186 protein-coding genes (2 of these 186 running past the window's edge) are annotated in these 230,686 nt (G+C 67.1%); 81 read left to right on the top strand and 105 right to left on the bottom strand.

The window, feature by feature from the left end; all coding sequences use genetic code 11:
* The 4 genes from CAL26_RS15035 to CAL26_RS15050 form a co-directional block, all read left to right on the top strand.
* On the top strand, nt 1-52 hold the 3' end of the coding sequence (locus CAL26_RS15035) for a YicC family protein (RefSeq protein ID WP_094847685.1). The gene continues 899 nt to the left of window position 1, outside the view; the window shows 52 of its 951 coding nt (coding positions 900-951); its start codon lies beyond the left edge, outside the window; its stop codon occupies nt 50-52.
* Between the two features lie 78 nt (nt 53-130).
* The gene (locus CAL26_RS15040; RefSeq protein WP_094847686.1) at nt 131-1,093 is read left to right on the top strand and encodes a Bug family tripartite tricarboxylate transporter substrate binding protein; all 963 of its coding nucleotides are present in this window, start codon (nt 131-133) and stop codon (nt 1,091-1,093) included.
* A 109-nt stretch (nt 1,094-1,202) separates the two neighbouring features.
* Nucleotides 1,203-2,762: an LVIVD repeat-containing protein gene (locus CAL26_RS15045; RefSeq protein ID WP_094847687.1), complete on the top strand. Its 1,560-nt coding sequence runs from the start codon at nt 1,203-1,205 to the stop codon at nt 2,760-2,762.
* A gap of 40 nt (nt 2,763-2,802) precedes the next feature.
* A complete protein-coding gene (locus tag CAL26_RS15050) occupies nt 2,803-3,144 on the top strand; it encodes an SDR family oxidoreductase (RefSeq protein ID WP_256988447.1) in 342 nt (113 codons plus the stop codon).
* A 27-nt stretch (nt 3,145-3,171) separates the two neighbouring features.
* On the opposite strand, the gene CAL26_RS15055 is transcribed toward CAL26_RS15050, so the two are convergent.
* The 6 genes from CAL26_RS15055 to CAL26_RS15080 form a co-directional block, all read right to left on the bottom strand.
* On the bottom strand, nt 3,172-6,777 hold the full coding sequence (locus CAL26_RS15055; protein WP_094847689.1) for a hypothetical protein: 3,606 nt from the start codon (nt 6,775-6,777) through the stop codon (nt 3,172-3,174).
* A 135-nt stretch (nt 6,778-6,912) separates the two neighbouring features.
* Nucleotides 6,913-11,064, bottom strand: a complete 4,152-nt coding sequence (locus CAL26_RS28660) for a hypothetical protein (RefSeq protein WP_306437099.1) — start codon at nt 11,062-11,064, stop codon at nt 6,913-6,915.
* 1,980 nt (nt 11,065-13,044) lie between these two features.
* The gene (locus tag CAL26_RS15065; RefSeq protein WP_256988449.1) at nt 13,045-14,151 is read right to left on the bottom strand and encodes a vWA domain-containing protein; all 1,107 of its coding nucleotides are present in this window, start codon (nt 14,149-14,151) and stop codon (nt 13,045-13,047) included.
* A 26-nt stretch (nt 14,152-14,177) separates the two neighbouring features.
* Nucleotides 14,178-15,341: a DUF58 domain-containing protein gene (locus CAL26_RS15070; protein WP_094847692.1), complete on the bottom strand. Its 1,164-nt coding sequence runs from the start codon at nt 15,339-15,341 to the stop codon at nt 14,178-14,180.
* Complete coding sequence (locus tag CAL26_RS15075) at nt 15,319-16,332, bottom strand: AAA family ATPase (protein ID WP_094847693.1); 1,014 nt, start codon at nt 16,330-16,332, stop codon at nt 15,319-15,321. Before CAL26_RS15075 ends, CAL26_RS15070 begins: the two co-directional genes overlap by 23 nt.
* Before the next feature lie 12 nt (nt 16,333-16,344).
* Nucleotides 16,345-17,409, bottom strand: coding sequence for a trypsin-like peptidase domain-containing protein (locus CAL26_RS15080; RefSeq protein ID WP_094847694.1), 1,065 nt, complete (start codon nt 17,407-17,409; stop codon nt 16,345-16,347).
* Nucleotides 17,410-17,482: 73 nt separating this feature from the next.
* On the opposite strand from CAL26_RS15080, the gene CAL26_RS15085 reads away from it, so the two are divergent.
* Nucleotides 17,483-18,547 (top strand): VWA domain-containing protein, encoded by a 1,065-nt coding sequence (locus CAL26_RS15085; protein WP_094847695.1) that lies wholly within the window; start codon nt 17,483-17,485, stop codon nt 18,545-18,547.
* A gap of 45 nt (nt 18,548-18,592) precedes the next feature.
* On the opposite strand, the gene CAL26_RS15090 is transcribed toward CAL26_RS15085, so the two are convergent.
* A complete protein-coding gene (locus CAL26_RS15090) occupies nt 18,593-19,555 on the bottom strand; it encodes a bestrophin family protein (RefSeq protein WP_094847696.1) in 963 nt (320 codons plus the stop codon).
* A gap of 177 nt (nt 19,556-19,732) precedes the next feature.
* Here CAL26_RS15090 and CAL26_RS15095 point away from each other — a divergent pair, with 177 nt between their 5' ends.
* The 3 genes from CAL26_RS15095 (at nt 19,733) to CAL26_RS15105 (ending at nt 23,367) form a co-directional block, all read left to right on the top strand.
* Nucleotides 19,733-20,119 carry a hypothetical protein gene (locus CAL26_RS15095; RefSeq protein ID WP_143277439.1) on the top strand — a complete coding sequence of 129 codons (387 nt, stop codon included), beginning with the start codon at nt 19,733-19,735 and terminating at the stop codon, nt 20,117-20,119.
* A gap of 202 nt (nt 20,120-20,321) precedes the next feature.
* On the top strand, nt 20,322-22,415 hold the full coding sequence (locus tag CAL26_RS15100) for a TonB-dependent receptor (protein WP_094847698.1): 2,094 nt from the start codon (nt 20,322-20,324) through the stop codon (nt 22,413-22,415).
* A gap of 364 nt (nt 22,416-22,779) precedes the next feature.
* Nucleotides 22,780-23,367 (top strand): C40 family peptidase, encoded by a 588-nt coding sequence (locus tag CAL26_RS15105; RefSeq protein WP_094847699.1) that lies wholly within the window; start codon nt 22,780-22,782, stop codon nt 23,365-23,367.
* 51 nt (nt 23,368-23,418) lie between these two features.
* On the opposite strand, the gene CAL26_RS15110 is transcribed toward CAL26_RS15105, so the two are convergent.
* Nucleotides 23,419-24,192, bottom strand: a complete 774-nt coding sequence (locus CAL26_RS15110) for an SDR family oxidoreductase (RefSeq protein WP_094847700.1) — start codon at nt 24,190-24,192, stop codon at nt 23,419-23,421.
* A 111-nt stretch (nt 24,193-24,303) separates the two neighbouring features.
* Between CAL26_RS15110 and gmk the strand changes: the two genes are divergently transcribed.
* The 3 genes from gmk to CAL26_RS15125 are packed head-to-tail and all read left to right on the top strand — an operon-like array spanning nt 24,304 to nt 27,530.
* Nucleotides 24,304-24,951, top strand: coding sequence for a guanylate kinase (gmk, locus tag CAL26_RS15115; protein WP_094849892.1), 648 nt, complete (start codon nt 24,304-24,306; stop codon nt 24,949-24,951).
* Nucleotides 24,952-25,005: 54 nt separating this feature from the next.
* Nucleotides 25,006-25,209 carry a DNA-directed RNA polymerase subunit omega gene (rpoZ, locus tag CAL26_RS15120; protein WP_086065394.1) on the top strand — a complete coding sequence of 68 codons (204 nt, stop codon included), beginning with the start codon at nt 25,006-25,008 and terminating at the stop codon, nt 25,207-25,209.
* 20 nt (nt 25,210-25,229) lie between these two features.
* On the top strand, nt 25,230-27,530 hold the full coding sequence (locus tag CAL26_RS15125) for a RelA/SpoT family protein (RefSeq protein WP_094847701.1): 2,301 nt from the start codon (nt 25,230-25,232) through the stop codon (nt 27,528-27,530).
* A 56-nt stretch (nt 27,531-27,586) separates the two neighbouring features.
* Here the strand turns inward: CAL26_RS15125 and CAL26_RS15130 are convergent, their stop codons facing one another.
* The 11 genes from CAL26_RS15130 to mltG all read right to left on the bottom strand — a co-directional run bounded on the left by CAL26_RS15130 (nt 27,587) and on the right by mltG (nt 39,902).
* Entirely contained in the window at nt 27,587-28,270 is a 684-nt protein-coding gene (locus CAL26_RS15130; protein ID WP_094847702.1) for a putative adhesin, read from the bottom strand.
* Nucleotides 28,271-28,438: 168 nt separating this feature from the next.
* Nucleotides 28,439-29,167: a glutamine ABC transporter ATP-binding protein GlnQ gene (glnQ, locus tag CAL26_RS15135; protein WP_094847703.1), complete on the bottom strand. Its 729-nt coding sequence runs from the start codon at nt 29,165-29,167 to the stop codon at nt 28,439-28,441.
* Nucleotides 29,164-29,823, bottom strand: coding sequence for a glutamine ABC transporter permease GlnP (glnP, locus tag CAL26_RS15140; protein WP_094847704.1), 660 nt, complete (start codon nt 29,821-29,823; stop codon nt 29,164-29,166). Before glnP ends, glnQ begins: the two co-directional genes overlap by 4 nt.
* Before the next feature lie 146 nt (nt 29,824-29,969).
* Nucleotides 29,970-30,734 carry a glutamine ABC transporter substrate-binding protein GlnH gene (glnH, locus tag CAL26_RS15145; RefSeq protein ID WP_094847705.1) on the bottom strand — a complete coding sequence of 255 codons (765 nt, stop codon included), beginning with the start codon at nt 30,732-30,734 and terminating at the stop codon, nt 29,970-29,972.
* A gap of 131 nt (nt 30,735-30,865) precedes the next feature.
* Complete coding sequence (locus CAL26_RS15150; RefSeq protein WP_094847706.1) at nt 30,866-34,489, bottom strand: hydantoinase B/oxoprolinase family protein; 3,624 nt, start codon at nt 34,487-34,489, stop codon at nt 30,866-30,868.
* A gap of 123 nt (nt 34,490-34,612) precedes the next feature.
* Nucleotides 34,613-35,134 carry a winged helix DNA-binding protein gene (locus CAL26_RS15155; RefSeq protein ID WP_094847707.1) on the bottom strand — a complete coding sequence of 174 codons (522 nt, stop codon included), beginning with the start codon at nt 35,132-35,134 and terminating at the stop codon, nt 34,613-34,615.
* 257 nt (nt 35,135-35,391) lie between these two features.
* Nucleotides 35,392-36,255, bottom strand: a complete 864-nt coding sequence (locus tag CAL26_RS15160) for an ankyrin repeat domain-containing protein (protein WP_094847708.1) — start codon at nt 36,253-36,255, stop codon at nt 35,392-35,394.
* 169 nt (nt 36,256-36,424) lie between these two features.
* Nucleotides 36,425-37,195, bottom strand: a complete 771-nt coding sequence (locus CAL26_RS15165; protein ID WP_094847709.1) for a TatD family hydrolase — start codon at nt 37,193-37,195, stop codon at nt 36,425-36,427.
* Between the two features lie 3 nt (nt 37,196-37,198).
* Nucleotides 37,199-38,260 carry a DNA polymerase III subunit delta' gene (holB, locus tag CAL26_RS15170; protein ID WP_094847710.1) on the bottom strand — a complete coding sequence of 354 codons (1,062 nt, stop codon included), beginning with the start codon at nt 38,258-38,260 and terminating at the stop codon, nt 37,199-37,201.
* The gene (tmk, locus tag CAL26_RS15175) at nt 38,257-38,883 is read right to left on the bottom strand and encodes a dTMP kinase (RefSeq protein ID WP_094847711.1); all 627 of its coding nucleotides are present in this window, start codon (nt 38,881-38,883) and stop codon (nt 38,257-38,259) included. The genes holB and tmk overlap by 4 nt, the downstream gene beginning before the upstream one ends.
* Entirely contained in the window at nt 38,880-39,902 is a 1,023-nt protein-coding gene (gene mltG, locus CAL26_RS15180; RefSeq protein ID WP_094847712.1) for an endolytic transglycosylase MltG, read from the bottom strand. Before mltG ends, tmk begins: the two co-directional genes overlap by 4 nt.
* Before the next feature lie 99 nt (nt 39,903-40,001).
* Here mltG and ygfZ point away from each other — a divergent pair, with 99 nt between their 5' ends.
* On the top strand, nt 40,002-40,994 hold the full coding sequence (gene ygfZ / locus CAL26_RS15185; protein WP_373454481.1) for a CAF17-like 4Fe-4S cluster assembly/insertion protein YgfZ: 993 nt from the start codon (nt 40,002-40,004) through the stop codon (nt 40,992-40,994).
* On the opposite strand, the gene proC is transcribed toward ygfZ, so the two are convergent.
* Nucleotides 40,991-41,824 (bottom strand): pyrroline-5-carboxylate reductase, encoded by an 834-nt coding sequence (gene proC, locus CAL26_RS15190; protein ID WP_094847714.1) that lies wholly within the window; start codon nt 41,822-41,824, stop codon nt 40,991-40,993. The two genes, ygfZ and proC, sit on opposite strands and share 4 nt — an antisense overlap.
* 171 nt (nt 41,825-41,995) lie before the next feature.
* On the opposite strand from proC, the gene ugpB reads away from it, so the two are divergent.
* From ugpB to CAL26_RS15210, 4 genes are all read left to right on the top strand, one after another.
* A complete protein-coding gene (gene ugpB / locus CAL26_RS15195) occupies nt 41,996-43,309 on the top strand; it encodes a sn-glycerol-3-phosphate ABC transporter substrate-binding protein UgpB (protein WP_094847715.1) in 1,314 nt (437 codons plus the stop codon).
* 164 nt (nt 43,310-43,473) lie between these two features.
* Nucleotides 43,474-44,355 (top strand): sn-glycerol-3-phosphate ABC transporter permease UgpA, encoded by an 882-nt coding sequence (ugpA, locus tag CAL26_RS15200; protein WP_094849893.1) that lies wholly within the window; start codon nt 43,474-43,476, stop codon nt 44,353-44,355.
* 12 nt (nt 44,356-44,367) lie between these two features.
* Nucleotides 44,368-45,219, top strand: a complete 852-nt coding sequence (gene ugpE, locus CAL26_RS15205; protein WP_094847716.1) for a sn-glycerol-3-phosphate ABC transporter permease UgpE — start codon at nt 44,368-44,370, stop codon at nt 45,217-45,219.
* Between the two features lie 28 nt (nt 45,220-45,247).
* Nucleotides 45,248-46,336, top strand: a complete 1,089-nt coding sequence (locus CAL26_RS15210) for a sn-glycerol-3-phosphate import ATP-binding protein UgpC (RefSeq protein ID WP_094847717.1) — start codon at nt 45,248-45,250, stop codon at nt 46,334-46,336.
* A gap of 148 nt (nt 46,337-46,484) precedes the next feature.
* Here CAL26_RS15210 and kefC read toward each other — a convergent pair whose 3' ends face one another.
* Entirely contained in the window at nt 46,485-48,326 is a 1,842-nt protein-coding gene (gene kefC, locus CAL26_RS15215) for a glutathione-regulated potassium-efflux system protein KefC (RefSeq protein ID WP_094847718.1), read from the bottom strand.
* Complete coding sequence (gene kefF / locus CAL26_RS15220) at nt 48,319-48,906, bottom strand: glutathione-regulated potassium-efflux system oxidoreductase KefF (protein WP_094847719.1); 588 nt, start codon at nt 48,904-48,906, stop codon at nt 48,319-48,321. The genes kefC and kefF overlap by 8 nt, the downstream gene beginning before the upstream one ends.
* Before the next feature lie 78 nt (nt 48,907-48,984).
* Here kefF and rocF point away from each other — a divergent pair, with 78 nt between their 5' ends.
* The 5 genes from rocF to CAL26_RS15245 all read left to right on the top strand — a co-directional run bounded on the left by rocF (nt 48,985) and on the right by CAL26_RS15245 (nt 53,356).
* Entirely contained in the window at nt 48,985-49,902 is a 918-nt protein-coding gene (rocF, locus tag CAL26_RS15225) for an arginase (protein WP_094847720.1), read from the top strand.
* A gap of 138 nt (nt 49,903-50,040) precedes the next feature.
* Nucleotides 50,041-50,445, top strand: coding sequence for a DoxX family protein (locus CAL26_RS15230; protein WP_094847721.1), 405 nt, complete (start codon nt 50,041-50,043; stop codon nt 50,443-50,445).
* A gap of 257 nt (nt 50,446-50,702) precedes the next feature.
* Complete coding sequence (locus CAL26_RS28350) at nt 50,703-50,843, top strand: hypothetical protein (protein WP_179283369.1); 141 nt, start codon at nt 50,703-50,705, stop codon at nt 50,841-50,843.
* 30 nt (nt 50,844-50,873) lie between these two features.
* Nucleotides 50,874-52,778: a YXWGXW repeat-containing protein gene (locus tag CAL26_RS28475; RefSeq protein ID WP_218831556.1), complete on the top strand. Its 1,905-nt coding sequence runs from the start codon at nt 50,874-50,876 to the stop codon at nt 52,776-52,778.
* Between the two features lie 29 nt (nt 52,779-52,807).
* Nucleotides 52,808-53,356 carry a peroxiredoxin gene (locus tag CAL26_RS15245; RefSeq protein WP_094847722.1) on the top strand — a complete coding sequence of 183 codons (549 nt, stop codon included), beginning with the start codon at nt 52,808-52,810 and terminating at the stop codon, nt 53,354-53,356.
* A gap of 1 nt (nt 53,357) precedes the next feature.
* On the opposite strand, the gene arsC is transcribed toward CAL26_RS15245, so the two are convergent.
* The 3 genes from arsC to CAL26_RS15260 all read right to left on the bottom strand — a co-directional run bounded on the left by arsC (nt 53,358) and on the right by CAL26_RS15260 (nt 55,835).
* Nucleotides 53,358-53,711 carry an arsenate reductase (glutaredoxin) gene (gene arsC, locus CAL26_RS15250; RefSeq protein WP_094847723.1) on the bottom strand — a complete coding sequence of 118 codons (354 nt, stop codon included), beginning with the start codon at nt 53,709-53,711 and terminating at the stop codon, nt 53,358-53,360.
* Between the two features lie 113 nt (nt 53,712-53,824).
* The gene (locus CAL26_RS15255) at nt 53,825-55,279 is read right to left on the bottom strand and encodes a CoA transferase (protein WP_094847724.1); all 1,455 of its coding nucleotides are present in this window, start codon (nt 55,277-55,279) and stop codon (nt 53,825-53,827) included.
* A gap of 235 nt (nt 55,280-55,514) precedes the next feature.
* Nucleotides 55,515-55,835, bottom strand: a complete 321-nt coding sequence (locus tag CAL26_RS15260; RefSeq protein ID WP_094847725.1) for a tetratricopeptide repeat protein — start codon at nt 55,833-55,835, stop codon at nt 55,515-55,517.
* Between the two features lie 101 nt (nt 55,836-55,936).
* Here CAL26_RS15260 and CAL26_RS15265 point away from each other — a divergent pair, with 101 nt between their 5' ends.
* Nucleotides 55,937-56,422, top strand: a complete 486-nt coding sequence (locus CAL26_RS15265; protein WP_094849894.1) for a glutathione peroxidase — start codon at nt 55,937-55,939, stop codon at nt 56,420-56,422.
* A 48-nt stretch (nt 56,423-56,470) separates the two neighbouring features.
* Nucleotides 56,471-58,186, top strand: a complete 1,716-nt coding sequence (locus CAL26_RS15270; RefSeq protein WP_094847726.1) for an amidase — start codon at nt 56,471-56,473, stop codon at nt 58,184-58,186.
* 10 nt (nt 58,187-58,196) lie between these two features.
* Here the strand turns inward: CAL26_RS15270 and CAL26_RS15275 are convergent, their stop codons facing one another.
* Nucleotides 58,197-58,664, bottom strand: coding sequence for an Lrp/AsnC family transcriptional regulator (locus CAL26_RS15275; RefSeq protein WP_256988452.1), 468 nt, complete (start codon nt 58,662-58,664; stop codon nt 58,197-58,199).
* A 184-nt stretch (nt 58,665-58,848) separates the two neighbouring features.
* Here CAL26_RS15275 and CAL26_RS15280 point away from each other — a divergent pair, with 184 nt between their 5' ends.
* From CAL26_RS15280 to CAL26_RS15320, 10 genes are all read left to right on the top strand, one after another.
* Nucleotides 58,849-59,751, top strand: coding sequence for a DMT family transporter (locus tag CAL26_RS15280; RefSeq protein ID WP_094847728.1), 903 nt, complete (start codon nt 58,849-58,851; stop codon nt 59,749-59,751).
* Nucleotides 59,752-59,824: 73 nt separating this feature from the next.
* Nucleotides 59,825-60,100 (top strand): biotin--protein ligase, encoded by a 276-nt coding sequence (locus tag CAL26_RS28355; protein ID WP_179283371.1) that lies wholly within the window; start codon nt 59,825-59,827, stop codon nt 60,098-60,100.
* On the top strand, nt 60,097-60,873 hold the full coding sequence (locus tag CAL26_RS15285; protein WP_179283372.1) for a lipoate--protein ligase family protein: 777 nt from the start codon (nt 60,097-60,099) through the stop codon (nt 60,871-60,873). The genes CAL26_RS28355 and CAL26_RS15285 overlap by 4 nt, the downstream gene beginning before the upstream one ends.
* A gap of 137 nt (nt 60,874-61,010) precedes the next feature.
* Nucleotides 61,011-61,778, top strand: coding sequence for an RsiV family protein (locus tag CAL26_RS15290; RefSeq protein ID WP_094847729.1), 768 nt, complete (start codon nt 61,011-61,013; stop codon nt 61,776-61,778).
* A 238-nt stretch (nt 61,779-62,016) separates the two neighbouring features.
* Entirely contained in the window at nt 62,017-63,444 is a 1,428-nt protein-coding gene (locus CAL26_RS15295; protein ID WP_094847730.1) for an aldehyde dehydrogenase family protein, read from the top strand.
* Between the two features lies 1 nt (nt 63,445).
* Complete coding sequence (locus CAL26_RS15300; RefSeq protein ID WP_094847731.1) at nt 63,446-64,366, top strand: alpha/beta hydrolase; 921 nt, start codon at nt 63,446-63,448, stop codon at nt 64,364-64,366.
* Between the two features lie 43 nt (nt 64,367-64,409).
* Nucleotides 64,410-65,405 carry a 4,5-dihydroxyphthalate decarboxylase gene (locus CAL26_RS15305; RefSeq protein ID WP_094849895.1) on the top strand — a complete coding sequence of 332 codons (996 nt, stop codon included), beginning with the start codon at nt 64,410-64,412 and terminating at the stop codon, nt 65,403-65,405.
* Between the two features lie 31 nt (nt 65,406-65,436).
* A complete protein-coding gene (locus CAL26_RS15310; protein WP_256988453.1) occupies nt 65,437-66,318 on the top strand; it encodes an FAD binding domain-containing protein in 882 nt (293 codons plus the stop codon).
* A complete protein-coding gene (locus tag CAL26_RS15315; protein WP_094847732.1) occupies nt 66,315-66,860 on the top strand; it encodes a (2Fe-2S)-binding protein in 546 nt (181 codons plus the stop codon). Before CAL26_RS15310 ends, CAL26_RS15315 begins: the two co-directional genes overlap by 4 nt.
* Complete coding sequence (locus CAL26_RS15320; protein WP_256988454.1) at nt 66,857-69,295, top strand: xanthine dehydrogenase family protein molybdopterin-binding subunit; 2,439 nt, start codon at nt 66,857-66,859, stop codon at nt 69,293-69,295. Before CAL26_RS15315 ends, CAL26_RS15320 begins: the two co-directional genes overlap by 4 nt.
* Nucleotides 69,296-69,346: 51 nt before the next feature.
* Here CAL26_RS15320 and CAL26_RS15325 read toward each other — a convergent pair whose 3' ends face one another.
* Complete coding sequence (locus CAL26_RS15325) at nt 69,347-70,039, bottom strand: CoxG family protein (RefSeq protein WP_094847733.1); 693 nt, start codon at nt 70,037-70,039, stop codon at nt 69,347-69,349.
* 224 nt (nt 70,040-70,263) lie between these two features.
* Here CAL26_RS15325 and CAL26_RS15330 point away from each other — a divergent pair, with 224 nt between their 5' ends.
* Genes CAL26_RS15330 through CAL26_RS15345 form a run of 4 tightly spaced genes read left to right on the top strand, consistent with a single transcriptional unit; the run spans nt 70,264 to nt 73,783 of the window.
* Nucleotides 70,264-71,253 (top strand): ABC transporter substrate-binding protein, encoded by a 990-nt coding sequence (locus CAL26_RS15330; protein ID WP_094847734.1) that lies wholly within the window; start codon nt 70,264-70,266, stop codon nt 71,251-71,253.
* 1 nt (nt 71,254) lies between these two features.
* Nucleotides 71,255-72,142 (top strand): ABC transporter ATP-binding protein, encoded by an 888-nt coding sequence (locus tag CAL26_RS15335; protein WP_094847735.1) that lies wholly within the window; start codon nt 71,255-71,257, stop codon nt 72,140-72,142.
* Nucleotides 72,139-72,966, top strand: coding sequence for an ABC transporter permease (locus CAL26_RS15340; protein ID WP_094847736.1), 828 nt, complete (start codon nt 72,139-72,141; stop codon nt 72,964-72,966). Before CAL26_RS15335 ends, CAL26_RS15340 begins: the two co-directional genes overlap by 4 nt.
* Nucleotides 72,959-73,783 (top strand): aspartate dehydrogenase, encoded by an 825-nt coding sequence (locus CAL26_RS15345; RefSeq protein WP_256988456.1) that lies wholly within the window; start codon nt 72,959-72,961, stop codon nt 73,781-73,783. The genes CAL26_RS15340 and CAL26_RS15345 overlap by 8 nt, the downstream gene beginning before the upstream one ends.
* A 15-nt stretch (nt 73,784-73,798) precedes the next feature.
* Here the strand turns inward: CAL26_RS15345 and CAL26_RS15350 are convergent, their stop codons facing one another.
* The 10 genes from CAL26_RS15350 to CAL26_RS15395 form a co-directional block, all read right to left on the bottom strand.
* A complete protein-coding gene (locus CAL26_RS15350) occupies nt 73,799-74,524 on the bottom strand; it encodes a TetR/AcrR family transcriptional regulator (protein WP_094847737.1) in 726 nt (241 codons plus the stop codon).
* A gap of 194 nt (nt 74,525-74,718) precedes the next feature.
* A complete protein-coding gene (locus tag CAL26_RS15355) occupies nt 74,719-75,258 on the bottom strand; it encodes a cupin domain-containing protein (protein ID WP_094847738.1) in 540 nt (179 codons plus the stop codon).
* Between the two features lie 336 nt (nt 75,259-75,594).
* A complete protein-coding gene (locus tag CAL26_RS15360; protein ID WP_094847739.1) occupies nt 75,595-76,884 on the bottom strand; it encodes a Glu/Leu/Phe/Val family dehydrogenase in 1,290 nt (429 codons plus the stop codon).
* Nucleotides 76,885-77,035: 151 nt separating this feature from the next.
* Nucleotides 77,036-77,743, bottom strand: a complete 708-nt coding sequence (locus CAL26_RS15365; RefSeq protein WP_094847740.1) for an ABC transporter ATP-binding protein — start codon at nt 77,741-77,743, stop codon at nt 77,036-77,038.
* Nucleotides 77,744-77,747: 4 nt separating this feature from the next.
* Complete coding sequence (locus tag CAL26_RS15370) at nt 77,748-78,470, bottom strand: ABC transporter ATP-binding protein (RefSeq protein WP_094847741.1); 723 nt, start codon at nt 78,468-78,470, stop codon at nt 77,748-77,750.
* Nucleotides 78,457-79,431: a branched-chain amino acid ABC transporter permease gene (locus CAL26_RS15375; protein ID WP_094847742.1), complete on the bottom strand. Its 975-nt coding sequence runs from the start codon at nt 79,429-79,431 to the stop codon at nt 78,457-78,459. The genes CAL26_RS15370 and CAL26_RS15375 overlap by 14 nt, the downstream gene beginning before the upstream one ends.
* A gap of 25 nt (nt 79,432-79,456) precedes the next feature.
* Complete coding sequence (locus tag CAL26_RS15380) at nt 79,457-80,308, bottom strand: branched-chain amino acid ABC transporter permease (RefSeq protein WP_094847743.1); 852 nt, start codon at nt 80,306-80,308, stop codon at nt 79,457-79,459.
* A 66-nt stretch (nt 80,309-80,374) separates the two neighbouring features.
* A complete protein-coding gene (locus CAL26_RS15385) occupies nt 80,375-81,625 on the bottom strand; it encodes an ABC transporter substrate-binding protein (RefSeq protein ID WP_094847744.1) in 1,251 nt (416 codons plus the stop codon).
* Between the two features lie 245 nt (nt 81,626-81,870).
* On the bottom strand, nt 81,871-82,686 hold the full coding sequence (locus CAL26_RS15390; protein ID WP_094847745.1) for a putative hydro-lyase: 816 nt from the start codon (nt 82,684-82,686) through the stop codon (nt 81,871-81,873).
* 163 nt (nt 82,687-82,849) lie between these two features.
* Nucleotides 82,850-83,836, bottom strand: coding sequence for a LysR family transcriptional regulator (locus CAL26_RS15395; RefSeq protein ID WP_094847746.1), 987 nt, complete (start codon nt 83,834-83,836; stop codon nt 82,850-82,852).
* Between the two features lie 84 nt (nt 83,837-83,920).
* Here CAL26_RS15395 and CAL26_RS15400 point away from each other — a divergent pair, with 84 nt between their 5' ends.
* Nucleotides 83,921-84,913, top strand: a complete 993-nt coding sequence (locus CAL26_RS15400; protein ID WP_094847747.1) for a DMT family transporter — start codon at nt 83,921-83,923, stop codon at nt 84,911-84,913.
* A gap of 5 nt (nt 84,914-84,918) precedes the next feature.
* Here the strand turns inward: CAL26_RS15400 and CAL26_RS15405 are convergent, their stop codons facing one another.
* Nucleotides 84,919-85,611: an ABC transporter ATP-binding protein gene (locus CAL26_RS15405; RefSeq protein ID WP_179283373.1), complete on the bottom strand. Its 693-nt coding sequence runs from the start codon at nt 85,609-85,611 to the stop codon at nt 84,919-84,921.
* Between CAL26_RS15405 and CAL26_RS15410 the strand changes: the two genes are divergently transcribed.
* On the top strand, nt 85,610-86,269 hold the full coding sequence (locus CAL26_RS15410) for an arylesterase (RefSeq protein WP_094849898.1): 660 nt from the start codon (nt 85,610-85,612) through the stop codon (nt 86,267-86,269). The genes CAL26_RS15405 and CAL26_RS15410 overlap by 2 nt on opposite strands.
* Before the next feature lie 73 nt (nt 86,270-86,342).
* On the opposite strand, the gene CAL26_RS15415 is transcribed toward CAL26_RS15410, so the two are convergent.
* Complete coding sequence (locus CAL26_RS15415; RefSeq protein ID WP_094847749.1) at nt 86,343-88,310, bottom strand: SurA N-terminal domain-containing protein; 1,968 nt, start codon at nt 88,308-88,310, stop codon at nt 86,343-86,345.
* A gap of 199 nt (nt 88,311-88,509) precedes the next feature.
* Here CAL26_RS15415 and ugpQ point away from each other — a divergent pair, with 199 nt between their 5' ends.
* Both ugpQ and CAL26_RS15425 read left to right on the top strand, forming a co-directional pair.
* Nucleotides 88,510-89,259, top strand: coding sequence for a glycerophosphodiester phosphodiesterase (gene ugpQ / locus CAL26_RS15420; protein WP_094847750.1), 750 nt, complete (start codon nt 88,510-88,512; stop codon nt 89,257-89,259).
* Between the two features lie 27 nt (nt 89,260-89,286).
* A complete protein-coding gene (locus CAL26_RS15425; RefSeq protein WP_094847751.1) occupies nt 89,287-90,141 on the top strand; it encodes a 23S rRNA (adenine(2030)-N(6))-methyltransferase RlmJ in 855 nt (284 codons plus the stop codon).
* A gap of 91 nt (nt 90,142-90,232) precedes the next feature.
* Here CAL26_RS15425 and adeC read toward each other — a convergent pair whose 3' ends face one another.
* The 3 genes from adeC to CAL26_RS15440 are packed head-to-tail and all read right to left on the bottom strand — an operon-like array spanning nt 90,233 to nt 96,153.
* Complete coding sequence (adeC, locus tag CAL26_RS15430; RefSeq protein WP_444876510.1) at nt 90,233-91,753, bottom strand: AdeC/AdeK/OprM family multidrug efflux complex outer membrane factor; 1,521 nt, start codon at nt 91,751-91,753, stop codon at nt 90,233-90,235.
* A complete protein-coding gene (locus CAL26_RS15435; RefSeq protein ID WP_094847752.1) occupies nt 91,750-94,941 on the bottom strand; it encodes an efflux RND transporter permease subunit in 3,192 nt (1,063 codons plus the stop codon). The genes adeC and CAL26_RS15435 overlap by 4 nt, the downstream gene beginning before the upstream one ends.
* 21 nt (nt 94,942-94,962) lie before the next feature.
* Nucleotides 94,963-96,153, bottom strand: coding sequence for an efflux RND transporter periplasmic adaptor subunit (locus CAL26_RS15440; protein ID WP_094847753.1), 1,191 nt, complete (start codon nt 96,151-96,153; stop codon nt 94,963-94,965).
* A 223-nt stretch (nt 96,154-96,376) separates the two neighbouring features.
* On the opposite strand from CAL26_RS15440, the gene CAL26_RS15445 reads away from it, so the two are divergent.
* Entirely contained in the window at nt 96,377-97,312 is a 936-nt protein-coding gene (locus CAL26_RS15445; protein ID WP_094849900.1) for a LysR family transcriptional regulator, read from the top strand.
* A gap of 31 nt (nt 97,313-97,343) precedes the next feature.
* Here CAL26_RS15445 and mdeB read toward each other — a convergent pair whose 3' ends face one another.
* Nucleotides 97,344-100,040, bottom strand: a complete 2,697-nt coding sequence (gene mdeB / locus CAL26_RS15450; protein WP_094849901.1) for an alpha-ketoglutarate dehydrogenase — start codon at nt 100,038-100,040, stop codon at nt 97,344-97,346.
* Nucleotides 100,041-100,207: 167 nt separating this feature from the next.
* On the opposite strand from mdeB, the gene CAL26_RS15455 reads away from it, so the two are divergent.
* A complete protein-coding gene (locus tag CAL26_RS15455) occupies nt 100,208-100,681 on the top strand; it encodes an Lrp/AsnC family transcriptional regulator (protein ID WP_094847754.1) in 474 nt (157 codons plus the stop codon).
* Between the two features lie 5 nt (nt 100,682-100,686).
* On the opposite strand, the gene CAL26_RS15460 is transcribed toward CAL26_RS15455, so the two are convergent.
* From CAL26_RS15460 to CAL26_RS15520, 13 genes are all read right to left on the bottom strand, one after another.
* Nucleotides 100,687-102,369, bottom strand: coding sequence for a thiamine pyrophosphate-binding protein (locus tag CAL26_RS15460; protein WP_094847755.1), 1,683 nt, complete (start codon nt 102,367-102,369; stop codon nt 100,687-100,689).
* Nucleotides 102,370-102,379: 10 nt separating this feature from the next.
* Nucleotides 102,380-103,648, bottom strand: a complete 1,269-nt coding sequence (locus CAL26_RS15465; RefSeq protein WP_094847756.1) for an alpha-hydroxy acid oxidase — start codon at nt 103,646-103,648, stop codon at nt 102,380-102,382.
* A 64-nt stretch (nt 103,649-103,712) separates the two neighbouring features.
* Entirely contained in the window at nt 103,713-104,519 is an 807-nt protein-coding gene (locus tag CAL26_RS15470; protein ID WP_094847757.1) for an enoyl-CoA hydratase/isomerase family protein, read from the bottom strand.
* Between the two features lie 42 nt (nt 104,520-104,561).
* Nucleotides 104,562-105,173 carry a UbiX family flavin prenyltransferase gene (locus tag CAL26_RS15475; protein WP_094847758.1) on the bottom strand — a complete coding sequence of 204 codons (612 nt, stop codon included), beginning with the start codon at nt 105,171-105,173 and terminating at the stop codon, nt 104,562-104,564.
* Complete coding sequence (locus tag CAL26_RS15480; protein WP_094847759.1) at nt 105,170-106,639, bottom strand: UbiD family decarboxylase; 1,470 nt, start codon at nt 106,637-106,639, stop codon at nt 105,170-105,172. Before CAL26_RS15480 ends, CAL26_RS15475 begins: the two co-directional genes overlap by 4 nt.
* Nucleotides 106,636-108,264 carry an AMP-binding protein gene (locus tag CAL26_RS15485; RefSeq protein WP_094847760.1) on the bottom strand — a complete coding sequence of 543 codons (1,629 nt, stop codon included), beginning with the start codon at nt 108,262-108,264 and terminating at the stop codon, nt 106,636-106,638. Before CAL26_RS15485 ends, CAL26_RS15480 begins: the two co-directional genes overlap by 4 nt.
* Before the next feature lies 1 nt (nt 108,265).
* The gene (locus CAL26_RS15490) at nt 108,266-108,796 is read right to left on the bottom strand and encodes a (2Fe-2S)-binding protein (protein ID WP_094847761.1); all 531 of its coding nucleotides are present in this window, start codon (nt 108,794-108,796) and stop codon (nt 108,266-108,268) included.
* Nucleotides 108,793-109,626 carry an FAD binding domain-containing protein gene (locus tag CAL26_RS15495; RefSeq protein ID WP_094847762.1) on the bottom strand — a complete coding sequence of 278 codons (834 nt, stop codon included), beginning with the start codon at nt 109,624-109,626 and terminating at the stop codon, nt 108,793-108,795. Before CAL26_RS15495 ends, CAL26_RS15490 begins: the two co-directional genes overlap by 4 nt.
* Nucleotides 109,623-112,652, bottom strand: a complete 3,030-nt coding sequence (locus tag CAL26_RS15500) for a xanthine dehydrogenase family protein molybdopterin-binding subunit (protein WP_094847763.1) — start codon at nt 112,650-112,652, stop codon at nt 109,623-109,625. The genes CAL26_RS15495 and CAL26_RS15500 overlap by 4 nt, the downstream gene beginning before the upstream one ends.
* A 10-nt stretch (nt 112,653-112,662) precedes the next feature.
* A complete protein-coding gene (locus CAL26_RS15505) occupies nt 112,663-113,667 on the bottom strand; it encodes a Bug family tripartite tricarboxylate transporter substrate binding protein (RefSeq protein WP_094847764.1) in 1,005 nt (334 codons plus the stop codon).
* A gap of 57 nt (nt 113,668-113,724) precedes the next feature.
* Nucleotides 113,725-115,179 (bottom strand): aldehyde dehydrogenase family protein, encoded by a 1,455-nt coding sequence (locus tag CAL26_RS15510; protein ID WP_094847765.1) that lies wholly within the window; start codon nt 115,177-115,179, stop codon nt 113,725-113,727.
* A gap of 13 nt (nt 115,180-115,192) precedes the next feature.
* Nucleotides 115,193-116,197: a tripartite tricarboxylate transporter substrate binding protein gene (locus CAL26_RS15515; RefSeq protein ID WP_256988466.1), complete on the bottom strand. Its 1,005-nt coding sequence runs from the start codon at nt 116,195-116,197 to the stop codon at nt 115,193-115,195.
* Nucleotides 116,198-116,233: 36 nt separating this feature from the next.
* Complete coding sequence (locus CAL26_RS15520; RefSeq protein ID WP_256988467.1) at nt 116,234-117,418, bottom strand: mandelate racemase/muconate lactonizing enzyme family protein; 1,185 nt, start codon at nt 117,416-117,418, stop codon at nt 116,234-116,236.
* Nucleotides 117,419-117,556: 138 nt separating this feature from the next.
* Here CAL26_RS15520 and CAL26_RS15525 point away from each other — a divergent pair, with 138 nt between their 5' ends.
* The gene (locus tag CAL26_RS15525) at nt 117,557-118,459 is read left to right on the top strand and encodes a LysR family transcriptional regulator (RefSeq protein WP_094847766.1); all 903 of its coding nucleotides are present in this window, start codon (nt 117,557-117,559) and stop codon (nt 118,457-118,459) included.
* Between the two features lie 87 nt (nt 118,460-118,546).
* Here CAL26_RS15525 and CAL26_RS15530 read toward each other — a convergent pair whose 3' ends face one another.
* Nucleotides 118,547-119,278 (bottom strand): pseudouridine synthase, encoded by a 732-nt coding sequence (locus CAL26_RS15530; protein ID WP_094847767.1) that lies wholly within the window; start codon nt 119,276-119,278, stop codon nt 118,547-118,549.
* 192 nt (nt 119,279-119,470) lie between these two features.
* Here CAL26_RS15530 and CAL26_RS15540 point away from each other — a divergent pair, with 192 nt between their 5' ends.
* Complete coding sequence (locus CAL26_RS15540) at nt 119,471-120,145, top strand: chorismate--pyruvate lyase family protein (RefSeq protein WP_094847769.1); 675 nt, start codon at nt 119,471-119,473, stop codon at nt 120,143-120,145.
* A 6-nt stretch (nt 120,146-120,151) separates the two neighbouring features.
* Here the strand turns inward: CAL26_RS15540 and CAL26_RS28360 are convergent, their stop codons facing one another.
* The 3 genes from CAL26_RS28360 to CAL26_RS15555 all read right to left on the bottom strand — a co-directional run bounded on the left by CAL26_RS28360 (nt 120,152) and on the right by CAL26_RS15555 (nt 121,960).
* Nucleotides 120,152-120,787: a hypothetical protein gene (locus CAL26_RS28360; RefSeq protein WP_094847770.1), complete on the bottom strand. Its 636-nt coding sequence runs from the start codon at nt 120,785-120,787 to the stop codon at nt 120,152-120,154.
* Nucleotides 120,788-120,939: 152 nt separating this feature from the next.
* Nucleotides 120,940-121,479 carry a YaeQ family protein gene (locus tag CAL26_RS15550; protein WP_094847771.1) on the bottom strand — a complete coding sequence of 180 codons (540 nt, stop codon included), beginning with the start codon at nt 121,477-121,479 and terminating at the stop codon, nt 120,940-120,942.
* A gap of 49 nt (nt 121,480-121,528) precedes the next feature.
* A complete protein-coding gene (locus CAL26_RS15555; RefSeq protein WP_373454482.1) occupies nt 121,529-121,960 on the bottom strand; it encodes a winged helix-turn-helix transcriptional regulator in 432 nt (143 codons plus the stop codon).
* Between the two features lie 94 nt (nt 121,961-122,054).
* On the opposite strand from CAL26_RS15555, the gene CAL26_RS15560 reads away from it, so the two are divergent.
* Nucleotides 122,055-122,657, top strand: a complete 603-nt coding sequence (locus CAL26_RS15560) for an FMN-dependent NADH-azoreductase (protein WP_094847773.1) — start codon at nt 122,055-122,057, stop codon at nt 122,655-122,657.
* Between the two features lie 22 nt (nt 122,658-122,679).
* Here the strand turns inward: CAL26_RS15560 and CAL26_RS15565 are convergent, their stop codons facing one another.
* The 5 genes from CAL26_RS15565 to CAL26_RS15585 form a co-directional block, all read right to left on the bottom strand.
* A complete protein-coding gene (locus CAL26_RS15565; RefSeq protein ID WP_094849904.1) occupies nt 122,680-124,551 on the bottom strand; it encodes a dipeptide ABC transporter ATP-binding protein in 1,872 nt (623 codons plus the stop codon).
* A 14-nt stretch (nt 124,552-124,565) separates the two neighbouring features.
* Entirely contained in the window at nt 124,566-125,447 is an 882-nt protein-coding gene (locus tag CAL26_RS15570) for an ABC transporter permease (RefSeq protein WP_094847774.1), read from the bottom strand.
* Nucleotides 125,444-126,388 (bottom strand): ABC transporter permease, encoded by a 945-nt coding sequence (locus CAL26_RS15575; RefSeq protein WP_086065528.1) that lies wholly within the window; start codon nt 126,386-126,388, stop codon nt 125,444-125,446. The genes CAL26_RS15570 and CAL26_RS15575 overlap by 4 nt, the downstream gene beginning before the upstream one ends.
* A gap of 84 nt (nt 126,389-126,472) precedes the next feature.
* Complete coding sequence (locus tag CAL26_RS15580; RefSeq protein WP_094847775.1) at nt 126,473-127,984, bottom strand: ABC transporter substrate-binding protein; 1,512 nt, start codon at nt 127,982-127,984, stop codon at nt 126,473-126,475.
* A 35-nt stretch (nt 127,985-128,019) separates the two neighbouring features.
* On the bottom strand, nt 128,020-129,648 hold the full coding sequence (locus tag CAL26_RS15585; protein ID WP_094847776.1) for a gamma-glutamyltransferase family protein: 1,629 nt from the start codon (nt 129,646-129,648) through the stop codon (nt 128,020-128,022).
* A 205-nt stretch (nt 129,649-129,853) separates the two neighbouring features.
* Between CAL26_RS15585 and CAL26_RS15590 the strand changes: the two genes are divergently transcribed.
* Nucleotides 129,854-130,753 (top strand): LysR family transcriptional regulator, encoded by a 900-nt coding sequence (locus CAL26_RS15590; RefSeq protein WP_094847777.1) that lies wholly within the window; start codon nt 129,854-129,856, stop codon nt 130,751-130,753.
* A 19-nt stretch (nt 130,754-130,772) separates the two neighbouring features.
* On the opposite strand, the gene CAL26_RS15595 is transcribed toward CAL26_RS15590, so the two are convergent.
* The 3 genes from CAL26_RS15595 to CAL26_RS15605 are packed head-to-tail and all read right to left on the bottom strand — an operon-like array spanning nt 130,773 to nt 133,145.
* On the bottom strand, nt 130,773-131,063 hold the full coding sequence (locus CAL26_RS15595; protein ID WP_094847778.1) for a 4a-hydroxytetrahydrobiopterin dehydratase: 291 nt from the start codon (nt 131,061-131,063) through the stop codon (nt 130,773-130,775).
* Nucleotides 131,064-131,088: 25 nt separating this feature from the next.
* Nucleotides 131,089-131,427, bottom strand: a complete 339-nt coding sequence (locus CAL26_RS15600) for a P-II family nitrogen regulator (RefSeq protein ID WP_086065533.1) — start codon at nt 131,425-131,427, stop codon at nt 131,089-131,091.
* A 41-nt stretch (nt 131,428-131,468) separates the two neighbouring features.
* Nucleotides 131,469-133,145 carry an NAD+ synthase gene (locus CAL26_RS15605; RefSeq protein WP_094847779.1) on the bottom strand — a complete coding sequence of 559 codons (1,677 nt, stop codon included), beginning with the start codon at nt 133,143-133,145 and terminating at the stop codon, nt 131,469-131,471.
* A 149-nt stretch (nt 133,146-133,294) separates the two neighbouring features.
* Here CAL26_RS15605 and argH point away from each other — a divergent pair, with 149 nt between their 5' ends.
* Nucleotides 133,295-134,713 (top strand): argininosuccinate lyase, encoded by a 1,419-nt coding sequence (gene argH / locus CAL26_RS15610; protein WP_094847780.1) that lies wholly within the window; start codon nt 133,295-133,297, stop codon nt 134,711-134,713.
* Nucleotides 134,714-134,815: 102 nt separating this feature from the next.
* Here argH and rlmD read toward each other — a convergent pair whose 3' ends face one another.
* The 7 genes from rlmD to surE all read right to left on the bottom strand — a co-directional run bounded on the left by rlmD (nt 134,816) and on the right by surE (nt 141,661).
* Nucleotides 134,816-136,216, bottom strand: coding sequence for a 23S rRNA (uracil(1939)-C(5))-methyltransferase RlmD (rlmD, locus tag CAL26_RS15615; RefSeq protein WP_094847781.1), 1,401 nt, complete (start codon nt 136,214-136,216; stop codon nt 134,816-134,818).
* A gap of 242 nt (nt 136,217-136,458) precedes the next feature.
* Nucleotides 136,459-137,211 carry a TorF family putative porin gene (locus CAL26_RS15620; RefSeq protein WP_094847782.1) on the bottom strand — a complete coding sequence of 251 codons (753 nt, stop codon included), beginning with the start codon at nt 137,209-137,211 and terminating at the stop codon, nt 136,459-136,461.
* 382 nt (nt 137,212-137,593) lie between these two features.
* Complete coding sequence (locus CAL26_RS15625; RefSeq protein ID WP_094847783.1) at nt 137,594-138,223, bottom strand: hypothetical protein; 630 nt, start codon at nt 138,221-138,223, stop codon at nt 137,594-137,596.
* Between the two features lie 111 nt (nt 138,224-138,334).
* Nucleotides 138,335-139,129 (bottom strand): 3'-5' exonuclease, encoded by a 795-nt coding sequence (locus CAL26_RS15630; protein WP_094847784.1) that lies wholly within the window; start codon nt 139,127-139,129, stop codon nt 138,335-138,337.
* A 2-nt stretch (nt 139,130-139,131) separates the two neighbouring features.
* Nucleotides 139,132-140,052, bottom strand: coding sequence for a peptidoglycan DD-metalloendopeptidase family protein (locus CAL26_RS15635; RefSeq protein WP_094847785.1), 921 nt, complete (start codon nt 140,050-140,052; stop codon nt 139,132-139,134).
* 17 nt (nt 140,053-140,069) lie between these two features.
* Nucleotides 140,070-140,915: a protein-L-isoaspartate(D-aspartate) O-methyltransferase gene (locus CAL26_RS15640; protein ID WP_094847786.1), complete on the bottom strand. Its 846-nt coding sequence runs from the start codon at nt 140,913-140,915 to the stop codon at nt 140,070-140,072.
* The gene (gene surE, locus CAL26_RS15645; RefSeq protein WP_094847787.1) at nt 140,900-141,661 is read right to left on the bottom strand and encodes a 5'/3'-nucleotidase SurE; all 762 of its coding nucleotides are present in this window, start codon (nt 141,659-141,661) and stop codon (nt 140,900-140,902) included. Before surE ends, CAL26_RS15640 begins: the two co-directional genes overlap by 16 nt.
* A 112-nt stretch (nt 141,662-141,773) precedes the next feature.
* Here surE and plsY point away from each other — a divergent pair, with 112 nt between their 5' ends.
* Complete coding sequence (gene plsY / locus CAL26_RS15650; RefSeq protein ID WP_094847788.1) at nt 141,774-142,421, top strand: glycerol-3-phosphate 1-O-acyltransferase PlsY; 648 nt, start codon at nt 141,774-141,776, stop codon at nt 142,419-142,421.
* 28 nt (nt 142,422-142,449) lie between these two features.
* Here the strand turns inward: plsY and tsaD are convergent, their stop codons facing one another.
* The gene (tsaD, locus tag CAL26_RS15655) at nt 142,450-143,493 is read right to left on the bottom strand and encodes a tRNA (adenosine(37)-N6)-threonylcarbamoyltransferase complex transferase subunit TsaD (protein WP_094847789.1); all 1,044 of its coding nucleotides are present in this window, start codon (nt 143,491-143,493) and stop codon (nt 142,450-142,452) included.
* A gap of 91 nt (nt 143,494-143,584) precedes the next feature.
* Here tsaD and CAL26_RS15660 point away from each other — a divergent pair, with 91 nt between their 5' ends.
* From CAL26_RS15660 to queD, 3 genes are read left to right on the top strand one after another with little or no spacing between them, the layout of a single operon-like run.
* Entirely contained in the window at nt 143,585-144,877 is a 1,293-nt protein-coding gene (locus CAL26_RS15660) for an NCS2 family permease (RefSeq protein WP_094849905.1), read from the top strand.
* Nucleotides 144,878-144,924: 47 nt separating this feature from the next.
* Nucleotides 144,925-145,557: a 7-carboxy-7-deazaguanine synthase gene (gene queE / locus CAL26_RS15665; RefSeq protein ID WP_094847790.1), complete on the top strand. Its 633-nt coding sequence runs from the start codon at nt 144,925-144,927 to the stop codon at nt 145,555-145,557.
* Nucleotides 145,554-146,027: a 6-carboxytetrahydropterin synthase QueD gene (gene queD, locus CAL26_RS15670; RefSeq protein WP_094847791.1), complete on the top strand. Its 474-nt coding sequence runs from the start codon at nt 145,554-145,556 to the stop codon at nt 146,025-146,027. The genes queE and queD overlap by 4 nt, the downstream gene beginning before the upstream one ends.
* Before the next feature lie 19 nt (nt 146,028-146,046).
* On the opposite strand, the gene CAL26_RS15675 is transcribed toward queD, so the two are convergent.
* The 3 genes from CAL26_RS15675 to CAL26_RS15685 all read right to left on the bottom strand — a co-directional run bounded on the left by CAL26_RS15675 (nt 146,047) and on the right by CAL26_RS15685 (nt 149,412).
* Entirely contained in the window at nt 146,047-146,283 is a 237-nt protein-coding gene (locus CAL26_RS15675; RefSeq protein ID WP_094847792.1) for a helix-turn-helix domain-containing protein, read from the bottom strand.
* 39 nt (nt 146,284-146,322) lie between these two features.
* Nucleotides 146,323-146,934, bottom strand: a complete 612-nt coding sequence (locus CAL26_RS15680) for a DUF2975 domain-containing protein (RefSeq protein WP_094847793.1) — start codon at nt 146,932-146,934, stop codon at nt 146,323-146,325.
* A 174-nt stretch (nt 146,935-147,108) separates the two neighbouring features.
* Nucleotides 147,109-149,412, bottom strand: coding sequence for a phosphocholine-specific phospholipase C (locus tag CAL26_RS15685; RefSeq protein WP_094847794.1), 2,304 nt, complete (start codon nt 149,410-149,412; stop codon nt 147,109-147,111).
* A 331-nt stretch (nt 149,413-149,743) separates the two neighbouring features.
* Here CAL26_RS15685 and CAL26_RS15690 point away from each other — a divergent pair, with 331 nt between their 5' ends.
* The gene (locus tag CAL26_RS15690) at nt 149,744-151,126 is read left to right on the top strand and encodes an FAD-containing oxidoreductase (RefSeq protein WP_094849906.1); all 1,383 of its coding nucleotides are present in this window, start codon (nt 149,744-149,746) and stop codon (nt 151,124-151,126) included.
* 15 nt (nt 151,127-151,141) lie between these two features.
* Here CAL26_RS15690 and CAL26_RS15695 read toward each other — a convergent pair whose 3' ends face one another.
* The 3 genes from CAL26_RS15695 to CAL26_RS15705 all read right to left on the bottom strand — a co-directional run bounded on the left by CAL26_RS15695 (nt 151,142) and on the right by CAL26_RS15705 (nt 154,117).
* A complete protein-coding gene (locus CAL26_RS15695) occupies nt 151,142-151,525 on the bottom strand; it encodes an HVO_A0114 family putative DNA-binding protein (protein WP_256988471.1) in 384 nt (127 codons plus the stop codon).
* Between the two features lie 198 nt (nt 151,526-151,723).
* Nucleotides 151,724-152,701 (bottom strand): Bug family tripartite tricarboxylate transporter substrate binding protein, encoded by a 978-nt coding sequence (locus tag CAL26_RS15700; protein WP_094847795.1) that lies wholly within the window; start codon nt 152,699-152,701, stop codon nt 151,724-151,726.
* A 171-nt stretch (nt 152,702-152,872) separates the two neighbouring features.
* Nucleotides 152,873-154,117, bottom strand: a complete 1,245-nt coding sequence (locus CAL26_RS15705) for an MFS transporter (protein WP_094847796.1) — start codon at nt 154,115-154,117, stop codon at nt 152,873-152,875.
* Nucleotides 154,118-154,385: 268 nt separating this feature from the next.
* On the opposite strand from CAL26_RS15705, the gene CAL26_RS15710 reads away from it, so the two are divergent.
* Nucleotides 154,386-155,366 carry a Bug family tripartite tricarboxylate transporter substrate binding protein gene (locus tag CAL26_RS15710; protein ID WP_094847797.1) on the top strand — a complete coding sequence of 327 codons (981 nt, stop codon included), beginning with the start codon at nt 154,386-154,388 and terminating at the stop codon, nt 155,364-155,366.
* A gap of 17 nt (nt 155,367-155,383) precedes the next feature.
* Here the strand turns inward: CAL26_RS15710 and hutI are convergent, their stop codons facing one another.
* Entirely contained in the window at nt 155,384-156,634 is a 1,251-nt protein-coding gene (hutI, locus tag CAL26_RS15715; protein ID WP_094847798.1) for an imidazolonepropionase, read from the bottom strand.
* A 148-nt stretch (nt 156,635-156,782) separates the two neighbouring features.
* Between hutI and hutC the strand changes: the two genes are divergently transcribed.
* From hutC to CAL26_RS15745, 6 genes are all read left to right on the top strand, one after another.
* Nucleotides 156,783-157,544, top strand: coding sequence for a histidine utilization repressor (gene hutC, locus CAL26_RS15720; RefSeq protein WP_094847799.1), 762 nt, complete (start codon nt 156,783-156,785; stop codon nt 157,542-157,544).
* Complete coding sequence (gene hutU / locus CAL26_RS15725) at nt 157,541-159,223, top strand: urocanate hydratase (protein ID WP_094847800.1); 1,683 nt, start codon at nt 157,541-157,543, stop codon at nt 159,221-159,223. Before hutC ends, hutU begins: the two co-directional genes overlap by 4 nt.
* 120 nt (nt 159,224-159,343) lie before the next feature.
* Entirely contained in the window at nt 159,344-160,333 is a 990-nt protein-coding gene (locus CAL26_RS15730; RefSeq protein WP_094847801.1) for a Bug family tripartite tricarboxylate transporter substrate binding protein, read from the top strand.
* 13 nt (nt 160,334-160,346) lie between these two features.
* Nucleotides 160,347-161,351 (top strand): ornithine cyclodeaminase family protein, encoded by a 1,005-nt coding sequence (locus tag CAL26_RS15735; protein WP_086065558.1) that lies wholly within the window; start codon nt 160,347-160,349, stop codon nt 161,349-161,351.
* Between the two features lie 21 nt (nt 161,352-161,372).
* Nucleotides 161,373-162,194: a phosphate/phosphite/phosphonate ABC transporter substrate-binding protein gene (locus tag CAL26_RS15740; RefSeq protein ID WP_094847802.1), complete on the top strand. Its 822-nt coding sequence runs from the start codon at nt 161,373-161,375 to the stop codon at nt 162,192-162,194.
* Nucleotides 162,195-162,541: 347 nt separating this feature from the next.
* Nucleotides 162,542-163,231, top strand: coding sequence for an SDR family NAD(P)-dependent oxidoreductase (locus CAL26_RS15745; RefSeq protein ID WP_094847803.1), 690 nt, complete (start codon nt 162,542-162,544; stop codon nt 163,229-163,231).
* 12 nt (nt 163,232-163,243) lie between these two features.
* On the opposite strand, the gene CAL26_RS15750 is transcribed toward CAL26_RS15745, so the two are convergent.
* Genes CAL26_RS15750 through CAL26_RS15765 form a run of 4 tightly spaced genes read right to left on the bottom strand, consistent with a single transcriptional unit; the run spans nt 163,244 to nt 167,199 of the window.
* Nucleotides 163,244-164,125 carry a polysaccharide deacetylase family protein gene (locus CAL26_RS15750; RefSeq protein ID WP_094847804.1) on the bottom strand — a complete coding sequence of 294 codons (882 nt, stop codon included), beginning with the start codon at nt 164,123-164,125 and terminating at the stop codon, nt 163,244-163,246.
* Nucleotides 164,122-164,949 (bottom strand): polysaccharide deacetylase family protein, encoded by an 828-nt coding sequence (locus CAL26_RS15755; RefSeq protein ID WP_094847805.1) that lies wholly within the window; start codon nt 164,947-164,949, stop codon nt 164,122-164,124. The genes CAL26_RS15750 and CAL26_RS15755 overlap by 4 nt, the downstream gene beginning before the upstream one ends.
* A gap of 31 nt (nt 164,950-164,980) precedes the next feature.
* The gene (locus CAL26_RS15760; protein ID WP_094847806.1) at nt 164,981-166,012 is read right to left on the bottom strand and encodes a Bug family tripartite tricarboxylate transporter substrate binding protein; all 1,032 of its coding nucleotides are present in this window, start codon (nt 166,010-166,012) and stop codon (nt 164,981-164,983) included.
* Between the two features lie 53 nt (nt 166,013-166,065).
* A complete protein-coding gene (locus tag CAL26_RS15765) occupies nt 166,066-167,199 on the bottom strand; it encodes a C45 family autoproteolytic acyltransferase/hydolase (RefSeq protein WP_094847807.1) in 1,134 nt (377 codons plus the stop codon).
* Between the two features lie 121 nt (nt 167,200-167,320).
* On the opposite strand from CAL26_RS15765, the gene CAL26_RS15770 reads away from it, so the two are divergent.
* Entirely contained in the window at nt 167,321-168,238 is a 918-nt protein-coding gene (locus CAL26_RS15770) for a LysR family transcriptional regulator (protein WP_094847808.1), read from the top strand.
* Nucleotides 168,239-168,337: 99 nt separating this feature from the next.
* Nucleotides 168,338-168,727, top strand: coding sequence for a hypothetical protein (locus CAL26_RS28110; RefSeq protein ID WP_143277441.1), 390 nt, complete (start codon nt 168,338-168,340; stop codon nt 168,725-168,727).
* Between the two features lie 957 nt (nt 168,728-169,684).
* Here the strand turns inward: CAL26_RS28110 and CAL26_RS28115 are convergent.
* The 8 genes from CAL26_RS28115 to CAL26_RS15800 form a co-directional block, all read right to left on the bottom strand.
* Entirely contained in the window at nt 169,685-170,014 is a 330-nt protein-coding gene (locus CAL26_RS28115; protein ID WP_143277442.1) for a hypothetical protein, read from the bottom strand.
* Between the two features lie 521 nt (nt 170,015-170,535).
* A complete protein-coding gene (locus tag CAL26_RS15775; RefSeq protein WP_094847809.1) occupies nt 170,536-170,874 on the bottom strand; it encodes a DUF2489 domain-containing protein in 339 nt (112 codons plus the stop codon).
* 36 nt (nt 170,875-170,910) lie between these two features.
* Nucleotides 170,911-171,108 (bottom strand): hypothetical protein, encoded by a 198-nt coding sequence (locus CAL26_RS28120; RefSeq protein ID WP_143277443.1) that lies wholly within the window; start codon nt 171,106-171,108, stop codon nt 170,911-170,913.
* A gap of 1,245 nt (nt 171,109-172,353) precedes the next feature.
* Nucleotides 172,354-182,817 (bottom strand): two-partner secretion domain-containing protein, encoded by a 10,464-nt coding sequence (locus tag CAL26_RS15785; RefSeq protein ID WP_094847811.1) that lies wholly within the window; start codon nt 182,815-182,817, stop codon nt 172,354-172,356.
* A 12-nt stretch (nt 182,818-182,829) separates the two neighbouring features.
* Nucleotides 182,830-183,558, bottom strand: coding sequence for a ShlB/FhaC/HecB family hemolysin secretion/activation protein (locus CAL26_RS28665; protein ID WP_256988472.1), 729 nt, complete (start codon nt 183,556-183,558; stop codon nt 182,830-182,832).
* Nucleotides 183,518-184,564: a ShlB/FhaC/HecB family hemolysin secretion/activation protein gene (locus tag CAL26_RS28670; RefSeq protein ID WP_256988473.1), complete on the bottom strand. Its 1,047-nt coding sequence runs from the start codon at nt 184,562-184,564 to the stop codon at nt 183,518-183,520. The genes CAL26_RS28665 and CAL26_RS28670 overlap by 41 nt, the downstream gene beginning before the upstream one ends.
* 239 nt (nt 184,565-184,803) lie before the next feature.
* Nucleotides 184,804-186,456, bottom strand: a complete 1,653-nt coding sequence (locus CAL26_RS15795) for an ATP-dependent DNA ligase (RefSeq protein ID WP_094847812.1) — start codon at nt 186,454-186,456, stop codon at nt 184,804-184,806.
* The gene (locus CAL26_RS15800) at nt 186,453-187,604 is read right to left on the bottom strand and encodes a ligase-associated DNA damage response exonuclease (protein ID WP_094847813.1); all 1,152 of its coding nucleotides are present in this window, start codon (nt 187,602-187,604) and stop codon (nt 186,453-186,455) included. Before CAL26_RS15800 ends, CAL26_RS15795 begins: the two co-directional genes overlap by 4 nt.
* A gap of 446 nt (nt 187,605-188,050) precedes the next feature.
* Here CAL26_RS15800 and glgA point away from each other — a divergent pair, with 446 nt between their 5' ends.
* The 13 genes from glgA (at nt 188,051) to CAL26_RS15865 (ending at nt 213,160) form a co-directional block, all read left to right on the top strand.
* Nucleotides 188,051-189,673, top strand: a complete 1,623-nt coding sequence (gene glgA / locus CAL26_RS15805) for a glycogen synthase GlgA (protein WP_094847814.1) — start codon at nt 188,051-188,053, stop codon at nt 189,671-189,673.
* A 262-nt stretch (nt 189,674-189,935) separates the two neighbouring features.
* The gene (locus CAL26_RS15810; RefSeq protein ID WP_094847815.1) at nt 189,936-193,388 is read left to right on the top strand and encodes a maltotransferase domain-containing protein; all 3,453 of its coding nucleotides are present in this window, start codon (nt 189,936-189,938) and stop codon (nt 193,386-193,388) included.
* Nucleotides 193,389-193,443: 55 nt separating this feature from the next.
* On the top strand, nt 193,444-196,791 hold the full coding sequence (gene treS, locus CAL26_RS15815; RefSeq protein WP_094847816.1) for a maltose alpha-D-glucosyltransferase: 3,348 nt from the start codon (nt 193,444-193,446) through the stop codon (nt 196,789-196,791).
* A 17-nt stretch (nt 196,792-196,808) separates the two neighbouring features.
* On the top strand, nt 196,809-199,022 hold the full coding sequence (glgB, locus tag CAL26_RS15820; protein WP_094847817.1) for a 1,4-alpha-glucan branching protein GlgB: 2,214 nt from the start codon (nt 196,809-196,811) through the stop codon (nt 199,020-199,022).
* A gap of 7 nt (nt 199,023-199,029) precedes the next feature.
* The gene (gene glgX / locus CAL26_RS15825) at nt 199,030-201,138 is read left to right on the top strand and encodes a glycogen debranching protein GlgX (RefSeq protein WP_094847818.1); all 2,109 of its coding nucleotides are present in this window, start codon (nt 199,030-199,032) and stop codon (nt 201,136-201,138) included.
* On the top strand, nt 201,135-203,006 hold the full coding sequence (treZ, locus tag CAL26_RS15830) for a malto-oligosyltrehalose trehalohydrolase (RefSeq protein WP_094847819.1): 1,872 nt from the start codon (nt 201,135-201,137) through the stop codon (nt 203,004-203,006). The genes glgX and treZ overlap by 4 nt, the downstream gene beginning before the upstream one ends.
* Nucleotides 203,003-205,135, top strand: coding sequence for a 4-alpha-glucanotransferase (gene malQ, locus CAL26_RS15835; RefSeq protein WP_218831557.1), 2,133 nt, complete (start codon nt 203,003-203,005; stop codon nt 205,133-205,135). Before treZ ends, malQ begins: the two co-directional genes overlap by 4 nt.
* Nucleotides 205,132-207,831, top strand: coding sequence for a malto-oligosyltrehalose synthase (treY, locus tag CAL26_RS15840; RefSeq protein WP_094847820.1), 2,700 nt, complete (start codon nt 205,132-205,134; stop codon nt 207,829-207,831). Before malQ ends, treY begins: the two co-directional genes overlap by 4 nt.
* Nucleotides 207,832-207,999: 168 nt before the next feature.
* The gene (locus CAL26_RS15845) at nt 208,000-208,485 is read left to right on the top strand and encodes a MarR family winged helix-turn-helix transcriptional regulator (protein WP_094847821.1); all 486 of its coding nucleotides are present in this window, start codon (nt 208,000-208,002) and stop codon (nt 208,483-208,485) included.
* Nucleotides 208,482-210,551, top strand: coding sequence for an FUSC family protein (locus CAL26_RS15850; RefSeq protein ID WP_094847822.1), 2,070 nt, complete (start codon nt 208,482-208,484; stop codon nt 210,549-210,551). The genes CAL26_RS15845 and CAL26_RS15850 overlap by 4 nt, the downstream gene beginning before the upstream one ends.
* Nucleotides 210,548-210,766 carry a DUF1656 domain-containing protein gene (locus CAL26_RS15855; protein ID WP_094847823.1) on the top strand — a complete coding sequence of 73 codons (219 nt, stop codon included), beginning with the start codon at nt 210,548-210,550 and terminating at the stop codon, nt 210,764-210,766. Before CAL26_RS15850 ends, CAL26_RS15855 begins: the two co-directional genes overlap by 4 nt.
* Nucleotides 210,763-211,665, top strand: coding sequence for an efflux RND transporter periplasmic adaptor subunit (locus CAL26_RS15860; protein WP_094847824.1), 903 nt, complete (start codon nt 210,763-210,765; stop codon nt 211,663-211,665). The genes CAL26_RS15855 and CAL26_RS15860 overlap by 4 nt, the downstream gene beginning before the upstream one ends.
* Before the next feature lie 10 nt (nt 211,666-211,675).
* Nucleotides 211,676-213,160, top strand: a complete 1,485-nt coding sequence (locus tag CAL26_RS15865; protein WP_094847825.1) for an efflux transporter outer membrane subunit — start codon at nt 211,676-211,678, stop codon at nt 213,158-213,160.
* Here CAL26_RS15865 and ypfH read toward each other — a convergent pair.
* The 3 genes from ypfH to CAL26_RS15880 all read right to left on the bottom strand — a co-directional run bounded on the left by ypfH (nt 213,157) and on the right by CAL26_RS15880 (nt 215,924).
* Entirely contained in the window at nt 213,157-213,858 is a 702-nt protein-coding gene (gene ypfH / locus CAL26_RS15870; RefSeq protein ID WP_094847826.1) for an esterase, read from the bottom strand. The two genes, CAL26_RS15865 and ypfH, sit on opposite strands and share 4 nt — an antisense overlap.
* Nucleotides 213,859-213,956: 98 nt before the next feature.
* Entirely contained in the window at nt 213,957-214,970 is a 1,014-nt protein-coding gene (locus CAL26_RS15875) for a zinc-binding alcohol dehydrogenase family protein (RefSeq protein WP_094847827.1), read from the bottom strand.
* A gap of 117 nt (nt 214,971-215,087) precedes the next feature.
* Entirely contained in the window at nt 215,088-215,924 is an 837-nt protein-coding gene (locus CAL26_RS15880; RefSeq protein WP_179283374.1) for an IclR family transcriptional regulator, read from the bottom strand.
* A 248-nt stretch (nt 215,925-216,172) separates the two neighbouring features.
* Between CAL26_RS15880 and CAL26_RS15885 the strand changes: the two genes are divergently transcribed.
* The 5 genes from CAL26_RS15885 to CAL26_RS15905 all read left to right on the top strand — a co-directional run bounded on the left by CAL26_RS15885 (nt 216,173) and on the right by CAL26_RS15905 (nt 221,227).
* Nucleotides 216,173-216,943, top strand: coding sequence for an SDR family NAD(P)-dependent oxidoreductase (locus CAL26_RS15885; RefSeq protein WP_094847829.1), 771 nt, complete (start codon nt 216,173-216,175; stop codon nt 216,941-216,943).
* Nucleotides 216,944-216,948: 5 nt separating this feature from the next.
* Entirely contained in the window at nt 216,949-218,352 is a 1,404-nt protein-coding gene (locus tag CAL26_RS15890) for an MmgE/PrpD family protein (protein ID WP_094847830.1), read from the top strand.
* Between the two features lie 82 nt (nt 218,353-218,434).
* Complete coding sequence (locus CAL26_RS15895; RefSeq protein WP_094847831.1) at nt 218,435-219,409, top strand: Bug family tripartite tricarboxylate transporter substrate binding protein; 975 nt, start codon at nt 218,435-218,437, stop codon at nt 219,407-219,409.
* Between the two features lie 40 nt (nt 219,410-219,449).
* The gene (locus tag CAL26_RS15900; protein WP_143277444.1) at nt 219,450-220,136 is read left to right on the top strand and encodes a hypothetical protein; all 687 of its coding nucleotides are present in this window, start codon (nt 219,450-219,452) and stop codon (nt 220,134-220,136) included.
* A 62-nt stretch (nt 220,137-220,198) separates the two neighbouring features.
* The gene (locus tag CAL26_RS15905) at nt 220,199-221,227 is read left to right on the top strand and encodes a Bug family tripartite tricarboxylate transporter substrate binding protein (RefSeq protein ID WP_094847833.1); all 1,029 of its coding nucleotides are present in this window, start codon (nt 220,199-220,201) and stop codon (nt 221,225-221,227) included.
* Nucleotides 221,228-221,319: 92 nt separating this feature from the next.
* Here CAL26_RS15905 and CAL26_RS15910 read toward each other — a convergent pair whose 3' ends face one another.
* Genes CAL26_RS15910 through CAL26_RS15920 form a run of 3 tightly spaced genes read right to left on the bottom strand, consistent with a single transcriptional unit; the run spans nt 221,320 to nt 225,606 of the window.
* Nucleotides 221,320-222,438 carry a lipocalin-like domain-containing protein gene (locus CAL26_RS15910; protein WP_094847834.1) on the bottom strand — a complete coding sequence of 373 codons (1,119 nt, stop codon included), beginning with the start codon at nt 222,436-222,438 and terminating at the stop codon, nt 221,320-221,322.
* Nucleotides 222,428-224,914, bottom strand: coding sequence for an ABC transporter permease (locus CAL26_RS15915; RefSeq protein WP_094847835.1), 2,487 nt, complete (start codon nt 224,912-224,914; stop codon nt 222,428-222,430). Before CAL26_RS15915 ends, CAL26_RS15910 begins: the two co-directional genes overlap by 11 nt.
* Entirely contained in the window at nt 224,911-225,606 is a 696-nt protein-coding gene (locus tag CAL26_RS15920; protein ID WP_094847836.1) for an ABC transporter ATP-binding protein, read from the bottom strand. Before CAL26_RS15920 ends, CAL26_RS15915 begins: the two co-directional genes overlap by 4 nt.
* 117 nt (nt 225,607-225,723) lie before the next feature.
* On the opposite strand from CAL26_RS15920, the gene CAL26_RS15925 reads away from it, so the two are divergent.
* The gene (locus tag CAL26_RS15925; protein WP_094847837.1) at nt 225,724-226,590 is read left to right on the top strand and encodes a hypothetical protein; all 867 of its coding nucleotides are present in this window, start codon (nt 225,724-225,726) and stop codon (nt 226,588-226,590) included.
* Here the strand turns inward: CAL26_RS15925 and CAL26_RS15930 are convergent.
* The 4 genes in view from CAL26_RS15930 to CAL26_RS15945 are tightly spaced (at most 9 nt apart) and all read right to left on the bottom strand, a layout consistent with a single transcriptional unit that may run on beyond the window.
* Nucleotides 226,562-227,620 carry an acyl-CoA dehydrogenase family protein gene (locus CAL26_RS15930; RefSeq protein WP_094847838.1) on the bottom strand — a complete coding sequence of 353 codons (1,059 nt, stop codon included), beginning with the start codon at nt 227,618-227,620 and terminating at the stop codon, nt 226,562-226,564. The two genes, CAL26_RS15925 and CAL26_RS15930, sit on opposite strands and share 29 nt — an antisense overlap.
* Entirely contained in the window at nt 227,617-228,792 is a 1,176-nt protein-coding gene (locus CAL26_RS15935; RefSeq protein ID WP_094847839.1) for an acyl-CoA dehydrogenase family protein, read from the bottom strand. Before CAL26_RS15935 ends, CAL26_RS15930 begins: the two co-directional genes overlap by 4 nt.
* A complete protein-coding gene (locus tag CAL26_RS15940; protein ID WP_094847840.1) occupies nt 228,789-230,339 on the bottom strand; it encodes a class I adenylate-forming enzyme family protein in 1,551 nt (516 codons plus the stop codon). The genes CAL26_RS15935 and CAL26_RS15940 overlap by 4 nt, the downstream gene beginning before the upstream one ends.
* Nucleotides 230,340-230,348: 9 nt before the next feature.
* Nucleotides 230,349-230,686, bottom strand: the 3' portion of a protein-coding gene (locus tag CAL26_RS15945; RefSeq protein ID WP_094849909.1) for a Zn-ribbon domain-containing OB-fold protein. The gene runs 91 nt beyond the window's last position; 338 of the gene's 429 nt are visible here — the last part of the coding sequence; its start codon lies beyond the right edge, outside the window; the stop codon is at nt 230,349-230,351.

Below are 230,686 nucleotides of genomic sequence, written 5' to 3' on the forward strand. Positions count from 1 at the left end.
TCTGAAGCTGCTGATCGAGCAGATGCGGGAGCAGGCGCAGAATATCGAGTGACGTTTTTGAGCGTTCGCTCGCCGCGTTATCAGAAAACGTCAGCGCACCAAGCTGAGATATCACACAAGGGGTCTTGAAATGAAACGGCGGATCTTTGTCTCCTCTCTGGCGCTAATGTCGTTGTGCTTCGCGTCAACCTCGCGGGCCGACGATTATCCGAGCCGGCCGATCACGATCGAAGTGCCTTATAGCCCGGGTGCGTCCGTCGACATCATGGCCCGGATGATCGGCGATCGTTTGCGCGCGAAACTCAATCAGCCGGTCATCGTGGAAAACCACGCAGGGGCCAGCGGCCAGATCGGGCTGAACCGCGTCGCAAGGGCGAAGCCGGACGGGTACACCCTTGGGGTCGTACAGATCACCAATCTGGCGCTCGCGCCGTTCGTCACCACCAAGCTCATGTACGACCCGCAGAAGGACTTCGTGCCGGTCGTCGAGATCGCGGAAAACTATCTTGCGATCGTGTCGAACGTGAACGGGCCGCTGAAGAACATCAAGGACGTCATCGCCTGGGCCAAGCAAGGCAAGCACGAGGTGAAGCTGGGCAGCCCGAGCCAGGGAGGCCTGCCCCATCTGTCGGTCGCCCTGATCGCCTACCAGAATGGTTTCGATGTGCAGAACATCTCGTACAAGGATGTCGGCCCCATCGTCACGGATCTTGCCAGCGGACAACTGGACCTGGGTGTCTCTTCCTACACCAGCCTCGCTCCGTCCATACAATCCGGCCGGGTTCATCTGGTGGGCATCACGGCGAAGGACAAGTTTCTTCCCGACCTGCCCGCGATCGGCGACAGCCTGCCGGGCTATTCCGTACCGGGCTGGAACGGCATCGTCGCGCCTGCCGGGACGGATCCCAAGATCGTGGAAAAGCTGAACACGGCCATCAACGAGATACTTGCCGAGCCGGACATCCAGGAAAAGTTGAAAGCGCTGGGTCTGGTACCGACGATCAAGTCCCCCCAGCAGTTCGCCGAATTGATCAAGAGCGATACGGCCCGCTTCGAGAAGCTGGTCAAGGATATCGGCTTCCAACCGCTCTGATGCCCGGGCGGTCTCCTGCTCGCGAGCAGGTCCATGAAATGGGTATGAGGCTGGTGGATGGCAACAGGCCAGGAAGAGCGGGAAAAACGGGAAGGACAGGAGAGCGGTAATGGCAGCGAACGATGATCACGCCTCGAAATCGGCCGTCGAAGGCGGCCGGGTGGAAGGCGGGCGGGTGGAAGGCGGGCGGGTGGAAGGCGTGATGCCAGGTGGCGGCACCGTGCCGTTCCGCTTGCCGGCCGGTGCATTGAATTATCTCGACCGAAATCAGTACATCTCCAACATGGAGGTCCTCGCCTATTATCCGTCGATCAAGCTGAGGATGTTCGGTGACGAACACTCATGCATGTGGGCAAAGGGAAAGCGCCGCCTCATCGCTTTCCAGGGCGGCTGGGTCGACGTCACGGATCCCCTGAAAGCGACGGTGATCGATGAAGGCGGCCTTCCCACCTTCCAGAGCTGCGTCTACAACCAGCAACTGAAGAAGTGGATCCGCGTGACCGCGCACCAGATGCCGCTGACGCCGGGCACACCGCAATATCCCCATGGGAAATACCACACCGAATACGCTCGCACGGCGATCGATAACCCCGGCTTTCGGGGCATCAGGGTCTACGACGTCACGAATCCCGAAAAGACCCGGCTGCTGAGCGAATTCGAAACAGGCAGCACCGGCCACGGCGTGCATCTGCCCTTCTATGACGGCGGCCGGTACGCGTATCTGTCCTGCGGCTGGGACGACCAGCTGCGCATGGAAAGCACGGAGCGCGTGTACAGCAACGGCTTGATGATCGTGGACATGTCCGACCCCGCCAAGCCGAAGGAAGTCTCGCGCTGGTGGGTTCCCGGGCAGCGGCTCGACGAAGAGCAGTACTACCGCGAGACCTATCCGTTCGCCGGCGACCAGTGCTCATGGACCGGCAACCGCACTCCGTGCATCGTCCCGGCCAGGGTCGAGGATGGCGGCACCGTCGGCTATGGCGGATGGGGGCACTTCGGCATGTACGTCCACGACCTGTCCGACATACGCAATCCCAAGGTTCATGGCCGGGTGACCCATCCGCTGGAAGCCATCGGCGCGATTCCCTATCATCACGTCGTGCCGGTGACGGCCGATCCGCAGCGCTACCCGCAGCTGCAGAATCTCGTCATCGGAATACCCGAAGCCCTGGAGTCCGACTGCCGCGAGCCGTTTCACACGAGCTACGTCATCGACGTGAAGGATCCGGCCAGACCCCGCATCATCGGTCTCTTCCCGCGCCCGATGCCGCATCCCGATGCGCCCTATAAGGACTTCGCGATGGCGCGAGGCCGCTTCAGCTCCCGCGTCATGCAGAACTGGATTGCGCCAGGGAAAGCCCGTCCGGATGTCGTCGCATTGTCGTATCTCAATGCAGGCCTGCGCCTCTTCGACATTTCGGATCCCACAGATCCCAAGGAGGTCGCCTACTTCGTGCCGCCGCGTGACGGCGACATCGACGACTACATGAGCTGGCGTCGGGGGACGACGGAAGCCGTTTTCATCGAATGGGACCGGAACCTGATCTGGCAATCGACGCACGCCGGCATCTACTGCCTGTCGGCCCCCTTCCTGGGCAAGCCGGTGCTCGAGCCGACGGCGGTCTCGCAATGGTCCGTCCCGCATGTGAACGCTGGCTGGGAAGGCTAGCGCTCATCGGGTCCTGAAGAAAGCGGCCGGCAGATCGCTCTTGGGCACCGCCTGTCCCGGTGTTTGCCGCTTTGTCGACCGCCCCTGCGCGCGAGGCCGTCCGGGCTCGACCTGGGGTCCGACTCACGACAGAGCGCAGGCTCGCGTTGGTCGACGCATTACGGTCAATGCGGTCGCGCCCGGATACGTGGAGGACACCGGGTTTTTCGGCGACGCGCTTTCCGGCACGCAACGCGCGGCCAAGCTCGCGGAAGCAATGAACGGGCGTGCCGGGACGCCGGACGATGTCGCCAACACCATAGGCTGGTTGGCGGCCCCCGCATCCTGCCACGTGACCGCGCAAATCGTCCAGGTCAACGGCGGTGCGGAGCGAGGGCGGTAGCAACGCAAGCAAGAGCCGCCGCGAGCGCTATCGCGCCTTCGACCCCACGAAGAATTCTCCGAAGATCGTTATCCTGGTCTCGCCCTGCGGCCCATCGCCATAGATCTGGCGCGCGCGTATCGTCCCGGGTGCGCTCTTGCAGCCCCAAATGCCGCAATCCGCCCCGATATCGAATGGCGACGGCGGCAGGAACACCGCATCCGTCGTCCACGTGCCATCGGCGGCGGCCGTCACGAATTGCGTATCGCCGCTGCCGCCGATCTGGCTGACCTCCACCAGCGCGCCTGGCGCGGCGGTACCGGCCACGCTGGTGGGCGGCGGCGGGTTACGGTTGGTCCAATACATCAACGTATTGTTCGCCGGCGACGAAATCACGATGGGTTGCAGGACCGTGAACGTGCGCGGCGCGGTCGAGCCCGACGGTTGCGTCTGCTGCGCAGCCACGCTGTAATTGCCCGCACCCGCTACCGGGTAGGGACCGCAGGACCACGCCCCGTCCGGCTGCACCTGGGCCTGGCACTGCGGCCCGCCTGTCAGCGTCACGGACGCACCGGGAACGCCGTAGCCCCGCACCACATAGGACTGCCCGACCATGACCTGATCCGCCATGGGCCAGGCGATATAGAACACGGCGCTGTTGGGACACGTCGCGCCTCCGACGGGATACTGCACGGACGCCTGGTCCAGCGGATAGCCATCCAGCACCTGCGTCGCGGTCAGGCTGTAGCAACCGGGCCCGCTGGACATCAGGTTGGGGAACACCCACTTGCCGTCGCCTTCCACGACGCTGAAGCCCAGGTCATGCAGGCCCATCAGCTTGAGGAAGATCTGCGCATTGGGCTCGCCGTCGCCCGGCTTGTCCACCGTCGCCACCTTCGCCACGTCGACCGTCACGGTGGCCGCGCCCTGGGGCTTGTCGTCCACGTACTCGGTCGCGGTGATCGACAGGCGGACGCCGTTCGCGCCATAGCTGACCAGCGGTACCCGATCGGTCGCCCACACGCCGTTGACGATATCGATCGGCGCCAGCGGATCGTTGCCCACCACGACCTTCGCCACCGCGCCGCTCTGCCCCGTCCCGCGCACCTGGATACCGTCGACAGGGTTGTTGCTGGACACCACGGATTGATCGCGCGGGCTGCCGATGGAAATGCCCGTCGCCGTGGCCACCGAGAAAGGCCGGCCCACCGGGGGATCCTGCCAACCCGGGCCGCTTTGCACACTGTTCGCCGTATAGGATGTTCCCGCCGCCAGGCCCATGACCGTGCACGTCCATCTGCCCTTGTCGTCCGCCGTGGTGGAGCATGGCTGCGCGGGCGGGGCCGTGACCGCGATACTGGCAAAGGCCTGCCCCGTCCCGCTGACGTCCACGGTGGTATCGGCGGCGGGCAGCACCTGGTTCGGCGCCGGCAGCAACACCACCAATGGGGTCGCGATCGTGAAATCGGCGTATTGAGGATCGTCCGACACGCCCTGCAGGGTCTGGGTCGCCGTCAACAGATAAGAGCCGCCGGGCTGCAGTCCCGCGATCTGGCACTGCCAGTTGCCGGGCGCGGGCCCGATCGTCTGCGGCGCGCACGGCTGGGCGCCGGGGACGCCGACCTGCAGGGTGGTCCCGGGCTGCGCGGTTCCGGACGCCGTGATGGCGGCCGTCGCGGACGCGTACACCTGGTTCTCGGCAGGCGCCGCGATGGCCAAGGGACTGAAATCGGCGATCGAGAATTGGCGCTGCACGCCCGGGTCGATCCAGCTTCCCGCGCCCTGGATCGCATCGCTGCTGCCCTGCGTGACGGTGGCGGTATATGACTGCCCGAAGCGCAGGCCCGCCACCTGGCACGACCAGGAACCGTCGCTGCCCACGACCTGGATGGCGCAGGGCGCGGCGCCCGGCACCGCCACTTTCACGGAAGCCCCAGGCTGGCCATGCCCCGTGAATCGCACCATCGTCGTCTGCGGCGGAAACGACTGGCCTGGGCTGGGCGTGTCGATGGCCAGCGGTTGCGCGACCATGAAGGACAGCGGAACGGCGGGGTCGCTTTGCCCGACCAAGGACTGCTGCACGGTCACGGCGTAGGACGCCGGGGTCAGGTTCTGGATCAGGCAGGACCATGAGCCATCCGCGGCGATCGTGGCGGACGCGCAGGGGCTCGCACCATTCTGCGGTGACAGGGTGCCAGGCGTCACGGTCGCCGCGGGCATGCCGGTGCCGGTCATCAGCAGGCTGGTCTGGCCCGACGGCAGCGTGGCGCCGAACGCGGGATAGCTGATCTTCAGGCCGGGCCAGGAGGAGAAAGTGGTGCTGGTGCCCGGGGCTGACTTGCCGTTGACCATCTGCGACGCGGGCACGCTATAGGTGGTCGGAGGCGGAAACCGGAAGACCGAACCGGTCGTCCATGTGCCGTCCTGGCCAATGATCGTGGTGACGGGCCGCGTCTTGCTGTAGGCAGTGTCTATCGTCACCTGCCCGCCGGGCGTTCCCGTCCCGCTGACCGCCCAGTTCGGCGGCGTGTCGCCATCGATATGGCCGGCATTGGGCGGACTGGTGATCGCCAGGGCAATGGGATCGATATGCAGCGGCCATTGCGCCTGCATGGGGTCCAGCCAGCTCCAGTTCCCACTGTTGTCGTTCACCTCGCCTTGCTGCCAGGCCGCGAGATCGTAGTCGTTGCCTGCCAGCAGGTCCGTCAATCCGCAGGACCAGTTTCCAGAAGGGTCCGCGACGCCGGAACATGTGGGCGCATCGGTATCGTGCGGATCCGACCTGACGACGACGGTGGCGCCGGGCATCGCGGTCCCGGTCACCGTGATGGGATCGCTGGTCCAGGTCACCGGGGACGGCGGCCCGTTGATGACCACGGCCGGAACGGAGATGAAGGTCGCGGTATAGGTCCCTTCCACCGTCGAGGTGACAGTCGCCGAGTACACCTGGCCGGGGGCGAAGTGGTAGGCGGTGTCGGTCGTCCAATTGCCGCCTTTGTCGGCCCAGGGAGATTCGATATGCCCGGTGGCGCTTACGGTGACTTGCGTCTGCGGCGACGCCGTGCCGGTGATGGCGACGTTGGAAGGATCATCGCCGTGGATCGCGCTGTGCTGGCCCGGCCACGTGATGACGGCGGGCTGCTTCGTTCCATCGTAGCCGCCGTCGAAATAGATGGTGATGCTATCGCTCGCGCCCGGCAGCAGCTCCGGGACCCATTCATTCAGGCAACCCCAGGAACCGCAATTCGCGCTGGTGACCAGGCCGTTGCCGGACGACGTGCCCTGAGGACCCTGTATCGTCGTGCACCACGATCCCAGGTTGCAGGCCGCAACGCCCACCTTGAACAGATCGTGCCTGAACGTGAGGGGATAGGGAGCCGTCGGTCCGTTCTCCGTGTCGGGATGTACCGTCCACTTCACCCATTTCGGCTGATAGGCGCAGTTATGAATGATGTGGAAGTGATTGCTGTCCTCCAGGTTGATGCTGGTCGAGCCGTATGAAGGCACATAGATCGAACCCGGGCCGGCGTCGTGCATGCAGCCGTCGTCGGTATGATCGATCGTGATGTTCGCCGGACCATTGTTGACGAATCGGACGCTGTAGGTGGCCGCCCGCGACACCGGACCAGGCAGCGGACTGGACTTTTGCGGCATCGCGGATAACGCGGGCGCCCGCTCCTGGCGCGGCTGCGGCCCGGACGGAGCGGCGGCACTATCCGCGGTAGCCCCCGGGAGCAGCAGCACCCATGCGATCACGACGCCAGCCAAGCTTCGCCACGCTGCCATGCATCACCTCTTGACCTTGGTGTCGACCACGCCGTATATCGTCACGGCGGCATCATTGATCTTCCGGCCGCCGTAGTACTCCGTCACGGTCACCGTGCCGGGATCGCTCCTGCAATCGTAGGAACTCCAATAGCAGTTCTGCCCGTTCCGCGGATAAGGCGGCTGGAAGATCGCGTCCGTTTGCCAATTGCCGCTATCGTCGACCTGCACCGTCACCGGGCCGCCCGAGCCGCCGGTCTGGCTGACCTGCACTTGCGCATGCGGCGTCGCCGTGCCCTGGACCCGGTAGTACAGGCAGTAATTGCCGCCATAACATGGAATCTCCTGCCCATCCCGTGGACTGCCGATCACCGCTGGCGGCGGCGCGCTCGTCGCCAGCGTGAACGACCTCGGGTCCGTCGGCGGGCCGACCTGCTGCGAGCCGTAGAACTCCGTGGCCACCGCCGTGCGTGGACCCGCGGGATTCGGGTCGTCCTGCTCCGTGTACTGCAGCGACCACTGTCCGCGACTGTCCACCAGCGCCTGCCGTGGCGACAGCCCCGACACGGCCACCTGCACGGTATCGCCGCTGGTTCCCGCGCCGGCTATCGTGTACGGCATATAGACCACGGCGTCTTCGCGCGGCTGCGCGATGCTCGCGCTCGCGTTCCCGCCCACGTGGAAGGACACCGGCGCCGATGGCGTGCCCACCTGCGCGCCCCGCGGGTCGTACTGCGTGGCCGTGAGCGTGAAATCCCCGCGCGGCGGCGTGCCGCTGCCGTACTGCTGGAACCACGCGCCTTGCGCGTTGACGGGGATACGGTCATAGGTAGGCAGCAAACCGCTGGCCTCCTTCAAGGTCACCGTCGTGCCCGCCTGCGCCGTGCCGCTGACCGTGTACGGCACATCCACCGTCGCGCCGCCCGCCGGGCTCACGATCGCCACCGGCGCGGGCAGCACCTGGTACGAACGCGGATCGGACGACCCCTGCGCCTGCCCGTTCAGCCACTGCGTCGCCGTGATGGTGTAGCTGCCCTGCCACGGCGTATCCACGCCGTACACCGTCGACCAGTTGCCGTCGGGCCGCACGTCGATGTCCGGATGCGGCGGCAGCCCGTTGTTGCCCGTCACCGTGACCTGCAGTCCCGGCTCCGCCGTGCCCGACACCGTGTAGGGCACTTGTACCGTGGCGCCCTCGGTCGGCATGCCGATCACCACGGCCGCCAGCGGAGGACTGGGCGGCGCCTGCCGCACCACGGTGTAGTGCCGCGTCACGCCATCGCCCACTTGCCGTGGCGTATTGCCCACCATCATCGACTGCGTGGCCTGCACCCAATAGGCGCCCGGCCCCGTATCGTAGGGACTGCAGGACCATAGCCCGCTCGCGGGCACCGTCACCTGGCATGGCGAGCCGCCCCTGGGATCGCTCAACGTGACGGTCGCACCGGCCTGCCCCTGCCCGCTGATCGCGTACGGGGATTGATCGATGACCTGGTTCTCCCACGGCGATGCGATCGTGAGCGCCGACGCATCGACGCTGACGGTATAGCTGAGCGGATCGCTGCGGCCGACGACGTCGCCCGCTATCGATTCCTTGGCGATCACCGTATAGCTGCCGCGCCGGGCCAGGTACACGGCGGACCACGTGCCATCGGGTCGCACGGCGATCGGGCCCACGTCCGGCAGGCCCAGGCCGCGCACCGTGACGCTGGCGCCCACCGCCGCCGTGCCCGCGATCGTGTACACCAGGTCGCTGATGGCCTGGCCCGCCGTCGGCTGGGTGATGAGCACGGGCGCCGCCGGCGCGGCCACCGCGTAGTCGCGCTGCACCGACGGGCCCGCGATCTGGCCCCCGATCCATTGGGTGGCCGTCACCGAGTAGGCCCCGGACGCCAAGGTATACGGGCCGCATTGCCACGTGCCCTGCGGCGTCACCGTCGTGTAGCAGGCGTTGCTGGCCGGCCCCGTCAACGTCACCACCGCGCCCGGCTGACCACCGCCGCCGACCGGCGAGTACGCGCCCACGGTCGCGCCGGGCGCCGGCTCCAGGATGCTGACATTGGTCGGCGCCGCCACGGCGGTGACCGTATAGCTCACGGGATAGCTGCTGCGCCAGGCCGGCCCGCCGTCGGGACCGGCCTGCGTGGCTGTCGCCGTATAGCTGCCCGCCTGCGAGATGTACGTCGTGGACCAGGCTCCCTTGCCGTCCACCGGGATGTTGGCATGCGTGGGCAAGCCCGCTCCCGACACGGTGACGTATGTACCTGGCTGTCCGCCGCCGGCTATCGTGTACGAGGAATCGAGGATCTGCTGGCCGCCCTGCGGCGTGGCGATCGACACAGCCACCGCGCTGCCTTGCGCGGTGTAGCTCACGGTCCCTGGCGCGCCGGCCTGGATGCCGGCCGTGGACGCCTGCACCGTCACGTCGTGACCGCCCGGCACCGACAGATATTGCGTGGACCACTGGCCGCTTCCGTCCGCCTGCAGCGTGCGCTTGATCGCGAAGCCTCCGGTGCAATCGGGCAAGGTGCCGCCATTGCAATCGACCAGCGACAACGTCGCCAGCGGCTGCGCGCTGCCCTGCACCGTCAGCAATCCCGTCGGCACCGAGGCGTTCGGCGTGGGCAGTCCCACCTGCGTCGGCGCCAGAGCCACGGTGTAGTCGCGCGTGGTCGGCTGCGCCTGCGCCACCTGGTCGATGTATTGGGTGGCCGTCGCCGTATAGGCCCCGGCCACCGGCACCAGTTGCGGCGACTGCCATGTGCCATCCGCCTGCACCTGCAACGTCCATTGCAGCAGCCCGGCCGCGCCGGCCGGCGCCTGCGTGCTGTCCAGCAGCACCGTCGCCCCCGGCTCTCCGGTGCCCGAGACTACATAGGTCCCACTGGTCACGTTCGCGTATTCCGCGGGCACCTGGATCACCGCCGCCGGGGTGCCCACCGTCACCTGCACCGCGTTCGAACTGGTCGGTACCCCCGAGAGCGTGTGGGTCACCGTCACCGCGTAAGTACCCAGCTGATCGGTCGGATACTGCCCACACGACCAGTCGCCCGTGATGGGCACCGGATCCACCGTGCACAAGGTATTGCTCCCGCGCTTCACTATCACTTGCGCGCCGGGAAAGCCCCTGCCCACGATCGCGCGCGACTGGTGCAGCACCAGGGCCAGCTGCTGCGCGTTCTGCTCGATCTCCACCGCCACGTAGAAATGCCGCGTCACCGGCTCGCCCACCGGCTTGCCCTGGCGATAGATCTGCGCGTTCACCGTGTACTGGCCGCCCGGGGGAAACGGCAGCCAGGGCGAGCGCCACGCGCCGGTGCTTGGACTGATCGGAATATCGATACCACCGTCCGGCCCGCCGCCGCCGCGGCCCGCCGGATTGCCGTTCTTCAGGTCGAAGCCCGGCGGCCAGAGATGCGACGTATCGCCGCCGGAATTGCCACCGCCGCCGCCACCCTGGTGTCCACCGAAGTGCACGTTGTTGCCGCCGTTGCCTCCGCCGCCGCCACCTCCGCCGCCGCCCCCTCCTCCGCCACCACCACCGCCACCGCCGCCCCCCGATCCGCCGCCGGTCGTACCGCCGTCCTTCGGGTCGTCGATGTTGTCCTTATCCTTATTCTTATTGTTGTCGTCGTCCGTCACGCTGTACTGCCGGGATACCGTGTTGAAGTAACGGCCGTCGATGTACTCCTTCACGGTCAACGTGCGCTCGCCTTCCTCCGTCGCCAACACGCTGCAGCGCCAGTAGCCGGTGGCGTTCACCGTCACGTCGCCGCTGGTACACAGCGCGGCGTCGTTGGCCAGCACCGACCGCGATTGCGTCAGCGTCGATCCCTGATCCGTGATCTTCAATGTCGCGCCCGGCTCCCCGGGGCCTTGCGCCACGAACAACCCCTTTTCCTTCACGTCCCCGTCCTGCAGGTTGCTCACGTCCACGGGTTCGCCGATTTCGAAGGTGCGGGTGATCGTATCTACCCACTCGGGGGGATCCGTCGGAGCAAGCAGTTTCACCGTCATCACATAGGTGCCGGGCGTTTTGTCGGTGAAATCCGGACACTGCCATGAAGCGTCCGGCTTCACATCGATCTTGCAGGTGTAGTCTCCGGAATAAGACGCGCCGTCCTTCGTGATCTCGCTTATGGAAACCGTGAACCCTGGCGATCCGGTCCCGGACACGTGCACGGTATCTTCGGGATGATAGGCGCCGTCATCCTTGTCGCGTGGCGCGGAAACGGCAAACTCTGTCCCTGCTTGAAGATCGATATGTATCTGGTGAAGGCCGGTCCGCTCGCCATTTGTAAATTGGCTCGCCCATAACGGCGTGGGTTCCACGACGTACATCGCTATGCTCCGGGACGAGGGATCTTGTACGTCCACGTGAGCAAAGATCGAATCCGACAACTCCGCCTGGCTATCGGCTCCGGACTGCCCCACAAGCTGCGTCATGAATCGCTCCGACACGCTGTCGTGATCGTGCGGAGAAAGAATGCTGATCGGCGCAACCGGCCCCCCATACGCGCTATACCCGGCTTGCGCGGTGCGATTGCTCACCCCCTCGGCTGTATCGTCCGGCAACCGTTGCACGGCTGTCAGTCTATACGCTTGGCCATCGCGGGCAACAGGGAGCGGACACACCCATTTCCACAAGCCGTCTGGCTCAACCCAGCTACAGATGGACGTCGATTGCGACAGCGCGTCTGCCAAGCTTGTACCGATATCGATGATCGACTCTGCCGAGCCCGATCCAAGGACAGAAAACTTGTCCAGTACAAGGTGCGTACCGTCTCGATGGTAGTTTCCTGATGTCGTAGTCGGTGCCGTAAATTTCACGGCACCCACGTCGCCATAGGGAAGAAACACCCAGTCTGCCGCGACGATCTCCTGGCCCGCATCGGGGACTATCGCGGCCGTGAGTTCGCCTTCTGAATCCGGCGTCTGCGGCCCCGGCATGAAATCGGTCGATATCTGGCAGGCCCAGTCTCCCTGCGGACCGACCGGTATATTTGCACCGTCCGGTCCATAGCAATCGAGATCGCCCAACCACGCCGTAATAAAAGCGCCGGGCGGTCCCTTGCCCTTTACGTTCAGGATGGCCGGCTTGCCGGCGAACAAATAGGTTCCTGGCACCGGGGCCGTAATCAGAACGCTGGAAGTGATCCTCTGCACCCACAGGGGATCTGCGAGCGATGTGACGAGTACGCCTGGCGTGGATTTTCCCAGGGCAGACTCCTCAACGGTGGAGGTGGATTGAACACCGAGCAGATATCTGCTGCGGTATACAAGCGGCCCGCCCGACGCGCCGGACAGCATTGACGTGACTGGCGGCCCGATCAACCGGACCCCTGCACCGCCCTCGCCGTCCACAACCCTGCCCATGGACGAGAAGGCAACCACGCCTCTCGTCAGCGGGTATGGATCCCTACGTGTTGCCGAACCCCCATATCCATACAGCCAGGTATTTTCGGCGTCCTTGCCGGGGTTCAAGTCCACACGCGCTATTGGAAGCAACTCCGACGGCTCGGTGCGCGCCGCCTTGGCTTCGGTCATCATCATCAGCACGTCGCCGCCATATCCAGCCGATGTATCCGGTTGCCTGCAAATCCGAGAAATCGCCACGCTCTGTTGCCGCGTATCGTTCAAATAGAGGATGCGAAAGTCCTTGATATGGGAATTCGTCGTCGCATCGAGGCACTTGTCGTCCGACGCAGCAATCGGCACGGAGCCGGAGACGCAGTGGTAGGCCGTCAAGATATAGTCATGCGTCAGTGATGGATTCTGCTTGTCCGTGCTTTGCCAGACCACCGAGCCCGAGCATGTATGCCACCACCCGAAGTTGGGATCGAGCTGTTCTATGGATACGATCCCGGGGGACTCGCCCAGCGGGATTTCATCATGGCGCAGCGGCCGTTGTGCCGATGCAGACGCAGTTGTTAAAAGCAGCGCTGCGCCAAGCCACACCGGCGCGCGCAAGCGTCGCCCGCGCAGCCGGTCTATTCCATATACCCAAGTCCCCACCCGCATCCCCTTCGATCCGGACGCATCACGGCATCAGGATATCCAGCGACGCGAACGGCGGGTGTTAATCCGCGGCAAAGCGTTTTGAAATGCGCGCCGCGCAGCACGGCGCGATGCCACGCATGAAGGAAGCGCCCGAGGCTACAGCACGCGCCCGAACCACCAGAGCGACACCAGCCCCGCGCAAGCGGCGAGCAGCGCGCCCAGGGCGGCGAACAGGGCCGTGATTTCGACCATGTCCTGCTTGTCGAAGGCCAGGCGCGCGCTGAGGATGCTGTAGACCTTCTTCAAGCCTTCCGCGTCTTCCGCGCGGAAGTATTCGCCGCCAGTCGTATCGGCGACTTTCTTCAGGACCGCTTCGTCCAGCCGCACGCGCGACGACCAGCCGTCCACGGTGATGACCACGCCGTCCGGCGTGCCGATGCCCACCGTGTAGATACGCACGCCGTGCGCGGCGGCCACCTGCGCGGCCTGGATGGCTTCGGGACCGGTATTGCTTTCGCCATCCGACAGCAGCACGATGGCGCCGGCGTTGTCGGGCGTCGACGCCGACGGCGGACTTTCCCGCGGCAGTCCCAGTCCATTCGACGCCTGGTCCGCCGGGCCGCGCGGCGCGGCGCGCGCCCCTTCCGACCGTCGCGGCGGCTTGGCCTTGTCTTCCTTCATGCTCTCGTTCATGAAGCGATCGACATCGATGCCCGCCTTGGGCAGCAGCGTAACCAGCGCGATGATCAAGCCGTTGCCCAGCGCCGTGCCGCGCTGCGGCTGCAGGCGGTCCAGCGCGGCGGCGACATCTTCCTTGCGGCGGCTGGGCGCCTGCGCCACGGAAGCCGTACCGGCCACGGCGACCACGCCGATGCTGACATCAGCCGGCTGCGCCTGCACGAACAGCTTGGCCGCCTGCCGCGCCGCCTGGATGCGATTGGGCTTGATATCTTCCGCCCGCATGCTGCCCGACGCATCCATGGCCAGGATGATGGTCTGCAGCCGCGACGGCAACATCATCAGCGCCTGCGGACGCGCCACCGCCAGCAATAGCGCGGTCACCGCGAGCAGGATCAGCGCGGCGGGGAAATGCCGTCGCCAGCCCGCGCCGCCCTGCACCCGCAGCCCGGTGATCTTCAATGCCGGATAGCGCGCCGCCGCGCGCAGCCGCCGCCTGTCATGCCACACGTAAAGCAGCAGCAGTATCGGAACGAGCACCAGCAGCCACAGCATGCGGGGCCACAGGAAGCTGACGGTAGGCATGGCATTCATGGCTGCTTACGACCGTATCAAGGCTGACGCCGCGCCGCGCCCGCGCGCCTGTCGGCGGCCCCCTTGGGCGCGCCGCTGTTCGTCATCAGGACTGCGCGCAGATGCTCCTGGGAACGGGCCGGCGCGACGCCGGCCACTTCGGCCACCGGCGCGTCCGCGCCCTTCGCGTCGCCACCCGGGCGGCGCCGCTGCTGCGCGAACTTCAGCAAGGCCAGGTCCAATCGCTCGTCGGTCGCCAGCGACAGGCAGGCCACGCCGGCACGCGCGAAGGCATCGCGCAGCTGTGCCTCCCGTGCCGCCGCCGCTTCGACGAAGCGCTTGCGAAACGACGCATCGTGGGTGTCGACCAGCAGCTGCTCGCCGGTCTCGGCGTCCTGCAGGACCACGAGCCCCAGATCGGGCAAGGCCGATTCCAGCGGATCGACCAGGCGCACCGCGACCACGTCGTGCTGCCGCGCGAGCAATCCCAGCGATGTTTCCCAACCGGGCGCGCTGATGAAATCGGACACCACGAAAACCGCGGAACGCCGGCTGACGACGCCGCGCGCATGGTCCAGCAGATCGCCCAGGCGCGTCTCGCCCCGTGCCGACGCGGGCGCCGCAGGCGCCGCATGCATGCAGTCCAGCACGTGCAGCAGATGGCGCCGGCCGGCCCGGGCCGGTACGACTGCGGGCCGCGCGCCCTGCGCGCCGGAATACAGCAAGGCGCCCACGCGATTGCCATGGCGGGTCAACAGGCGCGCCATGACCGCCGTGAAATCGCCCAGCAAGGCACGCTTGCGTATGTCGCCGGACCCGAAATCCACCGACCCGCTCAGGTCCAGCAGGAACCAGGCGGCGATCTCGCGATCTTCCTGGAATTCGCGTACATGCGGCGTCTGCAGCCGCGCCGTGACGTTCCAGTCGATGTAGCGCACGTCGTCGCCGGGCTGGTATTCGCGCAGATCGGCGAAGTCGATGCCGAAGCCGCGGAACAGCGTGCGGTAATCGCCTTGCAGCAGGCCGTCCAGGCGGCGGATGACCGTCCATTCCAGGCGCCGCACCAGCGCGTCGGCGCGCCGCGTGCGAATGGCGGCCGCGCCATCGCCCGGGACGCCGCCGGACGCGCCGTCCCCCGGCGCATCCGACGCCGCGCCATCGGCGCCGCGGGCGCGCCGGCTAGGCTTCCGCCACCCGAACATGGGATTCCAAGGGGCGCTCGGGCGCCGGCATGGCCTGCAGGATACGAACGATAAGCTGGTCGGCGGTCACGCCATCGGAGAGCGCTTCGTACGACAGCACCAGGCGATGGCGCAGCACGTCGGGCACCAGGTCGATGACGTCCTCGGGCAAGGCGTAATCGCGGCCGCGCAGGAACGCCAGCGCACGCGCGCCTTCGATCAGGCCGATGCTGGCGCGCGGGCTCGCGCCGAACGAGACGTAGCGGTCCATGTCGGCAAGGCCGAAGCGTCCCGGCGAGCGCGTGGCCGCCACCACGCGCACCGCGTACTGGATCAGCCCGGGATCGACGTACACGCGGCGGCATTCCTCTTGCAGCCGCGCCAGTTGCGCCGGCGTCGCGACGGGGTTCACGCCGATCGACGCCCCGGTGAAACGGTTGACGATGACGACTTCTTCCTCTTCCGTCGGATAGCCGACCAGCACCTTCATCATGAAGCGGTCGATCTGCGCTTCGGGCAAAGGATACGTGCCTTCGGTCTCGATGGGATTCTGCGTGGCCATCACCAGGAACGGCGTGGGCACCGGATGCGTCTCGCCGGCGATCGTCACCTGTCTTTCCTGCATGACTTCCAGCAGCGCGCTCTGCACCTTGGCCGGCGCGCGGTTGATCTCGTCGGCCAGCAGCAGGTTGGCGAACACCGGTCCCAGCACGGTGGAAAACTCGCCGGTGCGCTGGTTGTACATGCGCGTGCCCACCAGGTCCGCGGGCAGCAGGTCCGGTGTGAACTGAATGCGCTTGAAGGAGCCGCGCATGGTGCGCGCCAGCGTATTGACCGTCAGGGTCTTCGCCAGGCCCGGCACGCCTTCCACCAGCAGATGCCCGCGCGCCAGGATGGCGACCAGCACCCGCTCCAGGAAGTGGTCCTGGCCGACCACCACGCGCTTGACCTCATACAGCAGGCGTTCCATCAGGTTGGCGCTGTCCACCGCGCCCATGGGTAGGTCGTTCATACGCCTCCGCGTTCAGAAGGGAGAAATGCCCACGGCCGTGCCCGCGCTTTCGATTGTGGTGGCAAAGCCGATGCCGAGGAAAGTCTTGCTGTTCGTGGGGTTCAGGATGGCCGTCACGATGCCGACCACCTCGCCGTCCATGTTCACCAGCGGACCGCCGGAGTTACCGGGATTGGCGGCCGCGTCGAACTGGATGAGATGATCGAGATCCTGCTTGCTCTCCGGGGACACGAACTGGCGATTCAGGCCCGACACCACGCCGGACGACACCGACGGGCCGATGCCGAAAGGAAAACCGACGGCGACGACTTCGTCGCCGGGCGCGAGATTGCGGCTGGAGCCCAGCGTGGCGGCCGGCAGGTCGTCCGGCAGCGATGCCGCGCGGATGACGGCCAGGTCCTTCTCGGGCTGGGCGCCGACGACCGTGGCTTCCGATTCGTGGCCGTCGTAGAAGCGCACCTTGAGGCGGCGGGCGCCCGCGATGACGTGGAAGTTGGTCAGGATGACGCCCTGGTCGGTGATGACCACGCCGGAGCCGATGTTGACGGCTTCGTCCTTGTCTCCCGGGTCGTCCTTGTTGCCGGGCTTGTCGGTGCCCGGCTTATCGGCGCCCGGCTTGTCGCCTTGCGGCGCGGCGCCCGGCGGGGTCGCGTCCGCGCGCGGGCCGTTGCCGGCGTCCGGGCCGTTCGCTCCAGGCGCATTCGCACCCGGGCCGTTCGGTTCCGGCTTGCTGCCGTCCGGCGTGCCGGCCCCGGGTTTGCCCGCGTCCGGCTTGTTCGCGTCCTGGCCCGGAGGCTTGCCGGCGTCCGCCGATTTGTCGGTCGGCGCGGCGCCGGTTTTCTCGTCGAGCTGCGGATAGCCGATGATCTCCACCACCGACGGCCGCACCGCTTCGGCGGCGCGCGCGGTGCGCGACGGCAGGCTCTTGGTTTCCAGGGTGTGCAGGACAGCGGCATCGATGTCCTTCTGAGTCAGCGGACGAAGCTTGGGTTGCATCAGCCAGGCTGTGCCGAGGCCGGCCACGAAAACCACCGCGACCGCCGCCGCTACCCATCCGTATATCGCAACCCTTTTCATCGTTGCCACCGGAATTCCGCCTCGTCGTGGAGGTACAGTACCATCGTCGCATCCATGCGCCAAGGAGAACTGCATGAGGTTTCTCTGGCCCGAATTGCTCTGGCTGCTATTGGTGCTGCCTTTGCTCGCCGCCGCTTACTTTTATGTACTGGCGCGACGCAAAAAAGCCGCCGTGATCTACCCCAACCTGGCGCTCGCGCGCACCGCAATGGGGCCTGGCCAGCGGCTGCGAAGACACGTCCCTCCTTTTCTTTTCTGGCTGGCGCTGGGCGCCGCGCTGCTGGCATGCGCCCGTCCCGCCGCCACCGTCACGCTGCCCGCCGATACGCTGACGCTGGTGCTGACCATGGACGTGTCGCGCAGCATGGAAGCCGCGGACGTGCAGCCGACACGGCTGATCGCCGCACAGGAGGCCGCGCGCAATTTCATCAAGGAGCTGCCGGCCAGCGTCCGCCTGGGTATCGTCGCTTTCGCCGCGGCGGCCACCGTGGTGCAGCCGCCCACCGACAATCGCCAGGACATGCTCGATGCCATCGACCGCTTCGAACTGCAACGCGGCACGGCCACCGGCAGCGGCCTGATCGTGGCGCTGGCCACCTTGTTTCCCGATGACCGCACGGAGTTCGATGCCTTGCTGCTGAACGATCCGGCGTCGCGTTTCGGCCCCCTCGCGGCGCCGTTGGGCAACGCCGATGCGGCCAACGATGCGCTCAAGCGCGAACAGGAGCGCCCGCCCCGGGAGCCCGGCTCATACCGCAACGGTGCGATCATCCTGCTCAGCGATGGCCGCCGCACGACCGGCCCCGATCCGATGGAAATCGCCCGCATGGCCGCCAAGCGCGGCGTCCGCATCTACACGGTGGGCTTCGGCACGCAGCAAGGCGCGACCGTCGGCGGTGAAGGCTGGTCGTATTTCATGCAATTGGACGAGACCACCTTGCGGGCCGTGGCGAAGCTGACCGGCGGCGAATATTTCCAGGCGGGCTCGGCCGCCGACTTGAGCCAGGTCTACAGCAAGCTGAGCACGCGGTTTTCGCTGGAGCGGCGCGACACCGAGATCAGCGCCCTGCTCGCGGCGGCGGCCGGCGTGCTGCTGGCCGTGGCCTGCATCCTTTCGGTGCTGTGGTTCAGGCGATGATCGACCGCCGTATCGTGGCCTGAGGACTGATCCGGGAAGCGACGTCTAGTCCAGCCGATAGCGCGCGTCGGGAACTGGCACGGGCCGCAGATCGGTGTCGCCCAAGGTTTCCCTCAGCGAACGCTCGATGTGGATGGCGAGGGCGTCCAGCGGCAGGTCGTTGGCGTCCTGCCCGAAGGGATCTTCCAGCTCGCCGGCGATGGTGTGCAGCGCCATGAATGCGTAGGAGATGAACACCGCGATGACCGGCGTCGCCCAGCCCACGCTTTCCACCAGTCCCAGGGGCAGCAGCACGCAATAGAAATACGTGGTCCGGTGCAACAGGACTTCGTAGGGATACGGCACCGGCGTGGTCCGGATGCGCTCGCAGGCGCCGGACGCCTGGGTCAGCGTATCCAGATGCGCCAGCGCCCAGGCCAGCAGGACGTCACCGATGCGCCCTTCCTGATGCCAGGCGACGATCCGCTGCTGCACCAGCAACAGCACGCCATGCGGGCGATAGGCCAAGGCCCGGATGTCGCGGACTTCGGTTTCACCGAGCAGCGCGCGCAGGTCTTGCTCGGGGTCCGAATCGCGCAGCTGATGCTTGAGAACCTGCACGAAAGCGGTAAGCAGCGCCACGACCTGCCGGGCGTCCTGGGATGCGCCGCCGGCGTCTGCCCGCGTATTGGCCGCCGCCCGGGTATCGCCTGACCCGGGAACCGTGACGGCAAAGCGCGCCAGGTCGCGCGTGGTCGACGTCAGCGTTCCCCACTGCTTGCGGCCTTCCCAATACCGTTCGTAGCAGGCGCTGTTGCGAAAGCTGGCGAAGATCGCCAGCGCCACGCCGATCAGGGAAAACGGCACCGGACTCAATGAAAAGAGGAAGGCGTCGCTGCTTCGGTAACCCCACAGGGCGGCCAGCGATAGCGCGAAGATGATGGCCAAGGGGACCAGGATGGTGTTCTGCACCGAGTTTTCCCAGGCGAACAACATACGGAACCAACCGGTTTTGGGGCGCACGATCATGGGCTCGCACCATACCGGCGGGCCGTGTCGCACGCAAGGAGTACTTCAGAATTCTCCCGTATCTGATATGAAATAATATATCATTACATAAGAGAGCGAAAAAGCATCGCGGGCGGTACAAGCCCCCTCTTCCAAATCATCCGGGGAAAGCAGTTGCCGCAGGCGCACAGTCCGTTCATGTCATCAGCAAGGCGTCCGACCGTGCGTGTCGCCGCCTTGCTTTGGCTATGGCTGACGGTGATCGTCGCGCCCGTGGGCGCGACCTTGCATGCGATGTCGCACCTCGCGCCGCGCGCGGGCGCAGTCGTCGCGACGCCTGCACGGGAATCCGGCCCGGAAGCCGCCGCCACGCAGGGCGATCAGCATGGCGCCGCGGCGCATTGCCATGTGTGCGATGAATGGCAATTCCTGGATCACGTCCTGCCCAGCGTGGCGTTCACCGGCGATCCGCCGGCGCCGGCGGATTCCCCCAGCCCTCTGCCGCTGGCCATGCGCCTGGCGGTCGAAGCGCCATGGATCCTGGCGCGCGCGCCACCGGGGCGTGAACCCGGCGTCGACGCCTGACGCCAAGCCGGCGCGGCCCGATCTGCGCCAGCCGATCTGCGCCGGCCGGCCTCCTCGGGCCGGCCTGGGCGGCCCCGCCTGGGCGGCCCCGCCTGGGCGGCCCCGCCTGGGCGTCGAGTCCCCGGCCGCCACACCTGCCCATATCGCTTCCACCTGACCGTTCCCCGGTCCGGCACGACCTCTTTTTGCCTGTGAAAAAAACATGTCTCAACACTCCCACGCCTTCCCGCTCGCGTTGTCGCTGAGCGCCACGCTGGCCATTTGCGCCGCGCCGGCGGCACGCGCCCAGGATGCCAACACGCCCGCGGCCGGCGCCAGCGCGCAACCGCCCACGGTCACGCTCCCCACCGTGATCACGACCGGCAACCCGCTGGGCAGCGCCGAGATCGCCGCGCCGACCACCGTCCTGGAAGGCACCGGCCTGGACCTGCGGCGCGCCGACACCCTGGGCCAGACGCTGAACGGCCTGCCGGGCGTGTCCACCACCACCTACGGTCCCATGGTCGGGCGTCCCATCATTCGCGGCATGGACGGCGATCGCGTCCGCATCATGAACAACGGCCTGGGCTCGGTGGACGCATCGTCGCTGTCCTTCGACCACGCCGTGCCGCTGGACCCGATGAGCGCCAGCCGCATCGAGATCGTCCGCGGACCGGCGGCCCTGCTCTATGGCGGCAACGCCGTGGGCGGCGTGGTCAACGTCATCGACGACCGCATCCCGACCGAACCGGTACAGGGCATCCATGGACAATTGCAGGGCGACTGGGGTGGCGCCAACAACAGCCGTTCGGGCGCGGTGCAGGTCGAAGGCGGCGACGGCAGGTTCGCCATCCGCGCCGACGGCTTCGGCCGCGAGACCGACGAGCTGCGCATCCCGGGCTATGCCCGATCGCCCGCCCTGCGCGCCCAGGACGATCCGGACATGGACCAGCCGCGCGGCCGCCTGCCCAACAGCGACGGCTCGGTGCACGGCGGCGGCGTGGGCATGGCATGGACCGGCGACAGCGGCTACGCCGGCATTTCCTACAGCGGCTACGACTCCGACTACGGTTCCGTGGCGGAAGACAGCGTCCGCCTGAAGATGCGCCAGGAACGCTTCGGCGCCACCGGCAAGGTCGACGATCTGGACGGTCCGTTCAAAAGCCTGAAGTTCGACTTCGCGTACACGGACTACACGCACCGCGAAGTGGATGACGGCGTCACCGGCACGGTGTTCAAGAACCACGGCTACGAGGCCCGCGTCGAAGCCCAGCATCGCGACCTGGGCCCGCTGCATGGCGCGCTCGGCCTGCAGGTCAGCCAGACGCGTTTTTCCGCGCTGGGCGACGAAAGCCTGGTGCCGACCACCGCCACCGATTCCTTCGCGCTGTTCGACGTCGAACAGTGGGATGTGACGGACCGGCTGAACCTGAGCCTGGGCGGCCGCGTCGAATACACGCGGCTGTCGCCATCGGCCGGCGGCGTCGACAAATTCGACGGCGCATCCAGGCGCGACTTCACCGCCGGCAGCCTGGCGCTGGGCGCGGTGTACAAGCTGGACGGCATCTGGTCGCTGGCGGCCAACGCTTCCTACACGGAACGGGCGCCCACCTTCTACGAGCTGTATGCCAACGGGCCGCACGACGCCACCGGCCAGTACCTGATCGGCGATCCCTCGCTGACCAAGGAACGGTCGTTCTCCGGCGACCTGGGCCTGCGGTTCAAGAACGGTCCGCACCACGGCAGCATCGGCGTGTTCTACAGCCACTTCCGCAACTACATCACCGAAGTGAACACCGGACTGTTCACCGACGACGATGGCGACATCGTGCCGCGCGGCACCGACGATGCCTTGTCGCAGGCGGTCTATCGCGGGGTGCCGGCGGACTTCTACGGCGTCGAAGCCGACAGCACCTTTCGGATCCTGGACCGAGGCGCGCACAAGCTGGATCTGCGGCTGTCGGGCGACTACACCAACGCCCGCAACAGCGACACGGGAGAGCCGCTGCCGCGCATCCCGCCGCTGCGGCTGGGAGTGGGGCTGGACTACAGCCACGGCGCCTGGGGCGCGGGCGTGTCCGTCACCAAGGCGTTTGCCCAGCATCGCCATCCGGACAACGACGACAGCACCGCCGGCTACTACAAGCTGGATGCGGACCTGACCTACAGCTTCCGCGTCGACAAGACGCAATGGCAGGCCTACCTGCGCGGCACCAACCTGACCAACCAGGAGATCCGCTACGCGACGTCCGTCTTGCGCGACATCGCGCCGGAAGGCGGGCGCGCGGTCATGGTGGGACTGCGCGCCAGCTTTTGACGGGATTTATATGCGAACCCGCGCGCTTTTTCCGCAATCTTTGCGTATGGCGCGGCAAACTTCGCCTGTGACGTGAAAGCCAGGCGGTTCGCCACCGGCAACAGCCGATGGCGCTGAGATCGGCCCGCCGCGGCGGCCAGGAAGGGTGGATTCGGTCCGTCTTCCTGCCGCTGTTACGGGCTGATTTCAGCGTGCCGGAGGGTTGTCACCAATTGCCGCCAGGATGCGCGAGATAGCAAGATATTCCCCGCAGATGTAAGAAATATTTCCGTTGTACAATCCGATTCGCGAACTATTTCCGCATCCGCCGGCTTGAACGCAGTTGAAGCCACGCCATTCCACTCCGATTGTCTGAAGTGAAGTTATGACGCCGCCGACGAGACGCTTTACCTTTTCTCGAGTTTTCCTTCCCGCCGCCCTACTGACCATCGCCCTCTCCAGCCTGCCCGGCACCGCCGGCGCGATGATTTCGTCAGACGCCATACCCAGCCTCAAGGGGCTGTCTCCGACCGACCTGCCCACCGTCCCCTCGCTGCGCGAGCGCGTCGTCGCCGCCGGCCTGGACGCCCTGGGCACCCGCTATCGCTACGGCGGCGACGATCCCGATACCGGATTCGATTGCAGCGGCCTGGTCAGCTTCATCTACAAGGAAGTGGCCGGCATGGACCTGCCGCGCCGCGCCCGCGACCAGCGCGCCGAAGGCCGCGCGGTGAAGACCGCCCAGCTGCAGCCCGGCGACCTGGTGTTCTTCGGCATCCGCCGCCAGAACCAGACGTCGCACGTCGGCATCTACATCGGCAACAACGAATTCGTGCACGCGCCCACGCGTGGCGAAAAAGTGCGCATCGACACGCTGGACAGCGCCTACTGGTCCAAGCGCTTCAATGGCGCGCGCCGCTATATCACCCCTGGCGAAGCCGCCGGGCTGGCCGTGGCGTCGAACGCCCGATAGCGGAGCACCGCCGCCGGCCCAGCCGGTGGCGAGCGTCGTCTTCCCGTCGCGTCAGCCGCGACCCAGGAACGGCATTTTGGTCGCCATGATGGTCATGAACTGCACGTTGGCATCCAGCGGCAGGGCCGCCATGGCCGCCACCGCCTCGCCCACATGGGCCACGTCCATGCGCGGCTCGGGGCGCACGGTATGGTCGGGCTGCAATACCCCCGCCACCATGCGGTCCGTCATGGGCGTCGCCGCGTTGCCGATATCGATCTGGCCGCAGGCGATGTCGTACTGGCGGCAATCCAGCGAGATCGACTTCGTCAGGCCGGTCACGGCGTGCTTGGTCGACGTATAGGCGATCGAGTACGGCCGCGGCGTGTGCGCCGAGATGGAACCATTGTTGATGATGCGGCCGCCTTGCGGTTGCTGATCCTTCATGATGCGGATCGCCGCCTGCGCGCACAGGAACATGCCGGTCAGGTTGGTATCGACGACGCTGCGCCAGGTCTCCACCGGCAGCTCTTCGATGGGCACGGCCGGCGCGCCCCGGCCCGCGTTGTTGAACAGCACGTCCAGGCGGCCGAACGACGCCTTGGTCTGCTCGAACAGATTGCGCACCGAATCCTCGCTGCACACGTCGGTCGGCACCGCCAGGGCGTTCCGCGCGTCGGCGCCGGCGGCCGCGCGCGTTTCCTCCAGCGGGTCGGCGCGACGTCCCGCCAGGGCGACGCGATAGCCTTCGGCCAGCAACTGCAGCGCAACGGCCCTGCCGATGCCGCTGCCCGCGCCTGTCACGACTGCAACCTTTCCCTCACCGCGCCTGCCGTTCGGATTCATCTCAGCCTCCTGTAGGAAAATACCCGCGCATCCTACTCCATGGCACCGCGCTGCGACGATTTGTTATCCTTTACACCCCGCGCGCGCCATGCCACCGAAACGCCGATAGAAATGCCTGCCTCCGGAACCCCCGCATCGCCTGGAAACGTTTTTATGGTCGTCGCGCCCAGCGGCGCCGGCAAGTCCAGCCTCGTGCGCGAGCTCTTGCAACAGGATCCGGCGATCCGCCTGTCCATTTCGTGCACCACGCGCGCGCCGCGCCCCGGCGAGCAGGACGGCCGGGAATACCGTTTCGTCAGCGTCGCGGAATTCGAGCGCATGCGCGACGACAACGCCCTGCTGGAGTGGGCGGAAGTCCACGGCAATTTCTATGGCACGCCGGTGGATGGCATCGCGCAGAGCACCCGCGACGGCCACGACGTGCTGCTGGAAATCGATTGGCAGGGAGCCCGCCAGGTCCGCCAGCGGTTTCCGGGCGCGATCGGGATATTCATCCTGCCGCCGTCCATCGACGAACTGGAAAGCCGCCTGAAGGCGCGGGGCCAGGATTCTGATTCGGTCATCGCGCGCCGGCTGCTGGCGGCCGGCGGCGAAATCGCCCATGCGCCCGAATGCGAATATGTTATTATTAATCAAGAATTTAGCGTCGCATTACAAGAGCTGACACAAATTGTCAATGCGGCCAGGTTGCGTTTCTCCTCTCAAGCCGTCCGCCACGCTCAGCTTTTTTCCCAACTGGGTATCTCGGCGCCCCACTGAGTCCAGGGCGCAACCTTCGGTATTCCATCAATTGTCGTATTTCAGGTGACCACTATGGCCCGTATTACCGTCGAAGATTGTCTGAACAACATTCCGAATCGTTTCACGCTGACCCTGGCCGCCACCTACCGCGCGCGCGAACTGGCGCAGGGCCATGCTCCCCGCCTGGATAGCAAGAACAAACCCACGGTAACGGCGCTTCGCGAGATCGCCAAGGGCATGACCGGCGCTGAAATGCTGCGGAAAGTGCCCACCTGAGCGCGGTCGGGAGGTGGCGCATGGCCTTCCCCGCACTGAAATCCGCCTCTACCGGCCTGCTCGCCGCGCTGCGCGCGGGCTCCCGCCTGGGCCGCCGGCCCGGGCGCAAATCCGGTAAAACCGGGCCGTCGCCCATCGCGGCGGCGGTCCAGCAGGCCGCGGAAACGCCGGCCTCCGCCCCCGTCGCATCGCTGGCCCCGCTGACGGAAATCATCGGCAAGTACCTGGAACCCAAGGACGTCGAACGGGTGCGCGAAGCCTATCGCTTCGCCGACCAGGCCCATCTGGGCCAGTTCCGCGCCAGCGGGGCGCCCTATATTTCCCACCCCATCGCCGTCACCGAAATCTGCGCGGGTTGGAAGCTGGACGCCAATGCGCTGTCCGCGGCCCTGCTGCACGACGTCATGGAAGACCAGGGCGTCACCAAGCACGAACTGGCCGAACGCTTCAGCCCCGAAGTCGCCGAACTGGTGGATGGCCTGTCCAAGCTGGACCGGCTGGACTTCGCCACCAAGGCCGAACAGCAGGCGGAAAGCTTCCGCAAAATGCTGCTGGCCATGGCGCGCGACGTCCGCGTCATCCTGATCAAGCTGGCCGACCGGGTGCACAACATGCGCACCCTGGATGCCGTGGCGCCCGAAAAGCGCCGCCGCATCGCCCGCGAAACGCTGGAAATCTACGCGCCCATCGCCCATCGGCTGGGCCTGAACCTGCTGTTCCGCGAACTGCAGGACCTGTGCTTCGCGGCCATGTATCCCAACCGCTACCAGGTGCTGTACAAGGCCGTGCTGGCCGCGCGCGGCAATCGCCGCGAAGTCATCAGCAAGATCGAGGACGCCGTGCGCGCCGCCCTGCCCGCCGCCGGTATCGAGGCGGAAGTCAGCGGCCGCGAAAAGACCCTGTACGGCATCTACCGCAAAATGGTGGACCAGAAAAAGACTTTCTCGGAAGTCCTGGACATCTACGGATTCCGCGTCATCGTGCATACCCTGCCGGAATGCTATCTGGCCCTGGGCACGCTGCATCAGCTGTATCGCCCGGTGCCGGGCAAGTTCAAGGACTACATCGCCATTCCCAAGGTGAACGGCTATCAGTCGCTGCACACGACGCTGGTCGGCCCCTACGGCACGCCGGTCGAGTTCCAGTTCCGCACCCGCGACATGCATCACGTGGCCGAAGACGGCGTCGCGTCGCATTGGCTGTACAAGAGCGCCGACGTTTCGCTGAACGACCTGCAGAAGCGCACGCACCAGTGGCTGCAGTCGCTGCTGGACATCCAGAGCCAGACCGGCGATTCCAGCGAATTCCTGGAACACGTCAAGGTGGACCTGTTCCCGGACGCGGTCTACGTATTCACGCCCCACGGCAAGATCATTTCGCTGCCGCGCGGGGCCACGCCGGTCGACTTCGCCTACGCCATCCACACGGATATCGGCAACCAGGCGGTCGCGGCCAAGGTCAACAACGAATTCATTCCGCTGCGCACGGAGCTATCCAGCGGCGATACGGTGGAAATCATCACGTCGCCGGCGTCGCGTCCCAACGCCCAGTGGCTCAATTACGTCCGCACGGGCCGCGCGCGCTCGGAAATCCGCCATTACCTGCGCACCGTCAAGTATGCCGAGTCGGTCGCCTTCGGCGAACGCCTGCTGACGCAGGCCCTGCAGGAACTGCATCTGTCGCTGCCGCCCGCCGACGATCCCGAATGGGAAAAGCTGGCGCGCAGCACCGGCGCCAGTTCGCGCGACGAAATCCTGGCCGATATCGGCCTGGGCAAGCGCCTGGCCGCCGTGGTGGCGCGGCGCTTCGCGCCGGAACACGAACTGATCGCCACCACCGCCGCCGCGGTGGACGAGATCACCGCGGCGCGCAGCGCGCCTATCCTGATCCAGGGTAATGAAGGCCAGGCGGTGCAACTGGCGCCTTGCTGCGGTCCGCTGCCCGGCGATCCCATCATTGCCGGCATGCGGCTGGGGCACGGGCTGGTCGTGCATACCGTCGACTGCCCCGTGGCCATACGCCAGCGGGCCCGCGAGCCGGAACGCTGGATCAGCGTCGCGTGGGACACGCAAACCGCCAAGCACCTGTCCACGCGCCTGGACATCGTGACCCGCAACGAACGCGGCGTCCTGGGGCGGCTGGCCGCGGAAATCACCGCGACCGACGCCAATATCGTGCACGTGACCATGCATGACGATGCCGTGGCCACGGTGTCGCTGCACGTCACCGTGCAGGTGGATAGCCGCAAGCACCTGGCGCAGGTGATCCGCGCGATCCGGCACGTGCCGCAGGTGCAGAAGATCGTCCGGGTGAAGGGCTGACCGGGGCAGCGCCCCCTGTCGACGCACCCGGGCATCGCCCCTTCCATCGCATCGTCTCATCGCACCATATACGGCGGCCTGACGAACTGCTGCAGCGACGGGTGGCGCCTGAGATCGCGGTCCCGCAGCGACCGGCAAAAAAAGCAATGGATCTTCGTGTACCGATGGCCTTGCGAACGCAGGTGCGCGAGCAGCTCGGATAGCAGCATGTGCTCGTAGGGCCCGTTGTCGTTGAGCTGCTCTATGGTGACGAGGTCGTAGCGCGGCAGGCACTCGATGATGTGATTGTAGTTCTCGCCCTTCCCTTCTCTGGGTCGTACCTGGATCTTGCTCAACTCGTAGTCCAGGTAGCCATGCCCCGATGAGCGTATCTCGTAGGGGCGAGCGGCGACCTGCTCCCGTATGAAAGCCTGGTCGACCAGGTGCGTATTGATGGCCGCGTAATCGGGCCCGTAGAAATGCAGGGCCATGCCCGGCGGCACGATGTGTCTTCTTCTGCGATCTTCCACGACGTGGCTGCCGTGGGACGAGATCACCAGTTCCGTATTTCGCCGGCCCTGCCACAGGACATAGCGGCCATAGTGCGTGCTGGACACATACTTGTCCGGCCGCGCGGAAACCGTGCGCGTGGATGCGGGGAAGGCCGTGGTAGGACGCGAAACGGGAAACGCGGTGGAAGGACGCGACGAAACCGGGAAGGTGGTGGTCAGGCGGGGCTTGAAAATGTAATGGCCAGGCATGCGAGAAATCCGTCTGTAGGGCTGGAAGCGCATATGGTGCGGGTCCTCCACACTGCGCAGAATGCGAAGAATCTGACGCAGCCACCACAATGCGCGTAGACGGCATAAAAAAAGCCGCTCGAGATCGGAGCGGCTTGGAGCTGGGAACGCGGGTTATCGGGATACGTGTCAGGCGACGTGCTGGAGAAAATCCTTCAGGCGCTGGCTGGGCGGGTCCGAAAGCAGCGCTTCCGGCGGGCCGTCATGCGCCACCTTGCCGCCATCGATGAATATCAGGCGGCTGCCGACGCGGCGGGCGAACTCCATTTCGTGGGTGACCACCACCATGGTCATGCCTTCTTCCGCCAGGTCGCGCATCACCTTCAGGACCTCGTGCCGCAGTTCCGGATCCAGGGCCGACGTGGGCTCGTCGAACAGCATCAGCTTGGGCTTGATGGCCAGCGCGCGGGCGATCGCGACGCGTTGCTGCTGGCCGCCCGAAAGCTCCGCCGGATAATGGCCCATGCGCTGGTCCAGCCCGACCTTGGCCAGCAGCGCCTCGGCTTCCTGGCGCGCCTGCGCCCGCGCGACGCCGCGGGTATGGACGGGGCCGAACATGACGTTTTCCAGCGCGGTCATCTGCGGGAACAGATTGAACTGCTGGAAGACCATGCCCGCCTCGCGGCGGATCTCGCGGATCTGCGCGGCATCGCCCTTGACGCTGAGCCCGTCGACCAGCAGATCGCCGTCTTCGATGGTTTCCAGCACGTTGATACAGCGCAGGAAGGTGGACTTGCCGGAACCCGAGGGCCCCACGACCACGACGACCTCGCCGGCCTCGATGTTCAGGGTGATGCCGTTCAGGACAGTGGACGCGCCGAAGCGCTTGATGACGTTTTTGAATTCAACCATGCTCATAGCATGCGCATCCTCTTTTCGGCGTACCGCAGACCCACGGCCATCAGGCCGGTGATGATCAGGTAGATGACCGCGACGGCGGACCAGATTTCGACCGCGCGGAAGTTGCTGGCCATGATTTCCTGGCCCTGGCGGGTCAGCTCGGCCACCCCGATCACGATGAACAGCGAAGAGTCCTTCAGGCTGATGATGCACTGGTTGCCCAGCGGCGGAATCATGCGGCGCACCGCCACGGGCCCGATGATGTGCGTCAGGATCTTGTGAAAGGGCAGCCCCATTGCCTGGCCGGCTTCCCTGAGGCCCTTGGGTACGGACAACAAGGCGCCGCGCACGATTTCGGCGATGTAGGCGCCGGAATTGATCATCAGCGTAATGATGGCGGCTGCCTCGGCGTCGATGCGCAAGCCGCTGGCGATCAGCGGCAAGGCAAAATAGATGAACATCACCTGCACCACGATGGGCGTGCCGCGGATCAAGGCGACGTACAGCAGCGCGATGGTGGCAAGAAAGCGCGGCGCGTAGGCGCGCGTGACGCCGGCCAGCGCGCCCAGCAGAAAGCCGCCGATCAGCCCCCAGGCGGTGATCTTGATCGTCATCACCGTTCCGTCGAGCAAATTGGGCAAGGCGGCCCAGATCACGGACCAATCGAAATTCACATGTTTCCCCTGAGATAGGAACCCGCGCCAGGGATCGGCGTAGCGATCGAGGCAGGCGGCGCAGCCGCGGCGGGTGAATCGGAAGAATCAGCGGGTCGCCGGAAAGAGGTGCGCGCGAGGCGCCCGGCGACCCGCCGGATCGTGGTTTATTGAGGCTTCTTGCCGAACCACTTGACGTAGATGGCGTCGTATTCGCCGTTGGATTTCAAGGTGGCCAGCGCCTTGTTCACCTCGGCGACCAGCGGGCTGCCCTTGGGAAAGGCGATGCCGTAGAAGTCGCCGCTCTTGACGTTGCCGACGACCTTCACGCGGCCTTTGCCGGCGGTGTTGGCGTAGTACTGGACATTGGGCGTGTCGTGCACGGCGGCGTCCACGCGGCCGGTGGCCAGTTCGAGATAGGCGTTGTCGATGTTGGGGAACAGCTTGAGCTTGGCGGTCGGGACGTTTTTCTGCATGTAGTCCACGGTGGCCGTGCCGGTCTTGACGGCGACGGTCTTGCCGCCCAGGTCGGCCGCGTTCTTGATATTGCTGTTGTCGGCGTTGACCAGGATGGACAGGCCGCTTTCGTAATAGGGATCGGAGAAATCGATCACCTGCTTGCGGTCGTCGCGGATGGTGATGCCGGCCAGCGCGGCATCGATGTTCTTGGTCTGCAGGCCCGGAATGATGCCGTTGAAGTCCATCGGCTGCAGCTTGTACTTCAGGTTCAGCTGCTTGGCGATGGCAGCCCAGAGGTCGACGTCGAAGCCCGTATAGGTGTTGCCCTGCTTGAACTCGAAGGGGACGAAGGCCGTATCCGTGGCCACCACCAGTTGCCGATCGCTGCCGCTCTGCGCGGCGGCGGGCGTGGCCATGGCGAACCAGGCAACCGACACCCCGGCCATCATCGCGGCGAATTTCTTATTGAGCATGTTCGACTCTCCTTTGTTGAGCTCCGCCCGGGATACGGGCTGCGAGGCGTGCCGCGGTTGGCGGCACGCCGAAGGAAAGGATCTTAACGCAGCCCAACCGTCCGTATCCGTGCGGATATGTTTCGGCGCCGTTAAATTTTGCCGAAACCGCCGCCTCCCGGGGTTTCGACGACGAAGACGTCGCCGGGCTGGAGCTCGGTGCTGTCCTGCGGTCCCAAGGGCTCGATCCGGCCGTCCGCGCGTTCGACGTAGTTGCGGCCGACCTCGCCCGGTTCGCCGCCGTGCAGGCCGAACGGCGCGTAGCGGCGGTTGTTGGACAGGATCGCCGCCGTCATCGTTTCCAGGAAACGCAGCCGGCGGACGCCGCCATCGCCGCCGCGATAGCGGCCGTGGCCGCCGGATCCATGACGGATCTCGTACGACTCCAGCCGCACCGGGAAGCGCAGTTCGAGCACTTCCGGATCGGTCAGGCGCGAATTCGTCATGTGCGCCTGGACCACCGATTGCCCCGCGAAGCCCTGGCTGATATCGGCGGGCGCGTCCACCCGCAACGGGCCCGCGCCGGTGCCGCCGGCGATGGTCTCGTAATACTGGTAGCGGGCATTGCCGAAGGTCAGGTTGTTCATGGTGCCCTGGCTGGCGGCCAGCACGCCCAGGGCGCCGTACAGGGCGTTGACGATGCACATGGACGTCTCGACGTTGCCCGCGACGACCGACGCGGGCGGGTTGGGACGCAGCATCGATCCTTGCGGCACGATGATCTCCAGCGGCTTCAGGCCGCCGGCGTTCAGCGGGATCTCGTCGTCGACCAGGGTGCGGAAGACGTACAGCACGGCCGCCACGGCGATCGCGCCGGGCGCGTTGAAGTTGTTGTCCAGCTGCGGCGACGTCCCGGTGAAGTCCACCACCGCGCTGCGCGCGGCCTGGTCCACCCGCACCGCGACGCGTATCACCGCGCCGTTGTCCAGGGGATACTCGTAGCTGCCGTCCTTCAGCACCGAAATGACGCGCCGCACGGCCTCTTCGGCGTTGTCCTGCACGTGCCCCATGTAGGCGCGCACGACGTCCAGGCCGAAGTGGTCGCACATGCGCAGCAGCTCCTGCACGCCTTTTTCATTGGCGGCGATCTGCGCCCGCATGTCCGCGATGTTCTGGTCGGGATTGCGGGCCGGCCATTTGCCCGAACCCAGGATGGCGCGGGCCTCCCGTTCGCGGAATTCGCCGTCGCGCACCAGTTGAAAGTTCGTGAAAAGAACGCCTTCGTCTTCCACGGTGCGCGAATCGGGCGGCATGGACCCGGGCGTGGTGCCGCCGATGTCCGCATGGTGGCCGCGCGATCCCACGTAGAACAGGATGTCGCGGCCGGCACGGTCGAATACCGGCGTGATGACGGTCACGTCCGGCAGGTGGGTGCCGCCGTGGTAGGGATCGTTGACGACATAGGCGTCGCCCGGCTTCATGCGGCCTTCGTTCGCGGTCATCACGGTGCGGATGGACTCGCCCATGGACCCCAGGTGCACCGGCATGTGCGGCGCGTTGGCGATCAGGTTGCCCTGGACGTCGAAGATGGCGCAGGAGAAATCCAGGCGCTCCTTGATGTTGACGGAGTACGCGGTGTTCTGCAGCCGGTAGCCCATCTGCTCCGCGATGGACATGAACAGGTTGTTGAACACCTCCAGCATGACCGGGTCGGCCTGCGTGCCTACCGCGCGCCGCTGGGGCCGCGCTTCGAAGCGCCGCATGACCAGATGGTCGCGCGGCGTCAATTCCACGCGCCAGCCCGGCTCCACGACGGTGGTCTGGTTCTTTTCGGAAACGATGGCGGGACCGTCGACCTGGTCGCCCGGCGTCATGTCGTCGCGGACGTACAACGGGGTGTCGCGCCAGGCGCCGCCGCTGTACATGCGCACCACGCGGCGCGCCTGCAGCGGTCCGGCGCGGCGCCCCTGCACGGGCGGTTCCGTCACCGGTTCGCCGCCGCCGGTGGCTTCCACCGAAATGGTTTCCACCACCAGTTCTCGGCCGGGCATCAGGAAGGAATAACGTTGGCGGTAGGCGGCCTCGAAATCGGCGCGCGCCTGGTCCACCGACGTAAAGGGGACTTCCAGCGCGGTATCGGTGCCGCGGTATTTCAGGTGCAGGCGGCGCTGCACGGCAATCGCCTCCTGCGCGACGTGCTGGCGCCGCAGCTCGGCGACGGCGTCGCCGGCCAGGGCGTCCAGCTCCGTGCCCAGGGCGGCGAACAAGGCGCCGTCCAGCACTTTTTCGACCGTCTTCTGGCGCATCTCCGTCTGGTCGGCCAGGCCCATGCCATAGGCCGAGAGGACGCCGGCGAGGGGATGCGCGAATACCGTGGTCATGCCCAGGGCATCGGCCACCAGGCAGGCGTGCTGGCCCCCGGCGCCGCCGAACACCGTCAAGGCGTATTCGGTCACGTCATGGCCGCGCTGCACGGAAATGCGCTTGATGGCCTCGGCCATATTGCCCACGGCGATTTCCAGGAAGCCTTCGGCCAGCTGTTCGGGCGTCATGTCGCGGCCGGTTTCCGCCTTGACGCGGGCCGCCATCGCACGAAAGCCCTGCTCCGCGGCGTCGCGGTCCAGCGGCTGGTCGGCACGCGGACCGAAGACCTGGGGAAAGAAATCCGGCTGGATCTTGCCGAGCAGCACGTTGCAGTCCGTCACGGCCAACGGCCCACCACGCCGGTAACAGGCGGGCCCCGGGTTGGCGCCGGCCGAATCCGGTCCCACGCGCAGGCGTGCGCCGTCGAAGTGCAGGATGGAGCCGCCGCCGGCGGCCACGGTGTGGATACTCATCATGGGCGCGCGCATGCGCACGCCGGCCACGCGCGTTTCGAACTCGCGTTCGAACTCGCCGGCATAGTGCGAGACGTCGGTGGACGTGCCGCCCATATCGAAGCCGATGATCTGCTTGAAGCCCGCCAGTTCGCTGGTGCGCACCATGCCGACGATGCCGCCGGCCGGCCCGGACAGGATGGCGTCCTTGCCGCGAAAGCGGTGGGCATCGGTCAGGCCGCCGCTGGACTGCATGAACATCAGGCGTATGCCGGGGAGTTCGCCGGCGACCTGTTCGACATAGCGCCGCAGGATGGGCGAGAGGTAGGCGTCGACCACGGTGGTGTCGCCGCGCGAGACGAACTTGATCAGCGGGCTGACTTCGTGCGACACCGAGACCTGCGTGTAGCCGATCTGGCGCGCCAGTTCGGCGGCGCGCTGTTCGTGCCGCGGCTCGCGCCAGGCGTGCATGAAGACGATGGCGACGGCGCGCATGCCTTCGTCATGGCGGGCCTGCAGGTCGCGCCGCAGCGCGGCTTCGTCCAGGGGTTCCACGACGTCGCCATTGGCGGCGATACGCTCGGCCGCTTCGACGACACCGTCATAGAGCATTTCCGGCAGCACGACGTTGCGGTCGAACAGCCGCGGACGATTCTGGTAGGCGATGCGCAGCCCGTCGCGGAATCCCCGCGTGGTCACCAGCAGCGTCCGTTCGCCCTTGCGTTCGAGCAAGGCGTTGGTGGCCACCGTGGTGCCCATCTTGACGCAGTCGACCTGGTCGGCGGGCACCGGTTCGCCCGGCGCCAGGCCCAGCAGCTTGCGGATGCCGGCCACCGCCGCATCGCGATACTGCTCCGGGTTTTCGGAGAGCATCTTGATGGTGGTGGTCGAACCGTCGGGACGACGGCCCACGATGTCCGTGAACGTACCGCCACGGTCTACCCAGAATTGCCACTTCATAGCGATTCCCATGCTGTTTGCCGGGGCGCGACAGGCCCCGCCGGAAGGTTGGTAATACGGAAAATACGCGGGCACGGATGGCCCCGCGCGGGGTTCGATGCCTGTGCCTTCTTGGCGCCGGCGCTAGAGCGAGGTGGCCGCCCGCGCGGCCTGGTCGTAGACGCCGGACAGCCCGCGCAGCAGGTTCGCCAGATCCTGCGAGAACTCCAGCCCGCTGCTGGCCGCGGGCAAGCCGTCGATCAGGCAGCGTTCGCGCACCTCGACGTAGCGGCCGATGATCTCGCTGCCCTTGGGCGTCACGGAATAGACGACTTCCTTGCCGCTGCGCTGCCCCTGCACCACGCCCAGCCGCTCCAGCTTCTTGAGCGAGTAGTTGACGATATGGGTGTCTTCGATGTTCAGGGTGAAGCAGATATCGGCCAGCTTCTTGCCGCGCTGCCGGTGATACACGTGATGCAGGACGATCACGTCGATCGAAGTCAGGTCCGGCAGGCCCGCGGCCGCCATGCAGCGCACGATCCAGCGGTTGAAGGCATGCCCGGCGATCATCAGGCCGAATTCGACGGCCGACAGATCGGGCGCGCGGTCCGACACCAGATGGGAAGAAGCCGCGATCAGGGACTTGGGGGCGTGGGTAGCGCTCATGTGCAGGCCTGTGGGGAAACGAAAGGACGCCACGCAGCGGCGATTCCGTCCGCACAGGCCGGCCCGGCGGGCCGGACGATCTGCGCGCACATGCACACCGCGATGCGATCACGGCATGATACTAATATTTCGTTGATAAATTATCAACGAAATATCAAATAAATCGGGTTTTCCCTAGACGCTGACGTACCGATGCCCTGCCGCTGGCTTCCGGCCGCGTCGCGGCCGGGGCTGGGACCGGGTATGGCGCTCTCGCCCTATTTCCGCGTGCTGGCGTCGGGATCCAGGCGTACGCCCTCCACGCCCTTGAGCGTGGGCGGGGTCGGGTCGACCGCGCCGGGCTGGGGGGGCGGCGGCAGCGCGCCTGTCGGCGTCGGCGCGGCGGCGGGCGCGGCGGGCGCAGCGGGCACGGTGGACGTGGGCGTACCGGCAGACGCCCCGCCCCCAGCTCCGCGCAAGGCCGCCATCCGGGCCGAGGACGCCTGGCGCAGTTCCGCGGCCAGGTCCTGGTGGTGGGCCGAGTCGGCCCAGGCGGCCGCATCCAGGCCCTGGGTATTGCGCATCGTCGGATCGGCGTCCGCCTTGAGCAGCAGGTCCGTCATCTCACGGCTGCCCGAAAGCCCCGCCATCATCAAAGGCGTCGTTCCGTCCGGCCCCGGCGCGTTGACGATGGCCTTATGGGCCAGCAGCAGCTTGGCCATCTCCATCTGGCCCTTGGACGCCGCATAGTGCAGCGGCGTCCAGCCCAGCCGGTTGACCTGGGCGCCGCGCGCGATCAGGGCCTTGGCGCGATCGGTCTGCCCCTGGATCGCCAGGTACATCAACGGCGTTTCGTCGTGGTCGTTGGCGGCATTGACGTCGGTGCGCCGGTCGGCCGCGAGCACGTCATACACCCGCCACGCGCCGTCGCGGACCGCCTGCATGATGGCGGGCTGGCCCTTGATGCGCGTGTTCGGATTCCAGCCCTGGCCCAGCAAGGCGCGCATGTCGTCGGCACGATCGTTGGCCACGATGATGGGCGCGTTGGCGGGGTTTTCGGCGTGGGACGCGGCAGGCGCGGCCAGCCCGATGAGCATCGCGGCCGACACCGAGGCGGGCATCATCACAAATTTTCTTTTCATATCAGCTCCTTATAGGCGGAAATGAAAGCAGGTTCTGAGGAGATGGACGGTCCCCTGGCGCGCGGTGACGCATGGGACGTGCCTCCGGCGGCCCGTGCGGCAGGGGCAGCGACATGGGCGGTCGCATGGGTGCCGGCACAGGCCGCGAAAACCTGAACCATATTCGAGATTACCGCTCTATCTTATTGAAAAGACAGAAAAAGTTCTCTGTGCTGGCATGCGCCACGTCGGCCACCGCCATGCCCTTCAGGTCGGCGATCTTTTCGGCGACGTGGATGACCTTGGACGGGTCGTTCAGTTTCCCCCGGTACGGCACCGGCGCCAGATAGGGTGAATCGGTTTCGATCAACAGGCGGTCCAGCGGCATCCGCGTCGCGACGTCGTGCAGCACCGCGGCGTTCTTGAAGGTGACGATACCGGACAGGGAAATATGGAAATTCAGGTCCATGGCCGCCTGCGCGACGTCCCAGGTCTCGGTGAAGCAGTGCATCACGCCGCCGACTTCCTCCGCCCTTTCCTCGCGCATGATGCGCAGCGTGTCCTCGGCGGAGGAACGGGTGTGGATGATCAGCGGCAGGCCCGCATCCCTGGCCGCGCGGATGTGCGTGCGAAAGCGCTCGCGCTGCCACTCCAGGGGCTCGCTCAGGCGGTAATAGTCCAGCCCGGTTTCGCCGATGGCCACTACCTTGGCGTCCGCTGCGAGCGCCACCAGTTCGTCGGACGACGGATCCTGCGTCGACTCGTAATCCGGATGCACGCCGACCGACGCCCACAGGTTGCGATGCGGCTTCACCAGTTCCATCAAGCCGGGCCAATCCGGCATGGCCACGCTGACGACCAGGGCATGGGTCACTTGATTGGCGGCCATGCGGTCCAGGATGTCGGGCAGGTTTTCCGCCAGCTCGGGGAAGTTCAAATGGCAATGGGAATCGACGTACATGGCTCAAGCCTGGCAGGAAAGCACCACGCGCTGCAGGGCGGCATGGGCGAATAATTTGGCGTTCAAGGGATGGCCGGCCAGGGCCCGCTGGCGGGTCAGCCAACGGGCGGTATCGGCCAACCTGGCGGCGTCGGCGCGCGCCGCCGTCCGTGCCGACGAGGCCGCCAGCGCCGGGAAATAGCGCGACGGGGCGCCGGCGCCGTTCAGCATCAGGTCCACGTAATAGCGTTGCAGCGCGTCTATCCACTGCGCCGCCGGCAGCTTGTCCAACTGGTCGGCCAGCGCGCCGACGTCGGGCGATTGCCCCTGCGCCAGCGGCCCCGCCAGTTGCTCCAGCCAGGGCGGGCAGGCGCTTTCCTCGGTTTGCGACAGGCGCAGCGCGCCCAGGGGCGCGCCGCCCGCGGCCGCCAGCCAGGAAGCGGCATCGCGCACGCCCTGCGCTTCCAGCCACTGCAGCGCCTGTTCCGGCGCCGGCGTCGCCAGCGGCAAGCGGCGGCAACGTGACAGGAGCGTCGGCAGCAGCCGGTCCGGCGCGTCGGCCACCAGCAGGAAGATGGTATGCGCGGGGGGTTCCTCCAATACCTTCAACAAGGCATTGGCGGAGATCACGTTCAAGGCCTGGGCGGGATAAAGCAGCGCGACCCGCCAGCCGCCACGATGCGTCGCGGTGTTGAACCAGGATTCCAGGCCGCGGATCTGGTCCACCCGGATGTCCTTGGACGGCGCCCTCTTGCTGCTGCCGGCGCCCGCCGCCGTCGCGGCGTCGGCGTCTTCCGATTCGGCGGCGGCTTCGGCGCCCTCTTCCAGCGCGATGGCCTCGGGGCGGATGCGCCGCAGGTCGGGATGATTGCCGCTGGCGACCCAGCCGCAGGCCGCGCATGCGCCGCAGGCCAGCCCTTGCCGGGGCGATTCGCACAACAGGCTGGCGGCGGCGGCCGCGGCGAACTGCAGCTTGCCGATGCCGGCCAGCCCATGGATCAGCCAGGCGTGGGCAAAGCGCTCGCGCTGGGCCAGCCAGGCGCGCGCGGCGTCGGTCTGCCAGGGCAGGAATTGCGCCAGGCTCATCGCGAGGCTTCCACCAGGGCGCGGATTTCGCTGTCGAGCTGCGCGCGTATCGCCGGGATATCGCGGGCGCTGTCGACGATATGGATGCGCGACGGAAAACGCGCGGCGCGCGCCAGGTAGACGTCGCGCGTGCGCTGGAAAAAGGCCGCGCCTTCGCGCTCGAAGCGGTCCGGGCTGCGCGCATCGGCCAGCCGCGCGCGGGCGACTTCCAGCGGCACGTCGAACAGCCAGGTGCGGTCCGGCTGCAGGTCCGGATGCACCCACTGTTCCAGCACCGCCACGCGGTCCACGCCCATTTGCCGGCCGCCGCCCTGGTAGGCATAGGTGGCGTCGGTGAAGCGGTCGCAGACCACCCAGTCGCCGCGCGCCAGGGCGGGCTCGATGACCTGCCGCACGTGCTCGCAGCGCGAGGCGAACATGACCAGGGTTTCGGTCTCCAGGCTCATGGGCTCATGCAGCACCAGATCGCGCAGGCGTTCGCCCAGCGGCGTTCCGCCAGGTTCGCGCGTGGTCACCACCGACAGGCCGTGGCCGCGCAGCGTGTCGGCCAGCCATTCCGTATGGGTGCTCTTGCCGGCGCCGTCCACGCCTTCCAGGGTGATGAATTTGCCGCGTATCGTCATGGCGCGCGATCCTTGCCCAATATGTAGCGCGAGACGTTGCGATTATGGTCGGACAGCGTCGCGGAGAACTCGCTGGTGCCGTTGCCCCGCGAGACGAAGTACAGGAAATTGTGATGCGCCGGCCGCACGGCGGCCAGCAGCGCGGCGCGGCCCGGGCTGGAGATCGGCGTGGGCGGCAGGCCGGGCCGGGTATAGGTGTTCCATGGCGTGTCGGTCTGCAGGTCGCGCCGGCGGATACGGCCTTGATAGCTGTCGCCCATGCCGTAGATGACCGTGGGATCGGTCTGCAGCGGCATGCCTTCGCGCAGCCGGTTGGCGAACACGCCGCCGATGCGCGTGCGGTCGGAGGTATCGCCGGTTTCTTTTTCGATGATGGACGCCAGGATCAGCGCCTCGTAAGGCGTGGCCAGCGGCACGCCCGGGTCGCGCTCGGCCCAGGTGCGGGCCAGGATGCGCTGCCCTTCCTGGTAGGCGCGGCGCAGCAGGTCGAAATCGGTGCTGCCGGGCGAAAAGACGTAGGTATCCGGAAAGATCAGCCCTTCCATGCTGGCGGCGTCCGACCCCAGGCGGCGCAGGATTTCGGCGTCGTCCACGCCGCCCAGCGTCTGCTTGACGTCGGGATTTTCGCGCAGGGCCTGGCGGATCTGCTTGTAGGTCCAGCCTTCGACGAAGGTGATCTGGCGCATCGTCATGTCGCCGCGCGCCAGGCGCTCCAGCAGGCGCCATGGGGTATCGCCCTGGATCGCCTGGTAGCCGCCGGCCTTGATGAGCTTGTCCCGCTCGGTCAGCCGCGCCATCCAGACGAAGCCGTCTTCCCACACCGGCACGCCGGCGCCGTTCAGGATGCGCGCCACCGTGCGGGGGCTGCTGCCGGGGTCGACGACGAAATCCACGCGCTCGGCAGGCAGCCGCAGCGTGTGGTGCATCCAGTACCAGGCGCTGCCGCAAGCCGCGGCCGCGGCCAGCACGACGACGAGCAGAAACGCGAGAAAGAAGGTTGAGGCGGATCGCTTCTTCATGAGATCCAGCAGTTTAAAGGATTCATGGCTGAGACATTCCACGAGCGCCGGGCGGTATCATGGGCGTTTCGGATCCCGTGCCACCGCGGCCAACTTTCGTTGCATTCCATGACCGACCTGCCCCCCTCTTCCCTCATCGCCGACCATGCCGAGTTGCCGGAGCTGCGGCTGATTTCGGCCAGCGGCGCGGACGCCATCGATTTCCTGCACGGCCAGCTGACCCAGGACGTCCAGGGGCTGACGGACGACGCGGCGGCGCTGGCCGGCTACTGCACCGCCAAGGGCCGGTTGCTGGCGACCCTGGTGATGTGGCGCGCGGCCGCCGCGCCTGACGACGCCGGCGCGCCACGCTGGCATGCGCTGGTACGCGCCGACGCCGCCGAAGCGCTGCTCAAGCGCCTGCGCATGTTCGTGCTGCGCGCCAAGGTCACCCTGTCGGCCACGCCGGCGCACGTGGCCGGCGTGTGGACCGATGGCGACCCGGCCGGCGTGGAAGCCGCCGCCGGCGGCGCCCTGCCGCGCCAGGCCTGGCGGCGCGCCGAACTGCCCAGCGGCACCTGGATCGCCGCGCCGGCCGCCCATGGGCTGCGCTGGTGGTGGCTGGCCACGGACGAACAGCGCCAGGCCGGCCCCGCGCTGCGCGAGGTGCTCGCGGCCGGGGATCCACAGCGCTGGCGCGCCGACGAACTGGCCGCCGGGCTGCCCTGGGTGGGCACGCCGATACAGGACCTGTTCATCCCGCAGATGGTCAATCTGGACCTGATCGGCGGGGTCAGCTTCACCAAAGGCTGCTACCCGGGCCAGGAAGTCGTGGCGCGCAGCCACTACCGCGGCACGGTCAAGCGGCGCATGGCCTACGGGATCGTGGCCGGCCAGGATGGCGCCGCGATCGCCCCGGGCGCGGACGTCTACGACGCCAGGGAACCGGGCGAACCCTGTGGCCGGGTCGTGGACGCCGCCGGCGCGCCGGACGCCGCGATCCTGTTCGAGACCACGCTGAGCAGCCTGCCGGCCGGCGACCTGCGCCTGGGCGGCGCGGACGGGCCGGCGATCCGGGTGGAACCCCTGCCCTACGCGCTGGAACCTGCCTAAGCCTTGCCGAACTCGTCCGCGAGTTCGCGCGAACGCTGCGCGGCGGCCTGCATGGCGCGGCTGACCAGCCCCATGAAGTCGTCTTCCTCGAACACCTTCAAGGCGGCCGCCGTCGTGCCGCCCTTGGAGGTCACGCGATCGCGCAGCACCGCCGGCGGATCGTCGGACTCGCGCGCCAGGCGCACCGCGCCCGACAAGGTCCCCAGCGCCAGCTCGCGCGCCTGCGCGGCATCCAGGCCGACCCGCTGCCCGCCTTCGATCAGGGCCTCGATGAAACGGAAGACATAGGCCGGTCCGCTGCCGGACAGCGCCGTCACGGCGTCGATGGCGGCATCGTCGGCCACCCACACCACGCTGCCGACGGAAGCCAGCATGGCTTCGGCCAGGCGCCGTTCCTGATCCGTGACACCCGGCATCGCCAGCATGCCGGTCACGCCTTCGCCGACCAGCGCGGGGGTATTCGGCATGCACCGGACCAGCTTGGGCCAGGGCGCGGCCGTGCCCAGCCAGCCGGCCAGCACGTCGCCGCGGATGCCCGCCGCCACGCTGATGACCAGCGTGCCGTCGCGCAGGAAGGGCCGCGACGTGGTCACCGCGTCGTGCATGAACTGCGGCTTGACGGCGTAGAACCAGACCTGGCATTGCTCCAGCCGCGCATCGGGCGTCGGCGACGCGGTGGCGCCGCGCGCCGTCCAGGCCGCCCGGGCGTCCGTATTGATGTCGACCACGTGGAAGTTTTCCGGCGGGCAGATCTTGCCGGCCAGGCCGGCGCCCAGGGCGGTCGCCATGTTCCCGCCGCCGATGAAAGCGATATGCAGATTTTTGTCCATGCAAGGATTGTAGTCGGGGGATGCATCCGACGCGGTGGCGTAGGAGAAGTCCTATTTGACAGTGACGGGGCGCGGTGTAACAGTCACGAGTTCGTCACAAACAATTCATATGGTGTCGGGCTGCCTGCCCCTACCCGGGCGCGGCCATCGTAATCCACGGAGGAATCATCCATGCGCTCCTATCGCCTCGCGCTCGCCGCGGCGTCACTGCTCACCGCGTTCGCTGCCACGTCGGCCAACGCGGCCACCGAAATCCAGTTCTGGCACTCCATGGAAGGTGCGCTGGGCGACCGCGTCAATGAGCTCGTCAACGACTTCAACAAGAAGAATCCCGATTACCAGGTCAAGGCGGTCTACAAAGGCAACTACGGCGAATCGATGAACGCCGGCATCGCGGCCTTCCGCGCGGGCAATGCGCCGGACATCCTGCAGGTGTTCGAAGTGGGCACCGCCACCATGATGTACGCCAAGGGCGCCATCAAGCCGGTGCAGCAGATGTCCGAGGAAGCGGGCGATCCCATCGATCCCAAGGACTTCATCGGCGCCGTCGCGGGCTATTACTCGTCGCCGGACGGCAAGCTGGTGTCGATGCCCTTCAACAGCTCCACCGTGGTCTTCTATTACAACAAGGACGCCTTCCAGAAGGCCGGCCTGGACCCGGAAAAGCCGCCCAAGACCTGGGAAGAACTGGCCGCCGACACCAAGAAGCTGAAGGCCGCCGGCGTCGAGTGCGGCTACACGACCTCGTGGCCGTCCTGGACCCAGCTGGAAACCTTCTCGGCCTGGCATAACGTGCCCTACGCCACCAAGGACAACGGATTCGGCGGCCTGGACGCGCGCCTGGCCATCGATTCGCCGCTGCACGTGCGCCACATGGAGTTCCTGGCCAACCTGGCCAAGGACGGCGAGTTCATGTACGGCGGACGCGGCGACGATCCCAACGCCCTGTTCATTTCCGGCAAGTGCGCGATGATCACCGGCTCCAGCGGCCTGCGCGCCAACATCATCAAGAACGCCAAGTTCAAGTTCGGCACCTCGACGCTGCCCTACTACTCGGACGTCAAGGGTGCGCCGCAGAACACTATCATCGGCGGCGCTTCGCTGTGGGTCTTCGCCAACAAGAAACCCGACGTCTACAAGGGCGTGACCAAGTTCTTCAAGTACCTGTCCAGCCCCGAAGTGGCGGCCAAGTGGCACCAGCAGACGGGTTATGTGCCGGTGACCAAGGCGGCCTACGAACTGACGCAGAAGCAGGGCTTCTATGACCAGAACCCCGGCACCGACGTCGGCGTCAAGCAGTTGAACGTCCAGACCACCGCGCAGTCGCGCGGCGTGCGCCTGGGCTATCTGCCGCAGATCCGTGAAATCGAGGACGCCACGATCGAACAGATCGTCTCCGGCAAGGTCGGCGCGCAAGCCGGCCTGAAGGACGCCGTCAAGCGCGGCAACGACCTGCTCGAGAAGTTTGAAAAAAGTGTAAAGTAGCGCCCTTTTCAGGCTGATGTAGGACCAAGTCGCGGCCTTGCCGCGACTTGGTCCCGTGCCAATGAAGGCTAGTCCGCCGGCGATTCCTCCGGGAATCGCCCCGCCTGAAATGTTTCACGTTTTTGATGCGTCCGCGGCGATCCCGCGCGCATGCGCTGGCAAACATGGAAAAACGCGTCGTCTTCGGCCATAAGCTACTGCCCTACCTGCTGCTCTTGCCGCAGCTCGTGATCACGGTAGTGTTCTTCTTCCTGCCCGCCGGGCAGGCGATGTGGCAATCGCTGCATGTCGAAGACCCCTTCGGGCTGTCTTCCACCTTTGCCGGCCTGTCCAATTTCAAGGACCTGTTCAGCCAGGCCACGTACATCGATTCGTTCAAGGTCACCGCGGTGTTCTCGATCCTGGTCGCGGTGGTCGGCCTGTCGGTGTCCCTGCTGCTGGCCGTCATGGCCGATCGCGTCATCAAGGCCTCCGGACTCTACAAGACCCTGCTCATCTGGCCCTACGCCGTGGCGCCCGCCGTGGTGGGCGTGCTGTGGCTGTTCCTGTTCTCGCCCGCGGTCGGCATCCTGGCCGTCGCGCTCAACAGGATGGGCGTCGCCTGGAATCCCCGGCTGAACGGCACCGAGGCCATGACGCTGGTGCTGATCGCGTCGGTGTGGAAGCAGATCTCCTACAACTTCCTGTTCTTCCTGGCCGGACTGCAATCCATCCCGCGCTCGCTGATCGAAGCCGCGGCGATCGATGGCGCCGGCCCCGCGCGCCGCTTCTGGAGCATCGTCTTCCCGCTGCTGTCGCCGACCACCTTCTTCCTGCTGGTGGTCAACGTCATCTATGCCTTCTTCGACACCTTCGCGGTCATCGACACGACGACGCAAGGTGGGCCCGGCACGTCCACCGCGATCCTGGTCTACAAGGTGTACAGCGATGGCTTCCGCGGCCTGGACCTGGGTTCGTCCGCCGCCCAATCGGTCGTGCTGATGGTCATCGTCGTGGCGTTGACCGTCATCCAATTCCGCTACATCGACCGCAAGGTCCAGTACTGACACAGAGGCTTTATGGTTGAGCGCCGACCCTGGCTGGATATCCTGGCCCACGTGATACTGCTCTGCGGCGTGGCCGTGGTCGCTTTTCCGCTGTACGTCACCTTCGTCGCCTCCACCCAGACGGCGCAGGAAGTGGCCAACGCGCCCATGTCGCTGCTGCCCGGCTCGCATTTCGTCGAGAACTACCTGCAGGCGCTGTTCGCCGGCTCCGGCGGAGGCTCCAGCGGCACGCCGGTGGGCCGCATGCTGTGGGTCAGCCTGGTGATGGCGCTGACCATCTCCATCGGCAAGATCTTCATTTCGCTGCTGTCCGCCTTCGCGGTGGTCTACTTCCGCTTCCGCGGGCGCATGTTCTTCTTCTGGATGATCTTCGTCACGCTGATGCTGCCGGTGGAAGTCCGTATCGCCCCGACCTACAAGGTCGTCGCCGACCTGGGCCTGCTGAACAGCTACGCCGGCCTGACCCTGCCGCTGATCGCGTCCGCCACCGCCACCTTCCTGTTCCGCCAGTTCTTCCTGACCGTGCCGGACGAACTGGTGGAAGCCGCGCGCATCGACGGCGCCGGCCCGCTGCGCTTTTTCCGCGACGTGCTGCTGCCGCTGTCGCGCACCAGCATCGCCGCGCTGTTCGTCATCCAGTTCATCTACGGCTGGAACCAATACCTGTGGCCGCTGCTGATCACGACGCAGGAAGATATGTACCCCATCGTGATCGGCATCAAGCGCATGGTCAGCGGGGGCGACAGCGTCACCGAATGGAACATCACCATGGCCACGGCCATGCTGGCGATGCTCCCGCCCGCGCTTGTCGTGATCCTGATGCAGAAGTGGTTCGTCAAGGGCCTCGTGGACACTGAAAAGTGATCGCCGCCGCAACTCACCGACTCTTCACATGGCTACTCTAAGCTTTCGCAACGTCAAGAAAACCTACGCCGGCAACATCCCGGTGATCCACGGCATCGACGTGGATATCGCCGATGGCGAGTTCGTCGTCATCGTCGGGCCGTCCGGCTGCGGCAAGTCCACGCTGATGCGGATGGTGGCGGGGCTGGAAACCGTGACCAGCGGCGAAATCCAGATCGACGGGCAGACGGTGAACAACCTGGAGCCGGCCGAGCGCGATATCGCGATGGTGTTCCAGAACTACGCCCTGTACCCGCACATGAGCGTGTTCCAGAACATGGCGTACGGGCTGAAGATCCGCAAGATGTCCAAGGACGAGATCCGCCGGCGCGTCGAAGCCGCCGCGCAGATCCTCGAGCTGGGCCATCTGCTGGAACGGCGGCCGCGCCAGCTGTCCGGCGGCCAGCGCCAGCGCGTGGCGATGGGCCGCGCGATCGTGCGCGAACCCAAGGTGTTCCTGTTCGACGAGCCGCTGTCCAACCTGGACGCCAAGCTGCGCGTGGCCATGCGCCTCGAGCTGCTGAAGCTGCACCGGCGCCTGGGCACCACCAGCCTGTACGTGACCCACGACCAGGTGGAAGCGATGACGCTGGCCCACCGCATGATCGTCATGAACAAGGGCGTGCCGGAACAGATCGGTACGCCGATGGAGGTGTTCGAGCGCCCTGCTTCCACTTTCGTGGCGGGCTTTATCGGATCGCCGCCGATGAATCTGGTGCCGGTGAACGTGCAGGGCGACGGTACGATGAAGACCTCCGCCGGCCTGGACCTGGCGATCGCGCCCACCGACGTGCCTTCGGCGGTGCGCGGACGCAGCCTGATCCTGGGCGTGCGTCCGGAACATATGGTGCTGAACGCGCCCGGCATGCGCGTCGAGATCGAAATGGTGGAAACGCTGGGATCCGAGCAACTGGTCCACGGCCGTTGCGGCGACGCGGACATCGTCGTGCGTTGCACCACGCGGCAGCTGCAGGAAGCGACCATCAAGCCCGGCGACCAGATGAACATCGGCCCGGACGGCCGCCACCCCCTGCATTGGTTCGACCAGGAAAGCGGCAAGCGGATCCAGGGCACCTGAAGCCTCTGAAGCCCCTGAAGCCCACATCTGAAGCAGCCCGCCCCCGCGCGGTCGGGTTCTGAAGTCCGCGCGCGGCGGGACACGCCGCGCGTTCCTGCTCTGGCCGGTGCGGCCGCCGCACGGCTCATGCACGGGCGGCCTGGCCCCCTCAGGCAGCCTGATCCTGCTCCCGCGGTGGCGGCTCGGCTTCGCCGCCCCACGGCACCCGGTGCGCCACCCGCGACAATTCGCGGTCGCGCGAGATCGATTTTTCCAGCGTATCCTGCGCACGCCGGGCGACCGTGATGCGGAAGCCGTCGTCCTCGAACCGGGGCGCCGTTTCTTCCAGCATGGCGATGTTGTTGATGCGGAAGGCGTCCGCCACTTCCTTGGCCTCGTAGGCGCCCATCCCGAGGGCCTCCAGTGCCCGCCGGCCGGCCAGCAGCGACGATTCGAACAATTCCCGCTCGACCATATCGACGCCGCGCTTGCGCAGCTGGAAGTAATGCACGGCATCGCGCGCCCGCGCGACCACGCGCAGATTGGGAAAGTCGCGCTGCACCACATCGACCAGGCGCAGGCTGTCGGAAACGCTGTCGATGGCGTTGACGATGACTTCCGCCCGCGCCGCGCCCGCCGTTTCCAGCAGGTCCGACCGCGTGGCGTCCCCATAGAACACCTTGGTGCCGAACTTGCGGACCGTATCGATGTTGTCCGGATCGTGGTCCAGGATCACGACCTTGACGCCATTGGCAAGCAGCAGGCGCCCGGCGATCTGCCCGAACCTGCCGAAGCCGGCGATGATGACGCGCGCCCCGTCGTCCTCGATCTCGTCGGTGGCCCGCGTGCTCTTGGGCTGGCGGCGCTCCAGCACGTCCAGCAGCGCCAGGATCACCGGCGTCGCCGCCATCGACAGCGCCACCACCAGGGTCAGCACCCGCGACCAGTCCTCGGGCAGCACGTCGGCCGCGCGCGCCGTCGAAAACACCACGAAGGCGAATTCGCTGCCCTGCCCCAGCAAGGTGGCGAACATCAGGCAACGGCCGCGCTGCGCGCCGAACAGGCGGCCCAGCACGTAAAGCACCGCGAACTTCAACACCAGGAAGCCCGCGAGCACACCCAGTATCATCAGCGGACGCTGCAGCAGCGTGCCGAAGTCTATCGACATGCCCACGCCCATGAAGAACAGGCCCAGCAACAGCCCCTTGAACGGCTGGATATCGCTTTCCAGCGCGTGACGGTATTCGGAGCTGGCCAGCAGCACGCCCGCCAGGAAGGCCCCCATGGCCATCGACAGACCGGCATGTTCCATCAGTTCGCCCACGCCGATCACCAGCAGCAGCGCCACCGCGCTGAAGACTTCGCGCAGGCCGGAACGGGCCACGAAGCGCAGCAGCGGCCGCGCCAGGTAGCGGCCCACCACCACCGCCACCGCGACGGCGGCGATGATCTTCAGCGTCGCCAGGCCGATGCTGTCGCCGCCTTCGCCGGCCTGGCCCCCCGCCAGCAGGGGAATCATGGCGATCAGCGGAATGGCCGCCAGGTCCTGGAACAACAGCACCGAAAAAGACCGTTCGCCCAGGGTCGTCTGCAGCAGGCTGCGTTCGCCCATGGCCTGCATCGCCACCGCGGTCGACGACAGCGCCAGGGTCAGCCCCACCAGCGCCGCGACCGGCCAGGCCAGGCCCAGCCATGCCATGAAGGCCGCCAATGCCGCCCCGCACAAGCCGACCTGCAGCGCGCCGCCGCCGAAAACCGGCACGCGCATGTGCCACAGGCGCCGGGGGTCCAGCTCCAGGCCGATCAGGAACAGCATCAGGACCACGCCGATCTCGGCGAAACTCAGGATCTGCTCGGGATCCTCCACCACGCGCAGGCCCCACGGCCCAATGACGCAGCCGGCGATCAGATACCCCAATACCGACCCCATGCGCGCCCGCATCGCCAGCGGCACGAAGATGACCGCCGCGGCCAGGTATTCCAAGACCTCCAGCAGGAGTGCCTTATCCATGTCCGGCCTCCGTCATGGCCGGGCTGGCCGGGCTGGCCGCGTGCCTGTCTGTCGCTGGGTTGCCGGCCGCGTGGCGCGCCAGCACGTCGCGGTAGCGCGTGGCCACCGTCGCCAGCGCCATGGCGTCCAGCGACACGGCGCCGTGCACCGCATAGGGCGGCAGCCATTGCATGCCGCACAGCTCCGCGGCGCTGCGCAGGGGTTGGGCCAGCACGCCCAGGTCGGCATCGGCGCAATGCGCGAAATCGTCCGCTGTCCCGCCCGTGGTCACGGCCCACATCAAGGACTTGCCGCGCAAGGCGGCGCCGTCCACGCCATACGCCCAGCCGTGTTCCAGCACCCTGTCCATCCATTGCCGGAACAGGGCCGGCGCGCCGTACCAATGCAGGGGGTGCTGCCACACGACCACGCTGGCGTCGGCCAACGCCGCCTGTTCGGCCGCCACGTCGATGTGGAAATCGGGGTACAGGTCGTACAGGGAGCGCACGCGCACTTCCGGCACGTCGTCCAGCGCCGCGAGCATGGCACGATTGGTGCGGGAATGCCGCGGATAGGGATGGGCGTATACGATTAGGATCATGACGATGTCCTGCCGGAAAGGCGATATGGCGTTACCCTTCGCATCTTAGCCGCGGGCGGGACGTTTCAGGAGCAGACGATGAAGGAAACGATCGATCTCATCGGCGCGCCGACCGATGTCGGGGCGAGCATACGCGGCGCGTCGATGGGGCCGGAGGCCTTGCGCGTGGCCGGCCTGCAGCAGGCGCTGGCGCGGCACGCGCTCGAGGTCAACGACACCGGCAACCTGGCCGGACCGCCGAATCCGGCCAGCGCCGCGCCGGCCGGCATCCGCAACCTGGACGAGGTCGTGCAATGGAATCGCGCGGTCTACCAGGCGGTACTGACGTCGCGGCGCAACGGCCGCTTTCCCATCCTGTTGGGCGGCGACCATTGCCTGGCGATCGGCTCCATCAGCGCCATCGCGCAACATTGCCGCGACGCCGGCAAGCGGCTGATGGTGCTGTGGCTGGACGCGCACGCCGACGCCAACACCCATATGATCAGCCCGACCGGCAATATCCACGGCATGCCGATCGCCTGCCTGTGCGGCGACGGCCCCGACGAACTGACCCGGCTGGCGGACATCCATCCCGCCGTGCCCGACCCCGCCGCCATCCGCCAGATCGGCATCCGCAGCGTCGACGCCGACGAAAAGCGCCAGCTGCGGGCGCTCGGCATCAAGGTCTTCGATATGCGCTATATCGACGAAAACGGCATGCGCCAGACCATGGAAATGGCCCTGGCGGACCTGACCGAGGACACCCACCTGCACGTCAGCTTCGACGCCGATTTCCTCGATCCGGTGGTCGCGCCGGGGGTGGGCACCCCGGTGCTGGGCGGCCCGACCTACCGCGAAGCGCAGCTGTGCATGGAGATGATCGCCGACACCGGCCGCCTGGGGTCGCTGGACCTGATGGAGCTGAATCCGGCCAGGGATATGCGCAACCAGACCGCGGAAGTCGTGGTGGACCTGGTGGAGAGCCTTTTTGGAAAATCCACGTTGATCCGGCCGTAGGCCCCGCGGTGCTGATCCGGACGGAAAGATTTGCCATAATTGCGGGGCTCGTGCCGGCGCCCCGGTGGAAAGCCATCGCGGACTTGGCCACCGGCGCCGGTGATTGCCTTCCCACACACCAACCTTGAGAAGAAAACGATGACCCGACATGACGACGCAGCCAAGCTTATCCTACGAGTGGTGCTGGGCGTGCTTATCCTGCTGCACGGCATATTCAAGATGACCCACGGCGTGGGCGGCATTCTCGGCATGGTGCAAGCGCATGGCCTGCCCTCTTTCATCGCGTATCTCGTCTACATCGGCGAGGTGGTTGCGCCCATCCTGATCATCGCCGGCATCTTCACGCGCCTGGGCGCGCTGATCATCGCCATCAACATGCTGGTGGCTTTCTCGCTGGTCCACAGCGGGCAGCTGTTCCAACTCAACGGCCAGGGCGGCTGGCAGCTGGAATTGCAAGGCATGTACCTGTTCACGGCCATCGCCATCGCCCTGATGGGCGCCGGACGCTTCAGCGTCGGCGGCGCCGGCGGCCGCTTCAACTGAACGGACGCCTCGCACCTCCATCCCGGGGATAGCGGTTCGACGGCCTCGCGCAAGCAGCGCGGGGCCGTCTTGCATTTACTCCTGTCATCCGGCTCACGCCTGGAAGCACTTAACCCCCTGTACGACACAGGCTGTACGCAGCGTAGGAATTCGTAACCCCGCGCCCATTTCAAAACGGTTTCAAAGCCGCCCGTACCCAGACAGCATATCTACACTGGCTTCGTGTACCGCGTCACGGTGCATCACAGGAGTCAGGCATGAAGAAGCTCTTTGCAGTCTTGGCGGTGACCAGTACCTTGAGCGGCTGTGTGGTGGTGCCGGCGCGCCCGGCCTATTACCACCGGCCGGCGCCGGTGTATTACTACCCCGCGCCCTATCACTATTACTACGGTTATTGACGAGACGCGTGAACGATGTGGAGGTGTGGCATGGATACGATCTATCCTCCGCGCATCCGGCGTCTGGCAATCGGGGCGCTGCTGGTCGCGGCCAGCGTGTCAGGCCTGACACCGCTGCGCGCGCAAACGACTTATTCGTCGCCTGCTCCCGCGGACGCGGGGCCTGGCGGGTCCGTGCAGTATTCGACCGGCGCCCCGGCGCCGGCCTATGACGGCGCGCCGCCGGACCCGGCTGCCCAGGATCCCGCGCAGTACGGCGGCGGTGACCCGGGCTATGCCGCGGACGGCACGGTGGCAAGTGGCGATCCGGCCGATGCCAATCTGGCGGTACTGGACAGCTCGAACGAGCCGCCGCCCCCCTTGCCGGCCTATGAACAACCGCCCTCGCCGGGCGACGGCTATATGTGGGTGCCGGGGTATTGGGCTCGCAACGCCTACGGTTTCTACTGGGTGCCTGGCGTATGGGTGCTCGCGCCTTTCGTCGGCGCGCTGTGGACGCCCGGGTACTGGGTGTATGACGGCCCGGTGTATCGCTGGCGCGGCGGCTATTGGGGCCCCCACGTAGGCTATTACGGCGGTATCGACTACGGCTATGGTTATACGGGCCGCGGCTATGTCGGCGGCTATTGGCGCGACCGCCACTTCTACTACAACCGGGAAGTCACGCGCATCGTGCCGGGCAAGTCGCGCTACGTGTACAGCCATCCCGTTTCCCTGCCGCCGCCGCAAGGGCCGCGCGTGAGCTACTTCGGCGGTCCGAATGGCCTGCGCCGCGGACCCGATCCGCGCGAACTGGCGGCGCGGCATGAAAGACACACCCCGCCGTTGCGCGCGCAGTCCGACCTGGACCGCCACGCCGGCCGCGACCGCGAGCAGTACATGTCCGTGAACCGCGGCCGGCCGCCGCAGGCCGCCTTCGCGCACCCCGCCGGCAGCGCGGACAACAAATGGCCGGGTGCCCAGTGGCCGGGAAAGAACGGGCAGGTACGGCAGATGGAAGGGCAACAGCGCCAGTTGGACCAGCGCCTGCAGGGCCAGGAGCGCCAGGCCGCCATGCAGCGCCAGGAACTGCGCCAACGCGCCGGCGATCCGCAGCGCATGGCCCAGACCAGCCCTTCCTACCCGACGTATCCGCAACAGGTACAGCAGCAGCAGGAAACGCAGCGGCAGCAATTGCGCATGCAGCAGCAGTTGCAGCAACAGCAGCTGCAGAACCGAGGCGACCAGCAGCAACTGCAGCAGCGCCAGCTGCAGCAGCCCCCGCAGCCCGGCGACAGCCTGTACCAGCAGCAACTGCGCCAGCAACAGCAAAGGCAGCAGCAGCAATTGCAGCAACAGCAGGCGCAGCAGCGCCAGCAACAGCAACAGCAGCAATTCCAGCAGCGCCAGCAACAGCAGCTCGACCAGCGCCAGCAGTCGCAGCGCGATCAGTACCGCCAGCAGCTGCAGAACGACACACGCCAGCAGCAGCAGTTTCGTCAGCAGCAGTTGCAGCAGGACCAGCAACAGCAGCAGTTCCGCCAGCAGCAGCTGCAGCAGCAACAACAGCAGCAGCAGTTCCGCCAGCAGCAGTTGCAGCAACAGCAGCAACAGCAGCAATTGCGCCAGCAGCAACAGCAGCAGCAGAATCGCCAGCAACTGCAGCGGACCAACCAGCGCGAGGGCGACGCGCGGCAGCAGGCGGTGCGGCAGGAATACGACCGCAACCAGCGCGCGGTGACGCAGCAGCTCGCGGCGCAGCAGCGGCAGATGCAACAGCAGGAAAGCCTGCGCCAGCGGGAACAACAGCAATCGCGCCAGCAGTGGCAGAATCAAAGCCGCCAGGCGCAGCGCGAAATCGCCCGCCACGACAATGCGCAGCAACGCGAGATCCAGGGCCGGCAGAGCGCCCATCGCGAGGCGCGCCAACAGCAGATACGCGAGGCGCAGCGATAATACGCATCTTCCGGAACCCCGAGGTCGCCATGAAAAAAACCGCTGCCGCGCTGTCCCTGCTAGCTGCCCTTGCCGCCGCGCCCGTGGCCTGGGGCGCCCTGCCCGTCGGCGCCACGGCGCCCGACTTTTCGACATCGGCGGCCATGGGAGGACAGGTCTTCCAGTTCTCCATGGCGCAGGCCCTGCGCGAAGGACCGGTGGTGCTCTACTTCTACCCCGCCGCGTTCACGGCGGGCTGCACCGTGGAAGCCCATGACTTCGCGGAGGCCACCGACCAATACCGTGAGCTGGGCGCGCGCGTCGTCGGCGTCTCGGCCGACGGCATCGACGTGCTGCAACGGTTTTCCGTGAGCGCCTGCCAGAGCAAGTTCGCGGTGGCGGCCGATGCAAACCAGCGCATCATGCAGACCTATGATGCGGTGCACGACCGCAACCCCGAGCGGGCGCAGCGCGTGTCCTATGTGATCGTGCCGCCCGGCAAGGTCATCTATTCCTATACCGACAGCAATCCCGAACACCACGTCGCCAATACCCTGGACGCGCTGCGGCAGTGGCGGCGTGGGAATGCGCAGCGCTAAATCAGGCAGGCAGTATTTCGCGCACGACTTCAGCCGGCCGGCACAGGCGCGTGCCCATGGGCGTCACCACGAACGGACGGTTGATCAGGATGGGATGTTCCATCATCGCGTCGAGCAGGCGCTCGTCGCCGACGTCCGGCGCGTCCAGGCCCAGTTCCTGGTAGACCGGTTCCTTGGCGCGCACGGCGTCGCGCACGCCGATCCCGGCCTGCGCGATCATGGACTTCAAGGTATCGCGGGACGGCGGCGTTTTCAGGTATTCGACGATCGTCGGCGTGACGCCGGCTTCGAGCAGGATCTCCAGGACCGTACGTGACGTTCCGCAGCGCGGATTGTGATAAATGGTGGTGGACATGGCGGGACCTGTATGGATGACGCGCCGTAGGCGCCGGGCCGCAAGTCTACTGCGCGTACGATCCCTGTGCCACCATGCGGCGCCGCAATCCGTCGATCCGCCCTTCCCGCCGCTCAGCCTTGGCTGAAGGGCCAGACGGTCGCGTTGGTACCTGGCGGCACCGACGGCCGGGACCATTTGGCGGGCGTCGCCGAAAAGCGCGCCGCGTGGCGAACCGCCACCAGCTTGCCGAAGCCCGACGAGGTTTCTTCCAGATAACCATCCAGCTGCGGCATGGTGCAGGCGAAACCGTTGGGGACACGCGGCAGCCCCCTGAGCCAGCGCGCCGTCTGCGCCAGCGACACGCGCACGTGCCAGCTGCCGCCTTCCGTCGCCTGCCGGGCCAGCGCGGCTTGCGCGCCGAAGGCCATCAGGTAGCCGCTGGCGTAGTCCAATATCTGTACCGGCATGGGCCGCGGCGCTTCCTGTTCCGCGGCCTGCGCCTCGGCATGATTGAAACCGCTGGCCGTCTGCACCAGGGAATCGAAGCCGCGGCGTCGCGCCCAGGGCCCGACATGGCCGTAGGCGGACAGCGACACATACACGATGCCGGGACGCAAACGGGCGACGTCCTCGGCGCCGAAGCCTTGCGATTCCAGCGCGCCGGGCCGGTAGCCTTGCACGAACACATGCGCGCTGCGCAGCAGGTTGCCCAGGGTGATGCGGCCGGTCGCGGTTTCCAGGTCCGCCAGCACCGACAACTTGCCGCGGCTGGTTTCGGCGATGGCGTTGATGTTGGGCAGTTCGGGGGAATTCATCAGCATGACATCGGCGCCGTAGGCGGCCAGCGTGCGTCCGCACACCGGCCCGGCGATGATGCGGGTCAGGTCCAGCACCCGTATATCCTGCAATGGACGGGGGTCGTTGCCGTAGCGCGGCAGCGGCCGTTCCGGCGCATCGCCGATGCGTTCGATCGAGACCACCGGCAGCTGCGACACCGCGATACCCTGGGGATGGCGGTCCCATTCGTCGAAGGTACGCAGGGCGGCGACCACCAGGCCGGCGTCGGCGGCGGCGTCTTCGAATTCAAGCGCGCTCCAGCGCGACAGCGCGCGTTCCACGGCCCGTCGCTCGACGGTGGCGCCGGTGGGACAGCCCAGCAGCGCCAGCGCCCCGTCGCGGTGGTGTGCGAAATTGGCGTGGATGCGCACCCAGTTGCCGTCGCCGCAACGGTAGACGCCGGTGATCTTGTCCCAGACATTCTGCTGTACGCCGTCCAGCGTGAAATAGCCGCGGGTTTCCTGCACGGCGTGACGCATGTCCACCGACACCCGCTGACGGCGTCCGCCGCGCATGTGCCAGATTTCACCGGCGGCCAGGGCCGCGGCCGCCATGCTGCACTGGGCCGCCATGCCGACCGAGAACGAAGATGGGAGCACAGGATCGGCGCCCGGCAAATCGACATAGCCCAGCGCTTCTTCGGGCATCTCGGCCGACTGCCATAAAGCAGTAAGCGCACCGTGCGTCGACTTGCGACTGGTGGATGCCCCTTTGAAGAAGGGCGGACGTAGATCCATCAAGTATCCCATTGCGTCTGGCCGTACTTATCCCAGCGCATTACAAATCCGGGACAACCAGAGCGTCAACATGGTACGAGGCGACGCGTGTTTCACGGTTTGACCGTGTGGCGGCGACGCGCGCCGCGGCCTCAGGGCATCGAAGTTTTCGCGGCGACGCAGCGGTCACATCTGTTTTCGTTTTGCAGCTCAAACCTACGGGCATGGCGTCGTTGGTGTGACGTCCTTCCAACACTTCGGCTTGTGCCTACCGGTCCAATCGGCGTAGGAATACCGCGACTTCCTTGACCACCTGCGCATCGCCATGCGCGCTGGCGACGGCGGAGGCGCGCTCCCACGCTTCGCGCGCGCCCTCGCTGTCCTGCTTGCCCAGGCGGGCCTTGCCCAGCCATTTCCAGGCGACGGAGTAGTCGGGGTCGTAGGCGACCGAGGTCTCCAGGTGTACGCAGGCCTTGTCGAAATCGCCCGCTTCGGCGTAGGCCTTGCCCAGGGTATATCGCAACAGCTTGTCATCGCGGCCCGAGGCCAGCATGGCTTCCAGACGGTCCGTCATCGATGCCGGGGTCATGGCGCTCCCTCCTTGTCCTGGGTGGAACGATACCGCTTTCCGGGCAGGCCTTGCGGTGCCTCTACAATCGTCCTTCCCTGTGGAGGATGCCGGAAGCCGCCATGACCACTCTTGCCGATTTTTCCGCCGTCGACATCGACGGCACGCAGCGTTCGCTGCGCGAGTACGCGGGACGCGTCGTATTGATCGTCAACGTCGCGTCGCGCTGCGGTTTCACGCCGCAGTACGAGGGACTGGAAGCCCTTTATCGCGAGCACGTCGACGCGGGCTTCACGGTGCTGGGCTTTCCCTGCGACCAGTTCCGCCACCAGGAACCGGGCGACGAGGCCGAGATCAAGCGCTTCTGTTCGCTGCGGTATGACGTGACGTTTCCGCTGTTCGCCAAGATCGACGTCAATGGCGAGAACGCCCACCCCTTGTATCGGTGGCTGAAGCGGGAACGGCCGGGCTTGCTCGGCACGCAGGGCATCAAGTGGAACTTCACCAAGTTCCTGGTGGGACGCGATGGCTTGCCGATCCGGCGCTATGGGCCGGCGGACAAACCGGCCGCGCTCGCGCCCGCCATCGTGGCGGCCTGCTCGGCATGAGCGGGGCTGCCTGCCATCACCCGGATATCTCCCGATTGCGATCGAAGCATGAACCGAACTGTTGAAGCCGGCGGCGATGGCCTGCCGGAAATGGAAGCGGCCGTCGCGGCCATGACACCCCGGCTGCACGGGCTCGTATCGCGCACCGATCCTGGCCAGGTGGCCGCCGAAGTGTTGAGGCTGAATGACGCCGTGCGCGAGGGTGTGCGGGATCGGCTGACGCCGGGATTGCATCCGCAGGATTACCCCGGGTCGATGATGCGCATGCGCGATGCGATGGCGGCCGGTCCCGTGGCCGACGCGGCGCCGGAGCCGGCATCCGCGTCTGCCTCGGGATCCGCATCGACGCCGGCATCCGTATCGGCATCAGCGTCGCCGTCCGCGTCTCCTGGGCTCGGCCAGGGCCATGCATCGCTGGCCCACGTCTCGGCGCTGATCCGGCGCGGCGAGACCAGCGCCGAGGCCTTGACGCGCCAGGCGCTGGCGCGGGCTGCCGAGGTGCAGCCCGTGCTGAATCCCTTCATCGCCATCTGGGCGGAGCGCGCGCTGGAACAGGCGCGCGAACGCGACCGCGAGCTGGCGCGGGGCCGCTGGCGCGGCCCGCTGCATGGCATCCCCCTGGCCCACAAGGACTGCTACACCCGCGCGGGGCTGCCGATGACGGTCGGCTCGAAGGTCCTGCCCGATACGCCGGGCGAGGCCGACGCCGCGGTGCTGCAGCGGTTGGACGCCGCCGGCGCCGTCGACCTGGGCCCCTTGAACCTGAACGAGATGGTGTCGGGCCCGACCGGCCAGAATCCGCATTGGGGCGACTGCTGCAATGCACACGATCCCACGCGCGTCGCCGGCGGCTCATCGAGCGGATCGGCGGTGGCGGTCGCCGCCGGCGCCGTGTACGGGTCGCTGGGGTCCGACACCGGCGGTTCGATCCGCACGCCCGCATCCATGAACGGCGTCTACGGACTCAAGACCACCTACGGCCTGGTGTCGCGCCGCGGCTGCTTTCCGCGCGCCTGGTCGCTGGACTGCATCGGACCGCTGGCGCGCAGCGCGCTGGACTGCGGACTGATCCTGCAGGCGGTGGCCGGACATGACGCGGGCGACCCGACCAGCGTGGACGCGCCGGTGCCCGATTACGCGTCCGCGATCGCGGCCGGCGCACCCGGCAGCCGCGTGGCGCTGCTGGATGGCCTGGAGCCCTATGACGACGCCATCGCCGGCGCCCTGGAAGCATTCATGAAGCGCGCCGCGAGCGTGTTCGGCGCCGCCGTCCGCGCCCGCTTCCACGACCTGCCGGCCTGCTATGCGATGGGCGACGTGATCGCCAAGGTCGAGGGCGCGACCATCCATGCCGAATGGATGCGCCGCACGCCGGAGCGTTACTCGCAGGCGGTCTATTCGCGCACCGAGGCCGGCTTGCACATCCCCGCGGTGCGCTACGCCGAAGCCTTGCTGGCCCGCTCGAAGCTGGTGGAAGCATGGCTGTCCGGACCGATGGCGCAGGCCGACGTGCTGGTCTGCCCCACCATCCCGATCCAGGTGCCGACCCGTGCGGAAGCCGACATGGAAGGCAAGGGCCGCGTCTTCGGCGTGGTGGCAGCGATCACCCGCCTGACCCGCGCCTTCAACTACCTGGGGTTGCCGGTGCTGAGCGTGCCGATCGGCACGGACGGTAACGGCATGCCGATCGGCGCGCAGCTGATAGGCCGCCCGCTATCCGAGGCCAGGCTGCTCGCCGTCGCGCACGCGCTGGCCCAGCCGTAGGCGGCCGCCGTCACGCCAGGGGCGGCAGCCGGCGGCGCAGGGTAGCGTCCTTGATGATGGCGGTGTTGGTTTCCGCATATTCCGTCACGCGGTCCAGGATCTGGTCCAGCTGGGTAATGGACCGCAGCACCACCCGGGCGACGAAGCAATCCTCGCCCGTCACCTTGTCGCACTCGATGAATTCGGGAATTTCCTTCAGCAGGGCTTCCACGTGCCGCAGCTGGCCCGGCATCGGGCGCACCCGCACGATGGCCTGCAGCGCGTAGCCCAGCGCTTCGGAATCGACGTCCACCGTATAGCCGCGGATGACGCCGGATTCCTCCATGCGGCGCAGGCGGTCGGCCACGCTGGGAGAGGACATGCCGACCGCCCGGGCGAGTTCGGCGACCGAGGCCCGCGCGTTGGCGCAAAGCAAGGTGATCAGGCGCCTGTCGATGGCATCCAGGCCGACGTCTCGATTATTAAGGGAATGCGCCACTTTTTCCTCCGTAACGCAGCCCTGCCGCGCAAAATCCCGCTTTCCAGCCATGTAAATCAGCCGATCCGGCTGGGATAATTTGCCTGGAAACTTACTTGGAAGCGGCCTGCCGCGCAAGCCCGCGCGCCGGCGCCGCCCCCAGGGCTTAACGAATCGCAGGCGCGATTCACCGAGGATCGCCATCATGGCTACACCAAACGAACGCATGGGTATCGTGCAGATGAGCACGGCGATGACCATGTCCGGCACGCTGGGCTACTTCGTGCTGGCCTCCGGGCAGGGGCCCTTCAACGTCGTGTTTTTCCGCTGTGTCTTCGGCGCGCTGGCGCTGCTGGTCTACTGCCAGGCGGCCGGCCTGCTGTCGCGCCGCTATTTCAACCGCGCGAGCCTGCTGATGGCGGTGGCGGCCGCCGCCGCGCTGGTGATGAACTGGGTCCTGCTGTTTTCGGCCTATCGGCTGGCGTCGATTTCGCTGTCGACCGCCGTCTATAACTTTCAGCCTTTCTTCCTGATGGGACTGGGCGCCGCTTTCCTGGGCGAACGGCCCGGCCTGGGCAAGGTGGCCTGGTCGGTGGTGGCGTTCGGCGGCTTGTTGCTGCTGCTGGACCTGGGCAGCGCGCAGGCCACGCCGCGCCAGGGCCACTTGCTGGGTCTTGCGCTGGGCCTGGGCGCCGGCGCCCTGTACGCCGTCACGGCGATCATCATCAAGCGGCTGGCGCACGTCCCGCCGCATCTGCTGGCCCTGGTGCAGGCGGTCGTGGGCATCGTGATGCTGGCGCCGCTGGCCGATTTCTCCGCGCTGCCCACCCTGCCCTCGCAGTGGGCCTGCCTGGTGGTGCTGGGCGTGGTGCATACCTGCCTGATGTACATCCTGCTCTATTCGGCGATCCAGAAGCTGGCCACGTCGATGCTGGCCGCCCTGTCGTTCATCTATCCCGCGGTGGCCATCCTGGTCGACTACGCCTTCTTCGGCCAGCGCCTGGACCTGGCGCAGGCGCTGGGGATTTCGCTGATCCTGCTGGCGGTGGCGGGCGTGACGCTCAACTGGCGCCCGTGGCCGCGCCGCGCGGGGGCATGCAAAGCGTAAAGACCGGGCATGGCTTAAGATCGACGCACGCGTCGTCGCCACGGCGGACGGCGCTCGTTGCGAGGAATCTCCCATGCATGGCGAATACAAGGTGCCCGGCGGCAAGCTCGTCGTGGCCGATGTGCAAGTCGACGGCGATGCGCTGTCCCAGGTCAGCATCAGCGGCGACTTTTTCCTGGAACCGCCCGAGGCGCTGGCGGAGATCGACCGGGCCTTGACCGGTCTGTCCGCCGGCGCCAGCGAGGCGGAAATCGCGCTGGCCGTGGCGCTGGCCCTGCCACGCGGCACGGAAATGTTCGGGTTCACGCCGGAAGCGGTGGCCGTGGCGGTACGGAGGGCGCTGGCATGACACGCACGGACTGGCGCGACCACGATTGGCAGCTGATCCGGGAAGGCCCGCGCACGCCCCTGCAGCACATGGCGCTGGACGCCGTGCTCTGCGACGAGGTCGCGGCCGGACGCCGTCCCCCTACCCTGCGGTTCTGGGAATGGGCCGCGCGCGCCGTGGTGATCGGCCGCTTCCAATCGCTGAAGAACGAAGTGGATCCTGAAGGCGCGCGCCGCCACGACGTACAGGTCGTGCGCCGGGTGAGCGGCGGCGGCGCGATGTTCGTGGAGCCGGGCAACACCATCACGTATTCGATCTACGCGCCGCTGTCGCTGGTCCAGGGCATGAGCTTTCAGGAGTCCTATGCCTTCCTGGACCAATGGACGCTGGAAGCGCTGCAGTCGCTGGGCATCAAGGCCTGGTACCAGCCCTTGAACGACATCACGTCCGAGGGCGGCAAGATCGGCGGCGCGGCCCAGGCGCGGCGCGGGCAGGCGGTGCTGCACCACGTCACCATGGCGTACGACATCGACGCCGACAAGATGGTGCAGGTCCTGCGCATCGGGCGTGAGAAGCTGTCCGATAAAGGCACGACCAGCGCGAAGAAGCGCGTTGATCCGCTCTTGACCCAGACCGGCATGCCCAGGGAACAGATCATCGACCGGATGATCCAAGTCTTCCAGGAACGGCACGGCCTGCGCCCCGGCGCGATCACCGACGCCGAACTCGCCGAAGCCGACCGCCAGGCCCGCGAGCGTTTCGCCAGCCAGGACTGGCTGACGCAGGTGCCATGAAACGTCCCGCCGCGTATAGATCCACCGGAGCCATGATGTCCTTTCCGAGTCCCGCCACCCCCGTCCAACGAAACGCAACGCCGGCAAGGCGGGTCCGGCCCTGGACCGCGCGCGCGGCGCGCGGCGCCGCGGGCGGCATGATGGCGTGCGCGCTGGCGCTGCTGGCGGCCTGCGGCAGTTCGCCCCCCGCGGACATCAGCCTGGCGTCGGCGAACGCCCCGGCCGCCGATGCCGGCGACGTGAAGGTCGAGAGCGTGAAATGGACCAGGACCAAACCGGGTTGCCGTGGCGAATGCCCGAAGATCGAGGTCGACTCCGTCGCCTTTCCGGGCATTCCCAAGCTGACGGCCCTGGTTGACCACGTGCTGGCCTACATGACCGGCCTGGACCGCAACCGCCGCGGGCAGTACGAAACGCTGAACGAATACGCGCAGTATTTCTTCCAGACGGCCCAGCCGCGCGACGAGACCTGGTTCAAGGCCAGCGTCAAGGATACGGTCGGCGACATCATCGCCATCGAGCTGCATACCGGCCAATACGTGACCGGCGCGGCCCATCCCATCCCGGCCACGCAATACATGAATTGGGAGCGCGGCAAGGGACGGGTGCTCGCCCTGGGCGAAGCCATCCTGCCGGGCCGCGGCCCGCAATACGTCGAGGCGCTGAAAGCCGCGCACGCCCGCTGGCTGAAGACCAACGACGACTACAAGCGCGATCCGGCCGCCTACGACAAGATGTGGCCTTACGAACCCACGGACAACTTCGCGCTGACGCGGGACGGCATGGTGGTCAAGTACGACGCCTATTCGATCGCGCCCTACTCCTACGGCGAACCCGAACTGCTGATTCCCTACAAGGACCTGGTCGGCATCCTGCGGCCGGAGTTCATCCCCACGCGGAACTGAACGCGGGCGGCGCCGGCCGCCGCCTGGGTTTATTGACTATCTGGTCACCTTATCCGCGCCGGGCGCAACTTCCCCGGGCGGCGCCATCGCGCGCGGGCGCATTCCTGTAACGACAAAGGGTTTCCAGACCCTAGGGTAATCCCTTTCCCACCTTGACATCATTGACCAACTAGTTAAACATTCGAGCCCATAGACAGACGCCCGCGAGCGGCGTCCAGACACATGGCAAGGGGTTCGGGTGGCCAAGATCCAGAGTTATATCCACGGCGCGAGCGTGGACCATGCGGGCGATGTCCTGCCCTTCGTTTCTCCCATCGATTCGTCATCCGTCGGCGACCTGATCGACGCCCCGGCCGACGTCGTCGCGCGCGCCGTGGGCGACGCGGCCCAGGCCTTCCAGGCCGCCCGCAAGCTGCCCGCCGCCGACCGCCTGAGCTGGCTGTCCAAGGCCGCGGAAGCGATCGAGGCCCATGCCGCCGAACTCGTCTCGCTGATCATCCGCGATATCGGCAAGCCGCGTCGGGCCGCCACCTTCGAGGTCGGCCGCGCCGCCCAGTTCATCCGCGCCACCGTGGCGCAGGCCCAGACCTTCGGCGGCGAATCCCTGCCGCTCGATGTCACGCAGGCCGGCGCCGGCCGCATCGGCCTGACGCGGCGGGTGCCTTATGGCGTGGTCGCCGCCATCACGCCCTTCAACGCGCCCATCAACCTGCTCATACAGAAAGTGGCCCCTGCCCTGGCCGTGGGCAACGCGGTCGTGGTCAAGCCGCATCCGGCCGGTACGCGCGTCGCGCTCAAGGTGGCCGAACTGTTCATCCAGGCGGGCCTGCCCCCGGGACTGTTCAACGTGGTGACCGGCGACCGCGGGCCTGCCCTGGCCCTGGCGGGCGCGCAGGAAGTGTCGGTGGTCACTTTCACGGGCGGTACGCGTGCTGGCGAAGCCTTGATCCGCGCCGCCGGGGCGCGCAAGTTCGTCGCCGAACTGGGTTCGAACGCCGCCAACGTCGTGCTGGATGACGCCGACCTGGCGGACGCCGCCACCCGCATAGCAGCCGCCGGCTTCGAAGCCAGCGGCCAGCAGTGCGTGTCCGCCCAGCGCGTCATCGTCGCGGCCAGCGTGTACGAGGAATTCCTGGCGCATTTCGTCAAGGCCGCCGCCGCGCTGCGCGCGGGCGATCCGGACGATGCCAAGGCCGACCTGGGCCCCATGGTGTCCCTGGCCCAGGCCGATCGCGTCATGGCCATGGCGCGCGATGCCGTCGCCCATGGCGGCCGTTATGCGCTGGAACCGCGCCAGGATGGCTGCATGGTCACCCCGGGCATCCTGGTCGACGTCCCGCGTCGCGCCAGCCTGTGGTGCGACGAGGTATTCGGCCCGCTGGTCGTCGTCGAACGCGCCGCCGATGTCGAAGAAGCCCTGCGGCTGGCCAACGATTCCCCCTTCGGCCTGCAGGGTGCGGTGTTCACCCGCGACATCGCGCGGGCGCTGCGCTTCGCCGACGATTTCGACGTCGGATCGATGTGGGTCAACGAAGCCAGCCGCTTCCGGCTGGACACCTACCCCTTTGGCGGCGTCAAGCAATCGGGCTTCGGCCGCGAAGGCGTGCGCTATGCGATGGAAGAGCTTTCGCAGATGAAGTTCATCGGCATCCGGCCGGTCGCCTGACATGGAACAGGCCCCGCCCATCCCCGACTCCCTGCGCCAGCTGCTGGCCGACATCGGCCCGCGCTGGGGCCAGGACGTCGCCGCCAATGTGCGCCGCATGGTCGACGCCTACAGCCCCATCCTGGCGGCCGCGCCCAAGCACGGGGTGGAGGTCGTGCGCAGCCTGGCCTACGGCCAGGACGAACGCCAGGTACTGGACATCTACACCCCCGGACACGCGGGATCGCGCCCTGTGGTGCTGTTTTTGCACGGCGGCGCATTCGTCGACGGCCATCGCGACCGCAGCCCGGAAGTCTATGCCAACGTGCTGTACTACTTTGCGCGCCAGGGCTGCGTGGGCGTCAATATGGAATACCGCCTGGCGCCCGCGCATACCTACCCCAGCGGCACGCAGGACGTGGCCGGGGCGGTCGCCTGGGTGCGGGAAAACATCGGCCGATACGGCGGCGACCCGCGGCAGGTCTACCTGATGGGACATTCGGCCGGCGCGGCGCACGCGGCGTCGTATGCCTACGACGGCCGGCACCAGCCGGCGGACGGCCATGGCCTGGCCGGCCTGATCGTCGTCAGCGGCCGGGTGCGCGCGGAAAACATCGCCGAGAATCCCAATGCCCGCAAGGTCGAAGCCTATTACGGCACCGATGCGGCGCGCTACGACGACGTATCGGCCGTAACCCATGCCGGCGCGCACAGCCCGCCCACCATGGTGGCCTACGCGGAATACGAGAATCCCCTGATCGACCTGTACTGCCTGGAGCTGGCGAACCGGCTGGCCGCCGCCAAGCGCCAGTCGCCGCGCATGGCCTATGCGCGCGGCCACAACCATACGTCCATCATCGCGCACTTTAATACCGGCGAGGACTGGCTGGGCAGGGAAATCATGGCCTTCATCCAAGACTGCGCGCGCCAGACGCTACGCTAGCCGGCGCCCGCCCCCCTTCCACCTGTTCGGTATCTGGAGATCCATCGTGGCTAAATTGCAGTTGAGTCTGGGCGTGTGCGACTACGATCGCACGCGGGCGGTGCTGGACGGTCGCGCGCCTGTCGAAGGCTGCGACATCATCGGCGTGCCGGTCGAGCCGGAAGAAGCCTTCCACCGCGCCTTCCGCTTCCAGGAGTTCGACATCACCGAGATGTCCCTGAGCAGCCACACCATGATGACCTCGCGCGGGCAGAACGAGTACGTGGCGATCCCCGCCTTCGTCTCGCGGCTGTTCCGCCATTCCGGCGTGTATGTCCGCACGGACCGCGGCATCCGCAACGGCGCCGACCTGGCCGGCAAGAAGATCGGCCTGCCCGAATACCAGATCACCGCCAACGTGTGGATACGCGGCATCCTGCAGGATGACTTCGGCTTGAAGCCGGCCGCGGTCCACTGGCGCCGCGGCGGCCTGGAAGATGCCGGCCGCGGCGAACGCGCGCCCATCAAGCTGCCCGACGATATCGACCTGCAGCAGATTCCCGACGACAAGACGTTGTCGGGCATGCTGGAAACCGGCGAGCTGGACGGCCTGATCAGCGCGCGGGCGCCTTCCTGTTTCCTGAAAGGGGCGCCCAATGTCGACCGGCTGTTCCCCAACTACCGGGAGACCGAGGCCGACTATTTCCGGCGTACCGGGATCTTCCCGACCATGCACGTGATCGGCGTGCGCCGGTCGCTGGTCGAGCAGCATCCCTGGCTGCCGGTCAGCATCTTCAAGGCCTTCATCAAGGCCAAGGAATTCGCGATGTACGAACTGGGCCAGATCGGCCACCTGTTCAACAGCCTGCCCTGGGGCGTGGCCGAATTCGATGACGCGCGCAAGCTGATGGGCGAGGACTATTGGAGCTACGGCTACGAGGCCAACAAGCACGTGCTGGAAACCTTCACGCGCTACCACCACGAACAAGGCCTGTCGGCGCGCAAGGTGGCGCCCGAGGAACTGTTCGCAGTATCGTCGCTGGACCTGACCAAGATCTAGCGTCCTTCCACATGCCTAGCCAGGGATCGAAGTGAAGCCCGCGCCTTTCAACCTGCACCTGCCCGGCACGGTGCAGGACACGCTGAGACTGCTTGCCGGTTCATCCAACGCCCGCGTGATCGCCGGCGGCCAGTCGTTGATGCCCATGCTGAACCTGCGCCTGGCCATGCCGGACGACGTCATCGACCTGAACGGCGTCGAAGGACTCAGCTATATCCGCCAGGAAGGCCAGGACATCGCCATCGGCGCCATGACGCGCCAGCGCGACCTGGAGTTTTCGGCGCTGGTGCGCGAACGCCTGCCGGTCCTGCACGCCGCCATCCTGAACGTCGGCCATCGGCAGACGCGCAACCGCGGCACCATCGGCGGCAGCCTGTGCCACATGGACCCGTCGGCCGAGCTGCCCACGATGTGCGTCCTGCTGGACGCGCATATGGTCATCCAGAGCCAGCGCGGACGCCGCGAGGTGCCGGCGCGGGAATTCGGGCTGGGACTGATGACGACCAGCCTGGCGGCGGATGAGCTCCTGACCGAAATCCGCCTGCGGCCATGGCGGCCGGGGCATGGCTGGCATTTCGTCGAGTACGCGCGACGCCATGGCGATTTCGCCGTGGCGTCGGCCAGCGCCCTGGTCGAACGGGACGCCGACGGCAGGCTGACCCGCGCGGCGCTGGCCCTGGGCGGCGTCTGTCCGGCGCCGGTACGCCTGCCGGAAGCGGAACGCCTGCTGGTGGAAGGCAACGGCGATCGCGACGCGCTGCGCGCCGCGGCGGACCAGGCGCGCCTGTGCGACGCGCTGGAAGATCCCGCCTACCCGGCCTGGTATCGCCAGCGGCTGGCGTCGCGCCTGCTGCATGAGGCGATGGAACAGGCCCTGGCGCGCGCCGCCGGCACGCACGGGAGTACCGAATGAACGAAGCGAACCACGAAACAAACCACGCAGCGAACCCCGCCGCGAGCCACGACAGCAGGAACGCGCTGCACCCCATCGTGCTGCGCGTCAACGGCGAAAAGCGCCCGGCCATCGTCGAATCGCGCACCACGCTGGCCGATTGCCTGCGCAACGAACTCGGCCTGACCGGCACGCACCTGGGTTGCGAACATGGCGTGTGCGGCGCCTGTACGGTGCTGGTGGACGGCCACAGCGCCCGCAGTTGCCTGATGCTGGCGCGCCAGGCCGAACGCTACGAACTGCGGACCGTCGAAGCGCTCGAAGAGCAAGGCCGGCTCAATATTTTGCAGCAGGCGTTCCACGACCTGCATGGCCTGCAGTGCGGCTTCTGCACGCCGGGCATCCTGATGACGCTGACCGAGCTGCTGCGCGAGCAGCCGGACGCCGATGAAGCGGCCGTCCGCGACGCGCTGTCCGGCCATCTGTGCCGCTGCACTGGCTATCAGAACATCGTGGCCGCGGCCATGGAAGCGCTGCGCCGCCAGCGAGGACAGTCAGCATGAACCCGATGTACCGCTTCAATGAAAACGCCGGCGGCGCGGGCGATGTGAGCGCCGCCAAGGACGCGCCCGCGACGGATATGCCCGGCGATGCCGCGCGTACGCGGGCCGGCGGCAGGATAGGCGACCGCGTGGAACGCGTCGAGGATGGCCCCTTGCTGCGCGGCAAGGGCAAGTACGTGGGCGACGTCGATATTCCGGGCGGCCTGTACGCGGCCTTCGTGCGCAGCCCGCATGCGCACGCCAGGATACGCGGCATCGACACGGCCGCGGCGCTGCGGCGCGAAGGCGTGGTGGCGGTCATCACGGCGGCCGAGATGGCAAGCTACCTGACCAATCTGCGCATGCCCCTGGGCTTTCCCACGACGGCGCTGCCGGCCGGCATCACGCCGTACGTGCTGACGCCCGACGAGGTCTGCTTCGTCGGCGAAGCCCTGGCGCTGGTCATCGCCACCAGCCGCTATGCGGCCGAGGACGGCGCCGGCGACGTGCAGGTGGATTACGAAACGCTGCCCGCGGTCGGCGACTGCCGCCGGGCCCTGGAGCCGGGGGCGCCGCGCGTGCGCACCGACTTCCCGGACAATGCGCTGACGCGTTTCACCGTCGCCTACGGCGATTGCGACCAGGCGTTCGCGCAGGCCGCGCACGTGTTCCAGGATTCCCTGCATCAACATCGCGGCGGCGCCCACCCGATGGAGGGGCGCGGCGTGGTGGCGGAATACGACGCGCTGCGCGATACGCTCACGGTGTGGTCTTCCACCCAGATGGCGCATGAACTGCAATTCACCCTGGCCGAGCTGCTCGGCCTGGCCGAGACGCGCATCCGCGTGATCGCGCCCGACGTGGGCGGCGGCTTCGGCGCCAAGTTCCTGATCTACCCCGAGGAAATCGCCATCGCGGCGGCCGCGTTCCATCTGCGCCAGCCGGTGAAATGGATAGAAGACCGCGCCGAACACTTCCTGTGCTCGATCCAGGAGCGCGACCAGTACTGGGACGTGGAAGTGGCCGTGGACGCCGATGCCCGCGTGCTGGGGATCCGCGGCCGCATGGTGCACGACCAGGGCGCCTACACGCCCCAGGGCATCAACTGCCCCTACAACGCCGTGACGGGCGTGACCGGGCCCTATGTGGTGCCCAGCTTCCACGTCGACGCCATCGTGGCACAGACCAACAAGGTGTACACCATCCCGGTGCGGGGCGCGGGTTATCCGGAAGGCGCCTTCGTCATGGAACGACTGCTGGACCGTGTCGCGCAGGGGCTGGGACTGGACCGCGCGGAAGTCCGGCGCCGCAACCTGGTCACGGCCGACAAGCTGCCCTACGTGAAGCCGCTCAAGCAGCGGTCGGGCAAGCCCATCACGCTGGATACCGGCGACTATCTGCAAAGCCAGGACACCGTGCTGCGCGCCATCGACTATGCCGGCTTCGCCCGCCGCAAGGCCGAGGCCCGCGCCCAGGGCCGCCATATCGGCATCGGCCTGGCCAATGCCGTCAAGGGCACCGGCCGCGGACCGTTCGAGTCGGCGTCCGTGCGCATATCGGCGACCGGCCACATCAGCGCCGCGACGGGCGCCATGGCGATGGGCCAGGGCCTGCGTACCGCCATGGCCCAGATCGTCGCCGACGTCCTGCACGTGCCCGTCGGCGACGTGAACGTGCTGACCGGCGATACCTCGGCGATCTCCATGGGCATCGGCGGCTTCGCCAGCCGCCAGACGGTGACGGGCGGCTCGTCGATGCTGCTGGCCGCGCGGCAGGTCGAGAAAAAGGCGCGCAAGGTCGCCGCCCACGTCCTGAAGGTCGACGAGCAGGACCTGGAGCTGCTGGACGGCAAGGTGCGGCTGCGCGGCCAGCCCGAGAAATTCGTCACGCTGGCGCAGATCGCGCGCACGCTGCGCGGGATACCCGGCTACGACCTGCCGCCCGATACCGGCGCGGGGCTGGAAGCGACGGTGTGCTGGGAGCCCGACGCCATGACCTACGCCAACGCCTGCCACGCCTGCGAAGTCGAGGTCGACCCCGATACCGGCAACGTGGCCATCCTGCGCTACGTCGCGCTGCAGGACTGCGGGCGGCTGATCAATCCCTTGATCGTCGAAGGCCAGATACACGGCGGCATCGTGCATGGCATCGGGAATGCCTTGTTCGAATACATGCGCTATGACGACAATGCCCAGCCGCTGACGACGACCTTCGCCGATTACCTGCTGCCCACGTCCACCGAGATTCCGCACCTGGAGCTGATCTTCACGCAAAGCCCCACGGACGCCAATCCGCTGGGCGTGAAGGGCGTGGGCGAAGTCGGCACCATTCCGGTGACGTCCGCCATCGCGTCGGCCATCGACGATGCGCTCTCCGATTTCGGCGTCCACGTGACGGCGATACCGGTCGATCCCGTACGACTGGTGCGGCAGATGGATGAGGCAGCCGCCGCCTGAGGGCGGCCGGCAGGCGGGCGCGCCGCGCCGGGATCGCGTCCCGGCCGGCGCTCAATGCGCGCCGACGATGTAGCCGATCGCCAGGCAGGCCACGGCGATCGCGGCGACCGCGATGGTCTGCCAGACCCGCAGTTCCTTGTAGATATTCCGGGGGGGCAGTCCGGCAGCGGCGCTGTCCTGCCCGTCCTGGCCGGCCAGGACGGCCACGGGCAGCGCCCGTGCCGCCGCTTGCGGCGCCGGGGCGGCGCGCGCCGGCGCGTGGGCCGGCGCGGCGCCATCGGTCACGCCAGCGGCCGGTCCGAAACTGCCCTTGAAGCGCGCGAAGAATTCCGCGGCCATCCGCTTGGCCACGCCATCGATCAGCCGCGACCCGACCTGGGCCAGCTTGCCGGAAACCTCGGCGCTGGCCGTGTAGGTCAGGTGGGTGGCGGGCGATCCGGCATCGTCGTCGGGCGCCAGTGCGACCGATGCCTGTCCCTTGCCGAAGCCCGCGGCGCCGCCCGAACCTTCGAAAGACAAGGCGTAGCCCCGTGGCGGATCGCTGTCATGGATGGCCAGCCGTCCCTGGAAACGCGCCTTGACCGGCCCCACCGCCGCCAGCATGCTGATGCGGTATTCGTTGTCGCCCTGCCGTTCTATCGATTCGCAGCCCGGGATACAGGCCTTCAGTACCTGGGGGTCGTTCAGCGCCGCCCAGACCGCATCCCGAGGGGCGGGAATGCGTTGTTCGCCGGTCATCTCCATTGCAGCCTACTCCGGGGGTTCCTGGAAGCCGAGAACTCTAAATTACCTTGACCGTACAGTCAATAAAACCCCTTGCCCTAGCAGGCATTGTGCGCCGCTCTCAGGGTAAACACTGCATGGCAAGCCGGCTTTTGATCTTGTGTTGATTAACCATGTAGTCAATAATTTCAACACCGCCGCGGGTTCAGGGGCGGCCAAGTTCATATCGATATCACGAGGGGTATATGAAAACCGCAACCTTCCTGCAGCGCGCCCTGTTGAGCGCGGCGATCTGCGTGGGCGTGGCGTCCGGCGGCAGCGCCGCGGCTGCCGAGAAACTCAAGATCGTCTTCCCGACCTCGTCCGCCACGCTGGCCCTGCCCTATCTCGTGGCGCAGAAGAAAGGCTGGCTGGACGCGGAAGCCATCCAGGTCAGCGGCGATTCCAATGCCGTGCGCGCCTTGCTCGCGGGCACCGGCGACGTCGCCATCGTCGGCGCCTTCAACGCCTTCGCCGCCGCTGGCGAAGGCGCCAAGTTCAAGGCCATCGGCACCTGGCAAGGCATCAACGACTATGAACTCGTGGTGTCCAGCGACATCAACACCATGAAGGACGTCGAAGGCAAGATCTTCGCGGGCACGGGGCCCGGCGGCCCGCCGGAGGAATTCGGCAAGCTGTTGTTCCGCAAGAACGGCGTGGACGTCTCCAAGGTGCGTTTCATCGCCGTTTCCGGCGGGCACGCCAACATCGTCCAGGCCCTGATGGCGGGACGCGCATCGGCGGGCATGGTCAATACCCTGAGCGCCGTCACCGGCGTGCGGACCGGCAAGATCAAGATCCTGGTCAGCATGGGCTCGGCCTATCCGCAGATCGGCTATGTCTACAACCTGGTGCGCAACGATCGCATCGACGATCCGGCGCTCAAGCCCAAGCTGCAACAGCTGACGCTGGCTGGCATCAAGGCGTCCCGCTACATCATGGATCATCCCGACGAGGCCGTGCAGATCCTGGTGGAACGCTACCCGGACCTGGACAAGGGCCTGGCGACCGACGTCGTGCAGGAGCTGAACCGCAACAAGGTGTGGGGCGTGAACGGCGGCATTTCCAAGGAACAGGTTGCGGCCACCCTGGACATCTTCAAGAGCACCGGCATGCTCAAGGCGGACGTCGATCCCGCGCAGTTGTTCGATTACCGCTTCATCGATGCCGCGCTGAAGGAAGTCGGGGGTAAATGACATGGGTAGCCTTTCCATGCTGAAGACCGCCGGCGCCACCATGTTCACCGGCAGCGCGGCGGTCACCGCCGGCAGCGCCGCCGCGCCCATGCCCGCGCCCGGCGCGCCCATGGTCGACATCCGCGGCCTGAGCAAGTTCTATTTCGTGCGCGACACCGAGAATGGCGGCGAACCGCGCCGCATCGTCGCGCTGGACAAGGTCGACGCGACCATCGCGCGCGGCGAGTTCATCTCGCTGCTGGGGCCCAGCGGCTGCGGCAAGACCACCCTGCTGCGCATCGCCGCCGGCCTCACGCAATGGGCCGAAGGCTCCATCTCCATCGGCGGACAGCCGGTGAACGGGCCGCGCAAGGACGCCTGTATGGTGTTCCAGCATTTCGGCCTGCTGCCCTGGCGCAGCGTCATCGCCAACGTCGGCTTTCCGCTGGAGCTGGATGGCGTGTCGCTCAAGGAACGCACCGAACGCGGCATGGAGCTGCTCAAGCTGGTGGGACTGACGAAGTATGCGTCGCACTATCCCCATGAGTTGTCGGGCGGCATGCAGCAGCGGGTGGCCATCGCGCGCGCGCTGATGCGCCAGCCCAAGGTGCTGTTCATGGACGAGCCCTTCGGCGCGCTAGACGCGCAGACCCGCGAGAAGCTGCAGGAAGACTTCCTGAAGATCTGGGCCAACATCGGCACCACCGTCATGTTCGTCACCCACAGCATCGATGAAGCCCTGGTCCTGTCGGACCGCATCTTCGTGTTCACGCCCAGCCCCGGGCGGCTGAAGGCCATCGTCGATTCGCCCCTGAAGGATGAACGGCTGGGCGGCGACCCGCGCGCCCATCGCGCCTATGGCGACGCACGCCACGAATTGCGCAGCATGTTGATGGAGAGTCCGCAATGAGTTCCGCCGCAACCGCATCCAAGCCTTCCGCCGCGGAAACGCGCCCGGCCGGCCCGAAATGGTGGGTCTCGCATCCGAACATCGTCCGCTGCCTGTCGGTGGCGGTTTTCCTGCTGCTGTGGGAATACTTCGGACGCAAGATCGACCCGCTGTTCCTGGCGCCGCCCAGCCGCATCTTCGCGGCCGCCGTCGAGCTGACCAACAGCGGCGAACTGGGCCGCGCGCTGATGGCGACGCTGTATCCGTTCGTCATCGGCATGGCCATCAGCGTGGTGGCGGGCGTGATGCTGGGCATCGCCATGGCGCAGTCGCGGCTGTTCGAGTACATCATCGATCCGTTCGTCAATGCCTTCTACGCCATCCCGCGTATCGCCCTGGTGCCGCTGATCATGCTGTGGGCGGGCCTGGATACCACCGGCAAGATCGTGATCCTGGTGTCCAACGCGATTTTCCCGGTGATCATCAACACCTATGCCGGGATCCGCGACGTGCGCGGCTCCATACTGGAAGTGGGCAAGGCCTATGGCGCCACGCGGCCGCAGATCTTCTTCAAGATCCTGCTGCCGTCGGCCGTGCCCTTCATCATGACCGGCATCCGCCTGACCGTGGGCCAGGCCATCATCGGCATCATCGTCGCCGAGTTCCTGACCGCGCAGACGGGCCTGGGCGGCATGATCGTGTACTACGCGAACCTGTTCGCCACCGCCAAGCTGTTCGTTCCCATCATCGTCATCGGCGTGCTGGGCGTGGCGCTGACCGAGCTGGTGCAGCTGATCGAGCGGCGCTTCTCGCGCTGGCGCAAGCTGGAGCAGGACCGTGGGTAGCCGCGGCGACGGCCGCGGGCCGCGCCGCATCGCCCTGATCGGCTTCGGCGCGATGGGCGGCCACGTCCACCGCGCCCTGGCTGGCGACGATCGCCTGCGCATCACCGACGTGATCGTGCCGCCCGAACTGGTCGACGCGACGCAGGCGCGGCTGCAGGGCCAGGCGCGCGTCGTCGGCAAGGTCGACGACATCGATACGCCGCTGGATTTCGCACTGGAATGCGCGGGACACCAGGCCGTTACCGGCACCGTTCCGCGGTTCCTGGCGCGCGGCGTGGACGTCATCGTCGCCTCGGTGGGCGCGCTCAGCCAGGACGGCCTGGTCGACGCGCTGGAAGCGGCGGCCCTGCAAGGCGGTGCGCAACTGACGCTGGTGCCCGGCGCGGTGGCCGGCATCGACGCCCTGGCGGCGGCGCGCCAGCAGGGCCTGGAATCCGTCGAATACATCGGCCGCAAGGCGCCCGCGGGCTGGCGCGGCACGGCGGCGGAACAGAAGCTGGACCTGGACGCGCTGGCCAGGCCCACGGTGTTCTTCGAAGGCACGGCGCGCGAGGCCGCGGCGCTTTATCCCAAGAACGCCAACGTGGCCGCCATGGTCGGCCTGGCCGGCATCGGCCTGGACCGTACGCGCGTGACGCTGGTGGCCGATCCCGCCGCGCAGCGCAACAACCATCGCATCATCGCGCGGGGCGAGTTCGGCGACCTCGACATCCAGACGGCCGGCGTCACCCTGCCGGACAATCCCAAGACCTCGATGCTGGCGGCGCTGTCCATCGTGCGCGCCGTGCGCAACCGCGTGGCCGGCGTGGTGATCTGAGCAGGTGTATGCCGTTCAGGCCGTCGCGGCCTGGACGGCGCCGTCACCCGCCGCATCGGCGGCGTCGGGCCGCAGATAACGCAGCACCATCTCGGCAGCGTGATCCAGGCGCTGCTTGATACGCTGCGCCGTCATCAGCCGCTGGCCGAAGATGGCCTCGAAGGTGTAGCGGTTGCTGACGTAGTGCGCGGTCAGCGAGGTGATCGAGATATACAGGTCGACCGCGTCGATGTTTTCGCGGAACTGGCCTTCGTGCTGCCCCCGCTGCAGCAGGTCGCGTATGGTGTCCAGCAGCGGGTTGTACATCTCGCGGATCGCCGCGGACGTGACGATGTGCTTGCCCTGGTTCAGGTTTTCGCTGGACAGGATGCGCTGGAATTCGGGAAAGCGCACCCATACCTGCCCCGTGAACACGACCAGCCGCCGCATGCCGTTGACCGGATCCATGCCGCGGATCTGCAGATCCTTCTGCCGCGAACGTATGGAATCGTAGGTGTATTCCAGCACCGCTGTGAACAGGTCGTCCTTGTTGCCGAAGTGGTGGTACAGGACGTTCTTGTTGATGCCGGCGCGCAGCGCGATCTCGTCGACCCGGCCGCCGTCGTAGCCCTTGCTGGAAAACTCCGCCAGCGCGGCCTGGATGATGGTTTCTCGCGTCTTGCGCGAGCTTTCACGGCGCACCACCGGCCGCGTCTTGTCGCGCGGCGGGCGTGCCTCGGTCGGTGCGTCTTGGGAGCTCATGTCGGCGTCGTGGTGATCTTGTTCGGTGGCCTGGCGGCATGGGATTGCTTACGACTCCCATGTGCCCGACGGGTGGCTCACGCAGGGCCTGCACGGACCTTGGGATAGCGCGGTCGTGCGGCCAGACGGGCGGCGTCGACGCGGGCATCGACGTGCCGCCATTCTAGACGAGAATGCGATCCGGCCCGCCCCGGTCAGGACAGGTGGGCGGAGTCCAGGTGGGCCGAACGGCGCTTGAACAGCTCGTCGTCGGCATAGCCCATGGTCTCCGGGCGGGCACGGCCCAGCATGACCTGGAAGTACACCGGCTCCAGGCTGCGGTTCTCGTAGCCGTGGATGACGCCGGGAGGACACGCGATGCATTCCCACGGGCCCAGGCGCGTCCAGCGCGGTTCGCCGCCCTCTTCCTGGATGAAGACATCCAGGAACCCCTGCAGCACGAAGAACACTTCCTCGACCTCATGGGTATGGGCAGCGTTGCCCTGCCCCGGGTTGACGAACATGATGCTGAGCGTGAAGCCACGCGCCGGGATCACCGTGGTATCGCCGACCTTGCCCGACCCGCCGGCGCCGATGAAGCGGTGCTGGGCACGCTTGTAGCCTTCGATCTTGGCGTCTTCGAACGCATTCCAATCCGGCACGCGGTTGGAGAAGCGCGCGATGTACTTCTGCTCGATTTCTTCGAGCGTGGCGGTGGCCAGTTCGGGGGGCCGCGGATGACGGGCGATTGCCATTACTTGGACTCCATGGTCGGTTTCTTCCTGGCCGCGACAGCGGCTCCGGCATGGCGACCAGATTAATTAAAATTGACTAGATAGTCAATTTCATAAGGCCAAAGTTGGCTTCGGGCGACGCCGTTTCAGGGGATGATACGGGATATCCCCTAGGGAGGTCCGCGCAGTCGCCGCGCGGCCGGGGCGATATCGGATAACACAAGATAGACTATCTGGACAGGAAACTCGCCTGGGCTTGATATAAAGCAAAACGGCCAGCGCTGAGGCTGGCCGCTTTGCTGCGAACGATGGGATTCGCTTGGGGCGCCCGGGCGCCAAGTGGGCGCCAGCAGGCGCTCAGGGGTACAGGCCGCGCACCTGGCGCGCCTGCAGGATGCGCGTGCACGCCACGATGAACGCGGCGGTGCGCAGCGTGACCTTGTGTTCGCGCGCGACCTGCGACACGGCGGCATAGGCGTCGCGCATGATGCGCTCCAGGCGGTGGTTGATTTCGTCTTCCGTCCAGAAGAAGCTGGAGAAATCCTGCACCCATTCGAAGTAGCTGACCGTCACGCCGCCGGCGTTGGCGACGACGTCGGGCACGACCAGGATGCCCTTGTCGAACAGGATGTCGTCCGCGTCCGGCGTGGTCGGGCCATTGGCGCCTTCCACCACCACCTTGGCATTGATTCCCGCGGCGTTCGCGGCGTTGATCTGCCCTTCCAGCGCGGCGGGAATCAGGAATTCGGTTTCCAGCTTCCAGAAGTCCGCCGGATCCAGGACCTGGGCTTTCTCGTAGCCGCCCACGCCGCCATTCTGCGAGACGTGCACCAGCAGTTCCGGCACGTCCAGGCCGAACTCGTTATAGATGGTGCCGGTGTGGTCCTGCACCGCGATGATCTTGGCGCCGACGCCGTGGAACAGGCGCGCCGCCGTGCCGCCCACGTTGCCGAAGCCCTGGATGATGACCCGCGCGCCATTGACGTCGAAGCCCTGGTCGCGCGCCGCTTCGCAGGCGACCACGAACACGCCGCGCCCGGTGGCCTCAACCCGGCCCAGGCTGCCGCCCAGGGCCACGGGTTTGCCGGTGACCACGCCGGTGGCCGTCGAACCCTCGTTCATGGAGTAGGTGTCCATCATCCACGCCATGATCTGGGCGTTGGTGTTCACGTCCGGCGCGGGGATGTCCTTGGATGGCCCGATGATGACGCCGATTTCGCTGGTGTAGCGACGGGTGATGCGCTCCAGCTCCGCCTGGGACAGGCCGCGCGGGTCGACCCGTATGCCGCCCTTGGCGCCGCCGTACGGCAGGTTGACCGCCGCGTTCTTGACGGACATCCAGGCCGCCAGGGCCATGACTTCCGACAGGGTGACGTCCTGGTGGAAGCGCACGCCGCCCTTACCCGGCCCACGCGAGGTGTTGTGCTGGACGCGATACCCCTCGAAGTGCGCGATGCGGCCATTGTCCAGCTCCACCGGCACGTCGACGATCAGCGCGCGCTTGGGCCGCTTCAGGGTTTCGACCCAGCGGCCCAGCGCCCCCAGATAGGGCGTGACCCGGTCCACCTGTTGCAGATAGATACCCCAGGGGCCGAGGTCTTCGGGATTTAGGTACGACGGCAAAGCATGGGTAGGCGTTTGTTGCATTCGAACTGCTCCTCACGTGTGGTCGCGCCCATTGTAGACGCAACACAGATCGCCGTCCCCGTTAAATCGATAAACGAATATAAAAGGGACGCATAGGAACGTTTCCCAAAAACAACGTAATTTCAACGCGGCCCCGGTCGGAGCCCTCCGATCACATCCCCAGATAGGCCTGCCGCACCTCGTCGGAAGCAGCCAGCTCGGCCGCTTCGCCCGACAGCGCGACGGCGCCGCTTTGCATGACGTAGGCGCGCGTCGCCACGTCCAGGGCCGCATTCATGTTCTGTTCAACCAGCAGCACCGACAGGCCTTCCTGCTTGTTCAGCGCGGCCAGTGCGTCGAACACCTGCTCTACCAGCAACGGCGACAGGCCGAGGCTGGGTTCGTCGACCAGCAGCAGCCGCGGCCCGCTCATCAGCGCGCGGCCGATGGCCAGCATCTGGCGTTCGCCCCCCGACATGGTGCCGGCGAGCTGCGCGCGGCGCTCCTTCAGCCGCGGGAACACTTCATAGACGTGCTCCAGGCGCTGGCGGTAGACGTCGTCGCTGGGCACGGTATAGGCGCCCAGCCGCAGATTCTGCTCGACGGGCTGGCGGGCGAAGACCCGCGCGCCTTCCGGAATCATCGCGATGCCGCGCTTGACCAGTTTTTCGGGGGGCGTGCCGGTGATCTCCCGGCCCTCGAAGTACACCCGTCCGGAAGCCGGACGCACGGTGCCGACGATGGCCGCCAGCGTGCTGGATTTGCCGGCGCCGTTCGCGCCGAGCAGCGCCGTGATCTCGCCCGGACGCACCTCCAGCGAGATCCCGCGCACCGCCTGCACGCCGCCGTAGGCCACGTGCAGGTCCTCTACCTTGAGCATCGCGTCAGGCACGGTGCTTTCTCCCCAAATAAGCCTCGATCACCGCCGGATCGCGCACGATGTCCTGCGGCGCGCCTTCCGCGATGGTCTGGCCGAAGTTCAGCACCAGGACGCGTTGCGCCAGGCGCATGACGACTTCCAGCACGTGTTCGACGATGATCAGCGTGACCCCGGCGCCATGGATGCGGCGCAGGATTTCGCTGAGCGCAATGGCTTCGGTGGGATTCAGCCCCCCCGCCACCTCGTCCAGCAGGAGCATGCGCGGCTCGGTGGCCAGCGCGCGCGCCAGTTCCACCCGCTTCTGGCCCGCCACGTTCAGGCCGGCCGCCTTGACGTCGGCGCGGTCGGCCAGGCCGACCAGCTCCAGCACTTTCTGCGCGGCCTCGCGCGCATCGTTCAGGCGCGGATGCCGCAGCAGCGCCCCCACCATGGTGTTTTCCAGCACCGTCATCTGGCCGAAGTTGCGCGGGATCTGGTACGTGCGTACCAGCCCCATCGCCGCCACCTGCTCGGGCTTGCGGCCCAGCATGGACTGGCCATTGAAGGTCACCGTGCCGGAGGTCGGCGCGTGATGCCCGACCAGGCCGTTGAACAGCGTGCTCTTGCCGGCGCCATTGGGACCGATGATGGCGACGATCTCGCCCGCCTGCACGTCCAGGCTGATGTCCTTGTTGGCGACCAGCCCGCCAAAGCGTTTGGTCAGTTGTTTGACTTCAAGCAGAGCCACGGCGCCCCCTCAAGGTGATCAGGCCGCCAGGCAGGAACATGGTCACCAGCAATATGGCCAAACCGAATACCAGCAGATCCAGGCCCAGGCCGGAACTGCCCCACATCACACGCGTGCCTTCGGACAGCGGCAGCAGCACGGCGGCCCCTATCCACGGCCCGACCAGCGTGCCCACGCCGCCCAGGATGGCCACCAGCACCACCTGCACCGACATGGTCAGGCTGAAGGTCGATTCCGGATCGATGAAACCGACATACATGGCGAAGAAGCCGCCCCAGGCGCCGGTGACGGCGGCCGACAGCACGAAGGCCAGCATCTTGTAGCGGTCGGCCGGCACGCCCAGGCTGCGCGCGGCGGCTTCGTCGCCGTTGATGGCGCGCCAGTAGAAGCCGGTGCGCGAGTGCACCAGGAAATAGGTCAGCAGGAAGGTCAGCAGCGCCAGCCCCACCGCGATCCAGTAATACGGCGTCTTGGTGCGGAACAGCAGCATCAGCGGGGAATCGCCGATGGGCGCTTCGACACCGACGGCGCCGCCGGCCCAGTCCCAGTTGATCATCAGCAGCAGGCCGATCTGCAGCAGCGCGATCGTCGCCATGGCGAAGTAGTGGCCCGACAGCCGCAGCGTGGGGCCGCCGACCAGCCAGGCCAGCACGGCCGACACCAGCGCGCCCGCCGGTATGCCCAGCAGCGGCGTCACTTTCATGTGATGCAGCAGCAGGATGGTGGTGTAGGCGCCGACGCCGACGAACACCCCGTGCCCGAAGGAGATGCGGCCCAGGAAGCCGCCGACCAGGTTCCAGGCCGCCCCGAGCGCGCCGAACATCAATACCAGCAGCAGCACCTGGATGGTGAACTGGTCCTTGATGAACAGCGGCGCCAGCGCGAACAGCAGCGCCACCGCGAAAGCGGCCACCAGCGGCGCGCGGGAATGCTTCGCCTTGGCGGGCATCGCCGCGGTCATATCCAATTGTTTTACGGGATTCATATCACCACCGCCCGAACAGGCCGCGCGGCCGGTACCAGAGAACCAGAATGAACAGGATGAACACCGACACCGTCTTCAGCGCGGGCGCCACGAAGTAGCCCGTCATCGCCTCGATGATGCCGATCAGGATGCCCGCGATGAAGGCGCCCGGCAGCGAGCCGAAGCCGCCCATGCAGACCGCGACGAAGGCCAGCAGGCCGAACACCGTGCCCACCGACGGGAATACGTAGAAGAAGGTCGTCAGCAGCGCGCCGGCCAGGCCGACCGCGGCGCTGCCCAGCATCCAGACCTGGGCGTTGACGCGGTCCGGCGAAATGCCGACCAGCGCCGCGACCTCGCGGTCTTCCGCCACCGCCTGCAGGGCGTGACCCCAGCGCGTGCGGTAGACCAGGATGAACAGCGCGATCACCATCAGCAACGCGATCAGGCCCGTGACCACCTGCGGCCGTCCGATCGAGATCCCGGCCAGGGTCACGCTGCCGGACACCATCGTGTCGGGCAGGTTGCGGTAGTCCGGCGTGAAGGCGATGAACGCCAGCTGGCGCAGCACCAGGCCCAGCCCGAAGGTGGCCAGGATGATGGCCATCGGCGGTCCCTTCTGCAGCCGCTTGATGATCAGCGCATACGTCAGGAATCCGACGAAACCCAGCAAGATGGCGACCAGCGGTGCCGACAGCGTCGGGTCCACGTGACCCAGCGTAAAGAACCAGTAGGCGGCATACATGGCCAGCATCAGGAATTCGCCATGGGCGAAATTGATGACGTCCGTGATGCCCCAGATCAGCGCCAGGCCCACGGCCACGGCGGCATAGATCAGGCCGTTGAACAGCCCGGCGTAAAGCGCTTCAAACATGCGGGACTCCTGCGGCGGGCCCCAGCGGACCCGCCGCGTCTTGCGTTGCGCCAGCGTGCCGGCCGATTACTTCCAGGTGAAGGGAAGCGCGGGCAGCGACTTGTCGGCGTTGTAGTTGGCCGGCCACACGGTCTGGTAGCCCGGGCCCTTCATCTGCAGGATCAGGCCGGCGCCCTTGCTGTTCTGGCCCTTGTCGTCGAACTTGACGCCGGACCACGGCATGGCGATCTGGTTGCCGTTCAGGTCGGTGGCCGCCAGCGCCTTGCGGATGGCTTCCGGATCGGTGGAACCGGCGCGGTTGATGGCGTCCGCCAGCACCAGCACGCCCTGCATGGAACGCGCGTTGTTGCCGTTCAGCTCCTTGCCGGTCTTGGCCTTGTACAGCTCGTTGACCTTCTTCAGGATCGGCAGCGTCGAGGCGATGTCGTTGCTCCACACGTCGCGCGTCAGCACGCCCTGCACCTGGGACCCGACTTCCTGCACGAAGCGCGAATCGATGAAGCCCGCGTCGTTGGCCAGGAAGATGGGCGGCGCGTACTTGGCTTCACGCATGGTGCGCACGAACAGCATGGCGTCGGACGTGTAGCTGGCGAAGATCGCCACGTCCGGCTTGGCATTGGCCAGCTTCTGCACTTCGGACGTCACCGAGGCCGAACCCGCCGTGTAGGCGATGTTGGCGACGATGTCGCGCTTGTACTGCTTGGCGAACTTTTCCAGGGCCTTGTAGGTGTTGACGCCGAAGTCGGTGTTTTCATACACCACGGCGATACGCTTGGTCGGCTGGTCCTTGATGCCGTCCAGGAACTGCATCATGTTTTCGATGAAGGTATCGTCGGTCGGCGACGTGCGGAAGAACCACTTGTAGCCGCGATCGGTCAGGTCCGGGCTGCTGGACTCGCCGTTCAGGTAGGGAATGCCGGCCTGCTCGGCGACGCGGCTGGCGGTCTTGGTCACGGCGGACTGATAGGCGCCGGTCAGCGCCACCACCTTTTCCTGCTGGATCAGGCGTTGCGCGTCGGCCAGGCCGACTTCCGGCTTGCCTTGCGAATCGCCGAACACGACTTCGATCTTGGCGCCGCCCAGCTTGGGCAGGCCCGAGCCTTCCGCCAGGGGCAGGCCCTTGAGCTCGGGATGCGGGTTGTTGATGATGTCGACGGCCAGCTCGATGGCCGCCTTGATTTCCGCGCCGGTGGACGCCAGCGCGCCGCTGAGCGGATAGATCGCGCCGATGCGCACGGTCTTTTCCTGCGCGGCGGCGGGCTGCCCGAACGTCAGCGCGAGACACGCGGCGGCGCTCGCGATCAGCTTGAATTTCATTGTTTGCTCCTGAGGATCTGACAACTTCAAAAAAGGGGAAACTGCCGACAGCAAGCTTATCCGCTGCGTCGCCGCAAAACCGCCCGAACAAACCCTGACAGAATCGGTAACGAGTGCCGGGATGGCGGGACGTTCGCGGGATCGAACGGTGTGCGGGCTCGCGCCACGCGGGTGGCGTAGCGCCAGGCGCACATTTTCAAAAAAAGGTTGCGGCGCGCGGGGCGATGGCCGTCACGCGTGTGCGATCACAAGGCCGCGACGCGGCTGTTGATGAGGTCGGTCACCAGCATATGGCCGGGGGCATGGGTGATGCAGAACTCCGGCTTGACCGCGGCCACGACCGACTGCGGCGTCACGCCGCAAGCCCAGAACACCGGCACCTCGCCCGGCCGTATATCCACGGCATCGCCATAATCGGGCTTGTCGATGTCGGCGATGCCGATGGCGGCCGGGTCGCCGAAATGCACGGGCGCGCCATGCACGGACGGGAAGCGCGAGGTGACCTGGATGGCGCGGATGGCGTCGGCCGGCTTGAGCGGACGCATCGACACCACCAGCGGACCCGAGAAACGGCCGGCGGCGGCCGTCGGCACATTGGTGCGGTACATGGGCACGTTGCGGCCCTGTTCGATGTGGCGCACCGGCAACCCATTGTCCAGCATGGCTTCCTCGAACGAGAAGGAGCAGCCGATCAGGAAGGACACCAGGTCGTCGCGCCAGACGTGGCGCACGTCCAGCGGCTCTTCGACCAGCACGCCGTCCTTCCAGACGCGGTAGCGCGGGATATCGGTGCGGATGTCGATGTCGACGCCCAGCTCCGGCAAGGACGGATCGCCCGGCTCGGAAACCGCCAGGATGGGGCACGGCTTGGGATTGCGCAGGCAGAAGCGCAGGAATTCGTCGGCCAGGGCCTTGGGCAGGATGGCCAGGTTGGCCTGGACATGGCCGGGCGCCACGTTGGCGGTCGGGCTCGTCATCGCGCCGGAGCGCGCGTCCAGCCTGGCCTGATAAGGCGCCGACGGCGCGGCGGCGCCGGATTGCTGCGGAAGAGCGGACATCATCGATTCCCCGTGTGAATCATGCGTTTTTATCTGATGGCGCATTGCACCGTACCGCCCGTTTCACTGTCCAATCACATGTTCCGATGAACCGCGATCACAATTTCTTATCACGGGGCGCCGAAGCCCTGTTTTTACGGGGAAAAACGCTTCCAACGCCCTTGCGTCACTTGGCGGCCTTGGCGGCCCGACGCCGGGTAATCCCTAGGCCCGGCACGGGTAGCGGCGCCGGGTCCAGGGTGAGCGAGCCGCCACCCGCGCGCGCGGCATCCTCGCGCGCGATGTACTGGGCGGCCTGCGCCACGGTCCGGGCGACGTGGCTGTCGGGGCCCTGCATCCAACAGGCGGTGTAATTCAGCGGCGGCAGTTCGGGGGCCTGCACGTCCAGGATCTGCAGCAGCCCCTGTGCCAGCTCGCGGCCCAGGATGACCGGGGCGATGACGGCGGTGCCGATGCCGTCCAGCGTCATGCGCACGATGACGCTCAGCGCGGAACTGCCGTACATGCGAGGGGACTGGACGCCGCCTTCGATGAGGATGCGCCGCACCGCCCGGTGGGGGTCGGTGTTCGAGGTGTAGGTGATCACCGGCCAGCGGCCCAGGCGCTTGAGCGAGATCGGCGGACGCCCCAGTTTCAGCTGCGGGCTGGCAATCCATGCCAGCGGATAGCGGCACAGATGGATGTTTTCGACGCGGGGTTCGTCCATGGGGCCCAGCAGGAAGGCCAGGTCGATCTGGTGCGACGACAATTGCGTGCGCAAGGCGGTGCTGGTGTCGACCTGGATTTCGACCATCAGGGCCGGATAGGCCTCGTGCATGTATTCCATCAGGCTGGGCAGCCAGGTATGCACGATGCTTTCCGAGACGCCCAGGCGCAGCGTGCCGCTCATCACGTTCTGCGCCGCCGCCGCGCGCTGCATGTCGGCCCGCATCTGCAGCATGCGTTCCGCGTGCGAGAGCAGTTCATAGCCCTTGGCGGTCAGCGTGATGCCGCGCGAGTCGCGTTCGAACAGGCGCACGCCCAGGCCCGATTCGAGCGACGCGATGCGCTGCGAAATCGCCGGCTGGGTGGCGTTCAGCTTTTCCGCGGCGGCGCGGAAACCGCCCAGGCGGGCGACCCAGAAGAAGGTTTCTATGTTGCGCAGGTCGATCATGAACGGCGGACGGGGCGTGCCATCAGGAAAATTGATCGCCGTGAGCGTATCATGGCGGCGCCCAGCAAGAGGAGGATGGAGGCTATGTCGTCACGGGTGCAAGACGCCCATCGCCCGGGCCCGGATGCGCGCCCGCGGGCGGGCGTGGCGGCGCCGCTGCCCGCGTCCTCGCACCCCGTGCTGGGCATCGCGCTGCTGCTGCTTTCCATGTGCGTCCTGTCCACCCTGGACGCCAGCGGCAAATGGGTCATGGCCGCGGGCGTGCCCATGCTGCTCCTGTCGTGGGTCCGCTACGCCGCCCACCTGGTGGTGGCGCTGGGGCTGATCGTGCCCGTCCGCGGATGGCGCATCCTGGCCAGCCGCCGCCCGCGCGAACAGATGCTGCGCGGCGGCGCCATGCTCTGCGCCACCCTGTTCTTCTTCACGTCCCTGAGCCACCTGCCGCAGGCCGAGGCGACCGCCATCAATTTCCTGGCGCCCCTGATCGTGCTCCTGCTGGCGCCCTGGGTGCTGCGCGAACCGCCGCGCCTGTCGCGCTGGGCGGCGGCCGGCGTCGCCTTCCTGGGCGTGATCATCGTGATCCGGCCGGGAGGCGGACTCGATCCCGCCGGCACCATGTTCGGCCTGGCCGGCGCGCTCTGCTTTTCGGTGCAATACATCGCCAGCCGCCGCGTCGCCGCCGACGACCCGCTGACCTCGATCATCTGGAGCGGCGGCGTGGGTACGGTGGTGCTGTCCTTCGCCCTGCCCTACGCCATACCGGCCGGACTGCCCGCCTTGCGCGAACTGGATCCGCTGCACTGGTTCGTGCTCGCGTCCACCGGCCTCACGGGCTGCGTGGGACACCTGCTGCAGATCGCCGCGTACCGGAAGGCCGCGGCATCGACGCTGGCGCCGTTCTCCTATCTGCAGATCGTCAGTTCCACCGCGACGGGCTGGCTGATCTGGGGCCAGTTTCCCGATGCGCTGACCTGGCTGGGCATCGCCATCATCTGCGGCAGCGGCATCACGATAGGCGTGCTCGAGTGGCGTCGCGCGCAAAGGCGCGCGACAGGCCCGGCGGCATCGAAGGGATAAGGCCGTCAGGCGTCCCGCACGGCGGGCGCCTGCACGACCTTGCCGGCCGCCAGCACCAGTTGATGTTCGCAGCGGGCCGCCAGGCCCGGATCGTGGGTGACCAGCACCAGCGTGGCGCCGTGTTCGCGGTGCAATTCGAAGATCAGGTCGATGACGCGTTCGCCGGTGGCCGCATCCAGGCTGCCGGTGGGCTCGTCCGCGAACAGCAGGTCGGGCTGCACCACGAAGGCGCGCGCCAGCGATACCCGCTGCTGTTCCCCGCCGGACAGCGTCCGCGGATAGTGATGCAGGCGATCGCCCAGGCCGACGCGCTCCAGCATGGCGCGCGCCGCCTCGCGCGCCGGCTGGCCCGCCAGCTCCAGCGGCAGCATGACGTTTTCCAACGCCGTCAGGTTCGGCAGCAGCTGGAAGGACTGGAATACGAAGCCCACATGATTGGCCCGCAGCCGCGCGCGGCCGTCCTCATCCAGGGCGAACAGGTCGCGCCCGGCCAGCGTGACCGATCCGCTGCTGGGAACATCCAGGCCGGCCAGCAGTCCCAACAGGGTCGACTTGCCCGAACCGGAGCTGCCCGTGATCGCCAGGGCCGTGCCGGCCGGTACCGTAAATTCGATACCATCCAGTATCGCGAGCGTGCCGCCCGCGTCGGCGACCTGCTTGCCCAGTCCCCGCACCTCTATCGCGTTACCCGTATCCATGCGCCCGCTCATCCGTTTGTTGTTCGCGACCATCCTGACACTGCTGGCGGCCTATGCCCACGCTCAGACCGCCGCAACCCCCGCCGGTTCCAGGACCGGCGCCAACGAGCATAAGACCATACTCGTGGTGGGTGACAGTCTATCCGCCGAGTATGGCATCGCGCGGGGCACCGGTTGGGTGCCCCTGCTGGGACGCCGCCTGGCCCAGGAATACCCCGGCTGGTCGGTGGCCAATGCCAGCATCAGCGGCGATACCACCAGCGGCGGCCTGACGCGCCTGCCCGCCTTGCTGAAGCAGCACCATCCGGCGATCGTGATCCTGGAACTGGGCTCCAACGACGCCCTGCGCGGCCTGCCGCTGGCGATGACCGAGCAGAACCTGACGGCGATGGCGCAACAGGCCCGGCAGGCGGGCGCGAAGGTGTTGCTGGTGGGCATGCAGATACCGCCCAACTACGGCCGCGCCTATGCGGATCAGTTCCGCGATCTGTTCGTCAAGGTGGCGAAGGCGGAAAACGCCGGCTTGGTGCCCTTCCTGATGGATGGTATCGCCACCGATCGCGAGATGTTCCAGCCGGACGGGATACACCCCAACGAACAAGGGCAGCCCCGCCTGCTGGAGAACGTATGGGGTGGGCTGGAACCGATGTTGAAGTAATCGGGATTGCCGTCGGGACGGCGATCCCGACGATGGTCGGGGCGGCGGGCCTGGATCCCGCCGCGCCCGGCGATCAGCCCGTCTGCTGCTCGGTGTCGCCGCCCTGCAGGACGCGCTGCGCTTCCGGCGCGATTTCCACCTTGTACTGCTGGCGCAGCATTTTCAGCACGGCTTCGTTCTCGGCCTGGCCCCAGGCGCCCGACAGCTGCTGCTTCAGGCTGGCCAGGGCGTCCGCGTCGGTCTTGCCGGGCTCCACCTTGTCGATGCGCGCGACCACGTAGTCGTCGCCATCGCGCGCGCCAGCGTAGGACGGCAGCGGCGTGGCCGGAGCGCGCATGACGGCGTCCAGCACCGGCCGCGCCATGTTCTGCGTATTCTGCCGCGACACATCCACCGCGTTGCCGAAGCCATCGGCGGGCGCCGCGGGATTCTTGCGCAGGGCTTCCAGCGCCTGCTGGCCCGCCTTGGCGGCGGCGTCCGCGGCACGCGTTTCGATCAGGCGCTGGCGGATCTTGTCCTTCAACTGATCCAGCGGAGGCACGTGGGCCGGCGTGTTGGCGGCCACGCGGACCACCACCATGGTGTCGGAGGAAAGCTCGATCACGCCCGAGTTCTGCTTGTCGCGCAGGACTTCGGGGCTGAACAGCGCCTGGCGCACGCGCGGGTTGTCCAGCAGGGCCGAATCGGGGCTGGCCGAAGCCGCGCCCGGGCCCGCCTGGTCCTGCGGCAGCAGGCCGGTGCGGGTGATGCCGCCGGCCTGGCGGATCTTCAGGCCCAGCGCGTCGGCGGCGGGCTGCAGGCTGTCGCGCTGGTCATAGACCAGGGACGTCAGCTTGGTCGCCATATCCGAAAAGCGCGATGCGGCGACCTGCTTGCGGATTTCCTCGGTGATCTGGTCGCGGACTTCCGCCAGCGGCTTGGTCTGCGCCGGCTGCAGGTCGGTCAGCTGCACGACGTGCAGGCCGAACGGGCTCTCGATCACGCCGGACACCTGCCCCTTCTGCAAGCCGTCGATGGCTTTCTGCAGCGAGGGCGTGAGCATGCCCGGGCCGATCCAGCCCAGGTCGCCGCCCTTGCTGGCGGAGCCGGCGTCCTCGGAATTCTTTTTGGCCAGATCGGCGAACGCGCCCGGATTGGCGGCGGCCTGCCTGGCGATCTCGTCGGCCTTGGCGCGAGCGGCCTTGCGCTGCGCGTCGCTCGCGTCCGCCGTCAGCTTGATCATGATGTGGCTGGCACGGCGGCGTTCGGGCTGGCCGAAGCGGCTCTTGTTCTGCTCGTAGTACTTGGCGACGTCGTCGTCGCTGACCTTGATGCCGGCGCTGGCGGCGGCTTCATCCAGCACCACGTACTGGGCCTGGACCTGGTCCGGCACCTGGTACTGCTGCTTGTTGTCGTCGTACCACTTCTGTATGTCGGCGTCGCTGACCTGGACCTGGCCCTTGTAGTCGGCGGCGGCGAAGCGGCGCGTGGCCACGTGGCGGGTCTCGGTCAAGGCATGGTCGATGGATGCGGCCACTTCGGCCGGCAGCCGGGCCGACTGCGCGATCGGATCCAGCACGCGTCCCACGGCCAGGTCGCGGCGCAGCCCGGCTTCGAAAGCGGCGGGCGTCAGGCCTTGCGCGGCCAGCGCGGCGCGGTAGCGTTCCGGGGAAAACTTGCCGTTGTCCTGCACGGCGGGATTCGACGCGATCGTATTGCGCAGGGTTTCGTCCGATACGGAGAACCGGTTGTCGGCGGCCGCGGCGGCCAGCAGGCGCTGGTTGATCAGCTGATCCAGCAGCCGTTCACGCATGGCCGGCGTGTCGAACAGCGCGGGGTCGAACTGCGCACCCATCATCTGCCGGTACTGGTCCAGCTGGTCGCGCCGGGCCTGGTCGTACTCGCGTTGGGTGATGGGCTTGCCGTTCACCGTCGCCATCTTGGGCTCTTCGGACATGAAGCTGCTGTAGCTTTGCACGCCGAAGAAGGCGAAGGTCGGAACGATCAGGATCAGCAGGATGAACTGCATCCAACGCTGATGGTTGCGGATGAAATCGAACATGTGGTCCCTGTAGCGGCGGACGTGTGAAAACGCATGTGAAAGCACATGCCCGGCGCAAAAAAAAAGCGAACCGGATTCGCCTCGCTTTCTTGACGGTTAGTACCGGATCAGCGCGCTGGAGTTTAACACTTCCGGCAGGCGTGATCCGCTGCGGTATCCTTGGCGCATTGCGCCGACGAATCGCACAGGAACCGCTGTCATGGATACTCCCCTTCCCGCCTGGCCCTATCCCCGCCTGATCGCCCACCGCGGGGGCGGCAAACTGGCGCCCGAAAACACCATGGCCGCCATGCGCGCCGGCGCCGGGCACGGCTACCGCATGTTCGAATACGACGTGAAGCTCAGCAAGGACAATGCGCTGATCCTGCTGCACGACGACGACGTCGACCGCACCACCGACGGACACGGCCCGGCCGCCGGCATGACCTACGCCGAACTGGCCGCGCTGGATGCCGGCGCCTGGCATTCCCCCGCCTACGCCGGGGCGCGCATCCCCAAACTGGAGGAAGTCGCCCGCTACACCATCGAACAGGGCATCGCCAGCAACGTCGAAATCAAGCCCTGTCCGGGCCGCGACAGTGAAACGGGCACCGCCGTGGCGCTGGCCGCCCGCGAACTCTGGCGCGAGGCTGCCGTGCCCCCGCTGCTGTCGTCGTTTTCCGAGGTGGCCCTGGCCGCCGCGCACGTGGCGGCGCCGCAACTGCCGCGCGGGCTGCTGGTGGAGCAGATTCCCATGGACTGGCGCGACCGCCTGGTGCAGCACGATTGCATCGCCTTGAACGTCAACCAGAAGGACGTCACACCGGACCTGGTCGAGATGGTGCACGCGGCGGGATACCGGCTCACGGCCTGGACCGTCAACGATCCGGCCCGCGCCCGCCAGTTGCTGGACTGGGGCGTGGACGGCATCTTTACCGACGAACTGGCGGCCATCCGGCCGGATGCCTGAACGGCACGCCAGCCCGGAGCCCCCGCCTTGTTCAGCTACCGCCACGCCTTCCACGCCGGCAACCATGCCGACGTGCTCAAACACGCCATCCTGATCCACGTGCTGGACTACCTGGGGCAGAAAGATGCGCCCTATTGGGTGATCGACACCCATGCCGGCGCCGGCCTGTACCGGCTGGACAGCGATTGGGCCAACAAGAACGCCGAATTCGCCGACGGTGTCGGCCGCCTGTGGGAAGCGGCCGATGCGCCGCCCCTGGTGGCCCGCTACCTGGAGCGCGTCCGCGACTACAACCGCGACGGCAGGCTGCGCCACTACCCCGGCTCGCCATGGCTGGCGCTGGACGCGCTGCGCGAGCACGACCGCCTGCGCCTGTTCGAGGCCCATCCGACCGAAGCCGAGGTGCTGGTCGCCAACCTGGAAAAACAAGGCGGCCTGGCCCTGCGCCAGACCACCATCTACGACACCGACGGCTTCGAAGGCATGAAGGCCCTGCTGCCGCCCCCGCCGCGGCGGGGACTGGTGGTGATCGACCCTTCCTACGAAGACAAGCAGGACTATCGGCGGGTCGCGCTGGCCCTGAAGGAAGGCTTGAAGCGTTTCGCCACCGGCGTATATGCCGTGTGGTATCCGCAGGTGCAGCGGCGGGAATCGCTGGAGCTGCCGCGCCAGTTGGAGAAGGCCGGCAAGCGCTGGCTGCACGTGTCGCTGTCGGTCAGGAAGCCGGCCGCGGACGGTTTCGGCCTGCATGGCAGCGGCATGTTCCTGGTGAACCCGCCCTGGACGCTGGCCGCCCAGCTGAAAGAGGCGATGCCCTGGCTGACGGAACGGCTGGCGCAGGACGAGCGGGCGCGCTACACGCTGGACAGCGCGGAAGGCTGAGGGCCGACCTTGCGTGCCGGCGCCCTTGGCCAGGGCGCCAGCGCGTTCCGCCGGCCCTTTCCGCCGGCCCCGCCAGCCCCGTGCGCCGCACTTATTGGACCACCGTCCCCGGCGCCTGGCCCGCCTGCGCCGGCGCCTGCTGCGCCTGGACGGTGTGCTCCGTCCAGCCGCCGCCCAGCACCCGATACAGGTCCACCAGATTGGTCAGGCGCGACAGGCGCGTCTGCACCAGGACCTGCTGCGAGTCGTACAGCGAGCGCTGCGAGTCCAGCACGTTCAGGTAGCTGTCCACGCCCTGCCGAAAACGCTGCTGCGACAGGTCGTAGGCGCGCTGGTTGGCCTGCACCAGCAACTGCTGAGCGCGGATCTGGTCGTCGATCGTGCCGCGTCCGGCCAGCGCATCGGCCACGTCGCGAAACGCCGACTGGATGGCGCGTTCGTAGTTGGCGATCTCGATGCGCTTCTGCACCTTGGCCAGATCCAGGTTGGCCTGCAGCGAACCGCCCGCGAAGATCGGCACCGCGATCTGCGGCGCGAAGCTCCATACGCCCTGCCCGCCGTCGAACAGGCGTCCCAGGCTGGCGCTGGCCGTGCCCGCGCTGGCCGTCAGCGAGATGGTCGGGAAGAAGGCCGCGCGCGCCGCGCCGATATTGGCGTTGGCGGCCTCCAGCTGATGCTCGGCGGCCCGGATATCCGGACGGCGCTCGAGCAGTTCGGAAGGCAGGCCGGCCGGCAAGGCGGTGGGCATCATGTCATCGTTCAGGGCCGCCGGCGTTTCCAGCCTGGTCCGCACGTCCTGGGGCAGCGGATTGCCCAGCAGCAGCACCAGCGCATTCATGTCCTGCGCGACCTGGCGTTCGAACTGGGCCTGGTTGCGCTCGGCCGTGCGCACCGATACCTCGGCCTGGCTCAGGTCCAGCGCGGTGGCGATGTCGTTGTCGAAGCTCTGCTTGGTCAGGTCATAGGAATCGCGCTGGCTCTTCAAGGTGTCGCGCGTCAACTGCAGCAATTCCTGGTCGCTGCGCAAGGTCAGGTAGGCGGTGGCCACTTCCGAAACCAGCGACAGCTGCGTGGCTGTGCGCGTCTCGTCCTGCGCCAGGTACAGCTGCAGCGCCTGCTCGTTCAGGCTGCGGATGCGCCCGAACAGGTCCAGCTCCCAGGACGAAATACTGGCGCCCACCTGATAGGTGCGGCTGGTCACCGCGCTGCCGCTGCGCGACAGATCGGCCGGCGTACGCTGCGCGGTTTCCTGCGCGCCCACCGCCACCGTCGGCAGCAGTTCCGAACGCTGGATGCGGTACTGCGCCCGCGCGGCCTCGACGTTGAGCGCGGCCACGCGCAGGTCGCGGTTGTTCTCCAGCGACAGCGTGATCAGCTGCTGCAGCAGCGGGTCCGTGAAGAACTCGCGCCAGCCGACGTCGGCCGTGGCGACGCCGCCCGCGGGCACGGCCGCCTGGTTGGCCGAGCGGTACGCCGGACCGCTGGGATACGCGGCGTCGATGGGCGCCGCGGGACGCTCGTAGTCCGGCATCAGGGTGCAGCCCGCCAGCGCCGCCACGAAGGCGGCCGAGAGGGAAAAGCGCAACGTCGTTCTCATGCTCGTGGTCGTCATTCGGCGTTTCCCCCTTCCGGGACGGACGGAGCCGAACGGTGTTTCGGATCGTTGGGATCGTGCGGATCGCCGCGCTCGGCATGCCGCTTGACCTTGAACAGGCGCAGCATCGCGACGAAGAAGGTCGGCACGAAGAAGATGGCCAGGAAGGTCGCCGTCAGCATGCCGCCGATCACGCCCGTGCCGATGGCGTTCTGGCTGCCCGAACCCGCGCCGCTGGAGATGGCCAGCGGCACGACCCCCAGGATGAAGGCCATCGAGGTCATCAGGATGGGCCGCAGGCGCTGCCGCGCCGCGTGGATCGCCGCTTCGGTCAGGCTGGCGCCGGACTCGTAGTGCTCCTTGGCGAATTCCACGATAAGGATGGCGTTCTTCGCCGCCAGCCCCACCGTGGTCAGCAGACCCACCTGGAAGTAGACGTCATTGGACAATCCGCGCAACAGCGTGGCCGCCAGGGCGCCGATGATCCCCAGCGGGACCACCATCATCACCGCCGTGGGTATCGACCAGCTTTCGTACAGGGCGGCCAGGCACAGGAACACCACAATCAGCGAGATCGCGTACAGCGCGGGCGCCTGCGAGCCGGACAGCCGCTCTTCGTACGACAGGCCGGTCCACTCGTAGCCGATGCCGGGCGGCATGGTGGCGGCCAGGCGTTCCATTTCCGCCATCGCTTCGCCGGTGCTGTGGCCGGGCGCCGGCTGGCCCAGGATTTCATAGGCTGGCACGCCGTTGTAGCGGTTCAGCTTCTGCGGACCGTAGCTCCATTCGGCCGACGCGAAGGCCGAGAACGGCACCATGTCGCCCTGCGCGTTGCGCACGTACCACTTGTTCAGGTCGTCGGGCAGCATGCGCGAACTGGGCACGCCTTGCACGTACACCTTCTTGACGCGGCCGCGGTCGATGAAATCGTTGACGTAGGTCGAGCCCCAGGCCGTGGTCAGGACGCTGTTCAGGTCCTGGATGGAAACCCCCAGCACCCGCGCCTTTTCGCGGTCTATGTTCAAGCGGTATTGCGGCGCGTCTTCCACGCTGTTGGGCCGCACGCCGGCCAGGATGGGACTCTTGGCGGCGTCGCCGAGCAGCTTGTTGCGGGCGTTCAGCAGCGCGTCGTGGCCCAGGCCCGCGCGGTCCAGCAGCATGAAGTCGAAGCCGGTGGCGTTGCCCAGTTCCAGCACGGCCGGCGGCGCGAAGGCGGCCACCTGCGCGTCGCGGATGTTCTTGGCGAAATACCCCGAGGCGCGCGCCGCCAGCGCGCCGATCTTCTGGCGCGCCTCCGACCGGTCGCCCCAGTCCTTCAGCTTCACGAACATCATGCCGGCGTTCTGGCCACGGCCGCCGAAGTTGAAGCCGTTGATGGCGAACACCGACGCCACCGTGTCCTTCTCGTTTTCGAGCAGGTACTTGGTGGCCTGGTCGATGACCACCTGCGTGCGTTCGGCGGTGGCGCCCGAGGGCGTGGCGACCTGCACGAACAGGATGCCCTGGTCCTCGTCAGGCAGGAAGGACGTCGGGATGCGCATGAACAGGAACACCATGCCGGCCACGATCAGCGCGTAGATCAGCATCAGGCGCGGCGTGCGGTTCAGCACGCGCGCGACGGTGTTGGCGTAGCCATGGCTGCCGCGATTGAAGGCACGGTTGAACCAGCCGAAGAAGCCGGTCTTGGCTTCGTGATGGTCTTTCTCGATGGGCTTGAGCAGCGTGGCGCACAGCGCCGGCGTGAAGACCAGCGCGACCAGCACCGACAGCGCCATCGACGACACGATGGTGATGGAGAACTGCCGGTAGATCACCCCGGTGGACCCGCCGAAGAAGGCCATCGGAATGAACACGGCGGCCAGCACCATGGCAATGCCCACCAGCGCGCCCGTGATCTGATCCATGGACTTGCGCGTGGCCTGGCGCGGCGTCAGCCCTTCTTCGGCCATCACGCGCTCGACGTTTTCCACCACCACGATGGCGTCGTCCACCAGCAGGCCGATGGCCAGCACCATGCCGAACATCGTCAGCGTATTGATGGAATAGCCGAATGCCGCCAGCACGCCGAAGGTGCCCAGCAGCACGACCGGCACCGCCAATGTCGGAATCAGCGTGGCGCGCAGGTTCTGCAGGAACAGGTACATGACCAGGAACACCAGCACGATGGCTTCGCCCAGGGTCTTGAATACGTCCTCGATGGACAATTCGACAAAGGGCGTGGTGTCGTACGGGTAGACCACCTCCATGCCCGGCGGGAAGAAGGGCTTGAGCCCGTCGATGGTGTGGCGGATCGCCTCGGCGGTGTCCAGGGCATTGGCGCCGCTGGCCAGCTTGATCGCCAGGCCGGCCGCCGGCTTGCCGTTGTACTGGCTGTCGATGGTGTAGCTCTGCGCGCCCAGCGCGACGCTGCCGACATCGCGCAGGCGCACCTGCGAGCCGTCCGGATTGACCTTGATCAGGATGTTGGCGAACTGATCCGCCGTCTGCAGCCGGCTGGGCCCGATGATGGTCGCGGTCAGGTCCTGGCCGCGCACCGCCGGCAGGCCACCCAGTTGCCCGGTCGACACCTGCACGTTCTGCGTGGAGATCGCATTGACCACGTCGATGGTGGTCAGGTTGTAGTTCAGCAGCTTGGCGGGATCCAGCCAGATGCGCATGGCGTACTGCGCGCCGAAGAGCTGGAAGTCGCCCACGCCGGAGGTACGGCTGATGGGATCCTGGATGTAGGACGCCACGTAGTCGGACAGGTCGGCGCGCGACATGCTGCCGTCGGTCGAGATGAAGCCCGCCACCATCAGGAAGTTCTTGGTCGCCTTGGTGACCCGGATGCCCTGCTGCTGCACTTCCTGCGGCAGCAGGGGCTGCGCCAGCGACAGCTTGTTCTGCACCTGCACCTGGGCGGTGTCGGGGTTGGTGCCCTGGCCGAAGGTCAGCGTGATGGTCACGCTGCCGTCGGCGGCGCTTTCCGAACTCAGGTATTCCAGGTTGTCCAGGCCGTTCATCTGCTGTTCGATGACCTGCACCACCGTGTCCTGCACCGTCTGCGCCGAGGCGCCCGGGTAGTTCACCTGGATGCTGATGGACGGCGGCGCGATCGCGGGATACTGGGATATCGGCAGATTCAGGATGGACAGCGCGCCCGCCAGCATCATGACGATGGCGATCACCCAGGCGAAAACCGGCCTTTCGATAAAAAACTTAGCCATGCTCGAAACTCCTTGCCGGTCTTACTGGGCCGGCGCGGCCGGGGCCGGCGCCGGGGAAGCCGGCTGCGCGCTGACCTCGTGCGGGGCCACTTCCATGCCCGGGCGTATGGTTTGCAGGCCTTCGACCACCACCTTGTCGCCGGGCTTCAGGCCGCTGGTCACCAGCCAATTGGCGCCGATGGCGCGGTCGGTGACCAGGTCGCGCGTCTGGATCTTGTTCTGGGCGTCGACGACATAGGCGATGGGCGCGCCGCGCTGGTTGCGAGAAACGCCGCGCTGCGGCACCAGCAGGCCTTCGGTGGCCACGCCGTCGACCAGCTTGGCGCGGACGAACATGCCCGGCAGCAGCCGATGTTCGGGATTGGGGAACACCGCCCGCAGCGTGACCGAGCCCGTGCTCTGGTCCACCGTCACTTCGGAAAACTGCAGCTTGCCGTCATGGTTGTACTGCGTGCCGTCTTCCAGCGTCAGGCCGACCTGGGCGGCCTGCTCGCCGGCGGCGCGCTTGATCTCGCCCTTGGCCAATTGGTCCTGCAGGCGCAGCAGCTGCACGCTGGACTGCACGACGTCGACGTAGATGGGGTCGATCTGCTGGATGGAGGCCAGCGCAGTGGTCTGGTTGGCCGTCACCAGCGCCCCTTCCGTGACGGTGGAGCGGCCGATGATGCCTTCGATGGGCGACAGCACCTTGGTGTAGACCAGGTTGATGCGCGCGGTGTCGACGGCGGCCTTGGCGGACAGCACGTCGGCCTTGGCCTGGTCGCGCGTTGCCACGGCGTCGTCGTAGGTCTGGCGGCTGATGGCGCGCGTTTCCGTCAACGGCTTGTAGCGCTCCGCCAGCAGCGTGGCGGTCTTGACCTGGGCTTCGGCGCGCGCCAGCGCGGCGCGCTGGCTGTCCAGCGTGGCCTGGTACAGGGCAGGATCGATCTGGTACAGCTGCTGGCCGGCCTTGACCGTGCCGCCTTCCGTGAACAGGCGCTTGAGGACGATGCCGTTCACCTGCGGACGCACTTCCGCTACCCGGAATGCCGATGTGCGGCCAGGCAGTTCCGTGGTCAGCGACACGGGCTGCGCCTGCACGGTCACCACGCCGACGGTGGGCTTGGCCGCGGCTGGGGCCGCGTTGTCCTTCTTGCCGCAAGCAGCCAGCGTGAGCGCAAGCACGCCAGCGGCGGTCGCCGCGGCCGCGCGCGCGGCAGTCTTCTTATTCATAAGATGCATTTCCTGATTCCTGCTGGAGGCGGCTGGCAAACGCCCGCCGTCGTCACTATCACGGCAATGCGGTCGGTGGCGCGCCGCGCCCGCGTTGCTGCATTGCAAAAGCCCAGATTTTGCACTATTCCATCCGCGTAACAAAGACCGGGGCCACGAAAACATAGTTCCACTGGTGAGACAATCGGTGGAAAATTACGCCATGACAAAACGCCTGCAAACCATGGAGCTCTTCGTCGAAGTCGCGCGCGCGAAAAGCTTCAGCCGCGCCGCCCTGGTCCTCGGCATCCCCAAGTCCACCCTGTCCCGCCAGGTGGCGGAACTGGAGCGGTCGCTGGGCGTGCAGCTGCTCAGCCGCACGACGCGCAAGGTCGAATTGACCGATGCGGGGTCGCGCTACTTCGAACGCTGCCAGCACATCGTTGCCGAAGCGCAGATCGCCGACGAGGAAATCCAGGGCCTGGCCAGTACGCCGGCCGGGCCGTTGCGCGTCAACATGCCGGTGGACTTCGGCACCGACTTCCTGGCCGAATCGCTGATGGCATTCTCGCGCCGCTATCCCGACGTCACCTTCCACCTGGACATGGCGGCCCCCGAGCACGCGGGCAAGGTCTTCCTGTCCTGCGACGTGGCCATCGAGATCGGCGAGCGGCAAACGTCCACCCATATCGCGCGGCTGCTCGGATCGATATCGGTCTACCTGTACGCGTCGCCGGAGTACCTGGCCAGCCGCGGCGTACCGAAGCAGCCCGACGATCTGACGATACATGAGTGCATGGAGTTCCGCGCGACCTTGGGCGCGCGGGTGACTCCGTGGCCGCTGCACAGGAACGGCGAACGTGTCGAATTCCATCCGGGAAAGCGCTTCTCGCTGAACAGCGCCAGCATGCTACGGCGGCTGGCGACGCTGGGCGCGGGCATCGCGGTGCTGAGCGACGTCAGCGCGTCGCAGGAAGTGGCGGCCGGCCGGCTGCAGCGTGTGCTGCCGGACTGGGAGGTAGGGCCCTTTCCCGTATACGCGGTGACGGAAACCCGCTTGCTGCCCGTCAAGACCCGCATATTCGTCGAGTTCCTGACCGAGCGGCTGCAGCACCAGTGGTCACGCCAGGGTAAGGGTAGCGCAGCGCCCTTGCACGCCATCGGGGTTGAAACCGACTGAAATAGCTGATGCGGCCCTACTTATTGCAGGGTTAATGCTCCCAGGGCGGCATGGCGCGGTAGTCGCTGACGAGCCCTGCGCGCAGGGCGGCCGCGTCATCGTCCCGTCCCAGCAGCACCAGCGCGCTCAACACCTGCCAATCCGCGCCGACTTCGAAGAAATCGCGCAGGCGCGCCCGGGTGTCGCTGCGCCCGAAGCCATCCGTGCCCAGCGTGCGGTAAGGCGCGCCCACCCACGGCCGTATCTGTTCCGGGACATTCCGCACGTAATCGCTCGCGGCCAGCGTCGGCAGCGGCGAGGCCCGCCATTGCGATTCGATCCAGGACGGCGCCGTGTCCTGGCCCAGCAGGCGCGCGCGCTCCACGGTGCGCGCGTCGCGCGCCAGTTCGGAAAAGCTCGTCACGCTCCAGACCTCGGCTTCGATGCCGTGGTCTGCACGCAGGCGTCGGGCGGCGGTCACCGCCTCGGCCACGAGGGCGCCCGCGGCCAGCAGGCGGATGGCCGGCTCGCCATCGGCCGGCCGCAGGCGGTACATGCCGCGCAGGATGCCGTCGCGCACGTCGGCGCCATCCGGCATGTCCGGCTGCGGCAGGTTCTCGTTGGTGACGGTCAGGTAATAGAACTCGTCGCGCTGTTCGCGCAGCATGCGTTGCAGGCCGGCTTCGACGATCACCGCGACCTCGTAGGCGAAGGCGGGATCGTAGGCGCGGCAGTTGGGAATGGTCGCCGCCACGATATGGCTGCTGCCGTCCTGGTGCTGCAGGCCTTCGCCGCCCAGGGTGGTGCGGCCCGACGTGGCGCCGACCAGGAAGCCGCGCGTGCGCTGGTCCGCCGCCGCCCAGATCAGGTCGCCGACGCGCTGGAAACCGAACATCGAGTAGTAGATGTAGAACGGCAACATGGGGAGGCCGTTGACCGAATAGCTCGTCCCCGCCGCGATCCACGACGACAGCGCGCCGGCTTCGGTGATGCCTTCTTCCAGGATCTGGCCGTCGTGCGCCTCGCGGTAATGCAGTACCGAGCCGATGTCCTCGGGTTCGTAGAGCTGGCCTTGCGAGGAGTAGATCCCGATCTGGCGGAACAGGTTGGCCATGCCGAAGGTGCGGGCCTCGTCGGCCACGATGGGGACGATGCGCGGACCGATGTCGGCGTCCTTCAGCAAGGCCGTCAGCATGCGCACGATGGCCATCGTGCTCGACATTTCCTTGCCGCGCGGCGCCAGCGCGAAGGCGGCCCAGGCGTCGGCCGGCGGCGTGGGCAGCGACGGCGCGATCGAACGGCGGCGCGGCACGCAGCCGCCCAGCTCGGCGCGGCGCGCATGCAGATAGCGCATCTCGGCGCTTTCCGGATCGGGGCGATAGAAGGACAGCGCCGCGCAATCGGTGTCGCTGATCGGCAATGCGAAACGGTCCCGGAAAGCCAGCAGCGCTTCCACGTCCAGCTTCTTTTGCTGGTGCGTGGTCATCCTGCCCTGCCCCGCCTCGCCCATGCCGTAGCCCTTCTTGGTCTGCGCCAGGATCACGGTGGGTTGGCCGGCATGCCGGACCGCGCGGTGATAGGCGGCGTGGATCTTGGCGATGTCGTGGCCGCCGCGGCGCAGCCTGTCGATGGCCTCGTCCGACCAATCGGCCACCAGGGCCGCCAGCTCGGGATCGCGGTCGAAGAAGTGGCGGCGGTTGTAGGCGCCATCCTTGGCGGCAAAGGTCTGGAACTGGCCGTCCACGGTATGGGAAAACGCGCGCGCCAGCGCGCCCGTGGTATCGCGGGCCAGCAGCGGATCCCAGTCGCCGCCCCAGAGCAGCTTGATGACGTTCCAGCCGGCACCGGCGTACAGCGTTTCCAGTTCGTCGATGATGCGTCCGTTGCCGCGCACGGGCCCGTCCAGGCGCTGCAGGTTGCAGTTGACGACGAACACCAGGTTGTCCAGGCGCTCGCGCGCGGCCAGGGTCAGCGCGGCGACCGATTCGGGCTCGTCCATTTCGCCATCGCCGAAGATGCCCCAGACCTTGCGATCCGAAGGCGCGGCCAGCCCGCGGTGCTCCAGGTAGCGCATGAAGCGCGCCTGGTAGATGGCGTTGATGGGGCCGATGCCCATGGAGCCGGTGGGAAATTGCCAGAAGTCCGGCATCAGCCAGGGATGCGGATAGGAAGACAGGCCGCGCAGCCCGTGCTCCGCCGCCGTGATCTCGCGGCGGAAGTGCGCCAGGTCCGGCTCGCCCAGGAAGCCTTCCAGGAACGCGCGCGCATAGACCCCGGGGGCGGAATGCGGCTGCATGTACACCAGGTCGCCGCCGTGGCCGTCCGTGGGCGCGCGCCAGAAATGGTTGAAGCCCACCTCGAACAGATCCGCGGCCGATGCGTAGCTGGCGATGTGCCCGCCCAGTTCCCCATGCGCCTGGTTGGCGCGCACCACCATGGCCAGCGCGTTCCAGCGGTTGATGGAGGCGATGCGCTCTTCGATGCGCAGGTCGCCGGGAAACGGCGGCTCCTGGTCCGCGGGGATGGTGTTCAGGTAGGCCGAGGCGACCGGGCCGTGGCCCCGCACGCCGAGCCGGGCGGCATGCGCCAGCAGTTGTTCGAGCACGAAGGCGGCGCGATCGGGGCCTTCCGCCACGACCAGCGCGGCCAGCGCGTCGCGCCATTCGCCGGTTTCCACGGGATCGCTGTCCAGCGGAATGCGGGCGCCGCCCGCGGCGCCGCCTGCCGCGCTTCGCGCCCACTGCGCCATATCGGTATCGAACATGCCGGTCTCCTTGCCACGCCATCGGGTGATGTAAGACTGAATTACCCGTGATCATGCTAAACGCGGCGGCCCGGCATAGGGCATCGAAATAAACGTCCAGATCGCAGGCAGGCGGCATAAAATGCTGCTACGTATAGTCATGGAGGCATTTCATGCCGACACCCATCCTGGACGCCACCGATCGACGCATACTGGAGGTCCTGCAGACCGACGCCAGCATCACCAATGTGGAGCTGGCGCGGCGCGTCCATCTGTCGCCATCGCCCTGCCTGGCACGGGTCAAGGCGCTGGAAGCGGCGGGCGTGATACGCGGCTACGTGGCGCTGGCCGACCCGCTGGCGCTGGGCCTTAGCCTGAACGTGTTCATCCAGGTGAGCCTGGAGAAGCAGATCGAGTCGGAACTGGAACGGTTCCAGCAGGCGATGGCGGCCTATCCCGAAGTCATGGAGTGCTATCTGATGACGGGCGACGCCGATTACCTGTTGCGCGTGGTCGTGCCGGACATGCGCGGACTGGAACGCTTCATCGTCAGCGACCTGTCGCGCATACCGGGCGTGAAGAACATCCGTTCGGGCTTCGCGCTCAAGCAGGTGAAGTACCAGACCGCGTTGCCCTTGCCGCAGTGAAGGGCTCAGCCGGCGGCCGCGCCGCGCAGGCCGGAAATGGTCAGGCGCGGCGATAGCGCGTCCTGGCTGACGCGCAGCTCCAGCAAGGCAGGCGTGCCGGCCGAACGCGCGCGCGCCAGGGCAGCGGGGAAATCGTCCGTGCGTTCGACCACCTCGCCGTACGCGCCATAGGCATGCGCCATCTGGGCGAAGTCCGGATTGCGCAGCTCGGTGGCGCACACCCTGCCGGGATAGTGGCGTTCCTGGTGCATGCGGATGCTGCCGTACATGCCGTTGTTGACCACGATCACCAGGATGTTCAAGCCATACTGCACGGCGGTGGCCAGCTCCTGCCCGTTCATCAGGAAGCAGCCGTCGCCGGCGAAGCACACCACGGTCCGATCGGGATGGGCCAGCTTGGCCGCCACCGCCGCCGGCATGCCGTAGCCCATGGTGCCGCTGGTGGGCGCCAGCTGGGTGCGGATGCCGCGGTACTGGTAGAAGCGCTGCACCCACAGGGTGTAATTGCCGGCGCCGTTGCTGACGATGGTGTCGGCTGGCAGTTGCTCGCGCAGGTGCACCATGACGCGGCCCATATCGACGGGACCGGGCATCGGGCCGGGTTGCAGATTGTCCAGATAGTCGTCTCGCGCGCCTTGCGTCCACGCCCGCCACGGCGCGGGCGCGGCCGGCGCCGGCAAGGCCGCGGCGGCCGCGGCGAAGGCCGGCATCGCGGCGTTCATGATGAGATCCGCATGGTAGACGTGGCCCAGCTCTTCCGGATCCGCGTGAACGTGGATCAGGCTTTGCGCGGGCCGCGGCACGTCCAGCAAGGTATAGCCGTTGGTGGTGGTCTCGCCCAGGCGCGCGCCGATGGCCAGGATCAGGTCCGCGTCCCTGATGCGCTGCGCCAGGCGCGGGTCCATGCCCAGGCCCGCTTCGCCGACGTAATGGGAATGCTGGTTGTCCAGCAGGTCCTGGCGGCGGAAGGCGCAGGCCACCGGCAGGTCGAAGGCCGTGGCGAAGGCCGCCAGGTCGTCGCTGGCGTCGCGCGTCCAGCCGCCGCCGCCCAGGATGGCCAGCGGACGCCGCGCCCGCGCCAGCCGCGCCGCCATCTCCCGCATGGCGTCGGCGGACGGGCTGGCCTGGGCGCGCTGGAACGGCGGGCTGTCGGCGACGGCGGCGCTTTCGGCCAGCATGTCTTCGGGCAGCGCGAGCACCACCGGCCCCGGCCGGCCCGACGTGGCGACGTGGAAGGCGCGGTTGATGTATTCCGGAATGCGCGCGGCGCTGTCGATCTGGTCCACCCATTTGGCGATGTGGCCGTACATGTGGCGATAGTCGATTTCCTGCCAGGCTTCGCGGCCCATGCAGTCGCGGGCGACCTGGCCGATGAACAGGATCAGCGGGGTGGAGTCCTGCCGCGCGGTGTGCACGCCGATGCTGGCATTGGTGGCGCCCGGGCCGCGGGTCACGAAGCAGATGCCGGGCTTGCCGGTCAGCTTGCCGTGCGCTTCGGCCATGTGGGCCGCGCCGCCCTCCTGCCGGCATACCACCAGGCGGATGGCGTCGCGCGCGTCGTGGAACGCGTCGATGGCCGCCAGGAAGCTTTCGCCGGGTACGCAGAAGGCGGTGTCCACGCCATGGATGCGTAGCGCGTCGATCAGGATCTGGCCGCCGGTGCGGGATGGGGGCTGCTTGGGGGTCATGCTGTCTCCTCTATCGGTATTCGGTGGCATCGCGCATGGCCGCGTTGTCGGGAGCCATGCCCGCATCGGCGCCAGGAATGGGCTTGCCCGCCACGCGCCAGTCGCCGCCAGGCGGGCCGCCCGGCAGCGCATCCGCGCGGCACAGGAAATCCTGCCCAAGGCCCGCCACGTCGGGGCAGCCCAGCAAGGCCAGGTCGACGTCGATCTCGCGCCGCAGCAGCGCCAGGGCGTGGACGGCGCCACGCTGCCCGCCGGCCGCCAATCCGTACAGGGCCGGCCTGCCGACGAAGGCCGCATGCGCGCCCAGCGCCAGCGCCTTGAGCACGTCGGTGCCGCGGCGGATGCCGCCGTCCAGGATCAGCGTGAGCCCGGGCGCGGCGGCGGCAATGGCGGGCAGCGCGTCCAGCGACGCGACGCTGCCGTCCAGCTGCCGCCCGCCGTGGTTGGACACGAAAATGCCGTCCAGGCCGATGGCGCACGCGGTCGCCGCGTCCTGCGCGCGCAATACGCCCTTGACCAGCAGGCGGCCTTTCCAGCGTTCGCGTATCCAGGCGATTTCCTGCCAAGTCATGGCGGCGCGTCCCGCCCGATGGTCGCCGCGCGCCGCGGCCACGATGGGCCCGCCGCGCTCGGCGGTGAAGTTCTCGAAATGCGGAATGCCCTGGCGCAGCAAGGTGCGCGCGAAGGTCCGCAGCGCCCAGTGCGGGCGGATCGCCCCGCCCCACAACAGGCGCGGGCTCAACCGCAAGGGAATGCTGAAACCGTTGCGCAGTTCGTTTTCGCGGGTGGATGCGATAGGCACGTCCACGGTCACCACCAGCACCGCGATGCCCGCCCGCTCCAGCCTTTGCAGCAGGGGCGCGATGACGTCGCGATTCGCGGGCAGGTAACCCTGGTACCACATGTCCGGGTTGGCGGCGGCGACGCGCTCCAGCGGCGTGGTGGACGCCGCGCTGAGCACGAAGGGCACCTGCGCGGCGCGTGCCGCCCGCGCCAGCGCCACGTCGCCGTCATAGCCGCACAGGCTGACGACCCCCATCGGGCTGATGCCGACCGGCGACGCATAGCGCACGCCGAACAGTTCGACTGCTTGCGATCGCGCCGACACGTCCACCAGCGGACGTGGCAGAAAACGCCAGCGATCGTAGGCCTGGCGATTGGCGCGCAGCGAGGCGTGATCCTCGCTCGCGCCGCTCACGTAGCCATAGATGCTGGGCGGCAGGCGGCGCCGGGCGGCGTCCGCCAGGTCGGCGATGGACAGGGCCGATTCCACGGGCATTCGGGTCTTCCTGTTCGTTGGTGATGGCGGCGCGCGCCCGGCGTGTGCCGTCCGATGTCCCTGCTCAGCTGCCGCGGAAGGTCGGCGCGCGCTTGCCGTGGAAGGCTTCGACCCCTTCGCGGAAATCGTCGCTGCTGCGCAAGCGGCTGTAGCAATGTCCTTCCAGCTCGATGGACGCGGACAGCGAGGCGTCCTCCGTGTCGTTCAACAGCTTCTTGGCGGTGCGCTGCGCCAGCGGCGAGAAGCCCACCAGTTCGGCGACCAAGCGGTCGGTCGCCGCTTCCAGTTCGCCGTTCGGCACGATTTCCGTGGCGATGCCCCAGTCATAGGCCTGCTGGCCCGAAATGCGGCGCGAGCGCATCACGACGTCCTTGGTGCGCGTGATGCCGACCATCTTCTGCAGGCGGGCGGAACCGCCGGAGCCGGGAATCTGGCCCAGCTTCTGTTCCGGCAAGGCGTATTGCGTCGTCTCGGTCACCAGGCGGAAGTCGCAGGCCAGGGAGATTTCGAAGCCGACGCCGAAGCAGTAGCCTCGGTTGGCGGCGATCACCGGCTTGCCGCAGCGGGCCGGCGCGGCGATGTTCCAGGCCAGCTTGGACACGTGCTCGGGCGAGGCTTCCAGGAAGCCCTTGATGTCGCCGCCGCTGGAAAAATGATCGCCGACGGCGCGCAGCACGATGACGCGCACGCGATCGTCGGCATCCAGGGCCTCGAATACCAGCCGCAGCTGGTCGCGTTCGGGCATCGAGATGATGTTGAACGGCGGCCGCTCCAGCACGATGTCGGCACGCGCCCGGGCGGCGTCGACGTGGACCTGGAAGCCGTCGAGTTCGTCGAGCAGCGTGTGGGCGGGATGGTTGATTTGCGGCATCGGGGCAATCTCCTGATTCTCGGGATGTTCAAAGGGCGATGTTCAAAGGGCGTTATCCGCGGCGTCGCCGGCGCCAGGAGAAGGACGCAATCCTTCCCAGCGCCGTACCAGGCCGGCGGGTTCGATGTCGAAGAGGTCCAGCACGCGGCCGACCGTGTGGTCGACCATGTCGTCGATCGACGTGGGCCGCGCGTAGAAGGCGGGCACGGGCGGCAGGATGATGCCGCCCATCTGCGTGACGGCGGTCATGTTCTGCAGGTGGGCCAGGTTCAGCGGCGTCTCGCGCACCATGAGCACCAGCCGGCGGCGCTCTTTCAGCACCACGTCGGCCGCGCGGCTGACCAGGTTGTCGGCCAGCCCGTGGGCGACGCTGGCCAGCGTTTTCATGGAGCACGGCGCGACCACCATGCCGGCGGTCCGGAACGAGCCGCTGGAGACCGCCGCGCCGATGTTCTTCACGTTGTGCACGACGTCGGCCAGGGCTTCGATGTCGCCGCGGCGCATGTCCAGTTCCTGCGCGGCCGTCAGCGCGCCGGAGGCCGACATCACCAGATGCGTCTCCCACCCCGGCATGGCCTTGAGCACCTGCAGCAGGCGCACCCCGTACACGGCGCCGCTGGCGCCCGTGATCGCGACGATCAGCCGCCGTGTCATCGCCGCACACCGCCGGTGGCGAAATCCACGCGCGCGGCCGTGTCGATTTCCGCGGCCAGGTCCACGTCGTCCTCGCCCGGCACGCGCACCTTGGTGAACACGTGCTCGTGGTAGACCACCGGCCGGGTGGCGTCCAGGCCCATCTTGGCGCTGATGCCCTGCTGGTGGGCCGGCGCCGTCTCGCCATCGGCGTGGTTCCAGCCGACCGTGGTGGAAGGATCGAGCACGGACCCTTGCGCGCCGGGTATCACCACCAGGTCGCGGTCCGCCTGGAAGCGCGTGGCCACCGCCCATTCCACCTGCTGCGGATCGTGCACTTCCACGTCGTCGTCCACCACGATGACCTGCTTGATGTCATAGTGGGCGCCGAAGGCGGCGCAGATCACGTTCTTGGGCTGGCCCTCGTGCGTCTTGCGCAGCTTTACGTAGAGGTGATAGCGCCCTACTCCGCCGATCGCGAGGTGCACGTCCAGCACGTTGGGAAAGCTGCGCTGCAGATGCGCCAGCAGCGTCGCCTCGCGCGGAATCGATCCCAGCAGCAGATGCTCCATCTCCGCCGGAACAATGGTGTGGTAGATCGGGTCGCGGCGGTGCGTGATGGCGTCCACCGAGATGACCTCGCGCTGCTCGCGGGCGCTGTAGTACTTGGGAAATTCGCCGAAAGGTCCTTCGGGCTCCAGGTCGCCCGGCATGATGCGGCCTTCGATGACGATCTCGCAGTCGGCCGGCACGCGTACGTCGTTGGTCCGGCACTTGACCACCCTCAGCGGCGCGCCGTGCAGGGCACCGGCGATCTCCATTTCATCGCTGTCCAGCGGCGCGATGGCCTGCGAGGCGAGCATGGTCAGGGGATCGACGCCGATCGCCACGGCGACTTCCAGCGGCTGCTTGCGCGCTTCCGCCTCCTTGTAGAAGGCCCACAAATGGCGCGGCAGGATCAGGATCGCCATGCGGGTCGGCGCGTGCACCTGGATGCGGTGTATCGACACGTTCTGCGCGCCGGTCACGGGATTGCGCGCGATGACCAGGCCGGCGGTGATGTAGGGGCCGTTGTCATGCTCGCTGTGCGTGGGGATGGGCAGGATGTCGCGGACCGCGCCTTCGCGGTGGACGACCTGCTGGCACGGCGCCTGGTCCTGGGGGATTTCCTGCCACGGCAGCGGATGTTCGGCCGCGTCGCGGAAGCGCTGCAGCAACTGGGACTCGGATACGCCGATGGCTTCCGCGATCCAGGCGCGGCGCGCCATGAATCCCGATACCACGGGCACGGCATGCCCGTCCGGCTTGGGAAAATACGCCGCCTGCTTGCCGTCCAGGCGCTTGGCGATGGCCGCCAGGCGGTGCTTCAGGGGCACGCCTTCGCGTACGACCGCCAGGCGGCCGGTGTCCGCCAGGTGGGCCAGCCAGTGGCGCAGGTCCCTGAAGGGCGCGCCGGATGCCGAATTGGAAGATGCGCTGGTGCTCATGATGTTTCTCGGACAGGGTTGGATGGGGCCGAGCCGGCGGGGCCGCACGGCGTACCCAGGGCCTGGTATTCGCCTGCGGCCAGCTTGCGTCGCAGGATCTTGCCCACGGGCGATTTGGGAATCTCGGCGACGAAGACGTATTCGCGCGGACGCTTGAAGTTGGGCAGGTCCGATTGCCGGCAGTGCGTGTCCAGGGCCTGTGCGTCCAGCGCGGGACGCGCGTCGCTGCGCGTCACGAAGGCCACGACGCGTTGGCCCCAGCGCTCGTCGGGCAGGCCGGCGACGGCCACTTCCGCCACGCCGGGGCATAGCGAGATCACCGATTCGATGTCGACGGGCGAAATGTTTTCGCCGCCGCTGATGATCATGTCGTCGACGCGGCCGGTCACGAACAGGTCGCCGTCCGCGTCCAGGTAGCCGATGTCGCCGGTGTAGTACCAGCCGTCACGCAGCGATTTGGCGTCGGCGTCCGGCCGCTTCCAATAGCCTTCGAAAGCCTCGTCGCCGCTCAGGTCGACGATGATCTGCCCTTCTTCGCCCACGGCGGCGACGTCATGCGCGCCGCGCGCGTCCAGCCGCACCACGCGCAGGCGGGTGTTGATGCCGGCGCGACCGGCGCTGCCGGGCTTGCGCAGGGCATCCTGGTCGATGGAAAAGGTGTAGACCTCGGACGAGCCGTAGTGGTTGACGAACAGGCGCGGCTGGAAAGCGCGCTGCAGGCGCTGCAGCAGCGCGTCCTGCATGGGCGCGCCGGCAAAGCCCAGCTTGTCGACGGACGCCAGGTCCGGGCCGGGCCCCGTGCCGCCGCCCTGCCGCTCGCGCTGCACCATCATGTCGTGGTAGAGCGTCGGCACCAGGTAGAGGCAGGTCAGCCGTTCGTGTTCGATCAGCGCCAGCGCGCCGGCCGTATCGAAACGCGGCATGCAGGCGAAAACGCCATCGACCAGGGCCATGGCCAGCAGCGAGCGCACGCCCATGGTGTGGTACAGCGGCATGACGCCCAGCGTGCGTTCGCCGCGTGCGTACAGGTTCTGCGCCACGTGGGCCAGCGCGGCGGCGCGTTCCTGCCGGTGACGCCGCGGCACGCCCTTGGGCTTGCCGGTCGTGCCGGACGTATACAGCATCAGGGAAAAATCGTCGGCCCGCGCTTCGGGTTCCAGCGTGGCGCCGGCGTTGTCCAGCAGCGCGTCCCAGGCCAGGTCCTTGCCGGCGCGCGCCGGCGACGCGGCGGCGGGCGGCAGGTCCACGGCGATGCGCGGCAGCGGTTGGGCGGCGACGCTGCCCAGTACGGCGTCCTGGCTGGCCGGCTCGAAGAACACCGCCCTGGCCTCGGCGTCCGTCACGCAGTAATCGACTTCCTCCGGCTTGGCGCGCCAGTTCAGCGGCACCATGGTGACGCCCATGAACTGGCAGGCCCAGTGCAGCGTGGCCGCCTGGTGGCGGTTCTGCAGGACCGACAACAGCCGATCCCCGTGGGCCAGTCCCAGCTGCCGCAGGCCGGCGACCGTGCGTGCGATCTGCCCATGCCATGCGGCGTAATCCAGGCGCAGGTCGCCGTCGACCAGTGCCAGTGCGTGCGGACTGCGCTCCACGCTTTGCAGAAAAGTTCTTCCCAGGTCGAGCATGTCAGGATCCCGTGGACGATGTGACAGAGAGAGTCGGCGCGGCGCCGCGTTGCGCGGCGGTTTCCAGCACCGCGCGCACGATGGACGTGTAGCCCGTGCATCGGCAGAGATGGCCGGACAGCATCTCGCGCACTTCCGCCTCGGTCGGATCCGGACGCCGCCGCAGGAAGTCGTCGCAGGACATCAGGATGCCGGCCGTGCAGAAACCGCACTGCAGCGCGTGGTGGCGCTGGAAAGCCGCCTGCAGGTCGGACAGCGGCCCGTCGGCGTCGCACAATCCTTCCACCGTGTCGATGCGCCGGCCGTCGGCCTGCACCGCCAACGTCATGCAGGAACGCTGGGCGACGCCGTCGATCTGCACGGTGCAGGCGCCGCAGACGCCGTGCTCGCAGCCGACGTGGGTGCCCGTCGCACCCAGGCCTTCGCGCAGGAAATCCGACAGCAGCGTGCGCGACGCGCAGGCCGCGCCGCGCTCGACGCCATTCAATTGCAGCCGCACCGTGTGCAGGCTGTCGCGGGCGATCTGCTTCATGGGTTCCTTGTCTCCGTGGCCTCGCGCAGCACCTGCGCGCCCAGCCGCCGCACCAGGTGGCGGCGGAAGCTGGCGCTGGCATGCGCGTCTCCCTGCGCGTCCAGCTGCCAGGCAAAATCGTTGAGCGCGCTTTCCAGGTCGGCGCCGCGCAGATCGGCCGGCCAGCACGCCAGCCGCGGCCGATCCGCCACACCGCCGACGGCCAGGCGCAGCCCGCCGGGACCGGCGACGGCCGCCACCGCGACGATGGCGAAATCGCCGTGGCGCGCGGAAAACTCGGTGAAGGCGCAGCGCTGTCCGGCCGCGGCCAGCGGAAAGCGCACTTCCTGCAGCAGCTCGTCCGGCGCGCGCGCCGTCATCAGCATGCCCTGGAAGAAATCCTCGGCCGCCACCGTGCGCTTTTCGGCGGCGCGCCGCAGCACGACTTCGCCGCCCAGCGCCAGCAGCGCCAGCGGCAGTTCCGCGCTGGGATCGGCATGGGCCACCGACCCGCATACCGTCCCGCGATTGCGGATCTGGAAGTGCGAGATATAGGGGAATATCCGCTGCAGCAGCGGGACCTCATGCGCCAGGCTTGCGCGCCACTCCACGCTGGCCTGCGTCGCGGCGGCGCCCACCGCCAGCACGCCGCCGTCCGCGCGCACATAGTCCAGGTCCGCCGTGCGCGAGATATCGATCAAGGCGGCCGGCTGGGCCAGGCGCATGTTCAGCACGGCCATCAGCGATTGCCCGCCGGCCAGGATGCGGGCGTCCTCGCCCAGCCTGCCCAGCAGCTCCACGGCCTCGTCGGCGCTGTCGGCGCGCAGGTAATCGAAGGCGGCCGGCTTCATCGCGAGACTCCCAGGCGGCGCAGCAGCCGGCGCAGCCAGGAAGGTCGCGGCGCCGCCGTGGCCGCGACGCCGGCGGCCTGCCGGCCCAGTTGCTCGAACAGTTGCCGCAAGACGATCTTGGCGGCCCCCTCCAGCATGCGGCCGCCCACCGCGGCCACCTTGCCGGATACCTGGGCTTCATAGTCGTAGCGCAGCAGGCAGCCGCCATCGCGCGGTTCCAGCGACACCACGCCGCTGCCCTGCGCGGCACCCATGCTCGACAGGCCCGAGCCCGCCAGCCGCAGGCGATGCGGCGGATCCAGGTCGCTCAGCGCCACCTCGGCGGCGTAGCGGGCCTTGATCATGCCCACGCCCACGGTCACGTCGGCCCGATAGCGGTGCGGTCCGATCTCCTCCAGGGCATGGCAGCCGGGAATCACGCGCGCCAGCGCCGCGGGATCCATCAGTACGTCGAAGACCGCCTGAGGCGTTGCCGACAGCGCGATCTCGCCGCGCGCCGACAAGGCCTTGCCCTTGGCATCGGCGCCGCCGGCGCGGCCGGCGGGCTTGGTGTCGGAGGTGGCGACCGCGGCGGACGGCGGCGGATCGTCGATGCCGATCAGCGCCATCACGCGCGCCGGCGTCAAGGGCAGTTCGATGTCCTCGCAACCCAGCGCATCGGCCACCGCGTTCGCGATACAGGGCGGCGTGCTCATGTTGTTGCCCTCGCCCAGGCCCTTGGCGCCCAGCGGCGTGTAGGGGCTGGGCGTCTCCAGATGCAGGATCACCGGCTCGGGGACCTCGCAGGTGGTCGGCACCAGGTAGTCGGCGAAGGTGCCGGACTGGAAGCTGCCGTCATCGCCGTAGCGGAATTCTTCCATCAGCGCCGCGCCCAGGCCCTGGGCGAAGGCGCCGCGTATCTGTCCATCGGCCAGCGCCGGGTTCAACAGCGTGCCGGCGTCGTGCGTGGTGACGTAGCGATCGATGCGCACCCGGCCGGTGTCGCGATCCACTTCCACGGCGCAGATATCGAAGGCGAAGCCATAGGCGGCCGACGTGTTGATGCGATCGTCGTCGTCCGGCGGCGTGAGCTGCGGCGGCGTCCAGAACGCCGTCTCGCGCAGTCCCGGCGCCTCGCCCGCGGGCAGCAATCCGGGCGCCCAGTGCGGACCGGCGGCGAAGCGGGCGAACGGCAGGCCGCGCGCCGGGTCATGGCGCGGATAGACCTTGCCGTCCTCGAACACCACGTCGTCCGCGTCGCACGCCAGCGCCGCGGCGGCGATGCGCGCCAGCTTGTCGCGCAGCCGCTGGCAGGCGATGTGCAGCGTGCCCGCCACGGCGCCGGCGAAACGGCTGGAATAGTTGCCCGCGGCGACCGACCACGCATCCTTGGTGGTGTCGAACTCCACGTTCACCATCACGTCTTCGATGGCCACGCCGAACACCTCGGCGGCCACCTGGGCGCACACCGTGCGATGCCCCTGCCCCGCCGGCGACGACGCCACGGTGACGGTGATGCCGCCCAGCGGATCGATGGCCACGGTGGCCGCGGCGATACCGCCGTTCTTGGGACCGGCCTTGGCGCGCTGCTCGCGCGTCAAGGCGGTGGTGATGTAGCCCATGTTGGAAATCGACGGCTCGACGATGGCCGCGAAGCCGATGCCGTAGAGCCGTCCCTGCGCACGCGCGGCCGCCTGGCGGGCGCGCAGCTCGTCCAGCCCGCCTTCGCGCACGGCCATCTCCAGCGCCTGCTGGTAATCGCCGGAATCGATCAGGGCGCCCGCGGCGGCGCGGTAGGGAAAGGCGTCGCGGGGAATGAAGTTGCGCCGGTAGACATCCAGCGGATCCATCTTCAATTCGACCGCGATGCGTTGCGCCAGCCGCTCCAGCACGAAGTACGTCTGCGCCCCGCCGAAACCGCGCACCAGGCCGGTGGGCGTCTTGCTGGTCAGCACCACGCGATTGCGCACCCGCAGGTGTTCGATCGCATAGGCACCGGTCAGGCAGCCATGCATCCGGTAGAAGGTGGCGGGCTCGGGCGCGCGCAGGTAGCCGCCGCAGTCGTCGAACTGGTCCAGCGACAGGGCCAGGATGCGCCCGTCATGGTCGATCGCCGCTTCCGCATGGCACAGGCGCGCGGTGGCCGACGTGGCGGCCGCCAGGTGCTCCAGCCGGTCTTCCACCCACTTCACCGGCGCGCCGGCCTTGCGCGCGGCCAGGCACATCAGCACGACCGGGCTCATCACCGCCTGCTTGACGCCGAAGCTGCCGCCGGAATCGGGAAAGGTGCGATGGCGCAGCCGGTTGCCCGGTATCTTCAGGGCCATGGCCATCACCGTGTGCAGCGAGAACGGCCCCATGAAGTTGGACTGGACGTCGTAGCCGTCCTGCTCGGAAAGGAACTGCGCCACCACCACCGCGGTCTCGATGGGCGTGCAGGAATTGCGCGGATAGCGCAGGGTCAGCGCGATGCGCCGGGGCGCGGCCGCGAAGGCGGCTTCCGGATCGCCGTAGCGGAAGCTGCGGTCGCTGACCACGTTGCTGCCCACCTGCTCGTGCAGGACGGGCGCGTCGGCCGCGATGGCGCTTTCGATGTCGGTCACCGGCCCCAGCGGCTCATAGTCGGCTTCCACCAGTTCCGCCGCGTCTTCCGCCAGGTAGCGGCTTTCCGCGACCACCACGGCCACGGGCTCGCCCACGTAGCGCACCTTGTCCACCGCCAACGCCCACAAGTCCATCGGCTGCTTGACGCCGACGATGAAGGGCTTGGACCAGCGCCGCACGTCGGCGCCGGTCAGCACCGCGCGTACGCCGGGCATGGCCTCGGCGCGCGCGGCGCGGACCTCCCGCAGCCGGGCATGCGCGTGCGGCGAACGCACCACCGCCGCGTGCAGCGTGCCGGGCCGCAGCGCCGCATCGTCGCCGTAGCCGCCGCGGCCGGTCAGCAGCGCGCGGTCTTCGACGCGCGGCGTCGCGCGGCCCAGATGCCGGCGCCGCGCCGGCGCCTGTCCGGCGGCCGTATCGGGATCCAGGGTGGTCAGGGTCATCGTGCTGCGCTCACTCGGCCCGGATACCGGCCTTCTTGATCACCGGCTCCCATTTGCCGTCCTGCGCCTGGAAGAACTTCTCGAAGTCGGCCGTGGATCCGCCCAGTATCTGGACGCCTTGCGCGTCGAACACCGATTTCACGTCCTGGTCCCGCAAGGCCTTGTTCAACTGCGCGTTGAGCTTCTCGACGATGGGCTTGGGGGTGCCGCGCGGCGCCGCCAGGCCATACCAGACCGAGACCTCGAAGCCGGGATACCCTTGTTCGGCCACCGTCGGGATGTCGGGCACCGACGGCAGGCGCCTGGCCGTGGTGATGCCCAGGGCGCGCATCTTGCCCGCCTTGATCTGCGGCAAGGCGTTGGGCAGGTTGTCGAACATGACGTCGACCTGTCCGCCCAGCAGGGCCGTGACCATGGGCGCGCTGCCCTTGTACGGAATCTGGTTCATGTCCGTGCCGGTCACGTTCTTGAAGTACTCCATCGCCAGGTGCAGCGACGTCCCGCTGCCGGCGGACGCATAGTTCATCTTGCCGGGATTCGCCTTGGCCCGGGCCACCAGGTCGGGCAGCGACTTGATGGGCGATTCGCTGCGCACCAGCAGCACGTTGGGTGTCTCGCCCGCCAGCAATACCGGCAGGAAGTCGCGCTTCGTGTCGTACGGCAGCTTGGGATAGATGTATTGGTTCACCACCAGCGGGAAGCCCACCACCACCAGCGTATAGCCGTCCGGCGTGGCACGGGCGCCCGCTTCCGTGCCCACCACGGTGCCGGCGCCCGGCCGGTTTTCCACGATGGCCGGCTGGTGCCAGGCTTCGGTCAGCTTCTTGCCCAGCACGCGCGCCATGGTGTCGTTGAAGCCGCCGGGCGTATACGGCACGATGATGCGTATCGGGTTGTCCGGGTAACTGCCCGCGTCGGCAGCAGCGGCCGGCGCATTGGCGAGCGCGGCGGCCAGGGCCATGCCTGCCATGGCCAGCAATGCGCCGCGGCGGCGCGCGAAATTCCTGTTCTGCATTCGTCCCTCCTCGTTATGGCGGCATCGGTGGACCGATGCCCGCGTCTTCGCCCGCGATCAGGCGACCCCCACCTGTTGGTAGATGTGCTTTATTTCCTGGAAATCGATCAGGGCGTCGTAGCCATGCAGGCGCCCCAGGCCGCTGCGCCGGTAGCCGCCGGTCTCCGCTTCGGCGAACAGTTTGTTGTGTTCGTTGATCCACACGGTGCCGTTCTTCAGCGCCCGGGCGACGCGCATCGCGCGGGCGCCGTCGCGGGTCCATACGCTGGCCGACAGGCCGTATTCGGAATGGTTGGCGCGCGCGATCGCCTCGGCCTCGTCCTCGAAGCGTTCGATCACCACCAGCGGCCCGAATATTTCTTCCTGGATGAAGAACGCCCCCGTGTCCCGGTGCGCCACCAGCGTGGGACTCAGGAACGCGCCGCCCGCCAGGGCGCCGCCCAGGCGCTCGCCGCGCAGCACGACCTCATCGGCGGCTTCCATGGCCCGCGCGATGCGCGCGCCTACGCTGTCCGCGGCCGCCACGTCGATCAGCGGCCCCATGCTCGCGCCTTCGGACAGGCCGGGGCCGACCCGCTGCGCGCGCAGGGCGTCGGCCAAGGCGCGCTTCATGGCGTCGTAATGCCGCGCATGCACCAGCACCCGGCGCGCGGCCGTGCACTGCTGGCCGCTGATGATGGTCGCCGCCGCCGCCAGCGCGGACGCGGCGGTGGCGATGTCGGCGTCCTCGAACACCAGGCAGGACGACTTGCCGCCGAGTTCCAGCGACAGCTTTTTCATGGTGGGCGCGGCCGCGGCCATGATGCGCTGGCCGACGGCGTTCGAACCGGTGAAGCTGATGACGTCCACGTCCGCCGACTCCACCAGCCGCGCGGCCACGGCATGTCCCGCTTCGCTGACCAGGTTGACCACACCGGGCGGCAGGCCGGGGGCCTCGTGCAGCGCGGCGATCAAGGCGGCGCTCAGCAGCGCGGTCTGCGGCGCCGGCTTGATCACCGCCGTGCAGCCGGCGGCCAGCGCCGGCGCCAGCGAGCGGATCAACAGCACCGCGGGCGCGTTCCACGGCACGATGATGCCGGCCACGCCGGCGGGCTCCTTCAACAGCGTCGAAAACGCGCCGGGCTCGACCTCGAACACATGACCCGGAAGATAACGCGCCAGCCCGGCGTAATAGCGGATCTCGGATACCGCACCGGCGATCTCGCCGCGCGACTGCGCCAGCACCTTGCCGTTCTCCAGCGTCAGCAGCCGCGCCAGCGTGTCGGCGCGCGCCTCCATCGCGTCGGCCCAGCGCAGCATCACCATCTGCCGCAGCCGCGGATTCTGCGCCCACGACGGCTGGTCGAAGGCGCGCCGCGCCGCCGCGATCGCGTCATCGGCGTCGACGCGCTCGGACGCGGCATAGCGCCCCAGCACGCTGCCGTCCGCTGGGTTCAGGCTATCGCCCCACTGGCCGCCTTGCGCCGGGCGCCATTGCCCGTCGATCAGATTGCTCGCCTGCCTGGATTCCATGTGCCCGCGCCCCTCATTCGACAGTGATGTGGCCGTCGCGAACGACCTTCTTCCACAAGGCCACCTGCGTCGCGATGAACGTGCGGAAGGCCTCCGGCGTGCCGCCGTCGGGCACCACGCCCTGCTGGGCAAAGGCCTCCTTGACGTCGGGCATGGCCAGCACCTGGTTCAGGTCGCGATTGAGCTTGTCGACGATGGCTGGCGGCGTGCCCGCCGGCACGACGAAGCCGTGCCAGGACTCGACCTCATAGCCCGGCAGGCCGGCTTCGGCCGACGTCGGCAGTTCCGGCATCAGCGGCGAACGCTTCGCGCTGGCCACCGCCAGCGGCCGCACCTTGCCGGACTTCAGGAAAGGCAGCGCGTTGGGCAGCAGGTCCATGGCCACGTCGAACTGGCCGCCGGCCAGGTCGGTCAGCATGGGGGTGCTGCCCTTGTAGGGCACCTGCGTCATGCGGGTGCCGGACATGTTCTCGAACAGGGCCATCGCCAGGTGATTGGACGAGCCCGGGCCCGACGACCCGTAGTTCAAGGCGCCCGGCTTGGCCTTGGCGGCCGCCAGCACGTCCTTCAGGCTGCGCAGGGGACTGCCCGCGTGCGTCACCAGCATCATGGGCGACCGGCCCGCCAGGATCACCGGCGTGAAGGCCTTTTCGGTGTCGTAGGGCAGCTTGTACAGCGAAGGATTCGACGCGAAGGGAAACTGCACCACCAGCAGCGTGTAGCCATCGGGCGGCGACATCGCCACGGTCTGCGTGCCGATCACCGTGCCGCCGCCGGGCTTGTTCTCGACGATGACCGTCTGCTTCCACATGGGTCCGAGCTTGGCGGCGACCAGGCGCCCCAGGGTGTCGTTGAAACCGCCCACGGGATACGGCACCACGATGCGCACCGGCTTGGACGGATAGGATTCATTCTGGGCCCGCGCCAGGCCCGGGCCCATGATCAGGCTCGCGCCCAGCAGGGCCGCGGTCAACGTCGATAGAAGGCTGCGGCTCACCGCGAACCGGAATGCATGCATGCCAGGTCTCCTCGTTTTCTTATGGATGGAACTGCGTCAGGCGTAAGCCGGCCCTTCGATGGGCGGATGCGCCGACAGGAAAGCCTCGTCGACCTCCACGCCGATACCCGCCCCGGATGGCGGCGCGACGCAGCCGTCCTCGCCGATGGCGAAAGGCGTGGCCACGAGCGCGTCGCGAAAAAGATTGCCGCGCGATACGTCGGCCTCGAAATAGCCGCCGTGGTCGAGCGCCGCCAGCACATGCAGGGTGGCCGCCATATTGATGCCCGTCATCGACGAATGCGGATGCACCTTCAGCTTGTAGGCCGAGCCCAGCGCCGCGATGCGCAAGGTTTCCGTGATGCCGCCGGTCTTGGACAGATCGGGCTGCAGGACGTCGACCACCCGGTCATCCACCAGCCGGTTGAATTCGAAGCGCGTGTAGTGGTTCTCGCCCGCCGCGAAGGCGATCCGGCCGAAGGCGCGGGCGCGTTCGTAATTGCGGTAGTCATGGGCGGGAAACGGTTCTTCCAGCCAGCCCACGCCCAGGTCGTCCAGGGCGGGTATCGCCTGGCGCGCATCGTCCAGCGTATAGGCGGCATTGGCGTCGGCCAGGATGGCCAGATCGGCGCCGAAGGCCTCGCGCACGGCCCGCACGCGTGCGATATCGCGGGTGACGGAATCGCCCAACCGCAGCTTGACGGCCTTGTATCCCGCGCGCACGTGCGTGCCGGCTTCTTCCACCAGCGCGGCCGGCTCCTGCCAACCGAGCGCCACGCCGCCGGCGTAGGCGGGGATGCGCCGGGCCGCGCCGCCCAGCAGGCGATACAAGGGCCAGCCGACCGCCCTGGCGCGGATATCCCACAGCGCCATATCCAGACCGCTCATGGCGATGGCGCAGCCCGCGCCGATGCCATGGCTGGCAAGCTGCCGCGTGTAGACGCGTTGCCAGACGCCATTGACGTCGGCCGCGTTCATGTCCAGCACCATGGGCCGGAGCGCGTGATTGACGAAATGCGCGATGCTGGAATGGGCGCGGCCGTGATGCGATTCGCCCCATCCCACCAGGCCGCCCGCGGTCGTCACCTTCACGACCACGGCATCGCGCTTCAGCGTGCGGCCCACGCCCAGGCGCACGCTGTGCGCCGGCGGCACCGGAAAGGACGTGGCCCAGGCCTGGATGTCGGCGATCGCGAGTTCCGGGGCGTCGTCGGCCTCGCCATGTATCGGCATGGGCTGCATGAATCCTGTCTCCTCGGCGCGGTCTCGAGCGGACCGGTTGGAGAAAGTTTAGGAACCGCTTAACATCAGGTCAATTAATATTAAATTATCCTTTCCATCACTCTAAATGATGGGTGGAACGAGACGGAGCGCGAGACGATGGAATTCCGGCAGATTCAGTATTTCGTCTGTCTGTACGAGGAAGGCTCGGTGACGCGCGCCGCGCGGCGGCTCAATATCGTGCAACCGGCGTTGAGCATGCAGATCGCCAAGCTCGAGCAGGAGACCGGACGCCAGTTGTTCGTGCGCAGCTCCAGCGGCATGCAACCCACGCCGGAGGCGCGGCAGATGTACCGGATCTTCATGCCGGTGCTCGCCGATTTCGCCCGCGCCCGCGAACAGGTGATGCAGACGGACGCCGAACTGAGCGGCCAGGTGCGCGTGGGCATGATCGCCACCATCGCGCAGGGCGTCATGGTCGATGCCCTGATGGAGTTCACGCAGATGCATCCCAAGGTGGCGTTGGCGCTGGTCGACGGCTACAGCGGCGGCCTGATCGACGCGGTGGCCGGCGGGCAGCTGGACGCCGCGGTCATCAACAAGCCGCGCCGGCCGCTGGCCCTGGCGACCGAACCGATCACCGAGGAAAACCTGGTGCTGGTCACGGGCAGCCAGCATCCTGGCCTGCCGGCCGACATCCCGCTGCGCCGCCTGGCGGGATTGAAGCTGGTGCTGCCCACGCGCCAGCATGGCTTGCGCGGCATCATCGAAAGCTTCGCCCAGGCGGAAGACGTGGATCTGGCGCCCACCGTGGAAATCGATTCGATCAGCGCCATCCTGAAGCTGGTGCACGGCAGCGACTTCGCATCGGTGCTGCCGCAGATCGCGGTGACCAGCGAAATCGCCCTGGGCCGCGTGCGCACCCATGCCATCGTGCGGCCGCGCCTGACGCGGCAGGTCGTGTGCGTGACGCACCCGCGCCGCACGCCCGGCGCGGCGGCCACAGCCTTCCTGCGGGTGCTATTGGCGCACGTGCACGATATGGCGACCGCGTCCGCCTGAGATCGAGCCATCCGGATACCGGGCGATGCCGCGGCGACGCATCACGACCGCATCACATGAGGTGGCCACGGCATACGCGCAAGGCGTTCAGAAGCGCTCGTCGTCGCGCAGATAGCGCCATTGGCCCGGCTGCAGGTCGCCCAGCATGACGCGGCCGATGCGCACGCGCTTTAGGCCGATGACTTTCAGTCCCACCAGTTCGCACATGCGGCGGATCTGGCGCTTCTTGCCTTCCCTCAGGATGAAGCGCAGCTGGTCCTGGTTCTGCCAGGACACCTTGGCGGGCTTCAATGGCTTGCCGTCCAGCGACAGGCCGTGGTTCAGCAGCGCCAGGCCCTGCTCGCCCAGGCGCCCCTGCACCCGCACCAGGTACTCTTTTTCGATGCCGGAATCCTCGCCGATCAACTGCTTGGCGATGCGGCCGTCCTGGGTCAGCACCAGCAGGCCGGTGGAATCGATATCCAGGCGGCCCGCGACGGCCAGCCCGCGCAAGTGGGCACGATCGAAACGCAGCGGCGAACGGTCGTTGGCGGCCCGCGACCGCGGATTGATCAAGGCGGCGGCCGGCTGGTAGCCGTCTTCCGCCTGCCCGGAGACGTAGCCCATGGGCTTGTGGATCAGGATGGTGACGCGCTCCTGCTGCCGCGCCTGGGCGGCGCGCTCCAGCGTGATGGTCTGGCTGGGGTAGGCCTTCGCGCCCAGTTCGGCGACGACCTCGCCATCCACGCGCACCCAGCCGCGCTCGATATAGCTGTCGGCCTCGCGCCGGGAACACAGGCCGCGTTCCGACATGAGCTTGGAGATACGTACTTTTTCCATGGAGCGCGTCGTGAAAGCCGACATTCTAGCGGCTTTGGGCGGGCGGTCCGACGCGATCGCCGGGACCCGGCTGCCGTGGGCCCACGGCGGCGGCGGGTGCGGCGACGTCAGCCGCTTCCGGCTCGGGTGGGGAGTCGCCTGCTTTCCGTCGATGGCGGCAGCGGCGGCGCGCTTGCGGGATAATACGTCGCCATGAAGATTCCTCACCCCCGCAGTCGCGGCTGGACGCCGCACCCCCTACCCGCCTGCACCCCCACCCAGAAGTTCTGGCTGTTCCGCCCCGGCGCATTGACCGCCGGCCTGCGCCAGCTGGGCGAATTCCGCCTGCGCGTGCTGGCCGAATATGCGCAGGCCGCGCCCGCCGACGAAGCGCGGGCCATGCGGCTGCGCCCCGGCTCGATGGTCTGGGTGCGTGAAGTCCTGATGTCGGTCGATGGCATCGACGCCGTGGCCGCGCGCAGCCTGACCCCGCTGGAGGCCTCGCGCGGCATATGGCAGGGCATGCGCCGCCTGCGCACCCGGCCCTTGGCCGATATGCTGTACCACGACCGCACCGTGCGCCGCACCGCCTTCGAATGCCGCCGCCTGGCGCCGGGCGTTCCCTTCTACGCCACCGCGCGCGCAGTCGTCGCCGAAGCGGCGGACGGCTCGGCGGATGGCAAGGTGGTGGACATCCGGTACTGGCCGCGCGGCGCGAACTTGAACATGAACGCGAACCCGCACGGCGCGCGGCAGGCGGCCATCGACCGCGCGTCGCGCATCCTGGCGCGGCGGTCGGTGTTCTGGCGCCACGGACAGCCCTTGCTGGTGGCGGAAGGCTTCATGCCCGGGTTCTGGGACAAGGCCGGCGATCGCCGCCCCGCATAGCGAACGTCAAACGCCCGCCGTCACCGCATCCTCGTCGCGCCGCGCCCGCGGCTGCGACGGGGCGCTGGACGCTCCGACATCCCCGCTCTGCCGCGTCCGCGGCTGCGCCGGGACACCCACGCCCTGCTGCGGCTGTGACGCGGCGCTTGCCGCTTCGGCATTTTCCTTCAGCCGCTGCGCGACCTGCGCCGCCACCTTCGCCTGGTCTTCCGGCGACATGGCGTCGTACTGTTCCTGGCTGATCCCCATGCTGGCCAGCATCATGTAGAACATGCGCTTGCCCAAGGGCATGGACAGATAGTCGGACAACTGTTCCGCCGCGGCGGATTTGGCGCCTGGACTGCCGGCGGGCGCGCCGTGCGCCGCCGCCCACTGCTCGGGATCGGCCATGCTGTAACGGTTGCCCGCGCCGGATGCGCCGGATGTGCCGGATGCACCAGCCGCGCCGGACGCGCCGGACGTGCCGATTGACGGGACTCCGTTCGCCGCCCCGCTGCCGGCGGCGTGCCTGAACAGCTGATCGAAGCCCCCAGCCACCCCGCCATCGCCGGACGCGCCCTGGTCGGCGGCCTTGTCCCGCGGACGCCCGTTCAACAAGCCGACGGTGGCGTTGGCGATGTCCTGCAAACCGAAATTGCCCATACCCGATCCTTTACGCGGACGGCAGGCCGATTCGCGCCCGCTGCATGGGCATGGGCGCCGGCGTGCTCTGCAATGGGCGGATCATAGCGCCGCACGGACCGGTCGCGAGCAGGAGAACAACGGGCCGGAATCCCGCCTATTCCGGCTTGCGATCACTCGCGCCAGGTCTCCGGCACGACGACCACGCTGCCGGCGGCCGCGGTCACGTAGACCTCGCCGTCCTGCACGTTCAGGTCCAGCGACATGGTGCGCTCGGCCAGTTCGCCCAGCGCCTGCGTCTGCTGCGCCGGCAGATTGATCACCTTCAGGTTGCGCGCGCGGGAGAGACGATCGCGTATGCCGTCCCACCAGATCTGGCTGGCGTGGCCGCCGTAGCAATAGACCAGCACCTGCTCCGCGCGACCGCAGGCCTTGAGAATACGCCGTTCGTCGGGCTGCCCGACCTCTATCCACAACTCGATGGCGCCGGTCAGGTCCTTGCGCCAGACGTCGGGCTCATCCGTTTCGCTCAGGCCCTTGGTGAAGGCCAGCGATTCATCGGCATTCAAGGCATAGGCCAGCATGCGCACCATCATGCGCTCGTCGGTTTCCGACGGATGCCGGGCGACGGTCACGGCATGGCTGCCGTAATACCGGCGATCGTTGTCCGCGATATTCAGGTCCGCTTTGTAGATGGTCGCGCGCAATGCCATGGATGTCTTGTCCGCCTATGAAGCCCGGCATGATACCGCCATGCGCGGGTCACTGGATGCGATGCACCCTGGACACGTAGGTCCCCGGACCGGAATCGGGGCTGGCCTCGTCGTTTCCGCGCTGGTCGAAATCGCTGCGCGCCGCCTCGATGGCATCGAGATGGCTGATTGTCCAATTGCCCAGCGGATCGATCGACGCCATCATGGATGCGCCCAGTTGGGTCAACTCGTACTCCACGCGCGGCGGGACCGCGGGAAATACCGTCCGCTTGAGCAGGCCGTCACGTTCCAGGTTGCGCAGCGTCAAGGTCAGCATGCGCTGCGAAATGCCGTCGGTGGCGCGCTTGATTTCGCTGAACCGGAGCGGCCCGCCACGCAGGCGCCCCATGACGCGCATGGACCAGCGGTCGGCGATGCGCGACAGCACGCCGGAGACTTTCTCGCAGACCTTGGGATCATGGTCAACAGTGGGGTCGGTCACATCCATGTACCTCGGTATAAAAAAAGTGCCTTCTTGTGGGACCCGGCCCGGACGCCGAACATGCGGCCACCGAAACCATGGATTACGCCGCATCATGAAGCTTCTGCACATCGACGCCAGCATCACCGCGCCCCAGTCCGTCAGCCGTACGCTGTCCGACGCCATCGTACAGCGGCTGCGCCATACGATACCCGACCTGGCAATCACGCGCCGCGACCTCCACGCCGATCCGCTCCCGCATCTGTCCCTGGCCACCCTGCCGTCCAGCCATCCCATGGTGGCCGCGACCGCCGACAGCGAACGGGCCGTCGCTGCCAGCCAGGCGGTGCTGGACGAATTCCTGGCGGCCGACATCGTCGTGGTGGGCGTGCCCATGTACAACTTCACCATCCCCAGCCAGTTGAAAGCCTGGATCGATCGCCTCCTGGTGCCGGGCCAGACCTTCGCCTACGGCGCGGATGGCGTCAAAGGCCTGGCCGGCGGCAAGCGCGTCATCCTGGCCCTGGCGCGCGGCGGCGCCTATGGCCCGGAATCGCCCGCGGCGGCGGCCGAGCATGCCGAGTCCTACCTGCGCACGGTATTCGGTTTCATCGGAATCACCGCGCCCGAAGTCATCGTGGCCGAAGGCCTGCAAATGGGGGCGGATCAGCGCGCCCGCGCCCTGGAAGATGCCCAGCGCGCCGTCCAGGCGCTGTAGCCGGCAAGCCGCCACCCGCCATTCACATGGCGGGATAGGCCCCGACCGCATGCCGCGCCACGTAGTGGCCGGGCGACACCTCGACCAGCGGCGCGACGACAGGCTCGTCGCCCACCTTGCGCACCGGACTGGGGATTTCGTCGACCAGCAGCGAACGCTGGCGATGGCGCCGCTGCGGATCGGCGATCGGTACCGCGGCCATCAGCTTCCTGGTGTACGGGTGCTGCGGGTTCTCGAAGATGGCCCGGCGCGGACCGATCTCGACGATCTGCCCCAGATACATCACCGCCACCCGATGGCTGACACGTTCGACCACCGCCATATCGTGCGATATGAACAGGAACGACACGCCCAGCTCGCGCTGCAGATCCAGCAGCAGGTTGACGATCTGCGCCTGGATGGAGACGTCCAGCGCCGACACCGACTCATCGGCGATCACCACCTTGGGATTCAGCGCCAGGGCCCGCGCGATGCACACGCGCTGGCGCTGGCCGCCGGAAAACTCGTGCGGATAGCGCCCTATCATTTCCGGCACCAGCCCACACTTGTCCATCAGCCAGCGCACGCGCTCCTGCGCCTTCGCGCCCTTGGCCACGCCGTGGATCAGCAGCGGCTCCATGATGGAGTCGCCCACTGTCATGCGCGGATCCAGCGAACCGAAGGGATCCTGGAAAATGAACTGGATGTGCCGGCGCAGCGTCTGCATGGCCGCGCCGCGCAGCGCGCCGATATTGCGCCCGTCGAACTCGATGGTGCCGCCCTGGCTGTGCACGAGCTGCAACAGCGAACGGCCCGTCGTCGTCTTGCCGCAGCCCGATTCGCCGACCAGCGACAACGTCTCGCCGGGATAGAGATCGAAGCTGACCTTTTCCACCGCATGCACCCGGCGCTGCACTCGTCCCAGGATGCCGCCGGCGATGTCGTAGCGCGTGACGAGGTCGCGCACCTTCAGCACCGGGCCGTTTTCCCGCCGCACCGTGCTTTCGACCACGCGGCGCTCGGGCGCGGGCGCCGATTGGCCCTGCTCGACGTCGCTGACGGTCAGCAGGGGAAACGGCGCCGGTTCGTCCGTGCCGTGCATGGCGCCCAGGCGCGGCACCGCCGACAGCAGCGCCCGCGTATACGCATGGCGCGGATGGGCAAAGACCTCGTCGGAGCCGCCCTCTTCCACCTTGTCGCCGCGGTACATGACCAGCACGCGGTCGGCGACTTCCGCCACCACGCCCATGTCGTGCGTGATGAAGATCACGCCCATGTTCATCTCTTCCTGCAGCTGGCGTATCAGTTGCAGGATCTGCGCCTGTATCGTGACGTCCAGCGCGGTGGTGGGCTCGTCGGCGATCAGCAGCTGCGGCTTGCACGACAGCGCCATCGCGATCATCACGCGCTGGCGCATGCCGCCGGACAGCTGGTGCGGATAGCGGTCCAGCACGGATTTGGCTTCCGGGATGCGCACCCGTTCCAGCATGCGCAGCGTCTCGGCACGCGCCTCCCCGGCATCCAGACCCTGGTGCAGCCGCAGGGCCTCGGCGATCTGCACGCCGGCCGTGAAGCTGGGGTTCAGCGACGTCATCGGCTCCTGGAAGATCATGGCGACGTCCGCGCCGCGCACGCGCTGCAGCGTGGCTTCGTCGGCGGCCGTCATGTCCAGCATCTCGCCGTTGCGGCGGCGCAGCCGGATCGAGCCGTTGACGATCCTGCCGCCGCCGTATTCGACCAGCCGCATCAGCGCCAGCGAGGTCACCGACTTGCCCGACCCGGATTCGCCGACGATGGCCAGCGTTTCGCCGCGATCGACGTGGAAGGACACATTGCGCACGGCTTCGACGGTGCGGTCGTGCGTCTTGAAACGCACGGTCAGGTCGTTGACGTCAACGACGCGGTTCGATTCCATCGCTTGCATCGCGCTCACTTCTCCTGACGCGGGTCCAGGGCGTCGCGCAAGCCATCGCCCAGCAGATTGAAACCCAGCACCGCCAGGAAGATGGCGGACCCGGGGAATATCGACATCCATGGCGCCTGCGTCATGAAGTTCTTGGCCGTGTTGAGCATCGAACCCCAGGACGGATTGGGCGGCTGCAGGCCCAGGCCCAGGAAGGACAGGCTGGCCTCGGCAATGATGGCCGTGGCGATGGTGATGGTGGCCTGCACGATCAGCGGCGGCATGATGTTGGGCAGGATGTGGCGCACGATAATGCGCGTATCCGAAGCCCCCAGCGCCCGCGCGCTGGCCACGTAGTCTTCGTTCTTGACCGCCAGCACCTGCCCGCGCGCCAGGCGCACGAACTTGGGCGCGGCCGACACGCCGATGGCCAGCATCGCATTGATCAGGCTGGGCCCCAGGAAGGCGGCCAGCGCGATCGCCAGGATCAGGAAGGGAATCGCCAGCAGCGCCTCGGTCACGCGCGAGATCGAGCTGTCCACCCAGCCGCCGAAGTAGCCGGACAACAGGCCGAACGGCACGCCGACGATCATGGCGATGAGCACGGACGCCAGGCCCGCCATCAGCGATGCGCGCGCGCCGAACAGCATGCGCGTATAGATGTCGCGGCCCAGCTCGTCGGTGCCCAGCCAGAAGTTCGCGGACGGCGGCTTGCGGATGGTCGTGAAGCTGGTCTGGAAAGGATCGTGGTTGGCCAGCAGCGGCGCGAGGATCGCCACGACGACGAAGAACAGCACGATGGCCGCGCCGATCATGGCGATGCGATTGCGGCGGAATTTGGCCCAGGCCCGGTTGGCGCGCCTGGGCGTCGCGCCGCCGGCGACGGCGGCAGCAGGTGTAGCGCTCATGAGTGCCTCAAACGGGGATTGACGACGATGTACAGGATATCGGCCACCAGGTTCATCACGATGAAGCCGACGGCCACGCAAAGCACCACGCCCTGCACCACCGCATAGTCGCGGTTGAACACGGCGTCGACCACCAGCTTGCCGAAGCCGGGAATCGTGAAGACCTGCTCGGTCAGCACCGCGCCCGCCATCAATTCACCGAACAGCAGCGTGACCAGGGTCACGATGGGCATCAGCGCATTGCGCAGCGCGTGGCGCAGCACCACCTTGCGCGGCGACACGCCCTTGGCGCGCGCGGTGCGGACGTAATCGGCGCCCAGCGCTTCCAGCATGGCCGATCGCGTGTGCCGCATCAGGTAGGCGGCCAGGGCCGTCGACAGCACGATCGCCGGCATGATCATGGTCTTCATGGACAGCCAGAAGTTCTCGGACGGCGAGACATAGCCCGACGCCGGCAGCCAGCGCAGCTGCACCGACACCACCATGATCAGGATGATGCCCAGCCAGAAATTGGGTATGGACATCCCCGACAGGGCCGCCACGTTGGCGCCGTACTCCAATAACTTGCCTTTCTTGACCGCCGCCAGGATGCCCATGGGGATGCCCACCAGCAGCGCGATGATCATGGCCATCGCGGCCAGCTGCAGCGTCACCGGCAGCTTCTGCGCGATCAGCGACGTCACGGGCACGTCGGTGCGCAGCGACTTGCCCAGGTCGCCGGTGGCGACCTGTTTGACCCAGGCCACGTATTGCACGGGCAAGGGATCGTCCAGATGGTATTTGTCGCGCAGGTAGTCCAGCACGGCGGGATCGCGCTCTTCGCCCGCCAGGGTCAGAACCGGGTCGCCGGGCAGTAGCTTCTGCAGCAGGAAGACGATCATCGACACCAGGATCAGCGTCGGGATCGCCACCAGCACACGGCGCAGGATAAGTTTGAACATGAAAAAGAATCGCAGAAAACATAAAGAGCGAAGCGCCGGGACAACGAGTCCCGGATACCCCGCTCGGCCAGAGCCAAAAGCGCCTTAGTTCGAGAAGGCGACGCCCTTCAACCGGATCATCCCGTCAGGATAAGGCAGGAAGCCCTTGACCTTCTTCTGCATGGCGAACGGCCATGGCTGGAAGTACAGGAAGGCGTCGGGCATTTCCTTCTGCATGATGGTCTCGGCCTGCTCATACAGGGCCTTGCGCTTGGCTTCGTCAGGCACCTTGCGCGCGTCGTTCAGGAACCCGTCAACCTTGGGATTGCAGTACTCGCCGTCGTTCAGCGCGCCCTTGCAGGTGACGAACGGATAGACGTTGCCGTCCGGATCGGGACGGCCGGACCAGCCCCGCAGCGCGACTTCGAAGTTGCCGCCGCGCATCTGCGTCAGCAGCGCCGCGTAGTCGGTCGGGCGCAGGCTCAGCTCGATGCCCGCCTCGCGCGCCATGGCCTGCATCATTTCGGCGATCGCCGCCGTCGTGGTGTTGTTGCCGAAAGCCAGTTCCGCCTTCACCTGCGTCAGCCCCGCCTGCTTGAGCAGCGCCTTGGCCTTGGCCACGTCGCGCTTGGGCACCGGGAACTTGTCGCTGTGGTAGGGACTGGCCGGCGGGAAGGCCTGGTTGGCGGGTTCGTAGAGTCCGCCGCCGATCACTTCGTTGATGGCGTCGCGATCGATCGACAGGCTCAGCGCCTGGCGCACGCGCTCATCGCGGAAGGGATTGTTCTTGGCCCGTTCCCCGTTGTTCTGGTTGAACACGATTTCCTGGAAGCCCAGGCCCGCCACCGACGAGAAGTGCAGGTTGCTGTCTTTCTTGACGTCCGGCGCGTCCGACGGATTCAGGCGTTCCAGGATGTCCAGGCCGCCCGAACGCAGGTTCTGCAGGCGCACCGTCGTGTCGGGAATCGGCAGGTAGGTGATCTTGCTGAAGTGATAGTCCTTGGCGTCGTAGTACTTGTCGAACTTCTCCAGCACGATGCGGTCGTTCTGCACCCGTTCGACGAACTTGTAGGGCCCCGAGCAGATGGGCTTGCGGCCCACCGCATTGGGATCCTTGTCGCTGAACGCCGCTGGGGACAGCATCATCCCGGCGCGGTCGGTGAGCTGGTACAGCAGGGTCGCGTCCGGCTGCTTCAGCTTGAGCACCAGCGTCTGCGCGTCCGGCGCCTGCACGTCCTGCACGGACGCCAGCTCGCCCTTGCGGAAGCTGTCGGGCAGCGTGCGGGCGCGGTCCAGGTTGGCCTTGGCCGCGGCCGCGTCGAACTTGCTGCCGTCATGGAACAGCGCGTCGCCGCGCAGCTTCATGGTCAGCTCGGTGTTGTCGGCATTCCAGGTCCAGGACGTCGCCAGCTGCGGCACGATGTGCAGCTTGGGATCGATGTCCACCAGCTTGTCGCACAGCGACGTGAACACGATGCGGCCCACGTAGGTGCGGGCGCGCGCGGGATCCAGCACGTCCGGATCTTCCTGCAGGCCGACGCGCAGTTCCTGCGCCACGGCGGATCCGGCCGCCAGCGCCATCATCGCGGCGCCGATCACGAAACCCAATTTTTTCATTGCATTCCTCTTATTGGTGCCCATGCGTCACGCGATCAGAAACCCACCGCCTGGCCGTCACGCCGGCTGTCGCTGGCGGCGACGTAACCCAGTTCGTTGTCGTCTTCGGACATGCGCCAGATGAACTGGCCCGAACCGAAATCCATGTAGGGGTCGTTGACGCTCTTCAGCTGGTGGCCCAGGCTCTTGAGCCCTTCCATGGTGCTGGCGGGCATCGTGGCTTCCAGATCCACCGTGAAGTCGCGGTTGACCTTCCAGCGCGGCGCGTCGCACGCCGCCTGCGGGTTCTGATGATAGTCCAACATGCGGACCACGGTTTGCAGATGGCCCTGCGGCTGCATGTCGCCGCCCATGACGCCGAAGCTCATGACCGGCTTGCCGCCACGCGTCAGGAAACCGGGGATGATCGTGTGGAAGGGACGATGGCCGCCCTTGACCACGTTGGCGGCCTTGGGATTCATCGAGAATCCGACGCCGCGGTTCTGCAGGCTGATACCGGTGCCCGGCACCACCACGCCCGAGCCGAAGCCCATGTAGTTGGACATGATGAAGGAGATCATCATGCCGCTTTCGTCGGCGGCCGTCATATAGATGGTGCCGCCCGCGTGGGGACGGCCCGCGGCGAAATGCGTGGCGCGGTCCATGCTGATCAGCTTGGCGCGCGACGCCAGGTAGGCGTCGTCCAGCATCTGCTCGGGGGTGACTTCCATGCTGCGCGGGTCGCCCACGTACTTGTACAGGTCGGCGAACGCCAGCTTCATGGCTTCGATCTGCAGGTGCTGCGACCGGACCGAATCCACGCCCAGGCCGGCGACGTCGAACTTGTCCAGGATGCCCAGCGCGATCAGCGCGGCGATGCCCTGCCCGTTCGGCGGGATCTCATGCAATTCGTAGCCGCGGTAGGAGCGCGAAATCGGTTTGACCCAATCGGGCTTGTAGTTGCGCAGGTCGTCCAGCGTCATCGCGCCGCCGCACTCCTTGCTGAAGGCGATCAGTTTTTCGGCGATCTCACCTTCGTAGTAATCGCGGCCCTTGCTGGCGGCGATGCGGCGCAGCGTCCAGGCGGCATCCGGAATGCGGAAATGCTCGCCGACCTGCGGCGCGCGGCCGTTGGGCATGAAGGCCTGCGCGAAACCGGGCTGGTCCTTCAGCTCCGGCACGGCGGCGGCCCACTTGCGGGCGACGATGGGCGGCACGGCATAGCCGCGCTCGGCGATTTCGATGGCCGGGTCGAACAGCTGCTCGAACGGCAGCTTGCCGAACTTCTCGTGCAAGGCCGCCCAGCCCGCCACGGCGCCCGGAACGGTCACGCTATCCCAGCCGCGCTTGGGCTGCTTGGCCAGGCCGTCGGCGCCCGTGCCGTATTTGTTCTTGAAGTAGTCCACGCTCCACGCGGCCGGCGCGACGCCCGAGGAATTCAGGCCCTGCAGCTGCTTGCCATCCCACACGATGGCGAAGCAGTCGCTGCCGAGTCCGCAGGACACCGGCTCCGTCAGCGTGATCGTCGCGGCCGCGGCGATGGCGGCATCCACCGCGCTGCCGCCCTTGAGCAGCATGCGCAGCCCGGCCTGCGCGGCCAGCGGATGCGAAGTGGACACGAAGTTGCGCGCGAACTGCGGCGCACGGATGGTCGGATAGGGGTTTTCCCAGAGGAAGCTCTTCATGGTGTCGGCGGTGGCTCGGTGGAACGGCGGAATGCAAACCGTGGAAGGTACACGCGTGGTTTAATTAGATCAATTTGAATTTTTTTCGCGTCACAAAAGATTTTTTTATAGGTTGGTGGCGCTCCCTGGTGAACCCCGTTACCGGTCGCACGGTGTCCCAGGGCATACCCTTAGGGCGGCCACGCATCACCGGCACCCGGCATCCATGAGCACCATCCGTTTCCTGCGCACTTTCATGGCGGTCGCCCGCTATGGATCCTTTTCCGAAGCCGCCGAGCGCGTCGCCCTGACTCAGGCGGCCGTCAGTTTCCAGATGCGCGCCCTGGAAGAAGACCTCGGCCGCGAGCTGTTCGACCGCAGCGGCCGGCTGGCCCTGCTGAACGCCGCCGGCCGCGAGCTGCTGCCGGAGGTCAAGCAGTTGCTCGACCTGTACGACCGCATGCGGCTGCCGCAGAAGCCCGGCCCCGGGCAACTGGCCGGCTCGGTCGCCTTCGGCGCCATCGTGTCCTGCATGGGCGCCTTGTCCAAGGTCGTGTCCGAGCTCAAGCGCCGGCACGACAGCCTGGACGTACGCCTGTTCTCCGGAAAGTCCGGCGAGCTGGCCAGCAAGGTGGAAAGCGGCGACCTGGACGCCGCGCTGGTGGTGGAATCGGGCCGCCGCGTGGCCAGCATGCGCTGGACCCCGCTGCATGAAGAACCGCTGGTGGCGCTGGCGCCGCCCACGGCGGCCGGCCAGACCGTGCGCGAGCTGCTGGAGCGCAACCCCTTCCTGCGCTTCGACCGCACCCAGCGCACCGGCCTGCAGATCGACCGCGTGCTGCGGAGGATGAACGTCCACGTGCACGACTTCCTGGAATTGAACGCCATCGAAACCGTGGTGGAACTCGTGCGACAGGAAGTGGGCGTCAGCCTGCTGCCGCAGCTGATGTGGTCGCAGTGGCGCACGGCCCCGGACCTGCGCGTATGGGACTTGCCGGAGGATATCGGCCCGGTGGTCCGGGCCGTGGGCATGATAGAGCGCCGCGAACATGCGCGGCAGAACATCACGGAATCGATATTCAAGGAGTACGCGGCCCTGCACCAGGCCCGCGACGACAAGCGCTAGCGCCTGCCTTGCCGGAACGTCACGACCCCACCAGCAGGTCCATGAAGCGCGCCATCTGTACGTCCTGCGACGTCACGCCGCCGGCGTCATGCGTGGCCAGCACCACTTCGACCCGGTTGTAGATGTTGGACCATTCGGGATGATGGTCCATCTTGGCCGCCATCAGCGCCACGCGCGCCATGAAAGCGAAGGCGCCGTCGAAATCGCCGAAGACGAAGGTCTTGGCGATGGCGTCGCGGCCGGCGACGGCGGACCATCCGGACAATTCCCGCACGGCCCGATCGGCGCCTATCCTGGCAAGGTCAACCATGTGAGGTACTCCCCTATCCCTGCGATTACAGGGCGTCGTTGTCGGATTCGCCCGTGCGAATCCGGATGGCCTGCTCCACCGCGGTGACGAAAATCTTGCCGTCGCCGATCTTGCCCGTGCGCGAGGCCTTGACGATGGCTTCGATGGCGTTGTCCACCATCTCGTCGGGCAGCACGACTTCGACACGTATCTTGGGCAGGAAATCGACGACGTATTCGGCGCCGCGATAAAGCTCGGTATGCCCCTTCTGGCGGCCGAAACCCTTGACTTCCGTGACGGTCAGCCCGCTGACGCCGACGTCGGCCAGGGCTTCGCGGACTTCGTCCAGCTTGAAGGGTTTGATGATGGCGGTAACTAGTTTCACGTGCAGTCCTCGATTCTATTTATGACGAATGGGTGGCGGGGTCAGGTCGTTTCCCGGAAGCCGTTCGTGACAGGATAGCGCCAATCCCTGCCGAACGCCCTGGGAGTAATACGGGGTCCGGGGGGCGCCTGGCGCCGCTTGTACTCGCTGACGCGGATCAGCCGCACCACCTGCTCGACCGCGTCCTCGGGGAAACCGGCGGCGACGATATCGGCGGCGGACTGGTTGCGCTCCATATATCGCTCGACGATGCCGTCCAGGATGTCGTAGGGCGGCAGGCTGTCCTGGTCTTTCTGGTCGGGCCGCAGTTCGGCCGAAGGCGGCCGGGTAATGATGCGCTCGGGAATGACTTCCTGCTGGCGGTTGCGCCAGTTGGCCAGGCGGTAGACCAGCGTTTTCGGTACGTCCTTGATGACCGCGAACCCGCCTGCCATATCGCCGTACAGCGTGCAGTAGCCGGTGGTCATCTCCGACTTGTTGCCGGTGGTGAGCACCAGCCGTCCGGTCTTGTTCGACAGCGCCATCAGCAGCGTGCCGCGCACGCGGGCCTGGATGTTCTCTTCCGTAGCGTCCACGGCCATGCCGGCGAAATGCGGCGCCAGCGCGGATTCGAAGCCTTCCACCACCGGCCCGATGGCGATCACGTCGTAGCGCACGCCCAGGCGCTTGGCCATGTCGGCGGCATCCGTCTGCGAAATATCGGCGGTGTAGCGCGACGGCATCATGACGGCGCGCACGTTGTCGGCGCCCAGGGCGTCGACGGCGATGGCCAGCACCACCGCCGAATCGATGCCGCCGGACAGGCCGATGATGGCGCCCGGAAATCGGTTCTTGCCCAGGTAGTCGCGCACGCCCACGACCAGCGCCTTCCAGACCTGCTCTTCCGGATCGCTGGGCTGCAGGTCGGCCTGCGCGTCCACGGGGGTGATGCTGCCGTCCGCGCCCACGTCCACGGCATGCACGCAGGCCTCGAATTCGGGCAGGCGCGCGCGCGGCTGCCCCTGTGCGTCCACCGCGAAGGACGCGCCGTCGAAGACGAGTTCGTCCTGGCCGCCCACCATGTTGGCGTAGATCACCGCGCCGCCGCTCAGGCGCGCGCATTCGGCCACGACTTCCATCCGCTGCGCCTGCTTGCCGGTATTGAAGGGGGAGGCGTTGGGGACGAGCAGCACCTGGCTGCCGGCTTCGCGCGCCGCCTGCGGGGCATGCGAAAACCAGATGTCTTCGCAGATCACCACCCCGAAGCGCACGCCCTTGACGTCGAAGGTGAACGGCTTGCCGTCGGCAATGAAATAACGCTGCTCGTCAAAAACGGAATAATTCGGCAGCTCGCGCTTGCGATAGGTGCCCAGCACGCGGCCTTCCAGCAGCACCGAGGCGGCGTTGTACAGCACATGGCGGCCCGTGCGGTCCGCGAAGGCGTAGGCTTTGGCGCCGCAGGTATCGCCATCGACGTGGCCGACGACCACGTGCAGGCCCTTGAGCTCGGCCAGGTCGCGGCGCAGTTCGTCCAGTTGCTGCTGCTGTTCGCAGACGAACTGCGGCCGCAGCAGCAGGTCTTCCGGCGGGTAACCGGTCAGCACGAGTTCCGGCGTCAGGAGTATGTCGGCGCCCATCCGGTGCGCCTCGCGAGCCGCCTGCAGGACGCGTTCGGCATTTCCGCAGATGTCTCCGACACAAGAATTGATCTGGGCGATCGCCACGCGGGGTGCGGTCATGGAGTTGCTTCCGTAGAGAGGGTGGCGGAACGCCGGCACGGCGGCCGGCACAGCCGTTGGAACGTCTGCCGATTATCTCACCATCGGACGGCCAGGCCGGTTCGATTATGACACCGCGCTTCACGGCGGGCTCTATAATCCCCGTCACTATGTCGACGCCCTCCTCCCCCTCCCAGAACCAGTTCGCCAACAAGGCGCAAGCCTGGTCCGCCCGGTTTTCCGAACCGGTCTCCGATCTCGTCAAACGCTATACGGCATCCGTGGATTTCGACCAGCGCCTGGCGCGCCACGATATCCAGGGTTCCCTGGCCCATGCGGACATGCTGGCCGCCCAGGGCATCATTTCCGCGCAGGACAAGGCCGACATCGAACGCGGCATGGCGCAGATCCTGTCGGAAATCGACGCCGGCAGCTTCCAATGGCTGCTCGACCTGGAAGACGTCCACCTGAACATCGAAAAGCGCCTGGTGGAACTGGTGGGCGACGCCGGCAAGCGGCTGCATACCGGCCGTTCGCGCAACGACCAGGTGGCCACCGACATCCGCCTGTGGCTGCGCGGCGAAATCGACGTCGCCCTGGACCTGCTGCGGCAACTGCGCCATGCCTTGGCCACGGTGGCGCTGGAACATGCCGACACCATCATGCCCGGGTTCACCCATCTGCAGGTGGCCCAGCCCGTGACCTTCGGCCACCATCTGCTGGCCTACGCCGAAATGTTCGGCCGCGACGCCGAACGCCTGCAGGACTGCCGCCGCCGCGTGAACCGCCTGCCCCTGGGCGCCGCGGCGCTGGCCGGCACCAGCTTCCCCATCGACCGCGAACGGGTCGCCGCCACCCTGGGCTTCGACGGCGTGTGCCGCAATTCCCTGGACGCCGTGTCGGACCGCGACTTCGCCATCGAATTCTGCGCCGCCGCCGCGCTGGTGATGACGCACGTGTCGCGTCTGTCGGAAGAACTGGTCCTGTGGATGAGCCCGCGCGTCGGCTTCATCGACCTGGCCGACCGCTTCTGCACCGGCAGCTCCATCATGCCGCAGAAGAAGAACCCGGACGTGCCCGAACTGGCGCGCGGCAAGACCGGCCGGGTCAACGGCCATCTGGTGGCCCTGCTGACCCTGATGAAAGGCCAGCCCCTGGCCTACAACAAGGACAACCAGGAAGACAAGGAAGGCCTTTTCGATACGGCCGACACGCTGCGCGACACCTTGACGATCTTCGCCGACATGGCGGGCGGCATCAAGGTCAAGGTGGAAAACATGCGTGCCGCGGCGCTGCAGGGCTACGCCACCGCGACCGATCTGGCCGATTACCTGGTCAAGCGCGGCATTCCCTTCCGCGACGCGCATGAAGTCGTGGCCCATGCGGTGCGCGACTGCGAACTGCGCGGCTGCGACCTGGCCGACCTGACGCTGCAGGAACTGCAGGCCTACCACGCGTCCATCGGCGAAGACGTGCACCAGGTGCTGACGCTGGAAGGCTCGGTCGCGGCGCGCGATCACATCGGCGGCACCGCCCCGCAGCGCGTGCGCGAAGAAGCGCAGCGGGTACTGGCGCAGACGTCCGCCTGACACGCGGGGCGCCGCGCGCCCGCCAGCGGGACGCATTGAAAAAGGCCGCCGATCAGGCGGCCTTTTGTCTGGCCCGCGGCGGCCGGACGGGCCGCCGCTGCCTCAAGCGGCCTGCTCCTGGTCCGCGGCCTGGGCGGCTTCCTGGCGTTTTTCCGCCGCCTGGCGCTGGGCCCCTTCGATCGCCGCCGCATCGCCCGACTCGAACACGGCGATGGATTCCACGTGCCCTGTGTGCGGGAACATGTTGATGACGCCCGCGCTCAGCAGGCTGTAGCCGCCTTCATGCACCATGATGGCGGCGTCGCGCGCCAGCGTGGCCGGGTTGCAGGACACGTACACGATGCGGCGCGGCCGCTCAGCGGCGGACAACTGTGCCAGCGCCTGCGCGACGGCCTGCGCGCCCTCGCGCGGCGGATCGATGAGCATGCGGTCGAAATGGCCCAGGCCGCGCAGCCATTGCACGTCGACCTCGAACAGATTCAAGGTGGCGAACGACACGCGGTCGCCCAGGCCATTGCGCGTGGCGGCTTCGTGCGCCCGATCCGTCAAGGCCTTGCTGCCTTCCACGCCCACGGCCTCGCGCGCCCGCGTGGCCAGGGGCAGCGTGAAATTGCCCAGTCCGCAGAACAGGTCGGCGACCCGCTCGTCCGGCCGGGCTTCCAGCAAGGACAGGGCGCGCGACACCAGCGCACGGTTGATGGCGTGATTGACCTGCGTGAAGTCGGTGGGCTTGAACGGCATGCGCAAGCCGAACTCCGGCAGGGTGTAGGCCAGCGTTTCGGCGTGTTCCCTTTCGAGCGGATGACAGGTGTCCGGCCCCTTGGGCTGCAGCCACCATTGCACGCCGTTTTCCTGGGCGAAGGCGCGCAGGATGTCGATATCCCCGGGCGTCAGCGGCAGCAGGTGGCGCAGTACCAGCACCGTGGCGGCATCGCCCACGGCAACCTCGATCTGCGGCATGCGGTCGGGCGCGGACATGGCGCCGATCATCGCGCGCAGCGGCATCAGCAAACGCGCCACATGGGGCGGCAGGACGTGGCATTCCCGCATGTCCGCGACGTAGCTGCTCTTGCGCTCGTGGAAGCCGACCAGGACGCCGCCCTTCTTGGGGACGACGCGCACGGAAAGCCGCGCGCGGAAACGGTAGCCCCAGGTGGGCCCATGCAGCGGCGGCAGGATGCGCTGCGGGCGCAGTTTCCCCACGTGCCAGAACGTGTCTTCCAGCGAGCGCTGCTTGATCGCCACCTGGGCCGCGGGCTCCAGGTGCTGCATGGCACAGCCGCCACAGACGCCGAAATGCGGGCAGCGCGGCGTGACGCGCTGGGATGACGGTTGCAGCACCTCTACCGTGCGGGCGATTTCGTAGGACGGCTTGCGGCGCACGGTTTCGCCGGTGACGCGCTCGCCAGGGAGCGCGCCTTCGACGAATACCACCTTGCCTTCGCGGCGGGCGATACCCCTGGCTTCCAGGTCCAGGGATTCGATATTCAGGACTTCGGACATCGGCTATCTCATCGGAACAGCCCGGCATTGTAGAAGTTCCGCGAAACCCGCGCTTGCCCCCGGGGCCCTTTCGCCTTGAGGCGGCCGGGCGGCAAAAAAAAACGTCCGCCGGATGGCGGACGTTTCCCCTTGGGAGCGCGGTCAAGCCGCTTTTGGTATGCATGGACCGGAGCCCCGTACCGCGACGCGCGCGTCGCGATCCGGCAAGCCCGGCCGGGCGGTCGCGCCAGTGGCGCGCCCGCTCAGAACGTGCGGGAGATCGAAGCGACCAGCCCCAGCCGGCCGGCGGGATGGTCGTACTTGGTGTTGTACCAATTGTCCTTGGACGCACCGACCGCGGCCAGGCCGAACACCCAGCCCTTGATGTCCTTGGTGACGCCCAGCTTGTAGTCCACGTAGTGGCCCAGTTCGTCGCCATCCGTATCGACCTGGTTCTTCAGCTTCTGGTAGCCCACGTGGCCCACCAGGCCCCAGCCGTCGCCCAGGTCCCAGGTCGCCGACGCGTCCAGGTACCACGTGCCTTTCGAATTCGGCGTGCTGAAGAAATCGCTCGGCGTGTAGGAGTACTTCAGGGAGTAGCCGCCATAGGTACCGGCGATGTACAGGTCGGTGTTGTTGTAGTTGCCGCCCTTGGGAGACGACGAACCCGGGTAGTAATAGTGCAGCGCGCCGACGTCGATGCCGAAGCCGTTGTAGACCTCTCCGCGCCAGCCGCCGTAGAAGTCCATTTCGAGGTTGCCCTCGTTGTACAGGGTGCTGGAAACATTCGAGTTCCAGTTGCCAAGGTAGAAGCCCGACGAGTGCGTCAGGTCCAGTCCCAACTGAGCCGCCGGCCGGAAGTCGGTCTGCGAATAGCCACGGAAACGATAGTCGTTGGTGACGGTGGCGTTGCCGCTGAGCGAAAAACCCGCGCCCAGATCGGTCGGGTCGGCATGGGCCGCCCCGGCAAAACACGTGGCAAGAACAAAGGGGACTGCGCGCAACGTCTTCTTCATGGCAAGGATCCTGGTCTCAGTGATGCGTGTATGTGGGCATGATCCGGCGGGGCGAACCCGCCGGTCATGGCGCAGCGGGAAATGACAGGTACTACGAAACCGCCGCGGCCAACCCCATTTGCATCGGGATAGCCGCACCTCCTCGGCTTCTCCCCCATAAAAGCGAAATCCGTGCCAACTTTTCACACCTTGAAGAATACGTAAACGGACGTTGTGTGATAGCCGAACCCGCACCATAACGGTGCAGGAGACGCCCCGCAAGCCTGCGCGACCGATGCCCCAAGAAAGGGAAACGCCCGCATCCGTGCATACGGATGCGGGCGTCGGGTACCTGCCGCCAGGAACGACCGGCTACGTGCGGCCGGCCGCCCCTGGAGAGGGCTTAGCTGGAAGTCGCCGGCGCGGCCGGGGCCGGGCGACGTTCGGCGCCGGGACGACCATCCTTGCGATGCTCCTCGCGGCGCTCCTGCATGCGCGCCTGGCGATCCTTGACGAACTGGGTCACCTGCTGGCGCTGGCCGTCGTTCAGGCTGTCCCACACGGCCAGCCATTTCTGGCGGACCTCATCGGCGCGCCCCTGGTACTGCTGCCGGGCCTGGGCCTGGGCGTCGGCCAGGGCATGGGGATCGAGCTTGCCGGCTTGCAGTTGCTGGTCCAGCGTCTGGTGCCGGGTGGCCATGCCCTCACGCATGGACTTGCCGAAGTCCTGCTGCGCCTGCTGGGCGGCGGAGAACAGCGCCTGCTGGTTGGCATCCAGCTTCAGCGCCGCGACTTCCTTCTTGCCGAGCGGGCCCACGCCGGGCACCCACAAGGCGTCACGCATGCCTTGCATGTGGTGGAAGCGGCGGCCGTCCGCGCTCTTGCCGGAATGGCTGGCGCCGGACTGCGCCGTGCTGGGCTGCGCCGCGGACGTGGAAGCGTCCGGCGCCGCGGAAGCAGCCCCGGCGAAAGTACCGGCAGCGACGGCAAGCGCCAGGCTGGCGACGACGGGACGAATGGCGAATCGGGACATGAGTGGTCTCCTAGGGAGTGAGAGTGCGAGACCATTGTCATGGGGGTCCGATTACGCGCCGGTTTCGCGCGCGGCCCCGTTTGTTTCAGTCGATTGCGCCCCGATCGGGGATCAGGGAGCCGTCCGCTCCTGGTCCCAGGCCGCCAGGTATTCCTTCCAATGCGGCGCCGGGCTGGCCGCGAGCGTGTCGCGCACCAGGTCGATTTCTTCCTGGTAGGAAGCGGCATCGAGTTCGCCGCGCAGGAAGCGCCAGCGGCAATACACCAGCCAGGTATTGACCACGTCGGTCTCGCAATAGGCGCGGACTTCGTCGGCCTTGCCCTGGTTCCAGGCATCCCAGACCTTGCCGCCATCCATGCCCAGCTTGCCCGGGAAACCGCACAGCTTGGCCAGTTGGTCCAGCGGCGCGTTGGCGCGACCGTTGTACTTGGCCAGCACGTCCATCAGGTCGACGTGGCGGGTGTGGTAACGGCCGATGTAGTTGTTGAACTTGAATTCGCGGTCATCTTCGCCCTGGTCCCAATAGCGGGGCGCGGGCACCCCATGGATCAGGCTGCGATAGTGCAGCACGGGCAGGTCGAAACCGGAACCGTTCCAGCTGACCAGCTTGGGCGTATAGCGTTCTATCGTTTTGAAGAAGCCCGCCAGCAGCGCGGGTTCGTCGTCGTCCGGCTTGCCCAGCGTGCGCACCCGGAAGCCCTGGTCGTCGCGGAAGACGCAGCCGATCACGGCCACCCGATGCAGGTGCAGCGGCAGGAAATCGCTGCCGCCGGTGGCCTCGCGCCGTTCGGCGAAGGCGCGCTCGGCGACTTCGCTGTCGGGCAGGTCGACGCCCCAGCCATTCAGGCGGCGGAGCCCCGCCACGTCGGGCAGGGTCTCCAGATCGAAGACCAGGGTGGGCGTCATGATCAGCGCTGCGGCAGGTATTGCAGCGGATCGACCGGCGTGCCCTGGCGCCGGATCTCGAAGTGCAGGCGCGGCGACGCGGCGTCGGTCTGGCCGATTTCCGCGATCTTGGCGCCCTTTTTCACTTCCTGTCCGCTCTTGGCCAGCAGCGCGCGATTGTGCGCATAGGCCGTGATGAAGCCATTGGTGTGCTGGACGATGATCAGGTTGCCCAGGCCGCGCACGCCGTTGCCGCTGTACATCACCTTGCCGTCGGCGGCGGCCACGACCGGATCGCCGGGGTTGCCGGCGATATCGACGCCCTTGGTGCTGTTGTTGAACGTCGCGATCACCTGGCCCTGGGCAGGCCAGCCCCAGTTGATCACCCCGGCATCCGATGCACGCGCGGGCTTGGGCGTTTCCACCGGCGCCGGCGCGGGCGTCGTCGCCGGCGGCGTGGTGGCGGGCGGCTGCTGCGCGGGCGCGGGCTGCGCCGGCTGCTCGCCCGGCGGCGGCAGCGGCGTGGGTTCGATGCGCGTATCGGCCGGTTTGACCGGCGTGGCGGGCGCGGGCTTGCCGCCGCCCGCCGCGGGCGTCGCCGCCCCGGCCGCGGGCGCGGACAATTTCAACACCTGGCCCACCGCCAGATGGTTGGAATCGGCCAGGTTGTTCCAGCGCTTCAGGCTATCGACGTCGACGCCATTGGCCCGCGAAATGCCGTACAGCGTGTCGCCGGGCTTGACCACGTAGGTCGCCCCCGAGACAGCCGGGGTCGACGGCGCGGGCGTGGTATTCAGGTCGACGACCGGCGCGCGCTCGGTGCGCGAGGCGCAGCCCGCCAGGACCAGGCAGACAAATCCCACCCAGAACAGGGCGCGGGACGGGCGCGCGGCAGGCGCGCCCGGGAATTCGGTGGCGGTCAGTTGCAACTGCCCGTCGAGCATATGATTCTCCTGGTAGCTCACGATTGTATGCCGGCCCTTAGCGGGACAAATCGAACGGCTTCGAGTTCCACGCGTTTCCAGCTGGACGCCCCGGTCCGCTCCACCAGCACCAGGCGCTGGTCGGAACCGCCTTCGGGCGCGATCAGCCGGCCGCCTGGCGCAAGCTGCGTGAGCAATGCCTGCGGGATGGCCAGGCCGGCGGCGGCCACAACAATAGCATCGAAAGGCGCGGTATTCGGCAATCCCAGCATGCCGTCGCCATAGCTCAGGCGCACGCGCGTGGTCAATCGCAATTGCCGCAGATGGCCGCGCGCCAGCTCATACAGGCCGCGTATGCGTTCGATCGCGTACACGTCGCGAATGAATTGCGCCAGCACCGCGGCCTGGTAGCCGCAGCCCGCGCCGACTTCCAGCACCCGGGTGGGCTCGCGATCTTCGCAAACGGCGGCGATCATGCGCGCCACGACCCAGGGTTGGGAGATCGTCTGCGAGTGCCCGATCGGCAGCGCCGCGTCTTCATAGGCGCGGCTGGCCAGGGCCTGGTCGACGAACAGGTGGCGCGGCACGGCGTCCATGGCGTGCAGCACGCGATCGTCGGTAATGCCCTGGTCGCGCAGGCGCTGCACCATCGCGCGGCGCAGGCGTTCCGAATTCAGGCCCAGATTGCCGGCCGTATTGGGTATCGCCGGCGCGCCGCTGGGCAGCGTCGGCGGCGTGCGCGGCAGCGTGGCCGCGGAAATCCGGGTGTTGCTATTGGTGGCGGTATAGCCGGGCCCCAGGTTGCCGGTCTGGTACCCGCCGGCGCGCGACCTGACGGGCGGGCTCGCGGGCGGAATCGGTTCCGGGTCTACCCTTTTGCGCATAGAGGCTCCGCCCAGTGGCGCAGTTCAGGCAGCATCGCCTGGTGCGTCAGGTCCAGTCGCAGCGGCGTGATCGACACCGCGCCGTCGGCCACTGCATGAAAATCCGTGTCCGGACCGGCATCCGCCGCGAGCCCGGCCGGCCCGATCCAGTAGACGGTGTCGCCGTAAGGCGTGGTGGTGCGCACCACGGGCTCGGAAGGATGGCGCTTGCCCAGTCGCGTCACGCGCATGCCCTGCATGGTCTGCTCGGGCCGATTGGGAATATTCACGTTCAGCAGCACGGTCGCGGGCAGCGGATGGGCGATGTGGTGCTCGACCACCCGGCGCGCCATCGCGGCGGCGGCGTCCAGGTGGGCCCAGCCCTTTTCATGCAGGGAGAACGCGATGGAGGGGATGCCGAACAGATAGCCTTCGATGGCCGCGGCCACGGTACCCGAGTACAGCGTGTCGTCACCCATGTTGGCGCCGTTGTTGATACCGGAAACGACCAGGTCCGGCCGCGCGTCCACCAGGCCGCCCGTCAGGGCGACGTGTACGCAATCGGACGGCGTGCCGTTGACGTAGAGGAAACCGTTGGCGGCCTCGCGCACCGACAGCGGACGATTCAGCGTCAGGGAATTGGAGGCGCCGCTGTGGTTGACCTCGGGGGCGACCACGGTCAGGTCGCCCAATCCCCGCAAGGCGTCCACGAGCGCCAGGAGGCCGGGCGCCGAATAACCATCATCGTTGGAAACCAGAATCCGCATTCTGCGTCGAAAAGAAAATTATGGCGGCGGGTCGCGTCGAATTGTACTGTAGGCAGCCGGCGCGGCAGCGCCACGGTAGAATCCGCGCCAATTTCTCTTCGCGTAAAGGCCCATGCTGCAGACCCACTACCCCATCGCCTACAACGTCGGTCTTGTCGTGCTGGCCTATCTGATCGGCTCGATCCCCTTCGCCGTGGTGGTCACCCGGCTGATGGGGATGCAGGATCCGCGCACCTATGGGTCCGGCAACCCCGGCGCGACCAATGTGCTGCGCTCCGGCAACAAGACGGCCGCCGCGCTGACCCTGCTGGGCGACGCCGCCAAGGGCTGGTTCGCGGTGTGGCTGGTTCAGCGCATCGGCAGCCCGGTGGGCGTGACGTGGAATGTGATCGCGCTGGCGGCGCTGGCGGTTTTCCTGGGACACCTGTACCCCGTCTTCCTGAAATTCCAGGGCGGCAAGGGGGTGGCGACGGCGCTGGGCGTGCTGTTCGCGGTCTCCCCCTGGCTGGCGCTGGCCACGGTGGCGACCTGGATCATCATCGTGGTGTTCTTCCGCTATTCGTCGCTGGCCGCGCTGGTGGCGGCGGTGTTCGCGCCCGTGTACTACCTGTTCGGGTCGAACCTGGCCTGGTACGCCGAACCGCCGCTGGTGGCGGCGATCACGGTCATCAGCGTCCTGCTCATCCTGCGCCATCGGGCCAACATCAGCCGCCTGTTGAACGGCACGGAATCGAAGGTCGGGCAAAAGAAGAAAAGCTGAACGGAAGAAAAGCTGGACGCGGCTGTTGTCAGGCCGCCACGGATACCTCTTCCAGGTCCCAGCGCGGCCGTACGGTAAAGGCATGGCTGCCGCGGTCCAGCAGCGCCAGTCCCGCCTTGACCCGTTCGCCGGCGGCGAACGCGATCATGGCGCCGTTGTCGGTGCATAGCGACAGCGGCGGGAAATACGCCTGCGCCTTCAGGCGCGGCAGCGACGCCGCCAGCCGCTCGCGCAGGGCCTTGTTGGCCCCCACACCGCCCGCGACCACCAGGCGCCGCAGGCCGGTTTCCTTCAAGGCTTTCGCCGCCTTGGCGGCCAGCACGTCGACGATGGCGGCCTGCGTGGCCGCGGCCAGATCCGCGATCGCGGCCGGATCCGGCTCGCCGCCGCCCTGCCGCAGGGCCTTGACCCGCGTCAGCACCGCCGTCTTCAGCCCGCTGAAGCTGAAATCCAGGTCGCCGCTGTGCAGCATGGGGCGCGGCAGCTCGAAACGCGCCGGATCGCCCTGCTCCGCCAATCCGGCCAGCGCCGGGCCGCCCGGGTAACCCAGGCCCAGCAGCTTCGCCGACTTATCGAAGGCTTCGCCGGCGGCGTCGTCCAGCGTCTCGCCCAGCAAGGTGTAGCGCCCCACCCCGTCCACACGCATCAGCTGGGTATGCCCGCCCGATACCAGCAGCGCCACGAAGGGAAACTCCGGACGCGGATCCGCCAGCAGGGGCGACAGCAGGTGCCCTTCCAGGTGATGGATGGCGATGGCCGGCAGGTCGCGCGCCCAGGCGAAGGCCTGCGCCACGCTGGCGCCGACCAGCAGCGCGCCGGCCAGGCCCGGACCGGCCGTGTAGGCGACGGCATCGACGTCAGAGACCGCCAGGCCGGCTTCGCGCAAGACCTGGCGGGTCAACGGGACCACGCGCCGCACGTGGTCGCGCGACGCCAGTTCCGGCACCACGCCGCCGTATTCCTGATGCATGGCGATCTGCGTATGCAGGGCATGCGCCAGCAGGCCGCGTTCGGTGCAGACGGCGGCCACGCCGGTCTCATCGCAGGAGCTTTCAAAACCGAGAATGATCATGGCCGCGAGTTTACTGCGGCGTCGGAAATGGTATGTTCGCGCCTTGGCCGATAACCTCCGCGACGACGACGGGACCGCCTGGGAGAAGCACATGCTGGAACGACTATTCCGACTGACGGAACATGGGACAACGACACGCGGGGAAGTCGTCGCGGGACTGACGACCTTCCTGACGATGTCCTACATCATCTTCGTCAATCCCGACATCCTGTCGACCACCGGCATGGACCGCGACGCGGTGTTCGTCGCCACCTGCCTGGCCGCCGCGCTGGGATCGCTGGTCATGGGGCTGCTGGCCAACTGGCCCATCGGCATGGCCCCCGGCATGGGCCTGAACGCCTTCTTCGCCTTCACCGTGGTCAAGGCCATGGGCTACTCCTGGCAGCAGGCGCTGGGCGCGGTGTTCATCTCCGGCCTGATTTTCCTGCTCTTGACGGTCACCGGCGTGCGCGGCTGGCTGATCAAGGGCATCCCGCAATCCCTGCGCAGCGCCATCGCGGCGGGGATAGGCCTGTTCCTGGCGATCATCGCCCTGTCGAACGCCGGCATCGTGGTAGCCAACCCGGCCACCAAGGTCAGCCTGGGCGACCTGCGCACGCATGGACCGCTGTTCGCCGTGCTGGGCTTCTTCATCATCGCCGCGCTGGATGCGCTGCGCGTGCGCGGCGCCATCCTGATCGGCATCCTGGTCGTCACCGTGCTGTCGATGGTGCTGGGCTACAACAGCTTCCATGGCCTGTTCTCGTCGCCGCCGAGCCTGGCGCCGACTTTGATGCAGCTGGATGTCGCCGGCGCGCTGAACAGCGGCTTCTTCCATGTCATCCTGGTCTTCGTGCTGGTCGAAGTGTTCGACGCCACGGGGACGCTGATCGGCGTGGCCAAGCGGGCCGGGCTGATCCCGGAAGGCCGGCCCAACAACCTGGGCCGCGCGCTGTTCGCCGACAGCGCGGCCATCGTGGCGGGCTCGGCGCTGGGCACCAGCAGCACGACCGCGTACGTGGAAAGCGCGTCCGGCGTACAGGCGGGCGGCCGCACCGGCCTGACCGCCGTAGTCGTGGCGCTGCTCTTCCTTGCCGCCCTGTTCATCTCGCCGCTGGCCGGATCGGTGCCGGCCTACGCCACCGCGCCCGCCCTGCTCTACGTCGCCGGCCTGATGATGCGCGAACTGATCGAAGTCGACTGGAACGACGTGTCGGAAGCCACGCCCGCGGCCCTGACGGCGCTGGTAATGCCCTTCACCTACTCCGTGGCCAACGGCCTGGCCTTCGGTTTCATCAGCTATGTCGTGCTCAAGACGCTCACGGGCAAGGCGCGCGAGGTGCACGCGGCCACCTGGCTGGTGGCCGCCCTGTTCGTCATCCGGTTCGCGTTCTTCGCCGGCTGAAGCCATCGGCGCGCTAAAATAGCGGGTTTTACAGACCCGCTGTTTTCATGACCTACGCCGTCAAGGAAATTTTCAAGACCCTGCAGGGCGAAGGGGCGCAGGCGGGACGAGCCGCGGTTTTCTGCCGTTTCGCCGGCTGCAACCTGTGGTCCGGCCGCGAAAGCGACCGCGCCACGGCCGCCTGTACCTTCTGCGACACCGACTTCATCGGCACCGACGGCCCCGGCGGCGGCAAATTCGCCGACGCCGATAGGCTGGCCGATGCGCTGGCCGCGGAATGGGGTCCCGATACCGCCCTCCGCTACGTGGTGTTCACGGGCGGCGAACCGCTGCTGCAGCTCGACCGTGCCCTGATCGCCGCGGTGCACGTGCGCGGCTTCACGATCGCCATCGAGACCAACGGCACCATGGTGCCGCCGGAAGGCATCGACTGGGTCTGCGTCAGCCCCAAGGGCAAGGCGCCCGTGCTGCTGCGCGCCGGCAATGAGTTGAAGCTGGTCTATCCGCAGGCCGACGCCCGGCCGGAGTCCTTCGCCGGCCTGAAGTTCGAGCACTTTTTCCTGCAACCCATGGACGGGCCCGAACGCACGGCGCACACGCAGGCGATCGTCGAGTACTGCAAGCAGCATCCGCAATGGCGCCTGAGCCTGCAAACCCATAAATACATAGGCATTCCATGAGCAGCCCCACGTGCCCGGAACCCGGCACGATCTCCGTCACCCGCCGGCTGGAATTCGACGCCGGCCATCGCATTCCGGACCATCGCAGCCAATGCCGCAATATGCACGGCCATCGCTATGTGCTGGAAGTCACGCTGGAAGGCCAGGTCATCGATGCGCCCGGCGCGTCGGACAACGGCATGGTGATGGATTTCTCGGACATCAAGGCGATCGCCAACGAACACCTGGTCGACCATTGGGACCACGCTTTCCTGGTGTACGCGGGCGATGCCGCCGTGCGCGGCTTCCTGGACAGCCTGCCGGGGCACAAGACCGTGGTGCTGGACCGGATTCCCACGGTGGAAAACCTGGCGCGCATCGCCTTCGACATCCTGCGCCCGCATTACCACCGGCAGTTCGGCGGCGATCTGCGGCTGGCCCGCGTGCGGCTGTATGAAACGCCCAATTGCTGGGCGGATTGCGAAGGCTGACGCGCCGGCCGCCGGCCGCCTATTCCCCGGCCGGCGGCGTGTCGGTTTCCTCGGAGTCCTGGTAGGCCAGCAGGTCACCCGGCTGGCACTGCAGGGCGCGGCAGATCGCTTCCAGCGTGTCGAAGCGCACGCCCCTGACCTTCCCCGATTTCAGCAGCGACAGGTTCTGTTCCGTGATGCCGACGATGGCGGCCAGGTCCTTGGACTTCATCTTGCGCTTGCTGAGCATGACGTCCAGTGTGACGACGATGGGCATTGCGGTCCTGCCGTGGGGTGAATGTCGCGTCGCGGGCCGCTAGACGAATTGCTGGTTTTCGCGATAGACCTCGGACGCGCGCTGCAGGATGCGGCCGACGATGGCGATGCATGCGGCGACGAACAGCGCCACCAGGGCCGACGTGTCCACCGACAGCGCGACGATGTGGTGGCCGGGTTCGGCGCGTATGGTCAGCCATATGCTCAGCACCGGTTCGGTCAGGAACTGCACCACCACCCACAAGGCGATCCAGCGCCCGACCGCGGCCAGATGGCGTCCGGCCCGCATGGAAAAGTAGGCGCCCCGGGCGTAGTCGCGGAACAGCGCGCGCAGATGGGCCAGGCCGCGCATCAGCACCAGCAGCGGCACGCTGGTGATCAGCATCGCGCCTATCGTCTGCCACGCCGGGAACTGGGTCGGGTCTATCGAACTGTCCGACAGCCAGCGCGCGGTCATGCCGAAGCTGAAGCCATAGCCATGCGGACCATAAGGGGGGTAGATCCAGTTGACGATGTTGAGCGCCAGCAATGCGGCCATTACCACCAGCGTGAGGCCGGCCATGCGGTGGCTGAGGTTGGCCAGGCGGTCGGGCGTGCATTCGCGGCGGTCGCGTTGGTCGCGGCGGCCGGGCTCGCGGTTGAACAGGGTCATGGGAAAACCTTTCGAAAATGGGCAACGTGGCGCTGGGTGTGGCCGCCGACCGCAAATGGCGGATAAGCCATCGGAAGTCCTGCGGCAACTGCCCAACGCAGACGCATCATAACAGGGGAATTATCGTAAAACAATAATTTATTGCCGCAATGGATTAACTTTCGGCAGGTCGGCTCACATCAGGGCGGCATAGCTGCCCTGCGCGAGGCCGCCCATCGCCGGATCGGAGATCCCGTGCGCGCCGGTTTCCATCCGGCCGGCGAACCGCCGGGCGTAGTCCTGCGCGGCGGTCCCGCCCGCCATCCGGACCCTGAGCGTGAAGTCGTACCAGCAGTGCGACGCCGCCAGCGGCCATCGCCATTCGGCCTGCCGGCCCGCGGGCACATCCTGGCTTTTCGACGCGCCGCCGAAGTAGGCGTTGTCGGTGACGGTCACTGCCATGCCGGCTTCGGATGGATTGCTGACCGTCAGCACCAGCGCGCCTTCGGCCGGCGCATAACGGACGCGCGTGATCGGCGGCCGCGTCGCGGGCAGCGCCGCGAGGGCGCCGGCGAAGTGCCGGTGAAAGCCGTTGGGGCCCAGCACCCAAAGGTTGTAGCGTCCGTCCGGCAGCGGCGGCCAGGCGTCTTCCAGCGCCCTGCCCGGCTCGACCGTATAGCGGCGCGGCAAGGCGTCCAGGCGGTGGATGTCGTAGACGTGAAAAACAGCGGCCCGCCCACCGGTGTTGGAAAAGCGCAGCCGCAGGCGCTGCGCGCGCGCCCCGGGCTGCGCCTGCCGGTCCGCCTGACTGTCCACAGGTCGCGGTGGCGCGCTCTCGACCACCCACTCATCGTCCACATGCAGCTCATACGGCAAGGCGCGCGAGCGCCGCGACCCCATGGCCTGTATCGGCAGCTCGGGCGCCGCCGGCGCGACGGGCGCGGTGGTGCCGGGCAGCGACCGGCTGCGTCCATCCAGCGCGGCGGTGTCCGGCAGCCGCGCCGGCCTGCTTTCCTGGTTGGGCATGGCGAAGTCGAAACAGGACATCAGGTCGCCCGCGACCGCCCGCCGCCAGGGGCTGATGTTGGGCTCATCGACGCCGAAGCGCCGTGCGATGAAGCGCAGCACCGACGTATGGTCGAAGACCTCCGAATTCACCCAGCCGCCGCGGCTCCAGGGCGAGATCACATACATGGGCACGCGCGGTCCCATGCCATAGGGATGATGGCGATAGGCCAGCGTGGACTGCACGCCGCCCACATCGTCGCCCAGATAGTCGTCGCCGGCGTCCACCGTGCTGGCGCCCTGCGGGTCGAGCGCCTGCGTGCCGCCGGCGGTGCGCGCGTACGACGGCGGCGCGGGCGGCGGCATGTGGTCGAAGAAACCGTCGTTCTCATCGAAATTCAGGATCAGCACCGTGCGGCTCCACACGCGCGGATTGGCCGTCAACGCCTCCAGCACCTGCGCGGTGTAGGCGGCGCCCTGCGCGGGGCTGGACGGTTGCGGATGCTCGGACGCCGACGACGGCGCGCAGATCCACGAGACCTGCGGCAGGCGGTCCGCCATCACGTCCGCGCGCAGCGCGTCCAGGTTGCGCGTGCGTATGCCTCTTTCGTACAGCGCGCGTTCACGCTCGGTACGCTGCGGCAGCACGGCGGGGACGCTATGGGCATGCGCCTGGCGAAAGGCCTTGAAGCCGAACAGCGGGTTCAGCGCGTAGAACTCGAATTCGTTGTCCTGGTACACCTGCCAGCTGACGCCCGCGTCCTGCAGGCGTTCCGCGTAGGTCATCCAGGTGTAGCCGTCCTTGTGGGAGCCTTTCTTCAGCGTGTTGTAGCTGTTGTCCAGCGCGGGGCCGTTGTAGATGTCCGGCCGGGCGGGATCGTCCCGGCCGTGATTGGTGCCGGTGTAGATGAAGCATCGGTTCGGATTGGTGCCGCCGGTCAGCGAACAATAATAGGCATCGCACACGGTGAAGGCGTTGGCCAGCGCGAACTGGAACGGCAGGTCGGCCTCGGCGTAATAGACCATGGACGCGTTCTTCTTGAACTGCGGCCAGTGCGTCATGCGCCCGCCGTCCCACGCATCCTGCGCGTCGGGATAAAGATGGGGCGTGCCCGCGGTGCGCATCAGGCGAAAGTCCACCGCCGTATCGTTGTGCTGCGGCGCCAGGATGGCCGGCAGGCCCGCCGGCTGGCCGTCGTGGCGCTGGTACCAGACCGTCCGGCCGCGCATGCCGGGCGCATCGGCCACGGGAATGGGGAAGCGGTCGCCGAAGCCCCTGACGCCGGCCATCGTGCCGAAATAGTGGTCGAAGGCGCGGTTTTCCTGCGTCAGGACGACGATGTGCTCGACGTCCCGCAAGGTGCCGGTGCGACGGTCCGCCTCGATGGCGAGCGCCTTGCGTATGGCGGGCGGAAACATCGACAGGGCCGCGGCGGCGCCCGCGCCGCGGGCCGACTTGCGGAAGAATTCGCGGCGGCGATGATCGGTGGACATGTTCCGGGCTTGCTCCCTATACGCGGCGGTGCGGCCGCCTGTTGCGCGGTATGACCGGCCGGCCAGCCACGCGGGCCACCGGTCACCGGCGTCGATGCAAGTATGCCCGCATCCGGCGCACATCGAGCTGACAAGCGCCGGCCCCAACCGGTGGTTTCTTCATTCACGGCCAGCGTTTACAGTGGTGGATCGCCGCGGCAAGGGCACCGCCCCGCCGACCGGCTTCCGTCCACCGCCGCTGGCGCGGCGCGCACAGTGAGGTCATGCCATGAGCACGCAGCCGACGAATCCCCCTTCCCAGCCGACCGCCGCCGGCGCGCGGACCGCGACGATGGCAGGCAGCCACTACGACGCCATCATCATCGGCGCCGGCCAGGCCGGGCCGCCGCTGGCCGGACGCCTGACCGAGGCGGGCCAGCGCGTCGCGCTGATCGAACGCAAGCACTTCGGCGGCACCTGCGTGAATACGGGCTGCATGCCCACCAAGACGCTGGTGGCCAGCGCCTACGCCGCCCATCTGGCGCGGCGGTCGGCCGACTTCGGCGTCACCTTGCCAGGACAGGTCGGCATCGATGCGACACGCCTGAAGGCGCGCAAGGACGAGGTCGTCATGCGTGCGCGCGGCAATGTCGAAAAATGGCTGCGCGGCATGGACAAGTGCACCGTGCTGCAAGGCCAGGGGCGATTCGTCGGCCCGCATGACATCGAGGTCGACGGGCAGCGCCTGTCGGCCGACCGCATCTACATCAACGTGGGCGGCCGCGCCAATATCCCGGACATGCCGGGCGTGCACGACATCCCCCTGCTCACCAATACCAGCCTGCTGGAGCTGGACAACGTGCCGCGCCACATGGTGGTCATAGGCGGCAGCTACATCGGCCTGGAATTCGCGCAGATGTACCGGCGCTTCGGCGCCGAGGTCACGGTGGTGGAGAAAGGCCCGCGCCTGATCTCGCGGGAAGATCCCGATGTATCCGACGCCATCCTGAAGATCCTGGAAAAGGAAGGGATACGCGTGCACCTGAACGCCGAATGCATACGCTTCGAGCCGCATCCCGACGGCGCGGCCGTGCGCGTGTCATGCTCGCAGGATCCGGGTCCGATCATCGGTTCGCACGTGCTGATGGCCGTGGGCCGCGTGCCGAATACGGCCGACCTGGGGCTGGAGGCCGCCGGCGTGAAAATGGACGCGCGCGGCTATATCGTCGTCGACGATGAACTGCGCACCAATGTGCCGCACATCTGGGCCCTGGGCGATTGCAATGGGCGCGGCGCCTTCACCCACACTTCATACAACGATTTCGAAATCGTTGCGGCGAACCTGCTGGACCAGGACCCGCGCCGCGTCAGCGACCGCCTGCCCTGCTATGCCCTGTACATCGACCCGCCCCTGGGCCGGGTCGGCATGACCGAAGCCGCGGTGCGCGCCACCGGCCGCCCCGCGCTGGTCGGCATCCGCCCCATGACGCGCGTCGGCCGCGCCGTCGAAAAAGGCGAGACCGACGGTTTCATGAAAGTCGTGGTCGATGCCGAAACCAAGGCCATCCTGGGCGCCGCCATCCTGGGCACCGGCGGCGACGAAGCCGTCCACGGCATCCTGGACATCATGTCCAGCAAGGCGCCCTACACCACCCTGCAGCGCACCGTACACATCCATCCCACGGTATCGGAGCTGATACCCACGGTACTGGGTGAGCTGAAGCCCCTGGCATAGATGGCTTGGTCCGTATCAGAACGACACTTCAAAGGAGATTCCGCAGTAATTGGATCGGGGTGCCAACTGACGGCCTGGACCTTGTTCGAAATAGATCAATCCGTACTGTTCCATGGTCCGCAACGTACGGGAAAGATTTGATTTTGCCCTGCCGCTTTTGATGGCAAGTTCATTCAACGATGCGGGTTTTGTCCGCGCAATCAGGGCGAGCAGTGCCCGGTTCTTGTCGGACAAGACCTGAGCAAGGCTTTCCATGGATTGGAACCAGACTTTGGGCTCGCCAGCGCTCGGCCGGTATTCGCCCCTGGCTATAGCGAGCGTCCTGGCCTTGTACTGCTCAAGCGACGCGATACCGATTTTGAGCCTTTTCATGTCAGGGGTCCTGTCGCGCAGCGTCATCTCAACCTCCGTCCAAAAGTCGCTGAGCAAAGCAGCTGCGTCCATATATGTGTAGAAGCGCACGCGGCTGGATTCCGAGAGTAGGCCGATCAGGCGCTACCGAGATTCAACGCCAAGGAAAAGGGCCCAGCGAACACTGAGCCCTAAGCGTGGATGCTCAAGGCCGTACGGCCCGAAGCGGTGCACCTGCAACCCTGGTCAATCCACCGTCGCGCCGGACGCCTTCACGGCCTTGCCCCAGGTGCCGATTTCCTTGACGACGTAGGAATGGAATTCCGCCGGCGTCATGTGCATGGGCTCCACGCCCAGCGTGGCGAGCTGTTCCTTGACGTCGGGGGCGTTGAGGATATCCTGCACCTCCTGGTTCATGCGCTTGGTGATGGCGTCGGGAATGCCCGCCGGGCCGAGCAGGCCGTACCAGGGTTGCGCGTCGACGCCCTTGATGCCGGTTTCGGCCAGCGTGGGCACGTCGGGCAAGGCGGCGGAGCGCTGTGCGCCGGTGACGGCCAGGACTTTCAGGTTGCCGGCCTTGACCTGCTGCATGATGGGCAAGGGATTTTCGAAAGCCAGCGGCACCTGGCCGCCGACCAGGTCGTTCAGCAAGGGCCCCGAGCCCTTGTACGGAATGTGGCGGATCTTGGTGCCCGCGGCGGTGTTGAACATTTCGCCGATGATGTGCTGCGGCGTGCCGGAACCGGCCGAGCCGAAGACCAGGTCACCGGTCTTGCCCTTGGCGATGACGTCCTTGATGGAGTTCAGCCCGGACTTCGCATTGACCGCGACCACAAAGCTGGTGCGCGCCAGCGGCGCGACTTCCGTGAAGTCCTTGGCCGGGTCGTAGGGCAGCGACTTGTACAGCGTCCCGGCGATCACGATGGGACCGCTGGCCGCCAGCAGGTAGGTATAGCCATCCGGCTTGGCCTTGGCGACATAGGCGGTGCCGATGTTGCCGCCGGCGCCGGCGCGGTTTTCGACCACGACGGTCTGCTTCAGCTTATCGTGCAGGCGGGTCGCCAGCAGGCGCGCCAGGACGTCGGTGGTGCCGCCCGGCGCATAAGGCGAAACCAGCGTGATGGGCTTGTCGGGCCAGGCATCGGCCGCCCGCGCCGCGGGTGCGGCGGCCAGGACGGCGGTGGCGAACAGCGCTGCGAAGCAGCGATGGGAAGCACGGCTCATGTTGTCTGTCTCCTTGGTTTTCTAATCGCGCGATCGCGGGGATCGCGGCCGGGCCGAAGCGCCGAATCCGGAGGATAACCAGGGAAACGTGTCGGGGCTATGCGGGTATTCCAGCCGCACGCCGCGTGGGCAATGCATCCGCGGGCCGTCCGCCGCGCGGCGCCGGGGATACTAGCGACGCGCCCTGCGCACGCGCACCACTCGGTTGTACAGCGCGCCCAGCGCCATCAGCAGGCTGGTCCCCAGGAACACCGACCGCATGCCGAAATGGCCGCCGACGAAACCGCCGGCCAGCGGCCCCACCACCTGGCCCACATACTGGGCCGATGTCGAATACCCCAGCATCCCGCCCGCCACGCGCTCCGGCACGTTATGGCGGATCACCGAGGCGATGCAGGGCAGCAATCCGCCCAGCGACAGTCCCATCAGGAAACGCAGCACCACCAGCTGCCAGCTCGCCGTGATGAAGGCCTGCGGGATGAGCAGCAGCGCCGACACCAGCAGACAGGCGATGATCACGTTCCAGTGCCCCACCCGGTCCGCCAGCCGGCCCAGGCGCGAGGCCGACAGGATGCTGCCCAGCGCCGTCGCCGACATCACCAGCCCGGCCACCATCGTCACGTTGCGCGGCTCGGCGAACTGCGCAACGTACACCGTGATGATGGGCTCGATCGACATGTTCGCCAGCATCAGCAGCATGCCGGTGAACAGCATCGCCAGCAGCGGTCCCTTGTCCGGTACGGCGGCCAGGCCGCCCTTGGGCTTGTCGGCCGACTTCGCGGGCCGGGGCCGGCGCTCTTCCTTGATCAGGAACGTGGTCACCAGGAAGGCCAGGAAGATCAGCGCCCCCGACGCCAGGAAGGTCGCGCGTATGCCGATCAGCGGCGGCAGCGCCCCGCCGATCAGCGGTCCGGCCAGGTTGCCCGCCATGATGCCGGACGACAGCATGCCCAGCGCCCAGCCGGTGCGATGCCTGGGCGTCTGCGTGGCCACCAGCACCATCGAGCCGGACGCATAGCCGCCCAGCAGCCCAGCCAGCAGGCGCAGGCCGACCAATTGGTACACGTTTTCCGCCATGCCGATCAGCGACATGGCGATGGCCATGCCCAGGCTGGCGCGTATCAGCATCAGCTTGCGGCCATAGCGGTCGGCCAGGCGTCCCCACAGCGGCGCGGTCAGCGCGGCGGTGAAGAACGTGGCGCCGAACGCCACCCCCGACCACTGCACGATGGCCGCATGATCCTTGACGCCCAGCTGCTCCACATACAGCGGCAGGAAGGGCAGCAGCAAGGTCATGCCGATGATGGTGGTGAAGGAACCGAACACGCATACCGCCAGGTTGCGCATCCAATGGTCCGAACCCTGCTCCAACAGGGTGGCATCGGCGGTGGAAGATGTCGTGCTGGAGCTGCTCATGGGCAATGGACTGACGGTGGTTCCGGGGGACGCGCGAAGGCAGCTGGCACTATATACGGCGCCACCTGGCGGCAACCAGCCGAGCGCCCGTACCGTAATAGCGCACACCGGCATGGCGGATACTGGCATCGGCAGCACCAGGATAAGCCGCGGTTTCGCTTATGTCTCGAAAGAGGCACAATCTGCGCGGGGGATCTTTCCATCGGCGGCGGCGCCCGCAACGCAAGGCGCCGCGAAAAACGATAAGACGAGACAACGGAAGATCATCATGAATACAGCATTGCCGCGACGCGGCGTACGCCTTGCCATCGCGCTGTCGGCCTGCCTGGCCGCCGGCGCCGCCATGGCGGCGGACTGGCCCAGCCATCCCATCACCTTCGTCGCGCCCTTCAGTCCGGGCGGCGGCATCGACCTGGCCGCGCGGCTGGTCGCCAAATCCGTCAGCGAACAGCTGCACCAGTCGATCATCGTCGAAAACCGCCCTGGCGCGGGCGGCGCCATCGGCGCGGCCCACGTCGCGCACAGCGCGCCTGACGGCTATACCTTCCTGGTGGGCGGCAACAGCGTCATCACCAACAGCCTGATCCACCCCAAGCAGCCGTACAAGGACGAAGCACTGACGCCGGTCGTGCTGATGACCGTGACCCCTTCGATCATCGTCACCAGCGCCGCCAATCCTTCCAACAACCTGAAGGAATTCCTGGACGACGCCAGGAAGAACCACAACGGCCGCATCACCTTTTCCACCGCGGGCAACGGCAGCGCGCCGCAATTCGTCGCGGAGATGCTGCGCGAAGCCACGGGCATGAACGTGGAACCCATCACCTACAAGAGCGGCGGCGAAGGCGTGACCGCGGTGGTCGCCGGGCAGGTCGACGCGACGTCCGAAGCCAGCGTCGCCACCCTGCCCCTGATCAAGGGCGGCAAGCTGAAGGGACTGGCGATCACCGGCGACAAGCGCATGGCCAGCGCGCCCAACATCCCCACCACGGCGGAAGAAGGCCTGCCCACGCTGCGGATCGTGCACTGGGCCGGCCTGCTGGCGCCGACCGGCACGCCCGACAATATCCTGGACAGGATGAATGCCGCCGTGAACGCTGCGCTGAAGACGCCGGACGTGCAGCAGGCGCTACAGCGCAGCAGCCAGGACGCCGGCGGCGGCACGCGAGCGTCCTTCACCAAGTTCACCCAGGACGAACGCGCGCGCCTGGGCCAGATCGTCAAGACCGGCCACATGCAGACGGACTGATCGCGGCCGGCCGGCCGTCACGCCACCTGTTCGACGCCGCGCCGCAGGATGCGCGCCGGCCGGTGCGCGCCGTGGCTGTAGCATAGCTCCGCCAGTTCCGGCACCCGCCAGAACACCAGGTCGGCCCACTTGCCTGGCGTCACGGTGCCGATCTCATCCTGCAGGCCGAGCGCGCGCGCCGCGGCCTGCGTGACGCCCTGCAGGGCCTCGGCCGGCGTCAGGCGGAACAGCGTGCACGCCATGTTCAGCATCAGCAACAACGATGCGAACGGCGACGTGCCGGGATTGCAGTCCGTCGCCACCGCCATGGGCACGCCGTGGCGGCGCAGCAGGTCGATCGGCGGCACCTTCGTATCGCGCAGGAAATAGAACGCCCCGGGCAATAACACCGCGACCGTTCCGGCCGCCGCCATGGCCCGCGCGCCGGCTTCGTCCAGATGCTCCAGATGGTCCGCCGACAAGGCGCGGTAACGCGCGCCCAGGGCCGCGGCGCCGCACAGGTTCAGCTGTTCGGCATGCACCTTCACCGGCAGGCCCAGCGCTGCCGCCGTGCGGTAGACCCGCTCCGTCTGCGCGCTGTCGAAACCTATGCTTTCGTGGAACACGTCCACCGCATCCGCCAGCCCGAGCCGCGCGGCCTCCGGCAGCACGTCGGCGCAGACGAAATCGATGTAGTCGTCGGCACGGCCGGCATATTCGGGCGGCAGCGCATGCGCGCCCAGGAAAGTCGTGCGTATCGTCACCGGCAGGCTCGCGCCCAGGGCGCGGGCCGCGCGCAGCATGGCCAGTTCGGTGTCGCGGTCCAGGCCGTAGCCGGACTTGATCTCCACCGTGGTCACGCCTTCGCACAGCAAGGCGCGCAGGCGCGGCAAGGCTTGCGCGATCAGGCCGTCTTCCCCCGCCTGCCGCGTGGCGCGCACGGTGGAAACGATGCCACCGCCGGCGCGCGCGATGTCTTCATACGAGGCGCCGTTCAAGCGCATCTCGAATTCCCGGGCGCGCGAACCCGCATAGATCAGATGCGTGTGGCAATCGATCAGGCCGGGCATCACCCAGGCGCCTTCCGCATCGATCAGGGTGCCCGGCCGGCCGGCGGAATCCGCCCATGCGCCGGCGGGCGCATCCGCCGCCCTGCCGATCCAGGCGATGCGTCCGCCCTGGATGGCGATCGCGTCGGCATCGTCGCGCACGCCATACGGCGCGGCGGAATCGAAAGTCGCGATCCGGGCGTTGACGATCAGGGCGTCCTGGCTTGCTTCAGTGGTCATGGGGTCTTTTCCAGCGCATGGGGCTTTATCGCGCATCGGCGGAATAAAGCCATCCTCGGGTTTTCCATAGCCGGATGGTACTTGCCTATACTTGTATATTCAAGTTAGAGTTTGCCCCATCCCCAGTCGCAGACATCCACCCATCCGCATGCCCGCCGCCAGCCTCCCGCTCCCTCCCTATGCACGCATCAAGCAGCACATCGTCGCGCAGATCGAAGCCGGCGAATGGGCGGTGAACGACCAGGTCCCGTCGGAAAACCAGCTGGCCGCGCAGTTCGAGGTCTCGCGCATGACGGCGCGCCGCGCGATCCTGGAACTGACCCAGGAAGGCATGCTGGTCCGCAGCCAGGGCCTGGGCACCTTCGTGGCGGAACAGAAACCCGCCCTGCCCGTGCTGGAAGTCCGCAACATCGCCGACGAAATCGCCCAGCGCGGCCACCGCTATTCCAACCGCGTGCTGCAGCTGGAGCGCGTGACCGCGCCGGAAGCCATCGCCGCCGCGCTGGACCTGTCCATCGACAAATCCGTCTACCACTCGCTGATCCTGCATCTGGACAACGACGCGCCCGTGCAGCTGGAAGACCGCTACGTCAACCCCCGCGTGGCCCCCGACTACATCCGGCAGGACTTCAGCCGCGAAACGCCCAATGCCTACCTGAGCCGCGTCGCGCCGCTGACCGCCGTCGAACACACCATCGAGGCCATTCTTCCCGATACCCGCGTCGCGGGCTGGCTGGGACTGAAAGGCCCGCAAGCCTGCCTGCAGGTGCTGCGCCGCACCTGGTCCGGCGAGCACGTCGCCACCTGCGCCCGACTCATCCATCCCGGCGACCGCTATCGCCTGACCGGCCACGCCGTCATGCCCACACGCCCCGCCCCCGCCAAGACTTCCGGAGAACAACAGCCATGACCGCTACGAAAAACGCCCGCATCGACCCCTCGCGCAAGATCCGCGCGCCGCGCGGCAATACCCTGAGCTGCAGGAACTGGCTGATCGAAGCCGCCTACCGCATGATCCAGAACAACCTGGACGCGGAAGTGGCCGAGCATCCGGATCAGTTGGTGGTGTACGGCGGCATCGGCCGCGCCGCGCGCGACTGGCCGTCCTTCGACAAGATCCTGGAAGTGCTGCGCCGCCTGCAGCCCGACGAAACGCTGCTGATCCAGTCCGGCAAGCCGGTCGGCGTGTTCCGGACCCATGAAGACGCCCCGCGCGTGCTGCTGGCCAATTCCAACCTGGTGCCGCATTGGGCCACCTGGGAACACTTCCACGAACTCGACCGCAAGGGCCTGATGATGTACGGCCAGATGACGGCCGGCAGCTGGATCTACATCGGCTCCCAGGGCATCGTGCAAGGCACCTACGAAACCTTCTATTCGGTGGCCAACCGCCATTTCGGCGGCGATCCCAAGGGCCGCTGGATCCTGACGGCGGGCCTGGGCGGGATGGGCGGCGCGCAGCCGCTGGCCGCCACCATGGCCGGCTTCAGCATGATCGCGGTGGAGTGCGACGAGTCGCGCATCGACTTCCGCCTGCGCACCCGCTATATCGACGTGAAAGCCAAGACCCTGGACGAAGCGCTGGGCCTGCTGGAGCAGCCCAAGACCCAGGGCAAGGCCGTGTCCATCGGCTTGTTGGGCAATGCCGCCGACGTGCTGGCGGAAATGGTCCAGCGCGGTATCACGCCCGACTGCGTGACCGACCAGACCTCCGCCCACGATCCCTTGAACGGCTACCTGCCGCAGGGCTGGACGATGGAAGAATGGAAAGCCCGCCGCAACGACGAACCGGATGCCGTGGTGCGCGCGGCCAAGCAATCCATGGCCGGCCACGTGCGCGCCATGCTGACGCTGCAGGAACGCGGTGCGGCGACGCTGGACTACGGCAACAATATCCGCCAGATGGCGCTGGAAATGGGCGTGGAGAACGCCTTCGATTTCCCCGGTTTCGTGCCCGCCTATATCCGCCCGCTGTTCTGCGAAGGCATCGGTCCGTTCCGCTGGGCCGCGCTGTCGGGCGATCCGGAGGACATCTACAAGACGGACGCCAAGGTCAAGGAACTGATCCCGCACGACAAGCATCTGCACAACTGGCTGGACATGGCGCGCGAACGCATCGCCTTCCAGGGCCTGCCGGCGCGCATCTGCTGGGTGGGCGTGCGCGATCGCGCGCGGCTGGGGTTGGCCTTCAATGAGATGGTCCGCACCGGGGAACTGAGCGCGCCCGTGGTCATCGGCCGCGATCACCTGGATTCCGGCTCGGTGGCCAGCCCGAACCGTGAAACGGAATCGATGCGGGACGGCTCGGACGCGGTGTCCGACTGGCCCTTGCTGAATGCCCTGCTGAACACCGCCGGCGGCGCGACCTGGGTGTCGCTGCACCATGGCGGCGGCGTCGGCATGGGGTTCTCGCAGCACGCCGGCGTGGTCATCGTGTGCGATGGCACCGAAGCGGCGGATCGCCGCATCGCGCGTGTGCTGCACAACGACCCTGCGACGGGCGTCATGCGCCACGCGGACGCCGGCTACGAAGAAGCCATCGCCTGCGCGCGCGACGCCGGACTGGACCTGCCGATGCTGGGCCGCTGAGAACCGAAACGACTTCACGCGCCCGCCCGCGCGGCCGGCATCACGCCGCGATCGAACACCTTACCCGCCGGCCTCGGGCCGGCATCACGCAGCAGTAGACACACATACAAGGGGAATACCATGAAACTGTCTCTGAGCCTGCGCCTGGCGGCTTGCGCCGCCGGCGCCCTCATCGCGGCATCCGCCGCGCCCGTGCACGCGGCGGATGCCTATCCTTCCAAGCCCGTGACCATCATCGTGCCGTTCGGCGCGGGCGGCGTCGCCGACGCCATCCCGCGCATCGTCGGGCAGAAGCTCAACGAAATGTGGGGCGTGCCGGTCATCATCGAAAACCGCCCCGGCGCCTCCGGCAACCTGGGCATGGGCCAAGTCGCCCGCGCCGCCGCCGACGGCTACACGCTGGGCCTGGCGCCGGCCGGCAACCTGACCGTCAACCCGCTGCTCTACACCAACCTGAACTTCGACACGGCCCACGCCTTCGCGCCCATCACGCTGCTGGCGACCTCGCCCAACATCCTGGTCGTGAACCCCGCCCTGCCGGCCAAGGACTTCAAGTCCTTCATCGAATACGCCAAGAGCAAGCCGGGCAAGCTGAACTTCGCCTCGCCCGGCGCCGGCAGCGGCGCGCACCTGGCCGGCGAGCTGCTGAACCAATCCGCCGGCATCAGCACCATGCATATCCCGTACAACGGCATGGCGCCCGCCGTCACCGACGTGGTCGCGGGCAACGTGGACATGATGTTCGCCGGCGTTTCCAGCGTGCTGCCCTTCATCCGCAGCGGCAAGCTGCGCGCCCTGGCCATCGCCGGACCGCATCGGCTGCCGCAGCTGCCCGACGTCCCCACCGTCGCCGAAAGCGGCTACCCGGGTTTCGACGTGACGTCGTGGTACGGCCTGGTCGCTCCCGCCAAGACGCCGCCCGCCGTCCTGGCCAAGCTGGCGCAGGACGTCGCGACCGTCCTGAAGGATCCGGCCGTGCGGCAGAAGTTCGAAGACCAGGGCGTGGAGCCCTCCAGCATTACATCGCAAGCCTTCGCCGCCATGATCCAGGACGAGTCCCGCAAGTGGGCGGACATCGTCAAGACGGCGGGCATCAAGCCTATCCAGTAAGTCCGGAGACATCATGCAGTCCATCGACATTACCTACCTGAACGGGCCCGACGTCAAAGCCCTGAACATCACCGATGCCGAGATCCTGGCCGCGGTGGAAGGCGCCCTGCGCGCGCAGGGCCTGGGCAAGACCGTGATCGAGCCGCGCGTGCACCTGGTGCCGGAATCCTCGGACAAGGGCCACTTCAACGTGCTGCGCGGCTACATCGAGCCGCTGCACGTGGCCGGCGTCAAGGTGGTCAGCGATTTCGTCGACAACTACAAGGTCGACCTGCCGTCCGAAATGGCCTTGCTGAACCTGTTCGATCCGGTCACCGGCAAGCCGCTGGCCATCGTCGATGCGACTGCCATCACCGACATGCGCACCGGCGCGGTCACCGCGCTGGGCGCCAAGCACCTGGCGCGGCGCGACAGCAAGATACTGGGCCACATCGGGGCGCGCGGCACCTCGTACTGGAACGTGCGCCTGCTGGACAGCATCTTCAATTTCGACGAGATCCGCGTGCACTCGCGCCGTCCCGAAAGCCGCCAGGCCTTTGGCGACCGCCTGTCGCGCGACCTGGGCAAGCCGGTCAAGGTGGTGGAAGATTGGGAATCCTGCGTGCGCGACGCTGACATCGTCGTCGAAGCCTCGCGCCTGCCCAAGCCCACGCCGCTGCTCAAGACGGAATGGATCAAGCCGGGCGCGCTGGTCATGCCCTACGGCACCATGAGCGCGGTCGAGCTCTCGCTGACGGACATCATGTCCAAGGTGGTGGTCGACGATTGGGGCCAGTGCCGCAAGGGCCTGCCCTTCGGTTCGCTGCGCGCCCACGTGGACAGCGACCGCATCACCCAGGAAAACCTGCACGCCGAGATCGGCCAGATCGTGGCCGGCCTGAAGCCGGGACGCGAGAACGATCAGGAGACCATCCTGTTCTGGCATCGCGGCCTGTCGACGACGGACATCGCGCTGGGGCAGGCGATGCTGGACAAGGCCAAGCGACTCGGTATCGGGCAGACCTTGAAGTACGCCTGATCGAACACACCGGGAGCCGCCATGACCGCTACGCCTTTGATCGCATCGACCCGCATGTACGACGTCGCGCCGTCCGCCAAGACGGCGTGGCATGCGCTGCTGGCCGAGGCACATCGGCGGGCGGGCCTGCACGTGACCTTTGTCGAACACGGTTGGCCGACGCCGATCGGTGAACTCTGGGCGCGCCCCGGCCTGTGCGGCGCATTCATGTGCGGCTGGCCGTTCGCGCAAGCATTGCGCGGCGGCAAGGCTTATACGGCGGTGGCCGCCGTCGTGCCGGATTTGCCCGGTTACGACGACCAGGCGCGTTATCGCAGCGCCTTCCTGGTGCGCGAAGATGCGCCCTGGCAGCGGCTGGAGGATGCGTTCGGCAGCCGCTACGGGTGGATGGTGCGCGACTCCCAGTCCGGCTGGAACGCGCCCCGGCGCCTGCTCGCCCGCCATGCGGCGGCGCGCGGGGACTCGCTGTTCCAGGAAGTCAAAGGTCCTTATGGCAACCCACGTGGCCTGCTGCGCGCCTTGCGCGATGGCGAAATCGACCTGACGGCCGTGGACGGGTGGTATCTGGACCTGCTGCGCGTGCATGACGCAGACGCGCTACAGGGCCTGCGCGCGATCGGATATACGGATTGGACGCCGAATCCCTTGCTCGTCAGCGGACAGGATGTCGACCCCGCGACGTCCGAGCGCCTGACAGCCGCGCTGCTCGGCATGCACACCGACGCCGGCACCAGGGAATTGCTGCGCGCGGCGCACGTCGCGCGCTTCACGGCCGCGGACCCGCGTGCCTACGAAGTACTGCTCGACCACGATAGCGACCGCAGCTATCCGGAGATCCGCTAGGTCACGTCCGCTATTCGGGAATTGGATAGCGGCGGATGGAGATGCCTCCAACCGCCGCCAGTTCGACGCTGTTCCGCGCCGTCCAGACTGCTTAAATGACGTGGAACAGCCAAAGCAGAATGATGACCGGGATGGGGATCCCCAACAGCCAGAGCAGAATGCCTCGCATGGCGCTCTCCTTTCTCGGTTGCCCGCTACGTATGGCAGGCTTCGGGCTACTGTGGAGCAAGGGCCGTGCCCGCGTGTCCATTGCTTACTCCAGGTCAACAATCCATTGACATCCAGGCCGTGTACGCACGACGCTCCGAGTGCTCCAATGACCACGGACACCATACAAGGAGCTTTCAATGGCCGATCAGAAAACCGTACTTATCCTGGGCGCGTCACGCGGCCTGGGCCTGGCGCTGGCCGAGGAATACTGCGGCAAGGGCTGGCACGTCATCGCCACCACGCGCAGCCAGTCTCCGCAACTCGAAGCCTTGCGCGAACGCAGCGTCTGCGAACTGGAAATCCAGTCCGTCGACATCACCGACCTGGCGTCGGTACGTGAACTGCACGCTCGCCTGCAAGGCCGCACGCTGGACACGCTGTTCGTCAATGCCGGCATCTGCAAGGCGAACGAACTGACCCCGCTGCAAGGCGACGAACAGGATTTCATCGACATGATGCTGACCAACGCGCTCAGCCCCATGCGGGTCATCGAAGTCTTCCAGGACATGGTTGCGCGCGATGGCGTCATCGCTGTCATGTCCTCGGAGCTGGGCAGCATCACCAACAACGAAGGCTTCTGGGAGCTGTACAGTTCCAGCAAGGCCGCGTTGAACATGTTGATGAAGGCCTACGCGTCGCGCCATGCCGGCGGCACGCAAGCCCTGCTGCTGGTCGCGCCCGGATGGGTGCGTACCGAGATGGGCGGCAGCAACGCCGCCCTGGACGTCTCGGAAAGCATCCCGCTGGTGGTCGACACCGTAGAGCGCCATGCCGGCCGGCCAGGACTGCGATACATCGACCGGCACGGCGCAACGCTGCCCTGGTAGCGGCCGCGTTGACTACAGCGGCCGGATCGCCAGATCGCCGCGGTACACCGTGTTCGCCAGCGTTTCGGCGTGCGCGCGATGGGGATCCGGCTCCGGCGCCAGGTTCAGCGACAGCGTATGTTCCGCCAGTTGCTGGCAGGTCATGAAGCGCACGTCGCCCAGTTGCCTGAGCTCGGTCAGCAAGGTATCCAGCACCGCGATACGCGCCGCGCGCGTGGAGCCGAAATCCCCGCGCAGGTTCAAGGTGATGGGAATCAGCGTGCCTTCCGCATGCATGGCGGCGATCTCGTCACGCCAGATCGTCTGCAGGCGCGCATGCGTATGGCGGGCCGAATACACCGGCGCGTCGTCCAGCGCGAAGCTCGAAGGCAGCTCCACCAGCTTCTTGTCGCCCGACAGGCCGAACACGTAGGGGTAGTCGGCGTCCTGGAAGCTGGCGTCGTAGATGAAACCCAGGTCCGCCAGGTGATCCAGCGTCCGGGACGACAACTCGCCGCCCGGCGCGCGGAAGCCCTGCGGCGCCACGCCGGCAAGGTCGGCCAGGATGTCGCGCGATTCCTTCAGCACCTGGGTTTCCTTGTCGCCCAGGGTGGCGAAGTTTTCCAGGTCCACGCCGCGCGCGGCGATCTCATGTCCCTGGGCGGCCAGCTCGCGGATCAGCTCGGGATGCCGGCGGGCATCCGTGCCGGGGACGAAGAACGTCGCCGGCACTTCATGCTTTTCGAACAGCTCCACCAGGCGGGGAAACCCCGCGCGCACCGCGTAGCGGCCGTAGGAATAGCGGCCGAACATGCGTTCGGTGGGGACTTCCTTCAGATCGAAGGACTCGGCGTCGAAGTTCACGGTCGGCAGGACGACCGCGCGGGCGCCATGGGGCCAGGTATACGTGCTCATGCGAACGACACCTCTTCAAGATTGTTGCTGTTGTCCAGGCACCATTGGGCGAAAGCGCGCGACTCCATGAATTGCACGCCGTCGTGCGTCTTCATATAGGCGATCAGGTCGGACAGCGCCTTGGTGCGCGACGGCGTACCGGAGCCCCAGCCCGCGCGCGGATGCAGCGACATCACGAAGAACCGGTCGTTGCGATAGATCGCATCGAACTCCGACTTCCATTGCGCCAGCACTTCCGACGGGGGCGTATAGCTGAACTTGTAGAACGGGAAATCGTCCAGGCTGTAGGTGTTGTTGGGCAGTTCGACGATGACGTCGTCCTGCGTCTTGCCGAAGCGCAGCCGGTACGGACGGTCGTAGTCCTTGTCGCTGGAATCGTAGATATAGCCCAGCGACTTCAGCACCTTCATGGTCTTGTCGCTCTTGCGGCCGGACGGCGAGCGCCAGCCCAGCACGGGCTTCTTGATGATGTCGCGCAGGATGCCGTCGGTCTTGCGCAGCAGGGCTTCTTCTTCCTCCGCCTTGAGTTCCCAGGCCTCGTGCAGATAGCCGTGCGCGGCGACTTCGAAACCGTTGCGGTCGATGTCCTCGATGGTCATGGGATGCCGTTCGGCGTCATAGCCCGGGACGAAGAACGTGCCCTTGATATTGTGGCGGTCCAGCATTTCCATGTGCCGCGGCACGCCGCAGCGGGCGGAATAGTTGCCCCAGGAGTGCTTGCCCAAGGGCGCAATGCCGCGCCCCACTTCGTGGCTGGGGCCGTCGAAATCGATGCCGATCAGCACGACGCAGCGCATCGATTCCGGAAATGTCGTTTGTCTCATCCTTGATCCTTGATGATCGTTGACGATTTTCTCAATCCAGCTTGATGTTCGATTCGCGCACCACGGTGCCCCACTTCTGGCGTTCGTTCACCAGGAACTTGTCGAACTCCGCGGGCGGCATGTAGGCGATGTCGAAAGAGCGGGCGCGCATGGTGGCCTGGAAGTCAGGCGACGCATAAACCTTCTCGATGGCCTTGTACAGCGTATCCACCGTCGACTGCGGCATGCCCGCCGGCCCGAACAGGCCTACCCAGCCCACCGCGCTGAAGCCAGGATAGCCGGATTCCGCGATGGTCGGCACTTCGGGCAGCACGGCATTGCGCTTCAGCGCCGTCGTGGCGATGGGCCGCACCTTGCCGGCCTTGATGTTGCCGATCTGCGTGCCGACGAGGTCCAGCATATAGTCCAGGCGACCGGCCAGCAGGTCCGTCGTGGCCTGGCCCGCGCCGTTGTACGGCACGCCGCTGGCCTTGATGCCGGCGTCGCGGTTGAACTTTTCCACCGCCAGGTGGGCGGAGCTGCCCACCGTGGTCACGCCGTAATTGAGCTTGCCCGGATTGGCCTTGGCCGTATCCACCAGCTCTTTCAAGGTCTGGATCCTGGAAGACTCCGGCACCACGACGACGTTGTCGAACGTCGCCAGCACCGTGATCGGCGTGAAATCCTTCACCGGGTCATAGGGCAGCTTGGAGTACAGGAACTGGTTCGCGCCGTGCGTGCCGGTCGATCCCACCAGCAAGGTATAGCCGTCCGGCTTGGCCTGGCCCACGAAGGCCGCGCCGATGCCGCCGCCGGCGCCGGGCCGGTTCTCGACCACGATGGTCTGGCCCAGCACCTTGCCCACTTCCTGCGCGACGATGCGCGCCTGGATATCCGTGCCGCCGCCCGCCGCGAAAGGCACGATCAGGCGGATCGCATGCGAGGGATACTTGTCGCCGTCCTGCGCGGACGCGGCGCCGGGCGCAGCAATGGCGGCGCCCAATGCGAGCGCTGCCGAGATCCGGGCCAGCTTGCCCGCGAAGACGCCGCCGCGCGGCAGATCGAGTTTGAAAGCCTTTTTCATGGCTGTTTCCCCTGTGATGTTCTGGAAAATCCCGGCGCGTGCCGGTGGTTCGGTTAGCGCTGCCGCCGCGGCAGCTCATACGTGGTAAAGGTGGGATCCAGCGCCGGCAGGTTGGCGACTTCCATCACGCCCAGCGCAGGCTGCATGACGACGGTGGACACCGTCGCGCTGCGCGTATCCCGGCCGAAATCCCCACGCGGCGGCCGGCACACCGACCACGGCGACTGGAAGTCATCCAGCAGCGCCTGCTTGACGGAGTCCACGGTAATGCGCCCGACGTCCGGCGTCAGCAAGTCGCGCACGCGCTGCTCGCGATACAGCGTGCATGGCGAAAACGCGATACCCGTGTCCTTCAGCTTGCCCAGGGCGATCGGGCTCAGCCAATGATTCGAATGCACCAGCAGGCCATTTTCCGGCAGGAGCTGGAACGTCTCGTCCGGTGCGCACTCGAAGTTGATCGCGATGCCTTCGTGATGGCAGACCGCCATATTGTTCGAACCCGTCTTCGGGGTCGCGTACACCGCGTGCAGTGCCCAGGCCAGATACGGGCTTTCCAGGGCCTTGCGGCGGATCAAAGGCAGCGGCACACCAATCTGCCGGTAATCGCGATCGCATTCCAGGTTGTTTCCCGTAATCGAAATCCCCGCCGAGTTGAAGCCCGAGCGAGCCAGCATCCCCGCTTCGGTAAACGTCAGCACGTCCGGACCGTCGTCGCGCAGGATGCGCAGCACCACGCCGGTCTCCGAACACTCTTCCTTCCAGTCCCAGTTCTGCGCGTGGATCAGCCGGCCGTCGGCGGTCGCTTCGCGCATCACCTTCACCGACGTACAGCCATCGTTGGTCTCGCCCAGCAGGCGCGCGCGCAGCTCCGGCTTGAATGCGAGCTTCATCACTTCCGTACGCGCGTTCAGCAGGAAGATGTCCTCCAGGCGCACGCCGGCGCCGTCGGCGATGCCCTGCATCTCCGTCAGGTAGTTCTCGTCGAACTTGCGCACCGCCGGGATATAGCTATGGATAATCCTGTCGATCTCGCTGCGTTCCAGCTTCCATCGCGCGGCCTGCTCGCTGTAGTGCTCGATGGAGCGGGCGATGCGCTTCCTGGCTTGTTCGCCATAGGACCGCCCCCGCTCCAGCGGCGCCCCGCTGATCTCGTACAGGGGAAACGGTGTCACTTGCTGCCTGCTCATCGATGCTCTCCAACTCTGCCTTGTTACAGGATCGGTACAAATCGTAGAGGCGGCAGCTCATATCATCAAATGATTTATCCGGAACATATAATGCCTTTTTTGATATGAATAGCCGGTCATCGTGGAACTGGATACTCTGCGCAAGGTCAACCTGAACCTGCTGACCGTTTTCGAACTGCTGATGGAAACGCGCAGCGCCACGGAGACGGCGGCGCGACTGCATACGACCCAGCCGGGCATCAGCAGAAAGCTCGCCGAATTGCGCCGCCTGCTGGCCGATCCCCTGTTCGTCCTGATAAAGCGGCAGCTTGTCCCTACCCCGCGCGCGCTGGAAATCCGCCCTGTCGTTCGCGAAGCCTTGGCCGCCATCGGCGGCATCATGGAAGACGGCGGCGCCTTCGATCCACTGAAGTCGTCCCGCACCTTTCGCATCGCCGCGCGCCACACCATCGAATGGATGCTGGCGCCGGGCTTGCGCAGCTATTGCGACAGCCACGCGCCGCAGGTGCGGTTCAGCTTCGTCAATATGCAAGGCGTGGCGTTGCCGGAAAAGCAGCTGGAAGATCATTCCATCGATATCGCGCTAGGCCGCTTCGAAGAGGTCGGCGGGCGGTTCCGCACGCACGCGCTCTATGATGACGATCGCGTCTGCCTGCTCAGAAAGGGCCATCCCTTCGCGGGCAAAAAACTTACCCCGGGCAACTTCTGCAAATTGCGGTTCGTGACCACCACCGACATGTTCGGCAAGGACAACGAGGTGGACGCATGGCTGCGCAAGCTGGGCCACCAGCGGCGCTTCGACTTGTACGTCTCCAGCATGAGCCATGTGCCGTTGATACTGCTGCAGACCGATCTGGCGGTGACCATGCCGCGCAGGCTGGCGACGTACGTCGCGCAATTTCATCCGCTGCACGTCCGCGAACTGGGATTTCAACTGCCCAAGTCGCACTACAACATGGTCTGGCATGCGCGGTGGGACGACGTGCCGTCGCATGCTTGGATGAGGCAAGTGGTCGCGGATTTGATGACCACGCCTTGATAGCGGGCGCTGCGCACGAGCGGTCAGCCCCTGGGAAGCACCTGCTTCAAGCCGCGTGACTACGTCATCTCGCGATTCACTCTGGAGCGGCTCGTTCGTGTGGGTGAGCTGAACAGTACCAAGCCGGTCGTTGAAGCGCGCTATTCGTTTGCGGCTCTTTCAGCAGCTTTCGATCATCTGGATCGAGGCGCGTACGGGAAGATTGTGATTGACGTCGCCGGTGGTCCTTTTCGAACCACAACGGATCGAAGCCATATCGTTTGGGTTGAGCGCGGGTTTCACCTGCTCTGGCCATCTTCCGCACAGGATGCGCGACACGCCTTCCGGGCTGGGATCGTCGGGTTGCCGAAGGCCATCCACAACTGTTTCATCCGGCCCATACAGCAGGTCGCCAAACATAAATTTGGCGATGTCCCTTCCCCAATGGCCGAAACCATACCCTTCCAAGCCTCAATGGCCCGACCGCAAACTGCCGAGCAATACACCTAGGTCTTCGGAAGATTCAACAGACATAGTCGGATCGCTATACGCCTCTAAATTGTCACTTAACCATTGTTCCGTTGAGCGCTTGGCGTGAAACTTCACGATAACGCACCCTTCGTCCACGTTTACAACGGCGACCAGCGGCACCGCATACTCCGCTGTCCGCCACATGGCAAACACGTACGAGATAAACTGGATAGCTTGCGCTAGAGGCGCTTCGTCGTCGTAGTCCTCGATATGTAAGGATTAACGAAGCACTCGTACCCCGTACTATCAAAGAACCGCGACTTCGCGACGCTATCAGCCTTACGGAGAAGCGCAGCCAAAAAAATAGCGTTCGTCCTTAACGTGAAACCTCTCACCGGCAATACTACGAAGAGATCGACAGAGGGGCGGCAATGAGCCGAGAGTGGCTAGCAGCGTCGTCATTGCAGAATTACCGTTCATCAGAGACCGCCGGTCATATCGTCGGCGAATGTATTACCAGCGGCCGCAATAGTGACGTCTCGACCGACACTCACCAACACATCGTTCGAAGCGCCGATGTTGGAGCCGATGGCACTCAAATCGCGCCCGGCGAGGAAGACCGCCGCATCGCCGGTGAAAGTGGATGCCTGGGTTTGGATCCAATCGATCGCATCTATGCTGTGCGACGAACTGGTTCCCCCCAGTGCCCCTCGGACTTCTGATAGTGCTCATCGCGTGCTTGTCCGGTCGCCTCTCCGGCGAGAAGATTGGTATCGCGTCCCGCGCCGATGGCTGGTTACAAAGGTGTGCGATATACGTAATCGCCTGGAGTATTCGGGTCAAAAAAGGATGCTGCCATCCAATCCAAATGCGCCCTCACCCATGATCGGACGTCATCGCTATTAAGCACCACTTAGATGCTTGAACCTGTAGAAGTTAAGCGCAACGAATGTTCTCATGATAGATCACGTCGCCTCGATTCCAATGGAATTCACGTCAAAAGACTACCGGTTTTTCGCTCTCGTCATGCCAAGTAAAATACCATTTATCAAACCATAGAGGTGAGAAGCCGTCGTCTTTAGCATTAAACGCGGGTTTTTTTTCAAGGGGCCATTTTGCGCGAATTAACTGGACCACTCCCTCCGGGCGAGGATCAGAAGGTTGCAGAAGGCCGTCGACAACGATATCGTCAGGCCCGAATGGCTTGTCACCAAACATAAATTCCATGGCAGCGCCTTCTCCCTTTCGCACCCACCCCTCCCCCCAGAATTTGAGCCGGCCCTGCTTCATGAGTTCGCAGATGCACCAAAGGAAGAGCTCCTTCATCCTTCGGGGTCCAAGTTGGCATAACGGTCTTGTATTTCTTCATATAAGGTTGATATCGAAGACAAACCCTCGCATTGGCGAGCCAACGATGATAGTTCCGAAGAGCTCAGCTTCATTTTATTGACGCCTAAACTTTATTTCACGCAATAATCCCGGCAACGAGCCCGCGAGCCCTGTAGTGTCCATTCCGGTATTCCAGTTTGCTCAGATGCCGACGAGAAGGACCGCACCGTAAAGGTTTGTCCCGCGGAATCAAGTTATTCAGCAACGCGAATACGGATCACGTGGATCCTTTACATTTGTCGCCGCTGTCGAGCCAGACGGATTTACCTCCACTGCATACCGCTCTCCATGGAGTTCGGAGGTACCTGCTCTCCCCGAAATATTTGTCGCGGCGTTGCCGACTGACGTGGCTGGATTATTTTGCCGCCCCCCCCCACTCCCCGACTCTTGATATATAACCGTGGGGCCGGCGCGCCGAGCAGTTCAGCTCCTGGAGGTCCGCACAAACCCGTCGCGGCTCAAGCACCAATTGATGGGGTAAACCTTGCGATCAAGTTCTTACACGCTTGCTCGGCAAAGCACTTCGCCCATTCCTCAGTCCGCAGAAATTCGGCCTCCAGCGCGTCCAGTGCGGTCGCGGACCACAGTGGCCGCTGCGCTTCATGTGGTAGATGATCTGTTTCAGACTCAATGACCAGAAAAACGTGAAAATCGGGATCCTCGTCGGCAATTCCACTCAAGCGACGCTTGATGTCGACGACCTGCACGACCCCCTCAAGAAAGGAAAGCTTTCCTGCCAACATAGCTTCAGCTAAAGCAACAATTTGCCTGCGCGCTAAGACCTCACCATCATTCATGTTATGACAATCATTTCAAGTTGATCGACTTCGGCTCTACAACTGCTCATTACCCCATAATTGCCAGTTTTCGGCCCTAGGTGTTGCAGAATCCGGCACCCCAGCGTGAAAAAACAGCTTGCCACCAATGCGGCTCGGCCAAATTTTCCCTCGGCCACTTCCTACTTCGACTTCTGACTCGCTCAAATAGGTCAGCGCGCGCAGGCGAAAACCATCGAATAGCTGGTCCGTCACGAATCCACGCTCCAGATCTCATTGACCGCCTGAGCAACCGCTTGCGTGACCGAGTCTTACCCTCTCTAATAAATGAGATATCTCGGCCGCACCTCACCGTATCAAGCATACTAATATGAGGCGACAGGTGACCAAAGCCCGATACCCCTTTCAGTCTATACCACTTCGCCATAGGCCCCTTGGCTAATATCGCACTCTGCACCGCTGACCTTTCATAACCCGACCGTCATGTATCCGAAATCTCTACTTCTGATGCGGATTAGACCGGACTTCACCGTCGCCGTTAGTCATTCTCGTCATCTGATATCGGTCGTGGAACCGATCACTCAAGCCCGTTGATTCGAAGGAACGGCAGCGCCGCCACATCGACGATCAATGCTAGCCTTATGATTATTCTGCGTCGGCTTCCGGCAACCATCCCGCCTCTCTCTGCGATCTTCGCCAATCAAACTCAACAACTTCTCAATCGCGTCTGCTACCTCGCGGCAGCCCGCCACCCGGCCCAATGGTGTGCCTGTTCATAGTCCGAGTTGAGCTGCGACACACTAGCTAGGCAGCGCCTATTGCGTTTCGCCATGCCGTGGTCTGCCGTTTTTTGTTTCTCATCAGTTCTCGATCGGCTCCTTAAGTACTGACCACCGATGTAACCGAGAGAAGATATCGAATTTCGCCTGGACTCTTGCTTTTCGAAACTAAGATCCAGCTGTTCGATGTGTCCTGCATGTCACGGTTTAGCGGTATATCAGATTTATTTTTGCAGCCCACCTTAGCCACTCTGCTGCGAATGTTGAAATATCGCAGCAAGGCTTTCGTGCGATTCAACCGACATAGTCGGATCGCTATACGCCTCTATATTGTCACTTAGCCATTGTTCGGTTGGGCGTTTGGAGTGAAACCGAACTATAACGCCAAATTCGTCCACATTTACAACGGCGACCAATGATACCGAACTCCCCAACAGCTGCCACGCGCCAAATACGTATGAGACAAACTGGATGGCTTGTTCTAAAGGTGCTCTATTGTCGTAGTCTTCGATGTGCAGGGAGTTAACGAAACACTCGTACCCCGTACGATCATAAAATCTCGACCTCGTCACGCTGCCAGCCTTCCGCAGGAGCGCAGTTAAAAAGAAGCAATCATCCTTCCCATTAAACCCCTCGTCGGCGATGCGCTTAAGTTCTAGACAAAGAGGCGGCAGTGGGCCTACAGCAGCCAAAAGCCTATTCATAGCCGAATTGCTCTTCATCATCTACCTCCAAGATACTTAGTGAGCCCTTTTTGAATAGCGGCACTAAAGCTAGGATCACTTAATAGTTTGTTTACAGATCTCGGCGCGTCTGGAAATGAGTTAGTGGAGGGGTCGTACAAATACTTATTTCCCTGGTTATCTTGGTAGTGTATCTGACCGGGGCGCTGCCCCGGATTAGGATTTTCCACATCGATACGCTCTTGCCCCTGCCCCTTCCAGATGGTCTTGCTCGGGAACTGCGGACCATGCTCCCCCAGCATCTCGTTCCCGGATGGAGGCCCTTGCTGATATAGCAACGTAGGAGCGGCGTTATTCTGAGACGGCGTCGAGGTGATCAGCCCGCCCTGCGGCTCGTTAATGACCTGGCCCGGCAACGATATCGGCGCCAGCACATCTCCAGGCTTGCCTTGGGTCTCGACATTTGTGTGGTCCCCGATCGGAGTGAAAATCGGCTCGCCATTCTGCCTGGACTCCGAATCGCCATAACCCGGCGGCGAGTCCGGAAACAATCCTTCCCATGTCAGGCTAGCGAACTCCTGAAGCCCCGAAGATATGCTCTCGGAAAGCCTCCCAAGCGCACTTTGCAACTGCTGAGCGATGACCTGATTCTGGGTTAGCGGCTGCTGCCCACCCTGACCGAGCAGCCCGCCGGCGCTGCCAAGCCCACCAAGGCCCGATCCGAATGCCGGTAAGGACGAGAAGATGGGCGACATGGGCCCGACCGGTGCGAGCTGATTGTTCTCCGCCTCGTTCTGCGCCGCCGCGGTGAGCGTCGCCAAGGATTGCGGATCCAGAGCCGCCCCGACTCCCGCGACTAGGGACATGATCAGGTTCTGGCGTTGTTCACGTTCGTCGGCGGTCAGGTCCTTCGCCGGCTTCTGCGTCAGCCCCGAGATCAGCTCACCCAGCACAACACTGGCGGATGCACCCAGCGCGCCAGCGCCGCAGCTACCTCCCTGCGCCGCCGCGCCACCGCACGCCAGAATGGCATGTAGCGCCACGTGCCCCGCGGACCCTTCCCCGCCCAACGCATCCGCATACTTCTTGATCTGCGCGGCGCCCATGGATTGCAGGACATTGATGGTCGCCGCCTGTACGGCCTGCCCTACGCCACCAGTGACGTTGCCCGCCAGGGCCGCAGTCCCGGCCGTCACGATCATCCGGTACGTGCCGCCCTGTACCCACTGCGCGGCATCGTTCAGCTGAGCCTGCAGGCTGTCATGCAACGGACCTTCCGGAGGCGCCGCGTCCAAGGCTTTTTTAAGCGCGTCATACTCCTGCGCCTTGCTTGCCAGGAAGGTCCCGGTTTCCTTCTGGAACGTGGTGACAATGTCAAAGCCGGCCTGAATCTTCTCCTTATCGAAGATCGGGCTGAGGCTATTCAAGGTGTCGGAGGTATCGCGATTCAGCGACGCGATGGAATCCGCGACCGACTTCCCCGTCAGCGCCAACTGGCCATCGCTATCGCGAACGACAATGGTGCCGCCGCTGATGGCGCTTTCAGTCGTCGATCGATCGCTACCGAACGCTGCTGCAACCGTGGGCGGAAATGCCGACGCGCCTCCCTTCGACGGCACAGTGGTCGATCCTCCGCTATCGACCTGTTGAGCGCCGCCCCATGAATAACCGCCACTCAACCCGACTTGATAGCCGTCGTACTTGGCGACGTTCTTGATGTCCTGAGTGACGAGCGTTCCGGTGCTCAGGAAATTCAATCCGTCAGCCACCGCCTTGTCGCTGCTGGCAATGACGCTACCGATCAACGTGGTGTTGTCCTTCACGTTGATCTGAAAGCCACCGTCGCCAGCCCACAGCCCGGTCTGTTCCGTTACGGTCTTGAAGTTGCTGTTCAGTGCGCCCTGGCTGTAGCTCCCATACGCCGAGCTGCTGCAATAACCATAGCAATAGGTCCCGCCGGCTGAGGCACTTTGGTTCTTGGAATGGTAGGTGCTCTCGTCCTGCAGGCTCTGTAGCAGAAGATTGCCCCCCACCGACGCGAGAATGCGATCAGCCTTTCCGGAGGCGCCGATCAACGACGTATCACCGCCTGACTTCAGGCCGAGCGCGCTTCCGGCGGTGACGCTGCTATTCGTCCATGTCAGGTCGTCGCCGTCCTCCGTGCTGCGGCTGGCGGATACGCTGCCCTTTACGATGAATCCTGCGCCATAGCCGCCATTACCGTCAGTGCCGATCATCACGCCAACGCCGACGGTGCCATCGACACTTTTGGTCTGGATATCCTGGTGCCTGGTGTTACTGGCCGCCTTCATCAGGATGTCACCTTCGGCGACCAGCACGGCGTTCCTACCGGCGGATAGCGCGGAACCTAAGACGGTGATGTCTGAATCCTTGCCCGCGCCGGTAGAGAGGATGGTGAGGTCATTGCCCGCCGCGACGGTGGATCCGAGTACGCTGGTCGAGCTACGATGCGTCGTCGTGGAGCTGGAACTCGCGCCGTAGTCGAGCGTGATGGTTCCGCCGCCGCCACCTCCCTCGCTCGGGGGGCGGGTCACCGCATTCAGTGCATTGTTGGCAGCCATGCCGGCACTGACGAAGGCCAATGCCTTCATGATGGGATTGTCGGTTTTGGACGACGCGGTACTCATCCGGTCGATGGTTTCAAAGGCATCCATCACCGGACTGCCGGCGTTGATGCTGAAACCGCTTTGCTTGACTTCGTGGAACTCCTTTTCCTGGTTGGTGTCGGTGAGGGACGCGATAGTGACGTCGCGCCCAACGATTCCTATATCGCCTTGTCGAGCGACGATATTGCTTCCGAGCACCCGAAGGTCCTGACCCGCGCTGATCAGCACATCGCCCAATACACTGCCCACCGTACTGGCACTATGGAATACCGTTGTTCCCTCCAACGTGTCGGTGCTCTCTTTGTGGCCTTTGCTCAGACCGCCGAGCGCGCCCCATCCGGATCGCGTTTCATGCCGATAGTGGTCGTCGCTAGAAGTATTCGCCGCCGCCGCTATGGTGACGTCTCGCCCGCCGGTAAGGGTGACATCGTTCAAGCCGCCGATATTCGACCCGATGACGCTTATGTCCCTGCCCGCCAGGAAGATGGCGGAGTCGGCGGTGAATGTGGATCCCTGCGCCTGGTTCCATTCGCCCGTGTCTATGGTGCGCTGCGTGTTTGTTACACCCCAATGACCCTTGGTTTTTTGATAGTGCTCGTCCCTGGCGTAGCCGCCAGCTTCACCTGACAGCAGGTTGATGTCGCGGCCGGCCTGTACGCCCATCTCACCGCCTGCGGTCACGTTTGCGGCTATCGCCGTTACGTCCTGGCGTGCGAACAGCCCCAGATCGCCGCCCACATTAATGACCGATCCGACCTGATCCTGTCGTATGACCTCGCTGTTGTTCTTCTTCTTGAAGACAACAGACTCGCCCTGCTCCGTTTGCACTGTGAGAAGGTTGATATCGTTGCCGGCTTGCAGGAACGCGTTACTGCTCGCGTTAACGGCCGCGGCGGTCAAGTTCAGGTCATGTCCGGCGTTGATGGCCAAACTGCCCGCATCGATCTGCGACACCCCGCTGACAAACGTCGACCACGTATTCGTCTGTCCCAGGCTGGAACTCGTGCTGGCCGTGGTACTCGTCAGATTGATATCCCGCCCCGCCTGCAAGGCGACCGTATCGCCCTTGATCAGGGCGGCGATGTTGTTCAGATCCTGGCGCGCATTCAGATTGACGTAGCTGCCCTGGATCGTCCCCGCCGAACTGTTGATGATGTTGTCGGCCACCATGATCGTGGCGTCGCGTGATCCCACGGTGCCCGTATTGGTGATGGTGCCGCTGGCCTGCAGCGTGGTGTTGCGACCCGCCATGAGCGTACCGTCGCCCTTCAGATCGCCGTCCTGCACGACCAGATAGACCTGCGGGACGAGCACGGTCTGCGTGCTGCCGTCCGGCAGCGTGACGGTCTGGTCGACCAGCCACACCATGTCGCTGGTCAGGTGCTTCATCTGCTCGTCGCTGAGCGGCGTACCGATTTGCAGGCCGTATTGCTGGGCGAAGGTGGCGCCGGCGGTCAGCAGGGCCTTGTATTGGGTTTCGTTGTCGGTGTAGTCGCCGACGAAGCGCTGGCCCGTGGCGGCGATGATCTGGTCGGTGACCAGTTTCTGTTCGTAGAAGCCGTCGCCCAGGCGCTTGAGCGTGTCCGCGTTCTGCAGATAGGGATTGGTGCCCGACAATCCAGTCGTGGCACCTGACGTCCCTGCCGACGTCGCCGCGGCGGCGATCGCGGCTTGCGTGGGCGACATATTGCCTGCCGACGTGCCGTCGGCGGGGAACGATGTCGCCGCGGATGCGCCAGCACCCGGCCCGCGCACCGATACGGAACCCGGGGCAGCGACCGCGCCCGGCCCAGAGACTACACCGGCACCGCCCAACAGCGCGAGCAAGTAGTCGCTGGATATCGTCGGCTTGTTGCCCGTGAAGCGGCTGTCGGTCGCCACCAGATAAGGCGAGTTCGCCGCCGGCACGACGGTGTAGAGCTGGTTGTTCGGCACGCTGGACGGCGGCGTGACGGTACGGACGATGCCGGAATTCGGCAGCGATACGCTGGTGATCGTCGACGGGCGGACCGTGCTTACCGGCGCGACGGCGCCTGGCGCAGTGACGCCAGTGGCAGGCGGCGCGGTGTTGCCGCCGTAGCTGGCGACGGCCAATTCGATGGGCTGGACGCTGAGCGTACCGCTGTACGGCGCGATGTCGTAATGGCGGCTGTCGTTCTTCTCGTAGGTGTAAAGTTCCCGCCCGGTTGCGTCGACGCGTCGTTCGCCGGTGGCGCCGATGTTCTGGATCGTCGCCCCGCTAACGTTCAGCGCGCCGCCCGCCACGATCTGACTTTTGTCGTTCGTGACGGAGCCCGACAAAGATGCGTTACCGCCGACTATGATTTTTCCAGGATCGGTGGAAAGGGTGCGGCTTTCGCTGACGTTCTCGGCGACTTCGTAGATCGTGAAGTCCTTGACCAGACGACTTTGGAAGTCCTGGTTGAAAGCGATGACGCGATCGTTCAGTTCTTCATATGCCGCGACATAGGCGGCATGGGCGTTGTCGTACACCGCCTGCATGGCATCGCAATCGATGGTGCAGTTCTCGCCCTGGACCGGCAAGGGTGGCAGCGGCGCGGCCGGGGGCTGTACGCCGAATACTGCCCAAATGGGAGCATCCAGGCCGTAGTTGAATACCTCGGGTTGAATGCAAGGGTTGTCGTCAGGGCCTTGGCAGGCGTTGTAGGGCGCGTCATAGGGATTGCGCACCGGAGCGCTGTAGCCTTTCCTGCCATGACCACCCGCGGCATAGGTGAAAGGCGGCCCATAGCGGTCTTCAGGGTACGTCGTCGAAGGCAGCAGCAGCCGGCGCTCCTGGTCATCGTCCAGCCATGCCGGATCCTGGCTGCATTGCGCGGTAGTCTGGTCGCATAGCCAATAGACGCTGCCGTCCAGCATGTCGGTGGATCCGTTCAGGCGGTAGTACACCTTGTCGCCCGAGCTGACCTGCACGACTTCGCTGGAGAAGTGGTTGTTCTTGTTGTTGATCGCTACTGCCGCGATGCTGGCGTTGCCGTCGGCCTGTATGGTGGCGGATTCGTTGTTTACTGACTGAGCCTGGCCGATGGCCTTCCAGTTGCCGTCGACGCCACCGCCGATGGCAAGGTTGCCCGCGGCATAGATCAGGCTATGTTCCAGGTTGTCCAGCCTGCCGACGCCCAGATCCATGTCGCCACGCGAGGCAATAACGCCCGCGCCCGCGGCGCCGACATCGTTGAGCAGGTAGCCGGTGGAAATGGCGAGCGTGTCGCCGTAGATGCGGCCAGTATTGTGGACGCTGCCGGCCTGGATGCGGGTGACCTTGCCGTCGATCAGGCCGGCGTTGTCCAGCGCCTGCGAAACGCTCAGTGTGGTAATGCCCCCGGAGACGATCTCGCCACCGGCGCGGTTGGTCAGGTTCTGCGCGCCGATGCCCAGGTTGCGGCCGGCGGATATCTTGCCGCTGTTGTCCAGGTCGCCCGCGATGGACAGCGTGGCGTCGCGCCCCGCCGCCAGTACGCCGGTATTGTTCAGGTTGCCGTTCACGGTCAAGCCCAGATCACCCTGCGATTGCAGCGTGCCGGTACCCGTCAATGCATTGGTCGTGACGGACAGGCGCTGGCCGGCGGCGACATTGCCTGCTTCGTTCGCCAGCGTACCCACCGTGATGTCCGCGGTGCCGCCTGAGCTGATCAGGCCCGTCGCGTTCTGCAACTGGCTGGCGCCGATGGTCATCGCCTGGCTCGCGGCCAGCGTGCCGCGCGTGTTGTCTATCGCGCCCGCGCTGATGGTGACGGTCTTGCCGACGACGCCCAGGGGTTGAGCGGGATTGCCGGACGGGGTGTCCGTATTGAGCAGGTTCGATGCGGACAGGGACAGCACGTTGTTGGCCTGCAGCAGGCCGCCGACGTTGTCGATCGCACCGGGCGTCGTTACCGTCAGGTCGCTGGCGATCATCTTGCCGCCGCGATTGATCACCTGACTGCCGCTGGCCTGCAAGGCGCCGTTCGTGGCGATGGTGCCCGACTGATTGTTCACCGTGCCGGTAAACGTCAGCGACATATCGCCGCCGGAGGAAAGATTGCCGCCGCGGTTGTCCAAGGTGCTTCCCGACAGCGCCATGGTGCCGCCGTAGAGCGATGCGCCGCGTGCGTCGATCGCGGTGGCGTTGCTGGCTTTGAGCGCCTGTGTGGCGGATACCGTGCCGCCGGCCAACATCAGGTTGGCGGCGTTAAGGGTGACGTTAGCGCCGGCTGCGGTCAGGCCGCTGTTGGTGAACGTACTGCCGGAGACGGTCAGGTTGCCCGGCAAGGCGATCTGGCCCTGGTCGTTCAGGCCGGCAATCAACCGGCCGGTGTTGTTCACGGCCGCATTGGTGGTCACACTGGCGTTGCCCGCCGAGACGACCGTGCCACGGTTGTTGACGTCGCCGCCAGCTTGCAGCGTGGCGGCTTGGCCGCCTGACAGCAAGCCGTCGTTGTTTAAGCTTGAACCGGTATTCAGCGCGAGCGTGCCGGAGGCCTGTGCGCGTGCATCGACGGCGAGGGTGGTGGCGCCGCCGGCTGTCGTGCGCAGATCTCCGCCCAGCGCGGCGGTGACGCCGCCCAACGCCAGGTCACGGGCGGCGCCAAGAACGATGCCGCCATTGGACGACGTTGTGCCCTGGACCCGCATGTCCCGTGCCGCGTTGGCCGTCAGGGTGCCTGCTGCCTGGGTGCGGGCGGCCGCATCCAGGACGATGTCGCCGGCGGTCGATGTCAGGCCAAGGGTGTTGTTCATGGACGCGGTGGTGCCGGCCAGCCCCATGTTGCCCACGGACCGCAGCGTGACCGCGCCATCGGAGACGAGCTTGCCAGCGGAGGTGAGCTGGCCAGCCGCATCGATGTTCATTCCGCTCGCCGACTGGACAACACCGGCCGCGCTCACATTCAGGTTTCGGCTATTCAGCTTCAGGCTGGCGTCGCTGGAGGCGATGCCACTGAGCATGGCGTCGCGCGCGGCGCGCAGCGTAAGGTCTCCGACCGAAGAAATCGCGCCCGCCAGCGATAGGTCCCGGCCCGCCTGGGTATCGAGCGTCGTTGCTGCCTGGACGCGTCCAGCGCCGCCGATCAGCACGTCATTCCCGCCTGCCAGCGATAGCGCGCCACCCAGGGCGGCGATGGTGCCGTCAACGCGCGTGTCGCCGGCGGCGTTCACGCGCGCGGCTTTGTTGGCCGACAGAATGCCGGACGCGGCCAGATTGCCGCCCGACTGAACGGCAATATCACCGGCGGCCTGCGCGCAGCCGTTGGCGCCGACAGTCATGTTGCCGCCGCTGTTCAGCGCGAAGTTGCCCGCCGTCGCCAATGTGGTGCCGTCGATCTGCAGATTGCGCGAGGCCGCGATGGTCAACGGACTGTTGGCGGAAACAGTGCCGGCGATCGCCATGTCCCTGCCGGCGTCCAGGGTCAGCGCGCTGCCGCTGGGGGCGACGCCCGTGGTGCCGACCAAGCCGGCGATCGACATGTTCGCCGCCGCATCGGCGCGCACGTTGCCGTCCGCCTGGACCTTGGAGGCGTTGCCCAGGACGATATCGGCGCCGGCGTTCAGCGTCGCGTTGCGGCCGCTGGCCACCTGCCCGTTGACCGTCATGCCGGCCAAGGATTGCAGCGCGACGTCGCCCAGCGCGGCGGACGAGCCCGACAATGCCATGGCGCCGCCGCTCGATGTGGCAAGGCGGCCATTGGCCTGCATGCCGGCGCCCGCGAGCTGCGTCAGGCCACCGGCGGCGCTCAGCGAGATGTCGCTGCCCGCCGACACTTGTCCGCCCAAGGTCAATCCGTTAGCCGATCGGAGCGCGACGGCGTCCTTTCCTACCGTGACGCCGGACAGGGCCATGGCCCCCGTCGAAGAACCTGAGATCGATCCGTTGGTCTCCAGCCGACCGTAGCCGCTCTGCGTCAGGCTGCCGCCGGCGTTCAGCGCAATGCCACCGCCCGACGACACGCGCCCATCCACCGACATGGCGCCCGGCGAGCGCAAGTTGACCGCGCCGCCGGCCGACGTCGTGCCCGCCAAAGCCATCGCTGCGCCGGACGAAGCGGCGATCGCACCGTTGGTTTCGATGCGTCCGCCTCCGCCCTGCGTAAGGTTGCCGCCGGCATTCAAGTAAATATCGCGGCCCACGGATAGCTGACCGTCCGCGGACATCGCGCCCGCGGACTGCAACGTGGCCGTGCCTTGTGTGACCGCCGCACCGGCCAAGGCGATCGCGCCGCGCGATGAGGCCGCCAGGGCGCCGTTGGTTTCAATGCGTCCGCCGTTGCCCTGCGTGAAGTTGCCGCCAGCAATCAAGGCAATGTCGCGACCGGCGGATAGCTGACCGTCCGAAGACATCGCGCCCGTGGATTGCAGCGTGGCAGTGCCTTGCGCAACGGCGGCGCCAGCCAGGGCGATCGCGCCGCCTGATGAGACGGTCAGGGCGCCGTTGGTTTCGATGCGGCCGCTGCCGCCTTGCGTGAGGTTACCGCCCGCGCCGAGCGAGATATCGCCGCCCGCGGATACGCGGCCGTCCATGGCAAGGCTGCCCGGCGCCTGTACCGTGACGGCGCCGAGTGCCACGTTGGTGCCGGACAAGGCGATTGCGCCGCCCGATGCGGCGGACAAGGCGCCGTTGGTCTCCATGCGGCCGGCGCCGCTTTGCGTGAGGTTGCCGCCGGCGTTCAAGGAGACATTGCCGCCCGCCGACACTAGCCCGTCGATCGCCATGCCGCCGCGCGATTGCACGCCCACCGCGCCTTGCGATGCCATGGTACCGGACAGCGCCGCCACCCCGGCCGCCGAAGCGGTCAAGCCCGCATTGGCCTGCATGCGTCCATTGGCGCCCTGCACCAGGTTGCCGCCGGCGTTCACCGCCATGCTGCCGACCGCGCTGACCGCGTTGCCGACCGTGACATCGCCGGCGGCGTTCAGCCGCACATCGCCGCCCGCCGCGACAGTGCCGTCCACCGTCATGGCGCGCGCGCTGTCCAGTTGCAGATTGCCCGCCGCTTGCACCTTCCCGGACGGCGCGATGCGCACGTCGCCCGCCGCGCTAACCTGCAGGTCGCCGGTCATCGCCGTCAGGTTGCCGCCGATATTCACGCCGACGCCGGCCTCGGTGCCGATCAGGCGGATGCTGTTGGCGTACATGCCACCCAGGGCGGCCATGTCCAGTGCGACGGCGGGCGCCGCATCCTCGCCCGCCTTGGCCTGCACGCTGCCGTCGTTGTAGCCCACGGTAGCGGGACCTGCCACCAGGTTCAGCCGGTTCGCCCACACCGACGCATTCAACGACAGCGTACGCGCGATCAGGTCGACTTGATCCAGGTTATCGCCATACAGCCCCTTGCCTTCCACCGACAGACGGCCGCGCGTGACGTCGAAGCCCTGCACGCTGCCGTCCGGACCCAGGATAGGCATCCCCGTCGTCAACGTGCCGCGATTCGCGTTCAGGAAACCGCAGCCGTCGCAGGTAATGCCCGCCGGGTTGGCAACGATCACGTTGGCGCGATTGCCCGCGACTTCCATGAAGCCGCGCAACTGCGACGGGTTATTGCCGGTCACCTGGTTCAGGATGACGGCCGCGCGGCTGTTGCCCAGCATCGGATTGCCGCCGATCGCGCCCGCCAGCTGACTCTGGCTGCCCGAGCCGCTGTTGTTCAACACGACCCCGGAAGGACCGACGTTGAATTGCGTAAAGCGGTTATTCGAAACCCCACCCGCGGAAGGCGGCGCGATATTCACGATAGGCACGCCGTTCCCCGCCACGCCCACTACAGGCCGCGGCCCGCCGCCGGTCTTGTCGACGGAGATAGGCAGTGTCTGCGCCAGCACGGGCGTCCAGACCTGGGTAAACATGACGAGCGTAACGATCGCGGAGCGCAGCGAGAACATGATGTGATCCGGTCAGAATTCGAACAGCACGGAAAAGGCGATGGTGGGCGAGTCGGTCTTCAGGGCGTCGGGCTTTTTCAGCGGCCAGCCGGCGGACAAGTCGTAATTGGCCGCGACATAGGGCAACGCCACGCGCCCACGCACGCCGACCACGGCGCCGACCAACGTCTGGCCCGCCAGGAACTGCGCGGCGGGACCGCTGACACGGCCGGCGTCGATGCCGGCGTATAGCTGCTGGCCGCTATCGCCCAGCGCCAGCGACAAGTCGTTGCGCCAGGACCAGCCGCTTTCGGCGGACAAGGTCATCTGCCCATCGAAGCCGCGTACCGAGTAGCGGTTGCCGATCGTGAAATAGTCGCTGGGCACCAGCGGCGTCTTGGCGTGCTGCCATTGCCAGCCGGATTGATAGGCCAGGCGTTGCCCCGCCAACTGGAAAGGCAGATAGACGCCCAGATTGGCGAGCAACACGGTGCTGCGCCCGTTCCAGTCCGGATCGCCGATCACGACGCCGGGTTGGTTGGACATGCCAGGCAAGGTGCTGCGCACCCCGCCACCGGCATCCACCGTGGCGCTACCGATGTACTGGCGATGCGACAGGTTCAGTTCATAACCGACGACGTCGCGGTGTTGCACATCGATGTCGATGTCGTCGATGCTGTTGCTCGACCACTTGCGGAACATCTTGGCGGTGACGGTGCCCTTAGTCGGTGCCGCGATACGGGACCACGCTGATGCCGCCATCGATCTGCTTGCTCGTACCTTTGTAGAGGATGGGTTCGTCGAAGCCCGCGACGGTCTGCCGATAAGTGGATTTGCTGGCGTCGGCGAACAGCGTCCAGTAGCCGAACGGAACGCTGTAGCTGATGGAAGACGAGCGCGCACCCGCATCGTCGTTCTTCATATCCGCATTGCTGTTCCAGGCCATCGACAACTGGTCGTAGAGGAACAGCGGTGAATCCAGCACCAGCGTCGCGTTGACCTGGTTCTTGCCGGTCGAATCCAGTCCGGCGTTATCGCCGCCGACGAAGGCATGCCAACGTTTGCCGGTGCCTGGGTGCAACACCAGATTCGTCTCGCCCACGGCGGCGCCGGGCACCAGATCGATAGTGGCGTCGGATTGGCCGGCCAGACGGCGAATGTTTTCCAGGCCCTGGTCCAGATCGCGTTGATCCAGGGCGCTGCCCGGCCCGTTGGGCAAGGCCATACGCCACCAACCGGGCATGCCTTCGCTTTGAACCTTGGCAATAGTGCCGGGGATATAGCGCAGGGTGAGTTCACCAGCAGCCAGCGATTGCTCCGGAACCAGTACGCGCGAGGTCACGTAACCGTGATCAATAAGGCGGGCCTGGAGATCTTTCTGCAGCGCCTGCAGTCCGCGGCCGCCGATACAGTGGCCGACAGCGTGCGTGGCGGCTTCAATCAGCCATGCGGGCGGCTTGGGCGGTTGCCACACGACGGCCTGGATGGCGAAGCAGGGTTTTTCGTTCGGGAATTGCAGGCCGCTTGGCGGCTTTGCCGCGGGCGGCGGCGTAAAGACGTCCGGGCGTTCGGCGGCGCGAGCCCGTTGCGCCTCGGTTTCCTGGTCCTGTCGCCGCTGGAGCTCGGCGGCGGGATTGGCGGCATCAGACCGGCTGACCGCTTGGGCCGCCGCCTCGCCCAGGTTCAGGGCGATCGCGACGATCGCTGATGTAAAAATCCACCCGTTCCTGGGCGCGCCCGCGCGCCCCGCACACAACCTTGGCCACATATGATTTTGTATACATTTATTTCCTTATGGTTCTCAATATATCCATAAATGCGGATATTGTGTCGTTGAGTAAGCGTATAAAACCAAAAATAAGATAACGCGCTTCGACGCCGGGTGGGTGGGTGCATGCACAAACCTCGTTCCGTTTCAACGAGTTATTGCGCTCCGTCCTGCGAATAGCTCGGGATGTGGCACAGAATCCGGACGACCGACCGGGACAAATCGACAGCCCAACAGCGCTATTGGGATACATCCGGCAATAGTGCCGCCAGCGTCTCCAAGGTATCCGCGTCCTGCGGCGTCTTGTCCTGCCGCCACCGCAGCATGCGCGGGAAGCGCACCGCGATACCGCTCTTGTGCCGCGCGCTGCGCGCGATGCCCTCGAACCCGAGTTCGAATACTTGTGTGGGCTCCAGGCTGCGGACCGGGCCGAACTTCTCGATGGTGGTTTTGCGCACGATGGCGTCGACCTGGCGGATTTCCTGGTCGGTCAGGCCGGAATATGCCTTGGCGAAGGGAACCAGCCGGCGTTCCGGCGCTTCCGGCGGCGCGTCCCAGACGGCGAAGGTGTAATCGGTATATAGACTGGCCCGCCGGCCATGGCCGCGCTGGGCGTAGATCAACACGGCATCAACGGAAAACGGATCGACCTTCCATTTCCACCAGACGCCGCTTTCCTTGGTGCGGCCGACGCCGTACTGCGCGTCCGCCGCCTTCAGCATCATGCCTTCCACGCCCAGGGCCCGTGAAGCTTCGCGCTGGCGCGCCAGGTCCTGCCAATCCGCGCCATGCAGGAGCGGCGACAGGACCAGCGCGGGATCCGGGATGCCCGCGGCCAGCCGTTCCAGCATGGCACGGCGCTCGGCCTGCGGCCGGCCGCGCAGGTCTTCGCCGTCCCGTTCCAGCAGATCGTAGGCCAGCAGCACGACGGGCGCGTCGGCCAGCAGCTTGGCGCCGACCGACTTGCGGCCCAGGCGCTGTTGCAGGTGGGCAAAGGGCTGCACCCTGTCCTCTTTCCAGACGACGATTTCGCCGTCCAGCACGGTGCCTTCCGGCAGGCGGTTGCCCAGGCGCAGCAGCTCCGGAAAGCGCTCGGTGACCAGTTCTTCGCCGCGCGACCAGACCCAGGTCTGTTCGGCGCGGCGCACCAGCTGGGCGCGGATGCCGTCCCACTTCCATTCGATCTGCCAGCGCGATGGCGGGCCGAGCAGGTCCGGGAAGGCAGCGGGATCGCTGTTCAGGGGATGGGCCAGGAAGAACGGATACGGCTGCCCGTCCAGGCGGGCCTGGCCTTCGTGCGTGACGGGTTCGAGCAGGCGCTGGAACACTTCCGCCTGCGGGCGGGCGCCGATGTCGGTGTAGCCGATCAGGCGCTGCGCCATGTGGCGGGTTTCGACGCCGGCAACTTCGGCCAAGGCCCGGGTCAGGAGCAGCTTGGACACGCCCACGCGCATTGAACCGGTCATCAGCTTGGCACAGACGAAGCGGCCGTGCTGGTCCAGGCGGGCGAACAGGTCTTTCAGGCGGTGGACGATTTCGGCCGGCGGCAGGCCCCGCAGCGGCAGCAGCCGTTCCTCCACCCACTCCGTCAGGCTGGCGGTATCCGAAACCCCAGGGTCGGGCAGCAGCAGCGACAGTGTTTCGGCCAGGTCGCCGACGGCCTGGTAGCTTTCTTCGAACAGCCATTCCGGGACGCCGGCGGCGTCGGTGATGAACTGCCGCAGTACCTTGGTCGGAACCAGTTGGCGCGGCTTGCCGCCCGCCAGGAAATACGCAGCCCAGGCGCCGTCGGCCGGCGGGGCGGCCCGGAAATAATCGCGCATGGCCGCCAGCTTGGCGTTGCTGGACGTGGTGGCGTCCAGCCGGGTATAGAGATCGGCGAAATCCTTCACGAGGCCGGGTCCTCCGGGTCGTCGCCGGCATCCGGGTCGGACGGCAAGCGCGCCCGCGCTTCGCTTGCCGCCTGCGCAGATGCCATGGCCTCCGCGCCGTCCGAGGCGGCTTCGTCGCTTGCGCCGGCCCTGGTGGCGCCCTGCTCCTTGTCCGGACCACCCTCGTCTTCCTCCGCCCCGTACTCGGTGGTGAAGGATTCCCCGCGCAGGCCCAGCTCGTTCAGCCAGCGCACCAGGACGGCGACACTGCCATGGGTAACGATGACCCGCTCCGCGCCCGTGGCGCGGATGGCCTTGCCCAAGCCCGGCCAATCCGCGTGGTCGGACATTACGAACCCTCGATCCACGCCGCGCCGGCGGCGCGCGCCGCGCAAGCGCATCCAGCCGCTGGCGAATGCGTCGGCGTGCTCGCCGAATCGCCGCGTCCATGGGGTGCCGCGCGCCGACGGCGGCGCCAGCACCAGCGCGCGGCGCAGCTGCGCCGGATCGGTGATCTCCGACACCGTGATGGTCGGCGGCAAGGCGACGCCGGATGCCCGGTAGACCCGGTTCAAGCCCTCCACCGCCCCGTGCGTGACGATCGGGCCGATCGCCGCATCCAGCCCGTGCAGGATCCGCTGCGCCTTGCCGAACGCATAGCAATACAGGATGGATGCCCGGCCCACGGCGGCATTGGCGGCCCACCAGGCATTGATGTCGGCCCGCACCTGGGCCACGTCGTCCCAGCGATAGACCGGCAGTCCGAAGGTCGATTCGGTAATGAAGACGTCACACGGTACGGGCTCGAATGGGTCGCAGGTCCCGTCTTCCTGCAGCTTGTAGTCGCCCGACGCGACCCACACCTGGCCGCCATGCTCCAACCGGACCTGCGCCGAGCCCAATACATGCCCGGCGGGAAACAGGCTGATGCGCACACCATTATGTATACGCGTTTCGCCATAGGGCACGGCATCCAGGTCGACGTCGCCGACCCGCGCCCGCAGCACGCCCGCGCCGGCGGACGACGCCAGGTAATGGGCATGGCCGGCCCGTGCATGGTCGGAGTGCGCGTGCGTAATGATGGCGCGTTCGACCGGCCGCCAGGGGTCGATATAGAAATTCCCAGGGGGGCAGTACAGGCCTTCGGGTCGTGCGACGATCAAATCCATGAAGTTCACAGTGCCGTGTTGCTTGGGGTCGCCGCCAGGACGCTTTGCCCCGCGTGATCGAATTTTTGATCAACCTCAAGGCGCCCGCCGGTTGGGCGATCTAGTCTGGACAGGCGAGGCGCCGCACGGCGCAAAGCAAGCCGCAAGCCGGAAAGCGGCCGCACGGGTTACCAAAGTACACATCGTGGCAGGCTGTCCATGAGCAAAATAGCTGCTGACCCACGTTCCTACTCACCTTGGGCACGCTGCTTGCCAAGATACATGCATTCGGTCCCGAGCCGGTTGCGGATAGCAGCGAAGCATCGCGTATAGAAATTACGTTGCGTGTCATTTTCTACGCGAGACACAGTAGCAATCGTTACCCGTCGCCGTCTCCCGGCCTCCCCGTTGTCTTCGCCTGGCGCGTCCCAACCTTTTATCCGGACGCGTTTTCATTGGAGTAGGTAATCGTGTCGCGAAAAATCCTGGCTGTTACGTCGGAAGCGTTTCCCCTGGCAAAGACCGGGGGCCTGGGTGACGCCGTCAGCGGCATGGCGCGCGCCCTTCATGAAAGCGGCACGGCCATCACGCTGATGCTGCCCGCCTATCGCGGCACCATCGAAAAACTGACGCAGGTCCAGGAAATCGCCCGCCTGCGCCGCCTGCCCGGCGGCGAGGCGCGGCTGCTGCACGGAATTTGCCCGGCCTTGGGCGGCGTGCCGGTGCTGCTCTTGCAGAACGACAGGCTGTACGACCGCGACACCCTGTACACCGATGCGGAAGGCCGCGAGTACGAAGACAACGGCATCCGCTTCGCCGCGCTGGCGCACGCCGCCGCCCGCGTGGCCGCCGGCACCACGCGGATCCCGCGCCCCGACATTGTGCATGCGCACGATTGGCACACCGGTCTGGTGCCTATGCTGGTGCGTGACAAGGGTATCAACGTCCGCACGGTGCTGACGATCCACAACATGGCCTTCCAGGGCGTGTACCCCATGCATATGGCTGACGCCATGGGCATCCACCCGCGCCATCTGACGGTGGAAGGCATCGAATACTGGGGCCAGCTCAGCTTCCTGAAAGCGGGCATCCGGCATGCCGACCGCATCACCACCGTCAGCCACACCTACGCGCGCGAGATCCTGACCGAACGCTTCGGCTGCGGGTTGGAAGGCGTGCTGGCGACGCGCCTGCACGACCTGCTGGCCGTGCCGAACGGCATCGATCCGGAAGAATGGGATCCCGCCAATGACGTCCATCTGGACGGCTACACCTTCAGCGCTGGCGATATGGACAACAAGCCGCGCTGCAAGGTGCGCCTGCAGCGGCACTTCGGCCTGATCGAAAACCCGCGCGCGCCCGTGCTGGTCATGGGTAGCCGCCTGACGTCCCAGAAAATGGCCGACCTGGCGGTGCAGGCCATTCCCCGCATGCTGGACGACTATCCGGACCTGCAGGTGGCCGTGCTCGGCCAGGGCGAAAAATGGATAGAGGCGGCGCTGCGCCAGTTGCAGCGTTGCTACCCGGGCCGCTTCGCCGCGCGCATCGGGTTCGACGAAGAAACCGCCCATATCCTGCACGCGGGGGGCGATATGCTGCTGCACGGCAGCCGCTTCGAACCCTTCGGGCTGACGCCGCTGTATGCCATGCGCTACGGCACGATTCCTATCGGCTCGCGTGTCGGCGGTATGGCGGACACCATTTCGGACCCGGGCGTGCGCGCCGGCCGCGACGCCATGCGGAATGCGACGGGCGTGCTGTTCGACGGCGAAACCGCGGATGCCATGGCCGCCGCCATTGCGCGCGCGATCAGCCTGTACCGCCGGCCCGCCATCTGGCAGGCGATGCGCCATCGCGCCATGACCACCGACTTCAGCTGGGAACGCGTCGTCCCGAGCTATGACAGCCTGTACCGGTCGCTGATGCCGGACGATGCCCTCCAGCAGGCCCCGGCCGCCGTGCCCGCCCCTGCGCGGCCGTCGCTGCTGGAACAGGTCACCGCCGCCGCCCGCCCGCTGGCCGTCGTGGGGATCGGTGGCCGATCCGGCAAGGACACCGCATCCAACGCGCTGACCGCCGGCGCTGCTTGAGGGACTCCGCCATTTGGTGGATGCGGCAGTTCCGCCAAATGGCGGAGCCGCCTGCGCGCCAAGGGCGGGTCGCCGTCCGCGCCGTACCGCGCGACGGACGGCAACACGACCGGCTTATCGTCGACGACAACCCGCCATCGCGTCCGGGCCCTGCGCTTGCGACGCGATGGCCGCGTCCAGGCCCCTGGCTTGCGATGCCACGGCCGCGGCCTTCGGCCGTGCCCGTCACTTATCGATCAACGAGACAATCTACGAGCCCTAAATGCGCATTTATTACGTCCATCCCGTGCTCGCCGGTCCGCTTTCCAACCATGCCGCCGGGCGCTGGCCGGCCATATGCGCGCGCGCCAAGGCGCTGGGATTCGACACGCTGATGTTGGCGCCCCTGGGCGCGCCCGACCCCGCCGGCAATCCTTTCGTGCCCAGCGACCCGGGTCGCTTGAACCCCGCGCTGGGTGAACTGGCGCTGGACGAAACCCTGGCCACCTTGTCCGCGCTATGCGACAAACACCGGCTGGCCCTGATGGTGGACGTGGTGGTGGACCGGGTGGCGGCGGACGGCGCGATGGCGCAGGCGCATCCCGACTGGTATGAGCATCCCGACGGCGTGGATGCCCTGCTCGATCCGCGCAAGCCGCTGGAAGAACGCCACGCCCTGCCGCTGCGCCGCGACGGCGGCGCGGCCCCGCAGGGCTTCATCGCCGACTGGGTCGAGCGCCTGGGCCTGTGGGTACAGAATGGCGTGGCGGGCTTTCGCTGCATGTCGCCGCACCGGCTGAACGCCCCGGAATGGCGCGACCTGATGGAAGGCGTGCGCGCGGTGCGTCCCGATACCCGTTTCCTGGCCTGGACACCGGGGCTGAACCCGGCCCAGACCGGCGAGTTGGCCGGCGCCGGCTTCGACGGGGTGTTTTCGTCGCTGCCCTGGTGGGACTATCGCTCGCCCTGGCTGATGGACGAGTACACGCGCCTGCGCCTGATCGCGCCCGTCATCGCCGCCGCGGAAGCCCCTTATGCCAAGCGCGTGGCGGCCTGGCGCGACGACCCGCATGGGCGCTATCTGAATGCGGCACGGGCGATCTGGACCGCCGCCGTGGTGGGCGATGCCGGGATCTTCGTGCCGATGGGCTTCGAAGACAGCGCCGTCGAGACCATCGAACCGCATGGCGGCGATGGCAATCCCGACCAGTGGTACGGCGCGGGCGCCGGCCAGGGCAACGGTGAGGCAGCGCCGTCCGCGCGGGCGTCCCGCAGGCGCGCCAACGATATCCCGGATAGCAGCCCACACCCCACCCTGCATGGCGATATTGCGCTCGTGAACCAGTGGTTGAGCCGCACCGCCGGCGCGACCGGACCGCTGCGCAGCCTGCTGGGGCCGCTGTCGCCCGTTACCGCCTTGTTTCGCGGCGACGGCCACCCCTACGCCCTGCCCGGCAACGGCCGCGCGCCGGCGCGTCTGGTGGTGCTGAACCCGGACGATCACCACGAGGCCCCCATCGATTGGGATGCGCTGGGCAGCCGCCTGCCGGACACCTACGCCAGGCTGGACATGTGGGAAACCGACCAGCCGGCCAGCGAGCTGCCCGACCGCCTGGCGCCCGGCGCCGTCGTGCGGCTGGGCGCCAGCCGGCTGCCGCCGGTACGCATGCCGGCGTCCGACGAAGGGCGTACGTCCGTGACCGCCGCCATGCGCGCGCCGCGCGCGGTGATCGAGCGTGTCACGCCCGCGGTCGACGACGGCGCCTTCCCGGTGAAACGCGTGGTGGACGAGCCCGTCAACGTGGAAGCCGACGTGTTCATGGATGGCCACGAGCACATCGCCGTCGCCCTGCTGTGGCGCGCCGCCGACGAACGCGGATGGCGGCGCGAGCCCATGACGCTGCTGAACAACGATCGCTGGCAAGGCCAGTTCGTGCCGCGCCGCAATGGCCGCCATTACTTCGTGGTGCAGGCATGGTCCGACACCTGGCATTCCTTCACGGAGGGCTATGCCAAGAAGCATCAGGCGGGCGTGGACATCGCGTTGGAGACGGCTGAAGGCCGCCAGGCCATCGCCGCCGCGCTCGAACGCCTGCCCGCCGACACGCCCGCCGCGGAATGGCTGCGGCACGCCTTGCGGGTGCTGGGTCATGAACCCGAAGCGCCCGCGCCCCGGCGCGGGCGCCGCAAGGCCGACGCGCCGCCGCCGCCGGTGTTCGCCGCGCCGACGCCCGAACAGGTGGCTGTCCTGCTTGCCGAGGAAACCACCGAGGCCATGCGCCAGGCCGACGCGCGCCCCTTCGAAACCACCACCCCGGTGGAATACGCCGTCACCGTGGACCGCCCGGCGGCGCGCTTCGCCAGCTGGTACGAGATCTTCCCGCGTTCGCAGACCGACGATCCGGCGCGGCACGGCACCTTCGACGACGTCATCCGCGAGCTGCCGCGCATACGCGCGATGGGCTTCGATACGCTGTATTTCCCACCCATACACCCGATCGGCCGTCGCAACCGCAAGGGCCGCAACAACACCCTGACGCCGAGCCCCGACGATCCGGGCAGCCCCTACGCCATCGGCGCCGAGGAAGGCGGCCACGATGCCTTGCATCCCCAGCTGGGCTCATTGGACGATTTCAAGCGCCTGATCGATGCGGCGCATCGCCATGAACTGGAGATCGCGCTGGACTTCGCCATCCAGTGCTCGCCCGATCACCCCTGGCTGAAAGAGCACCCGGAATGGTTCGACTGGCGCCCGGATGGCTCGCTGAAGTATGCCGAGAATCCGCCCAAGAAATACGAGGACATCGTCAACGTCGACTTCTATGGTCCGCAGGCCGGCGCTTCGCGCCAGGCCGGGCTGTGGCGTGCCTTGCGCGACGTGGTGTTGTTCTGGGTCGCGCAGGGCGTGCGCATCTTCCGCGTGGACAATCCGCACACCAAGCCGCTGCCCTTCTGGCAATGGATGATCGCCGACGTGCAGAGCCGCCATCCCGAAACCCTGTTCCTGTCCGAAGCCTTCACGCGGCCCAAGATGATGTACCGGCTGGCCAAGGTGGGTTTCAGCCAGTCGTACACCTACTTCACGTGGCGCGATACCAAGCAGGAACTGACGGAGTACCTGACCGAGCTGAACGCCGCGCCGCCCGCGGAATTCTTCCGGCCGCATTTCTTCGTCAACACGCCGGACATCAATCCGCGCTTCCTGCAGACGTCGGGACGCGGCGGCTTCCTGATACGCGCCGCGCTGGCCGCGACGCTGTCGGGCCTGTGGGGCGTCTATAACGGCTTCGAACTCTGCGAAGCCGCGCCGGTGCCGGGCAAGGAGGAATACCTGGATTCGGAGAAGTACCAGATCCGCATCTGGGACCATGACCGGCCTGGCAATATCGTGCGCGAAGTCACGCAGTTGAATGCGATCCGGCGCGCCAATCCCGCCCTGCATACGCATCTGGGCGTGCAGTTCCACAGCGCATTCAACGATAACGTCTTGTTCTTTTCCAAAGCCACGGCCGAACGCGATAACGTTGTGCTCGTGGCCATCAGCCTGGATCCTCACAACGCGCAGACCGCGCAGGTGGACCTGCCGTTGTGGGAGTTCGGGCTGCCGGATCACGGCACACTTCATGCCGACGATCTGATCGACGGTAGCCGCCAGTCCTGGCAAGGCAGGCAGCAAACCATTTATCTGCATCCGGGGCAGCCGTACCGGATCTGGCGGGTCGCGGGCATGGCTTGATTCACCGAGTCGGGCAGCCCGTGAAAACAACAGAGACACGCAAGCGAAGCAAACCATGACCGACAGCACCGTCAATACCCCCGACCGCGATGATCCGCTCTGGTACAAGGACGCGGTCATATACCAACTGCACCTGAAGTCCTTCTACGACGCCAACAACGATGGCGTCGGCGACTTCGCGGGGCTGATCGAGAAGCTGGACTACATCTCGCAGCTGGGCGTCAACACCATCTGGCTGCTGCCCTTCTATCCGTCGCCGCGGCGCGACGACGGCTACGACATCGCCGACTATCGCGGCGTGCACGAGGACTACGGCTCCCTGCCCGACGTGCGCAAGTTCATCCGCGCCGCGCACGCGCGCGGCCTGCGCGTGATCACCGAACTGGTGGTCAATCACACGTCGGACCAGCACCCCTGGTTCCAGCGCGCCCGCCGCGCCAAGCCGGGGTCGGCGGCCCGCAACTACTACGTATGGTCGGACAACGACCAGGCCTACGCCGGCACGCGCATCATCTTCCTGGATACGGAAAAGTCCAACTGGACCTGGGACCCCGTGGCCGGCGCCTATTTCTGGCACAGGTTCTATTCGCACCAGCCAGACCTGAACTACGACAATCCGCAGGTGCTGAAAGAAGTGCTGGCCGTGATGCGCTATTGGCTGGACATGGGGGTGGACGGCCTGCGCCTGGACGCCGTGCCCTATCTGGTGGAACGCGAAGGCACCAACAACGAGAACCTGCCGGAAACGCATGACGTCCTGAAGAAAATCCGCGCCACGCTGGACGCCGAATACACCAACCGCCTGCTGCTGGCCGAAGCCAACCAGTGGCCGGAAGACGCGCAGGAGTACTTCGGCAAGGGCGACGAATGCCACATGTCCTTCCACTTTCCGCTGATGCCGCGCATGTACATGGCCATCGCGCGGGAAGACCGCTTTCCCATCACCGACATCATGCGGCAGACGCCGGACATTCCGGAAAACTGCCAGTGGGCCATCTTCCTGCGCAACCACGATGAACTGACGCTGGAAATGGTCACCAGCAGCGAGCGCGACTACCTGTGGGACGTCTATGCGGCCGATCGGCGCGCGCGCCTGAACCTGGGCATCCGCCGCCGCCTGGCGCCGCTGATGGAGCGCGACCGCCGCCGCATCGAACTGATGAACAGCCTGCTGTTGTCCATGCCCGGTACGCCGGTCATCTATTACGGCGACGAGCTGGGCATGGGCGACAACGTCCACCTGGGCGATCGCGACGGCGTGCGCACGCCGATGCAGTGGTCGCCCGATCGCAACGGCGGCTTTTCGCGTGCCGATCCGGAGCGGCTGCCCTTGCCGGTCCTGATGGGTCCGCTGTACGGCTACGAAGCAGTCAACGTGGAAGCGCAGCAGCGCGATCCGCATTCCCTGCTGAACTGGACGCGGCGCATGCTGGCCACCCGTCGGCAGACTCGCGCCTTCGGCCGCGGCACGCTGCGCTTCCTGTTTCCGGGCAATCGCAAGATCCTGGCTTACGTGCGCGAATACGAAGACACGGTGATCCTGTGCGTGGCAAATCTGTCGCGGGCGCCGCAGCCAGTGGAACTGGACCTGTCCAGCATGAACGGCCGCGTGCCGGTGGAATTGCTGGGCGGCACGCCCTTCCCCGCCATCGGCGAACTGCCTTATCTGCTGACGCTGCCGCCTTATGGCTTTTACTGGTTCGAACTGAGCACCGTGGCATCGCCGCCTTCCTGGCACGCGACGCATCCGGAACAGATGCCCGAGTACTACACCTTGGTGCTGCGCGGCCGCACCGGCTACGACCTGACCGAAGGCGCCGTGCGGTCGCTCCGGCAGGACGTGCTGCCCCTGTACCTGGCGCGCCAGCGCTGGTTCCCCAAGGATCGCAAGGTCAACTTCGCCCAGGCGGCCTACGCGGTGCAGTTGAAGGACACGGAATACGAATGCTTTATCGCCGAGCTGGAGATGGACTTCGACGGCAAGCCGGCCCGCTTCCTGTTGCCGGTGGCCTTGATCTGGGGCGAAACGCTGCCCCCGATGGCGCAGCAGTATGCGCTGGCCCGCGTGCGCCGCGCCGCCGAAGTCGGCATGCTGACGGACGCCTACACGCTGCCGACCTTCGTCCACGCACTGGTGCGCGGGCTGCGCCAGCGGCTGGAGTTGCCGGTGCAACGCGCCAACCCGCCCTGCGTGCTGCATTTCCGCGGCGAACCGGGCCTGGACGCGCTGGATCTGCCGCCCGACCCGGAAGTCACCTGGTTCACCGGCGAGCAGTCCAACAGCTCGATGACGGTGGGCGGCGTCGCGATGCTGAAGCTGATCCGCCACATCGTGCCGGGCGTGCATCCGGAAGCCGAAATGACGCGCCGCCTGACGCAGGCCGGCTACACCAACAGCGCGCAGCTGCTGGGCGAAATCGTCCGCATCAATGAAGACGGCACGCCGCACACGCTGGCCTTGATGCACTCCGTCATCACCAACCAGGGCGACGCCTGGGGCTGGACCTTGGAGTACCTGAAGCGCACGCTGGAAGCCGGCGCGCTGACGCCCGAAAGCGCGGAAGACTACGCCGAGGACCTGAAGGGCTACACCGCCTTTGCCTATGCCATCGGCAAGCGCCTGGGCGAGCTGCACGCCGTGCTGGCCCAGGATACCGACGACCCCGCCTTCCAGCCGCACAAGGCCACGGCCGCCGATGCGCGCAAGCGGGCGGCGGATGTGACCGCGATGCTGGATCGCGGCCTGAAGCTGCTGAAGGAAAACATCGGCAAGCTGGAAACGGCATGCGCCGACAAGGCGCAGCGCCTGATCTCGCTGCGCGACGAACTGGTCGACGCCATCAAGACGCTGGCCCAAAGCGAAATCGGCACGCTGCATATCCGCATCCACGGCGACTTCCACCTGGGCCAGGTGCTGGTGGCGCAAAGCGACGCGTACATCATCGACTTCGAAGGCGAACCGGCCCGCTCGCTGGAAGAACGCCGCGCCAAGAGCAGCGCATCGCGCGACGTGGCCGGACTGCTGCGGTCGTTCGACTACGCGGCTGCCACGGTGGCCAATGGTTTCGGCGACGCCGAAGCCAAGGCCGCCGAAGCCCAGCCCGCCGACGTCGTCCTGCGGGAGCGCCGCCGCAGCCTGATCGTGCATTTCCGCGAGGTCGCCAACCAGGCTTTCCTGTCGGCATACCGCGAAGTGTCGCGCAACGCCGAGCGGCGCTGGATGGATGACGACCAGGAAAATCCGCTGATCGACCTGGCCCTGATCGAAAAAGCCGCTTATGAAATCGCGTACGAGGCAGCCCACCGTCCCGACTGGGTCAGCATCCCCCTGAACGGCCTGGCCGCGCTGGCGGATCGCGTGCTGGCCAAGGATACGGCTTCCGGGCCCGCCAACGCAGAATAGAAAACACCGGAATCAACATGACGTCAGCCTCTACCTCCGTTCCCATACCCGATGATTTGCATCGGGACATCGACGCTTTGCTCGCGGGCTGGCATGCCGATCCCTTCGGGGTGCTGGGCCCGCACCGGGACGGCGACCGCACGGTGGTCCGTGTGCTCGCGCCGAACGCGCAGCGTATCTTCCTGCTGCGCGCCGACACGCAGGAAGAAATCGAATTCCAGCACGTACGGGAAGGCTTTTTCGTCGTCGACGCCGGCGATCTTCCACTCGGCCAGCCCGACGCCTATCGCCTGCGCATCGATTGGGGCGCGACCGTGCAGGAGATCGAAGACGCCTACGCCTTCGGACCCTTGCTGGGCGACCTGGACCTGTACCTGATCAGCGAAGGCCGCCACGAGTCGCTGGCCGATTGCCTGGGGTCGCATGTGACCACCCTACAGGGCGTGGAAGGCGTGCGCTTTGCCGTGTGGGCGCCGAACGCGCGCCGCGTTTCCGTGGTCGGCGATTTCACGTCCTGGGATGGCCGGCGCTATCCCATGCGCCTGCGGCACAGCGCCGGCGTCTGGGAAGTGTTCATCCCCCGCCTGCAGGCCGGCGAGCGCTACAAGTACGAGATCGTGGGCGCGCATGGCAACCTGCTGCCGCTGAAGGCCGATCCCCTGGCGCGCCAGACGGAAGTGCCGCCGGCCACCGCGTCGGTGGTGCCGGCGCCGGACGATTTCACCTGGACCGATGACGATTGGATGGCCGGCCGCGCCGCGCGCCAGGCGCCCGAAGCGCCGATTTCGGTCTATGAGGTCCATGCCGGCTCCTGGCTGCCGCGCGGCGGCGAGAGCGAAGACAGCGTCTGGGAAAGGCTGGGCGATCGCCTGGTGCCCTATGCCAAGGACATGGGCTTCACGCACATCGAGCTGCTGCCCATCATGGAGCATCCCTTCGGCGGATCCTGGGGTTACCAGCCGCTGGGAGTCTTCGCGCCCACGGCGCGGTACGGCAAACCCGCCGACTTCGCGCGTTTCATCGACCGCTGCCACGCGGCCGGCCTGGGCGTGATCCTGGACTGGGTGCCGGCGCACTTCCCCACCGACACGCATGGCCTGGCGCAGTTCGACGGCACCGCGCTGTACGAATACAGCGACCCGCGCGAAGGTTTCCATCCCGACTGGAACACCCTGATCTACAACCTGGGCCGGACCGAGGTGCGCAACTTCATGGTGGCCAGCGCGCTGGAATGGGTGCGGCGTTATCACGTGGACGCGCTGCGCGTGGATGCCGTGGCGTCCATGCTGTATCGCGACTACAGCCGCAAGGCGGGCGAATGGATACCGAACCGCTACGGCGGCCGCGAAAACCTGGAAGCCGTGGATTTCCTGCGCGACATGAACGCCACGGTCGCCAAGCTGTGCCCCGGCGCCATCACGGTGGCCGAGGAGTCCACCGCCTGGCCGGGCGTGACCGCGCGTCCGGAAGACGGCGGACTGGGCTTTACCTACAAATGGAACATGGGCTGGATGCACGACACCCTGCGCTACATGCACCATGAGCCCGTGTATCGCAGCTACCATCACCACGATATGACGTTCGGGATGGTGTATGCCTATTCCGAGCGCTTCATCCTGCCCCTGTCGCACGATGAAGTCGTGCACGGCAAGGGTTCGCTGTTGAACAAGATGCCAGGCGACCGCTGGCAGCAATTCGCCAACCTGCGCGCCTACTACGGCTTCATGTGGACCCACCCCGGCCGCAAGCTGCTGTTCATGGGCGGCGAGATCGCGCAGTCGAGCGAGTGGAACCACGACGCCAGCCTGGACTGGCCCGCGCTGGACGACGGCCTGCATCGCGGCGTACAGCAGCTGGTGCGGGACCTGAACCATCTGTACTGCGAGCTTACGCCGCTGCATCGGCACGACGGCGACCCCAGCGGTTTCGAATGGGTCGTGGGCGACGACCGCGGCAACAGCGTATTCGCCTACATGCGCAAGGACGGCGACCGCCACGTGCTGGCGGTGTCCAACTTCACGCCGGTGCCGCGCCAGGACTACCGGATCGGCGTGCCGCGCCCCGGTTGGTGGCGCGAACGGCTGAACACGGACGCCGGCGGCTACGGGGGATCGAACGTCGGCAACGGCGGCGGCCGCCATACGGAAGAAATCGCCTCGCATGGGCAGGCCCAGTCGCTGTCGTTGACGCTGCCCCCCTTGGCGACGGTGATATTCGAACTGCAAGGATAGATCTCCCATGCCAGGTCCGCTACCCGACCGGCTGTCGCCTGGCCTGCCCTATCCCCTGGGCGCCAGCAGCGATGGCCTGGGCGTGAACTTCGCCGTTTTCTCGGCCAACGCCACGCGTATCGACCTCTGCATCTTCGATGCGCGAGGCCGCAAGGAACTCCGCAGGATGCCGCTGCCGGAATGCACCGACGAGGTCTGGCACGGCTATCTGCCGGACGCCGCCCCGGGACTGGTGTACGGCTACCGCGCCTACGGCCCCTACGATCCCAAGAACGGCCACCGGTTCAACCCCCACAAGCTGCTGCTGGATCCCTACGCGCGGCAACTGGTCGGCCCGCTGCGCTGGACCGACGCGCTGTTCGGCTATCGCACCGGGCACGCCCGCGCCGACCTGACGCCGGACCGGCGCGACAGCGCGCCCGCCATGCCCAAGGGCGTGGTGACGGACGACACCTTCAACTGGGGCGAAACACGCGCGCCGCGCACGCCCTGGGAAAACACCGTCATCTACGAAGCCCACGTGCGCGGCGTGTCGATGCGGCGCGACGATATCTGGCAGCACCTGCGCGGCACCGTCAGCGCCCTGTCGGACCCCCGCTTTATCGACCACCTGCACAAGATCGGCGCGACGGCCATCGAACTGCTGCCGGTCCATGCCTTCCTGCAGGATAAATTCCTGGTGGAAAAAGGGCTGAACAACTATTGGGGCTACAGCACGCTGTCGTACTTCGCGCCCGAGCCGGCCTACCTGCCGCAAGGCGATCCCAACGAGTTGCGCATGGCCATCCGCCGTTTGCAGGCGGCGGGCATCGAGGTCATCCTGGACGTGGTCTACAACCACACCTGCGAAGGCAACGAACTCGGACCCACGCTGTCGTGGCGCGGCCTGGACAACGCCAGCTACTACCGCCTGATCCCGGGCGACGAACGCTATTACATCAACGACACCGGCTGCGGCAATACCGTGAACCTGTCGCACCCGCGCGTGCTGCAGATGGTGCTGGATTCGCTGCGGCACTGGGCGACGTCGTATCGCGTCGACGGCTTCCGTTTCGACCTGGGCGTCACGCTGGGCCGCGAAGGAACGGGCTTCGATCCGGGCTCGGGGTTCTTCGACGCCATCCTGCAGGACCCGGTGCTGTCGCGCCTGAAACTGATATCCGAACCCTGGGACATCGGCCCGGACGGCTACCAGCTGGGGCAGCACCCGCCCGGCTTCGCCGAGTGGAACGACAAATACCGCGACACCGTGCGCCGCTTCTGGCGCGGCGATCCCGGCCAGCGCGGCCACCTGGCCGAACGCATGGCCGGTTCCAGCGACCTGTTCGACCGCCGCCATCGCCGTCCATGGGCATCGGTGAACTTCGTTGCCGCCCATGACGGCTTCACCGTGCGCGACGTGGTGAGCTACAACGAAAAGCACAACGAGGCCAACCTGGAAGACGGCCGCGACGGGCATAACGAAAACTGCAGCCGCAACTGGGGCGTCGAAGGGCCGACCGACGATCCGCAGATCCAGCACGTGCGGCGCCGGCTGCAGCGCGCCATGCTCGCCACCGTACTGCTTTCCTACGGCACGCCCATGCTGCTGGCCGGCGACGAGTTCGGCAACAGCCAGGACGGCAACAACAACGCCTATTGCCAGGACAACCCGATTTCCTGGCTGGACTGGGACCTGGCGAGCGGCCAGGACGGCCGCGACCTGACCGCTTTCGTGGCGCGCATCGCCGCCTGCCGGCGCGAACACGCCAGCCTGCGCAGCACCCGCTACATGAATGCCCATCAGGAAGTGGCGCCCGGCGTGGCCGGGGTGACGTGGTTCGACGTGAACGGCGATCCGATGACGCAGCAGGCCTGGCACGACGCGGAAGGCCGGGCCCTGGGCTTGCGCAGGGCCATCGGCACGCGTGACGGTTTCGACGTCACGCTGACCTTGATGAACGGCAGCGACGTCGACGTTTCGTTCACGCTGCCGCCCGACATGACGTGGCGCATGCTGGCCGATTCCACACGGCCGGAGGTGCCGGAACACAATGTGCACGGCCACCATGTGACCGTGCATGCGCATGGAATCGCACTATTAAGCGGGTACCCCCGCAGCAGGGAGCACGCATGACTAGCACCAACACATCCGCTGGCGCGGAAGACCGCGACGGCGCCAAGGCGCGCCCGGATGCGAGCTCATCCACCGAGGCCGGCGGCGGGCAGGGCCTGCTGCCCTGCTTCGGCGCGTGGCATCTGGCGAACGGCCTGACACGCTTCCGCCTCTGGGCGCCCAACGCCAAGGAGGGCGTGAAGCTGGAGATCGCCGATCGCGAGCCGCTGCCCATGACCGACGTCGGCGATGGCTTCCATGAAATCCAGACCCCCTGCCCGCCCGGCACGCGCTACCGCTATCGCGTCGGCCCGGATCTGAGCGTGCCGGACCCGGCTTCGCGCCTGCAGGCCGGCGACGTCCATGACGACAGCATCGTCACCGGCCCCGATTCCTACGCCTGGACCAACACCGGATGGCGCGGCAGGCCGTGGCGCGAAACCGTGCTCTACGAGCTGCATGCCGGCCTGGCCGGCGGCTACGCCGGCATCGAAGCCAAGCTGCCGGAGCTGGCCGCGCTCGGGATCACGGCGGTCGAGCTGATGCCCATCGCCGACTTTCCCGGCCCGCGCAACTGGGGCTACGACGGCGTGTTGCCCTATGCGCCGGATTGCGCCTACGGCACGCCCGACGAGCTCAAGCGCATGATCGATACGGCGCACGGCCTGGGCATGATGGTGTTCCTGGACGTGGTCTATAACCACTTCGGGCCGGACGGCAACTACCTGTCCGCCTATGCCAGCGATTTCTTCCGTGACGACGTGCATACGCCCTGGGGGGTGGCGATCGACTTCCGCCGCCGCGCGGTCCGGCAGTTCTTTGCCGAGAACGCGCTTTACTGGCTGAACGAATTCCGCTTCGACGGCCTGCGGCTGGATGCGGTGCACGCCATCAAGGATGTGGGCTGGCTGGAGGAAATGGCGGGCTTCGTGCGCACTCATCTGCCTGCCGACCGCATCGTGCACCTGGTGCTGGAAAACGACGACAACCAGGTCCACCCGCTGGAAAACGGCTACCAGGCGCAGTGGAACGACGACGGCCATCACGTGCTGCACCAGTTGCTGACCGGGGAAAGCGAAGGCTACTACAGCGATTACGCCAACCATCCCGCGCAACGGCTGACGCGCGCGTTGAGCGATGGCTTCATCTACCAGGGCGAGACGTCCGAGCACCGCGGCGGCCCGCGCGGCGAACCCAGCGCGCACCTGCCGCCGACGTCCTTCGTGCTGTTCCTGCAGAACCACGACCAGATCGGCAACCGGGCCATGGGCGAGCGCCTGCTGGCCCTGGCCCGCAACGATACGCGGCCGGTGCGCGCGGCGGTGGCGCTGATGCTCCTGGCGCCGCAGATCCCCCTGCTCTTCATGGGCGAGGAACGCGGATCGACCGCGCCTTTCCTGTACTTCACCAGCCATGGCGACGCCCAGCTGGCACAGGCGGTGCGGGACGGCCGACGCAAGGAATTCGAGAAATTCCGCGCCTTCGCGCATCCGGAAACGCGCGACCGCATCCCCGATCCGAACGACGAGGCCACCTATACCCGTTCCGATCCCTTCCAGGCGCCGGCCGATCCGGAATGGCAGGACTACTACCAGGCGCTGCTGCAGCTGCGCCATCGAGTCGTCGTGCCGCGCCTGGATGGCGCGCACTCGCTGGGCGCCCATGTCCTCGGACTGCGCGCCGTCGTGGCGCAATGGCTGCTGGGCGATGGCGCGGTGCTGTCGATCTACGTCAACCTGGGCACGGTGGACGTGCGGCCGGACTGGCTGCAGGAAGACCGTGGCGATGAAACCCTGCTGTTCGAAAGCGAGACCGGCGCCGGCCGCGCGCTGCGCGATGGGCTGCTGCAGCATGGCGTGACGGTCGCCCTGTTGAAGGAATTGGCATGAATGCCCCAGCCATACCGGAAGACGAAGCACAGGCCCTGGCGATGCTGGCGGAACGCGCCGGCATCGCGGTCGACTGGAAGGATGCCCGCGGGCGCCCCCAGCGGGTGCGCGAAGATGTCGTCCGCACCCTGCTGCATGCGCTGGAGCTGCCCGCCGGCGGCCTGCCGCAGATCAGGGACAGCATAGGCAGGCTGGCCGAGGAAGGCGGCGAGCACGACGGCTTCAGGATCGTCGACGCCGGCGCCCCCATCGTCCTGCACGGCGTGCGCGATATGCAGTTCGAACTGGTCGACGAAGCCGGCGAAGCCCGCACGCTGACCGCACATGGCATGGACGGCGGCGACGCCCACCTGCCCGCGCTGGATACCCCGGGCTACTACCGCCTGCGCGGCGACGGCCGCGAATGGACCCTGGCGGTGGCGCCGGGACGCTGCCCCAGCGTGGCCGACGTGCTGGAAACCTCGACGCCGCGCGCCTGGGGCGTGGCCGTGCAGCTGTACAGCCTGCGCCGCGCGCATGAGGGCCAGGCGACGCGTGCCGCCGGGATCGGCGATTTCACCGCCCTGGCGCAGCTGGCCGAAGCGGCGGCCGGACGCGGCGCCGAAGCCATCGCGATCAGCCCGGTGCATGCGATGTTCGCCGCCGATCCCAGCCGCTATAGCCCGTACGCGCCGTCCAGCCGTCTTTTCCTGAACAGCCTGTATGCCGATCCCTGCCAACTGCTGGGCGAACCCGCCGTCGGCGCGGCGCTGAACGCCCTGAACCTGGGCGAAGAGATCATGCGCCTGGACGGCCTGCCCCTGGTGGACTGGCCGGCCGTGGCGCGCCTGCGCATGAAGCTGATGCGCAAGCTCTACGAAGACTTCCGCACCGACGGCACGGCCGCGCTGCACGCCGATTTCGACGCCTTCCGCGCGGCCGGCGGCGAAGCGCTGGAAAGCCATGCGCGCTTCGAAGCCCTGCATGCGCGCCACCTGCCGCCTTTGGGCGACGCCACCGACTGGCGCCATTGGCCCGCCGACCTGCGCGACCCCACGGGACGCGGCGTCAAGACGTGGGCCCATGCCCACGACAAGGACGTCGCCTACCACGTCTTCCTGCAGTGGCTGGCCACGCGCGGCTTGCAGCGGGCGCAGCGCACCGCGCTGGATGCGGGCATGCGCATCGGCCTGATCAGCGATCTGGCGGTGGGCACCGATCCCAGCGGCAGCCACGCCTGGAGCCGGCAGAGCGACATCCTGTCGGACCTGTCGCCCGGCGCCCCGCCGGACGTCTACAACCCCCTGGGCCAGAGCTGGGGATTGACCGCGTTTTCGCCCCGCTCGATGCGCTTGAGCGGCTATTCGGCCTTCCGCGAAATGCTGCGCGCATCGCTGGCCTACACCGGCGGCGTGCGCATCGACCACGTGCTCGGCCTGGCCCGCATGTGGCTCGTGCCGCGCGATGCCTCGCCCAAGGACGGCGCCTACCTGCGCTATCCGCTGGACGACATGCTGCGGCTGGTGGCCCTGGAAGCCTGGCGGCATCGCGCCATCGTCGTCGGCGAGAACCTGGGCACGGTGCCCGAGGGTTTCAACGAGCGCATCGACCGCGCCGGCATGCTCGGCATGGACGTCCTCTGGTTCCAACGCGCCGGTTGGAGCGATCCCACGCCCTTCATGCCGCCGAATGCCTGGTCCGCGTCGTCCATCGCCTTGAGCACCACGCACGACCTGCCCACCGTGGCGGGCTGGTGGACGGGCACCGACATCGGCTGGCGCGCGCGCCTGCAACTGCTGGGCGACGACGAGACCGAGGACGGCCTGCACCAGCAGCGCGCCCGCGATCGCGGCGCGTTGTGGCATGCCATGCGGCAGGCCGGCTGCGCGCCGGACGACGCCCCGCACGATCCGCCGCAGGAAGCGCCCATCGAGGACGTCCTGCGTTTCGTTGCCCATACGCCTTCACCCCTGATGGTCGTTCCGACGGAAGACCTGCTGGGCTTGAACGAGCAGCCCAACCTGCCGGGCACCATCGATCAACATCCCAATTGGCGTCGGCGCCTGGGCGCCGACGCGGCCCGGCTGTTCGAAAGCGAAGCCGTGCGCCGCCGCGCCGACGCCGTAGCCGATACCCGGAGCAAACCATGACCGCGCCCCGCGCAACCGTACGGCTGCAACTGCACCAGGGCTATACCCTGGCCGATGCCCGCGACCATGTGCCCTATTTCGCCCGCCTGGGCGTCAGCCATCTCTATCTTTCGCCGATCACCCGGGCACGGCCCGGGTCGCAACACGGCTACGACGTCGTCGACCATGCCCAGGTCAACCCCGAACTGGGCGGCGAACCGGCGCTGCGCGCGCTGGCCGCCACGGCCCGCGAGGCCGGATTGGGGCTGATCGTCGACATCGTGCCCAATCACATGGCGACCAGTACCGACAATCCCTGGTGGCGCAGCGTGCTGGAGCAGGGCCGCGGCAGTCCTCACGCGGAATGGTTCGACATTACCTGGGACAGCACCGACAAGGATATGCACGACAAAGTGCTGGCGCCTTTCCTGGGCAAGCCCTATGGCGAGGCGCTGGCCGCCGGCGACATCGGCCTGCGTTACGACGCGCAAGCGGACCGCTGCTACGTCGACGTCCACGGTTCCCCCTATCCGCTGGACCCGGCGAGCCTGGACGACGGCGGGCCGCGCGATGCCGGTGCCCTGGCGGACTTCGACCCCGCCACCGATGCAGGCCGCGAGCGCCTGCATGCCTTGCTCGAGCGCCAGCACTACCGCCTGGCGTGGTGGCGCGCGGCGCCGGAAGAAATCAATTGGCGCCGCTTCTTCGAGATCACCGACCTGATCGGCGTGCGCGTGGATCAGCCCGTGGTGTTCGACGCGGTGCACGACATGATCCTGGGCTTCTACGAAGAAGGCCTGATCGACGGCGTGCGCGTGGACCATGTGGACGGCCTGAGCGATCCCATCGGTTACTGCGAGCGCCTGCGCGCCGCGCTGGACGAACGGGTGCAACGCCGCCCCGCCCATCTGCGCGAACAAGACCCGTATCTGGTCATCGAGAAGATCCTGGCCGACGACGAAACGCTGGACGACCGCTGGAAGGTCAACGGCACCACGGGCTACGACTTCATGAGCCAGGTCGGCGCGGTGCTGCATGATCCCAGCGGCGAACAGACCTTGACCGAACTGTGGGAAAGCGTCTCCGGCGATCCCCGGCCCTTCACCGCCATCGCCAACGAGGCGCGCGACCTGATGATGCTGCGCCACTTCCCGGCCGAACGCCTGGCGGCGGCGCGGGCGCTGCATCGCGTGGCGCGGCTGGACCTGCGCACGCGCGACTGGGGCGAATCGGCCATCCAGCGCGTGCTGTGGGAGCTGCTGTCGGTATTCCCGGTGTACCGCATCTACGCCGACGAACGCGGCTGGCATCATATGGACCGCGTTCGCTTCGAACACGCCGCCACCCAGGCCCATGCCCGCATCCGCCTGGACCGCGACGGCGACGACGGGCCGTTGCTGGAGCTGATGTCCGGCTGGCTGGGCGGCGAGGCGCCGGAAAACTTCCCGCCCGAGCAATGCATGGCGCGCCGCGAGGCCATCCGCCGCTTCCAGCAGCTGACGCCGCCGCTGACCGCCAAATCGCTGGAAGATACCGCCTTCTACCGCTACGGCAGGCTGCTGTCGCGCAACGAAGTGGGCGCCGATCCCGGATTGTTCTGCATGGCGCCGGACGTCTTTCATCGGCGCTGTTCGTCGCGCGGCCGGCATTTTCCCCATGCCATGGTCGCCACCGCCACGCACGACCACAAGCGCGGCGAAGACACGCGCTCGCGCCTCGCCGCGCTGAGCGAAGTATCCGCGCAATGGGCCGACACCGTACTGGACTGGATGAACCGGCACGTGCCGGCCACGTATAGCGGCGCGGGCACGCTGTCGCCGCACCCGGGCGACGTCTATATGCTTCTGCAGACGCTGGTGGCCGCCTGGCCGCTCGCGCTGGCACCGGACGACGAGGCTGGGCTGCAGGCCTTCGGCGATCGCGTGTCGGCCTGGCAGCAGAAGGCCCTGCGCGAAGCCAAGCTGCGCACCAGCTGGGTGGTGCCGGACGCCACTTATGAAGCGGCGTGCGAGGACGTGCTGCGCAAGTTGCTGCAGCCCGCCACCGAGCCTGACTCGCCGGCCCGTGAGATCGCCGCCTTCGCCAACCGCATCGCGCCCGCCGGCGCCGTCAACAGCCTGTCGCAGACGCTGTTGCGCATGACCGTTCCGGGCGTGCCGGACCTGTACCAGGGCACCGAGTTCTGGGATTTCAGCCTGGTCGATCCGGACAACCGCGCGCCGGTGGACTATGCCGCCCGCATGGCCGCGCTGGACGCGGGCGATGCGCACGATCCCGACGCGCTGCTGGCCAACTGGCGGGATGGCCGGCTGAAGCAAGCCATCGTGCGCGGCGCGCTGCAGGCGCGGCGCGACTATGCCGACATCTTCGCCGAAGGCAACTATGTGCCGCTGCCCATCCTGGGCTCGCGCGGCGCGAATATCCTGGCTTTCCTGCGCTGCCTGGAGGATCGCTGCGTGTTCGTCCTGGCGCCGCGCCTGTGCAGCCAGGGCCTGCGCGACGAAGCGGGCGACGATCCGTCAGGCGCCTCCACGGCCCTGCCGCGTATCGATGGCGATTTCTGGGACACCACGGCCGTCGTGCTGCCCCACCGCTACGCGGGCGCGGTGTTGCGCGATGCCCTCAGCGGACGCGAGCGCCGGGTCGGCGCCGACAGCATCCTGCCCCTGGCCGAGGCCCTGGCCGATTTCCCGGTCGCGCTGCTGGTGGCCGACTGAGGCGGCCGGGTAACCGGCCGCCTGCACATCCAAGGCGCGCCGCATGCTGTCCATAGCGGACTAGCGTGCGGCCGCGCCGGGAAAAAGCCGCTTGATGGAAAAGTGTTTCCCGTGCGCAGGCCGCCAGGCAAATCGATAGGAAACTATTAATTAACATATAATCCTTTCATGAAAAAGCCCACCGACGCCTGCCTCGCGGCGATGACCAGCCATCTGCTGACCCTGCACCGCGCCTACCGCGCCGCGGCGGATAAGGCCCTGGCCGATTACGGCCTGTCGCAGGCCACCGCCTGGCCGGTCATCTGGCTGGGCCGGCTGGGCGACGGCGTGCGCCAGGGCGTCCTGGCGGAAGCCATGGGCGTCGAAGGCCCTTCGGTGGTGCGTCTCGTGGATCAGCTCGAATCCGCCGGCCTGCTGGAACGGCACGAGGATCCACTGGACCGCCGCGCCAAGACACTGCACATGACGCCGGCGGGCGAGGCCCTGCGCGCCCGCGTGGAAGAAATGCTGGTGCATTTGCGCCGCCAGGTCTTCCGCGGGGTGGACGCGGCCGATGCCGAGGCCTGCGTGCGCGTATTCGAAAGCATCAAGACCTCGCTCATGCACATCGAGCCCATTCCGCTCAGCGCCGCGCGGCGGGAGCGTGGGCAATGAAACCGCCGACAGCCGAAGAGACGCTGTTTTCCATCAAGGCCTATATCGGCGCGATGGCGGCGCTCTATCTATCCATGCTGATCGACCTGCCGCGCCCATTCTGGGCCGTGACGACCGCCTATATCGTGTCGCAACCCTGGGCCGGCGCCGTGCGCTCCAAGGCCATATTCCGGCTGGGGGGCACCTTCTTCGGCTGCGCGGCGATGGTCTACCTGGTGCCGAAGTTCGCCAACTATCCCGTGCTGATGGTGCTGGCGCTGTCGCTGTGGCTGGGCGTCTGCCTGTACCTGGCTGTGCTGGACCGTACGCCGCGTTCCTATCTGTTCATGCTGGCCGGGTATACCGCCGCGATGATAGGGCTGCCGAGCGTGACGGCGCCCGAAACGGTGTTCGATACCGGCCTGGCGCGGGTGGAAGAAATCACCGCCGGCATCCTCTGCGCCATGCTCGCGCACGTGCTCATCCTGCCGCGCGGCATCGGCGGCGCGGTGATCGGCAAGCTGGACCAGACGCTGCGCGACGCCCGGCTGTGGGTGCAGGACGCCCTGCGCGGCGACACCGCCACGCAAAGCGCCAAGGACCGCCGGGCCCTGGCCAACGACATCACCCAGTTGCGCCTGCTGGCGACGCACGTGCCCTATGACACCGGCAATATCCGTTGGACGGCAAGCTCGGTGACGGCCATGCAGGACCGCATGGCGGCCTTGACGCCCACCGTTTCGTCGCTGGAAGACCGGCTGCGGGCGCTGCGCGCCTTGGGGCGTCCGTTGCCGCCGGCGCTACCGGCGCTGCTGGACGACATTTCGGCCTGGGTCGAGGCCGGGTCGCGCGGCGATCCCATGCGGGCCGCGGCGCTGCGCCCCCGCGTGGATGCCCTGGCGCCCGACGTCGACGCCGGCGCTGGCTGGCATGACCTGCTGCTGGTCAGCCTGACGGCGCGGCTGCGCGAACTGATCGACCATTGCGACCGCGGTTTCGCCCTGCGGCGCGACATCCAGGCCGGCCTGTCCGGCGCGCCCGCGCGTCTCTCGCGTCATGCGGCGACGTCGAATCGCGCCCTGCACCACGATCGTGGCATCGCCCTGCTGTCGTCGGTCTCCGCGGCCGTGGCGATCGGCGTGGTCTGCGCGTTCTGGATAGGCACGGCGTGGACCAACGGCGCCACAGCGGCCATGATGGCGGCGATATTCAGCTGCTTCTTCGCCTCGCAGGACGACCCGGTGCCGGGCATACGCCAGTTCCTGGTCTATACGGTCGTGTCCATCCCGCTCTCCGCGCTCTACCTGCTGGTCGTGCTGCCGGCCGTCCACTCCTTCGAGATGGTGGCGCTGGCGATGTTCCCGGTGTGCTTCGCCTGCGGCGTCTATATCGCGCGTCCGGCGCACACGGGCAAGGCGATGGCGGTTTTCTTCGGGTTCTCCGGCACCCTGGCGCTGCACGACACCAATACCGCCGACCTGGTGTCCTTCATGGACACGATGATCGCGCAGATCATCGGCGTGGGCAGCGCGGCCGTGGTGGCGGCCTTGCTGCGCCGTATCAGCGGCGAATACAGCGCCCGCCGCATCCAGGCGGCCAACTGGCGCGAACTGGCCGCCATGGCGGCGGCTGACCGGCCGCCCGCCGGCGACAGCTACACCGTGCGCATGCTGGACCGCATCGGCCTGCTGTACACACGGATGGCCGCGCGCAGTAGCAACGACACACCGGTGGAAGAAGACACGCTGCTGGATCTGCGCGTGGGCAACGAGATCGCCGAACTGCAGCGCGCGCGCCGCGAACTGCCCGTCGCGGATGCCGCGATCCGGCCGGTGCTTTCCTGCCTGGCGGAGTGGTTCCGCGGCCGCATCCGTGGACGCGGCGCCATGCCCGACACCTTCCTGCCGCGGCTCGACCAGGCGCTGGCGCGGGTCAATGGCGCCCCGGCGGGTTCGGCGCGCGAGCGCGCCATCGTCGCGCTGGTGGGCCTGCGGCGCGGACTGTTTCCGCAGGCATCCGATTACGTGCCGGCGTTTTCGACCGCACCGGCCGCCGTGCCGGGCGCCCAACCAGGAGCCCCGTCATGATCGGTGAAGTCAGTCTCTACGGCATCTATATGCCCTGGCTGCTGGTGCTGGCGACCCTGACGCTGGGCGTCGCCTGGTTCGTGCGACGCCTGCTGGCACTCACCGGCCTCTACCGGCTGGTCTGGCATCCCGCCTTGTTCGACCTGGCGCTGTACATCGTGCTGCTGTACGGCATGGTCTGGATTTCACCGCACGTTTTTTCGAGATTGTCATGAAGGTTCCCTCCCTGCCTGGCCCGCTCGCGTGGGCACGATTCGCCGTTACCGCCCTGCTGGTCGTCGCCGCCGTGATCGCCGGCCGCCATCTGTGGGCGCACTACGAACTGGAACCATGGACCCGCGACGGCCGCGTCAAGGCCTACGTCGTCCAGGTCGCGCCGGACGTCTCCGGTCTGGTCACCGCCGTGCCGGTGCATGACAACCAGGACGTCAAGGCTGGCGACGTGCTGTTCGAAATCGACCGTGCGCGTTTCCAACTGGCCTACGACCAGGCCAAGGCCGCCCTCGGATCGCAGACGGTGGCGCTGCAGCAGGCCAACCGCGACGCGCGCCGCAACCGCGAACTGGGACAACTGGTGTCGGCGGAAATCCGCGAGCAGAGCCAGACCCGCGTCGAACAGGCCGAAGCCGCGCTGGCGCAGGCCAAGGTGTCGTTGAACGAGGCCAGCCTGAACCTGGAGCGCAGCCGCGTGGTGGCGGCCACGAATGGCCGCGTCACCAACCTGGACCTGCGCGTCGGCGCCTATGCCGCGGCGGGCCGGCCCGTGATGGCGCTGGTGGACTCCGCCAGCTTCTACGTCGAAGGCTATTTCGAGGAAACCAAGCTGCCGCGCATCCATGAAGGCGACGTGGCGACCATCGCGCTGATGGGCGAACCGCGCACGCTGCGCGGCCACGTCGAAAGCATCGCCCTGGGCATCGCCGATCGCGACCGCAGCAGCGCCGCCAACATGCTGCCCAATGTGAATCCCAATTTCAATTGGGTGCGCCTGGCCCAGCGTATTCCCGTGCGCGTGCAGATCGACGCGGTGCCCGACGGCGTGCGCCTGGTCGCCGGCCAGACGGCGACGGTGTCGCTGGTGGGCGGCGACAAGCTGGCGCTCCAGGGGTTCTGAGGACGACATCATGCAAGCCATCCGTTTCGTCCTTGCCGCGGCCGCGGCGGCCACGCTGGCCGCCTGCACGACCGTCGGGCCCGACTACCACGTGCCGGCCGGGGCCGTTGCCGAACGCCCCACCGCGTCCGCGCCATTCAGCGGCGTGCGCAGCGGCGTGCGCAGCGGCGTGCGCAGCGGCGTGCGCGATGACGCCATCTTCCAGGCCAATGCGGTGCCGGGCGAATGGTGGCGGCTGTATGACGATCCGGCCATGAACGCGTTGGTCGCCAAGGCCATGGACGCCAATACCGACCTGCGGGTCGCCGCGGCGAATCTGGAACGCGCCGACGCCATCCTGCGCGAAACGCAGGCGCAGACGCGGCCGTCCGCGACCTTGAACGCCTCCCCCACCTATGGGCATGTGTCGGGTATCCAGGAACTGGCGCCGGATTATCGGCCGCCCAATGCCTGGTCCTACAGCGGCAGCGCGGGCATCTCCTACCAGGTGGACCTGGTGGGCCAGATCCGCCGCACCATCGAGGCCGCGGGCGCCGATCGCGATGCCGCCCAGGCCGCCTACGATGCGACCCGCGCCGCCGTGGCGGCGCAGACCATCCGCGCCTACACCACGGCGTGCGCGGCCGGCATGCAGCTGGCATCGGCGCAGCATTCCGTCGACGTGCAGAACGAATCGGTGCAGGCCACCGACCGCCTGCAGCGCCTGGGCCGCGGCACCACGCTGGACGTGACGCGCGCGCGCAGCCAATTGGAGCAGTTGCGCGCCAACCTGCCGCCCCTGCAGGCGGAGCGGCGCACGGCCTTGTTCCAGCTCGCCACCTTGACGGGCGACACGCCGGCCCAGTTCCCGCCGCAGCTGGCCGACTGCGCCGCCGTGCCCACGCTGCGCCAGCCCATACCGGTGGGCGACGGCGCCGCCCTGTTGCGGCGTCGCGCCGACATCCGCCAGGCCGAGCGCAGCCTGGCCGCGGCCAACGCGCGCATCGGCGTGGCCACGGCCGATCTGTATCCCAAGATCACGCTGGGGCTGTCGGCCGGCTCGGCGGGTCCGGCGCAGTATTTCGGCAACGCCAGTACCTTCAGCTGGAGCGTCGGCCCGCTGATTTCCTGGACGATCCCGAACACGGGCGCGGTACAGGCGCGCATCGCCGAAGCGGAAGCCGCCACGCGCGCCGCGTATGCGCGGTTCGACGCCACGGTGTTGAACGCCCTGCGCGAGACCGAAAGCGCGCTGGAGAACTACGCACGCGAACTGGACCGCGACGCGTCGCTGCGGGCGGCGCGCGACCAGGGCGCCGAAGCCGCGCGCCAGGCGCGCATGCTGTACCAGTATGGCAAGACGGATTACCTGACCGTGCTGGACGCGGAACGCACGCTGGCCAGCAATGAAAGCGCGCTGGCCGCGTCGCAGGCCCAGCTGGCCAACGACCAGATCACGCTGTTCCTGGCGTTGGGCGGCGGCTGGCAGACGACGGACGGCACCACGCGCCGCTAGTGCAGCACCGTCCCCGGCGGCGGCGCCTGGTTCAGGCCCAGCGCCGCTTCCCAGCTGCGTAGCGGCACGCAGGTCTGCAGCCGCACCACCGCGCGTTCGATCAGCGCGGGATGCAGCTCATGCCCCACGCGCGTCGCGATGTCGATGGTGGAATCCCCATGCAGGGCATCGAGCCTGGCCTGCGCCTGCCGTGCGTGGTCGGCCGGTATGACGCTGTCGTCGGCGCCGTGCAGCAAATGGATGGTCGTGTATTGCGGCGGGCTTTGCGGCATGGACGCATAACGCCCGGAAAACGCCAGCACACGGCCGGCCAGGCCGTCATGCGCCGCGGTGGCTTCCAGCGCCATGATGGCGCCCTGCGAAAACCCCGCCAGCGCGGTGTCGGTTTGCAGCAGATGAAAGCGCAGCTGCGCGGCGCGTATGTATTCCACCAGGGGCGGCAGCGCCGACGCCACGCGCGCCGGGCGATTGTGCTCGTCGATGCCGCGCGTGGAAAACCACTGGCGGCCTTCCCCCGCGCCGTCATACGGTTCGAAACCCGCCGGCACCACGATGGCCGACTGGGGAAAGGCGCGGCGCACCGCGGCCGCCAGGTCGCGCATGTCCGCGGGCGTGCCGTCCGCGCCATGCAGCAGGATGAACAGTTGCCGCACGTCGCCTTCGACAGGCACGTATTCGATATCGCTGGAAAAACTCATAGGCTGCTCCGGTTCGGCAGCGGCGGCCCGAGCCGCCCATGAGCGTCATTCTAGGCCTGTTCGGCAATCTGTCGGCCAGGCCGGCCAGGCCCGGCCGGTCAGGACCCGAAGCCTTCCAGCACGATCTTGCCGCGCGCCTTGCCGCTTTCCTGCGCCGCATGAGCACGCCGCAGGTTGGCGGCGTCGATGCGGCCGAAGTGCTCGCCCAGCGTCGAACGCAACATGCCCTCGTCCACCAGCCGCGCCACGCGTTCCAGGATTTCGTGCTGGCGGATCATGTCGTCGGTCTGGAAGAGCGAACGGGTGAACATCAGCTCCCAGTGCAGCGAGATGGCCTTGCGCTTGAGCGGGACGGCGTCCAGGGTCGCCGGATCGTCGATCACGCCGAGCCTGCCCTGCGGCGCCAGCGCTTCGATCAGTTGCGGGTAATGGCTATCGGTATGCGTCAGGCTGGCCACATGGGTGACCGCCGGCACGCCGACGCGCTTCAGTTCGTCCACCAGGCCGCGATGATGATCGATGACGTGGTGCGCGCCCAGCTGCCGCACCCAGTCCTGGGTTTCCGGCCGCGAGGCGGTGGCGATGACGGTCATGCGCGTCAGCCGGCTGGCGATCTGCGTCAGGATGGAGCCCACGCCACCGGCGCCGCCGACGATCAGCAGGCTCTGGCCCTCGCCGCCGCCCTCGGCCACGCCCAGGCGGTCGAACAGCAGTTCCCAGGCGGTGATCGCGGTCAGCGGCAACGCGGCCGCATTGGCATAGTCCAGGGTGGCGGGCTTGTGCCCCGCGATGCGCTCGTCGACCAGCGCGTACTCCGCGTTGCAGCCCGGGCGCACGAGCGAGCCGGCGTAGAACACCTCGTCGCCGGGCTTGAAGAGCGTCACGTCCGCACCCACGGCGGTGACCACGCCGGCGGCATCCCAGCCCAGGATGCGTTGGCCATCCGGGGCCATGCCGCGCCGGACCTTGGTGTCGACGGGGTTGACGGCGATGGCGTGGATGCGCACCAGCAGGTCGCGCGCGCCCGGCGTGGGCACGGCGACGTCGGCGTCGTAAAGCGCGCGGGGATCTTCAGGCTCCAGGCCGGCCTGGTCGTAGACGATGGCTTTCATGATTACCTCTGCTTCAGGATGGTGGGACGCATTATGTCCGCGGCGCGGCCGGCGAAAAAACCGCATCCGCGCGAAAACAGCTGCTCCGGAATCAGGATAATCCGATCCGCCGCCGCGTCAGGATGCCTGCGGCGACCGATACCCCAATTGCGCCGAGAGGGCGCCGGCCGCGTCGCGCAAGGCGGCGATGATGCCGTCGACGTCCGCGTGTTCCCAGCGGAAGGTCGGAATCAGGAATCCCAGGCTGCCCACCACCTGCCCTTCCGCGTCGAAGAACGGCGCGCCCACGCCGACGGTATTGGGCGTGCGGTGCGAATAGGTGACGGCATGGCCGTCGCCGCGTATGCGTTCCAGGGCGGCCATGATCTCGGCCGGGTCGGGCGCCAGGCCCTGCACCGGCGACGGACCGCTGGCCGCGATCGCCGCATCGATTTCCGCCGGATCCAGATGGGCCAGGATGACGCGCGCCGTCGCGCCCCAGACCAGGGGCTCCAGCACGTTCAGCCGGATGTTGTACCGCATGGGATCGTCGGGCGATCCGCTGGCGGCGTGGAACATTTTCAGCTGCCGGCGCTCCAGCAGCGTCAGCAGCGACGTCTCGTGAAAGCGTTCGGACAGCCGCTGCAGATAGGGTTCGGCCAGCCGCCGATACGGCATGTGGCCGCCCAGCTTGGCGGCCATGCGATAGATCTCCAGCCCCGGGCCGAACGTACCGCCAGCCTCATGGCCGGCGTAATCGTTGTCCCGCAGGGTGGCCAGCAGGCGATGCACCGTGCTGCGCGGCAGATTCAGGCGATACGCCAGCGCCTGCGCCGATTCGCCGGGATGGTCGACCAGGCACTGCAGCAGCAGCAGGATGCGCTTGACCGTGCTGGTTTCCTTGGCTTCGCCTGCCGCTGTCGCCGCTGTCGCCGCTGTGGCCGCTTTGGCGCCTGCCGTCGTCTTCGCTTTCATCGTGCTCCACATGCCTGGATGGTCCGGGCGGGATTGTAGAAGCCCGCCCGGCCCGCCGCCCGCCCGCCCTGCCTGGACAGGTGCCCGGCGTTGACAAGACGCATCGGCCTCCCGCAGAATTATCATTAAACGGACATATGTCCCACTGAATGAGACAGAACAGAATAACACCGGGCGCGGCGCCTCGCAACGCCCTGAACGCCCCCACGCCGGCGCCGCCGGCCCAACCTTCCAGGCAGAGAGACACCATGGAACTGAATTTCGAAGGACGCACCGCCCTGGTCACGGGCGCCAGCCAAGGCATCGGCCGCACCACCGCCCGCATGCTGGCCCTGTCCGGCGCCAACGTGGTCGCCGTGGCCCGGCGCGTCGAGCTGGTCGAACAGAGCGCAGCGGAAATCGCCGGGCAGGTCGCCAGGCAGGGCAAAGGCGGCAGGATCATTCCCCTGGCGGCGGACTTCTACGACGAAGCCACGCCGGACCGCGTCGCCGCGGAAGCGCAGCGCCTGCTGGGCCGCGTCGACATCCTGATGAACGCCGCCGGCGCCAGCCGGCCCGTGCCCTTCGAAGCCACGCGCGATCAATGGCATGAAGGCATGCTGCTGAACTTCTTCCGCATCCGCGAACTGACGCACGCCGTGGTGCCCGGCATGAAGCAGAACGGCTGGGGCCGCATCGTCACCTTCACCGGCACGTCCGAACCGCGCATGCTGAACGCCGCCTTCACGGCCAAGGCCGCCGTGCACGTCTGGTCCAAGGGGCTGTCGCGCGAAGTCGCGCCTTACGGCGTCACGATGAACTGCCTGCAACCGGGCCGCATCCGCAGCGAACAGATTTCCAAGCGCTACCCCACCCCTGAAAGCGAACGCGAGTACGCCCAGGCGGAAATCCCCGTGGGCCGCTTCGGCGAACCGGAGGAAATCGCTGCGGTGGCGCTGTTCCTGGCGTCGGACCAGGCACGGTACGTCACCGGCACCGTCATCCCCGTGGATGGCGGCTCCAGCCGCTTCGCGTTCTGATCGCCATGGCCGCGCCTTCCGCCCCGACCGTGCTGCAGCAGCTGGCGGCATTCGTCCACGACGTACGCTACGAATCGCTGCCGCGCGAAGTCGTCGACTACGCCAAGCGCCTGATCCTGGATACGCTGGGCTGCGCCTTCGGCGCCATGGACAGCGACGTCGCCGTCGCGCTGCGCCGCTACGCGGACGATGCGGGCTGCGCGCCGCAGGCCACGCTGATCGGCAGCGGCCGCCGGACCTCCGTGGCGCTGGCCACGCTGGTCAATGGCGGCCTGCTGCGCTATCTGGATTGCAACGACTATTACTTCGGCCGCGATCCCGCCCATCCCAGCGGCAATCTGGCGCCGGCGCTGGCGATGGCGGAACGCCAGGGCCAGGGCGGCAAGGCGCTGATCGCCGCGCTGGTAGCCGCGTACGAGGTGCATCTGCGCCTGGCCGATCATGCCGGCGAACCCTCGTTGTGGCGGCGCGGCTGGCATCACGGCACCAATGCGCAGTTTTCCAGCGCGGCGCTGGCCGCGCGCCTGGCCGGCCTGGATGCCGCCGGCACGGCGCACGCCATGGCCATCGCGGGCAGCCACCAGAACACGCTGGCGCAACTGCAAAGCGGCGCGATCTCCATGATCAAGGCCACGGCGGAAGCCTGGGTCGCCAAGGCCGGCGTGGAAGCCGCGCTGCTGGCGGGCCACGGCATGACCGGCCCGCTGGCACTGGTGGAAGGCCAGAACGGCTGGGCCGCGACCGTGGCCGGACATACGGGCCAACAACTGGATGCCGCCGCCCTGACCGGCCCCTTCGACGGCCGCTATCGGCTGCTGGAAACCAGCATCAAGCCCTACCCCGTGGTCGCCACGGCGTCCGCGCCGGTATGGGCCGCGATCGATCTGCATCGGCAAGGCCTGCCGGCCGCCGACGCCATCGAGCGCATCGTCGTGCGACTGCCCAGCTTCGCCCTGCGCACGCCATCGGCCCACCCGGACCGCCGCTATCCCGCCGGCATCGAAAGCGCGCAGCACAGCTTCTATTTCTGCGCGGCGGTGGCGCTGCGCGACGGCGCCTGCGGCGACGCCCAGTTCCAGGACCGCGTACTGCGGGACCCGCTCCTGCGCGACCTGCTCGGCAAGGTCGAGTTGCAGGAAGACGCCGACCTGGATACGCGGTGGCCGCAGGCCGCCGGCGGCGGCATCGAACTCCATTTGCGCGATGGCCAGGTGCTGCGGCGCCTGTGCCCGTATCCGCCTGGCCATCCACGCCTGCCCTTGAGCGACGACGCACTGGCCGCCAAGTTCCTGGGTTATGCCGAACCGGTGCTGGGACACATGCGGGCGCACACCCTGCGCGACGCCGTCCTGCGCCTGGACGAGTACCAGGACCTGCGCGAATTCACGCCGCTGCTGGCGCCGGATTGAACGCAGGCAAAGCACGGATTGAACGCAAGCAAACCAACAACAACATCGACACCGGCGTCATCGCCAACCAAAGGAGACAGACATGAGGGGACCCATATTGAAGCGCGCCGCGTCGCTGGCGGCGGCATTGCTGCTGCCCATCGCGGCGTCGGCGCAGTCCTATCCGGACAAGCCCATCCACCTGATCGTGCCCTTCCCGCCCGGTGGCGTGGCGGACATCATCGCGCGACCCATCGCGGAAAAGCTGTCCACCACGCTGGGCCAGCCGGTCATCGTGGAAAACCGCGGCGGCGCCACCGGCACCATAGGCGCGGCCTTCGTCGCGCATTCGGCGCCCGACGGCTACACCCTGCTGCTGGGCACGACCAATGAAATCGCGATGAGCCCGACGCTGTACGGCACGCTGCCTTACGACCCGACCAAGGACTTCGCACCGGTGTCCATCGTCGCGCAATTCCCCAACGTGCTGGTCGTCAGCCCCAACGTCAAAACGGCCACGCTGGCCGACCTGACCGCGCAGGCCAAGGCCAAGCCCAGGAGCCTGACCTTCGCGTCTTCCGGCCTGGGCAGCACCAACCACCTGACCGCCGAGCTCTACCAGGGCGAAGCCGGGGTGCAGGTCACGCACATTCCCTACAAGGGCGGCGGCCCCGCGCTGGTGGACCTGAGCGGCGGGCACGTCGATGCCATGTTCGCCACCCTGCCGTCGGCCATCACGCTGATCAAGGCCGGCAAGCTGCATGCGCTGGCGGTCACCGGCGACAAGCGCTCGCCCGCGCTGCCCGACCTGCCGACGGTGAAGGAATCCGGCCTGCCGGGCGTCGTCGTCACCACCTGGAACGGCGTGCTCGCGCCCGCCGGCACGCCGCAGGCCGTCATCGACAGACTGGCGCAGGCACTCAAGCAGGCGACCGACGATCCCGGCATCCAGCAGAAGTTCGCTGCCGTCGGCGCGGAAACCACCTACACGCCGCCACAGGCCTTCGCGGGCATCATCCGCGACGATTACGCGCGCTGGTCGGCGCTGATCAAGAAGGCAGGAATCAAGGTCGACTGAACGTAGCCACTCGGCTGAACGAATCCACATAGGAATCGCAATGGCAGCAATGATAGGAAGCGGCGCGCTGGCGCTGTGGATAGACGTCGATCCCGCCTTGGACAAGGAAACCGACGCCTGGTACATCGTCGAGCATATGCCCGAACGCATCGACATCGGCGGCTATCGGCGCGCGCGGCGTTTCCAGGCCCTGGAAGGCGCCGAGCCGCGCTACCTGACCCTGTTCGAAGCCGACACGCCGGATGCGCTGGCCAGCCAGGGCTACCTGAGCCTGGTCGGCAGGATCAGCGACCAGTCCAAGCGTATCCGCGCGGGCTTTTCCAATGTCGCGCGCAATACCTTCCGCGTACGCGCCACGCATGGCCGCGGCCTGGGCGCGGTCACCCTGAGCCTGCGGCTGCGCCTGCGCGCCGGCGCGGACGGCGCCGCCGCCCACCGCTGGCTGGAGCAACGCCTGCGGGAAGCGATGGCGCGGCACGCCATCGTCGGCGCGCACAGCCTGGAGGCCGCGCCGGACGTCCGCGCCCGCATGGATGCCGTGCGCGTGACCGGGGTGGGCGACGCCAAGGTCGAGCACGCGGTCTTCATCGAAGCCACGCGACCGGAAGACCTGCATGCCCTGCGCGCCGATCTCTTCGCCACGCCGGCCCTGCAAGCCGCCGGCTGGGCGGAAGAGGCCTGCGGCATCTATGCATTGTTGTACGAGGTTGCCGAGCCAGGCAGATAATCGGCCACGCAATCCGGCGCCTACATACGACCGGAGCAGGCCAGACAAAAAAGGAGACACGCATGACCCACGCCGCACCCCGCACACACGCTCGCGCGTCCTGCAATCGGCCATCATCCGGCATGCGCCCGCGCGCCCTGCGCTGGCTGGCGGCGCTGGCGCTGCTGGCCGGATCGCAGGCCGGCCAGGCCGCCGGCTACCCCGACCACGCCATCACCTGGGTGGTGCCCTACCCGCCCGGCGGCACCACCGACGTCATCGCGCGCAACCTGGCGCAGGCCATGGGGCCTATCCTGGGGCAATCCATCGTGGTGGAAAACAAGGCCGGCGCGGGCGGCCAGACGGCCATGGCCTATGTGGCGCGCGCCACGCCCGACGGCTACACGCTGCTGGTCAGCGACGCCAGCGTCGCCACCGCGCCCAGTCTCTATCCCAGCATGCCTTTCGATCCGGCCAAGGATCTGCAGGCGGTCGCGCTGTTCGTCACCGTGCCGCACGTACTGGTGGTCAACCCCGCGCTGAAGGCGAACTCGCTGAAGGAGCTGATCGCGCTCACGGAGAAAGAACCCGGCAAGATCAACTTCAGCTCCGGCGGCATAGGTTCGCCGCTGCACCTGGCCGGCGAAGCGCTGCGCCTGGAAACCGGCCTGAAATGGACCCACATCCCCTACAAGGGCGCGGGTCCCGCCCTGATGGCCGCGGTCAGCGGCGAAGCGCAGGTCGCCACGCCTTCGCTGCCCGCCGCGCTGCCGCAGGTGCAGGCCGGCAAGCTGCGGGCGCTGGCCGTCACCAGCCCGCAACGCATCGCCCTGTTGCCGGACGTACCCACGGTTGGCGAGCTGGGCTATCCCAAGGCCACCGTATTCGGCTGGGTCGGCCTGCACGCGCCGGCCGGCACGCCGCCGCAAGTCCTGCAAACGCTGGCAGCCGCCGCGCGCAAGGCCTTGCAGGACCCTGCCTTGATGGAACGCCTGAAAGGCCAGGGCGCGGAAAATGCCTATCGCGACAGCGCCGGCTACGGCAAGCTGGTCACCGAAGAAGCCGCGCGCTGGAAGCGCGTCGTACAGGAGGCAGGCATCAAGCCTGAATAGCTCTTCAACGGGCCCGCGGATGCCCGCATGTCCGCGCACGGCCTGGCGGCTTCGCGCCGTACTGTAGCCAGCCGGTATGACAGCCGTCGGAATCAATAGCCGGTCATTTCCAGGTAGCCGGTTCCACCCGGCTGGCCGCCGCCGTTGGCCAATCGCACCGGCCCCTCCCAATACGGAAAGGACGTCGCCATCCACGCCCTCGGCTGCACGGCAGCCGCCGTCACGTCCACCGGACCCGCGGGCAAGCCCGCCACCCTGACCCGCCAACGCGTCGGCAGCTCGCGGCCGTCATCTTGCCGCGTCCATTCCAACGGATCCAGGCTGATCTGCTGGCTCCGCAGCGGCGTGACGCTGCCGTTCGCGGCTATCCACGTCCCCGCACGATACGGCGCGCCGTGCTTCTGGCGCACCTGGAACAGCATCAGCTTGGCGCCGTCGGCCAGGTGCAGGGAAAACCAATCCCAACCCTGCTGATCGGCGGACAGCGGCTGGCTGCTCCACTCCCGGTCCAGCCAGGCGCGGCCTTGCACGCGATGGCGCTTGCCGGCACGCTCGATCTCGCCGCTGACCTTGTAGAAGGGTTGGCTGTAGTAGTACGAGGCCTGTCCCTCGCCCGACTTTTCGCTATAGCCGGCATCGCCGTGCAGCACGAGGGGCCCCTGGCTGCGCAGGGATAGCCGGTAGCCGAAGTCCGTGCCGTTCGCCTGCATCGTCAGGCTGTCCATGTCGGGCCCTTGCAGCGACCAATCGTCGATCCAGGCGCGGAAAGGCACGGCCTGCACACCCGCCTGGCCGATGCCGCCGCGCGCCAGTTTTTCCGCGAATTGATGGCCGGCGGCATCGGTCAAGGCCGCGTGCGCCATCCAGACGTCGGCGCTTTCCCATCCCGCCTGGTCCGCGCCCGGACGCAGAGCCGACCGGAACAGCGTCCATTGCACGCCCCAGTCATGGCCGTCCTCATCCCGCAGATCCGCGGTGACATACCACCATTCGATGCGATAGCCGTCATGCGGCCCGTGGTCCGCGGGAAAACTTAGCGGCTTGCCCCGTTGCACCTGGGCATAGGCGGATGCCTCGCCGCCCAGGCCGGCATAGCCCGCGCCGGACGCGGCCGGCTTGCCATCGTCGCATGCGGCCAGCAGGCACAGCACGGCGGCCGCCAGCAGCGCGGCGAGTGCCTTCGCATACCCCTTTGCAATGCTAGGACTCATGGGCGAACTGCCTGAGAAGGTCGGCCGGCTGCCGCCGCCGCAATTGCCAGATCGGCCACGCGGCGGCCAGCAGGCTGGTCAGCAGGCCCAGGGCCGCCAGGCCCCCCAGCTGCGCCGGGAACACATACAAAGGCAGGCGCCAGCCAAAGGCCTGCACGTTCACGATGGCCACCAGCGTCCACGCCAGCAACACGCCCAGCGGCATGGCGCACAGCACGGTCAGCACGGATAGCGTCAGCACCTGGCCCAGCGCCAGCCAGGCCAGCTTGCGGCGCGCGACGCCCAGGGCCCACAGCGGCGCCAGTTGCGCCAGCCTGCTCTGGCTCAAGGTGAGCAGGCTGATGAACAGCGCGATCCCCGCCACGCCCAAGGTGAGCGTGTTCAAGGCGCCGGTGGCGGCGAAGGTGCGCTCGAACACCTGCGTGGACCACAGTTTGATCGAAGCCTGGTCCACCACCTGCATGCCGTCGGCGCCATAGCGTTGTTCCAATGCGGCACGCAACGACGGCAGGCGCTCATGCGCCGCGTAGATGTTGACGCTGCGCACGGCCGCCTGCGCGAGCTGGCCGCGCAGCGCGTCGGCCTGCATCAGCACGTGGCCGCGCGGGTTGCCGTAGTCGGCGTAGATCGCGCCCACCGTATAGGCCGGCGGCGCCCCGCCCTGTCCGGCCGCGGGTCCGAACGGGGCCAGGCTGTCGCCCAGGCGCAGATGCAGGCGCCGCGCCAGCTGCTCGCTGATCATCACGCCGCGTCCATCCGCCAGCCGCTCCCAGGCATCGGCCGTCCGCTCCAGCAAGGGCCATTGGCGCCGGGTCTCTGGATCGTCGACCACGCCTTGCAACTCCACCGGCCAGCCCCGCACGTGCGTGGTCGCACGCCATTGCGGCAGCGCCGCCCGCACGCCGGGCTGCGCGCGCAGCCACGCCACCGCGTCCACGCCCTGCGCGCTATCGCGCGGATTCAGGTAGATATCGGCGGACAGCCGCTGGTCCAGCCAGCTCACGAAGGTCTTGCGAAACCCGTCCGTCATGCTGCCGACGCCGACGCTGGCGCCCAACGCCAACAGCAAGGCCATCAATGCCAGGCTCAAGGCCGGCAGTTGCTGGCGGCTGTCGGCGATGAACCAGGACGCCAGCGGGCCGCGAACCCGTCGCGCGCTCCACGCCAGCACGCCGTCCAGCAGGGACGGCAGCAATAGCGCGGCGGCCAGCAGGATCGCCGCCTGCATGGCGAACGCGCTCGCCAGGCCATCGCCCCATACGCCGCACCCCACCGCCAGCAGGATCAACAGGCCGGCCACCAGCAGCTGGCGCTTCTGCCACGCGGCCTGCGCCGCGCGCCATGCCTGCGGACGCGCCACCGCCAGGAGGGGCAGGCGCGCGGCGCGCACCAGGCTGCCTGCGCCGGCCACCAATGCGCCCAGCAGCGTCATGCCCACACCGGCCAGCCACCACCATGCGGGCAGGCTCAGGCGGCCGGCCACTTCCGCGCCATACAGCCCACGCAGGCTGGCCGCCATATCGCCCAGCAACAGGCCGGCCAGCAGATAGCCGCTCGCCACGCCGGCCAGGCCGCCGATCACCGCGAACAGGCCGAGTTCCAAGGACAGCGCCGCCATCAGCATGCGCAGGCTGATCCCCAGGGCGCGCAGCGTCCGCAATAATGCGCGCCGCTGTTCCAACGCCAGGCCGATCGACGCATGCACGATGAACAGGCCCACGATGAAGGCCAGCATGCCCAGGGCCGCCAGATTCAAATGGAAGCTCGCGGTCAGGCGATCCAGGTCGTCGCGATCTTCCGCGTCGGGCGCCGGCGCCAGCACGTCCGTCCAGGCCGCCGGCACGGCGGGCGCCGCCTTGCCCGGCAGCAGCAGGCGCGAGATCCTGCCGGGCGCGTGCAGCAGTTGCTGGGCATGGCCGATATCCATCACCAGGATGCCCGGCGCCAGCCCCGGCTGCAGCCGTAGCGGCGGTAGCCGTTCGCCGTCCAGCGTGACGGGCCGGTCGCCTTCCCGCATGGCCAGCCGCCGCAAGGTATCCGGCCCCGCCCAGGCCTGGCCGGGCTGGCCGATGAAGTCGCCCAGCTCGAACGCGCTGATGGCCTGGCCGCCGACCGCGCTGCCCGCGGGCAGGCTCAAGGGCTCGATGCCCAGCACCCGCAGCGCCACGGGCGGATCGCCGGCGAAGCGCAGGCGGCCTTCCAATATTGGCGATACCTGCCAGCCGTCCAGGCGCAGCCGCACGTACACGTCCTGGTCGAGATCGCCGCCGTGCCGCGGCAGCCATTGCGCCTGCGCGGGTCCCGCCAGCACCGCGCCGGCGCGCGCGTAATCCTGGCGCGCCTGCGCGTTCAAGGCCTGCACGCCGCTCCACAGCGCGGTCGCCAGCCACAACCCGCAGACGATACTGGCGCACTGCAGCGGATGGCGGCGCCAGTGGCTGGCCAGGGCCCGCATGCAAGACAGGAAGGCTTTCATCGCGGATCGCCCGATACGGCCCGCCGCGGCGCGCCGTCATCGCAGACCTGGCCCAGATGCAGCCTCAGCTGGCGCGACAGCCGTGCCGCGAGCCGCCCGCTGTGGGTCACCATCAACAAGGCGCTGCCCGCGTCGCGCACCAGCTCCAGCAACAGGTCGAGGACCGCGTCGCTGCTGGCCTCGTCCAGGCTGCCGGTGGGCTCGTCGGCCAGCACCAGCGGCGGCCGGCCAGCCAGCGCGCGGCCGATCGCCACGCGCTGCTGCTGTCCGCCGGAGAGCTGTTCGGGATAGCGTGACAGCAGCGCGGCCAACCCCAGCCGCTGTGCAAGATGCGCAATCCAGGCGGGATCGTGGCGGCCCGCAAGGCGCGCCTGGAAACTCAGGTTGCTCGATACGTCCAGGCTGCCGATCAGGTTGTACTGCTGGAACACCAGGCCGATGCCCGTCCTGCGCCACTGCGCCAGGCCGGCCTCGCCACGGGTATGCAAGGGGGCGCCGTCCACCAGCACGCGTCCGCCATCCGGCGACTCAAGGCCCGCCACCAGGTGCAGCAGGGTGCTCTTGCCGCTGCCGGATTCGCCCGTCAGGGCCAGGCTGGTGCCGGCATCCAGCCGCAGGTCCACGCCGCGCAGCACCGGCAAAGGCCCCTGAGCGGTGGCGAACGATTTATACAGATCCTCGACAACCAGCACAGCTGACTCCTTGCCGCATGCGAAATACCCCGCCTATCGTACCGCCCCTGTGTACAGGAACTTAAAAGGGAGGCCCCGCACTCAGCCGTCGCCACTGACCACTGTAAGGAGTCACAAGTGAGCATGTCCACCACGCTTGCCTTCGGCGCCGCCGCGATTCCCGCGCCCCCTGATCCGCTCTTGCCTGCCAGGCACGCCTTCGAAGCGACCCACGCCAGCGCCGCCTTCGACGCCGTGCCCGTCGAGCCGTCCGCGCCCCAGGCCCGATTCCGTCGCGACGGCCCGGCTTCCGACCGGAGCGCCGGACCTACCCAGTGCTATTACACGATGAACCCGCTGAACGATGTCCGCCCCGATGCCGACGGCAAGATACGGGGCGCGGATCTGCAAGGTACGCTGGCATACGAACGGCTGGTCCATACGCTCAGCAAGGACCCGCTCGCGCCGGCGCGCGACCCGTCGGACGCCGATAAGGCAAAGGCGCGGGTCGTTGTGGATCGCATGAGGCTGCCCTTGCGCGGCACCCTGGTGGCGCCCTGCCATACGGGTCACGGGCCGGGGGATCGGTCGGTCCACGAAGCGGCGACACCCAGCCCGGCGGCTGCCGGCCGGCAGCGCCGGGCCGTTTCCGAAGGCGCCGACGCTCACACCGACACCGGCGGCAACGCAAACGCGAACGCCCCCACGCCGGGCACGGCCGACCCATGCCGGCCGGCCGGGCTATGGCAGCGTGTATTCGATACCATGGTCCGCCTCGTCCGGGTCCTTGCGCATCCGCCCGTCATTCCCGAGGCGGCGTCCAGCGCGGACGCCAAGCGTCCCGCCGCATGCCGGGAAGCGGAGCGCGCCGCCGATCAGCGTGCGGCCGAGCAGGAAGCGCGCGACTACGAGAACCATCTGTTCGCCTGGACCGCGTCCGCTACCCGCCGGCGCCGTGAGGTGGCCCCTGAGGTGGTCAGTGAGCTGGCCCGTCAGCTGGCGTGACGTCCACCAGCACCTGACGCACGTCCCGTCCATGGCGCGCGCCCACGGTCATCGCCCGTCTCAGATAAAGCCCGGCATCGTGCTCGTCCGCGAAACCGATGGCGCCATGGAATTGGATCGCTTCCTCGGTCACGCGCAGGGCGGACGCCGCCGCACGATGCCGGGCCGCCGCGGCTGCCCAGCCTTCCCGCGCACCGCCCCAGGCCCGCGCGGCCTCGAAGACCAGGGCGCGGCTGGTCCTGCAATCGACATGGCACGTCGCGGCGCGGTGCTGCAGCGCCTGGAAGCTGCCTATGGGCACGCCGAACTGCCGGCGCAGGCGCATGTAGTCCAGCGCCAGCTTCAGCGCCTCTTCCGTCAGGCCGCTCAAATAGGCGGCATCCAGCAGCCATGACAGGTGGCGGCCCTGCCGCCACGCCTGCGCACCCGGATCGCCGCGCAGCATCACCGGCGCTTCCCGCCAGGCGCCCGCGTCGATTTGGATATCGGCCAGCGCGCTTCCGTCGACCGCCACACGCGGCGCGTAGCGGGTTCCCGCCGCATCCCGGCGCAGCAGCCTGGCCTCGAAAGCGTCGCCCTCGCCGTCGGCCAGCAGCCAGTGTGTCGCCGCGCCCGCATCCGGCACCAGCATGGCGACGCAGTCGTCCTGCTGGTGCCGGGCGACGGGGGCCGGCACGACCAGCGCGTCACCTGCCAGCAGCTCGGCAAGAACACCCTGGGCCGCATCGCCGCCGTGCGCCAGGACGCCGGCCGCGGCCATGCCCGTGCCGACCGGCGCCATCATCAGCGCGCGCCCGGCCTCCTGCGCCACCACCGCGGCCGCCGCCGCGGACCATCCCAGGCCGCCCCGTTCTTCCGGGACGGCGATCCCGAACCACCCCAGCCCGGCAATGTCCCGCCAGGCCGCCCAGTCCCAACCCGGACGGCCGTCATGGACTGCGCGCGCGGCCGCGGGGCCCGCCCGCGACGCGGCGTAGTGCGCCGCGCTCTCGCCTATCATCCGCAATTGCTCGGCGATCTCGCTGCTCATCCCTTGCTCCCCGCGGGCGGCAAGCCCAGCACCCGTGTCGCGATGATGCCGCGCTGCACCTCGCTGCTGCCGCCATAGATCCCCAGCCTGCGCGCCTGCAGGAACATCTGCGTGGCGTCCAGCAGGTCGTCGCCGTGACGCACGGGATCGCGCAGTGCGGCCGCGGGACCGGCCACGCGGCGCGCCAGGTCCAGCAGCAGATGCACCGTATCGGTGGCCAGCAGCTTCAGGTAGGCGCTGTCCACGCCGCCTTCCCTCGCTCCACACGCTTCGCCGGCCTCGGCGGCCTCCAGATAGGCGGCGCACAGCGCTTGTACCTCCACCTCGGCCAGCGCGGCTTCCTCCCGCAGGCAAGCGGGCACGCCATCGGCCGGCGCCGCGCGCAGCATCATGCGCAGGCGCTCGCGGGCCCGCAGCGCCTGCGCCGGCGAGCCGATCCGCAGCCGCTCCTCGCTCAAGACGGCGGTCGCCACGTCCCAGCCGCGATTCAGCTCGCCCACCACGTTTTCCAGCGGGACGGCGACGTCGTCGAAGAACACTTCCGCGAACTCGTCGTCGCCGGCGATGGTGCGGATGGGGCGGCGCCGGATGCCCGGCGTATCCATGGGAATGAGCACAAACGTGATGCCGTCGCGAGGCTTGCCCTCTTTCGAAGTGCGCACCAGCGCGAACATCCAATCCGCATGATGGCCCCAGGTGGTCCAGATCTTGTGGCCGTTGATCACCAGATTGCCGTCGCGCGGCTCGGCGCGCGTCGCCAGGCTCGCCAGGTCCGATCCCGCGCCGGGTTCGGAATAGCCCTGGCACCAGATCGCATCGCCCGCCAGGATGGCCGGCAGGTGCCGCGCCCGCTGGGCCGGCGTGCCGCGCGCGATCAGCAGCGGTCCGATATGGTTGAGCCCCTGCGTGGGGATGTCGGGCGTACCCGCGACCGCCATCTCCTCCATCAGGATCAGCTGTTCCATCGGCGTCGCGCCCATGCCGCCGTGCTCGCGCGGCCAATGCGGCGCGATCCATCCGCGCCGCGACAGCGTCCGGTACCAACGCATCGCTTCCTCGCGTTCAGGCCGGAACGTCGCGTGGCGCAGGGACGCCGGCACATGTTTCCGCAGCCAGTCGCGCACTTCCAGGCGGAAAGCGGCCTGTTCCGGGGACTCCGCTCTGAGCATCATGCCGCGCGCACCAGCCGGGCCAGGGCCATCTCGCGCAGATCGCGCTTCAACACCTTGCCCACGCCGCTGCGAGGCAGCGTCTCGACAAAGAACACATGCTTGGGCTTCTTGTAGCTGGCGATTCTTTCCCGCGCATGGGCCTGCACGGCCTCCACGGTGAGCGCGGCGCCCGGACGCAGCTCGATGAAGGCCGCCACCGCCTCGCCGTAGATGGAATCGGGCACACCCACCACCGCCACGTCGGCCACGGCGGGATGCTCGGCCAGCGCCTGCTCGACTTCCTTGGTGTAGATGTTGAAGCCGCCGCTCAGCACCATGTCCTTCTTGCGATCGACGATATACAGGTAACCGTCGCTGTCGAAGCGGCCCATGTCGCCGGTATGCACCCAGCCGTCCACGATGGTTTCCGCGCTTGCCTCGGGCCGTCCGAAGTAGCCGCGCATGGTCGTGAAGCGGCCGGCCTCGCCGGCGCGCACCAGGATCTCGCCCACGTCGTCGACGGATACCTGCTGCCCGCGATCGTCGACCAGCTTGACCTCCACGCCGGGCGACACGCGCCCCACCGACCCGGGATGGGTGAACTGTTCCTCATGATTGAGGACGGTGACCGAGCCGACCTCGGTCATGGCGAAGAAGGAATGCAGCCGCGCCTGCGGCAGCTTTTCTATCATGCGGCGCTTCAGTTCGATGGGAAAGGCTTCGCCCGTGACGATGATGTGGCGCAGGCTGGCGCAACGCGCGGCCTGTTCCTCCAGCACCGGCATCAGCATGCGCGCGACGGTGGGCACCATGCCGGCCGCCGTCACCCGTTCGCGCTCGATCGTATCGACCGCCTGCTGCGCGTCGAAGCGTTCCATCACCACCAGCGTCGCGCCCAGGCCCATGGAATTCATCAGCCGCGCCAGGCCGGTGCGGTGCGCCAGCGGGGTCGTGACCAGGAAGACGTCCTGCGCCGTGATGCCCCACTCCACGGCATTGGCGAAGGCATTGCCGATGACGAAGTTCGCATGCGTCAGGATGGCGCCCTTGGGCTGCCCGGTGGTACCCGACGTATACATGATCATGGCGTCGTCGGGATGCAGCGGCGCGTCGGGCAGGCGTTCGTCGGAAGGCCGCATCAGCGCGGCCAGGGATTGCGCCTGACTGGCTCCGTCGGTAACGTCGCCGACCACCACCCGCAACATGCCCTTGAACTCCTCCCGCACCGCGTCGATGTTCGCCGCGTCATCGGCGTGGAACACCAGCATGCGCGCCTGGCTGTCCCGCGCGAAATACGCCAGTTCCCGCACCGTGTTGCGCGTGTTCACCGGAATCACCACCGCCCCCAGCCAGAAGGCGGCATACAGCACCTGCGCGATCTCGACGCAGTTGGGCAGATAGACGACCACGCGATCGCCCGCCCCCACCCCGGCCCTGCGCATGCCGGCCGCCAGCGAACGCGAGGTCGCCAGCAACTCCGCGTACGTCAGGGACTGCTTGCCGCATTTCACCGCCGTCTTCGACGGAAAGCGCAGCGCATGCGCCGCCAGGAATTGTTCTAGCCGCATGATCTCGCCTTATTCCAGTTCGAAGGCCGGATAGGGATGCTCGGGCGCCAGATGGTCGATGGCCAGCCTGACGCGCTTGCCCACGGCCAGGTCGGCCGGCTCGCAGTTCAGCACGTTGGCGATGATGCGCACGCCTTCGTCCAGCTCCACCGTGGCCACGCACAGGGGGATGCGGCCTTCCACGCCCGGCCCGGGGATGCGCACCACGGTGCAGGCATAGATGGCGCCCTTGCCGGACACCTCGCGCCATTCCAGCGTGCGCTGCCCCGTATAGCTGCTGACCGGTTTGGGATAGTGCTGGAAGCGGCGCGCGACGGTGCAGTACTGCAGCACCAGCTTGCCCCGTG

Source organism: Bordetella genomosp. 9 (genome assembly GCF_002261425.1).
GTDB lineage: Bacteria > Pseudomonadota > Gammaproteobacteria > Burkholderiales > Burkholderiaceae_B > Bordetella_C.

Coding starts and splice junctions, on each gene's coding strand:
- CAL26_RS15040 (WP_094847686.1), top strand. CDS start 131: ATGAAACGGCGGATCTTTGTCTCCTCTCTGGCGCTAATGTCGTTGTGC.
- CAL26_RS15045 (WP_094847687.1), top strand. CDS start 1,203: ATGGCAGCGAACGATGATCACGCCTCGAAATCGGCCGTCGAAGGCGGC.
- CAL26_RS15055 (WP_094847689.1), bottom strand. CDS start 6,777: ATGCCGCAAAAGTCCAGTCCGCTGCCTGGTCCGGTGTCGCGGGCGGCC.
- CAL26_RS15065 (WP_256988449.1), bottom strand. CDS start 14,151: ATGCCTACCGTCAGCTTCCTGTGGCCCCGCATGCTGTGGCTGCTGGTG.
- CAL26_RS15070 (WP_094847692.1), bottom strand. CDS start 15,341: ATGTTCGGGTGGCGGAAGCCTAGCCGGCGCGCCCGCGGCGCCGATGGC.
- CAL26_RS15075 (WP_094847693.1), bottom strand. CDS start 16,332: ATGAACGACCTACCCATGGGCGCGGTGGACAGCGCCAACCTGATGGAA.
- CAL26_RS15080 (WP_094847694.1), bottom strand. CDS start 17,409: ATGAAAAGGGTTGCGATATACGGATGGGTAGCGGCGGCGGTCGCGGTG.
- CAL26_RS15085 (WP_094847695.1), top strand. CDS start 17,483: ATGAGGTTTCTCTGGCCCGAATTGCTCTGGCTGCTATTGGTGCTGCCT.
- CAL26_RS15090 (WP_094847696.1), bottom strand. CDS start 19,555: ATGATCGTGCGCCCCAAAACCGGTTGGTTCCGTATGTTGTTCGCCTGG.
- CAL26_RS15095 (WP_143277439.1), top strand. CDS start 19,733: ATGTCATCAGCAAGGCGTCCGACCGTGCGTGTCGCCGCCTTGCTTTGG.
- CAL26_RS15100 (WP_094847698.1), top strand. CDS start 20,322: ATGTCTCAACACTCCCACGCCTTCCCGCTCGCGTTGTCGCTGAGCGCC.
- CAL26_RS15105 (WP_094847699.1), top strand. CDS start 22,780: ATGACGCCGCCGACGAGACGCTTTACCTTTTCTCGAGTTTTCCTTCCC.
- CAL26_RS15110 (WP_094847700.1), bottom strand. CDS start 24,192: ATGAATCCGAACGGCAGGCGCGGTGAGGGAAAGGTTGCAGTCGTGACA.
- gmk (WP_094849892.1), top strand. CDS start 24,304: ATGCCTGCCTCCGGAACCCCCGCATCGCCTGGAAACGTTTTTATGGTC.
- rpoZ (WP_086065394.1), top strand. CDS start 25,006: ATGGCCCGTATTACCGTCGAAGATTGTCTGAACAACATTCCGAATCGT.
- CAL26_RS15125 (WP_094847701.1), top strand. CDS start 25,230: ATGGCCTTCCCCGCACTGAAATCCGCCTCTACCGGCCTGCTCGCCGCG.
- CAL26_RS15130 (WP_094847702.1), bottom strand. CDS start 28,270: ATGCCTGGCCATTACATTTTCAAGCCCCGCCTGACCACCACCTTCCCG.
- glnQ (WP_094847703.1), bottom strand. CDS start 29,167: ATGAGCATGGTTGAATTCAAAAACGTCATCAAGCGCTTCGGCGCGTCC.
- glnH (WP_094847705.1), bottom strand. CDS start 30,734: ATGCTCAATAAGAAATTCGCCGCGATGATGGCCGGGGTGTCGGTTGCC.
- CAL26_RS15150 (WP_094847706.1), bottom strand. CDS start 34,489: ATGAAGTGGCAATTCTGGGTAGACCGTGGCGGTACGTTCACGGACATC.
- CAL26_RS15155 (WP_094847707.1), bottom strand. CDS start 35,134: ATGAGCGCTACCCACGCCCCCAAGTCCCTGATCGCGGCTTCTTCCCAT.
- CAL26_RS15160 (WP_094847708.1), bottom strand. CDS start 36,255: ATGAAAAGAAAATTTGTGATGATGCCCGCCTCGGTGTCGGCCGCGATG.
- CAL26_RS15165 (WP_094847709.1), bottom strand. CDS start 37,195: ATGTACGTCGATTCCCATTGCCATTTGAACTTCCCCGAGCTGGCGGAA.
- holB (WP_094847710.1), bottom strand. CDS start 38,260: ATGAGCCTGGCGCAATTCCTGCCCTGGCAGACCGACGCCGCGCGCGCC.
- tmk (WP_094847711.1), bottom strand. CDS start 38,883: ATGACGATACGCGGCAAATTCATCACCCTGGAAGGCGTGGACGGCGCC.
- mltG (WP_094847712.1), bottom strand. CDS start 39,902: ATGAAGAAGCGATCCGCCTCAACCTTCTTTCTCGCGTTTCTGCTCGTC.
- proC (WP_094847714.1), bottom strand. CDS start 41,824: ATGGACAAAAATCTGCATATCGCTTTCATCGGCGGCGGGAACATGGCG.
- ugpB (WP_094847715.1), top strand. CDS start 41,996: ATGCGCTCCTATCGCCTCGCGCTCGCCGCGGCGTCACTGCTCACCGCG.
- ugpA (WP_094849893.1), top strand. CDS start 43,474: ATGGAAAAACGCGTCGTCTTCGGCCATAAGCTACTGCCCTACCTGCTG.
- ugpE (WP_094847716.1), top strand. CDS start 44,368: ATGGTTGAGCGCCGACCCTGGCTGGATATCCTGGCCCACGTGATACTG.
- CAL26_RS15210 (WP_094847717.1), top strand. CDS start 45,248: ATGGCTACTCTAAGCTTTCGCAACGTCAAGAAAACCTACGCCGGCAAC.
- kefC (WP_094847718.1), bottom strand. CDS start 48,326: ATGGATAAGGCACTCCTGCTGGAGGTCTTGGAATACCTGGCCGCGGCG.
- kefF (WP_094847719.1), bottom strand. CDS start 48,906: ATGATCCTAATCGTATACGCCCATCCCTATCCGCGGCATTCCCGCACC.
- rocF (WP_094847720.1), top strand. CDS start 48,985: ATGAAGGAAACGATCGATCTCATCGGCGCGCCGACCGATGTCGGGGCG.
- CAL26_RS15230 (WP_094847721.1), top strand. CDS start 50,041: ATGACCCGACATGACGACGCAGCCAAGCTTATCCTACGAGTGGTGCTG.
- CAL26_RS28350 (WP_179283369.1), top strand. CDS start 50,703: ATGAAGAAGCTCTTTGCAGTCTTGGCGGTGACCAGTACCTTGAGCGGC.
- CAL26_RS28475 (WP_218831556.1), top strand. CDS start 50,874: ATGGATACGATCTATCCTCCGCGCATCCGGCGTCTGGCAATCGGGGCG.
- CAL26_RS15245 (WP_094847722.1), top strand. CDS start 52,808: ATGAAAAAAACCGCTGCCGCGCTGTCCCTGCTAGCTGCCCTTGCCGCC.
- arsC (WP_094847723.1), bottom strand. CDS start 53,711: ATGTCCACCACCATTTATCACAATCCGCGCTGCGGAACGTCACGTACG.
- CAL26_RS15255 (WP_094847724.1), bottom strand. CDS start 55,279: ATGGGATACTTGATGGATCTACGTCCGCCCTTCTTCAAAGGGGCATCC.
- CAL26_RS15260 (WP_094847725.1), bottom strand. CDS start 55,835: ATGACCCCGGCATCGATGACGGACCGTCTGGAAGCCATGCTGGCCTCG.
- CAL26_RS15265 (WP_094849894.1), top strand. CDS start 55,937: ATGACCACTCTTGCCGATTTTTCCGCCGTCGACATCGACGGCACGCAG.
- CAL26_RS15270 (WP_094847726.1), top strand. CDS start 56,471: ATGAACCGAACTGTTGAAGCCGGCGGCGATGGCCTGCCGGAAATGGAA.
- CAL26_RS15280 (WP_094847728.1), top strand. CDS start 58,849: ATGGCTACACCAAACGAACGCATGGGTATCGTGCAGATGAGCACGGCG.
- CAL26_RS28355 (WP_179283371.1), top strand. CDS start 59,825: ATGCATGGCGAATACAAGGTGCCCGGCGGCAAGCTCGTCGTGGCCGAT.
- CAL26_RS15285 (WP_179283372.1), top strand. CDS start 60,097: ATGACACGCACGGACTGGCGCGACCACGATTGGCAGCTGATCCGGGAA.
- CAL26_RS15290 (WP_094847729.1), top strand. CDS start 61,011: ATGATGGCGTGCGCGCTGGCGCTGCTGGCGGCCTGCGGCAGTTCGCCC.
- CAL26_RS15300 (WP_094847731.1), top strand. CDS start 63,446: ATGGAACAGGCCCCGCCCATCCCCGACTCCCTGCGCCAGCTGCTGGCC.
- CAL26_RS15315 (WP_094847732.1), top strand. CDS start 66,315: ATGAACGAAGCGAACCACGAAACAAACCACGCAGCGAACCCCGCCGCG.
- CAL26_RS15320 (WP_256988454.1), top strand. CDS start 66,857: ATGAACCCGATGTACCGCTTCAATGAAAACGCCGGCGGCGCGGGCGAT.
- CAL26_RS15325 (WP_094847733.1), bottom strand. CDS start 70,039: ATGGAGATGACCGGCGAACAACGCATTCCCGCCCCTCGGGATGCGGTC.
- CAL26_RS15330 (WP_094847734.1), top strand. CDS start 70,264: ATGAAAACCGCAACCTTCCTGCAGCGCGCCCTGTTGAGCGCGGCGATC.
- CAL26_RS15335 (WP_094847735.1), top strand. CDS start 71,255: ATGGGTAGCCTTTCCATGCTGAAGACCGCCGGCGCCACCATGTTCACC.
- CAL26_RS15340 (WP_094847736.1), top strand. CDS start 72,139: ATGAGTTCCGCCGCAACCGCATCCAAGCCTTCCGCCGCGGAAACGCGC.
- CAL26_RS15350 (WP_094847737.1), bottom strand. CDS start 74,524: ATGAGCTCCCAAGACGCACCGACCGAGGCACGCCCGCCGCGCGACAAG.
- CAL26_RS15355 (WP_094847738.1), bottom strand. CDS start 75,258: ATGGCAATCGCCCGTCATCCGCGGCCCCCCGAACTGGCCACCGCCACG.
- CAL26_RS15360 (WP_094847739.1), bottom strand. CDS start 76,884: ATGCAACAAACGCCTACCCATGCTTTGCCGTCGTACCTAAATCCCGAA.
- CAL26_RS15365 (WP_094847740.1), bottom strand. CDS start 77,743: ATGCTCAAGGTAGAGGACCTGCACGTGGCCTACGGCGGCGTGCAGGCG.
- CAL26_RS15375 (WP_094847742.1), bottom strand. CDS start 79,431: ATGACCGCGGCGATGCCCGCCAAGGCGAAGCATTCCCGCGCGCCGCTG.
- CAL26_RS15380 (WP_094847743.1), bottom strand. CDS start 80,308: ATGTTTGAAGCGCTTTACGCCGGGCTGTTCAACGGCCTGATCTATGCC.
- CAL26_RS15385 (WP_094847744.1), bottom strand. CDS start 81,625: ATGAAATTCAAGCTGATCGCGAGCGCCGCCGCGTGTCTCGCGCTGACG.
- CAL26_RS15390 (WP_094847745.1), bottom strand. CDS start 82,686: ATGATGTCCGCTCTTCCGCAGCAATCCGGCGCCGCCGCGCCGTCGGCG.
- CAL26_RS15395 (WP_094847746.1), bottom strand. CDS start 83,836: ATGATCGACCTGCGCAACATAGAAACCTTCTTCTGGGTCGCCCGCCTG.
- CAL26_RS15400 (WP_094847747.1), top strand. CDS start 83,921: ATGTCGTCACGGGTGCAAGACGCCCATCGCCCGGGCCCGGATGCGCGC.
- CAL26_RS15410 (WP_094849898.1), top strand. CDS start 85,610: ATGCGCCCGCTCATCCGTTTGTTGTTCGCGACCATCCTGACACTGCTG.
- CAL26_RS15405 (WP_179283373.1), bottom strand. CDS start 85,611: ATGGATACGGGTAACGCGATAGAGGTGCGGGGACTGGGCAAGCAGGTC.
- CAL26_RS15415 (WP_094847749.1), bottom strand. CDS start 88,310: ATGTTCGATTTCATCCGCAACCATCAGCGTTGGATGCAGTTCATCCTG.
- ugpQ (WP_094847750.1), top strand. CDS start 88,510: ATGGATACTCCCCTTCCCGCCTGGCCCTATCCCCGCCTGATCGCCCAC.
- adeC (WP_444876510.1), bottom strand. CDS start 91,753: ATGACGACCACGAGCATGAGAACGACGTTGCGCTTTTCCCTCTCGGCC.
- CAL26_RS15435 (WP_094847752.1), bottom strand. CDS start 94,941: ATGGCTAAGTTTTTTATCGAAAGGCCGGTTTTCGCCTGGGTGATCGCC.
- CAL26_RS15440 (WP_094847753.1), bottom strand. CDS start 96,153: ATGAATAAGAAGACTGCCGCGCGCGCGGCCGCGGCGACCGCCGCTGGC.
- CAL26_RS15445 (WP_094849900.1), top strand. CDS start 96,377: ATGGAGCTCTTCGTCGAAGTCGCGCGCGCGAAAAGCTTCAGCCGCGCC.
- mdeB (WP_094849901.1), bottom strand. CDS start 100,040: ATGGCGCAGTGGGCGCGAAGCGCGGCAGGCGGCGCCGCGGGCGGCGCC.
- CAL26_RS15455 (WP_094847754.1), top strand. CDS start 100,208: ATGCCGACACCCATCCTGGACGCCACCGATCGACGCATACTGGAGGTC.
- CAL26_RS15460 (WP_094847755.1), bottom strand. CDS start 102,369: ATGACCCCCAAGCAGCCCCCATCCCGCACCGGCGGCCAGATCCTGATC.
- CAL26_RS15465 (WP_094847756.1), bottom strand. CDS start 103,648: ATGCCCGTGGAATCGGCCCTGTCCATCGCCGACCTGGCGGACGCCGCC.
- CAL26_RS15470 (WP_094847757.1), bottom strand. CDS start 104,519: ATGCCGCAAATCAACCATCCCGCCCACACGCTGCTCGACGAACTCGAC.
- CAL26_RS15475 (WP_094847758.1), bottom strand. CDS start 105,173: ATGACACGGCGGCTGATCGTCGCGATCACGGGCGCCAGCGGCGCCGTG.
- CAL26_RS15480 (WP_094847759.1), bottom strand. CDS start 106,639: ATGAGCACCAGCGCATCTTCCAATTCGGCATCCGGCGCGCCCTTCAGG.
- CAL26_RS15485 (WP_094847760.1), bottom strand. CDS start 108,264: ATGCTCGACCTGGGAAGAACTTTTCTGCAAAGCGTGGAGCGCAGTCCG.
- CAL26_RS15490 (WP_094847761.1), bottom strand. CDS start 108,796: ATGAAGCAGATCGCCCGCGACAGCCTGCACACGGTGCGGCTGCAATTG.
- CAL26_RS15495 (WP_094847762.1), bottom strand. CDS start 109,626: ATGAAGCCGGCCGCCTTCGATTACCTGCGCGCCGACAGCGCCGACGAG.
- CAL26_RS15500 (WP_094847763.1), bottom strand. CDS start 112,652: ATGACCCTGACCACCCTGGATCCCGATACGGCCGCCGGACAGGCGCCG.
- CAL26_RS15505 (WP_094847764.1), bottom strand. CDS start 113,667: ATGCAGAACAGGAATTTCGCGCGCCGCCGCGGCGCATTGCTGGCCATG.
- CAL26_RS15510 (WP_094847765.1), bottom strand. CDS start 115,179: ATGGAATCCAGGCAGGCGAGCAATCTGATCGACGGGCAATGGCGCCCG.
- CAL26_RS15515 (WP_256988466.1), bottom strand. CDS start 116,197: ATGCATGCATTCCGGTTCGCGGTGAGCCGCAGCCTTCTATCGACGTTG.
- CAL26_RS15520 (WP_256988467.1), bottom strand. CDS start 117,418: ATGCAGCCCATGCCGATACATGGCGAGGCCGACGACGCCCCGGAACTC.
- CAL26_RS15525 (WP_094847766.1), top strand. CDS start 117,557: ATGGAATTCCGGCAGATTCAGTATTTCGTCTGTCTGTACGAGGAAGGC.
- CAL26_RS15530 (WP_094847767.1), bottom strand. CDS start 119,278: ATGGAAAAAGTACGTATCTCCAAGCTCATGTCGGAACGCGGCCTGTGT.
- CAL26_RS15540 (WP_094847769.1), top strand. CDS start 119,471: ATGAAGATTCCTCACCCCCGCAGTCGCGGCTGGACGCCGCACCCCCTA.
- CAL26_RS28360 (WP_094847770.1), bottom strand. CDS start 120,787: ATGGGCAATTTCGGTTTGCAGGACATCGCCAACGCCACCGTCGGCTTG.
- CAL26_RS15550 (WP_094847771.1), bottom strand. CDS start 121,479: ATGGCATTGCGCGCGACCATCTACAAAGCGGACCTGAATATCGCGGAC.
- CAL26_RS15560 (WP_094847773.1), top strand. CDS start 122,055: ATGAAGCTTCTGCACATCGACGCCAGCATCACCGCGCCCCAGTCCGTC.
- CAL26_RS15565 (WP_094849904.1), bottom strand. CDS start 124,551: ATGGAATCGAACCGCGTCGTTGACGTCAACGACCTGACCGTGCGTTTC.
- CAL26_RS15570 (WP_094847774.1), bottom strand. CDS start 125,447: ATGAGCGCTACACCTGCTGCCGCCGTCGCCGGCGGCGCGACGCCCAGG.
- CAL26_RS15575 (WP_086065528.1), bottom strand. CDS start 126,388: ATGTTCAAACTTATCCTGCGCCGTGTGCTGGTGGCGATCCCGACGCTG.
- CAL26_RS15580 (WP_094847775.1), bottom strand. CDS start 127,984: ATGAAAAAATTGGGTTTCGTGATCGGCGCCGCGATGATGGCGCTGGCG.
- CAL26_RS15585 (WP_094847776.1), bottom strand. CDS start 129,648: ATGAAGAGCTTCCTCTGGGAAAACCCCTATCCGACCATCCGTGCGCCG.
- CAL26_RS15590 (WP_094847777.1), top strand. CDS start 129,854: ATGAGCACCATCCGTTTCCTGCGCACTTTCATGGCGGTCGCCCGCTAT.
- CAL26_RS15595 (WP_094847778.1), bottom strand. CDS start 131,063: ATGGTTGACCTTGCCAGGATAGGCGCCGATCGGGCCGTGCGGGAATTG.
- CAL26_RS15605 (WP_094847779.1), bottom strand. CDS start 133,145: ATGACCGCACCCCGCGTGGCGATCGCCCAGATCAATTCTTGTGTCGGA.
- argH (WP_094847780.1), top strand. CDS start 133,295: ATGTCGACGCCCTCCTCCCCCTCCCAGAACCAGTTCGCCAACAAGGCG.
- rlmD (WP_094847781.1), bottom strand. CDS start 136,216: ATGTCCGAAGTCCTGAATATCGAATCCCTGGACCTGGAAGCCAGGGGT.
- CAL26_RS15620 (WP_094847782.1), bottom strand. CDS start 137,211: ATGAAGAAGACGTTGCGCGCAGTCCCCTTTGTTCTTGCCACGTGTTTT.
- CAL26_RS15625 (WP_094847783.1), bottom strand. CDS start 138,223: ATGTCCCGATTCGCCATTCGTCCCGTCGTCGCCAGCCTGGCGCTTGCC.
- CAL26_RS15630 (WP_094847784.1), bottom strand. CDS start 139,129: ATGACGCCCACCCTGGTCTTCGATCTGGAGACCCTGCCCGACGTGGCG.
- CAL26_RS15635 (WP_094847785.1), bottom strand. CDS start 140,052: ATGCTCGACGGGCAGTTGCAACTGACCGCCACCGAATTCCCGGGCGCG.
- CAL26_RS15640 (WP_094847786.1), bottom strand. CDS start 140,915: ATGCGCAAAAGGGTAGACCCGGAACCGATTCCGCCCGCGAGCCCGCCC.
- surE (WP_094847787.1), bottom strand. CDS start 141,661: ATGCGGATTCTGGTTTCCAACGATGATGGTTATTCGGCGCCCGGCCTC.
- plsY (WP_094847788.1), top strand. CDS start 141,774: ATGCTGCAGACCCACTACCCCATCGCCTACAACGTCGGTCTTGTCGTG.
- tsaD (WP_094847789.1), bottom strand. CDS start 143,493: ATGATCATTCTCGGTTTTGAAAGCTCCTGCGATGAGACCGGCGTGGCC.
- CAL26_RS15660 (WP_094849905.1), top strand. CDS start 143,585: ATGCTGGAACGACTATTCCGACTGACGGAACATGGGACAACGACACGC.
- queE (WP_094847790.1), top strand. CDS start 144,925: ATGACCTACGCCGTCAAGGAAATTTTCAAGACCCTGCAGGGCGAAGGG.
- queD (WP_094847791.1), top strand. CDS start 145,554: ATGAGCAGCCCCACGTGCCCGGAACCCGGCACGATCTCCGTCACCCGC.
- CAL26_RS15675 (WP_094847792.1), bottom strand. CDS start 146,283: ATGCCCATCGTCGTCACACTGGACGTCATGCTCAGCAAGCGCAAGATG.
- CAL26_RS15680 (WP_094847793.1), bottom strand. CDS start 146,934: ATGACCCTGTTCAACCGCGAGCCCGGCCGCCGCGACCAACGCGACCGC.
- CAL26_RS15685 (WP_094847794.1), bottom strand. CDS start 149,412: ATGTCCACCGATCATCGCCGCCGCGAATTCTTCCGCAAGTCGGCCCGC.
- CAL26_RS15690 (WP_094849906.1), top strand. CDS start 149,744: ATGGCAGGCAGCCACTACGACGCCATCATCATCGGCGCCGGCCAGGCC.
- CAL26_RS15695 (WP_256988471.1), bottom strand. CDS start 151,525: ATGACGCTGCGCGACAGGACCCCTGACATGAAAAGGCTCAAAATCGGT.
- CAL26_RS15700 (WP_094847795.1), bottom strand. CDS start 152,701: ATGAGCCGTGCTTCCCATCGCTGCTTCGCAGCGCTGTTCGCCACCGCC.
- CAL26_RS15705 (WP_094847796.1), bottom strand. CDS start 154,117: ATGAGCAGCTCCAGCACGACATCTTCCACCGCCGATGCCACCCTGTTG.
- CAL26_RS15710 (WP_094847797.1), top strand. CDS start 154,386: ATGAATACAGCATTGCCGCGACGCGGCGTACGCCTTGCCATCGCGCTG.
- hutI (WP_094847798.1), bottom strand. CDS start 156,634: ATGACCACTGAAGCAAGCCAGGACGCCCTGATCGTCAACGCCCGGATC.
- hutC (WP_094847799.1), top strand. CDS start 156,783: ATGCCCGCCGCCAGCCTCCCGCTCCCTCCCTATGCACGCATCAAGCAG.
- hutU (WP_094847800.1), top strand. CDS start 157,541: ATGACCGCTACGAAAAACGCCCGCATCGACCCCTCGCGCAAGATCCGC.
- CAL26_RS15730 (WP_094847801.1), top strand. CDS start 159,344: ATGAAACTGTCTCTGAGCCTGCGCCTGGCGGCTTGCGCCGCCGGCGCC.
- CAL26_RS15735 (WP_086065558.1), top strand. CDS start 160,347: ATGCAGTCCATCGACATTACCTACCTGAACGGGCCCGACGTCAAAGCC.
- CAL26_RS15740 (WP_094847802.1), top strand. CDS start 161,373: ATGACCGCTACGCCTTTGATCGCATCGACCCGCATGTACGACGTCGCG.
- CAL26_RS15745 (WP_094847803.1), top strand. CDS start 162,542: ATGGCCGATCAGAAAACCGTACTTATCCTGGGCGCGTCACGCGGCCTG.
- CAL26_RS15750 (WP_094847804.1), bottom strand. CDS start 164,125: ATGAGCACGTATACCTGGCCCCATGGCGCCCGCGCGGTCGTCCTGCCG.
- CAL26_RS15755 (WP_094847805.1), bottom strand. CDS start 164,949: ATGAGACAAACGACATTTCCGGAATCGATGCGCTGCGTCGTGCTGATC.
- CAL26_RS15760 (WP_094847806.1), bottom strand. CDS start 166,012: ATGAAAAAGGCTTTCAAACTCGATCTGCCGCGCGGCGGCGTCTTCGCG.
- CAL26_RS15765 (WP_094847807.1), bottom strand. CDS start 167,199: ATGAGCAGGCAGCAAGTGACACCGTTTCCCCTGTACGAGATCAGCGGG.
- CAL26_RS28115 (WP_143277442.1), bottom strand. CDS start 170,014: ATGAAGGAGCTCTTCCTTTGGTGCATCTGCGAACTCATGAAGCAGGGC.
- CAL26_RS15775 (WP_094847809.1), bottom strand. CDS start 170,874: ATGAATGATGGTGAGGTCTTAGCGCGCAGGCAAATTGTTGCTTTAGCT.
- CAL26_RS15785 (WP_094847811.1), bottom strand. CDS start 182,817: ATGTTCTCGCTGCGCTCCGCGATCGTTACGCTCGTCATGTTTACCCAG.
- CAL26_RS28665 (WP_256988472.1), bottom strand. CDS start 183,558: ATGGCGGCATCAGCGTGGTCCCGTATCGCGGCACCGACTAAGGGCACC.
- CAL26_RS28670 (WP_256988473.1), bottom strand. CDS start 184,564: ATGTGGCCAAGGTTGTGTGCGGGGCGCGCGGGCGCGCCCAGGAACGGG.
- CAL26_RS15800 (WP_094847813.1), bottom strand. CDS start 187,604: ATGGATTTGATCGTCGCACGACCCGAAGGCCTGTACTGCCCCCCTGGG.
- CAL26_RS15810 (WP_094847815.1), top strand. CDS start 189,936: ATGCGCATTTATTACGTCCATCCCGTGCTCGCCGGTCCGCTTTCCAAC.
- treS (WP_094847816.1), top strand. CDS start 193,444: ATGACCGACAGCACCGTCAATACCCCCGACCGCGATGATCCGCTCTGG.
- glgB (WP_094847817.1), top strand. CDS start 196,809: ATGACGTCAGCCTCTACCTCCGTTCCCATACCCGATGATTTGCATCGG.
- glgX (WP_094847818.1), top strand. CDS start 199,030: ATGCCAGGTCCGCTACCCGACCGGCTGTCGCCTGGCCTGCCCTATCCC.
- treZ (WP_094847819.1), top strand. CDS start 201,135: ATGACTAGCACCAACACATCCGCTGGCGCGGAAGACCGCGACGGCGCC.
- malQ (WP_218831557.1), top strand. CDS start 203,003: ATGAATGCCCCAGCCATACCGGAAGACGAAGCACAGGCCCTGGCGATG.
- treY (WP_094847820.1), top strand. CDS start 205,132: ATGACCGCGCCCCGCGCAACCGTACGGCTGCAACTGCACCAGGGCTAT.
- CAL26_RS15845 (WP_094847821.1), top strand. CDS start 208,000: ATGAAAAAGCCCACCGACGCCTGCCTCGCGGCGATGACCAGCCATCTG.
- CAL26_RS15850 (WP_094847822.1), top strand. CDS start 208,482: ATGAAACCGCCGACAGCCGAAGAGACGCTGTTTTCCATCAAGGCCTAT.
- CAL26_RS15855 (WP_094847823.1), top strand. CDS start 210,548: ATGATCGGTGAAGTCAGTCTCTACGGCATCTATATGCCCTGGCTGCTG.
- CAL26_RS15860 (WP_094847824.1), top strand. CDS start 210,763: ATGAAGGTTCCCTCCCTGCCTGGCCCGCTCGCGTGGGCACGATTCGCC.
- CAL26_RS15865 (WP_094847825.1), top strand. CDS start 211,676: ATGCAAGCCATCCGTTTCGTCCTTGCCGCGGCCGCGGCGGCCACGCTG.
- ypfH (WP_094847826.1), bottom strand. CDS start 213,858: ATGAGTTTTTCCAGCGATATCGAATACGTGCCTGTCGAAGGCGACGTG.
- CAL26_RS15875 (WP_094847827.1), bottom strand. CDS start 214,970: ATGAAAGCCATCGTCTACGACCAGGCCGGCCTGGAGCCTGAAGATCCC.
- CAL26_RS15880 (WP_179283374.1), bottom strand. CDS start 215,924: ATGAAAGCGAAGACGACGGCAGGCGCCAAAGCGGCCACAGCGGCGACA.
- CAL26_RS15885 (WP_094847829.1), top strand. CDS start 216,173: ATGGAACTGAATTTCGAAGGACGCACCGCCCTGGTCACGGGCGCCAGC.
- CAL26_RS15890 (WP_094847830.1), top strand. CDS start 216,949: ATGGCCGCGCCTTCCGCCCCGACCGTGCTGCAGCAGCTGGCGGCATTC.
- CAL26_RS15895 (WP_094847831.1), top strand. CDS start 218,435: ATGAGGGGACCCATATTGAAGCGCGCCGCGTCGCTGGCGGCGGCATTG.
- CAL26_RS15900 (WP_143277444.1), top strand. CDS start 219,450: ATGGCAGCAATGATAGGAAGCGGCGCGCTGGCGCTGTGGATAGACGTC.
- CAL26_RS15905 (WP_094847833.1), top strand. CDS start 220,199: ATGACCCACGCCGCACCCCGCACACACGCTCGCGCGTCCTGCAATCGG.
- CAL26_RS15910 (WP_094847834.1), bottom strand. CDS start 222,438: ATGAGTCCTAGCATTGCAAAGGGGTATGCGAAGGCACTCGCCGCGCTG.
- CAL26_RS15915 (WP_094847835.1), bottom strand. CDS start 224,914: ATGAAAGCCTTCCTGTCTTGCATGCGGGCCCTGGCCAGCCACTGGCGC.
- CAL26_RS15930 (WP_094847838.1), bottom strand. CDS start 227,620: ATGAGCAGCGAGATCGCCGAGCAATTGCGGATGATAGGCGAGAGCGCG.
- CAL26_RS15935 (WP_094847839.1), bottom strand. CDS start 228,792: ATGATGCTCAGAGCGGAGTCCCCGGAACAGGCCGCTTTCCGCCTGGAA.
- CAL26_RS15940 (WP_094847840.1), bottom strand. CDS start 230,339: ATGCGGCTAGAACAATTCCTGGCGGCGCATGCGCTGCGCTTTCCGTCG.